Origin of the sequence: Rhodopseudomonas sp., from assembly GCF_013377015.1 — a bacterium.
Taxonomy (GTDB): Bacteria; Pseudomonadota; Alphaproteobacteria; order Rhizobiales; family Xanthobacteraceae; genus JARJEH01.
Window position 1 is genome coordinate 767,151 of record NZ_JACABA010000001.1, and the last position, 223,018, is coordinate 990,168.

Annotated in this window: 221 protein-coding genes, 1 tRNA gene, 1 other RNA gene and 1 pseudogene (1 of these 224 running past the window's edge); 78 read left to right on the forward strand and 146 right to left on the reverse strand. The window is 64.7% G+C overall.

Features of this window, described 5'->3' with window-relative positions; translation table 11 throughout:
* From HXX15_RS03725 to HXX15_RS03745, 5 genes are all read right to left on the reverse strand, one after another.
* A protein-coding gene (locus HXX15_RS03725; RefSeq protein WP_296512790.1) for an FAD-linked oxidase C-terminal domain-containing protein crosses the window boundary here: on the reverse strand, positions 1 to 856 show its 5' portion. Its footprint begins 638 nt before the window's first position; only the first 856 of its 1,494 coding nucleotides appear in the window; it begins with the start codon at positions 854 to 856; the stop codon falls past the left edge of the window.
* Between the two features lie 43 nt (positions 857 to 899).
* The gene (locus HXX15_RS03730; protein WP_296512792.1) at positions 900 to 1,574 is read right to left on the reverse strand and encodes a TetR/AcrR family transcriptional regulator; all 675 of its coding nucleotides are present in this window, start codon (positions 1,572 to 1,574) and stop codon (positions 900 to 902) included.
* A gap of 167 nt (positions 1,575 to 1,741) precedes the next feature.
* Positions 1,742 to 2,059 carry an AzlD domain-containing protein gene (locus HXX15_RS03735; RefSeq protein WP_296512794.1) on the reverse strand — a complete coding sequence of 106 codons (318 nt, stop codon included), beginning with the start codon at positions 2,057 to 2,059 and terminating at the stop codon, positions 1,742 to 1,744.
* Positions 2,056 to 2,796: an AzlC family ABC transporter permease gene (locus HXX15_RS03740; protein WP_296512796.1), complete on the reverse strand. Its 741-nt coding sequence runs from the start codon at positions 2,794 to 2,796 to the stop codon at positions 2,056 to 2,058. Before HXX15_RS03740 ends, HXX15_RS03735 begins: the two co-directional genes overlap by 4 nt.
* A 346-nt stretch (positions 2,797 to 3,142) precedes the next feature.
* Positions 3,143 to 4,348: an ABC transporter substrate-binding protein gene (locus HXX15_RS03745; protein WP_296512799.1), complete on the reverse strand. Its 1,206-nt coding sequence runs from the start codon at positions 4,346 to 4,348 to the stop codon at positions 3,143 to 3,145.
* A gap of 200 nt (positions 4,349 to 4,548) precedes the next feature.
* Between HXX15_RS03745 and HXX15_RS03750 the strand changes: the two genes are divergently transcribed.
* Positions 4,549 to 5,220: an FCD domain-containing protein gene (locus HXX15_RS03750; RefSeq protein ID WP_296512802.1), complete on the forward strand. Its 672-nt coding sequence runs from the start codon at positions 4,549 to 4,551 to the stop codon at positions 5,218 to 5,220.
* A gap of 80 nt (positions 5,221 to 5,300) precedes the next feature.
* Here HXX15_RS03750 and ftsH read toward each other — a convergent pair whose 3' ends face one another.
* The 14 genes and pseudogenes from ftsH to HXX15_RS03820 all read right to left on the reverse strand — a co-directional run bounded on the left by ftsH (position 5,301) and on the right by HXX15_RS03820 (position 20,550).
* Entirely contained in the window at positions 5,301 to 7,217 is a 1,917-nt protein-coding gene (gene ftsH / locus HXX15_RS03755; RefSeq protein ID WP_296512805.1) for an ATP-dependent zinc metalloprotease FtsH, read from the reverse strand.
* A gap of 216 nt (positions 7,218 to 7,433) precedes the next feature.
* Positions 7,434 to 8,474, reverse strand: coding sequence for a tRNA lysidine(34) synthetase TilS (tilS, locus tag HXX15_RS03760; RefSeq protein ID WP_296512807.1), 1,041 nt, complete (start codon positions 8,472 to 8,474; stop codon positions 7,434 to 7,436).
* Between the two features lie 54 nt (positions 8,475 to 8,528).
* The gene (gene ybgF / locus HXX15_RS03765) at positions 8,529 to 9,521 is read right to left on the reverse strand and encodes a tol-pal system protein YbgF (RefSeq protein ID WP_296512810.1); all 993 of its coding nucleotides are present in this window, start codon (positions 9,519 to 9,521) and stop codon (positions 8,529 to 8,531) included.
* A 174-nt stretch (positions 9,522 to 9,695) separates the two neighbouring features.
* The gene (gene pal / locus HXX15_RS03770) at positions 9,696 to 10,190 is read right to left on the reverse strand and encodes a peptidoglycan-associated lipoprotein Pal (RefSeq protein ID WP_296512812.1); all 495 of its coding nucleotides are present in this window, start codon (positions 10,188 to 10,190) and stop codon (positions 9,696 to 9,698) included.
* Between the two features lie 333 nt (positions 10,191 to 10,523).
* Positions 10,524 to 11,276, reverse strand: coding sequence for an acyl-homoserine-lactone synthase (locus HXX15_RS03775; protein ID WP_296512813.1), 753 nt, complete (start codon positions 11,274 to 11,276; stop codon positions 10,524 to 10,526).
* Between the two features lie 175 nt (positions 11,277 to 11,451).
* Positions 11,452 to 13,713, reverse strand: a complete 2,262-nt coding sequence (locus HXX15_RS03780) for an EAL domain-containing protein (RefSeq protein ID WP_296514805.1) — start codon at positions 13,711 to 13,713, stop codon at positions 11,452 to 11,454.
* A 281-nt stretch (positions 13,714 to 13,994) separates the two neighbouring features.
* The gene (tolB, locus tag HXX15_RS03785) at positions 13,995 to 15,326 is read right to left on the reverse strand and encodes a Tol-Pal system beta propeller repeat protein TolB (RefSeq protein WP_296512816.1); all 1,332 of its coding nucleotides are present in this window, start codon (positions 15,324 to 15,326) and stop codon (positions 13,995 to 13,997) included.
* A gap of 64 nt (positions 15,327 to 15,390) precedes the next feature.
* Positions 15,391 to 16,266 (reverse strand): protein TolA, encoded by an 876-nt coding sequence (locus HXX15_RS03790; protein ID WP_296512817.1) that lies wholly within the window; start codon positions 16,264 to 16,266, stop codon positions 15,391 to 15,393.
* Positions 16,267 to 16,317: 51 nt separating this feature from the next.
* A complete protein-coding gene (locus tag HXX15_RS03795) occupies positions 16,318 to 16,788 on the reverse strand; it encodes a biopolymer transporter ExbD (RefSeq protein ID WP_296512820.1) in 471 nt (156 codons plus the stop codon).
* Positions 16,789 to 16,822: 34 nt separating this feature from the next.
* Positions 16,823 to 17,536: a protein TolQ gene (gene tolQ / locus HXX15_RS03800; RefSeq protein ID WP_296512821.1), complete on the reverse strand. Its 714-nt coding sequence runs from the start codon at positions 17,534 to 17,536 to the stop codon at positions 16,823 to 16,825.
* 328 nt (positions 17,537 to 17,864) lie between these two features.
* Positions 17,865 to 18,341 (reverse strand): DUF2852 domain-containing protein, encoded by a 477-nt coding sequence (locus HXX15_RS03805; RefSeq protein ID WP_296512824.1) that lies wholly within the window; start codon positions 18,339 to 18,341, stop codon positions 17,865 to 17,867.
* Between the two features lie 143 nt (positions 18,342 to 18,484).
* The gene (locus HXX15_RS03810) at positions 18,485 to 19,192 is read right to left on the reverse strand and encodes a TetR/AcrR family transcriptional regulator (RefSeq protein WP_296512827.1); all 708 of its coding nucleotides are present in this window, start codon (positions 19,190 to 19,192) and stop codon (positions 18,485 to 18,487) included.
* Positions 19,193 to 19,605: 413 nt separating this feature from the next.
* A pseudogene (locus HXX15_RS03815) lies at positions 19,606 to 19,734 on the reverse strand (glutathione S-transferase N-terminal domain-containing protein); the annotation flags it as partial.
* Positions 19,735 to 20,373: 639 nt separating this feature from the next.
* Positions 20,374 to 20,550 carry a DUF2934 domain-containing protein gene (locus HXX15_RS03820; RefSeq protein WP_296512829.1) on the reverse strand — a complete coding sequence of 59 codons (177 nt, stop codon included), beginning with the start codon at positions 20,548 to 20,550 and terminating at the stop codon, positions 20,374 to 20,376.
* 180 nt (positions 20,551 to 20,730) lie between these two features.
* Here HXX15_RS03820 and HXX15_RS03825 point away from each other — a divergent pair, with 180 nt between their 5' ends.
* Positions 20,731 to 21,519, forward strand: coding sequence for an SDR family oxidoreductase (locus HXX15_RS03825; protein WP_296512831.1), 789 nt, complete (start codon positions 20,731 to 20,733; stop codon positions 21,517 to 21,519).
* 102 nt (positions 21,520 to 21,621) lie between these two features.
* On the opposite strand, the gene HXX15_RS03830 is transcribed toward HXX15_RS03825, so the two are convergent.
* The 9 genes from HXX15_RS03830 to HXX15_RS03870 all read right to left on the reverse strand — a co-directional run bounded on the left by HXX15_RS03830 (position 21,622) and on the right by HXX15_RS03870 (position 27,488).
* The gene (locus HXX15_RS03830; protein WP_296512833.1) at positions 21,622 to 22,032 is read right to left on the reverse strand and encodes a VOC family protein; all 411 of its coding nucleotides are present in this window, start codon (positions 22,030 to 22,032) and stop codon (positions 21,622 to 21,624) included.
* A gap of 27 nt (positions 22,033 to 22,059) precedes the next feature.
* Positions 22,060 to 22,593 carry an SRPBCC family protein gene (locus HXX15_RS03835; RefSeq protein WP_296512835.1) on the reverse strand — a complete coding sequence of 178 codons (534 nt, stop codon included), beginning with the start codon at positions 22,591 to 22,593 and terminating at the stop codon, positions 22,060 to 22,062.
* A gap of 163 nt (positions 22,594 to 22,756) precedes the next feature.
* Positions 22,757 to 23,302: a TetR/AcrR family transcriptional regulator gene (locus tag HXX15_RS03840; protein ID WP_296512837.1), complete on the reverse strand. Its 546-nt coding sequence runs from the start codon at positions 23,300 to 23,302 to the stop codon at positions 22,757 to 22,759.
* Between the two features lie 13 nt (positions 23,303 to 23,315).
* A complete protein-coding gene (locus HXX15_RS03845) occupies positions 23,316 to 23,783 on the reverse strand; it encodes a nuclear transport factor 2 family protein (protein WP_296512839.1) in 468 nt (155 codons plus the stop codon).
* Between the two features lie 283 nt (positions 23,784 to 24,066).
* Complete coding sequence (locus HXX15_RS03850; RefSeq protein ID WP_296512841.1) at positions 24,067 to 25,380, reverse strand: NAD(P)/FAD-dependent oxidoreductase; 1,314 nt, start codon at positions 25,378 to 25,380, stop codon at positions 24,067 to 24,069.
* A gap of 115 nt (positions 25,381 to 25,495) precedes the next feature.
* Positions 25,496 to 25,894, reverse strand: coding sequence for a tol-pal system-associated acyl-CoA thioesterase (gene ybgC / locus HXX15_RS03855; RefSeq protein WP_296514808.1), 399 nt, complete (start codon positions 25,892 to 25,894; stop codon positions 25,496 to 25,498).
* Between the two features lie 48 nt (positions 25,895 to 25,942).
* Entirely contained in the window at positions 25,943 to 26,311 is a 369-nt protein-coding gene (locus tag HXX15_RS03860; protein ID WP_296512843.1) for a PIN domain-containing protein, read from the reverse strand.
* Positions 26,311 to 26,517: a type II toxin-antitoxin system VapB family antitoxin gene (locus HXX15_RS03865; protein ID WP_296512845.1), complete on the reverse strand. Its 207-nt coding sequence runs from the start codon at positions 26,515 to 26,517 to the stop codon at positions 26,311 to 26,313. Before HXX15_RS03865 ends, HXX15_RS03860 begins: the two co-directional genes overlap by 1 nt.
* Before the next feature lie 92 nt (positions 26,518 to 26,609).
* Entirely contained in the window at positions 26,610 to 27,488 is an 879-nt protein-coding gene (locus HXX15_RS03870) for a DUF6869 domain-containing protein (protein WP_296512847.1), read from the reverse strand.
* Between the two features lie 213 nt (positions 27,489 to 27,701).
* Here HXX15_RS03870 and HXX15_RS03875 point away from each other — a divergent pair, with 213 nt between their 5' ends.
* Positions 27,702 to 29,309 carry an oleate hydratase gene (locus tag HXX15_RS03875; protein ID WP_296512849.1) on the forward strand — a complete coding sequence of 536 codons (1,608 nt, stop codon included), beginning with the start codon at positions 27,702 to 27,704 and terminating at the stop codon, positions 29,307 to 29,309.
* Positions 29,310 to 29,368: 59 nt separating this feature from the next.
* On the opposite strand, the gene HXX15_RS03880 is transcribed toward HXX15_RS03875, so the two are convergent.
* The 6 genes from HXX15_RS03880 to HXX15_RS03910 all read right to left on the reverse strand — a co-directional run bounded on the left by HXX15_RS03880 (position 29,369) and on the right by HXX15_RS03910 (position 33,321).
* Entirely contained in the window at positions 29,369 to 29,659 is a 291-nt protein-coding gene (locus tag HXX15_RS03880; protein ID WP_296512851.1) for a type II toxin-antitoxin system RelE/ParE family toxin, read from the reverse strand.
* A 5-nt stretch (positions 29,660 to 29,664) separates the two neighbouring features.
* Complete coding sequence (locus HXX15_RS03885) at positions 29,665 to 29,880, reverse strand: hypothetical protein (RefSeq protein WP_296512853.1); 216 nt, start codon at positions 29,878 to 29,880, stop codon at positions 29,665 to 29,667.
* 37 nt (positions 29,881 to 29,917) lie between these two features.
* The gene (ruvB, locus tag HXX15_RS03890; protein WP_296512855.1) at positions 29,918 to 30,970 is read right to left on the reverse strand and encodes a Holliday junction branch migration DNA helicase RuvB; all 1,053 of its coding nucleotides are present in this window, start codon (positions 30,968 to 30,970) and stop codon (positions 29,918 to 29,920) included.
* Positions 30,967 to 31,584, reverse strand: coding sequence for a Holliday junction branch migration protein RuvA (gene ruvA, locus HXX15_RS03895; RefSeq protein ID WP_296512857.1), 618 nt, complete (start codon positions 31,582 to 31,584; stop codon positions 30,967 to 30,969). Before ruvA ends, ruvB begins: the two co-directional genes overlap by 4 nt.
* A 186-nt stretch (positions 31,585 to 31,770) precedes the next feature.
* A complete protein-coding gene (ruvC, locus tag HXX15_RS03905; RefSeq protein WP_296512859.1) occupies positions 31,771 to 32,298 on the reverse strand; it encodes a crossover junction endodeoxyribonuclease RuvC in 528 nt (175 codons plus the stop codon).
* Positions 32,299 to 32,574: 276 nt separating this feature from the next.
* Positions 32,575 to 33,321, reverse strand: a complete 747-nt coding sequence (locus tag HXX15_RS03910; protein ID WP_296512861.1) for a YebC/PmpR family DNA-binding transcriptional regulator — start codon at positions 33,319 to 33,321, stop codon at positions 32,575 to 32,577.
* A 203-nt stretch (positions 33,322 to 33,524) separates the two neighbouring features.
* Between HXX15_RS03910 and HXX15_RS03915 the strand changes: the two genes are divergently transcribed.
* The 4 genes from HXX15_RS03915 to HXX15_RS03930 all read left to right on the forward strand — a co-directional run bounded on the left by HXX15_RS03915 (position 33,525) and on the right by HXX15_RS03930 (position 41,322).
* Positions 33,525 to 35,282, forward strand: a complete 1,758-nt coding sequence (locus HXX15_RS03915; RefSeq protein ID WP_296512863.1) for a methyl-accepting chemotaxis protein — start codon at positions 33,525 to 33,527, stop codon at positions 35,280 to 35,282.
* A 253-nt stretch (positions 35,283 to 35,535) separates the two neighbouring features.
* Positions 35,536 to 37,227 carry a cache domain-containing protein gene (locus HXX15_RS03920; protein WP_296512864.1) on the forward strand — a complete coding sequence of 564 codons (1,692 nt, stop codon included), beginning with the start codon at positions 35,536 to 35,538 and terminating at the stop codon, positions 37,225 to 37,227.
* Positions 37,228 to 37,617: 390 nt separating this feature from the next.
* Positions 37,618 to 39,309, forward strand: coding sequence for a cache domain-containing protein (locus HXX15_RS03925; RefSeq protein ID WP_296512866.1), 1,692 nt, complete (start codon positions 37,618 to 37,620; stop codon positions 39,307 to 39,309).
* A gap of 258 nt (positions 39,310 to 39,567) precedes the next feature.
* Complete coding sequence (locus HXX15_RS03930) at positions 39,568 to 41,322, forward strand: methyl-accepting chemotaxis protein (RefSeq protein ID WP_296512867.1); 1,755 nt, start codon at positions 39,568 to 39,570, stop codon at positions 41,320 to 41,322.
* 124 nt (positions 41,323 to 41,446) lie between these two features.
* On the opposite strand, the gene HXX15_RS03935 is transcribed toward HXX15_RS03930, so the two are convergent.
* The gene (locus tag HXX15_RS03935) at positions 41,447 to 41,944 is read right to left on the reverse strand and encodes a hypothetical protein (RefSeq protein WP_296512869.1); all 498 of its coding nucleotides are present in this window, start codon (positions 41,942 to 41,944) and stop codon (positions 41,447 to 41,449) included.
* Between HXX15_RS03935 and HXX15_RS03940 the strand changes: the two genes are divergently transcribed.
* From HXX15_RS03940 to HXX15_RS03950, 3 genes are all read left to right on the forward strand, one after another.
* Positions 41,913 to 43,160: a hypothetical protein gene (locus tag HXX15_RS03940; protein WP_296512870.1), complete on the forward strand. Its 1,248-nt coding sequence runs from the start codon at positions 41,913 to 41,915 to the stop codon at positions 43,158 to 43,160. The two genes, HXX15_RS03935 and HXX15_RS03940, sit on opposite strands and share 32 nt — an antisense overlap.
* A gap of 232 nt (positions 43,161 to 43,392) precedes the next feature.
* On the forward strand, positions 43,393 to 44,262 hold the full coding sequence (gene ppk2, locus HXX15_RS03945; protein WP_296514810.1) for a polyphosphate kinase 2: 870 nt from the start codon (positions 43,393 to 43,395) through the stop codon (positions 44,260 to 44,262).
* Positions 44,263 to 44,428: 166 nt separating this feature from the next.
* On the forward strand, positions 44,429 to 44,662 hold the full coding sequence (locus tag HXX15_RS03950; RefSeq protein ID WP_296512872.1) for a hypothetical protein: 234 nt from the start codon (positions 44,429 to 44,431) through the stop codon (positions 44,660 to 44,662).
* On the opposite strand, the gene HXX15_RS03955 is transcribed toward HXX15_RS03950, so the two are convergent.
* The 3 genes from HXX15_RS03955 to ssrS all read right to left on the reverse strand — a co-directional run bounded on the left by HXX15_RS03955 (position 44,659) and on the right by ssrS (position 46,314).
* Positions 44,659 to 45,483, reverse strand: coding sequence for a TIGR00282 family metallophosphoesterase (locus HXX15_RS03955; protein WP_296512874.1), 825 nt, complete (start codon positions 45,481 to 45,483; stop codon positions 44,659 to 44,661). The two genes, HXX15_RS03950 and HXX15_RS03955, sit on opposite strands and share 4 nt — an antisense overlap.
* A 2-nt stretch (positions 45,484 to 45,485) precedes the next feature.
* On the reverse strand, positions 45,486 to 46,073 hold the full coding sequence (locus HXX15_RS03960; protein WP_296512876.1) for a 5-formyltetrahydrofolate cyclo-ligase: 588 nt from the start codon (positions 46,071 to 46,073) through the stop codon (positions 45,486 to 45,488).
* An 80-nt stretch (positions 46,074 to 46,153) separates the two neighbouring features.
* Positions 46,154 to 46,314: non-coding RNA, 6S RNA (gene ssrS / locus HXX15_RS03965), on the reverse strand.
* Between the two features lie 180 nt (positions 46,315 to 46,494).
* Between ssrS and HXX15_RS03970 the strand changes: the two genes are divergently transcribed.
* Complete coding sequence (locus HXX15_RS03970; RefSeq protein WP_296514812.1) at positions 46,495 to 46,941, forward strand: hypothetical protein; 447 nt, start codon at positions 46,495 to 46,497, stop codon at positions 46,939 to 46,941.
* Positions 46,942 to 46,974: 33 nt separating this feature from the next.
* Here the strand turns inward: HXX15_RS03970 and HXX15_RS03975 are convergent, their stop codons facing one another.
* Both HXX15_RS03975 and HXX15_RS03980 read right to left on the reverse strand, forming a co-directional pair.
* Positions 46,975 to 47,151 (reverse strand): cadmium ABC transporter ATPase, encoded by a 177-nt coding sequence (locus HXX15_RS03975; RefSeq protein WP_296512878.1) that lies wholly within the window; start codon positions 47,149 to 47,151, stop codon positions 46,975 to 46,977.
* Positions 47,152 to 47,397: 246 nt separating this feature from the next.
* Positions 47,398 to 47,886: an isoprenylcysteine carboxylmethyltransferase family protein gene (locus tag HXX15_RS03980; protein ID WP_296512880.1), complete on the reverse strand. Its 489-nt coding sequence runs from the start codon at positions 47,884 to 47,886 to the stop codon at positions 47,398 to 47,400.
* A 266-nt stretch (positions 47,887 to 48,152) separates the two neighbouring features.
* Between HXX15_RS03980 and HXX15_RS03985 the strand changes: the two genes are divergently transcribed.
* A complete protein-coding gene (locus HXX15_RS03985; protein ID WP_296512882.1) occupies positions 48,153 to 50,438 on the forward strand; it encodes an arylsulfatase in 2,286 nt (761 codons plus the stop codon).
* Positions 50,439 to 50,448: 10 nt separating this feature from the next.
* Here the strand turns inward: HXX15_RS03985 and HXX15_RS03990 are convergent, their stop codons facing one another.
* The gene (locus HXX15_RS03990) at positions 50,449 to 51,108 is read right to left on the reverse strand and encodes a 2-hydroxychromene-2-carboxylate isomerase (protein ID WP_296512884.1); all 660 of its coding nucleotides are present in this window, start codon (positions 51,106 to 51,108) and stop codon (positions 50,449 to 50,451) included.
* Between the two features lie 244 nt (positions 51,109 to 51,352).
* Here HXX15_RS03990 and HXX15_RS03995 point away from each other — a divergent pair, with 244 nt between their 5' ends.
* Complete coding sequence (locus HXX15_RS03995) at positions 51,353 to 53,311, forward strand: alkyl sulfatase dimerization domain-containing protein (protein ID WP_296512887.1); 1,959 nt, start codon at positions 51,353 to 51,355, stop codon at positions 53,309 to 53,311.
* A 9-nt stretch (positions 53,312 to 53,320) separates the two neighbouring features.
* On the opposite strand, the gene HXX15_RS04000 is transcribed toward HXX15_RS03995, so the two are convergent.
* Positions 53,321 to 54,484 carry a cytochrome P450 gene (locus HXX15_RS04000; RefSeq protein WP_296512889.1) on the reverse strand — a complete coding sequence of 388 codons (1,164 nt, stop codon included), beginning with the start codon at positions 54,482 to 54,484 and terminating at the stop codon, positions 53,321 to 53,323.
* A 153-nt stretch (positions 54,485 to 54,637) separates the two neighbouring features.
* On the opposite strand from HXX15_RS04000, the gene HXX15_RS04005 reads away from it, so the two are divergent.
* Positions 54,638 to 55,534 carry a helix-turn-helix domain-containing protein gene (locus HXX15_RS04005; RefSeq protein WP_296512890.1) on the forward strand — a complete coding sequence of 299 codons (897 nt, stop codon included), beginning with the start codon at positions 54,638 to 54,640 and terminating at the stop codon, positions 55,532 to 55,534.
* 201 nt (positions 55,535 to 55,735) lie between these two features.
* Here the strand turns inward: HXX15_RS04005 and HXX15_RS04010 are convergent, their stop codons facing one another.
* The 3 genes from HXX15_RS04010 to HXX15_RS04020 all read right to left on the reverse strand — a co-directional run bounded on the left by HXX15_RS04010 (position 55,736) and on the right by HXX15_RS04020 (position 58,086).
* On the reverse strand, positions 55,736 to 56,593 hold the full coding sequence (locus tag HXX15_RS04010) for a class III extradiol dioxygenase family protein (protein ID WP_296512893.1): 858 nt from the start codon (positions 56,591 to 56,593) through the stop codon (positions 55,736 to 55,738).
* Position 56,594: 1 nt separating this feature from the next.
* The gene (locus tag HXX15_RS04015) at positions 56,595 to 56,969 is read right to left on the reverse strand and encodes a protocatechuate 4,5-dioxygenase subunit alpha (RefSeq protein WP_296512896.1); all 375 of its coding nucleotides are present in this window, start codon (positions 56,967 to 56,969) and stop codon (positions 56,595 to 56,597) included.
* A gap of 136 nt (positions 56,970 to 57,105) precedes the next feature.
* Entirely contained in the window at positions 57,106 to 58,086 is a 981-nt protein-coding gene (locus HXX15_RS04020; protein WP_296512898.1) for a transporter, read from the reverse strand.
* Positions 58,087 to 58,477: 391 nt separating this feature from the next.
* Here HXX15_RS04020 and HXX15_RS04025 point away from each other — a divergent pair, with 391 nt between their 5' ends.
* Positions 58,478 to 60,055 (forward strand): alkaline phosphatase D family protein, encoded by a 1,578-nt coding sequence (locus HXX15_RS04025; RefSeq protein ID WP_296512901.1) that lies wholly within the window; start codon positions 58,478 to 58,480, stop codon positions 60,053 to 60,055.
* A 3-nt stretch (positions 60,056 to 60,058) separates the two neighbouring features.
* On the opposite strand, the gene HXX15_RS04030 is transcribed toward HXX15_RS04025, so the two are convergent.
* Positions 60,059 to 60,640 (reverse strand): NUDIX hydrolase, encoded by a 582-nt coding sequence (locus HXX15_RS04030; RefSeq protein ID WP_296512903.1) that lies wholly within the window; start codon positions 60,638 to 60,640, stop codon positions 60,059 to 60,061.
* A gap of 318 nt (positions 60,641 to 60,958) precedes the next feature.
* On the opposite strand from HXX15_RS04030, the gene HXX15_RS04035 reads away from it, so the two are divergent.
* On the forward strand, positions 60,959 to 63,430 hold the full coding sequence (locus HXX15_RS04035) for an EAL domain-containing protein (protein WP_296512906.1): 2,472 nt from the start codon (positions 60,959 to 60,961) through the stop codon (positions 63,428 to 63,430).
* Between the two features lie 203 nt (positions 63,431 to 63,633).
* On the opposite strand, the gene HXX15_RS04040 is transcribed toward HXX15_RS04035, so the two are convergent.
* A complete protein-coding gene (locus HXX15_RS04040) occupies positions 63,634 to 64,536 on the reverse strand; it encodes a ketopantoate reductase family protein (protein ID WP_296512907.1) in 903 nt (300 codons plus the stop codon).
* Between the two features lie 149 nt (positions 64,537 to 64,685).
* Here HXX15_RS04040 and HXX15_RS04045 point away from each other — a divergent pair, with 149 nt between their 5' ends.
* Entirely contained in the window at positions 64,686 to 64,880 is a 195-nt protein-coding gene (locus HXX15_RS04045; RefSeq protein WP_296512908.1) for a hypothetical protein, read from the forward strand.
* A gap of 57 nt (positions 64,881 to 64,937) precedes the next feature.
* Here HXX15_RS04045 and HXX15_RS04050 read toward each other — a convergent pair whose 3' ends face one another.
* From HXX15_RS04050 to soxY, 10 genes are all read right to left on the reverse strand, one after another.
* Positions 64,938 to 65,144, reverse strand: a complete 207-nt coding sequence (locus tag HXX15_RS04050) for a hypothetical protein (protein ID WP_296512909.1) — start codon at positions 65,142 to 65,144, stop codon at positions 64,938 to 64,940.
* A 218-nt stretch (positions 65,145 to 65,362) separates the two neighbouring features.
* The gene (locus HXX15_RS04055) at positions 65,363 to 66,634 is read right to left on the reverse strand and encodes an NAD(P)/FAD-dependent oxidoreductase (protein ID WP_296512910.1); all 1,272 of its coding nucleotides are present in this window, start codon (positions 66,632 to 66,634) and stop codon (positions 65,363 to 65,365) included.
* 62 nt (positions 66,635 to 66,696) lie between these two features.
* Positions 66,697 to 67,962: an NAD(P)/FAD-dependent oxidoreductase gene (locus HXX15_RS04060; protein WP_296512911.1), complete on the reverse strand. Its 1,266-nt coding sequence runs from the start codon at positions 67,960 to 67,962 to the stop codon at positions 66,697 to 66,699.
* 56 nt (positions 67,963 to 68,018) lie between these two features.
* Positions 68,019 to 68,345 (reverse strand): c-type cytochrome, encoded by a 327-nt coding sequence (locus HXX15_RS04065; RefSeq protein WP_296512912.1) that lies wholly within the window; start codon positions 68,343 to 68,345, stop codon positions 68,019 to 68,021.
* 102 nt (positions 68,346 to 68,447) lie between these two features.
* On the reverse strand, positions 68,448 to 69,542 hold the full coding sequence (locus tag HXX15_RS04070) for a YeeE/YedE family protein (protein ID WP_296512913.1): 1,095 nt from the start codon (positions 69,540 to 69,542) through the stop codon (positions 68,448 to 68,450).
* A gap of 235 nt (positions 69,543 to 69,777) precedes the next feature.
* Positions 69,778 to 70,497, reverse strand: coding sequence for a cytochrome c (locus tag HXX15_RS04075; protein WP_296512914.1), 720 nt, complete (start codon positions 70,495 to 70,497; stop codon positions 69,778 to 69,780).
* On the reverse strand, positions 70,481 to 71,758 hold the full coding sequence (gene soxC / locus HXX15_RS04080; RefSeq protein WP_296512915.1) for a sulfite dehydrogenase: 1,278 nt from the start codon (positions 71,756 to 71,758) through the stop codon (positions 70,481 to 70,483). Before soxC ends, HXX15_RS04075 begins: the two co-directional genes overlap by 17 nt.
* A gap of 78 nt (positions 71,759 to 71,836) precedes the next feature.
* The gene (gene soxB, locus HXX15_RS04085; protein ID WP_296512916.1) at positions 71,837 to 73,534 is read right to left on the reverse strand and encodes a thiosulfohydrolase SoxB; all 1,698 of its coding nucleotides are present in this window, start codon (positions 73,532 to 73,534) and stop codon (positions 71,837 to 71,839) included.
* Positions 73,535 to 73,623: 89 nt separating this feature from the next.
* The gene (gene soxZ / locus HXX15_RS04090; RefSeq protein WP_296512917.1) at positions 73,624 to 73,953 is read right to left on the reverse strand and encodes a thiosulfate oxidation carrier complex protein SoxZ; all 330 of its coding nucleotides are present in this window, start codon (positions 73,951 to 73,953) and stop codon (positions 73,624 to 73,626) included.
* A gap of 42 nt (positions 73,954 to 73,995) precedes the next feature.
* Positions 73,996 to 74,460: a thiosulfate oxidation carrier protein SoxY gene (soxY, locus tag HXX15_RS04095; protein WP_296512919.1), complete on the reverse strand. Its 465-nt coding sequence runs from the start codon at positions 74,458 to 74,460 to the stop codon at positions 73,996 to 73,998.
* A gap of 184 nt (positions 74,461 to 74,644) precedes the next feature.
* Between soxY and soxA the strand changes: the two genes are divergently transcribed.
* From soxA to HXX15_RS04110, 3 genes are all read left to right on the forward strand, one after another.
* On the forward strand, positions 74,645 to 75,466 hold the full coding sequence (gene soxA, locus HXX15_RS04100; protein ID WP_296512921.1) for a sulfur oxidation c-type cytochrome SoxA: 822 nt from the start codon (positions 74,645 to 74,647) through the stop codon (positions 75,464 to 75,466).
* An 11-nt stretch (positions 75,467 to 75,477) separates the two neighbouring features.
* The gene (gene soxX, locus HXX15_RS04105) at positions 75,478 to 76,182 is read left to right on the forward strand and encodes a sulfur oxidation c-type cytochrome SoxX (RefSeq protein ID WP_296512924.1); all 705 of its coding nucleotides are present in this window, start codon (positions 75,478 to 75,480) and stop codon (positions 76,180 to 76,182) included.
* A 122-nt stretch (positions 76,183 to 76,304) separates the two neighbouring features.
* Entirely contained in the window at positions 76,305 to 76,802 is a 498-nt protein-coding gene (locus HXX15_RS04110) for a heme-binding protein (protein WP_296512925.1), read from the forward strand.
* A 129-nt stretch (positions 76,803 to 76,931) separates the two neighbouring features.
* Here the strand turns inward: HXX15_RS04110 and HXX15_RS04115 are convergent, their stop codons facing one another.
* Both HXX15_RS04115 and HXX15_RS04120 read right to left on the reverse strand, forming a co-directional pair.
* Positions 76,932 to 77,513 carry a thioredoxin family protein gene (locus HXX15_RS04115; RefSeq protein WP_296512927.1) on the reverse strand — a complete coding sequence of 194 codons (582 nt, stop codon included), beginning with the start codon at positions 77,511 to 77,513 and terminating at the stop codon, positions 76,932 to 76,934.
* Between the two features lie 25 nt (positions 77,514 to 77,538).
* A complete protein-coding gene (locus HXX15_RS04120) occupies positions 77,539 to 78,282 on the reverse strand; it encodes a cytochrome c biogenesis protein CcdA (RefSeq protein WP_296512929.1) in 744 nt (247 codons plus the stop codon).
* Between the two features lie 97 nt (positions 78,283 to 78,379).
* Between HXX15_RS04120 and HXX15_RS04125 the strand changes: the two genes are divergently transcribed.
* The 3 genes from HXX15_RS04125 (at position 78,380) to HXX15_RS04135 (ending at position 80,331) form a co-directional block, all read left to right on the forward strand.
* Entirely contained in the window at positions 78,380 to 78,727 is a 348-nt protein-coding gene (locus HXX15_RS04125) for a thioredoxin family protein (protein ID WP_366558554.1), read from the forward strand.
* A gap of 37 nt (positions 78,728 to 78,764) precedes the next feature.
* On the forward strand, positions 78,765 to 79,145 hold the full coding sequence (locus HXX15_RS04130; protein WP_296512933.1) for a metalloregulator ArsR/SmtB family transcription factor: 381 nt from the start codon (positions 78,765 to 78,767) through the stop codon (positions 79,143 to 79,145).
* A 76-nt stretch (positions 79,146 to 79,221) separates the two neighbouring features.
* Positions 79,222 to 80,331 (forward strand): YeeE/YedE family protein, encoded by a 1,110-nt coding sequence (locus HXX15_RS04135; protein WP_296512936.1) that lies wholly within the window; start codon positions 79,222 to 79,224, stop codon positions 80,329 to 80,331.
* A 132-nt stretch (positions 80,332 to 80,463) separates the two neighbouring features.
* On the opposite strand, the gene HXX15_RS04140 is transcribed toward HXX15_RS04135, so the two are convergent.
* On the reverse strand, positions 80,464 to 80,862 hold the full coding sequence (locus tag HXX15_RS04140) for a DsrE family protein (RefSeq protein ID WP_296514814.1): 399 nt from the start codon (positions 80,860 to 80,862) through the stop codon (positions 80,464 to 80,466).
* A gap of 151 nt (positions 80,863 to 81,013) precedes the next feature.
* On the reverse strand, positions 81,014 to 82,069 hold the full coding sequence (locus tag HXX15_RS04145) for a YeeE/YedE family protein (protein WP_296512938.1): 1,056 nt from the start codon (positions 82,067 to 82,069) through the stop codon (positions 81,014 to 81,016).
* A gap of 287 nt (positions 82,070 to 82,356) precedes the next feature.
* Here HXX15_RS04145 and HXX15_RS04150 point away from each other — a divergent pair, with 287 nt between their 5' ends.
* The 8 genes from HXX15_RS04150 to HXX15_RS04185 all read left to right on the forward strand — a co-directional run bounded on the left by HXX15_RS04150 (position 82,357) and on the right by HXX15_RS04185 (position 90,528).
* Positions 82,357 to 82,878 carry a YeeE/YedE thiosulfate transporter family protein gene (locus HXX15_RS04150; protein WP_296512940.1) on the forward strand — a complete coding sequence of 174 codons (522 nt, stop codon included), beginning with the start codon at positions 82,357 to 82,359 and terminating at the stop codon, positions 82,876 to 82,878.
* 15 nt (positions 82,879 to 82,893) lie between these two features.
* Complete coding sequence (locus HXX15_RS04155) at positions 82,894 to 83,511, forward strand: YeeE/YedE thiosulfate transporter family protein (RefSeq protein ID WP_296512942.1); 618 nt, start codon at positions 82,894 to 82,896, stop codon at positions 83,509 to 83,511.
* A gap of 45 nt (positions 83,512 to 83,556) precedes the next feature.
* Positions 83,557 to 83,757, forward strand: a complete 201-nt coding sequence (locus HXX15_RS04160; protein WP_296512944.1) for a hypothetical protein — start codon at positions 83,557 to 83,559, stop codon at positions 83,755 to 83,757.
* Positions 83,758 to 83,781: 24 nt separating this feature from the next.
* Complete coding sequence (gene ccoG, locus HXX15_RS04165; RefSeq protein WP_296512947.1) at positions 83,782 to 85,230, forward strand: cytochrome c oxidase accessory protein CcoG; 1,449 nt, start codon at positions 83,782 to 83,784, stop codon at positions 85,228 to 85,230.
* 225 nt (positions 85,231 to 85,455) lie between these two features.
* On the forward strand, positions 85,456 to 87,072 hold the full coding sequence (locus tag HXX15_RS04170; protein WP_296512949.1) for an ABC transporter substrate-binding protein: 1,617 nt from the start codon (positions 85,456 to 85,458) through the stop codon (positions 87,070 to 87,072).
* A 24-nt stretch (positions 87,073 to 87,096) separates the two neighbouring features.
* Positions 87,097 to 88,074: an ABC transporter permease gene (locus tag HXX15_RS04175; RefSeq protein ID WP_296512951.1), complete on the forward strand. Its 978-nt coding sequence runs from the start codon at positions 87,097 to 87,099 to the stop codon at positions 88,072 to 88,074.
* A gap of 4 nt (positions 88,075 to 88,078) precedes the next feature.
* The gene (locus tag HXX15_RS04180; RefSeq protein ID WP_296512953.1) at positions 88,079 to 88,909 is read left to right on the forward strand and encodes an ABC transporter permease; all 831 of its coding nucleotides are present in this window, start codon (positions 88,079 to 88,081) and stop codon (positions 88,907 to 88,909) included.
* Positions 88,906 to 90,528, forward strand: coding sequence for an ABC transporter ATP-binding protein (locus HXX15_RS04185; RefSeq protein ID WP_296512955.1), 1,623 nt, complete (start codon positions 88,906 to 88,908; stop codon positions 90,526 to 90,528). The genes HXX15_RS04180 and HXX15_RS04185 overlap by 4 nt, the downstream gene beginning before the upstream one ends.
* 18 nt (positions 90,529 to 90,546) lie before the next feature.
* Here the strand turns inward: HXX15_RS04185 and HXX15_RS04190 are convergent, their stop codons facing one another.
* Entirely contained in the window at positions 90,547 to 90,816 is a 270-nt protein-coding gene (locus HXX15_RS04190) for a hypothetical protein (RefSeq protein WP_296512958.1), read from the reverse strand.
* 73 nt (positions 90,817 to 90,889) lie between these two features.
* Positions 90,890 to 92,191, reverse strand: a complete 1,302-nt coding sequence (locus tag HXX15_RS04195) for an FAD-dependent oxidoreductase (RefSeq protein ID WP_296512960.1) — start codon at positions 92,189 to 92,191, stop codon at positions 90,890 to 90,892.
* 108 nt (positions 92,192 to 92,299) lie between these two features.
* Here HXX15_RS04195 and HXX15_RS04200 point away from each other — a divergent pair, with 108 nt between their 5' ends.
* Entirely contained in the window at positions 92,300 to 93,157 is an 858-nt protein-coding gene (locus HXX15_RS04200) for a VOC family protein (RefSeq protein WP_296512962.1), read from the forward strand.
* A 26-nt stretch (positions 93,158 to 93,183) separates the two neighbouring features.
* Here the strand turns inward: HXX15_RS04200 and HXX15_RS04205 are convergent, their stop codons facing one another.
* From HXX15_RS04205 to phnG, 9 genes are read right to left on the reverse strand one after another with little or no spacing between them, the layout of a single operon-like run.
* Complete coding sequence (locus tag HXX15_RS04205; protein WP_296512964.1) at positions 93,184 to 93,795, reverse strand: pyridoxamine 5'-phosphate oxidase family protein; 612 nt, start codon at positions 93,793 to 93,795, stop codon at positions 93,184 to 93,186.
* A 41-nt stretch (positions 93,796 to 93,836) separates the two neighbouring features.
* The gene (gene phnN, locus HXX15_RS04210; RefSeq protein WP_296512966.1) at positions 93,837 to 94,436 is read right to left on the reverse strand and encodes a phosphonate metabolism protein/1,5-bisphosphokinase (PRPP-forming) PhnN; all 600 of its coding nucleotides are present in this window, start codon (positions 94,434 to 94,436) and stop codon (positions 93,837 to 93,839) included.
* On the reverse strand, positions 94,433 to 95,590 hold the full coding sequence (locus HXX15_RS04215) for an alpha-D-ribose 1-methylphosphonate 5-triphosphate diphosphatase (protein WP_296512968.1): 1,158 nt from the start codon (positions 95,588 to 95,590) through the stop codon (positions 94,433 to 94,435). The genes phnN and HXX15_RS04215 overlap by 4 nt, the downstream gene beginning before the upstream one ends.
* A 14-nt stretch (positions 95,591 to 95,604) precedes the next feature.
* On the reverse strand, positions 95,605 to 96,303 hold the full coding sequence (gene phnL / locus HXX15_RS04220) for a phosphonate C-P lyase system protein PhnL (RefSeq protein WP_296512970.1): 699 nt from the start codon (positions 96,301 to 96,303) through the stop codon (positions 95,605 to 95,607).
* 8 nt (positions 96,304 to 96,311) lie between these two features.
* A complete protein-coding gene (gene phnK / locus HXX15_RS04225; protein ID WP_296512973.1) occupies positions 96,312 to 97,115 on the reverse strand; it encodes a phosphonate C-P lyase system protein PhnK in 804 nt (267 codons plus the stop codon).
* Positions 97,108 to 97,992 carry an alpha-D-ribose 1-methylphosphonate 5-phosphate C-P-lyase PhnJ gene (locus HXX15_RS04230; RefSeq protein ID WP_296512974.1) on the reverse strand — a complete coding sequence of 295 codons (885 nt, stop codon included), beginning with the start codon at positions 97,990 to 97,992 and terminating at the stop codon, positions 97,108 to 97,110. The genes phnK and HXX15_RS04230 overlap by 8 nt, the downstream gene beginning before the upstream one ends.
* Positions 97,989 to 99,089 carry a carbon-phosphorus lyase complex subunit PhnI gene (locus HXX15_RS04235; RefSeq protein ID WP_296512976.1) on the reverse strand — a complete coding sequence of 367 codons (1,101 nt, stop codon included), beginning with the start codon at positions 99,087 to 99,089 and terminating at the stop codon, positions 97,989 to 97,991. Before HXX15_RS04235 ends, HXX15_RS04230 begins: the two co-directional genes overlap by 4 nt.
* Positions 99,090 to 99,092: 3 nt before the next feature.
* On the reverse strand, positions 99,093 to 99,701 hold the full coding sequence (phnH, locus tag HXX15_RS04240) for a phosphonate C-P lyase system protein PhnH (RefSeq protein WP_296512977.1): 609 nt from the start codon (positions 99,699 to 99,701) through the stop codon (positions 99,093 to 99,095).
* Between the two features lie 2 nt (positions 99,702 to 99,703).
* Complete coding sequence (gene phnG / locus HXX15_RS04245) at positions 99,704 to 100,168, reverse strand: phosphonate C-P lyase system protein PhnG (protein ID WP_296512979.1); 465 nt, start codon at positions 100,166 to 100,168, stop codon at positions 99,704 to 99,706.
* 105 nt (positions 100,169 to 100,273) lie between these two features.
* Here phnG and phnF point away from each other — a divergent pair, with 105 nt between their 5' ends.
* Positions 100,274 to 101,002 (forward strand): phosphonate metabolism transcriptional regulator PhnF, encoded by a 729-nt coding sequence (gene phnF, locus HXX15_RS04250; RefSeq protein WP_296512981.1) that lies wholly within the window; start codon positions 100,274 to 100,276, stop codon positions 101,000 to 101,002.
* Here phnF and phnE (HXX15_RS04255) read toward each other — a convergent pair.
* The 4 genes from phnE (HXX15_RS04255) to phnC all read right to left on the reverse strand — a co-directional run bounded on the left by phnE (HXX15_RS04255) (position 100,999) and on the right by phnC (position 104,647).
* Positions 100,999 to 101,847, reverse strand: coding sequence for a phosphonate ABC transporter, permease protein PhnE (phnE, locus tag HXX15_RS04255; protein WP_296512984.1), 849 nt, complete (start codon positions 101,845 to 101,847; stop codon positions 100,999 to 101,001). The two genes, phnF and phnE (HXX15_RS04255), sit on opposite strands and share 4 nt — an antisense overlap.
* Positions 101,844 to 102,728, reverse strand: a complete 885-nt coding sequence (gene phnE / locus HXX15_RS04260) for a phosphonate ABC transporter, permease protein PhnE (protein ID WP_296512985.1) — start codon at positions 102,726 to 102,728, stop codon at positions 101,844 to 101,846. The genes phnE (HXX15_RS04255) and phnE (HXX15_RS04260) overlap by 4 nt, the downstream gene beginning before the upstream one ends.
* Positions 102,729 to 102,805: 77 nt before the next feature.
* Positions 102,806 to 103,744, reverse strand: a complete 939-nt coding sequence (gene phnD, locus HXX15_RS04265) for a phosphonate ABC transporter substrate-binding protein (protein ID WP_296512988.1) — start codon at positions 103,742 to 103,744, stop codon at positions 102,806 to 102,808.
* A gap of 90 nt (positions 103,745 to 103,834) precedes the next feature.
* On the reverse strand, positions 103,835 to 104,647 hold the full coding sequence (phnC, locus tag HXX15_RS04270) for a phosphonate ABC transporter ATP-binding protein (RefSeq protein WP_296512990.1): 813 nt from the start codon (positions 104,645 to 104,647) through the stop codon (positions 103,835 to 103,837).
* A gap of 207 nt (positions 104,648 to 104,854) precedes the next feature.
* Between phnC and HXX15_RS04275 the strand changes: the two genes are divergently transcribed.
* The 3 genes from HXX15_RS04275 to HXX15_RS04285 are packed head-to-tail and all read left to right on the forward strand — an operon-like array spanning position 104,855 to position 107,432.
* A complete protein-coding gene (locus HXX15_RS04275) occupies positions 104,855 to 105,526 on the forward strand; it encodes a chloramphenicol acetyltransferase (RefSeq protein ID WP_296512991.1) in 672 nt (223 codons plus the stop codon).
* Complete coding sequence (locus HXX15_RS04280) at positions 105,523 to 106,716, forward strand: alpha-D-ribose 1-methylphosphonate 5-triphosphate diphosphatase (protein WP_296512994.1); 1,194 nt, start codon at positions 105,523 to 105,525, stop codon at positions 106,714 to 106,716. Before HXX15_RS04275 ends, HXX15_RS04280 begins: the two co-directional genes overlap by 4 nt.
* Positions 106,717 to 106,736: 20 nt before the next feature.
* Positions 106,737 to 107,432 carry a DUF1045 domain-containing protein gene (locus tag HXX15_RS04285; RefSeq protein WP_296512995.1) on the forward strand — a complete coding sequence of 232 codons (696 nt, stop codon included), beginning with the start codon at positions 106,737 to 106,739 and terminating at the stop codon, positions 107,430 to 107,432.
* Between the two features lie 6 nt (positions 107,433 to 107,438).
* Here HXX15_RS04285 and HXX15_RS04290 read toward each other — a convergent pair whose 3' ends face one another.
* The 6 genes from HXX15_RS04290 to HXX15_RS04315 all read right to left on the reverse strand — a co-directional run bounded on the left by HXX15_RS04290 (position 107,439) and on the right by HXX15_RS04315 (position 113,395).
* Positions 107,439 to 108,257, reverse strand: coding sequence for a phosphodiesterase (locus tag HXX15_RS04290; protein ID WP_296512998.1), 819 nt, complete (start codon positions 108,255 to 108,257; stop codon positions 107,439 to 107,441).
* Positions 108,254 to 109,078: a phosphodiesterase gene (locus tag HXX15_RS04295; protein ID WP_296513000.1), complete on the reverse strand. Its 825-nt coding sequence runs from the start codon at positions 109,076 to 109,078 to the stop codon at positions 108,254 to 108,256. Before HXX15_RS04295 ends, HXX15_RS04290 begins: the two co-directional genes overlap by 4 nt.
* Positions 109,079 to 109,160: 82 nt before the next feature.
* Complete coding sequence (locus HXX15_RS04300) at positions 109,161 to 110,441, reverse strand: ABC transporter substrate-binding protein (RefSeq protein WP_296513003.1); 1,281 nt, start codon at positions 110,439 to 110,441, stop codon at positions 109,161 to 109,163.
* Between the two features lie 32 nt (positions 110,442 to 110,473).
* A complete protein-coding gene (locus HXX15_RS04305; protein ID WP_296513005.1) occupies positions 110,474 to 111,304 on the reverse strand; it encodes a carbohydrate ABC transporter permease in 831 nt (276 codons plus the stop codon).
* Complete coding sequence (locus tag HXX15_RS04310) at positions 111,301 to 112,122, reverse strand: sugar ABC transporter permease (RefSeq protein ID WP_366558569.1); 822 nt, start codon at positions 112,120 to 112,122, stop codon at positions 111,301 to 111,303. Before HXX15_RS04310 ends, HXX15_RS04305 begins: the two co-directional genes overlap by 4 nt.
* A 118-nt stretch (positions 112,123 to 112,240) precedes the next feature.
* Positions 112,241 to 113,395: an ABC transporter ATP-binding protein gene (locus HXX15_RS04315; protein ID WP_296513007.1), complete on the reverse strand. Its 1,155-nt coding sequence runs from the start codon at positions 113,393 to 113,395 to the stop codon at positions 112,241 to 112,243.
* A gap of 303 nt (positions 113,396 to 113,698) precedes the next feature.
* Here HXX15_RS04315 and HXX15_RS04320 point away from each other — a divergent pair, with 303 nt between their 5' ends.
* Together HXX15_RS04320 and ilvD are read left to right on the forward strand one after the other, a co-directional pair.
* On the forward strand, positions 113,699 to 114,568 hold the full coding sequence (locus HXX15_RS04320; protein WP_296513009.1) for a LysR family transcriptional regulator: 870 nt from the start codon (positions 113,699 to 113,701) through the stop codon (positions 114,566 to 114,568).
* A gap of 234 nt (positions 114,569 to 114,802) precedes the next feature.
* Positions 114,803 to 116,641, forward strand: coding sequence for a dihydroxy-acid dehydratase (ilvD, locus tag HXX15_RS04325; RefSeq protein WP_296513013.1), 1,839 nt, complete (start codon positions 114,803 to 114,805; stop codon positions 116,639 to 116,641).
* Positions 116,642 to 116,819: 178 nt separating this feature from the next.
* Here ilvD and HXX15_RS04330 read toward each other — a convergent pair whose 3' ends face one another.
* The 9 genes from HXX15_RS04330 to HXX15_RS04370 all read right to left on the reverse strand — a co-directional run bounded on the left by HXX15_RS04330 (position 116,820) and on the right by HXX15_RS04370 (position 123,799).
* Entirely contained in the window at positions 116,820 to 117,854 is a 1,035-nt protein-coding gene (locus tag HXX15_RS04330) for a cobalamin-independent methionine synthase II family protein (protein WP_296514820.1), read from the reverse strand.
* A gap of 43 nt (positions 117,855 to 117,897) precedes the next feature.
* The gene (locus HXX15_RS04335) at positions 117,898 to 118,767 is read right to left on the reverse strand and encodes a fumarylacetoacetate hydrolase family protein (protein ID WP_296513015.1); all 870 of its coding nucleotides are present in this window, start codon (positions 118,765 to 118,767) and stop codon (positions 117,898 to 117,900) included.
* Entirely contained in the window at positions 118,764 to 119,429 is a 666-nt protein-coding gene (locus tag HXX15_RS04340) for a polysaccharide deacetylase family protein (protein ID WP_296513017.1), read from the reverse strand. The genes HXX15_RS04335 and HXX15_RS04340 overlap by 4 nt, the downstream gene beginning before the upstream one ends.
* Before the next feature lie 9 nt (positions 119,430 to 119,438).
* Positions 119,439 to 120,245, reverse strand: coding sequence for an ABC transporter permease (locus tag HXX15_RS04345; protein WP_296513019.1), 807 nt, complete (start codon positions 120,243 to 120,245; stop codon positions 119,439 to 119,441).
* Between the two features lie 3 nt (positions 120,246 to 120,248).
* A complete protein-coding gene (locus tag HXX15_RS04350) occupies positions 120,249 to 121,055 on the reverse strand; it encodes an ABC transporter ATP-binding protein (RefSeq protein WP_296513021.1) in 807 nt (268 codons plus the stop codon).
* On the reverse strand, positions 121,034 to 121,789 hold the full coding sequence (locus HXX15_RS04355) for an ABC transporter permease (RefSeq protein WP_296513023.1): 756 nt from the start codon (positions 121,787 to 121,789) through the stop codon (positions 121,034 to 121,036). Before HXX15_RS04355 ends, HXX15_RS04350 begins: the two co-directional genes overlap by 22 nt.
* Before the next feature lie 10 nt (positions 121,790 to 121,799).
* A complete protein-coding gene (locus tag HXX15_RS04360; RefSeq protein ID WP_296513024.1) occupies positions 121,800 to 122,768 on the reverse strand; it encodes an ABC transporter substrate-binding protein in 969 nt (322 codons plus the stop codon).
* Positions 122,769 to 122,843: 75 nt separating this feature from the next.
* On the reverse strand, positions 122,844 to 123,569 hold the full coding sequence (locus tag HXX15_RS04365) for a GntR family transcriptional regulator (RefSeq protein ID WP_296513026.1): 726 nt from the start codon (positions 123,567 to 123,569) through the stop codon (positions 122,844 to 122,846).
* 53 nt (positions 123,570 to 123,622) lie between these two features.
* Entirely contained in the window at positions 123,623 to 123,799 is a 177-nt protein-coding gene (locus tag HXX15_RS04370) for an NAD(P)-dependent oxidoreductase (protein WP_366558556.1), read from the reverse strand.
* A 41-nt stretch (positions 123,800 to 123,840) separates the two neighbouring features.
* Between HXX15_RS04370 and HXX15_RS04375 the strand changes: the two genes are divergently transcribed.
* Both HXX15_RS04375 and HXX15_RS04380 read left to right on the forward strand, forming a co-directional pair.
* A complete protein-coding gene (locus HXX15_RS04375; RefSeq protein ID WP_296513028.1) occupies positions 123,841 to 124,050 on the forward strand; it encodes a peptidase dimerization domain-containing protein in 210 nt (69 codons plus the stop codon).
* Positions 124,047 to 124,442 carry a hypothetical protein gene (locus HXX15_RS04380; protein ID WP_296513030.1) on the forward strand — a complete coding sequence of 132 codons (396 nt, stop codon included), beginning with the start codon at positions 124,047 to 124,049 and terminating at the stop codon, positions 124,440 to 124,442. The genes HXX15_RS04375 and HXX15_RS04380 overlap by 4 nt, the downstream gene beginning before the upstream one ends.
* A 281-nt stretch (positions 124,443 to 124,723) precedes the next feature.
* Here the strand turns inward: HXX15_RS04380 and HXX15_RS04385 are convergent, their stop codons facing one another.
* Positions 124,724 to 126,322: an ABC transporter substrate-binding protein gene (locus tag HXX15_RS04385; RefSeq protein ID WP_296513031.1), complete on the reverse strand. Its 1,599-nt coding sequence runs from the start codon at positions 126,320 to 126,322 to the stop codon at positions 124,724 to 124,726.
* Positions 126,323 to 126,558: 236 nt separating this feature from the next.
* Here HXX15_RS04385 and HXX15_RS04390 point away from each other — a divergent pair, with 236 nt between their 5' ends.
* From HXX15_RS04390 to HXX15_RS04410, 5 genes are all read left to right on the forward strand, one after another.
* Positions 126,559 to 128,178 carry an ABC transporter substrate-binding protein gene (locus HXX15_RS04390; protein ID WP_296514823.1) on the forward strand — a complete coding sequence of 540 codons (1,620 nt, stop codon included), beginning with the start codon at positions 126,559 to 126,561 and terminating at the stop codon, positions 128,176 to 128,178.
* Between the two features lie 143 nt (positions 128,179 to 128,321).
* A complete protein-coding gene (locus HXX15_RS04395; protein WP_296513033.1) occupies positions 128,322 to 129,275 on the forward strand; it encodes an ABC transporter permease in 954 nt (317 codons plus the stop codon).
* Between the two features lie 19 nt (positions 129,276 to 129,294).
* Positions 129,295 to 130,182 (forward strand): ABC transporter permease, encoded by an 888-nt coding sequence (locus tag HXX15_RS04400; RefSeq protein ID WP_296513035.1) that lies wholly within the window; start codon positions 129,295 to 129,297, stop codon positions 130,180 to 130,182.
* A 2-nt stretch (positions 130,183 to 130,184) separates the two neighbouring features.
* On the forward strand, positions 130,185 to 131,270 hold the full coding sequence (locus HXX15_RS04405; protein ID WP_296513037.1) for an oligopeptide/dipeptide ABC transporter ATP-binding protein: 1,086 nt from the start codon (positions 130,185 to 130,187) through the stop codon (positions 131,268 to 131,270).
* Positions 131,267 to 132,244, forward strand: a complete 978-nt coding sequence (locus tag HXX15_RS04410) for an ABC transporter ATP-binding protein (protein ID WP_296513040.1) — start codon at positions 131,267 to 131,269, stop codon at positions 132,242 to 132,244. The genes HXX15_RS04405 and HXX15_RS04410 overlap by 4 nt, the downstream gene beginning before the upstream one ends.
* A gap of 73 nt (positions 132,245 to 132,317) precedes the next feature.
* Here HXX15_RS04410 and HXX15_RS04415 read toward each other — a convergent pair whose 3' ends face one another.
* The 11 genes from HXX15_RS04415 to HXX15_RS04465 form a co-directional block, all read right to left on the reverse strand.
* The gene (locus HXX15_RS04415; RefSeq protein WP_296513042.1) at positions 132,318 to 133,214 is read right to left on the reverse strand and encodes an NAD(P)-dependent oxidoreductase; all 897 of its coding nucleotides are present in this window, start codon (positions 133,212 to 133,214) and stop codon (positions 132,318 to 132,320) included.
* A 143-nt stretch (positions 133,215 to 133,357) separates the two neighbouring features.
* Entirely contained in the window at positions 133,358 to 134,296 is a 939-nt protein-coding gene (locus HXX15_RS04420; RefSeq protein ID WP_296513043.1) for a LysR substrate-binding domain-containing protein, read from the reverse strand.
* Between the two features lie 280 nt (positions 134,297 to 134,576).
* The gene (gene glp / locus HXX15_RS04425) at positions 134,577 to 135,887 is read right to left on the reverse strand and encodes a gephyrin-like molybdotransferase Glp (protein ID WP_296513045.1); all 1,311 of its coding nucleotides are present in this window, start codon (positions 135,885 to 135,887) and stop codon (positions 134,577 to 134,579) included.
* Positions 135,888 to 135,939: 52 nt separating this feature from the next.
* Positions 135,940 to 136,527 (reverse strand): DUF2478 domain-containing protein, encoded by a 588-nt coding sequence (locus HXX15_RS04430; protein ID WP_296513047.1) that lies wholly within the window; start codon positions 136,525 to 136,527, stop codon positions 135,940 to 135,942.
* Entirely contained in the window at positions 136,524 to 136,883 is a 360-nt protein-coding gene (locus HXX15_RS04435) for a hypothetical protein (protein WP_296513049.1), read from the reverse strand. Before HXX15_RS04435 ends, HXX15_RS04430 begins: the two co-directional genes overlap by 4 nt.
* Before the next feature lie 12 nt (positions 136,884 to 136,895).
* Entirely contained in the window at positions 136,896 to 137,729 is an 834-nt protein-coding gene (locus HXX15_RS04440) for a peptidylprolyl isomerase (protein WP_296513051.1), read from the reverse strand.
* Positions 137,730 to 137,734: 5 nt separating this feature from the next.
* Positions 137,735 to 138,463, reverse strand: a complete 729-nt coding sequence (gene narI / locus HXX15_RS04445; protein ID WP_296513053.1) for a respiratory nitrate reductase subunit gamma — start codon at positions 138,461 to 138,463, stop codon at positions 137,735 to 137,737.
* On the reverse strand, positions 138,460 to 139,221 hold the full coding sequence (gene narJ, locus HXX15_RS04450) for a nitrate reductase molybdenum cofactor assembly chaperone (RefSeq protein ID WP_296513054.1): 762 nt from the start codon (positions 139,219 to 139,221) through the stop codon (positions 138,460 to 138,462). Before narJ ends, narI begins: the two co-directional genes overlap by 4 nt.
* Complete coding sequence (narH, locus tag HXX15_RS04455) at positions 139,221 to 140,741, reverse strand: nitrate reductase subunit beta (RefSeq protein WP_296513056.1); 1,521 nt, start codon at positions 140,739 to 140,741, stop codon at positions 139,221 to 139,223. Before narH ends, narJ begins: the two co-directional genes overlap by 1 nt.
* On the reverse strand, positions 140,738 to 144,496 hold the full coding sequence (locus HXX15_RS04460) for a nitrate reductase subunit alpha (protein WP_296513057.1): 3,759 nt from the start codon (positions 144,494 to 144,496) through the stop codon (positions 140,738 to 140,740). The genes narH and HXX15_RS04460 overlap by 4 nt, the downstream gene beginning before the upstream one ends.
* Positions 144,497 to 144,509: 13 nt before the next feature.
* Complete coding sequence (locus HXX15_RS04465; RefSeq protein ID WP_296513060.1) at positions 144,510 to 147,254, reverse strand: MFS transporter; 2,745 nt, start codon at positions 147,252 to 147,254, stop codon at positions 144,510 to 144,512.
* A 249-nt stretch (positions 147,255 to 147,503) separates the two neighbouring features.
* On the opposite strand from HXX15_RS04465, the gene HXX15_RS04470 reads away from it, so the two are divergent.
* Positions 147,504 to 148,202 (forward strand): helix-turn-helix domain-containing protein, encoded by a 699-nt coding sequence (locus HXX15_RS04470; protein WP_296513062.1) that lies wholly within the window; start codon positions 147,504 to 147,506, stop codon positions 148,200 to 148,202.
* A 128-nt stretch (positions 148,203 to 148,330) separates the two neighbouring features.
* Here the strand turns inward: HXX15_RS04470 and HXX15_RS04475 are convergent, their stop codons facing one another.
* The 3 genes from HXX15_RS04475 to gltB form a co-directional block, all read right to left on the reverse strand.
* Positions 148,331 to 148,699 (reverse strand): hypothetical protein, encoded by a 369-nt coding sequence (locus HXX15_RS04475; RefSeq protein ID WP_296513063.1) that lies wholly within the window; start codon positions 148,697 to 148,699, stop codon positions 148,331 to 148,333.
* A gap of 182 nt (positions 148,700 to 148,881) precedes the next feature.
* Positions 148,882 to 150,339 carry a glutamate synthase subunit beta gene (locus HXX15_RS04480; protein ID WP_296513065.1) on the reverse strand — a complete coding sequence of 486 codons (1,458 nt, stop codon included), beginning with the start codon at positions 150,337 to 150,339 and terminating at the stop codon, positions 148,882 to 148,884.
* A 219-nt stretch (positions 150,340 to 150,558) separates the two neighbouring features.
* Positions 150,559 to 155,316: a glutamate synthase large subunit gene (gene gltB, locus HXX15_RS04485; protein WP_296513066.1), complete on the reverse strand. Its 4,758-nt coding sequence runs from the start codon at positions 155,314 to 155,316 to the stop codon at positions 150,559 to 150,561.
* A gap of 432 nt (positions 155,317 to 155,748) precedes the next feature.
* Between gltB and HXX15_RS04490 the strand changes: the two genes are divergently transcribed.
* Positions 155,749 to 156,492 (forward strand): hypothetical protein, encoded by a 744-nt coding sequence (locus HXX15_RS04490; protein ID WP_296513068.1) that lies wholly within the window; start codon positions 155,749 to 155,751, stop codon positions 156,490 to 156,492.
* A 120-nt stretch (positions 156,493 to 156,612) separates the two neighbouring features.
* Here HXX15_RS04490 and HXX15_RS04495 read toward each other — a convergent pair whose 3' ends face one another.
* Positions 156,613 to 157,089, reverse strand: coding sequence for an Hsp20 family protein (locus tag HXX15_RS04495; protein ID WP_296513069.1), 477 nt, complete (start codon positions 157,087 to 157,089; stop codon positions 156,613 to 156,615).
* Positions 157,090 to 157,310: 221 nt separating this feature from the next.
* Between HXX15_RS04495 and HXX15_RS04500 the strand changes: the two genes are divergently transcribed.
* Together HXX15_RS04500 and galU are read left to right on the forward strand one after the other, a co-directional pair.
* Positions 157,311 to 158,255, forward strand: coding sequence for an alpha/beta hydrolase (locus HXX15_RS04500; protein WP_296513072.1), 945 nt, complete (start codon positions 157,311 to 157,313; stop codon positions 158,253 to 158,255).
* A gap of 96 nt (positions 158,256 to 158,351) precedes the next feature.
* The gene (gene galU, locus HXX15_RS04505; RefSeq protein WP_296513074.1) at positions 158,352 to 159,227 is read left to right on the forward strand and encodes a UTP--glucose-1-phosphate uridylyltransferase GalU; all 876 of its coding nucleotides are present in this window, start codon (positions 158,352 to 158,354) and stop codon (positions 159,225 to 159,227) included.
* A gap of 12 nt (positions 159,228 to 159,239) precedes the next feature.
* Here the strand turns inward: galU and HXX15_RS04510 are convergent, their stop codons facing one another.
* Positions 159,240 to 160,751, reverse strand: coding sequence for a sensor domain-containing diguanylate cyclase (locus HXX15_RS04510; protein WP_296513076.1), 1,512 nt, complete (start codon positions 160,749 to 160,751; stop codon positions 159,240 to 159,242).
* A 99-nt stretch (positions 160,752 to 160,850) separates the two neighbouring features.
* Between HXX15_RS04510 and HXX15_RS04515 the strand changes: the two genes are divergently transcribed.
* The 4 genes from HXX15_RS04515 (at position 160,851) to HXX15_RS04530 (ending at position 164,174) form a co-directional block, all read left to right on the forward strand.
* The gene (locus HXX15_RS04515; RefSeq protein ID WP_296513078.1) at positions 160,851 to 161,123 is read left to right on the forward strand and encodes a hypothetical protein; all 273 of its coding nucleotides are present in this window, start codon (positions 160,851 to 160,853) and stop codon (positions 161,121 to 161,123) included.
* 186 nt (positions 161,124 to 161,309) lie between these two features.
* Positions 161,310 to 162,308, forward strand: coding sequence for an ABC transporter substrate-binding protein (locus HXX15_RS04520; protein ID WP_296513080.1), 999 nt, complete (start codon positions 161,310 to 161,312; stop codon positions 162,306 to 162,308).
* Between the two features lie 159 nt (positions 162,309 to 162,467).
* A complete protein-coding gene (locus HXX15_RS04525; protein WP_296513082.1) occupies positions 162,468 to 163,265 on the forward strand; it encodes an ABC transporter ATP-binding protein in 798 nt (265 codons plus the stop codon).
* Positions 163,266 to 163,316: 51 nt separating this feature from the next.
* On the forward strand, positions 163,317 to 164,174 hold the full coding sequence (locus tag HXX15_RS04530; RefSeq protein ID WP_296513084.1) for an ABC transporter permease: 858 nt from the start codon (positions 163,317 to 163,319) through the stop codon (positions 164,172 to 164,174).
* Here the strand turns inward: HXX15_RS04530 and HXX15_RS04535 are convergent, their stop codons facing one another.
* Entirely contained in the window at positions 164,175 to 165,860 is a 1,686-nt protein-coding gene (locus HXX15_RS04535) for an outer membrane beta-barrel protein (protein ID WP_296513086.1), read from the reverse strand.
* Between the two features lie 202 nt (positions 165,861 to 166,062).
* Here HXX15_RS04535 and HXX15_RS04540 point away from each other — a divergent pair, with 202 nt between their 5' ends.
* Entirely contained in the window at positions 166,063 to 167,076 is a 1,014-nt protein-coding gene (locus HXX15_RS04540; protein ID WP_296513088.1) for a KpsF/GutQ family sugar-phosphate isomerase, read from the forward strand.
* A gap of 135 nt (positions 167,077 to 167,211) precedes the next feature.
* Here the strand turns inward: HXX15_RS04540 and HXX15_RS04545 are convergent, their stop codons facing one another.
* From HXX15_RS04545 to HXX15_RS04570, 6 genes are all read right to left on the reverse strand, one after another.
* Positions 167,212 to 167,658, reverse strand: coding sequence for an NfeD family protein (locus tag HXX15_RS04545; RefSeq protein WP_296513090.1), 447 nt, complete (start codon positions 167,656 to 167,658; stop codon positions 167,212 to 167,214).
* Positions 167,659 to 167,868: 210 nt separating this feature from the next.
* Positions 167,869 to 168,858: an SPFH domain-containing protein gene (locus HXX15_RS04550; protein WP_296514826.1), complete on the reverse strand. Its 990-nt coding sequence runs from the start codon at positions 168,856 to 168,858 to the stop codon at positions 167,869 to 167,871.
* A gap of 244 nt (positions 168,859 to 169,102) precedes the next feature.
* Entirely contained in the window at positions 169,103 to 170,140 is a 1,038-nt protein-coding gene (gene hemH, locus HXX15_RS04555) for a ferrochelatase (protein ID WP_296513092.1), read from the reverse strand.
* 162 nt (positions 170,141 to 170,302) lie between these two features.
* A complete protein-coding gene (locus HXX15_RS04560; protein ID WP_296514828.1) occupies positions 170,303 to 171,328 on the reverse strand; it encodes a nickel/cobalt transporter in 1,026 nt (341 codons plus the stop codon).
* Between the two features lie 32 nt (positions 171,329 to 171,360).
* On the reverse strand, positions 171,361 to 171,987 hold the full coding sequence (locus HXX15_RS04565) for a DUF1007 family protein (RefSeq protein WP_296513094.1): 627 nt from the start codon (positions 171,985 to 171,987) through the stop codon (positions 171,361 to 171,363).
* Between the two features lie 106 nt (positions 171,988 to 172,093).
* On the reverse strand, positions 172,094 to 174,184 hold the full coding sequence (locus HXX15_RS04570; protein ID WP_296513096.1) for a M3 family metallopeptidase: 2,091 nt from the start codon (positions 174,182 to 174,184) through the stop codon (positions 172,094 to 172,096).
* Positions 174,185 to 174,315: 131 nt separating this feature from the next.
* On the opposite strand from HXX15_RS04570, the gene HXX15_RS04575 reads away from it, so the two are divergent.
* From HXX15_RS04575 to HXX15_RS04600, 6 genes are all read left to right on the forward strand, one after another.
* Entirely contained in the window at positions 174,316 to 174,576 is a 261-nt protein-coding gene (locus tag HXX15_RS04575; RefSeq protein WP_296513099.1) for a hypothetical protein, read from the forward strand.
* A gap of 670 nt (positions 174,577 to 175,246) precedes the next feature.
* A complete protein-coding gene (locus tag HXX15_RS04580) occupies positions 175,247 to 176,389 on the forward strand; it encodes a type III PLP-dependent enzyme (RefSeq protein WP_296513100.1) in 1,143 nt (380 codons plus the stop codon).
* 116 nt (positions 176,390 to 176,505) lie between these two features.
* Positions 176,506 to 177,102, forward strand: coding sequence for an N-acetyltransferase (locus HXX15_RS04585; RefSeq protein WP_296513102.1), 597 nt, complete (start codon positions 176,506 to 176,508; stop codon positions 177,100 to 177,102).
* A gap of 21 nt (positions 177,103 to 177,123) precedes the next feature.
* On the forward strand, positions 177,124 to 177,327 hold the full coding sequence (locus HXX15_RS04590) for a hypothetical protein (protein ID WP_296513104.1): 204 nt from the start codon (positions 177,124 to 177,126) through the stop codon (positions 177,325 to 177,327).
* A 99-nt stretch (positions 177,328 to 177,426) separates the two neighbouring features.
* Positions 177,427 to 177,816, forward strand: coding sequence for a RidA family protein (locus tag HXX15_RS04595; RefSeq protein ID WP_296513106.1), 390 nt, complete (start codon positions 177,427 to 177,429; stop codon positions 177,814 to 177,816).
* A 70-nt stretch (positions 177,817 to 177,886) separates the two neighbouring features.
* Complete coding sequence (locus HXX15_RS04600) at positions 177,887 to 179,320, forward strand: homospermidine synthase (RefSeq protein ID WP_296513107.1); 1,434 nt, start codon at positions 177,887 to 177,889, stop codon at positions 179,318 to 179,320.
* Positions 179,321 to 179,490: 170 nt separating this feature from the next.
* Here HXX15_RS04600 and HXX15_RS04605 read toward each other — a convergent pair whose 3' ends face one another.
* The 8 genes from HXX15_RS04605 to HXX15_RS04640 form a co-directional block, all read right to left on the reverse strand.
* Positions 179,491 to 179,823 carry a hypothetical protein gene (locus tag HXX15_RS04605; RefSeq protein ID WP_296513109.1) on the reverse strand — a complete coding sequence of 111 codons (333 nt, stop codon included), beginning with the start codon at positions 179,821 to 179,823 and terminating at the stop codon, positions 179,491 to 179,493.
* A gap of 64 nt (positions 179,824 to 179,887) precedes the next feature.
* Positions 179,888 to 180,604 (reverse strand): MgtC/SapB family protein, encoded by a 717-nt coding sequence (locus tag HXX15_RS04610; RefSeq protein ID WP_296513111.1) that lies wholly within the window; start codon positions 180,602 to 180,604, stop codon positions 179,888 to 179,890.
* 34 nt (positions 180,605 to 180,638) lie between these two features.
* On the reverse strand, positions 180,639 to 181,658 hold the full coding sequence (locus HXX15_RS04615) for a WD40 repeat domain-containing protein (protein WP_296513113.1): 1,020 nt from the start codon (positions 181,656 to 181,658) through the stop codon (positions 180,639 to 180,641).
* Positions 181,658 to 182,692 carry a GTP-binding protein gene (locus HXX15_RS04620; RefSeq protein ID WP_296513115.1) on the reverse strand — a complete coding sequence of 345 codons (1,035 nt, stop codon included), beginning with the start codon at positions 182,690 to 182,692 and terminating at the stop codon, positions 181,658 to 181,660. Before HXX15_RS04620 ends, HXX15_RS04615 begins: the two co-directional genes overlap by 1 nt.
* Before the next feature lie 52 nt (positions 182,693 to 182,744).
* Positions 182,745 to 183,638, reverse strand: a complete 894-nt coding sequence (locus HXX15_RS04625) for a metal ABC transporter substrate-binding protein (RefSeq protein ID WP_296513117.1) — start codon at positions 183,636 to 183,638, stop codon at positions 182,745 to 182,747.
* 2 nt (positions 183,639 to 183,640) lie between these two features.
* Positions 183,641 to 184,510, reverse strand: coding sequence for a metal ABC transporter permease (locus tag HXX15_RS04630; RefSeq protein ID WP_296514830.1), 870 nt, complete (start codon positions 184,508 to 184,510; stop codon positions 183,641 to 183,643).
* A gap of 6 nt (positions 184,511 to 184,516) precedes the next feature.
* Positions 184,517 to 185,275 carry an ABC transporter ATP-binding protein gene (locus tag HXX15_RS04635; RefSeq protein ID WP_296513119.1) on the reverse strand — a complete coding sequence of 253 codons (759 nt, stop codon included), beginning with the start codon at positions 185,273 to 185,275 and terminating at the stop codon, positions 184,517 to 184,519.
* A 2-nt stretch (positions 185,276 to 185,277) separates the two neighbouring features.
* A complete protein-coding gene (locus HXX15_RS04640) occupies positions 185,278 to 185,481 on the reverse strand; it encodes a hypothetical protein (RefSeq protein WP_296513121.1) in 204 nt (67 codons plus the stop codon).
* A 303-nt stretch (positions 185,482 to 185,784) separates the two neighbouring features.
* On the opposite strand from HXX15_RS04640, the gene HXX15_RS04645 reads away from it, so the two are divergent.
* From HXX15_RS04645 to HXX15_RS04670, 6 genes are all read left to right on the forward strand, one after another.
* Positions 185,785 to 186,498 (forward strand): outer membrane beta-barrel protein, encoded by a 714-nt coding sequence (locus HXX15_RS04645; RefSeq protein WP_296513123.1) that lies wholly within the window; start codon positions 185,785 to 185,787, stop codon positions 186,496 to 186,498.
* A gap of 289 nt (positions 186,499 to 186,787) precedes the next feature.
* A complete protein-coding gene (locus HXX15_RS04650) occupies positions 186,788 to 188,827 on the forward strand; it encodes a methyl-accepting chemotaxis protein (RefSeq protein WP_296514833.1) in 2,040 nt (679 codons plus the stop codon).
* A gap of 210 nt (positions 188,828 to 189,037) precedes the next feature.
* A complete protein-coding gene (locus tag HXX15_RS04655; RefSeq protein ID WP_296513126.1) occupies positions 189,038 to 190,102 on the forward strand; it encodes an MBL fold metallo-hydrolase in 1,065 nt (354 codons plus the stop codon).
* A gap of 193 nt (positions 190,103 to 190,295) precedes the next feature.
* Positions 190,296 to 191,525: a 5-aminolevulinate synthase gene (hemA, locus tag HXX15_RS04660; protein ID WP_296513128.1), complete on the forward strand. Its 1,230-nt coding sequence runs from the start codon at positions 190,296 to 190,298 to the stop codon at positions 191,523 to 191,525.
* A gap of 111 nt (positions 191,526 to 191,636) precedes the next feature.
* Positions 191,637 to 195,149, forward strand: a complete 3,513-nt coding sequence (locus HXX15_RS04665) for a PAS domain-containing hybrid sensor histidine kinase/response regulator (RefSeq protein WP_296513130.1) — start codon at positions 191,637 to 191,639, stop codon at positions 195,147 to 195,149.
* A 97-nt stretch (positions 195,150 to 195,246) separates the two neighbouring features.
* Entirely contained in the window at positions 195,247 to 195,876 is a 630-nt protein-coding gene (locus tag HXX15_RS04670; RefSeq protein WP_296513133.1) for a glutathione binding-like protein, read from the forward strand.
* Between the two features lie 11 nt (positions 195,877 to 195,887).
* On the opposite strand, the gene HXX15_RS04675 is transcribed toward HXX15_RS04670, so the two are convergent.
* Both HXX15_RS04675 and HXX15_RS04680 read right to left on the reverse strand, forming a co-directional pair.
* A complete protein-coding gene (locus tag HXX15_RS04675; protein WP_296513135.1) occupies positions 195,888 to 197,051 on the reverse strand; it encodes a serine hydrolase in 1,164 nt (387 codons plus the stop codon).
* A gap of 126 nt (positions 197,052 to 197,177) precedes the next feature.
* Positions 197,178 to 197,855 (reverse strand): response regulator transcription factor, encoded by a 678-nt coding sequence (locus tag HXX15_RS04680; protein WP_296513136.1) that lies wholly within the window; start codon positions 197,853 to 197,855, stop codon positions 197,178 to 197,180.
* Positions 197,856 to 198,183: 328 nt separating this feature from the next.
* Between HXX15_RS04680 and HXX15_RS04685 the strand changes: the two genes are divergently transcribed.
* Positions 198,184 to 199,848, forward strand: coding sequence for an MFS transporter (locus tag HXX15_RS04685; protein ID WP_296513138.1), 1,665 nt, complete (start codon positions 198,184 to 198,186; stop codon positions 199,846 to 199,848).
* Between the two features lie 79 nt (positions 199,849 to 199,927).
* On the opposite strand, the gene HXX15_RS04690 is transcribed toward HXX15_RS04685, so the two are convergent.
* From HXX15_RS04690 to HXX15_RS04700, 3 genes are all read right to left on the reverse strand, one after another.
* Positions 199,928 to 200,425, reverse strand: coding sequence for a secondary thiamine-phosphate synthase enzyme YjbQ (locus HXX15_RS04690; protein WP_296513140.1), 498 nt, complete (start codon positions 200,423 to 200,425; stop codon positions 199,928 to 199,930).
* Positions 200,426 to 200,635: 210 nt separating this feature from the next.
* Positions 200,636 to 201,163, reverse strand: coding sequence for a hypothetical protein (locus HXX15_RS04695; protein WP_296514838.1), 528 nt, complete (start codon positions 201,161 to 201,163; stop codon positions 200,636 to 200,638).
* Positions 201,164 to 201,291: 128 nt separating this feature from the next.
* The gene (locus tag HXX15_RS04700; RefSeq protein WP_296513142.1) at positions 201,292 to 201,915 is read right to left on the reverse strand and encodes a 2-hydroxychromene-2-carboxylate isomerase; all 624 of its coding nucleotides are present in this window, start codon (positions 201,913 to 201,915) and stop codon (positions 201,292 to 201,294) included.
* Positions 201,916 to 202,215: 300 nt separating this feature from the next.
* Between HXX15_RS04700 and HXX15_RS04705 the strand changes: the two genes are divergently transcribed.
* The 5 genes from HXX15_RS04705 (at position 202,216) to HXX15_RS04725 (ending at position 204,805) form a co-directional block, all read left to right on the forward strand.
* Positions 202,216 to 202,599, forward strand: a complete 384-nt coding sequence (locus HXX15_RS04705; RefSeq protein WP_296513144.1) for an AtpZ/AtpI family protein — start codon at positions 202,216 to 202,218, stop codon at positions 202,597 to 202,599.
* Positions 202,600 to 202,675: 76 nt separating this feature from the next.
* On the forward strand, positions 202,676 to 203,428 hold the full coding sequence (locus HXX15_RS04710; protein WP_296513146.1) for a F0F1 ATP synthase subunit A: 753 nt from the start codon (positions 202,676 to 202,678) through the stop codon (positions 203,426 to 203,428).
* A 39-nt stretch (positions 203,429 to 203,467) separates the two neighbouring features.
* Positions 203,468 to 203,695 carry a F0F1 ATP synthase subunit C gene (locus HXX15_RS04715; RefSeq protein ID WP_009796340.1) on the forward strand — a complete coding sequence of 76 codons (228 nt, stop codon included), beginning with the start codon at positions 203,468 to 203,470 and terminating at the stop codon, positions 203,693 to 203,695.
* A gap of 52 nt (positions 203,696 to 203,747) precedes the next feature.
* On the forward strand, positions 203,748 to 204,305 hold the full coding sequence (locus HXX15_RS04720; protein WP_296513171.1) for a F0F1 ATP synthase subunit B': 558 nt from the start codon (positions 203,748 to 203,750) through the stop codon (positions 204,303 to 204,305).
* Between the two features lie 5 nt (positions 204,306 to 204,310).
* Positions 204,311 to 204,805, forward strand: a complete 495-nt coding sequence (locus HXX15_RS04725; protein ID WP_296513173.1) for an ATP F0F1 synthase subunit B — start codon at positions 204,311 to 204,313, stop codon at positions 204,803 to 204,805.
* A 91-nt stretch (positions 204,806 to 204,896) separates the two neighbouring features.
* On the opposite strand, the gene HXX15_RS04730 is transcribed toward HXX15_RS04725, so the two are convergent.
* The 4 genes from HXX15_RS04730 to thrC all read right to left on the reverse strand — a co-directional run bounded on the left by HXX15_RS04730 (position 204,897) and on the right by thrC (position 209,029).
* Complete coding sequence (locus tag HXX15_RS04730) at positions 204,897 to 205,547, reverse strand: hypothetical protein (RefSeq protein ID WP_296513175.1); 651 nt, start codon at positions 205,545 to 205,547, stop codon at positions 204,897 to 204,899.
* A gap of 119 nt (positions 205,548 to 205,666) precedes the next feature.
* Positions 205,667 to 206,254 (reverse strand): GNAT family protein, encoded by a 588-nt coding sequence (locus HXX15_RS04735; RefSeq protein ID WP_296513177.1) that lies wholly within the window; start codon positions 206,252 to 206,254, stop codon positions 205,667 to 205,669.
* Positions 206,255 to 206,324: 70 nt separating this feature from the next.
* Complete coding sequence (locus HXX15_RS04740) at positions 206,325 to 207,614, reverse strand: pitrilysin family protein (RefSeq protein ID WP_296513180.1); 1,290 nt, start codon at positions 207,612 to 207,614, stop codon at positions 206,325 to 206,327.
* The gene (gene thrC / locus HXX15_RS04745) at positions 207,611 to 209,029 is read right to left on the reverse strand and encodes a threonine synthase (protein WP_296513182.1); all 1,419 of its coding nucleotides are present in this window, start codon (positions 209,027 to 209,029) and stop codon (positions 207,611 to 207,613) included. Before thrC ends, HXX15_RS04740 begins: the two co-directional genes overlap by 4 nt.
* 329 nt (positions 209,030 to 209,358) lie before the next feature.
* Here thrC and HXX15_RS04750 point away from each other — a divergent pair, with 329 nt between their 5' ends.
* Both HXX15_RS04750 and HXX15_RS04755 read left to right on the forward strand, forming a co-directional pair.
* Positions 209,359 to 209,814 (forward strand): hypothetical protein, encoded by a 456-nt coding sequence (locus tag HXX15_RS04750; RefSeq protein ID WP_296513184.1) that lies wholly within the window; start codon positions 209,359 to 209,361, stop codon positions 209,812 to 209,814.
* Between the two features lie 64 nt (positions 209,815 to 209,878).
* Positions 209,879 to 210,097, forward strand: coding sequence for a hypothetical protein (locus HXX15_RS04755; RefSeq protein WP_296513186.1), 219 nt, complete (start codon positions 209,879 to 209,881; stop codon positions 210,095 to 210,097).
* A gap of 85 nt (positions 210,098 to 210,182) precedes the next feature.
* Here the strand turns inward: HXX15_RS04755 and HXX15_RS04760 are convergent, their stop codons facing one another.
* From HXX15_RS04760 to HXX15_RS04780, 5 genes are all read right to left on the reverse strand, one after another.
* Positions 210,183 to 210,416 (reverse strand): type II toxin-antitoxin system HicA family toxin, encoded by a 234-nt coding sequence (locus HXX15_RS04760; protein ID WP_296513188.1) that lies wholly within the window; start codon positions 210,414 to 210,416, stop codon positions 210,183 to 210,185.
* A 1-nt stretch (position 210,417) separates the two neighbouring features.
* A complete protein-coding gene (locus tag HXX15_RS04765; protein WP_296513190.1) occupies positions 210,418 to 210,648 on the reverse strand; it encodes a type II toxin-antitoxin system HicB family antitoxin in 231 nt (76 codons plus the stop codon).
* A 60-nt stretch (positions 210,649 to 210,708) separates the two neighbouring features.
* Positions 210,709 to 210,782 (reverse strand) — tRNA-Gly (locus HXX15_RS04770).
* A 128-nt stretch (positions 210,783 to 210,910) separates the two neighbouring features.
* A complete protein-coding gene (locus HXX15_RS04775) occupies positions 210,911 to 211,672 on the reverse strand; it encodes an SURF1 family cytochrome oxidase biogenesis protein (RefSeq protein ID WP_296513193.1) in 762 nt (253 codons plus the stop codon).
* Positions 211,669 to 212,073: a DUF983 domain-containing protein gene (locus tag HXX15_RS04780; RefSeq protein ID WP_296513195.1), complete on the reverse strand. Its 405-nt coding sequence runs from the start codon at positions 212,071 to 212,073 to the stop codon at positions 211,669 to 211,671. Before HXX15_RS04780 ends, HXX15_RS04775 begins: the two co-directional genes overlap by 4 nt.
* A gap of 69 nt (positions 212,074 to 212,142) precedes the next feature.
* On the opposite strand from HXX15_RS04780, the gene HXX15_RS04785 reads away from it, so the two are divergent.
* Complete coding sequence (locus HXX15_RS04785; protein ID WP_296513197.1) at positions 212,143 to 212,523, forward strand: SgcJ/EcaC family oxidoreductase; 381 nt, start codon at positions 212,143 to 212,145, stop codon at positions 212,521 to 212,523.
* 74 nt (positions 212,524 to 212,597) lie between these two features.
* Here the strand turns inward: HXX15_RS04785 and HXX15_RS04790 are convergent, their stop codons facing one another.
* The 6 genes from HXX15_RS04790 to coxB all read right to left on the reverse strand — a co-directional run bounded on the left by HXX15_RS04790 (position 212,598) and on the right by coxB (position 217,947).
* The gene (locus tag HXX15_RS04790; RefSeq protein ID WP_296513200.1) at positions 212,598 to 213,455 is read right to left on the reverse strand and encodes a cytochrome c oxidase subunit 3; all 858 of its coding nucleotides are present in this window, start codon (positions 213,453 to 213,455) and stop codon (positions 212,598 to 212,600) included.
* A gap of 75 nt (positions 213,456 to 213,530) precedes the next feature.
* Positions 213,531 to 214,148 carry a cytochrome c oxidase assembly protein gene (locus tag HXX15_RS04795; protein ID WP_296513203.1) on the reverse strand — a complete coding sequence of 206 codons (618 nt, stop codon included), beginning with the start codon at positions 214,146 to 214,148 and terminating at the stop codon, positions 213,531 to 213,533.
* Between the two features lie 16 nt (positions 214,149 to 214,164).
* Positions 214,165 to 214,341 (reverse strand): CoxF protein, encoded by a 177-nt coding sequence (locus HXX15_RS04800; protein ID WP_296513205.1) that lies wholly within the window; start codon positions 214,339 to 214,341, stop codon positions 214,165 to 214,167.
* Positions 214,342 to 214,347: 6 nt separating this feature from the next.
* Positions 214,348 to 215,286: a heme o synthase gene (locus HXX15_RS04805; RefSeq protein ID WP_296513206.1), complete on the reverse strand. Its 939-nt coding sequence runs from the start codon at positions 215,284 to 215,286 to the stop codon at positions 214,348 to 214,350.
* Between the two features lie 95 nt (positions 215,287 to 215,381).
* On the reverse strand, positions 215,382 to 217,007 hold the full coding sequence (gene ctaD, locus HXX15_RS04810; protein ID WP_296513208.1) for a cytochrome c oxidase subunit I: 1,626 nt from the start codon (positions 217,005 to 217,007) through the stop codon (positions 215,382 to 215,384).
* 88 nt (positions 217,008 to 217,095) lie between these two features.
* A complete protein-coding gene (gene coxB / locus HXX15_RS04815) occupies positions 217,096 to 217,947 on the reverse strand; it encodes a cytochrome c oxidase subunit II (protein ID WP_296513211.1) in 852 nt (283 codons plus the stop codon).
* Positions 217,948 to 218,344: 397 nt separating this feature from the next.
* Between coxB and HXX15_RS04820 the strand changes: the two genes are divergently transcribed.
* The 3 genes from HXX15_RS04820 (at position 218,345) to lepB (ending at position 221,228) form a co-directional block, all read left to right on the forward strand.
* Positions 218,345 to 218,905, forward strand: coding sequence for an invasion associated locus B family protein (locus HXX15_RS04820; protein ID WP_296513213.1), 561 nt, complete (start codon positions 218,345 to 218,347; stop codon positions 218,903 to 218,905).
* Positions 218,906 to 219,033: 128 nt separating this feature from the next.
* Positions 219,034 to 220,458, forward strand: a complete 1,425-nt coding sequence (gene tldD / locus HXX15_RS04825; RefSeq protein WP_296513215.1) for a metalloprotease TldD — start codon at positions 219,034 to 219,036, stop codon at positions 220,456 to 220,458.
* Positions 220,458 to 221,228 (forward strand): signal peptidase I, encoded by a 771-nt coding sequence (lepB, locus tag HXX15_RS04830; RefSeq protein ID WP_296513216.1) that lies wholly within the window; start codon positions 220,458 to 220,460, stop codon positions 221,226 to 221,228. Before tldD ends, lepB begins: the two co-directional genes overlap by 1 nt.
* Before the next feature lie 39 nt (positions 221,229 to 221,267).
* On the opposite strand, the gene HXX15_RS04835 is transcribed toward lepB, so the two are convergent.
* The 3 genes from HXX15_RS04835 to HXX15_RS04845 form a co-directional block, all read right to left on the reverse strand.
* Positions 221,268 to 221,984 (reverse strand): cytochrome c biogenesis protein CcdA, encoded by a 717-nt coding sequence (locus HXX15_RS04835; protein WP_296513218.1) that lies wholly within the window; start codon positions 221,982 to 221,984, stop codon positions 221,268 to 221,270.
* 4 nt (positions 221,985 to 221,988) lie between these two features.
* Positions 221,989 to 222,393, reverse strand: coding sequence for a thioredoxin family protein (locus HXX15_RS04840; RefSeq protein WP_296513221.1), 405 nt, complete (start codon positions 222,391 to 222,393; stop codon positions 221,989 to 221,991).
* Positions 222,394 to 222,487: 94 nt separating this feature from the next.
* Positions 222,488 to 223,018, reverse strand: a complete 531-nt coding sequence (locus tag HXX15_RS04845) for a PAN domain-containing protein (protein WP_296513223.1) — start codon at positions 223,016 to 223,018, stop codon at positions 222,488 to 222,490.

Here is a 223,018-nt window from a genome sequence, read left to right on the forward strand (position 1 = left end):
CGACGTCGAGCGGATAGTTAGCATGGACGAACGCCTCGGCGGCGTGAATCGCCGGCTTGTCCATCATCTCCATGCCGCCGGGAATGATCCCGGCGCTGATAACATCGGCCACGCATTTGCCGGCGGCCTCGACGTCGGCGAAACCGACCATTAGCGCCCGCGCGGTTTCCGGCTTTTGCAGGATCCGCACCGTCACTTCGGTGATGACGCCGAGCAGTCCCTCGGAGCCGGTGATGATCCCCATCAGGTCGTAGCCCGAGGTCTCCGCCGACTTGCCTCCAACCCGAATGATCTCGCCGGTGATCAGCACGATCTCACAGCCGAGCACGTTGTTGGTGGTCATGCCGTATTTCAGGCAATGCACGCCGCCGGAGTTTTCAGCGATGTTGCCGCCGATCGAGCAGGCGATCTGCGACGACGGGTCCGGCGCGTAGTAGAACCCGGCGTGGTCGACCGCCTGGCTGATCGCCAGATTGGTGACGCCGGGCTCGACCACGACGGCGCGGTTGTCGAAATCGATCTCGCGAATCCGCTTGAACTTGCCGAGGCCCAGCAACACGCCGTCGGCCAGCGGCAGCGCGCCGCCGGACAGCGAGGTGCCGGAGCCGCGCGGCACCACCTTGATGCCGTTGTCGTGGCAATAGCGAAGCACCTTGGCGACCTGCGCTGTGGTGTCCGGCAGCACCACCACCATCGGCGGCTGCCGATAGGCCATCAGTCCGTCGGACTCGTACGGCACCATCTCGGCGGCTGAGTCGATCACGCCCTCGCCCGGCACGATCTTGCGCAAGGCGGCGACGATCTCGCCACGGCGCGCCAGCACGGCCTGGTCCGGTTCGGGCATCAAGATGGTCATGCAAGAATCTCCTGCGCCGACGCCGGGCGTGTGGTGGTGAAGCTCAGGCCCCGACCAATATCCGCGCCGGCATCACCGCCTGTACCACGAGGCCGCGTGCGCGCGCATCCATCACGCCGACCGCGCGCAGCGCCAGCAGCGTGACGGTCTGCACCGCGTCGCGCAGCCGCCCCGGATCGTCGAGATTGTCCGGCGCCAATGGCCCGACCAGCGATTCATGCACAGCGCCAAGCAGCGCGGTCGCCGCCAATGCGGTGTCTTGTGCCGGCAGATGGCCGGCGCGCACCGCGACGCCGATCCGCAGCTCGATCTCGCCGGCAATCTCACGGCGGCTGGCCAGCCGCGAGGCGGTGACATCGACGTCGACAGGCTCGGCGAGAATCGCCCAGGCCAGCTTGCGATGCGACAGCACGTGCACCGCGACGGTGGTGACTGCGGCCGCAAGCGCCGACGACGGACCGGGCGCGGCATCCGCGGCACGGCGGATCGCGGCCAGTTCGTCGCGCGACACGTCGGCGATCAATTCGGAGATCAGATCGGCCTTGGACGGGAAATAGCGATACACTGTGCCAGCGGCGACATTGGCGCGGGTTGCCACCGGCGCGATCTGTACCGCAGCCATGCCGCCATCAGCCGCGGCTTCTCGCGCCGCTGCCAGAATCGCGCTGCGTCGCGCGGCAAGCCGCTTCACTACTTGCTGAGTCCGCCGGTAAACCATGGCGTGCTTCACTCCCGGATGCAGTTCCCCCAGCCCGCGGCTATCGAGAAATCTGTCATTTTTTCAGTGTCTTGGGACCGGCCAAGAAGCGCCCCGGACTAGGCCCTAACCAACGAAAGAAGTGAACACTAGTTCATGACGAGTTACAAGCATGAAATGAACAGCTGCTATCCTGCCAGTCCCAGCGCCCTGGCAATAGCCGCGACCGCCATCCCGGTGATCACCGCGATGAAATCGTTGCGGCGGATGATCGTCACCGCCATTGCCGCGGCGATCGCGAACATCACGACCGGCCCGCCATTGACTGCGACCGGAAGTGCGGCGGCGACGATGATCGATCCCGGCAGCGCATCCAGCATGCGGCGCACCCGCGGCGTCACGGTGACGTAGCCCATCAGCCAGTAACCCCCGAGCCGCGAGGCGACGGTGACGGCGGTCATCACCGCGAACGCGATCATCACGTCGCTGCGCAGAAATTCGCTCATGCGGCGCGCCCATGATGCGGCTCCGGTTCGTCGAGCAGACCCGCGGTGATTGCGCCGGACAGGGCGCCGGCGATGATGAACCACCAGCCCGGGACCAGCCAGTGCACCAGTAGCGCCACCGCGCCGGAGACGACCCAGGGGATGGCGCGGCGCGGGCCTTTCCAGGCCGGCACCAGCATCGCGGCGTAGAACGCCGGCATCACCAGGTCGACGCCGTATTTCTTCGGATCGGTGAGCTGCTCGGCCAGCAGAAAGCCGGGGATCGCGGCGAACAGCCAGACCACATAGAGCAGCAGCGCTCCACCGAGATAGTACCAGGCATTGGCGCCGCCGTGCTCGCGGTAGCGCATCGCCGCGAGCCAGCCGCCGTCGGTGACCAGCAGCATCGCCGGATAGGCCTGCCAGGCCGGCAAGGTGCCGAACCACGGCCGCAGCGTCGCGCTCATCAGGAAGAAGCGGATGTTCACGGTCAGCGTCAGCAGCGCCAGCGTCGCGATCGACGATGGTGTCAGCCGATCCGGCCAGGACTGTACCGCGACGAATTGCGACAGCCCGCCATAGACCGTGGCCATCATCACTTCGACCTCGACCAGCGAGAAATTCTTCTGCGCGCACTGCGCCCCGAACGCCATCGCGAAGGCCAGCGTCCCCGGCAGCATCGGGCCGATCGCGACGATCCCGGGCATGATCGCTTCGCGCGACCAATAGGCCGGGGCTTTGGGGATGTGAGTGGTCATGGCGCTGTCCACATGGCGTGCATTGCCTGCGGGCTGCGCGCGCCGGCGTCAAGCCGATGTCGCGGCATGCGGCCATGCGCGGGCATCACGACGCTTCCTCAGCCGCAGGGCTCGCAAATTTGAGTATGCGGTCGCCGCGAGTCCTACCCTCCCCTGGAGGGGGAGGGTGACGAGAGCGCTGCGTTGCGGCGCTGCGGATCGATTCGATTGTCAAACAGCGTGGCAAATTCGGATGCGCGGGTGCGAATTTTCGGCTTATTCCAAAGCACCCGATTGTTCGTACCCATTTTGCAGACAGACTCGAGCGAGCCGCGGCGGGTGATCGCCCGCCTTTTCGCCTCTGCTGTCAGTTGCCGGATAACAGGTCGCCGAACCGCTCCCACTGCTTGCCGGTGAAGCGCATGAACTGCATCTGCTCGACCGGCAGATTGTCGTTCGGGCCGGTGTTGACCTTGATGCCCGGCAGCAGCATCGGCAATTCCAGATCCTTGATCGCCAGCGCCTGATGCATGATGTTCGCGGTGCTGAGATCGTCGCCGCAGGCTTTCAGCACGTGCTCCAGCACCATGCCGTTGTTGAAGCCGTTGACATAGTTCTGGTCCCGGACGTCGCCGTCCGGCATGTATTTGGCCATGAACGCACGCCACTGGGCGACGCCGGGATCGTTCTTCCAGGCCGGGTCCATCGGATCCTTGACATAGGCCGAGGAGATAATTCCGGTGCTGGCCTCGAGCCCGGCCGGCTCGATCACCGTCGAGAGCCACACCGAGACGTTGGTGAGGAAGGTCATCGGCCGCCAGCCGATCTCGTAGGCCTTGCGGATCGACTGCGCGGCGAATTTCGGCGTCGCCGCGATGATCAGCACGTCGGCGCCGGAGGATTTCAGCTTCACGATCTGGGAATCGATGGTCGGGTCGACCACCTCATAAGTCGCGGCGGTGACCAGCGAATCGTACTTCTCGCCGAGCACGTCCCTGACGCCGGCGAGATAGTCGCGGCCGAAATCGTCGTTCTGCGACAGGATGGCGAATTTCGCAGCCGGGTTCTTTTGCAACGCGTAGCGCGCGTAGAGTCGCGCCTCGTAGCGGAACGGCGCCATCACCCCCATGGTCGACATCGGATACTGCGCCATGTCGCCGAACTTGGACGCGCCGGAGGCGAGGAACAGCTGCGGGACTTTCTTGGTCTGCAGATATTTGGCGATGGCGGTGTTGTGCGCGGTGCCCATGGTCGAGAAGATCAGCGCGACTTCGTCGCTTTCCACCAGCCGGCGGGTCTGTTCCACCGTCTTCGGCGGCACGTAGCCGTCATCGAGCGAGATTAGATTGATCTTGCGGCCGTTGATGCCGCCGCGGTCGTTGACCATCTTGAAATAGGCGACCTCGCCCTTGCCCAGAACCCCGAACGCCGACACCGGCCCGCTATAGGGCATGGTCTGGCCGATCCTGATTTCGGTGGCGGTGACGCCGGGATAATTCTGCGCAAGGCAGGGCGTGGCAGCCGCGATCAGGCCTGCGAGTGCGATGACTTTGAAGCCGAGCTCCAGTCGCATGGGATGTCCCCTCCGGTTCTTTTGATGTTGCCGCGTTGAACGGTCCGGACCGGCAGAGCTTTCTCTTTGGAAGTCATGGATCGCCGATCCAGCGTCAATCTTACGGCAGTCCGCCAGGTTGACAACAGAAAATCTATTTTGTTGTAAAAGTAGATTTTTTGGAGATTGCCGGTTATGGTTCCATTGATTTGGGAGTCTTGATGTCCACCAGCGCCACCCAAACGATCTACGAGCGATTGCGAGCCGACCTGCTGGCGGGACGACGGCGGCCGGACGAACGCCTCAAAATAAACGAACTGGGTCTGGCATTTCAGATCAGCAGTGGCGCAGTCCGCGAGGCCTTGTCCCGCCTGACGTCGGAAGGCCTCGTCACCGCCGAGCCGCAGCGCGGCTTTCGGGTGGCTCCGGTTTCGTTGGCTGACATTCGCGATCTGACAATGGTGCGCTCGCAGATTGAAGGAATATGCCTGCGGCGCGCCATCGCATGCGGCGACGTGGCCTGGGAGTCGGCCATCGTCGCAAGCCATCATTGCCTTGCACGAACCGAACTGCGTCCGTCGGATGGACAACCCGGTTTCAGCGACGCTTGGCTCGCGGCCCATGCGGATTTTCACAGGAAGCTGACCGACGCCTGTGACAGTCCTTGGTCACTCAAGCTGCGCGAGATGCTGTTTACGCAAAGCGAGCGCTACCGCGATATGGCACTGAGCGCCGACGAGGGCGAACGCGACGTGCGGCGGGAGCACCGCGAGCTCATGGAGGCGGTGTTGGCTCGCGACGCCGATAGCGCGATCGCGCGTATGACCGCTCATCTCACGCTGACGACGGAGAGCATTGAAGCGGCATTTCGCAAACATCCGGCAAACGACTGAGGACACAGTTGAGACGTCGCAAATAAAAACCGCCTCGGGACCGGTCCCGAGGCGGTTTTCAATCTCAGCAGATTTGTCGTTTACGCCTGCGGCTGCGGCTCCAGCCCGGCGTCGGGACGCGGGCGGGGCTTGCCGGCGGGCGGCACCGCGGAGGTGCGCGGGCCGGTCGGCTCCAGCACCGATTCGCGGTTCGGCTTCTTGCCGTTCAAGAGGTCGGTGATCTCGTCGCCGGACAGCGTCTCGAACTCCAGCAGACCCTTGGCCAGCGCCTCGAGGTCGGCGCGCTTCTCGGTCAAGATCTTGGTGGCCTCATTGTAGCCCTCCTCGACCAGCCGCTTGATCTCGGCGTCGATCTTCTGAACCGTCGCTTCCGACGCGTTCTGGGTCCGCGAAACCGACATTCCCAAGAAGACTTCGTCCTGGTTCTCGCCATAGGACACGGTGCCGAGCTCTTCCGACAGGCCCCAGCGGGTGACCATCATCCGGGCCAGGCGCGTGGCCTGCTCGATGTCCGACGACGCGCCGGAGGTGACCTTGTTGCGACCGAACACCAGTTCTTCAGCGACCCGGCCGCCCATCATGATGGCGAGGCGCGAGGTCATCTGCTCCAGCGACATCGACAGCTTGTCGCGTTCCGGCAGCTGCATCACCATGCCTAGGGCACGGCCGCGCGGAATGATGGTGGCCTTGTGGATCGGGTCGGTGGCGATGACGTTAAGGCCGACGATGGCGTGACCGCCCTCGTGATAGGCCGTCAGCATCTTCTCTTCCTCGGTCATCACCAGCGACTTGCGCTCGGCGCCCATCATCACCTTGTCCTTGGCCTCTTCGAACTCGGCCTGCGTCACCATCCGCTTGTTGCGGCGGGCGGCGGTCAGGGCGGCTTCGTTGACCAGGTTCATCAGGTCGGCGCCGGAGAAGCCCGGGGTGCCGCGCGCGATGGTCTTGAGGTTGATATCCGGCGCCAGCGGCACCTTGCGGACGTGAACCTTGAGGATCTGCTCGCGGCCGACGACGTCCGGATTCGGTACCACCACCTGGCGGTCGAACCGGCCCGGGCGCAGCAGCGCGGGATCCAGCACGTCCGGACGGTTGGTGGCGGCGATCAGGATCACGCCTTCATTGGCTTCGAAGCCGTCCATCTCGACCAGCAACTGGTTCAGCGTCTGCTCACGCTCATCGTTGCCGCCGCCGAGACCGGCGCCACGATGGCGACCGACCGCGTCGATTTCGTCGATGAAGATGATGCAGGGCGCGTTCTTCTTGGCCTGCTCGAACATGTCACGGACGCGGGAGGCGCCGACACCGACGAACATTTCGACGAAGTCGGAACCAGAGATGGTGAAGAACGGCACATTGGCTTCGCCGGCGACCGCACGCGCGATCAGCGTCTTGCCGGTGCCGGGAGGGCCGACCAGCAGCACGCCGCGCGGGATCCGTCCGCCGAGCCGCTGATACTTGCCGGGGTCGCGGAGGAATTCGACGATCTCCTGCAGATCCTGCTTGGCCTCGTCGACGCCGGCGACGTCCTCGAAGGTGACGCGGCCGTGCGCTTCAGTGAGCATCTTGGCGCGCGACTTGCCGAAGCCCATCGCCTTGCCGGCGCCGCCCTGCATCTGTCGCGACAGGAAGATCCAGACGCCGATCAGCGCGATGAATGGCAGCCAGGAGACCAGCAGCGACACGAACCACGGCACGTTGTCGCCCTGCGGCTTCGCGGTGATCGAGACCTTGCCGTTGTAGAGGCGCGAGACCAGCGTCGGATCGTTCGGCGCGTAGGTCTGGAAGCTGGAGCCGTTGGTGAAGGTACCGCGGATTTCCGGGCCCTGGATCACGACGTCGCGCACATGGTTCTGATCGACTTCGGTCAGAAGCTGCGAGAACGAAATATCCTGCGAAGCGGTGCGCTGCCCTGGATTCTGGAACAACGTGAACAACGCCAACAGCAGCAAGACAATAATAACCCACAAGGCGAAATTGCGCAGATTGGCGTTCATCGGTCTTCCTTCTTGGTCGCGCGGATCGCGGCCTTGTGCCCTTGGGTTGCCGCAAGGGAATGACCTTGGGCCGGCTTGATTCCAATCTAGGTGCGCCCAGGGCCGCTGCCAAGGGAACCTTGGAGGACTATTTAGCGTACTATATTGCTCTTCCCGCTCAAATAATGGCGACCGGCGCGGGGAGTTCTCCCATGGTGGTTAAAGTCCGGACCGCCCTCAATCCGTCCGGCGCCGCCGTGGCGGCGCTGGTTCGATGCAGATACGTTCGGCGTTCAGCGTCACCAGCGCACCGGCGAGGGTCTGCTTCAACCTGATTCGGCCCTTTCCTGGCCCCGATTCGACGTGAGCCCGATCCAGCGCCGCAGCCAACGTTTCGACCTTACCCAATTCCGCTTGTCCTTCATGGCCAATTTTGTTCAGTGCGCGGTGCAGCAATCGAATCCGGATTTCCGCAGAAAGCGCAGCAAAAGCATTGGCGTCAAACCCCGGCGGCGAATCGCCACACCGCTGCAATGCGAGAAATTGCTCGGCGCCGTCGGTCAGAAGCTCCAGCGCGGCGTTGGCGCGGGCGAATCGCGCGGCCAGCCGCGCCAGATTGCGCGAATCGCAGCCCTCGGCCGCGAGCAAGGGCATCAGGCCGCGTAGCCGCGGCCTGGTGAACCGCGGGTCGGCATTGCTGGGATCGGTTGCGTAGGCGATCTTCGCCTTGTCCAGCGTGGCGACCAGTTGCGCCTTGGTGACATCGAGTAATGGGCGCGCCAGAATCACGCCGTCGCGCTCCGACTGCCGCGCCATCGCTGCCAAGCCGGCGATACCGCTGCCCCGCGACAATCGCATCAGCACGGTCTCTGCCTGATCGTCCCTGGTATGCGCCGTCATCACGTGGCTCGCGCCATAGGCTTGCGCCGACTTCGCCAGCAGCCGATAGCGCGCCGCGCGCGCCGCCGCCGGCACCCCGGTTGTCGGCTTGTCGCCGCGCCAGCGCAGCGTCCGGTGCGGCAGGTCGAGCGCGTGCGCCAGCCGCTTGACCTCGCGCGCCTCGCGAGCGGATTCCGGCCGCAAGCCATGATCGATGGTGATGGCATAGAGCGCAGGCCCGCGCTTCAACGCCTTGCGCCAGCGCGCCGCGAGCCACATCAGCGCCAGCGAATCGGGACCGCCCGAGACCGCGAGAACGATCGCCGGCGCGGCCCTCCAGTCCGCGAATAGCCGGTTGGCTTCGCGCGCCGAGATCGGCGAGTTGTCGTCGTCGGGCATGATGTCGAGCGCCAGGTTCGAACCCGGATCAACTCCGGGGTTCGGTTCCGCAAATTAGCACTTTACGCGTTTTTGCTCGCGGTCGACGGCCTGTTTCACGCCGGTGGAGGCGCGGGGATATTTGCGCGCCACCTCGCCGAACGCGGCGCAGGCGGCTTCCTTTTCCTTCAACGCCGCCAACGACTGACCAAGCCGCAGCAGCGCGTCCGGGGCCTTCGCCGATTTGTCGAATTTGGTCGTCACGCCGAGAAAGGCTTCCGCGGCGTCACGATACAGCTGGCGCTGGAAAAAACTTTCGCCGAGCCAGTACTGCGAATCGGCGGTCAGCGGATCGCTGGGATATTTCTGCGCGAAATTGCGCATGGTCTCTTCCGCCAGCGCATAATCCTTGCGCTGCATATAGCCGATGCCGAGGTCGAATTCGTCGCGCGGACTCTGCGTCGGCGGCGCCGTGGTGAGCGCGCCGGCGCCGTTCGGGTTGCGCGGCGGCTGTGGAGGCGACGCGGCGTTGCGCGGCGCGCCGGTGTTGCCAAGGTCGAGCGGCTCGCCCGGGCCGCGGCCGCCCGCGGCGCCGGATTCGGCCGGAATCGGAAGCTGACCGCCGCCAAGCGCGCGCGGCGCCCCGGGCGCAGCCGGATTTTGATTGGGATCGAACGCGTCGCCGCGGCGGCCGGTCGGTGTCGGCGCGGCCTGCTGCTGGACGATCGGCGCCTGCGCCGGCTGCTGGTCGTAGACTGGCGGCAGCACCTGCGGCTGCCGGACCGCCGGCGACGGCACGACGGCAACGCTCGGCGGCGCGCCTGCCGGCGGCGGGCTGCCCGGCGCGGCGGCATTGCCCTGCAGCAGCTTCAGCTGCTCCTCGAGCCGACGGTTGCGATATTGCAGTTCTTCGTTCTGGCCGGTGAGTTCGCGCAACTGATTTTCAAGCTGCTGCACCCGCAATTCCGGATCGACCTCGCCGTCGGACTGCGCAAGCGCCGGCGCCGCGAACACGAGCATCGCAAGGAGCGCAATTTCACGCGCAAAGATTGGAAACCTGGGAGACATTGTTGCCCGACGGTTGAGGGTGGCCCGACGATTGCGAGGTGTTGCCCGACGATCGAGGATACGCGTCACCGCAAATGATTGATCGCTGGACTACGCCAAAAATGTGACTGGAGCAAAGCACAAAACAAAACCGGCGCCCGAAGGCGCCGGTAAATTTCAATCGGTGGTGTCAGCTCAAGCGCCGGCGTTCAGCACCGTGACGGCACGGCGATTCTGCGACCAGCAGGAGATGTCGTTGCACACCGCCACCGGGCGTTCCTTGCCGTAGGAAATCGTCCGCATCCGCGACGGATCGATCCCGCGCGAGGCGAGGTAGGTGCGGACCGACTGGGCCCGCCGCGCCCCGAGCGCTATATTGTATTCGCGGGTGCCGCGCTCGTCGGCATGACCTTCGATGGTGAAGGAATAGCGATTGTAGCTCTGCAGCCACTGCGCCTGCTTCTCCAGGGTCGCGATCGCCTGCGGCGACAATTCGGTCTGGTCGCTCTCGAAGAACACGCGGTCGCCGACATTGACCACGAAATCCTGCTGGCTGCCCGGGGTCGCCGCGCTGGCCATGGCGCCGTCGGCGCCGAGCGGGTTCTTGTTGGCGCAAGCCCCCATCGACAGCGCCACCGCGAGCACCGCGGCCAGTTTCAATCCCTGGAGGATTCGCATTTGCTGGTTCATTCCGGAGCCTCCACGCTCGCGTTTGTCCGACTGACTTTGGGTTTACAGGTCGTTGGTTAAGCGAACGTTCCGTCAACCTTGATGAGGTGTTGCCAGACCCGATCAAATGCCCACAGTCGGTGAAAAGCAACCGTAATGGTTAATGAAATGCAAATGTGGCGCGACGGTGAAGGCTGGTCGCGGGCGGCGAAGAATCGGGCCAGGAAGGCCCCGCTGCCGTGAAGATGACGTCCCGATGAATCCGGCTGCCGCCCGGTGGGGGCTGCGCCCGCCACTGCACGCCCCGCTCCGGTCCGGCCGGGCGATGCCGGCTCTCGGTTCAGCGGGCGCCGATCAGGTTGCCAGGGCAACCATCGCGGCGCTGTCGGCCGGAAACTCGGTCAAATGCAGCGACGGCGACGACCGCTCGCTGGCGCGTTCGAACAACATCCGGCGTTCGAACAGCGTCGAGCGCAGAAACGGGTAGCGGGCGAACACCTTGTCGCGCATCGCCGGATAGTTCACCGCCATCATCGCGATCGATTTGGTCAAACCGGGATAGCGGCGCGGCGGGCACATCGCCTCGTGCATGAACATCCTGCGATAGAATGCCTGATGTTCGGCGCGCACCGTCGCCAGTCCGATGTCGGCGTTGAAATAGGCGCAGGCGACGAAGGCGAGCCGCAGCGTGATATAGGGCAGCTCGGGGAAACGATCAGCGCGCAGCGGGTCGGCCACGAAGCGGGTCGGATCGACGATGATCTTTCCCTTCGCCAGTTCGGGTTCCAGCAGATCCGAAAACACATCCATCGACGGACAGACCGGATTTTCAGGCGACGCCACTGTGATGCGCAGGGAACTCGCCAGAGCACCCTTGAGGTAAACCCCGAAGATCCAGGAATTGTCGAGATCGTCAAAACGGTCGGTGATCGTCTGTCTGCAATTCGGCTCGATCGTGCCTTCCTTGAGATAGGCGCGATAGCGCAGACGATAGATCGCATCTTTTTCGGCTTCGGTTTCGGCCAGCCGATAATCGACCTGGTCGAACAATTCCAGCCCGCGCGATGAGGGGGCGCTTGTTGTTGCGATTCGCTGGGCGGAACTCATTCGTGTACTCCGACGCCGACACAAACTCGATAGCGAAACGTTAAGGCCTTCTTAACGTCCGTGCAAAGACCTTGAGCTATTAGGGTTAATCAGTCGACTCGATCCAATATCGCACATTTGCGACAATGCGATCAAAGGCGCCGCCGCCATTGGACCTCGATATTGAATTTCGTCCTCAGGCGGTCGAGCGCGCAACCCGCAGCAAGGGCTTGCCTTGATCTTGACGACGCCCATGCGACGCGACCAGCAACTCACGTACCCGCGCGGCGGGCACCGGCCGGCTGAACAGGTAGCCCTGCGCCTCGGTCACCGTGCCGTCGGCGCTGATCAGTTCGAGTTGTTCGTTGGTCTCGATGCCCTCGACCACCACCGACATCCCGAGATCGGCGCTGAGCCGCGCGACACCGCGCAGCAGCGTCAGCGGGCGGTCGGTATCGATGCCCTCTAGGAACGACCGGTCGATCTTCACCTTCTGCATCGGGAAATTGTGCAAATAGCTCAGGCTCGAATAGCCGGTGCCGAAATCGTCGAGCGCGATCCGCACGCCTTCCGCGTGCAGCTGCGCGAGCGCATCGTGGGTCCACTGGGTGTTGCGCAGCAGCGAAGATTCGGTGATCTCGATCTCGAGCCGGTTCGCCGGCAGGCCGGACACTTCGAGCGCATAGCGGACTTCGTTGAGCACGTCGCGCTGATGGAACTGCTGCGACGAGAAATTGACCGCGACGCTCACCGCCTCCGGCCACATCATGCATTCCATGCAGGCCTTGCGCAGAATCCAGCGGCCGAGATCGACGATCAACCCCATCTCCTCGGCGACCGGAATGATGTCGATCGGGGATACGGTGCCGCGCACCGGATGATTCCAGCGCAGCAGCGCCTCGCAGGTCGATATCCGGCCGGTCTTGAGATTGACCAGCGGCTGGTAGAATAGTTCGAACTCCTCGTTGGCCAGCGCCTTGCGCAGGTCGAGTTCGAGGATTCGACGCGATTCGACGGTCTGCGCCATCTCCTCGCGGAAGAAGCAGAAGGTGCCGCGGCCGTCAGCCTTGGCGCGGTACAGCGCCATGTCGGCGTTCTTCATCAGGACGTCGGCCTTGATGCCGTGGGAGGTCATCGCGATGCCGATGCTGGCGCCGATTTCGACCACATGATGATCGATCACATAGCGTTCGCTGAGCCGCTCGACGATCCGGCGCGCCAGCACGGCGGAGTCGTCGTTCGACTGGATGTTTTGCTGAAACACCACGAATTCGTCGCCGCCGAACCGGGCGACGAAGTCCTCCGGGCGTAGCATGTGGCGCAGCCGGTCCGCCACCGCGCACAGCAGCCGATCGCCGCAGGGATGGCCGAGGGTGTCGTTGACCTGTTTGAACTGGTCGAGATCGATGAATAGCAGGGCCGACAGCCGGACATTGTCACGACCATGCGAGGCGACCAGCAGCCGCTCAATTTCGTCGCGGAAGCTGACGCGGTTGGGTAGCGCGGTCAATTCGTCGTAGCGCGCGAGGTGGATGATCCGGGCTTCGGCGTTGCGCCGTTCGGTGATGTCCTCGACCAGCACCACCGTTCCGCCACCGACCATCGGCTGGAACGTCCAGGACAGCGAGCGCGGCGCGACCGGTTCGACGCCGACCGTGACGATCTCCCCCGCCAGCGAATTCTCGATCTCGGACAGGATCAGCCGGCCGCTGGCCGCCGACACCGCCCCGACCGTGACGCAGGCCGACAGGATCTCGGCGGCGCCGGCGCCGCTCTGTTCGAGTTCGTCCCGCAGCTCCATCATTTCGGCGAAGCGATGGTTCATCACCGCGAGGCGGCCGTCGCCGCCGAACATGCACAACCCGTGCGGCATGTTGTTCAGCGCGGTATCGAACTGGCTGGCCAGCGCCGATTCGCGCTCGCCGGTCAGCAGCGCCCGCACGAACAGCGAGTGCAGGCTGAGGTTGATCGCCCTGAGGCTCTGAAAGAACAGCACCAGCAGTCCGGCAAGGCCAATGTAGTAGACATTGCCGTGAATCAGCAACGCAACCGACATCGGTCCGCAGGAGCAGATCAGATGCAGCCGGACGATCTGCGGCCTCCCATAATTGCGCGCCGCGCCGCCCGCCGCGTAGCCGACCGTCACCGTGGTGCAAAGCATGTGCGCCACCGGATCGTCGGTGCCGAGCAGCACGACGACGCACCAGACGCCGAGCGCGCATGCATAGAGCACGGCGCCGAGCTTGTAGCGCGGCTCGAATTCCTCGGCCTGTCCGCTGGATATCGTCTCGGTGCGTTTTTCGAATTTGCGCATCTGGAACGCACGCGCGGTGCCGACCGCGATGATCAGCAGCGCGCAAGGCCAGATCCAGACGTCACCGGTCTTGATCGCGGTCATCAGCGCCGCGATCGCCGCGCAGATCGCTCCGGTCAGCATTGGCCAAAAATTCTGGCACATGGAATCGACCAGCGCCGCATAGATCTTCGGCGGCAACGCCGCTTCGTTGCGTATCTCGGCGCGATCGACCAGTTGCTTCCGCACGCACATGTCCCCGTGATTGGACAGTGTTAGCGTGCCGAAATGAAATCTTTCTGAGGGAATATCGTTACCAAAATATTATTACGGTCGGCTGCTCGCGATTTTCGCCCATGTTTCCAGCGACCTAGGCAAGGATTGCCGGGTCCGCCGCACGCCAGGCTTGAGGACATCCGGCCAAAGGCGGGGCCGTCGACGGCGCGTTACGACAGCAGCGGCGACCATGCCGGGTCGGAGGCGAAACCAGGAGTTGGCACCCGCTGCTCGTTGCGCCCCGAAATATCCACCGTGAACAGCGACGGCCCGCCATTGCCGCCGGGATCGCGGAAGAACATCAGCACGCGGCCGTTCGGCGCGAAGGTCGGACCTTCATTGTGGAAGCCGGAGGTCAGCAGCCGCTCGCCGGAGCCGTCAGGCTTCATGATGCCGATCGAGAACTGGCCGCCGCCCTGTTTGGTGAAGGCGATGTAGTCGCCGCGCGGCGACCACACCGGGGTGGAATAGCTGCCTTCGCCGAACGAGATCCGCTGCGCGGCCCCCCCGGTGGCAGCCATCACGTAGATCTGCGGCTTACCGCCGCGATCGGATTCGAAACAGATCTTGCTGCCGTCCGGCGCGTAGGACGGCGAGGTATCGATCGCCGGGGCGTCGGTGAGCCGGGTGGTGGATTTCGAGCGCAGGTCCATCACGAACAGATTGGAATTGCCGCCCTGCTGCAGGCTCATGATGACGCGCTGACCGTCCGGCGAGAACCGCGGCGAAAACGACATGCCGGGGAAATTGCCGACGATCTCGCGCTGTCCGGTTTCGATGTTGAACAGATAGACCCGCGGATCGCCCTGGCCGAATTCCATGTAGGTAATTTCCTGGGTCGACGGAGAAAACCGCGGCGTCAGCACCAGGTCGGTGCCGCGCGTGAGGTAGCGCACATTGGCGCCGTCCTGATCCATTAGCGCCAACCGCTTGACCCGACGCTCTTTCGGTCCGGTCTCATCGATGAACACCACGCGACTGTCGAAATAGCCCTTCTCGCCGGTCAGCCGCTCGTAGATCTGGTCGGAGATGATGTGGGCGATGCGGCGCCAATATTCCGGTGAGGTGAAATATTGCTGACCGGTGAGCTGCTGGCCGGTGGCGACGTCCCACAGCCGGAACTCCGCCTTCAGCCGTCCGTCGCCCTGCCGGGTCATCCGGCCGGTCACCAGCGCCTGAGCGTTGATGCTCTTCCAGCTGTTGAACTGCGGCGGGGAGTCGATGTTGGTGATCTTCTCGATATAGGCGGCCTGGTCGATCGGCGCGAACAACCCGCTGCGCTTCAGATTGTTGGTGATGACCTGGGCGACGCCGACGCCGACTTCGGCGTCGGCAGGGGTTCCGGCGACGAAATTCGGCAGCGCGATCGGCAACGGCGCGACGTTTCCCTCGGTGATCTGCACCCTGGCCTGGCCGAAGGCGTCGCGCAGCGGCGCGGCCGCCAGTGCGCCGGTCGCGGCCATCCCGGAAATGATCTGTCGGCGGTTTAGACGAAACGGCATGTCGGGCAATCCATTGGGTCGGACATTGTTACTAACGGGACACAGCGCGCGGCACCGCGCGCCGTCACGGTCGTCGATCGGTGAACACCGGCGCGAAGAACTTCCATTCCTCGAAAAACGCCGCGGGCAGATTGTAGGGCTGGCATTCGATGATCGCGCGCAGCGCGCTTTCCTGATAGACGCGCAGGAACGGCGTCGCCGGCGTGCCTTCCGGCTGCGGCATGCTTTCCAGCGTGCCGTCGCGCTTCAGCCGGATTACGAACGCCGCTTCCGATTTCTGCGCCTCGATCCCGCCATAGGGTTTCTTCCAGCAGCGCTCGACCTGCGACTGAAACAGCGCGCCCCAGGTCGCCGAATTGTCGGCGGACTTGCCCTTCGCCAGGCCGAGCGCCGCGTTGGAGTTCAGCGTATCGCCGGTCATCGCCTGCCGGCTCGGATCGCGCTTGTCGATCAGCGCCGCCATCTTGGCGGCGTCGAACACCCGCTCGGTCTTCGGCTTCGCAGGCGCCGGCGGCTTGGCGGCCGCGACCTGCGGCTTCGGCGGCGGTTTCGTCTCTTCTTTCTTCAGCGCTTCGGCGATCGGATCGGGCTTTTTCTCGACCGGCTTCTCGACGATTTTTTCCGGCGGCTTCGGCTCCGGCGGCGGCGCGGTCTCGGTCACGACCGGCGCCTTCTCGGAGATCTTGCCGACCGCGTCCTCGACCGGCGGCTTCGCCTCGGCGACCTTCTCCACCAGCGGCTTCGGGCTTTCCTTCTTGCCGGATTTCATCCCGGCCATCACCTTGGCCAGCTGATCTTCCGAGATCGTATCCACTGCCACTGCATCCTGCGGCGGCAGCTCGAACGCCTTGGACGAGAACGACAACAGACCCCAGCCGATCACGAGCACATGCAGCGCAACCGACGCAACGAGGGTCTTGTCGATCTTCTCGAGCTTCACGTTCAGGATTCCTGCTCCATCCCGGTCGTCGGCATCGCGCGGGTCATCGCCTCAGGTCCCCTGCTCGGGCACGATGACGATATTGGCCTTGAAGCCGGCGGTTCGAATGGTCCCCAGCAGCTTCATCATATCGGTATAGCAAACGTCCTTGTCACCCCGAAGATAGACCACGCTTTCGGCGTCCGACCGGGTCGCTCGCACCGCCTTGATCTTGGCCTCCAGTTCGGAGACCGGGATCAGGCTGTCGCCGAGGTACAATTCCACTTTCGAGTTGCAGCTACCGCCGGTCCGCTTCACCGACAGCGTCAGCGGAGGGGCGTTCGACGACAGCGAGGTGCCGCCGCGTGCTACCGGCAGGTCGATATCGATCGTCGACGTCATCAGCGGTGCCGCCACCATGAAGATGATCAGCAGCACCAGCATCACGTCGACCATCGGCGTGACGTTGATCTCGGCCATCACCGCGCGCCGGCGCCCGCGTCGACCGCCGCCGCCAGTCGCTCCCGCCGAATTCATCGCCATGATCTGGTGCTCACGGTTCGCTCGTCAGTGATCGTCATGCCCGCTCGTCGATCTGGCGCGACAGGATCGCCGAAAATTCGTCGGCGAAGCCTTCCAGGCGCTGCGCCTGGCGGTTCACCTCGGAGGTGAATTTGTTATAGAAAATAGTCGCCGGAATTGCGGCGATCAGGCCGATCGCGGTGGCGAACAGCGCTTCGGCGATGCCGGGGGCGACCACCGCCAGCGAGGTGTTCTTCGAGGCGGCGATCGACTGGAAGCTCGACATGATGCCCCAGACGGTGCCGAACAGGCCGACGAAGGGGCCGGCGGAGCCGACCGTCGCCAGCACCAAGAGCCGGCGTTCCAGCCGCTCGACCTCGCGGGCGATCGAGACGTTCATCACCTTTTCGATCCGCATCTGCAGCCCAGCGAAGGAGCGCGCCTGGCTTTCGAACGAGCGCTTCCACTCGCGCATCGCGGCGACGAAGCACGCCGCCATCGATTGCGTCGGCTTGGCCGACAGCGCGCGATACAGCTCGTCGATCGATTCGCCGGACCAGAACGCTTGCTCGAAGCAGTCCATCGCGCGTTTGGTGCGCGCATACAGGAACATCTTGTCGATCGCGATCGCCCAGACCCAGACCGAACAGCCCAGCAATCCGAGCATCACCGATTTGACGATCCAATGCGCCTGCCAGAACAGCGCGATCAGCGAGACGTCGCTGGATGCCAGCGGCAATGCTGACTGAGCCACCTCGGCGGGATTCATCGTCGATATCCTCTCAACGCAAATGTCCTAGCGGTGCCACGGCGACGCGCCGCGTTTGGCGAAAAGCGCCGGCGCCAAATTCCGATTCTGTCGCATGGGATGGCCCGTCCGAAGCCGGTCTCTCAATCCCCTGCCAACGTGTCAAAACGAGGGCTGTCGGCGCGTCATAGCGCCCCTAACCAATCGCTAATCTTGGTTAAGGAGGGGTTACCAAAGGGGAATTGGGACCGGCGAATCGCAGCCGCCAGCGCCACTTGCGGCCCTGCAACGCAAAACCGCCCGCCTGTTGGACAGGCGGGCGGCGATGTCGGTTTCGATCAGTTGGCGATCAGGCCTGCGGCTGGCCGTCGTTCGGCGGGGTCGGACGCGGACGGTGCTGCGCCATGAAGGCATCGAACTCTTCCTTGTCCTTGGCGTGGCGCAGCCGATCGAGGAACTCCTTGAACTCGACCTGCTCTTCCTCGAGCCGGCGAAGCGTTTCGACGCGATATTCGTCGAAGGCGCGATTGCCGCTGGAGGGCGGGCCGAAGCCGAAGCCGCGGCGTTCCATCCGACCCTTCATCCGTTCCATCTTGTACTGCATCCGCTCCATCTTGCTGGCGAAGCGATCGCCGTGATCCCAACAACCCATTTTCCTGCTCCCGATTGTGAAGAAGAGTAGTGCCAGACCGATCGGCCACCAGATGATGAAACCGAGCACGGTCAGTGCGATCCATCCGGGGTGCCACGGCGATCGCAGCATCGGCTGCGGATAGCGCTGCTCCTCGGCAGGACTCCATCGATTGAAACCCGCGGTGTCGGTCATTGACCTCTCTCCATGACGGCATCATCGCCGTGTGAATGTAAATAACATTCACATACGTAATCCATTCCAGGTTTTTGTCAAGCTGGGGACCAATAGGGCTGCAAGAAATTGCGCGAGGCTCGCTCAAATAAAGGTGAGTGAACCTATTTCGGAACCGGCCCCCACGGACCAGATGGCTTTGATTCAGTAGGCTTTTCCGGCGACGTCGGGCGTTCTTGGGAGAACCCAAGGCCGCGCAGATAGATCAGCACGCCGGCTTCCAGCAGCTCTTCCGGCGCCATCGGCAGCTTGCGCCGCGCCGCATCGCCGCGGCCGAACAGCGACGCCACGCCATGCGCCAGCGACCAGATATGCAGCGCCATCATCAGCGCCGGCGGCCGCGTCACGCCGGGCGGCGTCAGCGCCGCCAGCCGCTCGGCGGCGGCGCGAATGATGCCGAAGGCGCGCTCGGACGCCGCCATCAGCGTCGGATTGAGATCGACCGGCAGGCCGGATTCGAACATCGCCGAATAATACGCCGGCTCATTGCGGGCGAACGCCAGATAGGCCTTGCCGACCCGCTCGAACGCGCTGACGGTGTCGGGGCGGCCGTCGTCCCAGGCCTTGGTCAGCACCTGCTCGAATTGCTCGAAGCCGCGCTGCGCGATGCTGGACAGCAATTCGTCGCGATCGCGGAAATGCCGGTACGGCGCCGCCGGGCTGACCCCAGCCATCCGCGCGGCATCCGCGAAGGTGAAGCCGCCCGGGCCTTTCTCCGCGATCAGACCGAGCGCCGCCTGCAGCAGCGCCTCTTTCAGATTGCCGTGATGATAGCCGCGCTCGGCGCGGCGGGTTTCCTTGCGCCAGCTCATGTGAAGGGCTTTTACATGAGAGCTGCGCAAAGGTCACGAACTGATCCAGCGCCCTCACCCCTGCGGCTCGGGGCGGAGATGGTTATCCCCGCGTTAACCGCGGTTCCCTGCCCCAAAGCCGTACCGAAAACACTGGGAAATTTCTTGCGGCAATCTTGCGGCGAACTTGCAGCAGGCGATTTCGCCGCGCATGTCCTGCGGCGAAATCGGGGCAGCGCGTTTCGCGGTCACGACGGCCCCGCCCGGCGCGCCGATCCGACGTCCGCCGCCGCCGATCATTCAGGAGCGGCGGGCTCCGCCGGGAAAGGATGGAAATACGGCTCGGCCTCCTCGATCACCCGCGCGAAGGACGGCCGTGACCGCAGGCGATCGAGATAGGCCGCGAGGTTCGGATGCGTGGCGCGGATCGGCAGTGCCGCGCGCTCCACTGGATTGCCGAGATTGACCGCCACCGGCGTGAACGGCGTTTCGTTCTCGTACAACGCGATCAGCACCTTCCAGCAGAACGACGACAGCGGATGGTAATAAAGCCGTAGCGACATGTGGCCTCCTGTTGAGTCATTGCACAAATCGAATTGGCGCGATGCGATAGCGGCAACGGCCGCGTCATTCGAGTCGCACACCGGCGCGCACCGCAACGGCACCTACGCCAACGGCTCGCAACTGACAACAAATTGCCGCCGCATTGATCGATCAACGTCGCCGCTGTCGAGTTTCGCGGAGTGGGGACTCTTTGTGCGAATATTCGTCGCGGGCGTTTCAGCGTAAATTTTGACGGATTTGTCGAACTTCGGGCACGCATGCGCCGCGACCAGCGGTGCACGGCGCCGATCAAACTGTGTCGAATTTTTTCCGGGGGAATGAATGAAGGATGCCACCAAACAGGCAGCCTCGCGGGCGATGGCGCATCTGCTGGCAGTGACGGCGATGCTGGTGATCGCGGGACTCGTCTTCTACGTGCGATAAGCAGGCACGGCCGCTCCGAGCGGCGGGCCGGATTTCATACTCCCGGCCCGCGCGATCGACCGCTGCCACATCGCCCAAGCGCCAACACAGTGAGCAGGAATTCCAGGCTCGCTCGCGGCTATCGCTGCCCGTACGCCGGAATGTCTGTCTTCTTTGCGTTGCGCTCAGCAACTCGGCTGAGAATTTGCTCCGACGAGATTGCGCCGCCAGCAAACCTAGCCGTTGGCTTCGACCGCAGGCTCGGCGGAAATCTTTTCGTGGGTCGCCGCCTCGCCGTGAATTTCCTGCTCGGCCTGCAACCAGAATTCCTCGTCGCGACCTTCCGGACAGCCGGCCAGTTCCCAGATTTCGCGCGCGCGGTGCTTGATCCGCTCTTGCATTGTATCGTCCATCGAACATCTCCTCTGATGCGGAAATTCTATATTGCAGGATCATGTATTCCTGATGTCAGTGACTGTTTCCTGGCTGCTTCGGCCGCGACGGCTGGCCGGTTGGTTCGATTGCGCGCTGGTTTGTGGTACCGAACTTGCAGGACCCGCCGCATCGATGCTTTACAACAGACAGGACAGACCATGACCGCCTCCCCGCAAAAAGTCGCGCTGGTGACCGGAGCCGCGCGCGGCATCGGGTTCGCCGCGGCCAAACGCTTTCTCACCGAAGGCTGGCGGGTGGCGCTGCTGGATATGGACGATGAAGGGCTGCGTGAAGCGATCGAGGCGCTGGCGCAGCCGGATCGCACCCTGGCACTGCATTGCGACGTCGCAAACGCCGCCTCGGATGCCGGCGACATCGCGGCGATCGGCGAGCGCTTCGGCCGGCTCGACGCGGTGGTCAACAATGCCGGGGTCGCGGTGTTCAAGCCGCTGATGGAAACCACCCACGCCGAATGGCAGCGGGTGATCGACGTCAATCTGACCGGGCCGTTCAAGCTGATCCAGGCCGCGGTGCCGCTGCTGCGTGACTCGGGCGGCGGCGCCATCGTCAACATCACCTCGATCTCGTCGCTGCGGGCCTCGACGCTGCGGGTGGCCTATGGCTCGAGCAAGGCCGGGCTGGCGCATCTGACCAAGCAATGCGCGGTGGAACTGGCGTCGCTCGGCATCCGCGTCAACGGCGTGGCGCCAGGCCCGGTTGATACCGCGATGGCCAAGGCGGTGCACTCGGCCGAGATCCGCTCCGACTATCGCGACGCGATTCCGCTGGCGCGCTACGGCCTCGAGGACGAGTTGGCGGACGCGATCTTCTTTCTGTGCAGCGACCGGGCGAGCTACATCACCGGACAAATTCTCGCGGTCGACGGCGGCTTCGATGCCGCCGGGATCGGCCTGCCAACGCTACGCGGGCAACGCCGGAACGGGTAGGCCGGGGCATCGGCCTGATGCAGGCCGACTCGTCGGCAGAGACGCGCGTCAGGTTCTCAAAAACAGCGTTGCCCCTCCGCGTGGTTCACCGGAACGCACCGCTCAATCCTCCAGCGGGCAGTTCACCATCCAGGGAATCCCGAAGCGGTCGACGCACATGCCGAAGCCTCTGGAAAAGAACGTCGCGGCGAACGGCATGGTGACGCTGCCGCCTTCCGCCAACGCCTTGAACCGGCGCTCGGCGTCGGTCGGTGACGGCACCATCAGCGACACCGCGAAGCCCTGCGGCGGGTGGTAGTGGCCGGGAGGCGCGTCGCCGGCCATGATCACCTCACCGTCGATCGTCAGTCGCGCATGCATGATCTTGCTCTTCTGATCCGGCGCCGCTGTCATTCCGGCCGGCGCGTCGGCCCAGGTCATCATGTCCTCGATCCGGGCGCCGAGCACCATCTCGTAGAACTTGAACGCGGCGGCGCAATTGCCGTTGAAGAACAGATAGGGATTGACCTGCATCGATGGCTCCGTGGGTTGTCGATCGGCCTATCTTTCGGCGATCGCCTTCAGGCTCGCAAGGCCGGCGGCGAAATCGTCGCCGATCATGCGGTCCATGTTGAGGAACACCTGCATCACCTTCGACAGCAGCGGCGCCGGGCCGTGCATCGACCATTTCACCGCAGTGGCATCGCCTTCCGGTTGCAGACTGAACTCGGCGATGTTGTGGCCCTCGAACGGGGTCAGGAAATCCAGCTTGATCACGGTCTTCGACGGCGTGACGTCGACGATTTCCATCCGACCAGAGCCGACATGCTTGTTGCCGGACCATTGATAGATCGCGCCCTTGCCGCTTTCGGCGCCCGAATAGGTCCGCTGCATCGCCGGGTCCTTGGTCTCATAGGGCGACCAGCCGCGCCAGGCGTGCAGGTCGTTGATCAGCGGCGCGATCTTGCCCGGCGGCGCCTTGATCAGGATCGCGCGCTCGACCCGGAAATCGTCCGGCTTGCTCAGCGCCAGCCCGAGCACGGTTCCGACCGCGAGCGTGAACAGGACGGCGATGAAGACGATGGCTCTCAGCATGACGCGACTCCGTGGGCGATAGCCAAGACTACCCACCACAACGGCAAGGGCAATCGCATTTGGATTTGAAACTCCGCCGCAGCCGCGGGTTGTTTTACCTCTGCCTGATGGGAGCGTGGCCGGCTCTCGGTCGGTCGCGGCCCGGAACGACCGGCTCTGAGGCTCACGCCAGCAGCCGCGCCTTCAGGTCCGCCAGCGCGCGGGTGAAGATCGCGGCATCGTCGCGGGCGCGGGCCAGCACCAGCGCGCCCTGAATCGTGAGCAGCGCGTCCTCGCTGCGCTTCCGCGCCATGGCGGGGCTCTGTCCCGTTCGGCGCAGTGCCGAAACCAGCGCGTCCTGCCAGCGCGCGAAGTAGCCGTTGACCGCGTCGGCAAAGATGTCGCGGGCGTGACCGAGCGCGATCACGCCGACCAGGCAGACCCGGTTGCCGGAGCGGAAATAGCTGTCGACCCCCTTCAGCATCGCGGCGATCGCGCGCGCCGGATCGTCGTCGTCGCGCAGCGGCGCGAAGATGTTGTGCTCGAACCACGCATCGATCTCGGCCAGCACCTCGGCGGCCATCTGCTGTTTGCCGCCGGGAAAAAAGTGATACAGGCTGCCCTTGCCAAGCGCGGTCGCCTGCGAAATCAACGCCAGCGACGCGCCCTCGTAGCCGTGGGCGCGAAATACTTCGCCGAGCTGCGGCAGCAAGCGGGCGCGGTCGGTCATGGACCGGCGACAGTCAGAACGGATCGCTGCCGAGTCCGGCGACGTCGGCCGGGCGCGAGCCGGGCGCATGCCAGTGGAAGCGGCGGTCGGCTTCGGCGATCGCCACGTCGTTGATGCTGGCCTCACGGCGGCGCATCAGCCCGAACTCGTCGAATTCCCATTGCTCGTTGCCGTAGGAGCGAAACCAGTTGCCGGCATCGTCGTGCCATTCGTACTGGAACCGCGCCGCGATGCGATTTTCGTCGAACGCCCACAGATCCTTGATCAGCCGGTATTCGTGTTCCCTGGCCCATTTCCGGGTCAGGAATTCCACGATCGCCGGACGGCCCTGCAGGAATTCCGAGCGATTGCGCCACTTGCTGTCCTCGGTATAGGCCAGCGACACCCGCACCGGGTCACGCGAATTCCAGGCGTCCTCCGCCATGCGCGCCTTCTGCGCGGCGGTCTCTCGGGTGAACGGCGGCAATGGCGGGCGCGACATGATGAGGTCTCCGGCTTGAGGGCTGCGGAGACACTGTACCGATCGGTACAGAGAGTCAACGGGTAAAGAAGCCTCGTTGTCGTCATGTCGGGGCGTGCATCCGTCCAACACCGTCGTTCCCGGGCACGCGTCCGCCCAACGTCGTCATTCCGGGGCGCGAGCCGTCAGGCGAGCGAACCCTGAATCCTGCAACGGAGTGTGGCGGAGGTTTCCACTGGCGCAAGATTCCGGGTTCGCGCGCAGCTTCGCTGCGTGCGCCCCGGAATGACGGAGTCTTGTTTGGCTAATGCAGCTTCACCGTCGGCGCCGGGCAGGCGCTGGACGAGAACAGGCCGAGCAGGGTCCGGCCGTGGCCGTGCAGGGCGGCCTCATGCATCTTGTACAGCGAGCGATACATGAAGCGGGCGAAATAGCCCTCGATCATGAAGCTGCGGCCGACCACGAAGCCCATCAGATTGCCGACCGTCGAGAACTTGCCGAGCGACACCAGCGAGCCGAAATCCTTGTAGACGAAATCTTGCAGCGGCTGGCCCTCGAGCACGCGCGACAATTGCGCGACCATGAATTCGGCCTGCTGATGCGCGGCCTGGGCGCGCGGCGGAATGTTCTGGTCGAAGCCCGGCCGGGCGCAGGCGGCGCAGTCGCCGAGCGCGAAGATCGCATCGTCGCGCGTGGTCTGCAGCGTCTGCTTCACCACCAGCTGGTTGATCCGGCTGGTTTCCAGCCCGGCGATCTCATGCAGGAAATCCGGCGCCTTGACGCCGGCCGACCACACCACCAGCTCGGACGGAATCATCTCGCCGTCGGCGAGCCGGACGCCATCGGCGAGCACCTCGGCGACCCGCGCGCCGGTGCGAACCTCGACGCCGAGCTCCTGCAGCAGCGCCAGCGTCGCCGCCGAGATCCGCTCCGGCAGCGCCGGCAGGATCCGCGGCGTCGCCTCGATCAGCACGATCTTCAGATCATGTTCGGGATCGATCTTGTCGAGCCCGTAGGCGATGATCTCGCGGGCGGTGTGATGCAGTTCGGCGGCGAGCTCGGTGCCGGTGGCGCCGGCGCCGATGATGGCGACGTGGAGTTGGCCGGGCGCGACCGGGGTGTGCTGGTGCTGCGCGCGCAGGCAGGCATTGACCAGCCGGCGGTTGAAGCGGCTGGCCTGCTCGGGGGTTTCCAACGGCACCGCGTAGTCCTTGGCGCCCGGCGTGCCGAAATCATTGGTGACGCTGCCTACCGCGATCACCAGCGTGTCGTAGCCGATCTGCGATTCCGGGCTGATCTCGCGGCCTTCGTCGTCCTGCACCGGCGCCAGCGTGATGGTTTTGGCGGCGCGGTCGAGCCCGGTCATCTCGCCGAGACGATAGTGGAAATGGTGCCAATGCGCCTGCGCCATGTAGTTCAGCTCGTGCTGCGAGCGGCGCAGGCTGCCTGCCGCGATCGAATGCAGCAGCGGCTTCCAGATATGGGTGCGGCTGCGGTCGACCAGCGTGATCCGCGCCTTGTCGGCGCGGCCGAACCTGTCGCCGAGCGCAGTGGCGAGCTCAAGCCCGCCGGCGCCGCCGCCGACGATAACGATTCTGTGAGGCTGCTGATCTGTCATGGCTCGTTTTTTTGAAGCAAATTGCGGGCCACAGATCGGTAGCACCGAATGCCTGTCCGGCAGTTAAAATTATACACCGAACTGGCACGCTGCTACCAGATCGACGCCGGTAAGACTACTGGTCGGCCTTCATCGCAACGCGCAGTGGCAGCGGGATCGGCCGCGCCCGGCCGCCTGAGACGAAGGCGACCTTGACGCGGGCCTCCAGCAGCAACAGCTCGCCGCGGCGGATCTCCTGATGCATGGTGATCGAGGCGCCCTTGACCTCGACCGGGCGGGTGATGATTTCGAGCAGATCGTCCATCTTGGCCGGCTTGAGGAAATCGAGCTGCATGGCGCGGACCACGAAGGCGAAGCCGGGCGCCTCGCTCTCCGCCTCCGCAAACAGCGCGCTCTGGTCGGCGCCGAGCAGCCGCAGATAATTGGTGCGGCCGCGCTCCATGAAGCGCAGATAATTGGCGTGATAGACGATGCCGGAGAAGTCGGTGTCCTCGTAATAGACCCGGACCTGCATGTGGTGGCGGCGATCGACGATCGCGCCGTCGAGAGAATTGATCACACCTCACTCCACCTCTGCGGCGATCGACAACCGCTCGGCCACCGCTCGCAATTTCTTGTCGCCGGTCCAGAGCCGGCAATCCGGCATGAGCAGCGTCGAAGCAACAAGATGCGCGTCGACATATCCGATGCCGGAGCCGGCAAGGGCTTGACGCGAAATCAACCGCAGCACTTCGGCCGGCGCCGCCATCGTTGCGTTTGGCAAGTCCGCCAAGTCTTGCGCGATTTCGTCAAAGCGCAGAGCGCCGCCCAGCGCCAACTCTCCCAGGACGAAATCATGGATCAGAACCTGACGGCAAACCAGACTGGCGCTCAGCCGCGGGTTCTCCTTGCGAAAATGATCGATCCAGATCGATGTATCGACCAGCAGCATCAATTGTTCGTAAATCGCGGCGGGCGTCGGCGTGGCGGGGCTTTCAGATCAGGCATCGATCCGCCCATCAAGGCGAGCCGCCTGCCCGCTTCAAGCTCGACATAGGCCTGCAACGCCTTTCGGATCACCGCTGATTTCTCTTCGACGCCAGCATATGCCTGTGCTTTCGCAAAAAGCTCGTCATCGATCGCGATGGTGGTTCTCATGATGCCGAACTCCTATGCTGACATCAAATATAGCATCATTCGATGCTGAATTCCATGCCCCTAAATGACCCATTCGCCTCGCTGGCGCCGCCTCAACTCCGCCAGTTGCGGCCGTGGGCGCCGTCGACGATGGCGTCGAGCCGGGCCTTCAGTTCGGGCTCCACGCTATTGTACCAGACCCCGCCGAGCAGCGCGCAGAACGGCTCGCTGGCCGCCGCCTCGCGTTCGATCCGGGCGATGGTATCGATCCCGACCAGGTTCTCCAGCGGCCCGGCCGCCAGATAGGACAGCACCAGCGGATGGTGCTCGATCCGCAGGATCTCGAGGATCATCTCGAGCAATCGGTCCGGATCGTCGTCGCGCAGCTCGCGTTCGTAATCGCTGAGCGCGCTCCAGTTGGCGTCGCGATCCTTGTCCGGCATGCAGCTCAGCTCGACCCAGATCCGCGCCAGCGCGGGAATCGACAGCGCGGCGAAGTCGATCGCGGCGACGGCGCGTTTGTGCGCTTCGCAATCGGCATACCACGCATCGGGATCGGCGATCGCCTCGAACCGGGATTGCAGCGGCTCCGGCGTCCAGCGATAGACGCCGCCGATCAGCCAGCGCAGCTGCGGAGTGTCGCGCGCCTGCCGCTCGCATTCGTCGATCAACAGCGCGCCGTGGCCGACCAGCACCAGCATCAGCTTGTCGTTGAGCTGCATCTTGACCGATTTGTGCGCCTCCGAGCGCAGCACCGCGAGCACCATGGCGAGCGCGCGTTCCGGGGAACGGTGCGGCAGCCGATCGAAATACAACAGCCGCGACCAGACCTCGCCGGTCTTGTCGCGCAGGCCAAGATACTGCAGCTCGCACCACAGCGAGGCGAGCTCCGGCATCGCCATCCGGTCCAGTTCGTCCTGCAATTGCTGCGGCGTCCGCGGCCCCGGAATCGCCATGGTGGCGGCGTTCCGGGCTTGCTCGATGAAATCCATGGCGACGGCGCTCCCAACTGCGATCCCTGTTGGTCGCAGCGATCGCCGGGCGCGTTCAATACAGCTCACGTCGCGGCCAATGGCAGTGGTACCCCCCTGCTGCGCTGGCGACGCATGGCAGCTTCTCGCACCTCCCGCGTGCGGCGTTCGCACTTAGATTCATCGCCGCAAGTCACCACCTCAAGCGTCCTGAAATCAATAAAGGCATTGTCCATGGCGATTCCCACTCGATCCGCATCGCGGGGCGACATTCACGCGCATCTGGTCGGCGGCGGCATCGCCGCGCTCGCCAGCGCGGCCTATCTGATCCGCGATGGCGGCGTCCCCGGCGGCAACATCACGATCTATGAGGAGACCGCGAAACTCGGCGGCAGCCTCGATGGATCGGGATCGGCAAAACCCGGCTATGTGATTCGCGGCGGGCGGATGTTCACCTACGAGGCCTACACCTGCACCTTCGATCTGCTGTCGCAGATTCCCACGCTCGACGATCCCAGCAAGACCGTCAGCGATGATATCCACGCCTTCAACGAGGAGCACATCCCGCATTCGAACGCGCGGCTGGTGCGCGGCGGCGAGAAGGTCGACGTCTCGGTGCTGGGATTTTCCAACCAGGATCGGCTTGACCTGATCGAACTGATGGCGGTGTCGGAGGACAAGCTCGGCGCCAAGCGGATCGAGGACATGTTCCAGCCTTCGTTCTTCAAGACCAATTTCTGGTACATGTGGGTGACGACGTTTGCGTTCCAGCCTTGGCACTCGGCGGTCGAACTGAAGCGCTATCTGCAGCGCTTCATCCAGGAATTCCCGCGCATCCACACCCTCGCTGGAGTCCGGCGCACCCGCTACAACCAATACGACTCGATCGTGCTGCCGGTGACGAACTGGCTGAAGGCACAAGGCGTCAAGTTCGAGACCGGCATGCGTGTCACCGATCTCGACTTCAAATACGGCCCGGCCGGCAAGGCCGTCGAGCGGTTGCAGGTCGTGCACAACGGCAAATCGCAGCAGATCGCGGTCGGCGAACAGGATCTGGTGTTCGTCACCAACGGCTCGATGACCACGGCCTCCAGCCTGGGATCGAACAGCAAGCCGGCGCCGCTGCATCCCAAGGACGGCAAGACCGACGGCTCCTGGGCGCTGTGGGAGACGCTCGCGGCGAAGCATCCGGAGTTCGGCAGGCCGGCGGCGTTCAACAGCCGCATCGACGAGTCCAAATGGCTGTCGTTCACCACCACGATGACCGACCCGATCTTCTTCGAGCTGATGGAAAAATTCACCTGCAACGTCGCCGGCACCGGCGGGCTCGTCACCTTCACCGATTCGAATTGGCTGATGTCAGTGGTGCTGGCGGCACAGCCGCATTTCATCGGGCAGCCCGACAATATCAAGGTGTTCTGGGGCTACGGGCTGTTCGTCGACCAGATCGGCAATTTCGTAAAGAAGAAGATGTCAGACTGCAGCGGCGAGGAACTGATGACCGAACTGATCGGCCACCTGCGGTTCGACGCCCACAAGGCCTCGATCCTCAAGGCCTCGAACTGCATTCCCTGCATGATGCCGTTCATCACCAGCCAGTTCATGCCGCGCGTCGCGGGCGACCGGCCGCCGGTCACACCACCCGGCACCCACAACCTCGCCTTCATCGGGCAATATTGCGAGATCCCCGACGACGTAGTGTTCACCGTGGAATATTCGGTGCGCTCGGCGCAGACCGCGGTGTTCACGTTGCTCGTCCTCGAGAAGCAGGTCTCGCCGCTGTACAAAGGCACGCACGATCCCCGCGTGATGTTCGCGGCGATGAAGACGCTGATGCGGTAGGCGAGAACTCTCAGCCCGCGCGCGCCATCGGCGGCGCGGGCTTTGGGATGTCCTCGCTATCACTCCGCAAACTGCCCCTCGATATTCATTCGTCCATCGAGCACTCGGACGATAACGATCTGATTGGGCTCAATCATGTAGAAGACGACATATCCATCCACCAGAATCCCTCGCAACGAGGCGCGTAGTTCACTTCGATCCGGTCCGAGAAATGGAAATTCACACAGCTCGTCGAATCGTTGAAAGAACCGGGTGATGGTCCGGTCCGCAGCAGCGGGATTCCGTTCGGAAAAATAGGCGTGGATAGCAAGAAGATCGGCTTCGGCGCGTGAAGAGAGGACGAACTTCACGGCAACTACCGTTTGGCTTGCGCCCGGGCCCGTGTCAGAAATTCCTGCAGATCCCAGGGACGCGCGCGCCCCGCCTCGACGTCGGCCATACCTTCGTCAATCGCATCTTTCAGCGCGCGGAATTTCCTAGCCTGCGACAACAGATAGTCTGCTGCCGGTTCCCGCATTTCCTCGGGAAGCAGCTCAATGGCTTCGATGGCCTTATCGACAGCTGAACTCATAGTGTCAGTTTAGCACAATCCCGATCCGATGGCGAACCTACTCCTCGTCGCCGCCCTGCCCGAACAGGCCGATCTGCGCCGGGTCGCGCGCCGGCTCGGCGAGGCCGAGGTGCCTGAAAGCGTGCGAGGTGAGCAAGCGGCCGCGCGGGGTGCGCTGCAGGTAGCCGCACTGGATCAGGAACGGCTCGATGATGTCCTCGATGGCGTCGCGCGGTTCCGACAGCGCCGCCGCCATGGTTTCGACGCCGACCGGGCCGCCGGCGTAGTTCATCGCAATCGTGGTGAGGTAGCGGCGGTCCATGGCGTCGAGGCCGGCGGCGTCGACTTCCAGCGCGGAGAGCGCGTGGTCGGCGATCTTGCGATCGATCGACGCCGCGTCGGCCGCGGAGGCGAAATCGCGCACCCGGCGCAGCAGCCGGCCGGCGATCCGCGGCGTGCCGCGGGCGCGGCGGGCGATTTCGTTGGCGCCGTCGAGCGTGATGCCGATATTGAGCACGCGGGCGCCGCGTTTCACGATGCTCTCCAGTTCCTCCACGGTATAGAAATTCAAGCGCACCGGGATCCCGAAGCGGTCGCGCAGCGGATTGGTCAGCAATCCGGCCCGGGTGGTGGCGCCCACAAGCGTGAATTTCGCCAGCTCGATCTTCACCGAGCGCGCGGCGGGGCCCTCGCCGATGATCAGATCGAGCTGAAAATCCTCCATCGCCGGATACAGCACTTCTTCGACCGCGGGACTGAGCCGATGGATTTCGTCGATAAACAGCACGTCGCGCTCTTCGAGATTGGTGAGGAGTGCGGCGAGATCGCCGGCCTTGGCGATCACCGGCCCTGACGTGGCGCGAAAGCCGACGCCGAGTTCGCGCGCCACGATCTGCGCCAGCGTGGTCTTGCCGAGCCCCGGGGGGCCGACGAACAGCACATGATCCAGCGCCTCGCCGCGTTTGCGCGCTGCGTCGATGAATATCTGCAGGTTGGCGCGGGCCTGCTGCTGGCCGACGAATTCCGACAACAGTTGCGGGCGCAGCGCGGTGTCGCCGACATCGTCGGCGCGGCGCTCGGGGGTGATCAGGCGGGAGGGCGGGGTCGTCACTTCGCCAGCTCCTTCAGCCCGAGCTTGATCAGCTGCGCGGTCTCGGCATGCTCGCCGGCGCTGCGCGAGGCGCTGGCGATGGCGGCAGCGGCCTGCGGCGCGCCGTAGCCGAGATTGACCAAAGCCGAGATCGCATCGGTGACCGGGCGCGGCGCGCGATGGTCGTCGATCGCGCCGGACAGCTGCGTGATCGCCGGATCGACATTGGCAAACGCCGGCACCTTGTCTTTCAGCTCGGTGACGATGCGCTCGGCGACCTTCGGGCCGACGCCCGGCGTGCGCGCCACCGCGGCCTTGTCGCGCAGCGCGATGGCGTTGGCGAGCTCGGCCGGCGGCAGCGTCGACAGCACCGCCAGCGCCACCTTGGCGCCGACGCTTTGCACGGTCTGCAACAGGCGAAACCATTCGCGCTCATGGTCGCTGCGAAACCCGAACAGCTTGATCTGGTCCTCGCGGACGTAGGTTTCGATCGACAGCACCGCCGCCTCGCCCGGCGCCGGCAGCGCCTGCAGCGTGCGGCTGGAACAATGCACCTGATAGCCGACGCCCTGGACGTCGAGGATGACATAATCCTCGCCGTAGGAATCGATCAGGCCCTTGAGTTTGCCGATCATCGGGCGGCCTCGGCGCGTGTTCTCCCCTCCCCCTTGCGGGGAGGGGTCGGGGGTGGGGGTCCACAACGGAAGTCTCGCTTGCGGCTACCCCCCACCCCAACCCTCCCCCGCAAGGGGGGAGGGAGCAGGCTGTGCGCACGGCGACTCATCGGATCTCTCCGAGGTTCGAAGTTGGAAGATCTGTTCTCATCCCCCGACCACCTTCAGCCGCAGCAGCGCGGTGCCGCGATGATGCGCGTGGGTAATGGCGATCGCCAGCGCGTCGGCGGCGTCGGCGGATTTCGGCTCAGCCTTCGGCAGCAGGATCTTCAGCATCATCTGGATCTGGGCCTTGTCGGCATGGCCGGCGCCGACCACGGTTTTCTTGACCTGGTTAGGGGCATATTCGGCGACGCTGATGCCGAGCATCGCCGGCGCCAGCATCGCCACGCCCCTCGCCTGCCCGAGTTTCAGCGTCGCGACGCCGTCCTTGTTGACGAAGGTTTGTTCGACCGCGGCCTCGCCCGGCGCGAATTCCGCAAGCACCTTCGCCAGCCCCTGATGGATCGCCAGCAGCCGCTCCGCCAGCGGCAGTCGGTCCGGTGGCTCCACCGAGCCGCAGCCGATGAAAGTCAGTCGGTTGCCCTCGCTCTCAATCACGCCCCAGCCGGTGCGGCGGAGGCCGGGATCGATGCCGAGGATGCGGACGGGCGTGCGAATCGGCGGACTGCTCATGGCGTAGTGATAACGCCACAGCAAAGTGAACGAAACAGAAACAAACGGGGATGCCCAGGGAATGCGATCGTTGCGCCGCGGACGCAGCGCAGGGCGGTCAACGAGACAACCATCCGTCATCCCCCGCGAAAGCGGGGGATCCAGTACGCCGCAGCGTCGCAGTTAAAAATGAGCGCTCTGGGATACTGGGTCGCCCGCTTTCGCGGGCGATGACGCCAGGGATTGGGGCAACGCAGCGGCTTCAAGAACGCCGCAGCGGGTCCGGAGCACGCTCGATCAGCCGCCCATCTTCTCCATCAGCGCGTCGGAGACTTCGAAATTGGCGTAGACGTTCTGGACGTCGTCGTGCTCGTTCAAGAGGTCGATCAGCTTCAACAGCTTTTCGCCGGTTTCGTCGTCGACCGGGACAGTGTTCTGCGGCTTCCAGGTCAGCTGCGCCCTGCGGGCTTCCCCGAACTTCGCTTCCAGCGCCTTGGCAACATCGCGAAAAGTTTCCTTCGAAGCGTAGATCTCGTGGCCCTCGTCCGAGGACAGCACATCGTCGGCGCCGGCTTCGATCGCGGCGTCCAGCATGTCGTCTGCGGAGGCCTTGCCGGCGTCGTATTCGATGATGCCGGTGTGGTCGAACATGAAGGCGACCGAGCCGGTTTCGCCGAGATTGCCGCCGGACTTGGTGAAATAGGAGCGGATGTCGGAGGCGGCGCGGTTGCGGTTGTCGGTCAGCGCCTCGACGATCACCGCAACGCCGCCCGGACCGTAGCCCTCATAGCGGATCTCGTCGTAATTTTCGGCCTCGCCGCCCGAGGCCTTCTTCACCGCGCGCTCGATCGAATCCTTCGACATGTTCTCCTGCCGCGCCGAGATGATCGCGGCGCGCAGCCGGGCATTCATCGCCGGATCGGGCTGGCCCATCTTCGCCGCGACGGTAATTTCCCGCGCCAGCTTGCTGAACAGCTTGGACTTCTGGGCATCCTGCTTGCCCTTGCGGTGCATGATGTTCTTGAACTGGGAATGTCCGGCCATGCGGTCTCTCTTAAGGATGGGTCAGGATATTTCGGGGCGGCGGCGCGGCGTTATAGGCTCCGCTCCCGGCAAAATCAAAGACTTGCCCAGAAAACTGGCCCGATTCGGGGGACGAATACCACTGCCGATGCCTAGAAATTAACCATGACTTCACGCTGCAGTGAGAGAGTAGCAGCGAAAGTTCCATTCCTACGAGAGTCCTCATGGCATTCGGCCTCTTTCGAAAGCGGCAGCCCGAACCGGCCGCTTCGTCCATCCTGCCGGCTGCGGCGCCCGATCCGGTGATCGCCGAAACGCCGGCCGGCGACGGCGATTCGGCGCGCGAAATCCTCGAATTGCTGGAGCTCGAACTCGGATCGCTGATCCGCCAGCTCGAACGCGCCGCCGGTTCGGTGGCCGGCGGGGCGCAGTCCACCGCCGCCACCCTGCACACGATTCGCCAGCGCACCGACGCGCTGACCGGCCGCACCAGCGACGCGCACTCGACCGCGACCACGTTTTCGCAGGCCGCCGACAAATTCACCCATTCGGCCGAAGGGATCGGCGCCCAGGTCCGGCAGGCCTCCCAGCTTGCCGACCAGGCCAGCGCCGCCGCCGACGAGGCCAGCGCCAATGTCGATCGTCTCCGGGAATCCTCCGCCGCGATCGGCAATGTGGTCAATCTGATCGCCAAGATCGCCAAGCAGACCACGCTGCTGGCGCTGAACTCGACGATCGAGGCGGCGCGCGCCGGCGCCGCCGGGCGTGGCTTCGCGGTGGTCGCCACCGAGGTCAAGGCTCTGGCGGTGCAGACCCAGGAAGCCACCCAGGAGATCGGCCAGAAGATCGACGCGCTGCAAAGGGACGCCGCGAGTTCGGTCGAGGCGGTGCACCGGATCACGCAGGCGATCGCGGCGATCCGCCCGGTGTTCGACAACGTCAACGGCGCAGTCGCCGAGCAGAACAGCACGACCCGCGAGATCTCCAGCAACGCCGCCTCGGCGTCGCATTTCATCGTCTCGGTCGGCGACAGCGCCGCCGAGATCGACAGCGCCGCCCGCGAGGCCGAGCAGCACGGCGAGGCCGTCGCCAAGGCCGGCCAGAACGTGACGATGTTCGCGACCAAGCTGCGCTCGCGCACCGCGGTGCTGCTGCGGCAGGGCGACCGCGAGGAAAGTCGCAAGCGCGAAAAGCTGCCTTGCCATCTCAGCGTCGAGCTCGACGCCAACGGCCGCGCCATCACCGCGCCGGTCTACGAAATCTCGCTGCAAGGCGTGCTGATTTCCGGCCCCGGCGCCGCGGCGCTTCCGCTGAATCAGACCCTGGCGGCGACGCTGCAGGGCATCGGCGCCTGCAAGATCCGAATCGATCAGCAGACCAAGGCCGGCGCGCAGGCGCGGTTCGTGGCGCCGGACGCCACGCTGCAGGAGCGGATCGAGGACGCGCTGTGGGCGATCCACGACGAGAACACCGAATTCGTCGCCCGCGCGATGGAAGCCGGAGTGACCTTGAACCGGATCTTCGAGGACGGCATCGCCTCCGGCGCGATCACGATGGAGGAGATGTTCGATGACAACTATGTCGAGATCGACGGCTCCAATCCGCTGCAGCACCGCACCAGGATTCTGAACTGGGCGGATCGCGCGCTGCCGGCGTTCCAGGATGCGTTCCTGGCCAAGGACCCGCGAATGGTGTTCTGCGCCATGATCGACCGCAACGGCTATCTACCGGTCCACAACAGCGTCTATTCGAAGCCGCAGCGGCCGGGCGACGTCGCCTGGAACACCGCCAATAGCCGCAACCGCCGGATCTTCAACGATCCCGCCGGGCTCGCCGCCGGCCGCAATACCCGCAGCTACCTGATCCAGAGCTACGCCCGCGACATGGGCAACGGCAACACCGTGATGATGCGCGAGATCGACGTGCCGGTGAAGGTCCGCGCCCGGCACTGGGGCGGATTCCGCACGGCCTACAAGCTGTAACAGCTACCGATCGCGAACCGCCGTCGTTCCCCGCCGGCGGCCGACCCGCGTGGCCTCCGGCGGTGACATTCGACGGAACCGATCCCGCCGCCACGCAATTACTACTATGATACCAGCATCTTCGGAGCCGTCCTGGTATTTGTACTGATGCCGAAATTAACCGAACGCGAAAGCCGCCAGCGGTATCACCGATAGGGAATTTCGGTGGCATGGGGCGAGGCCGGTCGGCCGCCCGCATCGATGGGGAGAACAAATGGCGTCTACCTTCAGAATGACGATCGCCCTCAGGATCTATGCGCTGATCGGCCTCGGATTCCTCGGATTGCTGGGGATCACATTTCTCGACTCGCGCGAACTGACATCGAGCCTGAAGCAGCAGAAGCAGATCGAACTGCAGCATCTTGCCGAACTGGCGCTCGGCATCGTCAAGGAGGAGTACGCGACCGTGCAGAGTGGCGGCGTTGCGGTCGCCGACGCGCAAGCGCGGGCGCAGGCCAGGGTCGCGAAGCTGCGCTACGGCAACAACGATTACTTCGTCATCCAGGACATGCTGCCGCGCGTGCTGATGCACCCGACGACGCCGCAGCTTGTCGGCAAGGACATGTCGGACACCAAGGATCCGACCGGCAAGCGGTTCTCGGTCGAGATGACCGACATGGTGAAGCAGAAAGGCAGCGGGTTCGTCGACTATGTCTGGCCGCGGCCGGGATCCGACAAGCCGCAGCCGAAGCTGTCCTATGTGGTCGGCTTCGCGCCGTGGGGCTGGAGCATCCTGACCGGCGTCTATATCGACGACCTCGACGTCCAGGCCTGGGCCTCGACCCAGCGCTCGCTGATCGTAGCCGGGCTGGTGCTGCTGCTGACGCTGGGGGTGTCGGTGTTCGTCGCTCGGCGCATCACCAAGCCGCTCCACAACATCACGATCGCGATGAAGGGTCTCGCCGACGGCAGGCTCGACGTCGAGGTGCCCGGGATCGGCCGCGGCGACGAAGTCGGCGAGATGGCCGCGACCGTCGAAGTATTCAAGAGCAACGCGGTCGCCCGGCAGCGGCTTGAAGCCGAGCAAAAGGACAACGAAGCCCGCTCCGCGGTTCGGCGCAAGGCGGACACCAACAAGCTGGCCGACGATTTCGAAAGCGCGGTCGGCGAGATCGTCGACACCGTGTCGTCGGCCTCCACCGAACTCGAGGCATCCGCTTCCACCCTCACCTCGACCGCCGAGCGGTCGCAGGAACTTGCCATCATGGTGGCCGCAGCTTCCGAAGAAGCCTCCACCAATGTGCAGTCGGTGGCCTCCGCGACCGAGGAGATGAGCTCGTCGGTCAACGAGATCAGCCGACAGGTGCAGGAATCGGCGCGGATCGCCAACGAGGCTGTGCATCAGGCCAGAACCACCAATGATCGCGTGGGCGAATTGGCGAAGGCGGCGAGCCGGATCGGCGCCGTCGTCGAACTGATCAACACCATCGCCGGACAAACCAATTTGCTGGCGCTGAACGCCACCATCGAGGCGGCGCGCGCCGGCGAGGCCGGCCGTGGCTTCGCGGTGGTCGCCTCCGAGGTCAAGACGCTCGCCGAGCAGACCGCGAAAGCCACCGGTGAGATCGGCCAGCAGATCACCGGGATCCAGACCGCCACCCAGGACTCGGTGAACGCGATCAAGGAGATCAGCGACACCATCGGGCGGATGTCGGAGATCGCTTCGACCATCGCCTCGGCGGTGGAGGAACAGGGCGCCGCGACCCAGGAAATCTCCCGCAACGTGCAGCAGGCGGCGCAGGGCACGACGCAGGTCAGCACCAACATCGCCGACGTGAAGCGCGGCGCCACCGAGACCGGATTGGCGTCCTCGCAGGTGCTCTCCGCGGCCAAATCGCTGTCGGGCGACAGCAACCGTCTGAAGCTCGAAGTCGGCAAGTTCCTGCAGACGGTGCGCGCGGCCTGAGCCGCAATGAGACGGCGCGGCTCGCCGCCGACGGTGACACCGCGACGATGCGCGAGATCGACGCACCGATGCCGGTTCGCGGCCGGCACTCGGCCGGCTTCCGCACGATGTACAAGCCGTAGCGGCCGCCGGCACACGATCCTCACATCCCTCCCCGGCTGAACATTGAATGCGCGTGGCCCTGAACCGGCGGCGGTGCCGGCGGAACTGATCACGCCGGTCGGCCGCAACACCTTTCCTATTTGATACCCGCGACTTCGCAGCCGTCCTGGTATTTGTACGGTGATCGAAATTAACCGGACGCGAAAGCCGCGACGCCTATCACGGATACCGGAATTCGATGGCATGAGACGAGGCCGGTCGGTCGCGGGCATCGATGCGGAGAACGAAATGGCGTCTGCCTTCAGAATGACGATCGCCCTCAGGATCTATGCGCTGATTGGCCTCGGATTCCTCGGATTGCTGGGGATCACCTTCCTCGATTCGCGCGAACTGGCATCGAGCCTGAAGCAGCAGAAACAGATCGAACTGCAGCATCTTGTCGAACTGGCGCTTGGCATCGTCAAGGAAGAACACGCTACCACCCAGCAAGCCGGAATTCCGGACGCTGACGCGCAGAAGCGCGCCCAGGCGCGGGTTGCAGCTCTGCGCTATGGCGGCAAGGACTACTTCTTCATCCAGGACATGCAGGGCATGATGCTGATGCATCCGATTGCCCAAAAACTCATCGGCACCGATGTGAGGGGTACCAAAGATCCGAATGGACGACTGATTACCGTCGAGATGATCGATCTCGTGAAGCGGGACGGAAGTGGGTTTCTCGACTATATGTGGCCGAAGCCGGGCTCGGAAAAACCGCAGCCGAAGCTGTCCTATGTCACGGGCTTCGCGCCGTGGGGCTGGTTGATCGCGACCGGCATTTATATCGACGACCTCGACGTCCAGGCATGGGCCTCGACCCAGCGCTCGCTGATCGTAGCCGGGCTGGTGCTGCTGCTCACGCTCGCGGTGTCGATATTCGTCGCCCGACGCATCACCAAGCCGCTCAATAGCATCACGGTCGCGATGAAGAGTCTCGCCGACGGCAGGCTCGACGTCGAGGTGCCCGGGATCGGCCGCAGCGACGAGATCGGCGAGATGGCCGTCACCGTCGAGGTGTTCAAGAGCAATGCGGTCGCCCGCCAGCGGCTGGAGGCTGAGCAGACGCAATCGGAAGCGCGCGCCGCCACCCAGCGCAAGCTCGAAACCAAAAAACTCGCCGATGATTTCGAGAGCGCCGTCAGCGAGATCGTCGACACGGTGTCGTCGGCCTCGACCGAACTGGAGGCCTCCGCCTCGACGCTCAGCGCGTCCGCCGAGCGGTCGCAGGAACTCGCCACCATGGTGGCCACGGCGTCCGAAGAAGCCTCTACCAACGTGCAGTCGGTGGCCTCCGCGACCGAGGAGATGAGCTCGTCGGTCAACGAGATCAGTCGCCAGGTCCAGGAGTCCGCGCGGATCGCCAATGACGCGGTGGACCAGGCCAGAAACACCAATGACCGGGTCGGCGAGCTGGCGAAGGCGGCGAGCCGGATCGGCGCCGTTGTCGAACTGATCAACACCATCGCCGGACAAACCAACCTGCTGGCATTGAACGCCACCATCGAGGCGGCGCGCGCCGGCGAGGCCGGCCGCGGCTTTGCCGTGGTCGCCTCCGAAGTGAAGGCCTTGGCCGAGCAGACCGCGAAGGCGACCGGCGAGATCGGCCAGCAAATCACCGGCATCCAGGCCGCCACCCAGGACTCGGTGAACGCGATCAAGGAGATCAGCGACACCATCGGCCGGATGTCGGAGATCGCTTCGACCATCGCCTCGGCGGTGGAAGAACAGGGCGCCGCGACCCAGGAGATCTCCCGCAACGTGCAGCAGGCGGCGCAGGGCACGACGCAGGTCAGCACCAACATCGCCGACGTGAAGCGCGGCGCTACCGAGACCGGATTGGCCTCGTCGCAAGTGCTCTCCGCCGCGCAGTCGTTGTCGGGCGACAGCAACCGACTCAAGCTCGAGGTCGGAAAATTCCTCGAGACGGTACGCGCGGCCTGAGCCGCAGGGCAGCGGCGCGCAGCTCGCGCGCCGTCGCCGCCTTGGAGCAAATTCCGCACGGCGCATAATTTGTAGCGACACCGCGGCGACGTCGTCGGATATTGTCGGTTACGTAACGTTTACCTTTTCTAAGATTTTCACGCCTATAAAAATTAGGCGCAACAAGAAAGCCCCACACAGAATGGGGAATTCCGTAAGTCCTCGGACCAACGGATTTGGCCGCGCGCTCTGTCGCCCCTGGCCCCCTCCGAGGAACCCATGTCCCAAATCGTCAACAACCTTCGCATCGGCACCAAGCTTGCGATCACCTCCGGTCTCAGCATCCTGCTGGTCGGCGTCATGATCTTTATGCAAATGACCGGCGGCGCGTCGGTGCGCCAGGGCTACGAGGCCGCGGTGCGGCAGCAGACGGTGGCGCAGCTCGCCGCCGAAGCGAAGGCCTCGGTGCGTGGCCTGCAACTCGGCAACCGCGACGTCATCCTGTCCACGTCGGCGGCCGACCTGCAAAAAGCGGCGGAGTATTTCGCCGCGCGCCAGACCGCTTTGCTCGGTTTCACCGATCAACTGTCGAGGCTCGCCAAGTCCCCGGAAAATCTCGAGCGGATCGGCAAGCTGCCCGGGCTGGTGGCCGATTTCGCCAAGGGCAAGGATCAGATCGCGACGATCCGGGCCAAGACCATTGCTCTCGAAGCCAGGAATGAAGCCGGCGACATCGAAGCGCATGCCCAGATCGCCCAGCTCAATGCCGACATCGGCCGCCTCCGCAAGGATGTGATGCTGCCGCTGAGCAACGAGATGGAAGCAATGGCCAACAAGATCGAAGAGGTCGGCAAGGAGATCAGTCACAAGTCGGTCGATAGCGCGGCAGCGCTTTCGGCCTCGGTGGAATGGACCTCGCTGATGATCGGCGCGGTCACGGCGCTGTTGCTGATCGCGACCTGCATCTTCTCGGTGTTCGCGATCGCCCGCCCGATCCGCGCCCTGAGCAATTCGATGCTCGAACTCGCCGAAGGCAATTTCGCCGTGGTGCTGCCGGGGCTCGGCCGCAAGGACGAGATCGGTGACGTCGCCGGCGCGGTGGAGAAATTCAAGGTCAAGGCGCAGGACAAGGCGACGCAGGAAGCGCAAGCCCAGCGCGAGCAGGAGACCCGCGCCGCCGCCCAGCGCAAAGTCGAGATGCACCAGCTCGCCACCGATTTCGAAAATGCGGTCGGCGAGATCATCGAGACCGTGTCGTCGGCCTCGACCGAGCTGGAAGCCTCCGCCAGCACCCTGACGGCGACCGCCGAGCGCTCGCAACACCTCGCCACTGCGGTCGCGGCGGCCTCGGAAGAAGCTTCCACCAACGTGCAGTCGGTGGCCTCCGCCACCGAAGAGATGAGTTCGTCGGTCAACGAGATCAGCCGCCAGGTCCAGGAGTCCGCCCGGATCGCCAATGACGCGGTGGATCAGGCCAAGAAGACCAACGACCGCGTCGGCGAGTTGTCGCAGGCGGCAAGCCGGATCGGCGCCGTCGTCGAGCTGATCAACACCATCGCCGGGCAGACCAATTTGCTGGCGCTGAACGCCACCATCGAAGCGGCGCGCGCCGGCGAGGCCGGCCGCGGCTTCGCGGTGGTCGCCTCAGAAGTGAAGGCTTTGGCGGAACAGACCGCAAAAGCCACCGGCGAGATCGGGCTGCAGATCAACGGCATCCAGGCCGCGACCCAGGAATCGGTCGGCGCGATCCGCGAGATCAGCGTCACCATCGGGCGGATGTCGGAGATTTCGTCGACCATCGCCTCGGCGGTCGAGGAGCAAGGCGCTGCCACGCAGGAGATCTCTCGCAACGTGCAGCAGGCCGCGCATGGCACCCAGCAGGTCTCGGCCAACATCTCCGACGTGCAGCGCGGCGCCGGCGAGACCGGCTCGGCGTCCTCGCAGGTGTTATCGGCCGCGCAGTCGCTGTCACGCGACAGCAACCGGCTGAAGGCCGAGGTCGGCAAATTCCTCAACACCGTGCGCGCGGCTTAGGCCGGCGACAGGCGGCGTCGTCGGTCTCGACCGCGACGCCGCTCGAGATCACGATGCCGGGCTGCGTATTTGTACCAGCCGCGCGGGCATCCGCCGTGTCGAATTCCCGCTCACAAATCGCCAGCTAGCATCGCCATGCGACGAATACTAAAAGTATTGCCATAAGTGAGTCGTGCGGCCCGACGAACACTTCGCCACCCGAAACCGCAACTTCGAGGTCGGCATTGCCGGATGCGACCGTCCTGGGGCCGATCCGTAATCCATAAGCGCTTGTAGTGGATAAAGATTTCGGGGTCGCTCGCCGCTCACGCTGCTGGCGCCCCAAAATAATGGCGTCGTCGCACCCGACCACGTCAGCCCAACCAAAGATCAATCGGGTCGCCCTGCTCTGAATGCCGCCCCGGCACCGCCACCTCACACGGACGGCGGCCGGCTGGAATGAATTCGTTAACCAAATTTGTTTAGGTTTTGGCAACCAACGGATCGCCGCGATAACCGGCGCCGCACTGCGGGCGATCAGATTCGCCCCGCGCAGCCGGCCCGCCATGCCGTCCGGATCGGGTTTTTCGACCGAGCTCTGGAGCTGTCCCTTGCCAACAGAATTACGAAAGCGAATCGACATCACCCAGCAGCCGATCGAGCGGATCGGCTTCGCCGCCATCACCCGGATGGCCTATGACGGCGTCAGCCTGCTGCCGCTGTGGCAGGAGCTAATGGCCAAGGTGGACGCCGGAATCGGCACCGCCGGCGACGGGCTCGATCTGGCGCTGGTCACCCAGTTGCTCGGCGAAAAGCCGGCCGGGCGCGCCATCCAGTCGGAAGTGCTGGCGGTTCACCAGCTGTTTCGGTCGGCCAGCGACGACGCGCCGCGGCTGCGGGTGCTGGCGCTCGCCGCCGACGCCGAGATGGGCGGCAACACTCCGATCGAATTCCTGGTGGAGCAGTCCGGCATCGAGCTGACGACGCTCTATGTCGTGCCCGGGATCGCCTTGCCCGAACCGTTGCCGGCGCACGATATCGCCATCGTGATCGCCTCGAATGCCGAAGAATGCCGCGGGGCGCTGGCGGAAATCGAGCGGCTGGCGCCGACCTGGCCGCAGCCGCTGCTGAACGCGCCGGCGCTGATCCGCAATCTCGACCGCGACAACGCGCATCTTCTGCTCGGCGAGATCGAGGGCCTGACCGTTCCCGCGCGGATCGCGCTGCGCCGCACCGACCTCGGCGCGGTGGCGCGGGGCGCGACCGCGCTCGCCGACATCGCCGATGGCCTGAGCTTTCCGGTAATCGCGCGGCCAGTCGGCTCGCGTGCCGGCGACGGCCTCGTCAAACTCTCCGATCGCGAGGCGCTGGCGCGCTATCTCGACGACCGCGCCGACGATCATTTCGTGCTGCAGCGCTTTATCGACACTGCCAGCGACGACGGCCAGTTCCGCAAGTACCGGATCGTCGTCATCGACGGCCAGCCCTATGCCTGCCACATGGCGGTCGCCGCGCAGTGGAACGCCTGGTACGTCACCGCCGGCATGGCGCAGAGCGCCGGCAAGCAGCTCGAAGAGACGGCGTTCTTCCACACCTTCGAGTTCGGCTTCGCGCTGCGTCACCGCCGCGCGCTGGCCGGGCTGATCGCGCGCGTCGGCCTCGATTACTTCACCATCGACTGCGCCCAGGACCACAATGGCGACCTGGTGGTGTTCGAGATCGGCAACACCGCGGTGGTACACAACATGGAAAGCCCCGAGCAGTTTTCCTACAAGCCGCAGCAGATGTGCAAATTGTTCGACGCCTTCGCGGCGATGCTGCTGTACCATTCGCGGCAGGCGATCCGCAGCGCGGCGTAAGCCGCGGGCGGTTTTTGAGCGACGCAGGCAGCGGATCAGTAAGCGCGGGGGCGCGGCGACGGCGCCTGTCACACGCCTGACAAACATGGCGGGCCATTTTCCGGAACAGTAGTCACCTCTGGAGCCCTCCATGCCGCGCAAGCCCGTCGCCAAAAAAATCGCCAAGACTGTCAAGAAAGTCAGCAAGACCGCCAAGGCGAAGCCTTCGATCCAGCACCGCATTCAGGCGGAAATGCTGGACAGCTTCGATGAGGAGCTGGAACTCGAGATCGACGACGATCGGCTCGACGCGCTGACCAATGAATTCGCCGGCCACACCCCGGAAGAGACGATCGACCGCCGCGTCTATTTCAAGGAGCTATTTCGCCTGCAGGGCGAACTGGTGAAATTGCAGAGCTGGGTGCAGCACCAGAAGCTGAAGGTGGTGGTGATCTTCGAGGGCCGCGATTCCGCCGGCAAGGGCGGCGTCATCAAGCGCATCACCCAGCGGCTCAATCCGCGGGTCTGTCGCGTCGCGGCACTGCCGGCGCCGAGCGAACGCGAGCGCACCCAATGGTACTTCCAGCGCTACGTCTCGCATCTGCCGGCCGGCGGCGAGATCGTGCTGTTCGACCGCAGCTGGTACAACCGGGCCGGGGTCGAGCGGGTGATGGGGTTCTGCAGCGAGGACGAGGTCGAGGAGTTTTTTCGCTCGGTGCCGGAATTCGAGCGCATGCTGGTGCGCTCCGGCACCATCCTGATCAAGTACTGGTTCTCGATCACCGACAGCGAGCAGAATCTGCGTTTCACGATGCGGATCAAAGATCCGCTCAAGCAGTGGAAACTCAGCCCGATGGACGTGCAATCGCGCGCCCGGTGGGAGCAATACACCAAGGCAAAGGAGGCGATGCTGGAGCGTACCCACATCACCGAAGCGCCGTGGCATGTGGTGGAGGCCGTCGACAAGAAGAAAGCGCGGTTGAATTGCATCGCGCATCTCTTGGAGCAGATCCCCTACAACGAAGTCCCCCACGATCCGGTCGTGCTGCCGCCGCGGATCCACCATCCGGACTATCATCGCGCGCCGATCCCGGCGGCGATGTACGTGCCGGAGCGGTACTGAGGCGGTCTCTGTAGCGCAACCTCGATGGCGTCATTCCGGGGTGCGCGCAGGCCCGGAACGAGGTTTCAATTGTTGATGCGAATTCAACCGTTGTCGTCGTTTGTTCACCAGCGGTCTGTATTGACCACGGCATCGCGAAGTCATGTCAATCAACCGGGAGAGTGAAATGAGCGGTGAGCATTCCGAACTCGACGCGTTGCAGGCGGCCTACAAGGCCGCCGTGGAACAGTGGATTTTGGCGATCCGGAAAGAGGAAGAGCTGGCTTCCGTCGACCATTCGGTGGCCAAGATCGATGCCTGGGAGCAGGCCCATCTCGACGAGGACGAGATCCGAAGCAACGTCCTGGCCGCGAAGGCGAAATACGAGGATGCGCTGCGCGAGACGATTTTCGGATTCTAGCTCGCCCAGAACCCCGGCACCGCCGGCTCCAGCCGGCCGCCGATCCGCACCGGAGCGATCCGCAGCGCAAGGCCCGTTGAGTCGTCGGTCTCGACCGCGACGCCGCTCATCGTCGCCACGCCATTGGCCGGCTCGAACCGGCCCGACGGAATCCCGGTGGTGAAGCGGCGCAGCGGCTCGTCCTTGTGCATGCCGATCACCGAATCATAATCGCCGGTCATCCCGGCGTCGGTCATGTAGCCGGTGCCGCCGGGCAGAATTTGATGGTCGGCGGTCGGCACATGGGTGTGGGTGCCGACCACAAGGCTGGCGCGGCCGTCGCAGAAGAATCCCATGCCCTGCTTTTCGCTCGACGCCTCGCCGTGGAAATCGATCACGATGGCGTCGGCCGCTTCCATCAGCGGACAGGCGTCGAGCTCGCGACCGATCGCGCTGAACGGGTCGTTCAGCGGCTCCATGAACACCCGGCCCATCGCATTGATCACCAGCACGCGGGCGCCGTTCTTGGTCTCGACCAGCGCCGCGCCGCGGCCGGGGGTATGGCGCGGGAAATTCAGCGGCCGGATCAGCCGCGGCGCGCGCTCGATGAACACCATCGCTTCCTTTTGATTCCATGCGTGGTTGCCGAGCGTCACCGCGTCGGCGCCGGCGTCGATGAAATCATTGTAGATCGCCTCGGTGATGCCGAAACCGCCGGCCGCATTCTCGCCGTTGACGATCACGCAATCCAGCTTCCAGTCGCGGATCGCGCCGGGCAAATGCTCGGCGATCGCGGTGCGGCCGGTCTTCCCGACCACGTCGCCGATGAACAAAATGCGCAAAACTAGGGACTCCGGAAATCGAATGTGTCGGCTTCGGTTAGCACATAATCCAGGCCGACGTCGTGCGCGGAGGCCGGGACCGCCTCGATTTGCTGCATGGCAAAGCCGACGCCGACCGCGATCACGCGCTGGCTTTGCCGCAATTGCGCGATCGATCGATCGTAATGCCCGGCGCCATAGCCGATGCGATGACCGAGCCGGTCGAAGGCGGCGAGCGGCACCAGCATGATGTCAGGACTGAGTTCGGGCGCGTCGGGCGGCGGCTCGCTGGTGCCGAATTGGCCGCGGATCAGGTCGTCGCCCGGCGCCCAGGCGCGGAATCGCAGCGGCAGGTCGCGCGCCACGATCGCCGGCAGGGCCAATCGCGCGCCACGCGCCGCGAGTGCCTGCATCAGCGGCTTGGGATCGAGTTCGCCACGCATCGCCACATAGCCGGAAACCACCGAACCGGGCGCGACCTGAAACGGCAGCCCCCGCGCGGCCAGCGCACTCGCCGCGGCGGCACGCTGCTCGGCGCCGAGCGCATCGCGCCGCGCCAAAGCAGCAGCCCGCAACGCGGTTTTCGAGGTGGTTTCGGCCAGATCGGACATGCGCGCCTATAGGCCGGCGGCGCCGGCCGCGACAGCAACGCAGCACGGCTAGGCGGGGAACCGCCGCCAGAAAAGAAAAGTGCGAAGCCGCAATGGCCGTTGGAGCGCTCGATCCCGGAGTTCCCTACGAAAGTAGGTGGGCACCATGTAGCCAAGTCCACGGACCTGGCCAGGGACAGTTCCCTTAAGGATCGATAAGGCCCCGGGGATATGTGGCTCCTGACGCGCGACACAGCTTCGCCCCGCCAATGTAGCTACGATGATGCCGCCACGCCAGCAGTAAGAGCGGCGCGCGGGACGGCCATACGCCGGCGGTGCGACGAATCCCTGACGTGGCGGCAGGTTTTCCGCTATCAAGGCGCGGTGTCCAACCTTCGCCATGAAAACCGGCGATCTGGACGGGCTAGTCAACCGGATCACCATGGCCTCGAATTCAAGCACCAGCATCGCCCGCAAGGCCCGCACCAAGGCCGAGGCCGATTTTGCCACCTGGCTGATGATGGCCAAGCTCGGCAGCTTCGACGACCTGCCCGCCAACGCCCAGAAGGTGCTGACCGGGTATCGCAGCCGGCTGGACCGGATGAGCGAGACCGACTCCAAGGCGATCGCGGTGCGCGAGACCTATCAGGCCTATTTCAGCGAGATGGGCGGCACCGGCGAGGCGCCGGAACCGGAGCCGCGCAAGCCAACCACCGAGGACAATGTGGTGCGGTTTCAGAAGCCGCCCCCGCCGAAACCAAAACCGACAGTCACGGCGGCGCGCGGCGCTCGCCCGCCCGGCGCCGGCCCGCACCGGCCGGTCCCGGCGCTGCTGATCTTCGCCGCCATGGTGGCGCTGATCGCCGTCTACAAGTTTCTGACCCGGTAGCCCCCAAGCCTGCGACCGGCAACGATGCGCCGTTCAGCGCTGTGGCGGCGGTCGTGGCTTGATCTTGCTCACCACGCGAGGCCGCACCGGGATGATGCCGCCGAGATAGCGCATCAGGCGAACCACCCACAGCAGCGCATACGACCCGATCGCCAGCGCAAGCAACAGCCGTACCGCGATCTGAAATAGATTGAGCTCTTCACCAGGCATTGCGTCACCTCATGAGTCTCATCGACGGCTAGCAAGGAAAACGGTTCCAGACTGAGCAAAACCGGATGGCTCCGCCACAACATTTCGAGAGGTCCGGATGGATCGGGACAAGATGGGCGAAGCCCCGACGATCGGACATCGTTCGGCAGCGCCGCCAAACTACCCGCAGCGCGCCCGATCGCCGGCCACGCCGCTGAGCCAGACCGGCTTTTCGAACCCTCCGAGTCGGTCGAAATCCTCGGTCCGTTATTGGCCAGCCCCCAACAGCAGCCAGCGCGGGGTCTTCGCCGCATAGGCGGTCCAATCCGCGCCGAACCGGGCGGCGAGATGGCGCTCCTCACGGCGGATCGCCAGCCGGTCGACGATCATCGCCGAGAGGAAACCGCCTGCCACGAACCAGGAATTGCCGTACGCCAGGCCGATCCCGATCAGCAGCAGCGTGTTGGCGAGATAGATCGGGTTGCGGCTGAAGCGAAACGGCCCCCAGGTCACCAGCAGATCGGCGGCGCGGTTCGGCATGATGTTGGTATTGGCGCGGCGCATGGTCATGATCGCCCAAAGGTCGAGCGCGATCCCGGCCAGCAGCGTCGCCATGCCGATCGTTGTCGGCCACAAACCGTCCAGCGCCGCAAGCGGCAGCAACCGGCCCAGCGCAATCGCCAGCAACGCAGTCGCCGTTAACACCAGCGGCGGCCACGGCACAACGTTGGGGGGCGCGCTGTCATTGACGGTCATCAGAACCTCCATCGTTCGCCGGTCATGCCGCTGATCGCGATGTTGTGGCCGGAACGCCGCCCGCTTCAAGCTGCGTTGCGTCATACCTTCGTCCCGTCGCATGCTCCAGCGAAAGCGCCGCGGCGTCGCAGCCGGCTGTCCGACGCGCGACCCACAGGACAAAGACGGCGCGATTGCCGAGGTCACCCGGTCTGTGCTGGAATGCCGCCGCGCCGGCGTTTCGACGTCGCGCCAACAACGCTGTCAAAGCAGGGGGGGAGCCATCCATGGACGCGAGCAACGCTGCGTTTGGCGGCAAGATCGGCAAGACCATCGCCGACTCCAAGCCGTGGTGGCCGGACAGCCCCGCTCCCCCGGCGGGCGCGCCCAACATCCTGGTGGTACTGTTCGACGATGTCGGCTTTTCGGATTTCGGCTGCTACGGCTCGCCGATCAAAACCCCAACGATCGACCGGCTGGCGGCCGAAGGCGTGCGCTACACCGGCTTTCACACCACCGCGATGTGCTCGACCACGCGCGCCGCATTGCTGACCGGCCGCAACCATCACTCGGTCGGCGTCGGCTGCCTGGCGAATTTCGACTCGGGCTATCCGGGCTATCGCGGCAAGATCGCGCGCGAGGCCGGCACGCTGGCGGAAATGCTCAAGGCCCACGCCTATCGCAACTACATGGTCGGCAAATGGCACGTCACGCCGCTGACCGAGACCGGCGCCACCGGGCCGTTCGACGGCTGGCCGCTGGGCCGCGGCTTCGACCGGTTCTACGGCTTTCTCGACGCCGAGACCGATCAATTCGCGCCGGAACTGGTGTCGGACAATACCCCGATCGACCCGCCCGGCACCTTCGCCACCGGCTATCATCTCACCTCAGACCTGATCGACCAGTCGATCCGCTTCATCGCCGACCACATCGCCGACCGGCCGGAGCTGCCGTGGCTGACCTGGGTCGCACTCGGTGCCTGCCACGCGCCGCATCAGGCGCCGATGGAGATCATCAGGAGCTACGACGAGGTGTTCGCGCATGGCTGGGACGTCGAGCGCGAGCAGCGGATGGCGCGGCAAAAGGCGATGGGGATCGTGCCAGCCGAGACCGGGATGCCGCCGCGCAATGACGGCGTCAAGGCGTGGGACGCGCACAGCGCCGACGAGCAGCGCGTGTTCACGCGGCTGCAGGCGGCGTTCGCCGGCATGCTCGACCATGCCGACCGGCATCTGGCGCGGCTGGTCGATTTTCTCGAGACCGCGGGCGTGCGCGACAACACGCTGATCCTGGTGCTGTCCGACAACGGCGCCAGCCAGGAAGGCGGCCCGCTCGGCCTCGTCAACGCGATGGGGCCGTACAACTTCCGCCCCGAATCGATGCCCGACAAGGTGAAGCGGATCGACGACATCGGCGGCCCCGACTCGCATTCCAACTTTCCGCACGGCTGGGCGATGGCCTCGAACACGCCTTTGCGGCGCTACAAGCAGAACACCCATGGCGGCGGGATTCGCGATCCGTTCGTGGCGAGCTGGCCCAACAAGCTGCCGGCGCGCGGCGAATTGCGCCATCAATTCGTTCACGCCACCGATCTGGTGCCGACGCTGCTGGAGCTGATCGGCATAGCCGCGCCAGCCGTGTTCGCCGGCGTCGCGCAGATGCCGCTCGAGGGCGAGAGCTTTGCCAAATCGCTGACTAACCCGGCGGCGCCGTCGCGCGAACTGCCGCAATATTTCGAAATGTTCGGCCATCGCGGATTGTGGCACCGGGGCTGGAAGGCGGTGGCGTATCATCCGCCGGGCACGCCGTTCGACACCGACAAATGGGAGCTGTTTCACCTCGATCGGGATTTCTCCGAAGTCCACGATCTGGCGGAGGCGGAGCCGGACCGGCTGGCGCAGATGATCGCGGTGTGGTGGGACGAGGCCGAGCAGCACAATGTGCTGCCGCTCGACGACCGCTTCGGACCGCGCTTTGCCGAGAACGCGGCGCGGTTTCATGGCGCGCGGCGCAACTTCGTGTTTCACGCCGGAATGGGCCACGTGCCGACCGACGTCGCGCCCGACGTCCGCAGCCGCAGCTACAGCATCGAGGCGCATGTCGAGATCGATGCGCCGGGCGCCGAGGGCGTACTGATCGCCCACGGCGACGCGACCTCGGGCTACAGCCTTTACATCAAGGACAACCGGCTGATGCACGATCTCAACATCGGCGGCCATCATCACGTGGTGACCTCGGATCGCGATGTGCCCACCGGCCCGCACCGGTTCGGCGTCCGGGTCGAACGGCTGCGCCGCAAGGAGCCGCCAGCAAAAGGCGCGCGGACCGGAGTCAGCGCCTACACACTCACCATCGACGGCGAGCCCGCGGGAACGATCGAGACCCAGCTCGGATTTCACAATCTGATCTCATGGTCCGGACTCGACATTGGCCGCGACCGCGGCAGCCCGGTGTCGCACTACGCCGAGCCGTTCGAATTCACCGCCAGGCTGCTGCGGGTCGAGGTCGCGATGTACACCGATCAGGAGCTCGATGGCGAAGGCATCGCCAACGCCGAGATGGCGCGGCAGTAGGGTCGAATGACTATCCCGTCGCGCGCTCGGTCAGCCCGTTCTGCTTCAGCCGCCAGATCAGCAGGTCAAGCCGGTCCTGGCCGAAGAACGGTTCGCCCTTGAATACGAAGGTCGGCACGCCCCAATGCCCCGACGCGGCGTGATCGCGCTCGTTGCCGCGGATCGTCTCGTCGAATTTCTCGATATCGGCGGCGATCTCGGCTTCCAGCACTGCGAGGTCGAGACCGGCGCGCGCGGCCGCCTTGGCGAGGTGATCGCCCTGATGCCAGTTGTCGACGCTGCCGTCATACAGCACGCTGCTGACTTCGCGGATGAAGGCGAGACCGCGACCGTGCAGTTGTGCTGCGGCACCGAGCCGGGTCAGCCGCGAAATGAACGGCTGCTCCGTCGCCACTTCCAGCGTCTGCATATTCTGGACGATCGGATCGGGGCGCGGAAAGCGGAACGGGATGCCCTCGCTTTGCGCGACCCGCCAGCTATCCAGCACCACGTAGCGGGCGAAGCGCGGGTCGGTGCGTTTGAAGAAGGTCGGATCGCGCACCGCCAACGGATAGACCGGTCGGGCATTGATGCTGAAATCATACAGCGCCACCAGCCGCATTGCCTTCGGCAGCGCCAGGTAGCTGTACGGACTGCGGAACGACCAGAACAGATCCACGCTGAGCGTCACGCTGCACCTCGCGAGGTGGGGCAAATTGACAAATCCATCTGGCGTTCTCCCGTGTCCGGCCGGTCGCGCTGCCGCCGTTGTTTGTGATCGGCGCAGATTCGCGGCGCGATCGCGCGGCACACTAGCAATTGATCCGGTTCTATTGCTAGATGCCCGTAATCGCAGGGCTGATGTCGTCGCCGCGGATCCCAACAAGATCGGCGATCAGCATCAAGAACAGCTGCGTGCCAACGGGAGGAAAACCATGGTCCAGCCAGGCAATGGCGAAACGTCCAAGGAATCGTCGAAGGAAGCGCCGAAGGACGCGTCGGCTGCCGTAGTCGCGCGGCACGCCGCGACGCTAACGGCGCTGCCATTTTCCGACACGCGGGATTTCGACGAGGCGGCGCGCGGCTTTCTCGGCAGTATCGACCACGCCAGGATCGCAGCCGCCGGTGGCCGCTCGGTCTGGAGCCTCGAGCCCTACGGCTTTCTGTCGGAAGAGACCGCGCCGCCGACCGTCGATCCCAGCCTGTGGCGGCAGTCACGACTCAACATGCATCACGGTCTGTTCGAGGTGGTGCCCGGCGTCTATCAGGTGCGCGGGCTCGACATCGCCAACATGACGCTGATCGAGGGTGACAGCGGCGTGATCGTAGTCGATACCCTGACCTCGATCGAAGGCGCCCGCGCCGCGATGCAACTCTATTATCAGCATCGCGGCCAGCGGCCGGTGGTGGCGGTGATCTTCACCCACACCCACACCGATCATTGGGGCGGCGCGCGCGGCGTGCTCGACGACGCGATGCTGGCGGCTGGCAGCGTGCCAATCATCGCGCCGGACCTGTTCATGGAACACGCGGTGTCGGAGAACATCATCGCCGGGCCGGCGATGCTGCGGCGCGCGCAGTATCAGTTCGGACCGCTGCTCGCCAAGGGACCGCGCGGCCAGGTCGATTGCGGGCTCGGCAAGTCGATGGCGGCGGGATCGGTGGCGCTGCTGCGCCCGACCGATCTGATCAAGCAAACCGGCGATCGGCGAACCATCGACGGCGTCGAGTTCGAATTCCAGATGGCGCCGAATTCCGAGGCGCCGGCCGAGATGCATTTCTACATCGCGCGCTACAAGGTGCTGAACCTGGCGGAAAACTGCACCCACAATTTCCACAACCTGCTGCCGTTCCGCGGCGCCGATGTCCGCGACGCGCTGGCGTGGTCGAAATATCTCGGCGAAGCGCTGCAGATGTGGGGCGGCAAGGCCGAAGCGATGTGCGGCCAGCATCACTGGCCGGTGTGGGGCACGGCGCGGATCGACAGCATGATCCGCGAGCAGCGCGACCTCTACAAATTCGCCCATGACCAGACGCTGCGGCTGATGAATCACGGCCTCACCGCCAGCGAGATCGCCGAGACCATCCGGCTGCCGAAGAGCCTCGACGGCGCCTGGCACGCGCGCGGTTATTACGGCCACATCCGCCACAATGTGAAGGCGATCTATCAGAAATATCTCGGCTGGTACGACGCCAACCCGGCCAATCTCGATGCGCTGCCGCCGGTCGAGGCCGGCAAGAAATATGTCGACTACATGGGCGGCGCCGACGCGCTACTCGCCCGCGCCCGCCAGGATTTCGCCAAGGGCGAATTCCGCTTCATCGCCCAGGCGCTGAGCCATCTGGTGTTCGCCGAGCCCGACAACCAGGACGGCCGCGCGCTGCTCGCCGACACCTTCGAGCAACTCGGGTATCAGTCGGAAAGCGCGACCTGGCGCAATGCCTATCTGTTCGGCGCCCAGGAGCTGCGCCACGGCATGCCGAAGGTTCCGGCGCGCAGCCCGATGCCGCGCGAGACGCTCGCGGCGCTGCGCACCGAACAGATCTGGGACGTGCTCGGGGTGCGGCTGAATGGGCCGAAGGCCGAGGGCAAGACCATCGTGCTGAACTGGCATTTCACCGACACCGACGAGCGCTTCGTGCTGACGCTGGAGAACTGCGCGCTGACCTATGCGGCGGGCGCGCAGGCCGCCAACGCCGACGCCGGCTTCACGCTGGCGCGCGGCGTGCTCGACGAGGTGATCGCCAAGCAGACCCCGTTCCCGGAGGCCGTCGCCGCCGGCGCCATCAAGGTCAGCGGCAACCCGATGCGGCTCGCCGAACTGATGGCGCTGATGGACGAATTCCCCCGGATGTTCGAGATCGTCGAGCCGAAACGAACGCCGGTGAGCTGAGCCGGCCGCCTAGTGCACCGCGACGTCGAGCCGCAGCGGACTGCGGAAGGTCGAGGACGGCATCCAGTCGAGGCGCTCATCGATCCGCGCATAGTCCGGCACCACCTTGTGGAATTCCTCGAATGCGATCTTGATCGCCATCCGGGCGATCGCCGAGCCGAGGCAGGCATGGACGCCGCCGCCGAAGCCGAGATGACCTTTCGGCTTGCGCTTCAGGTCGTAGACATCCGGATTGGGGAATTGCCGCTCGTCGCGGTTGGCTGACCCATAGGCCAGACAGACGAAGTCGCCGGCCTTCATGGTGACGCCGTGCAGCGTCAGGTCGTTCTGCAGGCAGCGGCGGAAGCGCTGCGCCGAGGTGTTGAAGCGCAGCGATTCCTCGACCGCGTCGGGCAATAGCATCGGATCGGCGACCACCGCGCGCCGCGCGTCGGCGAAGTCAGCGAGGTTGAGCGCCAGCATGCTCATGAACCCGCCGAGCGATTCGATTCCCGCCATGATCAGCGTGGTGGTGGTCAACAGCACCTCGCGCTCGTCGAGCTTGTCGCCGTCGATCTCCGCCATACTGAAATGCGAGATCAGGTCGTTCTTCGGTTCGGCGCGGCGCTGCGCGATCACACCCGCGGCGTAGTCCTGCATCCAGGCGTAGGCGGCGAGGTGCTCCGGCCCCTTGGCGCGGGTCACCGGATCGCTCTGCACCATCAGCACCGCCTTGTCGCGCACGGTCTGCTCGTCGCCGAGCGGCAGCCCCAGCGCCGCGAACAGCACCCGCACGGTGAACTTGGACGAAAAGTCGGTGATGAAATCGAACTTGTCGTGCCCCCGCAAAGCCTCGGCGGCGTCGCGAGCGATGTCGCGCATTGGATCGGCCAGCGCCTCGAGGTTGCGCTTCATGAAGGCGTGCTGCACCAGGCCGCGCAGCCGGTCGTGCCGCGGCGGATCGGTGGTGCCGAGCGTCGCGCCCGCCCTATTGGGCAGCTCGGTCATCAGATTGCCCTTGGCGGACGAAAAGGTCTGCCAGTTGGTGCCGGCGGACGCCACGTCGGTATAGCGCGACAGGATCCACATCTGCGCCTGGTCGCTCCAGAAGCAGGGGTGCTGGTCGCGCAGCGTCTTATAGGCAGCGAACGGGTCGGCATCGACCGCGGGCGAGTAGGGATCGAAGTTGAACATGGACTGGTTTCCTCGTCTTGCGAGCCGCCCCGGTTCATTGCTGTTGTTTTTGATCGCGGCAGTTTCATCAGTGTAGTTGCGGCGGACGATAGGCGTGAGGCCCTGGCCTGACAAAAACTTGCACTTTTCCCGCATTCCGCCCTAGGCTCCGGCATGGTGCGATTTCGTCAGAAGTCTTCGATCCCGACCTTTGCGCTGTATGGCGAGACGCCGGCGGCGCCGGTCGACTTGCTGCATGTCGAGGCGATCCAGTCGCGCAGCCGGCTGTATCGATGGGAGATCGACGCCCATATCCACCGTGGTCTGCACCAGATCCTCTGGATCGGTTCGGGGCCCGCCACGATCGCGCTCGACGACGACCGCTCGCAGTGCGACGGCCCGGTCGCGGTGATCGTGCCGCCCGGCGTGGTGCACGGCTTCCGGTTTTCGCGCGACACCGAGGGCCACGTCTTCACCTTCAACCCAAGGGCGATGATCGAGGGCGACGTGCCCGCCACCGGACAGGCGCTGCGGGATCTGTTCGCGGCTCCCCGGATCCTGCCATTCGAGCCGGACGCCGCGGCCACCGGCAGGATCGACAGCCTGTTCGCCGATCTCGCCGCGGAATTTTCCTCACCCGATGCCGGCGGCTCGCCGGTGCCGTTGTGGCTCGGCCGCGCCATCGTCTGGCGGCTGGCGCAGCAGAGCGCGCATCAGGCGCGCAGCGCCACCCATGGCAGTGGCCGCGAAGCGTTCACGCGTTTCCTGCTGCTGGTCGAGGCGCATCACCGCGAACACTGGGGAATCGCGCGCTACGCCGATGATCTCGGCATGACTCCGGAGCGGCTCAACCGGCTGGCCAAGGCGGAGACCGGCCAGAGTGCGCTCGACATCGTGCATGCGCGACTGACGCGCGAAGCCTGCCGCCGCCTGACTTACATCGCGGCGCCGATCTCGAAGCTCGCCTTCGAACTCGGCTTCGACGATCCGGCCTATTTCTGCCGCTTCTTCAAGCGTCGCACCGGCCACAATCCGCGCGACTACCGGCGGATGGCGAGCGAGCAGGCTTGAGGATTTTGGTCGACGCGCTGCGGCGCGGCACCCCGCCATCGCCACACCCGCTGCCCTCATCCTGAGGAGCCCGGCGAAGCCGGGCGTCTCGAAGGATGGCGGCGGGCCAAGCGGCCTCATGGTTCGAGACGCCCGGCTACGCTCTTCGAGCTACGCCGGGCTCCTCACCATGAGGGATTAACGCCTTGCTCCTGCGCAGCGCTACGCCGCGCGCGCCAGTTTCGGGCGGTTTTCCAGCAGCATAATGCCGGAAGCGGTGTTGGAAATCGGCAGGTGATAGTTGCGGTGCAGTTCGCGGACGTCGCCGAGCAGCGCGCCGCGCATCGCCACCCAGTTCATCACCTCGACGCCCTGGCTGCCGGCCAGTTCGACCAGATCGCGCTGGTTGATCCGCAGGATCGAGTCGATATCACCGGTCATCGCATCCATGCAGCGCTTGTCGAACTCCTTGTTGATGAAGCCGGCGCGCTCGCCCTCGAGCTGGTGCGACAGCCCGCCGGTGCCGATCACCACCACCTTAAGGTCCTCGGGATGGCTTTCGATGGCGCGACCGATCGCCTGGCCTAGCTTGAAGCAGCGGGCCAGCGTCGGCAGCGGGTGCTGCACCGTATTGACCACCACCGGCACCGCGGGAATCGCATGGGCGCGATCGCGGAAGAACAATTCCATCGGCAGGCTGAAGGCGTGATCGACCAGCATCTCCTGGCAGGTCACCGGATCGAATTCGGCGTCGACCAGAGTCTCGATGATGTGCCACGACAAACTGGTGTCGCCGGTGAACGGCGCCATCACCGGAAGGCCCCAGCCTTCGTCGGCGTTGCGATATTCCGGCGCGGCGCCGATCGCGAAGGTCGGCATCTTGTCGAGGAAGAAATTGAGGCCGTGGTCGTTGTAGATCACCACCGCGGCGTCGGGCTTGACCTCGTCGAGCCAGCGGTTTGGCGCGGCGAAGCCGTCGAAAAACGGCGCCCAGTACGGATCCTTTTGCAGTCCCTTGGCCATCGCCCCGCCGATTGCGGGCACGTGCGACGCGGCCAATCCACCGACGATGCGCGCCATCTCAATTGTCCCTCGCGGCCAGAAGTTTCGCCTTGAATTGCTCGACCGTCATCCCGGTCTGCAACGCGCCGATGTCCTGCATGTTGAGACCCAGAATGCCGGCAAATTTCGCCAGGTAATAGGCGTTGCCGCCATGGGCCAAGAGCCTCAGCAGGTCGCGCTTCAAGATGGCGTCGGTCTGCTCCGCCGTGAGGCCATAGCGCGCGCAATAGCCAGCCTCGTCCTTGACGAAGTCGGCGCGGTTAGCGGCGTCGTTGAAGGAGAAGCACATCTTGTTCAGCGCATAGCCCTTTTGGGCCGCGGCGGGGCCGAAGATCGGCGTCCCGAAAATCTCGCCCTTAGCGCCGGTCGCGCCCGTGGCTACGGCTTGGTTCATCGCCCGAATCCTCCCTCCACTACTGTCACGTCGCGGCCATGCGGCCGGCATTGCGGTCAGGATAGGGAGCGCTCGCCGCGCCGGCTTGACGTAGATCAATCGTCCGGTGTGCCCCTGCGGCGTCCCGGTCGCCGAGCTATCTGATGATCCCGATCCGCCGCATCGCCAGATAGGCGACGAACGACGACAGCAGCATCAGCACGATCGCCCACAGCGAGCCTAGGTCGTTGTCGGCGAACGGCAGTCCCTTGGTGTTCATGCCGAAAAGCCCGGAGATCAGCGTCGGCGGCATCAGCAGCGCGGTAAGCACCGACAGCACCCGCAGGCTGTTGTTGCCCTGCTCCTCGATCAGCAGATGCAGTTCCTCCTGCAACAGCCGACTGCGCTCGCGCATCTCGACCACATTGTGATCGAGACCGTCGAGCCGCTGCGCCAGCTTGCCGGCGCGCAGCCGCAACGCCGGCTTGATGTCCTTGACGTTGCGCTGCTCGAGTCGGTGAAAGATCACCCGCAGGCCGGACAATTGCCGGTGCAGCCGGACGCAGGTCCGGCGCAGCGGCCCGAGCTTCAGGAGCTGGTCCGAGGTGTCGCCCGCCAGCACCTGCTCCTCGATCGCATCCAGCGATTGCGCCACCCGGTCGGCGATCCGCTCCATCGTGCTGGCGACGTTCTCGACGATGGTTTCCAACAGCGAAGCGGCGCTGTCGATGCGGTGGCCGTCCTCGAGCGCGCGGCGGGTGGCGTCGACCGAACTCAGCGCCTGATGGCGGCCGCTCAGCAGCAACTGTTCGGTCATGAAGAAGCGCAGATAGCCGGTGTCCTCGGTGGTCTCGTCGATGCTCCGCATCAGATCGCAGATCACGCCATAGACGGCGTCTTCGGTGGCGTGCAGCTGCTGGAAGGTGTCCTTCGACAGCAGCAATGCCAGCGCCTGCGGCGGCGCGTCGAAAGCCGCGCCGGCCAGCCATTGCAGCGACCGGCCATCGGCCAGATTGAAATGCAGCCAGAGCAGGCCGCCCTGGTTGAAATCGACCGGCTTGTCGATCGGCAGGATCTCGGCGCTGCCGTCGGGATGAATCCGGAACGCCCAGACCAGGCCGGGGATCGGCAGCGACATGGCGGCCGGTCGTGCGGTCAGCGCGGCCGTATTGATTTCGGCTGTCGAATTCCCATCCTGCATCCCACACCGCTCCTGCCGTTGGGCTCAAGTGACGAAGCTTTGATAAGCCAGATCGGCCAGCCGCGAGCCGCCAGACCGACAATATGATCGAGAAATGCGGACCAGCCGCGCCCCCCGGGTGCCGGTGACAATGAGCCGCAAGCTTTGACCGAATGATTTGAAGGCTGGATGACAGCGGGGTGGTTCGTCCCCAGTCCTATCGCGCCATCATTGGGCATCCGTGTCGGTTCTTGCTTTGTTTGCAGACTCCGGCTCGGCGGCCTGTCACATAGATTTACGCAATGTATCGGAGACTGGACGCAGCCCGATATTCGCTCAGGGGGACGACATGACGATCCGGATTTCCCGCCGCCGCTTTCTCTCCACCGCCGCCTCGGGCGCCGCCATGTTGGGGAGCGTGGCGATGCCCTATCTCAGTCGCGCCGCCGACCGGCCGCGGATCACCCACGGGGTTCAGTCCGGCGACGTCAGTAGCGACGGCGGCGTGGTGTGGGCGCGCGCCGACCGGCCGTCGCGGATGACGATCGAGGTCGCGACCTCCGACAGTTTCAAGGCGATCGAACGCGCGGTGTTCGTCGACGTGCTGCCGGAGAGCGATTTCACCGGCAAGGCATTGATCGACCAGCTCCCGGCCGGACAGGAGATCTTCTACCGGGTCAAACTCGCCGACCTGGCGCAGCCGACGATCGTCAGCGAGGCGACGGTCGGGCGATTTCGCACCGCGCCGGCCGACAAGCGCTCCGTGTCGTTCGTCTGGTCCGGCGACACCGCCGGACAAGGCTGGGGCATCGACGAAGCCCGCGGCGGCATGACGGCCTACGCCACCATGCTGAAGGCCCGGCCGGACTTCTTCATCCACAGCGGCGACAACATCTATGCCGACGGCCCGATCCAAGCCGAGGTCAAGCTCGCCAATGGCGAGCTCTGGAAGAATCTCGTCACCGAGGAAAAATCCAAGCCGGCCGAGACGCTGGCGGAATTTCGCGGCGCCTACAAATACAATCTGCTCGATCGCAATGTCCGCGCCTTCAACGCCGAGGTGCCGATCTTTTCGCAATGGGACGATCACGAGGTCACCAACAATTGGTGGCCGGGCGAGCCGCTGACCCGCGCCGAGCATCTGCGCAAGAAATACGTCGACAGCAACGCCATGCAGCTCGCGGCGCGCGCGTCGCGGGCGTTCCACGACTACATGCCGATGCGCGGCTCGATCGTCGAGCCAGGGCGGGTCTATCGCAAGATCGCCTACGGTCCGCTGCTCGACGTTTTCATGCTCGACATGCGCAGCTATCGCGGCCCCAACGGCGAGGGCAATGACGAGAGTTACGGTCCGAATTCGTATTTCCTCGGCCCGCAGCAGGTGGCGTGGCTGAAGCGTGAATTGCTGAACTCGCGCGCGACCTGGAAGGTGATCGCGGCCGACATGCCGCTGGGACTGGTGGTGATCTACGACGTCGACAAGAAGTTCGGCGTCGAAGCCGTCGCCCAGGGCGACGGCCCGGCGCGCGGCCGCGAATTGGAGATCGCCGAGATCCTGCGCTTCATCAAGACGGCGAAGGTCCGCAATACGGTGTGGCTGACCGCCGACGTGCACTACACCGCGGCGCATTACTACGACCCGAACAAGGCGCAGTTTCAGGATTTCGAACCGTTCTGGGAATTCGTCTCCGGCCCGATCCACGCCGGCACGTTCGGCCCGAACCCGCTGGACAATACCTTCGGCCCGCAAGTGATGTTTCAGAAGGCCCCGACCAAGGAGCAGGGACAGAACCTGCCGCCCTCTGCCGGGCTGCAGTTCTTCGGCCACGTCGCCATCGACGGCGTGACCGAGGCGATGACCGTGACGTTGAAAGACGTCGGCGACCAGGAACTGTGGGCGACGACGATCGAACCGCGGGCGGCCTAGGACTTAGCCCGGTGGCTTGCCGTGCAGCCAGCGTCCCAACCGCTGCAGCAGGGTCGGCGGCGCTGCCGGACCGACCCGGTCGGGGGTCAGTTCCATCGCCATTGCCGGTGCCTCATCGATTTCGATGAACTGCTCGCACACGCCTTGATCGGCGGACGATGGCGCGATCGCGGCGCGCGCTGCGGCGTGCATCACGAACGGACCGACATGGGAGAGAAACGCCCGCTCATAGCTGCGCGACAGCCGCTCTACCGCCTCGTCCAGCGGTAGCCACGCCACCGCGCGGACGTCGTCCATTAGCGCATGCGCCGGCTCCGGCTCGGCTTCCATGCGCCAGAAATGCACTACCTTGGACCGGCCGCCGGAGTCGTAGACCAGCGTGCCGATGAATTCGTGGACCGCGACGTCGTGGCCGGTTTCCTCCAGCACTTCGCGCGCGGCCGCGGCACGCGGTGTCTCGCCGTCGTCCAGCTTGCCCTTCGGCAACACCCAGGCATTGCGCTTGCGCAGACGCACCACCGCGAACAGCGGGCTTGACCCTCGCCGCAACACAATGCCGCCTGCCGTCAGAACGGATGCCCGCAAGTCTTTATCCCTTGTCCACGTCTGAGAATCGCTCAGATGATCGCGATATATAGGGTGCCTGCGGGCGCAGATCGAGACGAGCCGTCCCGTCTAATCGGAGCGGGGGTGGGCCCGCACCGCTTGTCAGTCGCCGGAACGATTGGCAACAAGCGCCGCGCCCGAAAGTCTTACTGTCATAGTCGCTAACGCCAACTAACCATCGGGCGACTTAAAACCTTCATAATCGCGGTTTGGCCGGTACAATCACGAGGTGTTTACATCGCATTAAGCTCGCTCGCCCAGGAGTTAGGCAACGACATCTTTGCACTGCGAGGCCGCGTGACCGCTCTCACCAAATCTTCCGAGAAGCTCAACTCGCAATTGTTCGGCGATCTGACGGTGCTGCAGCGTAAATGGGACGCGGCGATCCACCCCGGACAGAAGCTACCCCGCTATGAAGAGGTCATGCTCGGCAGCCTCGGTCGGCTGGCGGATCACATCGTGCTGCTGAAGATTGACGGCGAGAGGCTGGAAGTGTCGCGGACCGGCCGCTACGTCCAGGAATGGATCGGTGACGATCGTTGGGACATTCCGCTCAGCGCGCTGCCACCCGATTGCGCCACCGCGCTGGCGCAAGCCGTCTCCGGCGCGCTGCAGAACAGCCGCCCCTACCTCGCCAACGCCCATTGCGTCCGCGACGGCATCGTCCAGAAATACGACCTGCTCGCGCTGCCGACCTTGTCGCGCTGGGGCGGAACCCTGATCGGCGTCTATGTCAACGAACAGGGCCATCGATACAACCTGCTCGAAGCGATCTTCTCGTCGACCGACGACGGGATCCTGTCGCTGACGGCGATCCGCGATTCCGCGATGCGGCCGTTCGACTTCCAGATCGTGCATCTCAATCAGGGCGCCTCAAAGCTGCTGCGGCAACCGCCCGAGGCGCTGCAGTGGAGCCATCTCAACGGCGGCAGCCATCTGTTGTGTTCGCCGGCGGTGGTCGAGCGCCTGCTCAAGGTGGTCGAGAACGACGCCAGCGACGTCTTCGACATCGACAGCCACGACCGCAATTTCAGCCTCAGCGCCACCGCGTTCGGCGATATCGTGTCGGTGACCATTTCCGACGTCACTTTCCTGAGGAAGCGCGAAGAGTCGTTTCGCCTGCTGTTCGACAACAATCCAATGCCGATGTGGGTGTTCGACAGCGAGACCACCGAATTCCTCAGCGTCAACGACGCCGCGGTCCAGCATTACGGCTACGAGCGCAAACGGTTTCTGCGCATGACGCTGCGGGACATCTGGCCGCGCGACGAATGGAACATCCATAGTCAGTCGCTGCTGACGGTCGGCGAGAGCTATCAGTCGGGCCGGCACTGGCGGCACCTGAAGTCCGACGGCAGCGAGATCCAGGTCCTGACATTCGGACGCCGCGTCGTGTTCGACGGTCGCGAGGGTTTTCTGGTCGCCATTGTCGACGTTACCGAACGCCGCAAGGCCGAGGCCAAGATCGCCTATATGGCCCACCACGACGGCCTGACCAATCTGCCGAACCGGGCGCTGTATCAGGAAAGCCTGCAGCGGGCGCTGGAGCAAGGCAGCCGCGCCGGCACCAAGGTCGGCGTGCTGTGCATTGATCTCGATCTGTTCAAGAACGTCAACGATTCCTTCGGCCATCCGATGGGCGACCGGCTGCTGCAACGAGTCGCGGAGCGATTGAAGCTGGAAATCGGCGGCAACGATCTGGTCGCCCGGCTTGGCGGCGACGAATTCGCCATCGTGCTGGGCACGGTGGCGTCGCCGAACGAAGCGAGCGATTTCGCAATACGGCTGATTGATCGCCTCAGCGCGCCCTACGACATGGACGGGCTGGAAGTGGTGATCGGCGCCAGCATCGGCATCGCGATGTCGCCGGGGGATGGCGAGAACGACGAGGAACTGCTGCGCAACGCCGATATGGCGCTGTACCGCGCCAAGGCCGCCGGCGGCGGCGTCCACCATTTCTTCGAGAAGGAGATGGACCGGCAGGCGCAACTGCGCCGCGACATGGAGCTCGACCTGCGCCGCGCCTTTACCAAGGGCGAGTTCGAACTCCACTATCAGCCGCTGGTCGACGTCGCCGAGGACCGCATCACCGGCTTCGAGTGCCTGCTGCGCTGGCGCCATCCCGAACGCGGCATGATCTCGCCGGCGGATTTCATCCCGATCGCCGAGGATATCGGATTGATCGTCGGGCTCGGCGAATGGGTGCTGCGCCAGGCCTGCGCCGAGGCGATGAAATGGCCGTCCGACATCAAGATCGCCGTCAACCTGTCGCCGGTGCAGTTCCGCAGCCGCAATTTGGTGCAGGTGGTGATCGCCGCGCTGGCGCAATCCCGGCTGTCGCCGCGGCGGCTCGAACTGGAGATCACCGAATCGCTGTTCCTCGCGGAGACCGAGGCCAATCTGGCGACGCTGCATCAGCTCCGCGAACTCGGGGTGCGGATCTCGATGGACGATTTCGGCACCGGCTATTCCAGCCTGAGCTATCTGCGCAGCTTTCCGTTCGACAAGATCAAGATCGATCGCTCGTTCGTCCAAGATCTCGCTGAACGGCCGGACTGCCTGGCGATTGTCCGGGCGATCTCGGGGCTCGGCCGCAGCCTCAACATCACCACCACCGCTGAAGGCGTCGAGACGCTCGATCAACTGGATTGGCTGCGGGCTGAAGGATGCAACGAAGTGCAGGGCTTCCTGTTCAGCCCCGCGCGGCCGGCGACCGAAATCCAGGCGCTGCTGTCGAAGTTCGGCCGCCGCGCCTCGCAGGCCGCCTAGACCGTTTTCGATTTCAAGGGAGTCGGTTCACGTCATCAGAAAAGCCGTCATTCCGGGGCGCGAACAGCTTCAGCTGTGAGCGAACCCGGAATCTCGCGACATCCGCCTTGCGGCAAGATTCCGGGTTCGCTCGGCCTGCGGCCTCGCGCCCCGGAATGACGCATCTCTTTGGCTCAAGCGCCTCAACTGGGATGGAAATCACTCTACAGCGGCCGCGCGGCCTTGTCCTCCAGCAGCTTCACCAGGGTATGCAGCACCCGGTTGGCCGGCGTCGGGATCGCAAGCTCGGCGCCCTTGCGAACAATGTGCCCATTCAAATAGTCGATTTCGCTGGTCTTGCCGCGGGCCAGGTCCTGGGCCGTCGAGGAAAACTGGGTCGGCATGGTGGCGGCCAGCGCGATGACGCGGTCGGCCGCGTCGTCCGCAACGGAAACACCCGACGCCCGTGCCACGGCGGCGCATTCGTGGACCACGTCTTTCATCACGCTACTGACACCCTCGACCTCCAGCAGCCGCCCATAGGGCAGCTGGGCGATCGCCGACATCGCGTTGTAGGCGCAGTTGACGATCAGCTTGCCCCACAACACATCCGTCACATTGTCGGACACCGTGGTCGGGATGCCGGCCGCGCTGAAGGTGGCGGCAAGCGCGTCGCTGGTCGCGGAGCGGCCGAGCACCAGTTCGCCGCGGCCGTGGTGTTTGACATGCCCGGGCCCGGCCATTTCGGTCGCCACATAGACAACCGCGGCAACGACCTGCCTGCCGATCGCCGCTTGCAGACGCTCGGCATTGTCGACGCCGTTTTGCAGGCTGAGGATGACCGCCTCCGGCCGCAGATGCGACGCCATCGCGCGGCCGGTCGGTTCGGTGTCCGCCGACTTGACGCAGAACAGCACCAGCTCGGCGTCATCGAGACCCGACATTTGCGTGGTCGCCTGCACCGGAACCGACTCGCGAAAAGCGCTGGTTTCGAGGATCAGGCCGCGTTGCGTAACGGCCTCGACATGCTGCGCCCGGCCGATCAGCGTGACGGAATGGCCGGCGCGCGCCAGCATCGCGCCATAAAAACATCCGACGGCGCCCGCCCCCATCACGGCGATCTTCATGATCGTCTCCCCCTCGTTGGTCCCGGTTTCGCCAGCGCGCGGCCCGCGGCGATCAGGCGTTCTGCCTAACCCACTCGGTCGCCGGTTGCACCTGCTGTCGTACCGTTGTTGCAAACCATGCTATGATTGAAAAAACGCAGGGGCCCTCGATGCGCAAGAAAAATCTCGAAATCTTCGAGCACGCCGTGAAACTGGCGGGCTCCGGCAAATATGAAAACTGGAAGGACATCCAGAAGGAGCTGGTCCGCAAGGGCTATGGCAAGGCGCCCGACCTGCTCGGCGGCGACAAGATCCGCAATGTGCTGGATTTTCAATGCGCCCACGCGCGCGACAAGAGCGCCTGAGCGCCTCGGCTGAAATCGGCGCGGCAGCCGCGCGTGATTGTTTCGCAGCTTTCTCGGTCAGGGCGCCGGCGGCGGGGGAATCCTCACATAGGCCCGGTCGGGCGTCAGCACGCAACGGTAGACGCGCTTGCTCGCGGTTTCCCAGGTTTCGACCACCCGGCCGCAGGTGGTGCAGGCAAAACTGCCCGGCTCGCCGGAAAGCGATTCGGACTCGGCGCAGCGGTATTCGGCACCACATTCGCATTCGACATCGAATATTCTCATGCGGTCGACCTCCCTTGCATACGCTGAATCCACCAAACACCCTCGCTGCCGGATGTGACGCCTTGATGTTTGTTGCGAGGATTTTCTAACCCGCCCGCAATTTACCCAACCTGACACAGATCAACCCACCGAGCGTGGAACTGGCAGAATTCGCACCGGGCGGTCGACACGCCGCCGGTCGATCCCCGCGGTCTCGGCGATTTCACGCGCGCGACTTTTCAGCCGAAGATGTCGGTGGTCATGCCGACGTACCAGCCGGTGGCTTCGCGTGCCTGCTTGGCGCGCAATTCCGGACTCTCCTCAAGCTGCGAAGTATAGGGATCGATCATGACGATCTTGCCGTCGCGCGGCTCGTAGCGCGCGCCGTTCTTGACCGCGTCGTTCGGCGCGATCGTGCTCCAGCAATGATTGGTGAAGCGGACCGGCAAGCGCCGGCCGTCGGCCAGCTCAGCACGGATGATCATCGCGGTGATTTTGGCTTCGTTGTTGGCGGCAAATCCGGATTTCGGGAATTCGCCGCCGGTCGCCGAATCGCCGATGACGTGGATCGCCGGATCCAGCAGCGATCGCATGCTGCCGGCGTCCACCGGACAGAAGCCGCTGTCGTCGGCGAGCCCGGCGTCGCGGCCGAGCTGGCCGGCGATCTGCGGCGGGATCACGTTGACCATCGTGGCCTTGTGGGTTTCGAAATCGGTGACGACCGTCATCGCCTTCGGATCGACCGCCTTGATGCCACCGTGGATGGTCGGATCCTGCCACTCGATCATCCCGCCGTAGTGACGCTCCCAGGCGTCGATGAACAGCGTCTGCATCGCGAAGTGATCCTTGGCGTCGAGGATGACGATCCGCGCATTCTTGACGCCGCGCGTTTTCAACGCATACGCCATCATCGAGGCGCGCTCATAGGGAGCCGGCGGACAGCGATACGGCAGCGGCGGCGCGATGATGACAATCAGTCCGCCGTCGCCGACGGCGTCGAGCTGGCGCTTCAGCAGTTTGAACTGCTCGCCGCCGCGATAGCCGTGCGGCATCAGCAACGCGGCTTCCGGCGAATAGCCCGGCACCGCGTCCCAGCGAAAATCGATGCCAGGCGAGATCACCAGCCGGTCGTAGGAAATTCGTGCGCCGCCGCCGGTGCGCAATTGCCGCGCGTCGCGATCGATCGCGGTCACGGTGTCGAACACCATCCCGACCCCGCGCGCGGCGAGCGCTTCATAACCGAAGTTCAACGCCTCGTACGGCTTCAGGCCGGCGAGAAACAGATTCGAGGTGAACGGCGTGACATAGAGGCGGTTCGGCTCGATCAAGGTGACGTCGAGTTCGTCGCCGCCGTGCTTGAGATATTTCGCCGCCGTGGCCCCGCCGGGGCCGCCGCCGACCACCACCACTCGCGGCTTCGCCTTCGCGATCGCCGGACAGGCCAGCAGCGCCGTGGTCCCCGCAAGCGCGCGAATGACGCTGCGGCGGTCGATGGTGAGCGGCTGTTTCACGTCAGATCTCCATGGACGGAAGGTCGCGGACCGCAACGCCTGTCGCCGCGGTCCGCGCTGGATCAGGCGAAGATGTCGGCGACGATGCCGGCATACCAGCCGAGATTTTCTTCCGCGGTCTGGGCGCGAAGCCCGGCGTCCTCGCCGGTCTTGGAGACGAAGCCTTCGACCTCGGCGATCGCGCCGTCCTTCGGCTCGTAGCGGCCGCCGACCTTCACCGTGTCATCCTTGGCGATCACCGACCAGCAGGTATTGGCATAGCGTGCCGGGAAAGTGCGCGCCGCAGAGAGTTCGCCGCGCACCGCCAGCGCCACCACCTTGGCCTGGCTGTTGGCGGAGAACGCCGATTTCGGCATCGCGCCGGCGATCGCGGCGTCGCCGAGCACGAAGATGTTGGGGTCGATCTTGGACTTCATATCGGCGCCGTCGATCGGGCAATAGCCGCTCTCATTGGCAAGCCCGGCGTCGCGCGCGATCTTGCCCGCCATCTGCGCCGGAATCACGTTGACCATATTGGCCTTGATGGTCTCGAAGTCGGTGGTGACCGTCATCGCCTTGGGATCGATCGATTTGACGCCGCCGTGCATCTTCGGGTCCATCCACTCGACCATGCCGGGATAGTATTTCTGCCAGCCCTCCTGGAACAGCGCCATCTTGGAGAATTTGTCCTTCGGATCGATCACCACGATCTTCGACTTGGTATGGCCCTTGGTCTTCAGGACATGCGCCATGCAGGAGACCCGCTCGTAGGGGCCGGGCGGGCAGCGATACGGATTCGGCGGCGCCAGCATCACGATGGTCGCGCCGTCCTCCAGCGCATCGAGCTGCTTCTTGACCAGCCGGGTTTGCGCGCCGGGCTTCCAGCCATGCGGCATGATCTCGGCGGCGGCCTCGGAATAGCCGGGCACCGAATCGAATTTGATGTCGATGCCGGGCGCCACCACCAGCCGGTCGTAGGACAGCGTCGAGCCATCGGCGAGCCGCACCTGCTTCTTGTCGCGATCGATCGCGGCGGCCATCTGGCGCACATGCTTCACGCCGTAGCCGGACAGCTTGTAGGGATGGGTGATCTGGTCGAAGGTCTTGAAGTCGCCGAGATAAAGATTCGAGTGGAAGCAGGTGACGAACTTGTCGAGCGGCTCGACCATGGTGACGTCGATCGCGCCCTTGGAGTCGCGGGCGACGTATTTGGCCACGGTGGCACCGCCCGGTCCGCCGCCGATCACGACGACTTTCGGTTTGGCCTGGGCGCGCAGCACCCCAGGCATCGCGATGATCCCGGCGGCAAGCATGCCGGTCGAAAAGTGGCGGCGGTTGATGGTCGTCATGGTGGTCCCCTCCGTTATGGTCCGTGCGGGCATGGCCTGCGCGGCGATTGTGCTCTTCACTGAGTTTCAGGCGTGATGCTGTTGAAGTAGGCTGCGAGTGCTGCGATCTCCTCATCGGTGAATTTGACGGCGATGGCGCGCATCACCGCGTTGTCGCGGATCTTGGCGCGATATTCGCCGAGGGCGTGGACCAGGGTCTGCTCCGGCAGACCGACGATCACCGGAATGCCGTCGAACTTGCCGCTGAGCTGGTGACAGGTGACGCATTCGCTCGACAGATATTCGCCGAGTTCCTTGTCGCCCTCCGCCCACGCGCCGGCGGCGCCGCCGAACGCGGACGCGGCGACGAGCAGGACCAGCGCGACCGCGCGACCGACTCTCATTTCAGTCTCTGCCCGCTAGTCGCGGGCCGGAGAACTCGACCGCACGCGGCCATGGCTGTTGCCTCCCAAATACACGTTTCGCTTCCCTGGAAAACGCCGGCTTTAATTGCCGGTCTGTTTTGGAACGAAAGCCGGTTCGATCACGCGAGCGATCTTGCTGTCCATCATCAAATGCGTCACCAGCGCGCCGACCCACATCGAGGCCAGTGCCAGCCAGGCCGTCACCGCGAAGATCGCCCCGCCGGTGACGCCGGCGCCGACCGCGCAACCGCCGGCCAGCATCCCGCCGGCGCCCATCAGGAACGCACCGGCCGCGTAGCGTCCCATGCTGGGGCCGTCGTGAAATCCCTGCAGCTCCCACTCGCCCGCGAGCAGTGCAGCAAGCAAGGCCCCGACGAACACCCCCGGCACCAGCCCGGTATCGAAGCCCAGTGGTACCGACGGCGAATTGATCAGTCCCATCAGCGTATCCGCCGATGGGCCGGTGAAGCTGACGCTCTTGATGGTGATCGGCGTGAAGGAATGCTGCGACAGCGTGTAGGTGAGCTGCCAGCCCAGCGCCACCGCCAAGCCGACGCCGACCGCGCTGAGGCCGTTGAGCAAACCGATCCGGGCGCGGCGCGCCAGCCAGATCGCCCAGCCGATGCCGACCAGCCCCAAGCTCGCGCCGAACCACGGGCCGGCATGCAGCACCGTCAGCAGATTGCGCGACGCGCCGCCCTGCACGGTCCACAATTCCGACAGCGCTTCGCGCGCCGGCGACAACACGCCGCGCAGCGAGGCCTGCGCCACGATGGTGAGGATCAGCCCGGTGACCAGCGCGCGCAGGTTGCCGGTTCCCGACAGCACCAGCAAACGGCTGGCGCAACCGCGCGCCATGATCATGCCGGCACCGAACATCAAGCCGCCGATGATGCTGCCGGACAGGCTGCCGCGCGCGGCCAGCTGCCGCGCCTCGCCGACGTCGAGCAGCCCGGCCGCGATCGCGAGCTGGGTCGCGGCCACCGCCGCCGAGAAGGTCAACAGCCAGATCGCGAGTTTGGCGCCGAACACGCCTTGCGAAAATTCGATCACCGCCGAGCGCAAGCAGAACTTGCTGCGCTGAGCGCAGACCCCGAACACAAGGCCGACCAGCAGACCGCAGGCGGTCAGCGCGGCGGTTTCGCCGAAGCGTTCGATGATCTGGTCGAGGTTCAAGGGCATTCCTCTGTGCCACGAAATCATAGCGCAACTAATCACCGCGACACGGTCAGAGACAATGTCTCACGAACTTCGATTCGACATTGATCTGGCGCAACGGACTACTAACGATCAGCAGAAAACGCGCGACTCTCAGCAGAGATCGCGCGGAGCGCCGCTTACTACCAGCCAGCCGCAGGCATACGCCCATGCAAACACGGCGCGCAGCGGTTGGTCATCAAACCATCTCCTCTCAATCCACTTTCGGGCCGGCCTTGTTATCCGGCGTGACATCCACCGCCATCGCCCGGCCGATGACTTTCGGCGCGGCGCGGCAATCCTTCATGCAGGGATTCGCTTTCCAGAACTGTTTTTCGGATACCTCGCGATCGTCTTCATAGAAGCCGTTCGCATTCGGCATCTCGACCGCCGCCAGGTTTTTCTCGTTGAGCTCGAAATCCTGATCCTTGATAACGTCGCTCATGCTGAGAATGTAGGCCACCAGCGAATAGATTTCGTCGTTGGAGAGCGAGCGAGCGCTGCCGAACGGCATCGCGTGGCGGATGTAATCGTAGACCGTGGTCGCATTCGGCCAGTACGAACCGACCGTCTTGTCAGGGCGGTCGGCCTTCAGGGTACCGAGACCGCCGGAGAGAACCGGATAGCGGCCGACGCCTTCGCCGAACTCGCCGTGGCAGATCGTGCATTTCTCCTGGAAGATCGCATCGCCCAGTTTCGCGGTGCCCTTGCCGGGCGGCAGACCCTGGCCATCGGGGCGGACATCGATGTCCCAGGCCTGGATTTCCTCTGGCAGCGCTGGTCGGCCAAGTCCGAGCTTGACCGGCGGCTTCGGCGCGGGTTGCTCCACCGACGCCTTCGCCTGTTTTTGCTGCGCGCCCGACACAACCGGCAGCAGCGCGATCATGACGACGCCGAGCGCGGCGGCGGTGGCGAGCTTAACCGATCTCGACATTTTCAGTCTCCCCGTTGCCGCGCACCAGCCAGGTCTGAATGCCGTTGTTGTGATAGACCGAGTTGACGCCGCGCACCTTGCGCAGCTCGTCCTTGCTGGGCTGCACGTAGCCGGTCTCATCGATCGCGCGCGACTGGATCATCAGCTCCTCGCCATTCCAGTCGAAGTCGACGTAGAATCGCACCAGCGACTTGTCGAGCACCGGACCGTCGATCCGCGCGGCCTGCCAGTTGCGGCCGCCGTCGAGTGTAACGTCGACGCGCTTGACCGTGCCGCGGCCCGACCAGGCAACGCCGGTCAGCACGTTGCGGCCCTTGAATTTCAGCGGCGCCTGCGGCGACGGATTAGTGATGACTGACTTCGCGTCCATCACGAAGGTATGTTTGCGGGCGCGGCCGTCCGGCATCAGGTCGGTGTATTTCGAGGTTTCCTCGCGGGTCTGCCACGGCTGATCGCCGGCCTCGATCCGGCGCAGCCATTTCACCCAGAGATTGCCCTGCCAGCCCGGGATCACCGCGCGCAGCGGATAGCCGTTCTCGGGACGCAGCGCCTCGCCGTTCATCGCGAACGCGATCAGCACGTCGTCGAGCGCCTTGGCGATCGGCAGCGAGCGGTTCATGCCGGCGGAATCCGCGCCCTCCAGCATCAGCCATTTTACGTTCGGCTTCAGGCCGGCTTCGTCGAGCAGGAGCTTCAGCGGCACGCCGGTATACATCACGTTGTGGATCATGCCGTGGGTGAACTGGCAGCCATTGAGCTGGGCGCCACGCCACTCCATGCCGGAATTGGCGGCGCATTCGAGGAAGTAGACCTTGTTGACGCGCGGCATCCGCTTGATGTCGTCCATCGTGAAGACCAGCGGCTTCTCGACCAGGCCGTGGATCATCAGCCGGTGATCGGCCGGATTGATCTCGGCGATGCCGCCATGATGACGCTCGAAGCAGACTCCCGAGGGCGTGATGATGCCGTCGAGCTCATGCAGCGGCGTGAAGTTCACCGAGGATTCCGGCGACGCGGTGAGCCAGGAGACGTCCCTGCGCACCACGTGTTTTTCGTATTTCGACGGCACACCGTAAGGCCGCTTGTCGACGCCGTCGCCGAGATAGCGATTCCAGTCCTGCACCTCGGTAATCAACGGATCGGGTTTCGGCGCTTCGCCAGCCTGTGCGATCGTCGGCAGCACCGCGCCGGCGCCGGCCAGACCCGCGACACTGAGAAAGCGGCGGCGGTTGAGAAGATCCGCTGTCGGCTCGTTGCTCATGCGGTATGCCTCTTCGCTATTATCCCGATACGTGAATATGTTGAGCGCGACTCTGATCTGATTCCGAATGATCTCATCTCAGGCGCCGGTGACCTTGACCGCGGTGTTCGGCTCGATCTTCACGGCGCCGACACGCGACACATGCGCCGCCAACACGTCCCAGATCGGCGGCCCCTGAGTATTCTCGCTAATGCTGGCCCAGCCGGAGACCGTGTAGTTCTTCGACGCTTCGATCGGCTTGCCCGTCTTCAGATGCGTCAGATTGGAAATTCGCGAGCCCATCACTTGGCCGACGTCGATCGAATAGCCCATGCCGCCGATCCGAACCATGTCGCCGCCGCCCTGGAAATACGGGTCGGGATGGAAAATGTTGTCGGCGATGTCTTCCAAGACTTCCTTGAGCTGCGCCCCGGTCATCTGGTTGCGGTAGCAGTTCGGATAGGTGATCGCGGTGGCGTTGGTGACGTGCTCCCAGGTGATGTTCTCTTCCGGCAATAGCGTGCCGCCCCAGCGGAAGCCCGGTGACAGCGCGATCTCGGCGTCGCGTTCCGCCAGCATGGCGTTGCAGATCAGGTCGTCGAAGGTGCCGTTGAAATTGCCGCGGCGATACAGCAGCGAATCGGTCTTGCCGACAACGCGCGAAAGCTCCTTGGCGAACGGCGCCCGGACCTGCTCGACCAGCTTGCTCATCGCCGGGTCCGGCGCGATCGCATCGGCGAACACCGGCATCAGCTTGAATCGAATATCCGCGACCTTGTTGTCCTTCACCGCGATGTCGAGCCGCGAGACGAACTTGCCGTGCGAGCCAGAGGCCACCAGCACGGTGTTGCCGACCTTGACCAGACCCGGCATCGCGTCATGGGTGTGGCCGGTGAGGATGACGTCGAGGCCCTTGACCCGGCCGGCGAGCTTGCGGTCGACGTCGAAGCCGTTATGCGACAGCAGCACCACGATCGAGGCGCCGTCGGCGCGGGCCTCGTCGACCTGCTTCTGCATGTCCTCCTCGCGAATGCCGAATTCCCATTTCGGAAACATCCAGCGCGGATTGGCGACCGCGGTGCGCGGCAGAGCCTGGCCGATCACCGCGATCTTGGCGCCGCCGCGCTCGAACATCTTGCGGGCCTCGAACACCGGCTCCTGCCATTCATTGTCGCGGATATTCTGCGCCAGGAATGCGAACGGCGCGGTGTCGGCGACCTGCTTGACCCGCTCGGCGCCGTAGGTGAACTCCCAATGCCCGGTCATGGCGTCGACCTTCAGGGCCGACATCACGTCGATCATGTCCTGGCCCTTGGTCTGCAGCGAGGTCCAGCTGCCCTGCCAGGCGTCGCCGCCGTCGAGCAGCAGCACCTTGTCGGCGCCGCGCTCGGCGCGCACCGCGCCGATCAGCGTGGCGATCCGATCCATGCCGCCCATCCGGCCGTAATTGCGCGCGAGCTGGACGAAATCGTCCGCGGTCAGCGCGAAAGCGTCGGCCGAGTTGGTGGCGATCTTGAAGTAGTTGCGGAATTCAGCGTCGGTCAGATGCGGCGGCTGGCCCTTGGCCTCGCCGACCCCGAGATTGACCGAGGGTTCGCGGAAATGCAGCGGCATCAACTGGGCGTGGATGTCGGTGACGTGCAGCAGCGTGACGGTGCCGAGCGGATCGAATTTGGTGATGTCGGCCTGGGTCAGTCGCTGCTGCGCGGCGACACGGCCGAGCGAACCCAGTCCACTTCCGATCGTCAGCGCCGACGCAGCCGCAGTCGCCTGCAGGAATTCCCGCCTCGATATCATCGTTTCATCCTTGATATTTATCGTTATCCGGCCGGCGCTGCGCAAGCCTGATCGGCTTCCGCAGGCGCGGCCGTCAGTGCCGCGGCGCTTTACGCCACCGTCAGCTTGTTCTTTGCCGTGTAGTTCGATCCGTCGTCGTCCTTCCAGGTGAAGGTGAACTCGCCGGTCTCGGCGGCCTTGTAGAAGAACGACTGGTAGGGATTGGCCGAGATCGCCGGATTCCATTCGGCTTCGAACACCATCTTGCCGTTGAATTCGGCGACGAAGGTGTTGATGATCTTGCGCGGCACGATCTTGCCGGCGGCGTCCTTGCGCTGACCGGATTCCATTTCGTGCGAAATCAGCGTCTTGATCTCGATCAGTTCGCCCGGCTTGGCCTGGGCGGGAACGCGAACGCGGGGGGTGGGAGCTGTCGCCATCTGAAAAATTCCTCGCCTGAATTGTTGTTACCGATGGACGGACTAGCCGCCGCAGCCGCCGATCGTGACCTTCACGTTCGACTTCGTCATGTAGAGGCTGCCGTTCGACATTTCGGCGATGCAGATGATGTTCTGGGTCTGCGCCAGCCGCATCCGGGTCGACGCCGCGGCCTTGCCGCAGGCCGGCGTGAACTTGTAGCTGACGATGCCCGGCAACGGATTGCCGTCGGCGAAGACGTGAACCGCCTTGACGTAGTCGGTCTCGGTCATCGGGCTTTCGACCTCGACATTGACCGGCACCACGAGGCCGTTCTCGGCGATCTCGGGCACGTCGAGCTTGACCTTGCCGCTGTCGAACTTCTTGTCGCCGTAGAGCTTCTTGATCTCGGCGGCGACGGTCGCTTCGTCCGCGAACGACATCCGCGGCGCCAGCAGTGCCGCCAGGCCGGCAATTCCGGCAAGGGTCAGCGTTTCGCGGCGGGTGGTCGCAACCGTAGTCCAACTCATTGGGTATCCTCCTAGTCGGGAGTCTTTGGCGTCCCTTGCGATAGTATCGCTTGACGATTCCAAGCTGAACCTATCATGATCTGCAAACATCATTATATTGTTTTTCTTGAATGTAAAGATATCCGACAATGGTCGGGGGCCGCATGGACCGCACAAGACGGTCGTCAGAACGGGAGGAGAGAGAATGAGATTCGCCGCGATCGGCTCGGCATTAGTGGCTGTTGCGCTCTGCGCCATGCCGTTGAAAAGTCAGGCCCAAGACGCCAGCGAAAAGGAAATCGAGCGCTATCGCGCGATGATTTCCGACCCGATGTCGAACCCGGGATTCCTCGCGGTCGACCGCGGCGAGATTCTGTGGAGCGAGAAGCGCGGCACCAAGAATGTCTCGCTCGAGGGCTGCGATCTCGGGCTCGGCGCCGGCAAGCTGGAAGGCGCCTTCGCCAAGCTGCCGCGCTACTTCAAGGACGCCGACAAGGTGATGGATCTCGAGCAGCGGCTGCTGTGGTGCATGCAGACCGTCCAGGGCCTCGACACCAAGGACGTCGTCGCGCGCCGTTTCTCCGGACCCGGCAAGGCCTCCGACATGGAGGATCTGGTCGCCTACATCGCCAACAAATCCAGCGGCATGAAGATCGACGTCCAGCTCAGCCATCCGAAAGAGCTGGAAATGGCCGCGGTCGGCGAGGAACTGTTCCACCGCCGCGGCGGCGTGATGGATTTCGCCTGCTCGACCTGTCACGGCTCGGAAGGCAAGCGGATCAGACTGCAGGCGCTGCCGGATCTTTCGAAGCCCGGCAAGGAGCCGCAGGACACCATGGCCTCATGGCCGACCTATCGCGTCTCGCAGGGCGCGCTGCGCACGATGCAGCACCGGTTGTGGGATTGCTATCGGCAGCAACGCTGGCCGGTCCCCGACTATGGCTCCGACGGCATCACGGCGCTGACCGTGTATCTCAACAAGATGGCGCAGGGCGGTGAGATCGCCGTGCCGTCGATCAAACGCTGAGGGGCACAGCCATGACCATGACATCGAAGTTTTCCGTGCTCGTCCTCGGCGGTGCGCTGCTGTGCGGCTCGCTGGTCGCGACCCTGGCCGCCGACAAGGCCGTCGAACCAAAGAAAGCCGCCGAGACGAAACCCACCGTCGAAACGAAGAAGGCCGAAACACCGCCGCCGCAGAAGGTCGCGACGGCCGTGGTCGACGCCTATCTGAAGTCGACCTTCGGCAGGGCGCCGCCGGAATGGCAGGCGCGGATCGAGCCGGATGAAAGCATGAAGGTCTGCAACGCCACCCGCAACCAGCCCTCGCACGCCGAGGCCGACAAGATCATGGCCAGCGAATTGAAGCGGGTCGAGTTCCCCGCCGACGGCAAATTCCTGGGCGACTGGAAGGAAGGCGCCAAGATCGCCAACAACGGCCGCGGCGGACAGTTTTCCGACGACGACAAGACCGTCAATGGCGGCAATTGCTACGCCTGCCACCAGATGGAAAAGGCCGAAGTCAGTTTCGGCACGCTGGGGCCGAGCCTGACCAACTACGGCCGCGATCGCAAATACGACGCCGCCGAGATCAAGCAGGCCTACACCAAGATCTATAATTCGCAGGCGGTGATCGCGTGCTCCAACATGCCACGATTCGGCACCAACAAATTCCTCAGCGAACAGCAGATCAAGGACGTGATGGCGTTCTTGTTCGATCCGGAATCGCCTGTGAACAAGTAGCGACGGTCCGTCATTGCGAGCGAAGCGAAGCAATCCAGGGACAGCAAGCACGGACTGGATTGTTTCGTCGCTTCGCTCCTCGCAATGACAGTGCCCTTGCATCCCAAGATTGGAGTGATGTCATGATCCAAAGAATTACGCTGGCGCTCATCATGATCGCCACCCTCGCTTCGCCGCTGCGCGCCGAAGACACGCTGGTCGCGACCAAATCGCTGACCCCCGAGCTGGCGCTGGACTGCGCGAAGGCGGCGCTCGCCGAGTGCCGCAAACGCGGATTCCAGGTCGCAGTCTCGGTGGTCGACCGCGCCGGGCTGACGCAAGTCGTGCTGCGCGATCGCTTCGCCGGCCCGCACACCGTTCCGACCGCGACCGGCAAGGCCTGGACCGCGGTGTCGTTCAAGAGCTCGACCACCGATTTGCAGGGCATGACTCAGCCCGGCATGCCGCAGGCAGGGCTGCGTCAGCTGCCGGGCGCCGTGATCCTCGGCGGCGGGCTGATCGTTGAAGCCGGCGGCTCGCTGGTCGCCGGCATCGGCGTCTCCGGCGCACCCGGCGGCGACGCCGATGAAGCCTGCGCCAAGGCCGGAATCGACGCGATCAGGGACAAACTGGATTTCTGAAACGGTTAGTTGATCCGACCGGCTCACCGCACCACACCGGTCAATCCGGGGTGTGCGAGCGCAGCTCGCGCGCCCCCGGAATCACGTGTTGAGAATCAGCACCGATAACCGACGCTTAACTTACGCGCCTCACGCCTGCTTCTTCAGCCACTCCGTGAACGGCGCGGTCTCGTAGCCCTTTTCCTTGACGTAACGAAACATCGCGAGGAACTCCGGCGGCTCCAGCAGGCCCGGCATCCGTGCCACCTCGCGCTCCTGCGGTTGTCGCGCGGCGAGGCCTTCGGTGCTTTCGGGAAAGAACTGAATGGTCGGCGTGAAACGGATGCCGTAGGCCTGCGCGAACGCCTTCTCGCTGAATTTCTTGCCGTCGAAATCGGTGACCTCGCGGGCGCCGATATGATTGAGGTGCAGCACCTCGAAGTTATCGCGGATGTAAACTTCGATGGTCGGGTCCATCATGTGGACCTCGTGCATCCGCTTGCAGAACGGACAGCCCTTCAGGCCCCACATGATGGCGAAGCGCTTGCGCTTGTCGGTGGCGCCGGCGAGATCCTCGGGCAGATCGAGGAAACTCTGCAAGTACCAGTCGAGCTGATACAGCCCGTCGTCGCCGAGCACCGGCCTGGCGAGGCTCGGCGCGGCGCGAAGCCCCAATCCGGCGGCGGCAATGGTGGCGATCGCATGCCGCCGGGTCAATGGACGCGAGATCATCAGGAGCCTCCGTTGCAATCGCGCTTCAACCGATCGAACTGAACGCGGGGAACGTCTCGAGTAACCATCCGGCGATCTTCGGCATCACGCCAGTCAAAAACAGAACCCCGGTGAGCACAAGCGCCCCGCCCATCACCTTCTCGACAAGGTTCATATGCGCGCGCATCCGCGCCATTAGCTTGATGAACTTGCCGGAAAACAGCGCGGCCAGCATGAACGGCAAGCCGATCCCGAGCGAGTAGGCGCCGAGCAGCATCGCGCCCTGCACCGCAGATCCCTCGACCCCGGCGACCAGCAGGATCGTCGCCAGCACCGGCCCGACACAGGGAGTCCAGCCGAACGCGAAAGCGAGGCCAACCACATAGGCGCCGAGATAACCGGCGCCGCGGCGCACGCTTTGGAACCGGGCTTCGCGAAACAACAGCCCGATCCGGAACACGCCGAGAAAGTGCAGCCCGAGAACGAGGATGACGACGCCGGCGATGATGGCGAGGGTATCGAAATGCGCGGTCACGGTCTTGCCGATCGCCGACGCCGAGGCGCCGAGCGCGACGAACACCGTGGAAAATCCGAGCACAAAGGCGAGCGACGACGCCATCACGTGGGCGCTGACCACGCCCGCGGGCCGGTCGCGCCGCGCCGTCAGGTCGTCGAGGCTGACGCCGGCCAGAAAGCACAGATAGGGCGGCACCAGCGGCAAGACGCAGGGCGACAAGAACGACAGCACCCCGGCGCCCAGTGCCCCGGCAAGCGAGATATTCGAGACCACGGCGTTTCCGGCTCTGGCAGATACATGCGAATTCGTCTATATGTAACACACCATGGCCAGAAGATTTCTGCAATCATCATTGCCCGGCTTGTTCCTGTTGATCGCGGCGCTGCTGTGCCCGACGGTATCGCAGTCGGCTGAGCTGTTAATGTATGAGCGCGCCGGATGCGTCTGGTGCGCGCGCTGGGACCGCGATGTCGGACCGGTCTATGACAAGACCGATGAAGCAAAGGTGCTTCCGCTACGGCGCATCAATCTCGACAAGCCGGCCACCGGCAGCGTCGAGCTCACAGCGCCGGTACACTTCACGCCGACTTTCGTGGTCTCCGACCACGGCCGCGAGATCGGACGCATCACCGGCTATATCAATGACGATGCATTCTGGGGATTGCTCGGCACGCTGTTGAGCAAGATCGAGCCCCGGCCCCAGCCCGACCACAGTTGAGCGCGTTTCAACTCACCCTCGAACGGTACTGACCGCCATGGCATCGATCCTAGAACCCGACATCGAGACCGAACTCCGGGACGGCGCGGAATATTCGCCCGAGCTCGACCTGCTGATGCGCCGGGCCCGCAAGGCCAGCAATTTCCTGAAGGCGCTGTCGCACGAAAACCGGCTGCTGCTGCTGTGCCTGCTGGCGGAACGGGAGCGCTCGGTGACCGAGCTGGAAAACATCCTGTCGCTGCGGCAGTCCGCGGTGTCGCAGCAACTGGCGCGGCTGCGCTACGACGGCATGGTCGATACCAGGCGCGACGGCAAGACCATCTACTATAGTCTCGCCAATGAGGACGTGCGCCGGGTGATCTCGGTCGTGTATGATATCTTCTGCGCTTCCGCGAGAACCGGCGACGCAAAGAAGTAATCCTGCCCGCGCGGCAGACGACGACAGGGCCGCGCAAACAAGCGGCAAGACCCTGCGGCGAGTTCGAGGGAATGCCATGCAGAACGCCTCTGCCTGGCTGCTCGCCCTGGCCGGCATCGGCATCGGGGCGGCGGCAGGCTTCTTCGTCCGTCGTGCCAGGCTGTGTTCGTTCGGCGCGATCGAAGACGCGCTGATTGGCGGCGATACCCGCCGCCTGCGGATTTTCGGGCTGGCGCTCGGGATCGCGATCCTCGGCACCCAGGCGCTGGTGATCGGCGGCCTGCTCGATCCCGAACAGACCAGCTACACCGCGCCGGCCATTCCGCTGCTGTCGATCGCGATCGGCAGCCTGATGTTTGGCATCGGCATGGCGATGGTCGGCACCTGTGGCTTCGGCTCGCTGGTGCGGCTCGGTTCCGGCGATCTGCGCAGCCTGGTGGTGATTCTGGTGCTCGGCGGCGCCGCCTACGCGACGCTGCGCGGGGTGTTTTCCGGCTTCCGCATCACCGTGCTGGAAAGCGCTGCGCTCGCGATGCCGGACGGCGTTCGCGCCGACCTCGCCTCAGTCCTGCAACACGCCTCCGGAGTTGATCTGCGCGGCGCGATCGCCGCGATCGCCGGCGTCGGCCTGTGCGCGGCGGCGTTGGGCGACCGGCGGCTGCGGCGCGCGCCGCGGCTGCTGTCGGCCGGCATCGCGCTCGGACTGCTGATTGTCGCGGGCTGGGTCGTAACCTCGTGGCTCGCCGACGAATTCGCCGGCCCGGCGCGCCCGCAAAGCCTGACCTTCGTGTCGACCATCGGCAAGGCGCTCTATGCCGGGCTGCTGAGTGCGGCGAACTTCGCCGATTTCGGCGTCGGCACGGTGTTCGGCGTGGTCGCCGGATCATGGCTCGCGGCGCAGCACGCGGCCGAATTGCGCTGGGAAGCGTTCGACGACGACCACGAGATGCGGCGTCACCTCGGCGGCGCGGTGCTGATGGGCATCGGCGGCATTCTGACCGGCGGCTGCACCATCGGTCAGGGCATCACCGCCGGCTCGCTGCTGGCGCTGTCGTGGCCACTGGCGGCCGGCGGCATGATCCTCGGCGCACGATTGGGGATCGCGGTACTGGTCGACGGCTCGCCCGCCGACCTGCTGCATCGCGGCTGGATCAGCCTGCGCGGCGGCAATCAGCCGTCGGAATAGGGTTGGCTGAATAGTCAGAGAATGAGGCGCTCAACGTCGTCATTGCGAGTAGCGAAGCGACGAAGCAATCCAGCAGCGTCGTGCCGGAAGCTCTGGATTGCTTCGCTTCGCTCGCAATGACGAAGGCTGGGCTTACGGCTTCAGGTAGCTCCAGCCCTGTTCCTGCAGCTCCATCAGCCGCACCGCGCCGGACGGCACGACTTCGGCCTCCGAGACGATACTGATCGCCTTGCCTTCGCGCTTCTCCATGCCTTCCTTGGTATTGCCGCAGGCGGAGAACTTGATGCTGGAGGGAAAGCTGGCCTGCGCGATCTGTTTGATGCGGTCCTGCACCGGCGAGGTGTCGGCGCGCAGCATGTGCAGGCCGGGGCCATAGGTCACGATCTCGACCTGAACCTCTTCGCCCTTGGCCTTGTACTGCTCCATAATGTTGGTGGCGTTGTTCAGCGCCAGATTCATCACCGCCGGGTCGTTCTGATCGACCTGGATCGCGACGCGATGCTGTTTGGCGTCGGCCGCGAGGCCCGGCATCGCGGTCGCTGCCAGCAGCAACGTACTCGCAATCGCACAGAACCATGATTTCATCGCAAGCCTCCCGGATGTTGTTTGACGCAGCGTAGCCGCCAGCGCAGCGCGAGTCACCCGCGCGTTGCGCCGCTCGCCAACTGTGGTCTGAAGCGGCCTATCGCGCGGCCAGCGCCGGCATCGCCACGCGGCCGCGAAGGCCGAGCGCGGCGCCGGACAGAATCCCCGCAACCGCGATAAACGACGGGATCGCCAGCGTCGACAGTCCGGTGAGGCCCTGGCCGACCGAACAGCCATAGGCCATCGCGCCGCCAGCTCCCATCAGCGCTGCGCCGAGGATCGAGCGCGACATCTGGCTGGCCGAGCTGTAGCCCTCGACCTGGAAGCGCCCGGTCAGCAGCGCGGTGGCGATGCTGCCGGTCAACACGCCGAGCACCACCGCGATGCCGAAATTCAGCGACAGCCCGGTCGACAGCATGACGTATTGCAGGGTGTCGGCGATCGGCGAGATGAAGGTCAGCGAGGTCACCGGAATCGGATTGAATTCGTCGACGCCGAGCCAGCCGGTGCTCAACCAGCCGGCAGTGACTAGCAGGCCGACCGCGACGCCAGCGGCGATCTGGCCAGTGCTGCGGCGAAACGAGCGGTCCGAAAATGCGAACAGCAGCAGTGCGCCGCTGGCGGTCAGCGTCGCGGCGATGCGGGCGAGTTCGTCGCCGATCCCGATCGAACTCAACAGCGCCGGGACCGAAACCGAAGCCGGCGTGACTTGGGTCCATTGCATGATCGCCAGCCGCGCCGGCGCCAGCAATCCCTTCAGCGTCATCTGCGCCGCGACGCCGATGATCACCAGCACCACCAGCGAGCGCAGATTGCCCTTGCCGAGCAGCACCAGCGCGCGCGACGCGCAGCCATTCGCCAGTACCATGCCGATGCCGAACAGCAATCCGCCGGCAAAAATCAGCGGCGCCGAGAACGACGGCAGCAGATACAGCGACTTGCCGATCTCGACGAGGCCGAAACCCGCCAGCAATTGCGCGCCGGCGATCGCAACCGCCAGGGCCACTGCGTAGCTACGAATCTTGCTGCCGTCATCGGCATTCCACCACTCGCGCAGGCCGCTCATCAGGCAGAAGCCGCTGAGCAGGCCGACCACGCCGAGCGCGGCGCCGATGGCAAATCCCAGGAGAACCGGAGTTTCGGGCAGCGCCATGGTGCAAATCCTCGGGGACACGGCTGACAACGTCAGCGGATCTGACCGAGAGATACGTGCGACCCCGCGCGAGGTAAATAAGGCCCGGAAATTAAGGAGAAAGCCGCTGTCGCGCGGCTGCGGCGAAGTCGAATTTGCTGCGACGGAACGGATTTCGGCAAGAAATCCCTCGTCGCCGGAGCGCAAAAACGGGCTGCCCGCCGCGCGCTCAGGTTGATCTAGATCAAGCCCAGGTCCGGACTGCCCATCTATCATTTATATATATTCAAATGTTTGCGAGGTAAGATATGCCGTCGCTATCCGATAAGGCCTGGTCGCCCTACGTGGCCGGCGTGCTGATTGGCCTATTGCAGATTCCGGCCTTCCTGATCATCCAGACCGCGCTGGGCGCGTCGTCGTCCTTTGTCACGGTCGGCGACGCGGTCGCGAGCCTGCTCGATCCATCGCTGCTGCAGATCGACTATGCCGCCAAGCATGTCGACGCCACCGCCAAGAACCTGTGGCAGGTCGCGCTGGTGGTCGGCGTCGGCATCGGCGCCTTCATTTCGATGAAGATGTCCGGCGCGCGCCGGCAGCCGATCTCGCCGATCTGGAGCCGCGCGCTCGGCTCCTCGTCGTCCGCATTGCGGTATGCGGTCGCCTTCGTCGCCGGCTTCCTGATGCTGTTCGGCGCGCGGATCGCCGATGGCTGCACCAGCGGCCACGGCCTCTCCGGCATGGCGCAATTGTCGGTCGGCTCGACCGTGGCGGTGGCCGCGATGTTCGCCGGAGGCATCGTCACCGCCATGCTTCTGCTGCGTCGAATTTAATCGGGAGATACGATCATGATGGGTTCAATCGCCATGGCCATTGCCGTCGGGTTGCTGATGGGAATCGTGTTCGGCTTCGCGCTAGAGAAATCCCGGGTGTTCGAGCCCGGCATGATCGTCGGCCAGATGCAGATGCGCAATTTCATCATGCTGAAGGTGTTTCTGACCGCGGTGGCGACCGGCGCGGTGGTACTCGCCGCGCTGAACGGCTTCGGCTTCGTCAAGTTGCAGCCGAAGGCCGCGCTCTATGCTGCCGATGTGGTCGGCGGGCTGCTGCTCGGTGCCGGCATCGCGCTGGCGGGCGCCTGTCCCGGCACCACGCTGGCGCAGATCGGCGTCGGCTATCGCGACGCGATCTTTACCCTGATCGGCGGACTCTGCGGTGCGGTGGCGTTTTCCTACGCGCAGCCGTGGCTCGCAAAGACGCTGATCGGTAGTGGTCCGAAGTTGATCTTCACCGACCTGATCGGCATCCCGTACTGGCAGGGCGCCATCGGCCTGGCGGCGATTCTGGTCGTCGTGCTCGCGCTGATGGAGCGGGCGCGGTCATGGCGCAAGGATCTCGGCGCGAATGTCGACGGGGACACCCCGTCGGCGTCGCAATTCAAGGGTCGGATGGTTCCAGCGGAATAGCAGCCGGCTGGCCCGCGCGGCAAGAGAAGTGTAAAGGAAGAAGCTATGTTGAAAGTTGCCGTTCTGGTGTGGATCGTTCTCGGCGCCTCGCTTGCGGGCGCCGCCATGATCGCCGTTCTCGCCGTCCCGGACCTCGCCGCCGATGCGATGCGTCTGGTGCCCCGCGCGGTGATCTGCGGGTTCGTGGTCGCGATCCCGCTGTCGTTTCTGATCGCCAGGAAGATCGCCCGCCCGTCCGTCGGATAGTTCCCAGAGCAGCGTCGTCACCCAATGAAAGAAACAAATATCGAGGGGCCGCTCTACGCCCCTCGAACCAAGGTCTATCCGCAGGCCGTCCATGGCCGGTTCCGGCGGATCAAATGGACGCTGCTGATCGTCACGCTGTCGATCTACTACCTGCTGCCGTTCGTGCGCTGGGATCGCGGGCCGGGACTGCCGGGCCAGGCGGTGCTGCTGGATCTGCCGCACCGCCGGTTCTATTTCTTCTTCATCGAGCTGTGGCCGCAGGAGGTCTATTACTTCACCGGCCTGTTGATCATTGCCGCGATGGTGCTGTTTCTGATGAACGCGCTGGCCGGCCGGATCTGGTGCGGCTATCTGTGCCCGCAGACGGTGTGGACCGATCTGTTCTACGCGGTCGAACGCTGGGTCGAGGGCGACCGCCGCGAGCGCATGCTGAAGGACAAGCAGGGCCTCACCTTCACCCACGTCCGCCAGATCGTCACCAAGAACGTGCTGTGGATCCTGATCGCATGGTGGACCGGCGGCGCCTGGGTGCTGTACTTCGCCGATGCGCCAACTCTGGTCAAGGAACTGCTCACCTTCCAGGCGCCGATGGTCGCCTATGTGTGGATCGGCATCCTGACCGCCACCACCTATCTGTTCGCCGGCCACGCCCGCGAGCAGGTCTGCATCTATATGTGCCCTTGGCCGCGGATTCAGGCCGCGCTCACCGACGAGTGGGCGCTCAACGTCACCTATCGCAAGGACCGCGGCGAACCGCGGATGTCGGTCAAGAAGGCCGAGCAGCTACGCCAGCATGACCAGGCCGCCGGCGACTGCATCGATTGTCATCAGTGCATCAATGTCTGCCCGACCGGCGTTGACATTCGTGACGGCATTCAGCTCGGCTGCATCCAGTGCGGCTTGTGTATCGACGCTTGCGACAGCGTGATGCAGCAGGTCGGCCGCCCGGCCGGGCTGATCGCCTACGACACCGATATCAACGCCGAGCGCCGGCTGGCCGGCAAGCCGCCGGTGTTTCGCCCGATCCGGGCGCGCACGCTGCTCTATGCCGCGGTGATCGCGATCGCCGGATCAATCATGATCTACGCGCTGGCGACGCGAAGCGCGATCGGCATCAACGTGCTGCACGAGCGCAATCCGCTGTTCGTGACGCTGTCCGACGGCGGCGTTCGCAACGACTACACCTTGCGGCTTCTCAACAAGAGCGACATTGCCCGCTCGTTCGAGATCGGGGTGACCGGGCTTCCGGGCGCGCATGTGCAGGCCGCCGGCATCCCGCAACGCGAGTCCGGCCAACTGACGATCGAGGTCGGGCAGGATCAGACCAGGGAGGTCCGGATCTCGGTGCTGGTGCCGGGCACCATGGTTCCCGCGGCGCCCACCGACATCACGATCCAGGCCAAGGATCTGGCGACCGGACAGATCGCGAGCGAGAAGGACCACTTCGTGCCGCCGGCGCGCAGCGGTCAGTGAGCGCGGCGGCCGCGCCGCACAACGCGCGACTCCCGCAACCCCGGCGGGTCGGGCAAAGTCCGACACAACCGGGGCAGCATCCGGCAGGCGATGCGGCGCGCCGCGCCGCTCGCCCGCACAAGAAATTGCCACGCCTGATGCAAAATTGAAAATAGCTCGCCTGCCGGCTTTGGCGTATCGTTCAGTTCCGACGAGTTGAACGCCGAGTATCGGTCAGGAGAAGTCATGGAATTTTCGCGTCTGGAGATCAACCGCCGCACCGCCCTGCTGACATCGGCCGCCATCGCCGCCAACGTGCTGAACCCGCTGCGCGCCTTCGCCGCGGAGACCCCGCGCAAGGGCGGCGTGTTCAACGTCCACTACGGCGCCGAGCAACGCCAGCTCAACCCCAGCCTGCAGGCCTCCACCGGCGTCTACATCATCGGCGGCAAGATCCAAGAGCCGCTGGTCGATCTCGACGCCGCCGGCAATCCGGTCGGCGTACTGGCCGAGAGCTGGGAATCCTCGCCCGACGGCAAGACCATCACCTTCCGGCTGCGCCAGGGCGTGACCTGGCACGACGGCAAGCCGTTCACCTCGGACGACGTCGCGTTCACCGCGCTGAACATGTGGAAGAAGATCCTCAATTACGGCTCGACGCTGCAGCTGTTCCTCACCGCGGTCGACACCCCCGATCCGCACACCGCGGTGTTCCGCTACGAGCGACCGATGCCGCTCAACCTGTTGCTGCGCGCCTTGCCGGACCTCGGCTACATCTCGGCGAAGCACATCTACGAGACCGGCGACATCCGGCAGAACCCGGCCAATCTGGCGCCGGTCGGCACCGGCCCGTTCAAGTTCAACAAATACGAGCGCGGCCAATACATCATCGCCGACCGCAACGAGAACTACTGGCGCCCCAACGCGCCCTATCTCGACCGCATCGTCTGGCGGGTGATCACCGACCGCGCCGCCGCCGCCGCCCAGCTCGAAGCCGGCGAATTGCACTACAGCCCGTTTTCGGGATTGACGATCTCCGACATGGCGCGGCTCGGCAAGGACAAGCGCTTCGTCGTTTCGACCAAGGGCAACGAGGGCAACGCCCGCACCAACACCATCGAGTTCAACTTCCGCCGCAAGGAGCTCGCCGACATCAAGGTCCGGCGCGCCATCGCCCACGCCATCAACGTGCCGTTCTTCATCGAGAATTTCCTCGGTGATTTCGCCAAGCTCGGTACCGGGCCGATCCCGTCGACCTCGACGGATTTCTACCCCGGCGCCAACACGCCGCAATATCCCTACGACAAGGCCAAGGCCAACGCCCTGCTCGACGAGGCCGGCTTCAAGCGCGAAGCCGGCGGCAATCGTTTCGCGCTGCGGCTGTTGCCGGCGCCGTGGGGCGAGGACATCTCGCTGTGGGCGACCTTCATCCAGCAATCGCTGTCGGATGTCGGCATCCAGGTCGAAATCGTCCGCAACGACGGCGGCGGTTTCCTCAAGCAGGTCTATAGCGATCATGCCTTCGACCTCGCCACCGGCTGGCATCAGTACCGCAACGATCCGGCGGTCTCGACCACGGTGTGGTATCGCTCCGGCCAGCCCGCCGGCGCGCCGTGGACCAACCAGTGGGGCTGGGAAGCCCCGGCGATCGACAAGATCATCGACGACGCCGCGACTGAAATCGATCCGGTCAAGCGCAAGGCGCTGTACGCCGATTTCGTCACCCGGGCGAACACCGAACTGCCGATCTGGATGCCGATCGAGCAGATCTTCGTCACGGTGATCAGCGCCAAGGCGCGCAACCACTCCAATACGCCGCGCTGGGGGTCCTCGACCTGGCACGATCTATGGCTGGCCGAATAGCGCGAATTCCGACAAGATGATTTGATGCGCATCTTGAGCCTCGCGGGGCGGCGGCTCGCCGCCTCGATTCCGACCCTGTTCCTGATCCTGATCGGCGTGTTCCTGCTGTTGCAATTCGCACCGGGCGACACCGTCGATGCGATGATGGCGCAGATGGGCGGTGGCGACGCCGCGACCGCGCGGACGCTGCGGAAGTTCTACGGCCTCGATCTGTCGGTTCCGGTGCAACTCGGCAACTATCTGTGGCGGCTGGTCCGGCTCGACCTCGGCTACTCGGCGATCTATGGCAAGCCGGTCACCACCGTGATCCTGGAACGGCTGCCGCCGACCATCCTGCTGATGACCGCATCGCTGTCGTTCGCATTCTTCGCCGGACTGGTGCTCGGCGTGATCGCCGCGCGCGGCGTCAACAAATGGCCGGACACGCTGATCTCCACCGTCGGGCTGATCTTCTACGCCACGCCGTCGTTCTGGTTCGGCCTGATGGCCATCATGGTGTTTTCGATCTACCTGCAATGGCTGCCGGCCGGCGGCTTCGAGGATATCGGCGCCACCCAGTCCGGGCTGGGGCGGACGCTCGACATCGCGCGACATCTGGTGCTGCCGACCCTGACGCTCGGGCTGATTTTTCTCGCGATCTATCTGCGGATCATGCGTGCCTCGATGCTCGAGGTGCTGAATCTCGATTTCGTCCGCACCGCGCGCGCCAAGGGCCTCGACGAGACCCGCGTGGTGATCCGCCACGTGCTGCGCAACGCGCTGCTGCCGATGGTGACGCTGATCGGGCTGCAGGCCGGCACCATGCTGGGCGGTTCGGTGGTGGTGGAAAGCGTGTTCTCGCTGCCGGGGCTCGGACGGCTGGCCTATGAATCGGTGGTGCAGCGCGACCTCAACACCCTGCTCGGCATCGTGTTCGTCTCGGCGCTGCTGGTGATCGCGGTGAATTTCCTGGTCGACCTGCTCTACGCGCGGCTCGATCCGCGCATCAGCGCGGAAGGTTGAGCCGATGGCCGCGATCCGCCGCTATTTCCGCAGCCCCGCCGCCGTGATCGGCCTGGTGCTGTTGCTGATCGTGATCGGCATGGCGATTAGCGCCGGCTGGTTGTATCCGCGCGATCCGCTGGCGCTGGCCGGCCGGCCGCTGATCTGGCCGTTCTCCAACCCGCGCTTTCTGCTCGGCACCGACAATTCCGGCCGCGACATCGCCGCGCAGATCTTTTACGGCGCGCGGATCTCGCTCTTGATCGGCGGCGCCGCGACCGCGATCGCGATCGCGATCGGGATCATGATCGGCGCTTTCGCGGGCTATTACGGTGGCTGGATTGACAACGTGCTGATGCGCGTCACCGAGGCGTTCCAGACCCTGCCGAATTTCGTGCTGCTGCTGGTGCTGGTCGCGGTGTTCGGCTCGACCCTGACCACCGTCACCATCGCGGTCGGGGTGGTGTCGTGGCCGGCGCCGGCGCGGCTGACCCGCGCCGAATTCCTCAGCCTGCGCAACCGCGAATTCGTCCAGGCCGGACGCACGCTGGGCATGAAGGACGTTCAGCTGATCCTCGGCGAGATCCTGCCCAACGCGCTGCCGCCCGTCATCGTCTATGCCAGCGTGGTGATGGCGGTGGCGATCCTGCTGGAAAGCGCGCTGGCGTTTCTGCATCTGTCGGATCCCAACGTGGCGTCGTGGGGCAATCTGATCGGACTCGGCCGCGATGTGCTGCGGGTGCAGTGGTACGTTTCGGCAATTCCGGGACTTGCGATCCTGTTCACCGTACTGGCGGTGTCGCTGGTCGGACAGGGGCTGAACGACGCTTTGAATCCAAGGCTGAAAGCGCGATGACCGACATCGCGATCCTGACGCTCGACCAGCTCAGCGTGCGGCTACCCGCCGGCGCCGATCGCAGCCATGCGGTGTCCGGCGCCTCGCTGTCGGTCGCGGCCAACGAAATCCTCTGCGTGGTCGGCGAATCCGGCTCCGGCAAGTCGATCATGGCCAATGCGGTGATGCGGCTGCTGCCCGGCGGCGTTGACATCGACGGCGGACGGGTGATGTTCGAGGGTCGCGACCTGGCCTCCGCCAGCGCCGCGGAGATGCGCAAGGTGCGCGGCGCCGGCATCGCCATGGTGTTCCAGGAGCCGATGACCGCGCTCAATCCGCTGCGCAGCATTGGCGACCAGATCGGCGAAATGTTCGCGATCCACAACAATCTGTCGAAGAAGGACATCCGCGCCCGCGTGCTGGCGCTGCTCGACGACGTCCGGATTGCCGATCCGAAGGCCGCCGCGCAGGCCTATCCGCACGAACTGTCGGGCGGCCAGCGGCAGCGCGCGATGATCGCGATGGCGCTGGCGCTCGACCCGCGGCTATTGATCGCCGACGAGCCGACCACCGCGCTCGACGTCACCACCCAGGCGCAGATCCTGACCCTGATCCGCGAATTGCAGAGCCGCAAGAAGACCGCGGTGCTGTTCATCACCCATGATTTCGGCGTGGTCGCGGAGATCGCCGACCGGGTCGCGGTGATGCAGCACGGCGTCATCGTCGAACAGGGCACGACCAGCGCGGTGCTCAACAACCCGCAGCATCCCTACACCAGGGAGTTGATCGCGGCGGTGCCGCCGCTGACTGCGCCGCCGCCGCGCCTGCTGTCCGACGATATCATCCTGACCATCGACAATGTCTCGAAGACCTACCGCACCGGCGGATTTCTGGGCCGCGGCGCGCGCGTCACCGAGGCGGTGAAAGCGGTCTCGCTGAAATTGCCGCGGGGCGCCACTCTTGGCATCGTCGGCGAATCCGGCTCCGGCAAATCGACGCTGGCGCGCTGCATCATCCGGCTGATCGATCCCGATGCCGGCTCGATCCTGCTCGACGGCGCCGACTGGGCCAGGATGCCGAAGGAAGATGTCCGCCGGCAAACTCGCCATATGCAGATGGTGTTTCAGGATCCGTTCGGCTCACTCAATCCGCGCCGCAAGGCTGAGGAACTGGTGGCGCAAGGCCCGATCATTCACGGCACGCCGCGCGATCAGGCACTCGCCGAAGCCCGCGAGCTATTCGCGCTGGTCGGACTCGATCCGGCGGCGGGCGACCGCTATCCGCACGAATTCTCCGGCGGCCAGCGCCAGCGCATTGGCCTGGCGCGGGCGCTGGCGCTGCACCCCGACGTGCTGGTCGCCGACGAGGCGGTGTCGGCGCTCGACGTCTCGGTGCAGGCCCAAGTGCTGAAGCTACTGGCCGACCTGCGCGAGCGGCTCGGGCTGTCGATCATCTTCATCACTCACGATCTGCGCGTCGCGGCGCAGATCTGCGACCTGGTCGCGGTGATGAAGAACGGCGAGGTGGTGGAGCATGGGTTGGCCGGCGAGGTCTTCGGCAACCCGCAGCATCCCTACACCAGGGCGCTGCTGGCCTCGATTCCCGGCGGCGACTTCGCCCGTGAGCACAGCCTGGCGTAGTCGCCCGCTACTCGTTTTTCACCGCGCCAGCGACTTCCACTTTTCAACCGCATCGATGGCCGGGCCCCATAGCTGGTCGGTGGGTTGCTTGCGATGCAGCGCCTTGCCGACTTCGCAGATCGCCATGAAAGCATCGGCGCGCGCCTCCTGGACCTCGATCGGCTGATCGGGATCGCCCTGGACCAACTTGGCGAGGCTGTTCAGCATCGGCAAGGCTGTCTGCGGTGGTTCCGGTTCGGCGGCCTTCAAGGCATCGAGGACTTTGCTCGCATTGTCCAGATCGCTCATGTCTGATTGCCATTCCTCGAATGCCGGTGGTCGGAGCAGCATAGCCCGATCCGAGCGCAGCGAACATCCCGTGTCAAATTTCCCGCGCGTCGCGGCGCCGGTACAGCATCAGCATCAGCGGCGTGAACGGACGCAGCCACGCATGGCCGACGATCGGGGTCGGTTCGCTGAACGGTAGCGCCAGGTCATTGGCCGACTGGCCGCGGACTGCCTTCGACAATTCATCGCCGATCGCGATCGACAGCGCCACCGCGCGGCCGTTGCAGCCGGTCCAGCCATAGGCATCCGGACCCAGCTTGTGGATATGCGGCATGAAATCGGCGGTCATGCCGATATAGCCGTTCCAGACGTAGTCGAACTTGACCTCGCCGATCTGCGGCCACAGCCGCTGCAGCCGTTCCGAAACCCGGCTCTTCAGCGCTGCCTCCCGACCGACCGGACGGATGATCGCGCCGCCGGTGACGAAGCGGTTGCGTGCATCGAACCGCCCGAAATACAGCTCGCCATGGGTGTCGGACATCGCCTGCCGGCCGGGGATGATGCTGCGCCGGACATTGTCGGACAATGGCTGCGTCGCCATCTGCCACGACCGCACCGGCATCACTTCGGCCGCGATCGCGGGCGCCAGCGTCTTGGAAAACTCCCCCGTATAGGCATTGCTGGCGACGACCAGCGCGCGGGCGCTGATCTGACCCTCCGGCGTCTTGACGATCCACCGCCCGTTCACCCGCGCGAAGTTGGTCACCGGCGAGCGCGCGTAAATCCGGCCGCCGTGCGCCAGCACCGTGCGCGCCAACCCGCGCGCCAGCGCCAGCGGGTTGATGTGTCCGCCGGTCCGGTTCCAGAACCCGCCGTACCACGCATCCGACCCCAGCATGTCCCGAGTCTGCTCGCGCGACAGCAGCTCGACCGGCGCGCCGAATTTCGACCACTGCCGCACCCGGCGTTCGGCGATCTTGATCCGTCCGGGCGAATGCACCGGCTGCACCCAGCCGGCCTGTTCGGCTTCCGCCTCGATGTTGTGGCGGCGCGCGATGTCGAACAGGATCGAGGCGCTGTCGCGCAGCAGTGCGACGAAGCGTTCGCCGGCGCTGCCGTATTTGGCGACGATGTCGTCCGGATCGGGCCGCGACAGCGTCGGGATCACCTGGCCGTTGTTGCGCCCGGACGCGCCCCAACCGGGCTCGGCGGCCTCGACGACGGCGACATCGATACCGGCTTCTCGCAAATGCAGCGCAGTTGAAAGACCGGTAAAGCCGGCGCCGATCACCACCACGTCGGCCTCGGTCGCGCCGGCCAGCGCCGCCAGCTCTGGCCCCGGCGGCGTCACCGCCGCCCACAGCGAATCCGGCCAGCGAACTTCTGCGATCTCCATTCGTCGAATTCCTCATGCGTGTCGGAAGTTGCGCCGCCGCAGCCGGCTTGCGGGCGCCAGATCGTTCTGCTTAGGTCAATATGTCGAAACTTGAAGGATCGTGAAAGCGTGGCGCTCGAAAACATCATCGGTATCGATCACGCCGTCATCGTGGTCAAGGATCTGGACCAGGCCGCGGCGAACTGGAAGCGGCTCGGCTTCACGGTGTCGCCGCGCGGCACCCACAGCGCCCTGCTGGGGTCGGGCAACTACACCATCATGTTCGGCGACGACTACATAGAACTTCTCGGAATCCTCGTCGAAACAGAACACAATGCTCCGAGCCGGGCGTTTCTCGCCGAACGCGGCGAGGGCATCGAACGCATTGCCTTCACCGCCACCGATGCCGCCGCCGGCGCCAAGGAGGTCCGCGAACTCGGCTGGGCCGCAATCGGCCCGATCGATTTCGGACGCCCGGTGACGCTGCCGAACGGCGGACAAAGCGAAGCCAAATTCAGCATCTTCCAATGGCCCGTCACCGAAGCGCCGGCCGGCTTGCGGATTTTCGCCTGCCAGCATCGCACCCGCGACGCGGTGTGGATTCCCGAATTGCAGAATCACGCCAACACCGTCACGCGGCTGAAGCGCGTGCTCATCGTGTCGCCCAATCCGGTCAGCGACGCCCGGCATCTGTGGCGGCTGATCGATGGCGAGCTGGACGGACAGCCGGACGGCAGCGTGATCGTGCCATCGGGCTCGGATCGCGCCGAGTTCGTCTTCATGACCCGCGAGCTGCTCGGCCAGCAATATCCGGGCGTATCGCTCGACGGGTTGCCGGAACGCGGCGGCGCCGGCCTGGTGCTCGGCGTCAGCGATCCGGCCGCGGCAGCGCAGGCGGTCGGTGCTGTCGGGGTGCGAGTTGGCAATGGCGTCGCGGTGCCGCCCGCGGCCGGCAACGGCGTGCTACTCGCCTTCGTGGCCGACTGACGCGCGCTTTCCACGATCGCTTTCGCCTACCAGAGCGATTGTCGCGCCCGTTCCGGCCACGCACTGTCGTAGTCCTCGCCGCCGACGCGGTTCTCGCTCATCTCGGCGAGAATCTGCCCCGGCGTCGGTAGGCTCAAAGGATCTACGCGGGTGTCGGGATTCCACAGCTCGGAACGGACGACGGCGCGGGCGCATTGGAAGTAGATCTGCTCGACGTGCATCACGATCACCGAACGCGGCGGCTTGCCCTCGGTCGCGAACGACGCCAGCAGCTCCGGATCGATCGAGACCTGCGCGCGGCCATTGATCCGCAGCGTGGTGCCCGATCCGGGGATCAGCAGCATCAGCGCGATACGCAGGTCGCGCACGATGTTGCGTAGCGTGTCGATGCGGTTATTGCCGCGGCGATCCGGGATCATCAGCGTGGTATCGTCGTGGATGCGGACGACGCCGGCCTGATCACCGCGCGGCGAGCAATCCAGTCCCTCGGGACCGCAGCTCGCCAGCGCCAGGAACGGCGAGGCTTCGATCAGCCGGCGATAGTGCGGCGTGATCCGGGTCGCGACCTTGACGGTGGAGGCCTCGTTCGGAATTCCGTAGAGGGCCTCGAGCTGCTCGATCGTGGTGATCATCGACATCGGCTATCTCCTGAAAATCCCCGCACCGTCGCTGGCCCGCGTCAGGCGCGGTTGATCACAGCCAGCAGCTCGCGCGTATGATCCACGGCCGGGCCGACATTGACAATGGTGACATCCGGCGCGGCATCGATAGCGTCCACGGTGCGATGCAGCCTCTCGTCGAGATGGCCATCGCTGGCGCGCGCGCGCCCGGCCAGCCGCTCGGCCAGAACCTCCGGCGGCGCGGTGACCGACACCACTACCACATCGGCGTAAGCCTGGCGCGCCGCGGCGATCACCATGCGCGAGACGTTGGCGACGACGACGCGGCCGGCGCAGATCTCGTCGTCGATCGCTTTCGGCAGACCATAATAGTGGCCGTGCGCCTCCCAATGGAGCGCGAATTCACCACGTGCGACCGCCTGCCGAAACGCCTCCGGCGTCACCGAATCGTTGTTCTCGAATGCGGAGGCCTCACGCGTCACCACGCGGCGCACGAACACCACGCCCGGATCGCCGGCACAGGCCTGTTGCGCCAGCGCGATCAAGGTATCCTTGCCGGCGCCGGAGGGGCCGACGATCAGGATCAGCCGGCCCGGCCCAATCGGGTCCGATCCGCCCGCGGCCGGGCGCTGCCCGGGTGTGGCGCTGGATTCGGTCACGCCACCCGATGCCCCTCGCGCCAGACGCTGCGCACCGCCGGCACATCATGGGCGACATGGACGCGGATCAGATCGGCGCGCTTGCCGACCGCGATCTCGCCGCGGTCATTCAATCCGACCGCCTCGGCCGGCGCCTTGGTCACGGTGCGCACCGCGGCGGCGAGATCGATCGCCGCAACGCGGTCGGGCAATTGCAGCGCCGCCATCAGCAGGCTGGAGGGAATGTAGTCCGACGACAGGATATCCAGCAGGCCCTCTCGGGCGAGATCGATCGCCGCAATGTTACCGGAATGCGAGCCGCCGCGCACCACATTCGGCGCGCCCATCAGGATGCCGATGCCGGCAGCGTGCAAGCCGCGCGCGGCCTCGATCGTGGTCGGAAATTCCGCCACCGCGACCCGGTCGCGGATCGCGTCGATGACGTTCCCGTCGGTGGTGTCGTCGTGGCTTGCCAGCGGGATCTCATGCTGCTGCGCCAGCGCGACGATCGCGCGCATGTTGGCGTCCGCATAGGTCTCCTTGCATAACCGCCGCCGGGCGAACATCACGTCGAGCTCGGCGTCGGTCTTGCCGGCACCCTTGCCGCGATAGTAGTCGCGCAGCTTGCCTTCATCGCGAAACTGGCGTTGACCGGGCGTATGGTCCATCAGCGACATCAGCCGCACGTCGGGCCGGCCGACCAGTTCCTTGGCCTCCGCGACGACGTTCGGCATCGGGATTTCGCAGCGCAAATGCAGGAAGTGATCGGCGCGCAACAGCCGCGCGTCGCGGGCCGCCGAAATCGCCTCTGCCAGCACGCCGGCCTGGCCGTCGACGTCCTCGGCGCCTTCCTCGCGCCAGACCCGCAGCGAATCGAGCACCGTGGTGATGCCGCTGACCGCCAATTGACCGTCATAGGACACCACCGCCGCCACCGGGTCCCAGTGAACCTTCGGCCGCGGCACGTAATGCGCCTCGAGATGATCGGTGTGCAGTTCGATCAGCCCCGGCATGATCAAATCGCCACTGACATTCTCGCTGGCGCCGGGGGCATCGCCCTCGCCGAATTCGGCGATCCGGCCGTCGGCAACAGCGACCCAGCCGTGCTCGATCACGCGGTCGGCCAGCACGATCCGGGCGTTGCCGAGCAGGATGTCGGAGGTGGTCGCGGTCATTGCATTGCTTTCCTTCATGCCGCGGCAGCGAACGCCGCGACGTCAACCAGCCGATCGGCGATCCGCGCACGAATCTCGTCGTCATGGACGATCGCCACCATGGCGACGCCGTCGCGTTTCTTTTCGGCGATCAGACCGACAACCACCTCGCGGTTAGCGGCGTCGAGCGACGCCGTCGGCTCGTCAAGCAACAGGATCGGCAAATTGGAAATGAAGCCGCGCGCGATGTTGACGCGCTGCTGCTCGCCGCCGGAAAACGTCGCCGGCGGCAGCGACCACAGCCGTTCGGCGATGTTGAGCCGGCCGAGCAGCGCGCCGGCGCGGGCGCGGGCCTCGGCGCGGGGCACGCCGGTGACCAGCAGCGGCTCGGCCACCACGTCGAGCGTCGATACCCGCGGCACCGCGCGCAAGAACTGGCTGACATAGCCGATGGTGGCGCGGCGGATATCGAGGATCTGGCGCGGCTCGGCATTTGCGAGATCGATCCGCGCGCCGCGATGCAGGATATCGATCCGGCCGCTATCGCAGCGGTAGTTGCCGAAGATCATCTTCAGGATCGAGGATTTGCCGGCGCCGGACGGCCCCGCCAGCACCACGCATTCGCCGGGCTGCACATCAAACGACACGCCGCGCACCACCGGCAGGCGCACGCCGCCTTGCAGATGCATGGTGAAGGTCTTTTCGGCGTCGGCGATTTCGATCAGGGCGGACATCGGCGGGCTCATGCTGGCAATATCGACGAGACGAGGAGCTGGGTATAGGGCTCACGCGGATCGTCGAGCACCTGGTCGGTCAGTCCGGTCTCGATCACGGAACCGCCCTTCATCACCATCACCCGATGCGACAGCAATCGCGCCACCGCGAGGTCATGGGTGACGACGACGGCGGCGAGGCCCAATTCGCCGACCAGGCCGCGCATCAGATCCAGCAGCCGCGCCTGCACCGAGACGTCGAGGCCGCCGGTCGGCTCGTCCATGAATACCAGTCGCGGCTCGGTGACCAGATTGCGCGCGATCTGCAAGCGCTGCCGCATCCCGCCCGAATAGGTCTTCGGCGCATCGTCGATGCGGTCGAGCCCGATCTCGACCCGCTCCAGCCACGATGAGGCCGTGTCGCGAATCTTGCCGTAGTGATTCCAGCCGACCGCCATCAGCCGCTCGCCCACATTGGCGCCGGCCGACACCGCCATCCGCAACCCCATCGCCGGGTCCTGATGCACATAGCCCCAGTCCGTACGAAACAGAAACCGCCGCTCGGCCTCCCCCAGCGCGTTGAGATCGCGCAGCACGCCATCGCGCATCCGGTACGAGACTTTTCCGGCACTCGGCGCCAGTTGCGCCGACAGCAATTGCAGCAGCGTCGATTTGCCGGAACCGGATTCGCCGACGATCGCCAGCACTTCGCCGGGATACAGCACGAAGGAGACGTCACGGCACGCCAGCACGCGACCGTAGGATTTGGTCAGGCCCTCGGCCACCAGCAGCGGCCGGTCATTGTCTTGCGTCGCGCTGTTGGACTCAGCCATGGTGATGCTCCGCGTGCGGCGGCGCGCTCTCGCTGCCGGTGTAGCCATGGGCGCGGCGAGTCTCGCAATAGTCGGTGTCGGAGCAGACATACATCCGGCTGCCCTGATCGTCGGTGACGATTTCATCCAGATAGGAATCTTCGGCGCCGCATAGCGCGCAGGGCGCGTCCTGGCGGTAGCGCGTGAACGGGTGATCCTCGAAGTCCAGCGACACCACCGAGGTGTAGGGCGGGATCGCGTAAATCCGCTTCTCGCGGCCGGCGCCGAACAATTGCAATGCCTCGCAATCGTCCATCTTCGGATTGTCGAATTTGGGCGTCGGCGACGGGTCCATCACGTAGCGGGCGTTGACCTTGACCGGATAGGCGTAGGAGGTGGCGATGGTGCCGAACCGGGCGATGTCTTCGTACAGCTTCACATGCATCAGCCCGTATTCGCCGAGCGCATGCATGCGGCGGGTTTCGGTCTCGCGCGGCTCCAGGAAGCGCAGCGGTTCCGGAATCGGCACCTGATAGACCAGCACCTGGCCTTCATGCAGCGGCGTTTCCGGCACCCGGTGCCGGGTCTGGATCACGGTGGCGTCCCGCGTGCTGGTGGTGGTGGCGACGCCGGCGGTCTTAGCGAAGAATTTGCGGATCGAGATCGCATTGGTGGTGTCGTCCGAACCCTGATCGATCACCTTCAGCACGTCGTCGGGGCCGAGGATCGCCGCGGTGACCTGCACGCCGCCGGTGCCCCAGCCGTAGGGCATCGGCATTTCGCGGCTGGCGAACGGCACCTGATAGCCGGGGATCGCGATCGCCTTCAGGATCGCGCGACGGATCATCCGCTTGGTCTGCTCGTCCAGATAGGCGAAATTATAGCTCGGCTTGTTCATTCGGCAGCCTCTTGCAGCGCGGCGTCATCGGCCGCGCCAAATTCCTGGCGTAGCTTGCGCAGCAGGCCGAGTTCGGACTGGAAGTCGACGTAATGCGGCAGCTTGAGATGCTCGACAAAGCCGGTGGCCTGGACGTTGTCGGAATGCGACATCACGAATTCCTCGTCCTGCGCCGGCGCCGCCACTTCCTCGTCGAGTTCGCGGGCGCGCAGCGCGCGATCGACCAGCGCCATCGACATCGCCTTGCGCTCGCTGTGGCCGAAAGCGAGGCCATAGCCGCGGGTGAAGCACGGCGCCTCGGTGGCGGAGCCCTTGAACTGGTTCACCATCTGGCATTCGGTCAACGTGATCGGGCCGAGCGGCACCGCGAAGCCGGCGTCCTCGGCGAAGAACTCGACCTCGACCGAGCCCAGGCGAATTTCTCCTGCAAACGGATGGTTACGGCCGTAGCCGCGCTGCGACGAATAGGCCAGCGACAGCAGAAAACCTTCGTCGCCGCGCGCCAAATTTTGCAATCTCAGATCGCGGTCGGCGGGGAAACTCAGCGGCTCGCGGGTGAGATCGCCGACCGGCGCCCCGGCATCCGCCGCCGGCGAGGATTCGATCAACCCGTCGCGACCGAGAATGTCGGTGACGCGCGGCATCCGCTCGGACGACGCCTCGGCGGTCGCCGGCGCTTCGGGCGTTGAATCTTCCGCCAGCGCCGGATCGAGCAGCCGATGGGTGTAGTCGAAGGTCGGCCCCAGAATCTGGCCGCCGGGAATATCCTTGAAGGTCGACGAAATCCGCCGCCGGATCTGCATCGCGCCGGTGTCGACCGGCTCGCTGTTGCCGAACCGCGGCAACGTGGCGCGGAACGCCCGCAGCAGGAAGATCGCCTCGATCAGATCGCCGCGCGCCTGCTTGATCGCCAGCGACGCCAGTTCGCGGTCGTACAGCGAGCCTTCCACCATCACCCGGTCAACGCCGAGGCTGAGCTGTTCGGAAATCTGCGCCAGCGAGATTTCCGGCACCGCGCGATCACCGCGCCGTTCATGCGCCAGCAGGCGGTGCGCATTATCGATGGCGCCCTCGCCACCTTTGACCGCGACATACATGCGTCAGGCTCCCTTCGCGGCAAGCTGCGTGGTGCGCGGCAACGCCAGTACCGCGTCGCCGGCGACCAGCATCAAGTCGACTCCGCGCGGAAACAGCGCGCGGTTGCTTTCCAGTTGGACGATCAGCTCCGGCGGGATCGACGCCGCGATCGCGGCGCTGCCACGAATCCCGGGGCCGCTGAGCTCGATCGCGGGGCCATCGCTCAGGCTGTCGAGTTGGACGATCAGCGTCGTCGAACGGTCAGGATATTCGTTGGAGCCCAGCGCGAAACCGGCCAACGCCGGCATGTCGGCCGGGTCGGCGATCACGGCGAAGCTCGCCACCGACGGATCTTCGACCACCGGGGCGCTGCAATGGAATTTCAGCCATTTGGCGATCTCGCGCGCGGCGACGATCCGCGGGTCGAGCCAGATCGGAGTGTCGTGGTCGAACAGCGTCAGTGCGATCGCGGCCGTGGCCGGCATCAGCGGCGGCGGCGCGCCGGCCGCGGCCGCCTTGATCTGATGAACCTCGCCGGGCCGCGCCATCGCCTCCATCACCGAACGGAAGGTCGACTGCGCCGACAGCACCTTGTCGGCAAATCCTTCGGACAACTCGGCAACCGTGGTCATCGTCAGCCCTCTCCGCGCACGAGTGTGTAGAAATCGACCTTGGTCGCCGCGGTCTGTTCGGCCTGGCTGGTGATATTCGCTTCGATTCGGGCGCGCAGCGGCGCCAGCACCTGATGCTCGACCAGTTCGACGTGGTCGGCGCTCTGCAGCATTGCGTCGCACAGCGCGATCGCCCGCGCCTTGTCGAGGTCGCGGCCGAGCGCATAGCCGAAGCCGACTTCACCGCTCGCGAGCCGAACCGCCGCGCGCGACACCGTGGCTTCGCCGAGATTGAAGGCGGCGCCATCGCCGCCGATTCGACCCCGCACCATGACCAGACCGTTCTCCGGCTGCCGCAGATCGGCGCAAGACGGCGTGGCGATCGCCGCCAGCCGCTCGGCGATGGCGGCCGCGTCGGATCGCGCCAGCACCGCCATCGCGTTGCGTCGTCTGCGCTGGAGGGTTTCGGTCGTCGTCATGATCGCCATTGCCGGGTTCAAGTTGTCTGTGATAATAGACAACTTGATACGCGACCGCCATGACCTTTTCGTGACGCAGCGACGAATTCCGCTTCGCCCGCGCGATGGAGCCCGATGACGACACTGAACCAGGATTCCGGGGTGGCGCTGTGGCGCAGGGTCGCGGATTCGATCGAGCGCGGGATTTCCGACGGCTCCTATCCGGCCGGCGAGCGGCTACCCGGCGAGAACGAGATCGCCGAGGCGCATCGGGTCAACCGTCACACCGTGCGGCGGGCGCTGGCGGCGCTGGCGGAACGCGGCCTGGTCCGCGCCGAGCGTGGCAGCGGCACCTATGTGGAGACCTCGCGGCTGGCCTATCCGCTGCGCGCGCGCACCCGGTTTTCCGAGATCGTCGGCGCCGGCGGGCGCGAGCCGCGCGGCCGATTGCTGAACGCCAGCATCGAGCCGGCGACGCGCGAACTGGCGCGGCAACTCGAACTGAAGCCCGGCGCGCCGCTGGCGCGGATCGAGGGGCTGCGGCTGGCCGATCGCACGCCGATCTGCATCGGCACCACCTGGCTGTCGGCCGAGCGGTTTCCGGACGCCGGCAAGATCTATCGCCGCACCGGCTCGATCACCAAGGTGCTCGCGCAATATGGTATCCGCGATTATCGCCGGGCTTCGACCCGGATCACCGCGGCGATCGCGGACGCCGGCGACGCCGCCCGGCTCGATCTGGCGCTGGGCCGGCCGGTGCTGATCGTCGACGCCACCGACGTCGACGCTGGCGGCGCCCCGCTGCTGGCGATCCACGCCCGCTTCGCCGCCGAACGCGTCACCTTCGAGGTCGAGACCGATTAGACGACGGCGCGGCGGCCGATGATGGCGAAGCGCAGCTTGCCCGAGATCCAGTCGATCGCCGCGACCGCGACAAGGATCATCAGGATCAGGAACGACACCTTCTGCCATTCCAGCACCCGAATCTGCTCGGCCAGTTGCAGGCCGATGCCGCCGGCGCCGACGATGCCGATGATGGTCGCCGAGCGGGTGTTGGATTCGAAGAAGTACAGCACCTGCCCGGCGATCACCGGCAGCACCTGCGGCAGCAGGCCGAAGCGAATCTCGTGCAGCGCGTTGCCGCCGGAGGCGCGAATGCCCTCGACCTGGTTGCGGTCCGCCGTCTCGAAGGCTTCGGAGAACAGCTTGCCGAACGAGCCGAAGTCCGACACCGCGATCGCCAATACGCCGGCGAACGGGCCGAGTCCGACGACGTTGATCCAGACTAGCGCCCAGATCAGCGTATCGACGCCGCGCACCGAATCGAGAAAGCGCCGCACCGGAAAGCGGAAGATGTTCGACGGCACGATGTTGCGCGCCGCCAGCAGGCTGACCGGCAACGCAAACACCGCCGCCAGCGTGGTGCCGAGCAGTGCGATCGACAACGTCTCGCCCATCGCAGCAAGATAGGTCGGCAGCGACGACCCCGGATCGGGGGGGATCATCAACAGAATGAACCAGCCGAGCTGACTCAGACCGGCCAGCATCCGCGCCGGCGAGAATTCCAGCGCCACCAGGCCGAACAGGAAAAGGCCAGCGGCGCAGGCGATCACGACCGGCACCGCGAGCCGCGACGACAGCGGCCGGTCGAACACGTGCGGATAACGCGCCTTCAACTCGTCGCGATCGTGAGATTGCAATCCGGTCATCTGCGACGATCCGCCCCGAACAATCGCCCGCGCACCCAACCGGTGCCGATATCGATCATGAACACCGTGACGATGATCAGCAGCAGGATCGCGCTGACATCGGAGTAATAGAATTTGCGGATCGCGACGATCAGTTCCTGGCCGATGCCGCCGGCGCCGACGAAGCCCATCACCGAGGCGCCGCGGACGTTGATTTCAAAGCGCAGCAGCGTGTAGCCGGCGAATCCTGCCGCCACCTGCGGCACCACGGCGAAACGCATGCACGACATCCAGCCGGCGCCGGTGGCGCGGACGCCTTCCACCGGCTTCATGTCGACGTTCTCGACGATCTCCAGATACTGCTTGCCGAGCGCGCCGACGCAATGGATCGCGATCGCCAGCACGCCAGCCATCGGCCCGAGACCGAACGCGATGACAAAGATCAGCGCGAATACGATATCCGGAACGGTGCGGCAGAATTCCATAAAGCGCATCACCGCGAAGCGGAGCCACGCCACCGGCGCGGTGTTCTTCGCCGCGAGAAAATTCAGCCCGAAGGCCAGGATGGCGCCGGACAGGGTTCCGACATAGCTGATCAGAATGGTCTCGCCGAGCAGCGACAGCCATTTCTTCCAGCCCCAGAACCATTCGCCAACATCGGTCCACACCCGCGCGCCGCTTTCCAGCCTGAAGATGCGGTCGAAATAGCTGACGAAATTCCCGAAATAGGTGAAGAAGGTCTTCAGATTCACTTCCGCGCCGATCGCCGCGATCACCAACGCGGCAAAGAACACCGCGGCCGCCACGGTCGCGCGCAGACGCTTGCGGGCAACCGCCTCGCGATAGGTCCGACTCAGCGCCGCGAGCTGTTGCTCCGGCAGGATCGAAATGGCGACGGGCAACGAATGCGGCTCCTGCTAAGTCAAGACATAGAAAGAGCCGGGTCTGGGCGACCCGGCTCCGATAAGTCAAACGCTACTCAGGACGCCTTCTTCTTACGCAGGGCGTCGACGAACTTGATCAGGTCCACCGTCGCGTCCCAATCCTTGGTGGTGGCGGGATGGAATCCCTTCTTCTGGCCGTCCGACAATTTGTCGAAGGCGGCCTTTTCCTTGGTCGGCGCGTCGGTGAACGCCTTGGCGATCGCCGCCTTCAGATCGTCCGGCAGGTCGGAGTTGTAGGCATAGGGGCCGTTGATGATCGGTGCCGACTTGTGGATGATCCGGAAATCTTCCTTTTTCATCGCGGAACCGTCGGCGTTCTTCAGCATGCCCTTGTGCAGCATCTGCGCCAGGGTCGAGTCGTCGTCGTTGGTCCACTGGTTGGCGGCGACGTCGACCGTGCCCTGCGCCAGCGCCAGCAGCGCGTTCTCATGGCTGCCGGTGAACACCACCTTGCCGAAATAGCCGTCGGCGTCCGAGATGCCCATCTTGTCCAGCTCGAAGCGCGGCACGTTGTTGCCGGAGGTCGAGTTCGGATCGACCAGACCGAGATTCTTGCCCTTCAAATCATCGACCGACTTGTAGGGGCTCTTGGCATTGACGAAGAACACCGAGTAGTAGCCGGTCGAGCCATCGGCGTTGATGTCGTTGGCGAACGCGTCGGTCTTGACGCCGGTCAGGCGGGCGCGGGCGAACGAGGCGGAGCCGTAGCTGGCGATGTGGATGTTGCCGGACCGCTGGCCTTCGATCACCGCGGCGTAGTCATTCGCGATGCGCAGATTGACCTTCACGCCGAGTTCGTTCGACAGATAATGGACGAACGGGGTCCAGCGCTCGGTGACGCCGGAGGCGTTCTCGGCCGGCACCACCGCAAAGGTCAGCTCCGGATACTTCGATTTCCAGTCCTGCGCCGAGGCGGCGGAGGCGGTGACCGCGAGAGCCGCGGCGGCAAGAAGAATGGATCGGCGATTGATCATCGTGACATCCCTGTGGTTAGGCTTGGCTTGGTCGTGTTTGGTTCGGCGACCTGCGACCGCACAGGACGCCGCTCGCGGCCGTCGCGGCGATCACGCCACGGCGGCGGTTCCGAATGCCGGCAGCGCCGACTCGGCGGGAGCATCAACCGGCCCGCCCATTACCTCGTCGGCTTCCAGGTCATAGAGTTCGCGCGCGATGTGCTCGGTGAGCGCCGCCGGCGCGCCGTCGAACACGATCCGCCCCGCCGACATGCCGATCAGGCGATCGCAATAGCTCCGCGCCAGATCGAGCGAATGCAGGTTGCACATCACGGTGATGCCGAAATGCTTGTTGATGCGCAGCAGCGCGTCCATCACGATCCGGGTGTTGCGGGGATCGAGCGAGGCGATCGGTTCGTCAGCGAGAATGATGTCGGGGTCCTGAACCAGCGCGCGGGCGATCGCGACGCGCTGCTGCTGCCCGCCGGACAGCGAATCCGCCCGCTGCGCCGCGAGCGAGCCCATGTCGAATTGTTCCAGCGCCGACATCGCCAGCGCCTTGTCCTTCTCGGGCCAGAGCTGCGCCAACGAGCGCCATGACGGAATTTCCGACAGCCGGCCCATCAACACATTGGTCAGCACGTCGAGCCGGCCGACCAAATTGAACTGCTGGAAGATCATCGCCGAACGTGCGCGCCATTGCCGCAACTCGCGGCCGCGCAGCGCGGTGACGTCCTGACCTTCGAACAGGATACGGCCTTCGCTCGGCTCGGCCAGCCGGTTGATCATGCGCAGCAAGGTCGACTTGCCGGCGCCGGAACGGCCGATGACGCCGACGAATCCACCATGCGGCACCGAGAACGACGCGTTGTCGACGGCGGCCTTGGCACCGAAGCGACACGTGAGACCTTCGACGACCAGCATTCGGCACTCCTGCAGTGACCAGGTCCGATGACCAACCACTGCCTCATCGCTACCGCTACGGGTTTACAGTCGTGTGACAGTGTCCGGGCCGGCGCGCCCAATCCACCGTGTCATCAAACCGTCATCGGTCTGTCGCGAATTGCATCGAAGGAAAGCGGATCAGAATCCGGATGCACGACGCGCATCCACCGACCCGCGGAATCCCACATGGTTGCCAAATCATTGTCGCTGACGCCCGTCATCGATCCGTCCGCGCGCCTGCACGATTCGGCGCTCGGCGCGTATTGTGAGGTCGGCGCCCGCACCACACTGCTCGAGGTGGCGATGGGTGACTACTCCTACGTCGTCAACGATAGCCAGATCGCCTACGCCACGATCGGAAAGTTCTGCTCGATCGCCGCGATGACCCGGATCAACCCTGGCAATCATCCGATGCATCGGGCCACGCAGGCGCATTTCACTTATCGGGCCTGCGCCTATTTCGACGGCGAGGCCGACGACGAGGCGTTCTTCGAGTGGCGGCGCCAGCATCATGTGACGATCGGTCACGACGTCTGGATCGGTCATGGCGCGATCGTGCTGCCCGGCCGCAGCATCGCGACCGGCGCCGTGGTCGCTGCGGGCGCGATCGTCACCAAGGACGTGCCGGCCTACACCATCGTTGGCGGCAACCCCGCCCGCGCGATCCGCCGACGGTTCCCCGAAGCCACCGCTGATCGCCTCGCGGCGCTCGGCTGGTGGGACTGGGATCACGAGACCTTGCGGATGGCCTTGCCGGACTTTCGCAACCTCGATATCGACGAGTTCCTCGACAAATACGCCGATCATCGGCAAGCGGCCGATGGCCGGGTACAAGCCAAGCAGCGCGTCAACCTATGACGAGATTACAAATCGCCGGCGGCAGAGTGCTGTTTCGCAATCAGATCCGCAATCTATCGGTCGTGGTCGATGACGGCCGCATCGCCGCGATCGATCCCGCCGCCGGCCACGGCCTTCCGGGCCTCGATGCCCGCGATCTGTTGGTGCTGCCGGGCATTATCGACATTCACGGCGACGCCTTCGAGCGGCAGATGATGCCGCGTCCCGGCGTCGATTTCCCAATCGACGTGGCGCTGGCCGAGAGCGACCGCCAGGCGATCGGCAACGGCATCACCACGGTGTTTCACGCCGCGACCTGGTCCTGGGAGCCGGGGCTGCGCAGTGGCGAAAACGCCGAACTGCTGCTGTGCGCAATCGAGGCGATGCGACCGCAATTGGCCGCCGATACCCGATTCCACCTGCGCCACGAGACCTATAATCTCGATGCCGAAGCGACCATCAGGCAATGGATCGCCGACGGGCGGATCGACCTGCTGGCGTTCAACGACCACACCGATTCGACCGTCGCCAATCTCGACAAACCGCACAAGCGCAGCCGGATGGTGGAACGCGCAGGCGTCACCGACGCGCATTTCGACCGGCTGGTCGCCGATGTGGTCTCGCGCGGCCACGAGGTGCCGGGATCGGTCGCGCGGTTGGCCGAGGCGGCGCGCGCGGCGGGACTGACGATGCTGTCGCATGACGACGATACGCCAGAGCTGCGCCGGGCGTTCCGCGCGCAAGGCGTCACCATCGCGGAGTTTCCGGTCAACGAGGAGACCGCGCGCGAGGCGTCGCAAGGCGGCGACTTCATCGTGTTCGGCGCGCCGAATGTGGTGCGCGGCGGCAGCCACACCGGATGGACCAGGGCCAGCGACATGATCGCCAAGGGGCTGTGCTCGATTCTGGCGTCCGACTATTACTATCCGGCGCAACTGTTGGCGGCGTTCCGCCTGGTCGCCGACGGGGTGCTGCCGCTGCCCGAGGCATGGGCGCTGATTTCCGCCGGCCCGGCCGCGGCGACCGGACTGACCGACCGCGGCGAGCTCGTTGAGGGCCATCGCGCCGATATCGTGCTGGTCGATGATGAGATCCCGCAGCGACCGCGCGTCGTCGCCGTGGTCAGCGGCGGCCGGCTGGTGCATCTCACCGAGGGCGAGCGGCTATTCGGAGCAATTCCGGCGCAGCACGACGCATTGGCGATGACGTGAGGCCGCGCTAACCTCGATCGATGTCCAGATATCCCCGCTACGCGATCTATTATGCGCCGACGCGCCACCATGCGCTGTACCGCTTCGGCGCGGAATTGCTCGGCTATGACGCTTTCAGCGGCGACGGCCTGCCGTTTCCCGACGCCGTCATGGCGCGCGTCCCCGACTGGCGCGACATCAGCCAGGAGCCGAGGGCTTACGGTTTCCACGCCACGCTGAAGCCGCCCTTTGCATTGGCGGCCGACGCCACCGAGCCCGAACTGCTCGCGGCCTGCGAGCGCTTCGCCACCATACCGCGACCGATTCCATCGATCGCCCCGGTGGTCGATGCGATCGGCTCCTTCATCGCGGTGGTGCCGGCGACGCCGTCGGCCGAGCTGAATCGGCTGGCGCAGGATTGCGTCGAAGCGTTCGATGAGTTTCGCGCGCCGCTGACGCCCGAGGATCGCGCGCGGCGCAACCCGGCGGCGCTGACGGCGGCGCAGCTCGCCCATCTCGATCGCTGGGGTTATCCTTACGTGATGGAAGAGTTCCGCTTCCACATGACGCTGACCGGCCGGCTGCCGGCGGAGCGCCGCGGCGCGCTGCTGGCGCTGCTGCGGGATCGCTTAGCTGCGCTTGCCCTCGCCGAACTGGCGATCGACCGCGTCGCGGTGTTTCGCCAGGACGCCGCGGCGACGCCGTTCAGGGTGATCGGCCAGTTCGGACTGCGCTGAGCCCGCTCAGGCCCGGTTCAGCGCCGCCTGATCCTGCAGCGAGAAGGTCGGGCCGTCATACAGGAACGAGCACTGGTGGATGACGATGCGATCGTCGCTCACCGTGACGTGCGAATAGTCCGGCGGCTCGTGCGAGCCGGGGATGTAGCCCTCGGCGTCGAGATCGAACGCCACCTGATGCGCCAGCGCGCGCTGGATGTGAAACGGAATGCCGCGCCAGGCGCCGGCGATCGGCCGATGCAGATGGCCCATGAACAGGTAATCGGGCTTGCGCGTCCGCGCGATCACCTCCCATTCGGCCTCCGGATTGGCCAGCCGGATCGTGTCCATGTAGCGCAGGCCGGTGTCGAACGGCGGATGGTGCTGGAACAGCAGCAGCGGCCGATCCGCCGGCGCCGAGCGCAGCGCCTGCTCCAGGAATGCAAGCCGCGCCTCGCAGAGCAGCCCCTCATGGTTCGGCGCCGCCTCGTTCAGGGTGTCGAGGGTGACGATGGTCGCGGCTTCGAACACCCGCACGCATTGCACGAAGCCCGCGGCGTCGCGTTCGACCCCGGGGAAGTGCCGGCCGAACAATTCGCGCCGGTCGTGATTGCCCATCATCAGGATGCTCGGCGCGTTGAGCCGCCCCAGCACCGTGGCGAGTTGGCCATAGGCGGCGTCCTCGCCCCAATGCGCGAGATCGCCGGTGACAATCACGAAGGCGATGTCGGGATGCGTCGCGTTGATCTTCTCCACCGCGGCGGCAAGCCGCTCGGCGGGATCGAGCCCATAGATCTTGCGACCGGGCGGAACGAAATGCGTATCAGTCAGGATCGCGAATTTCATCGCACCATGGTCTCCCGGTTCCAGGAATTGTAGTCGGGCGAGCCCTCGACCCGGATCGCGCCGGTGTAGCCGAACTCGACCATGTGGACGGTGACGTAGTCGGCGCCGAAGAACGCCACGCCGTAGGATTCCGGCAGGTCCGACGCGCTCAGCATCGCGGCTTCGGAAAACAGCGGATAGCTCGCGTGGTTGGTGCCGCGCAGCGACGACACCGGGACGCCCGCGACCGAGCCGGACAATGGCAGATGGCAGTGGCCGAAGAACACGTGGCGGATCTTGTCGCGGTGCCGGCCGACGATGCGGCGAAACGCGGCGTCGTCGAGCAGCCGGATCTGGTCCATCGGCCCGAGATGCGTCGGCATCGGGTTGTGATGCATGAACAGCAGGAACGGGCCGTCATGCTCGGCGAGCTGCTGCTCGAGCCAGGACTGCCGGGTCGCGCAATAGTGGCCGGCATGGGTGCCGGGCTCAGCCGTATCGAGAAACAGGCAGCGGCCGGCGCTGCTGTCCTGCACGCCCTGAACATGGCCGTCGGGTGCGGCCAGTTCCGGAAACACATCGAGGAACGCGGCGCGATTGTCGTGATTGCCGATGCAGACGCGCGTCGCGATCGGAACATCGGCGAGCCGCGCCTTCAGCCAGCGATAATCATCAGGGTCGCCCCAATCCGACAGGTCGCCGGTGATCACCAGCAATTCGGCGTCGGCGTGATCCGCGAGGGCATGTTGCAGAGCTCGCTCGAAATTCACCCGAGGATCGCGGCCGCCGATGGTGGCGCCCGGCGTGGTCAGATGGATATCGCTGAAATGGATGAGTTTCATCGGATTCATTGCAAGAGCAACCACGGAGCGCTGGCTCGCTCCGTGGTCTTGATCGATACGTCAGTGGCGAACGACGCCGGCGTCAGTGCGCCGCGCCGACGGTCTTCGGCAGCAGCTTCTGCACGTCGGCCGCCATGTCGGCGAGCACGGCTTCCGGCTCCTTGGCGCGGGCGCCGGAGACGATGCTGTTGAGGTGATCCTTGATCACGTCGGTGATCTTGAGGCCGTTGTCACCGGGAAACGCGTACCATTTGGTGAGCAGCGCGAGCTGGCTGACCGCGGTGTAGTTGTTGGGATTCTTGACGTAGAAATCCTTCAGATAGACGTCGTTGGCAATCTTGTTGGGCGGCATGTAGCCGGTGGTCTCGGCCATGATCGCCGCGCCTTTCGGCCCGGTCCAGAACTTCACCACTTCCCAGGCGGCGTCGCGCTTGGCCTTGTCCTTGGCGAGGATCATCACCACGTTGCCGCCGGCCGGTAGCCTACCATTGGGCGACACCACGTCGGGGAAGGTGTGGGTCTTCAGGGCGAATTTGCCGCCGATCATCTGGGTGGTCTTGTTGAGGTCCGAAGTCGAAGTGATGTGGATGCCGGTCTTGCCGGCGGCGAAGGTGGCGCGCATCGACGGCTGGTCGAGGTTCGGCATGCCGCCCTCGGTGACCAGACGCGCCAGCGTCTTGATCGCGAACTGGCCTTCGGGGCCGTCGAACGCCACCTTGGTCTCGTCGGCGTTCAGCATGGTGCCGCCGCGGGCGAACACCGGCGCCTGCCACAGCCAGTTGCCGGTGATATCCCAGGCGTAGGTGATGCCGTTGATGTCCGGGCCGAGCGCCTTGACCTTCTTGGCGAGTTCGATCAGCCCGTCCCAGGTGGTCGGCAGATTGGCCGGATCGCCGCCGGCCTGCTTCACCAGATCGAGATTGACATAGACGATCGGCAGCGAGATCGCGAACGGCAGCGCGTAGACCTTGCCGCTGGCGGTGCCGATATCATACATCGCCTGATGGAAGCCCTGCTTGTCGAAATCCTTTTCGGCGGCGATATAGCCGTCGAGCGGCGCCGGAATGCTCTTGTCGACCAGCACGCGAACGCGATTGAGGCCCTGGAAGGTCACGTCCGGCATCTGGTTGGTCACCGCCTCGCGCAGCACCTTCTGGGTGGCGTCTTCGTAGGAATCGTACGCCGCCCGCATCGTCACGTTGATCTCGGGATGCACCTTGGCGAATTCCGCGGCGATCTGCTTGTGGGTTTCGGTGAACAGCTCCGCATAGGGATACTGGATCACGATATCGGTCTTGGTCTGGGCTTGCGCCGTTCCGGCCGCGAGCGCGATGGCGGCCGCGGTGATGCATGTCTTCAACATTGAGGTCTCCTGGTTGGTGGGAATGCGGCGACTCACTTGATACCGGTCATGGTGATGCCTTCGATGAACCGGCGCTGGGCGAGCAGGAAGGCGATCACCAGCGGCGCGATCACGACCATCGCCGCCGCCATCAGCGGCCCGTAGTCGGTGCCGGCTTCGTTGTTGCGGAAATTGGCGACGCCGAGCGGCGGCGTGCGCAGGTACTCGCTGTTGAGTACGATCAGCGGCCAGAAATAGTCGTTCCAGTGCGCCACCACCGAGAAGATGCCGAACGCGGTGACCGCCGGAATCGCGGTCGGCAGCATCACCCGCCAGACGATGCCGAATTCGGAGATGCCGTCCATCCGCGCGGCGTCGATCAGATCGTCCGGCACGGTCTTGAAGAACTGCCGCATCAGAAAGATGCCGAACACCGAGATCGAGAACGGCAGGATCAGCGCGGCGTAGCTGTCGAGCAGGCCGAGCTTGTGCAGCAGCAGGAACACCGGGATCGCGGTCGCCTGCGGCGGGATCAGGATGCAGAACACCACCAGCGCGAACAGCGTATCGCGCCCCAAGAACCGCAGCTTCGCCAACGCATAGGCTGCCGGCAGCGCGACCAGCAGCTGCAAGGTGAAAACCGACACTGTGACGATCAGCCCGTTGAGCAGGAAGCGCCACAGGTCGGCCTTGGCGAAAGCGGCGCGCAGATTGTCCCACAACGCGAAATGCTCGGGGATCAGATGCAGGTGGCTGGAGAAGATCTCGGTCTGCGGCTTCGACGCGGTCGAGATCATCCAGATGAACGGCATCAAGATGACCAGCGCGCCGGCGATCAGCACCGCGTGCCGGGTCACGGTCCAGACTGGAAGGCGCCGGGTCATGCGTAATGCACTCCGCGATTGAGCCGCGCCTTCAGCAGCGTCAGCGCCAGGACGAACACCAGGAACACCACGGTGAGCGCCGCGCCATAGCCGGAGCGGAAGAATTCGAAACCCTCGGTGTACATCGTGTAGATCAGCACCTCGGAGGACTTCGACGGCCCTCCCTTGGTCAGCACCTGCACGGTGTCGAACACCTGGAACGAGCGGATGCTGCTGATCACCACCACGAAGGCGGTGACCGGCCCCAGCATCGGCCAGGTCACCAGCCGGAAACGCGACCATGCCCCGGAAGCGCCGTCGATCTCGGCGGCGTCGTAGAGCGGCTTCGGGATCGACACCAGCCCGGCGAGGAACAGCACCATGTTGAAGCCGACCGCCTGCCAGATCCCGATCGCGCACAGCGAATACAGCGCGGTGTTGCGATCCTGCAGCCAGCTGTGACCCTGCATCCCGAAGCTGCGCAGCAGGCCGTTGATCAGGCCGAACTGCGGATGCAGCATGAATTCCCAGACGATCGCCATCGCGATCAGCGTCGCCATCACCGGCAGGAAGTAGATGGTGCGGTACCAGCTGCGCAGGCTGCTGCCGCTCTGGATCAACAGCGCGATACCGAGCCCCAGCGCCACCGAGCCGGGCACCACGATGACCACATAGGTCAGGGTGTTGCGCAGCGAAATCCAGAAAACCTTGTCGGCGAACATCTCGCGGTAATTGGCCAGACCGATCCAGGAGAACGACGGCGCGCCGAGCTGATAGTCGGTGAACGACAGCGCCAGTACGCCGGCCAGCGGGCCGAGCAGGATGATCAGCATCAGCATCGCGGCCGGTGCCACCAGCGCCTGCGCGGTCAGCGCCGTGCCGGCGCGGTGGCTGCGCGGACGCGGGCCGACCGCGGCCTGTTCGGGGCTATCGCCGGCGCCGATCCTGATCGCCATGTCAGACAAGGGCGGGCTCCCGTGGCTGAATGACCCGGAGCCGGGGCGTCGTTTCGATCCGCTTGCCGGAAGCATCGAAGGCGCGCACCGCGTCGGCGGCGAAGCCGAAGCCGATCGGGGCGCCGATCTCCGGCAGCCGGCGCGGGTCGTCGATCCGCGCCACCAGCGGGATCACCATGCCGTCGCAGCCGACATGGACGAAGGCTTCGGCACCCATGTTCTCCAGATGCGTGACGGTGCCCGCAAACGGACCGCCGCCGAGTTCGATGCGTTCTGGGCGCACGCAGATCCGGCAGGCGCCCGCGGCCGCGGCTGCCGACAATTCGAGCGGGCGGCCGAGCGCTTCGACGCCGCGATCGGCGCGGACCATGCCGGGCAGCACATTGATCTTCGGACTGCCGACGAACTCCGCCACCCGGATGTCGCGGGGATTGTCGTAGACATCGGCCGGCTTGCCGACCTGCACCAAGTGGCCGTCGATCATCACCGCGATCCGGCCCGACATGGTCATGGCCTCGGCCTGATCGTGGGTGACATAGACGAAGGTAGTCTTCAGCCGGCGGTGCAGTTGCGCGATCTCGGCGCGCATATGGACGCGCAGCTTGGCGTCGAGATTCGACAGCGGCTCGTCGAACAGGAACGCCTTGGGCTGGCGCACGATGGCACGGCCGACCGCGACGCGCTGGCGCTGGCCGCCGGACAACTGCCCCGGCTTGCGGCTCAGCAATGGGGAGATTTCCAGCAGCGCCGCGACCCGCTCGACATCCTCGCGAATGCCGCGCTCGGTGCGATGACGGCTCGGGATCAGCCGGCCAAGCAGCGGCAGCCGCTGCGCCGCCGATAACCGCCGCATCCGCAGCGGCACCGCGATATTGTCGAACACGGTGAGATGCGGATACAGCGCATAGGACTGGAACACCATCGCGAGGTTGCGCGCGCTCGGGCGAACCCCATCGACCGCCTCGCCGTCGATCCGGACCTGGCCGGAGGTCTGCGTTTCCAGCCCGGCGATGATCCGCAGCAAGGTGGACTTGCCGCAGCCCGATGGACCCACCAGCGAGATGAATTCGCCGGGCTCGATCTTGAGGTCGATGCCCTTCAGGACATCGGTCCTGTCGAAGGATTTGCGAATTGCGCTGAGTTCGATCGCCGCCATCTCGTTCGTGCCCCATCCGCAATGCAACGAGGCGAGGGATAGCGGCGGCTCTTAACAGTCACATTACATTCAAAGGAGTTCCCTATGCTGCTACCAGCACTTGCCTTTGGAGACGCGGCGACTGTTTAGGCAACCCCTGACAGTCGGGCGTGGAATTCGAAGAGGGAGCTCTGGCAATTCATACAACACGTCGTGCCCGGGCTTGTCCCGGCCAAGACGCAGAGAGGTCGGTGCTTTTAGAGATGATTCCGGCTCAGAAAAGCCTGATTGAATTTTCGGTCTGGCCCTGAGGATTGGATTGACATGGCTTTGACGTCGTCGCGCGTTCGCGCCGTGAATGCGGTTTATGAATCCGGCAATTTTTCCGCCGCGGCCAGGACTCTCGGTGTCTCGCAGCCGTCGGTGGCGCAACTGGTGCGCGACCTCGAGGCGGCGTTCGGCGTCAGCCTGTTCGATCGCCACGGCCAGAGTCTGGTCGCCACGCAACTGTGCCGCCAGCTCTACGCGGCTACTAGCCGGATTCAGTCGATCGAAGCCGACGCGGTTGCGATCCTGCAGCAGCGCGAGGAACTGGCGGGCGGCGAACTGCGGGTCGGGCTCGGCAATGCGATGCCGGGGATGGCTCTGATTTCGTCCTTCAAGTCGCTGTATCCGAAGATTCAGGTGCGCATCGAGATCGGCAACTGGTCGGACATCGTCGCCGCCGTGGTCGACCGCCGCGTCGACGTGGCGGTGCTGCCGGAGGTGCCGCAGGATCGCCGGTTTCGCAGTGAGGTCTGTCTCAGCCAGCGCGTGGTCGCGATCTGCCATCCCGGCCATCCGATCAATCGCGGCGGCCCGGTATCGATCGCGGAATTGACGAAATATCCGCTGGTGTTCCGGACCCGAAACTCCTCGACCCAGCGCGTCGTCGACAAGACCTTCCGCAGCGCGGGACTACAGCCGGAGCCGGCGATCGTGGTCAACACCCGCGAAGGCATGCTGGAGGCGGTCGCCAACCAGCTCGGCGTCGGCTTCATCTGGGAGCACGGCTCCAGCCGCGCCGACCGGATCGCACGGATCGTGGTGACGGAGATGGACGTCGAATTGCCCGAATATATTTTCTCGCTGCTCGGCACCAAGGGCAGGCTGGTGGAACTGTTCTTCCAGGCGCGCAATCTGCTGCCGCCGTAAGCACGCAAACGACCCGCGCTCTCAACTTCGCCAAATGGAACCGTGGCCCCGGCTGTTGATCGGACCGCGCTGCAGCATTTCGCCTGAGCTGAAATCGGGCTGCGCGGGCACGGAATCGGCGCCCTGCGGCAGCGCCACGACCGCCGTGGAAGCCGATTTTCCATAGGTCTGGACCGAAACCGGCTTATATGCTCTTGAAACGTCGACTGCCTTGCAAACATTCGAGGAATTGCCATGCCCGCGTATCGCTCCCGGACTTCGACCCACGGCCGCAACATGGCGGGCGCCCGCGGCCTGTGGCGCGCCACCGGCATGAAGGACGGCGATTTCGGCAAGCCGATCATCGCGGTCGTCAATTCCTTCACCCAGTTCGTGCCCGGCCATGTGCATCTGAAGGATCTCGGCCAGCTGGTCGCGCGCGAGATCGAGAAGGCCGGCGGCGTCGCCAAGGAATTCAACACCATCGCGGTCGATGACGGCATCGCGATGGGCCATGACGGCATGCTGTATTCGCTGCCGTCGCGCGAGCTGATCGCCGACAGCGTCGAATACATGGTCAACGCGCATTGCGCCGACGCCATGGTGTGCATCTCCAACTGCGACAAGATCACGCCCGGCATGCTGATGGCCTCGCTGCGGGTCAACATTCCGACCATCTTCGTCTCCGGCGGCCCGATGGAATCCGGCAAGGTCACCATCAACGGCAAGAAGCGCGCGGTCGACCTGATCGACGCCATGGTGGCGGCGGCCGACGACAGCGTCAGTGACGCCGACGTCGCGGTGATGGAACGCTCGGCCTGCCCGACTTGCGGCTCCTGCTCCGGCATGTTCACCGCCAATTCGATGAACTGTCTGACCGAGGCGCTCGGCCTGGCGCTGCCCGGCAACGGCTCGGTGCTCGCCACCCACGCCGACCGCAAGGCGCTGTTCGTCGAGGCCGGTCACCTGATCGTCGATCTGGCGCGGCGCTATTACGAGCAGGACGATGCCAGCGCGCTGCCGCGCAACATCGCCAGCTTCAAGGCGTTCGAGAACGCGATGACGCTCGACATCGCGATGGGCGGCTCGACCAATACCGTGCTGCATCTCTTGGCCGCGGCCTATGAGGGCGAGATCCCCTTCACCATGCAGGACATCGACCGGCTGTCGCGCCGGGTGCCGGTGCTGTGCAAGGTGGCGCCGTCGGTGCCCGACGTGCATCTCGAAGACGTGCATCGCGCCGGCGGCGTGATGGCGATTCTCGGCGAACTCGATCGCGGCGGGCTGATCAATGCCGAATTGCCGACCGTGCACAGCGCGACGATGACCGAGGCGCTGAACCGCTGGGACATCCGCCGCACCCAGAGCGAGAGCGTGCGCAAGTTCTACAAGGCCGCGCCCGGCAATGTGCCGACCCAGCAGGCCTTCAGCCAGGAGCTGCGGTTCGACGACGTCGACACCGACCGCGAAACCGGCTGTATCCGCGACGTCGCGCACGCGTTCTCGAAGGACGGCGGCCTCGCGGTACTGAGCGGCAACCTCGCGATCGACGGCTGCATCGTCAAGACCGCCGGCGTCGACGCCAGCGTGCTGACCTTTGAAGGTCCGGTGAAGATCTATGAAAGCCAGGACGCCGCGGTCGAGGGCATCCTGACCGGCAAGGTCGTGGCCGGCGACGTCGTGGTGATCCGCTATGAAGGCCCGCGCGGCGGCCCTGGCATGCAGGAAATGCTGTATCCGACCAGCTACATCAAATCGAAGGGACTCGGCAAAGCCTGCGCGCTGGTGACCGACGGCCGGTTCTCCGGCGGCACCTCCGGCCTGTCGATCGGCCACGTCTCGCCGGAAGCCGCCGAGGGCGGGTTGATCGGACTCGTCGAAGCCGGCGACCGCATCAAGATCGACATCCCGAACCGGTCGATCCAGCTTCTGGTCGACGACGCCGTGCTGGCCAAGCGTCGCGCGGCGATGGAGGCGCGCAGCGATGCCTGGAAGCCGGGCAAGCGCAGCCGCAAGGTGTCGATGGCGCTGAAAGCCTACGCAGCGCTGACCACCAGCGCCGCGCGCGGCGCGGTGCGCGTGGTGAAGGATTAGGTACTAAGCCAACGACACGGTCATTCCGGGGCGCGAGCAGCGACAGCTGCGCGCGAACCCGGAATCTCGCTCAGCACTCTGCCTTGCCGCAGGATTCCGGGCTCGCTCGCCCGACGGGCTCGCGCCCCGGAATGACTGAGTGCTTGCTGAGGCTGGCACCGCGCTCCTGAAAGACGCGCTATCCGAGTTCGCCGCGCACGATCGCGGCGGCATCGGCCATCGCCTTCAATTTGCCGAAGGCGATGGCGCGGGGCATGTATTTCATGCCGCAATCCGGCGCGGGGACCAGACGCTCCGGCGCGACATATTTCAGGCCCTGGCGGATGCGATCGGCGACGATTTCGACGGTTTCGATCTCCGGATTGCCGAGGTCGAGCACGCCGAGCAGGATCGTCTTCGACGACAGTTCCTTCAGCACGCCGAGATCGAGCCGAGGCTGCGCCGCCTCAATCGAGATCTGATCGGCGCTGGTGTCGGCCAGTTCGGCGAGGAACGAATAGCCGGCCGGCTTGGTCGAGCCCGGCACCACGGCCGCATAGCCGAAGCACAGATGCACCACCGTCGGCACGGTGATGCCGCGCAGCGCGCGGTTGATCGCCTTCACCGCATAGCGCTTGGCGACCTCGGGATTATTGCGCACCCAGGGCTCGTCGAGCTGGATCACGTCGGCGCCGGCGCTTTGCAGGTCGAGCGCTTCTTCATTAACGGCGGCGGCAAATGCCATCGCGAGTTCCTCGTCGTCGGCGTAGTACTCGTTCTTGGCCTGCTGGCTCATGGTGAACGGGCCCGGCAGCGTGATCTTCGCCGCGTGCGCGGTGTTGCGACGCAGGAACTGCATGTCGCGCAATTCCACCGGCCGGGTCCGGCGCACCGCGCCGACGACGCGCGGAACCGGCGTGCTCTGGCCCGAGCGCGCGGTGATGATCGCCGGATTGTCGATGTCGATCCCCTCCAGCGCGGTGGCGAAGCGGTTCGAATAGCTCTCGCGGCGGATTTCGCCGTCGGTGACGATATCGATGCCGGCGCGCTCCATGTCGCGGATCGCCACGATGGTGGCGTCGTCCTGGGCTTCCTCGAGATGCTCCTCGGGCGGCCGCCACATCGCATGCATGCGGGTGCGCGGCACCACTTTCGACAGCATGGCGCGGTCGACCAGCCAGTCGGGCTGCGGATAGCTGCCGACCACGGTGGTCGGCAGCAGATGCTTCGGCATATTCACAATGCTTCTCCTTGATTGGCGGATGGCGAGGTCAGGCTCAGGCGGCCTGCCCGACGGCGATCGCGGATTCGTCTTTGACCGGATTGCGCAGGATGCCGATGCCGGACACCTCGACCTCGACGGTGTCGCCGCCCTTCATCCACAGCGGCGGCACCCGGTAGGCGCCGACGCCGCCGGTGGTTCCGGTGACGATGACGTCGCCGGGCACCAGTTCGGTGAAAATCGAGCAATAGGCGATCAGGCTCGGCACGTCGAACACCAGATCGGAAATCGGTGCGCGCTGCACCTCGACGCCGTTGAGGCGGGTGATCAGGGTCTGTTTGCTGATATCGGGCAATTCGTCGGTGGTCACCATCCAGGGGCCGAACCCGCCGGTGGCGGCAAAATTCTTGCCCGGCGTGAATTGCGAGGTGTGGCGCTGCCAGTCGCGAATGCTGCCGTCATTGTAGCAGGCATAGCCGGCGACGTGCGAGAGCGCCGCTTCGCGCGAGATCCGCCGGCCGCCCTTGCCGATCACGACCGCCATCTCGCCTTCGTAGTCGAACCGCTCGGATTCGATCGGCCGGATCATCGGCTGGCCGCTGCCGACCTGGCTGTTGGCGAAGCGGGTGAAGATCATCGGATGCGGCGGGGTTGGATGGCCGCTCTCCTTCAAATGGCTGGCATAGTTCACACCGATGCAGAAGATCTTGTCCGGATCGGGAATCGTCGGCAGCAATTGAACATCGGCCAGCTTGTGATCCGCCTGCTCGCCCGCGAGCTTGCGCAACTCGTCGAGCGCCCCGCCGGTCAGCAGCGCCCGCAAGGTGGGAAAATTCTTCAGCCGGCGGCCGGCATCGACGATGCCCGCGTCGGTGACGATGCCGTAGCTCGCGGTCGATCCGGCCTTGAAACTTGCGATCTTCATTGGTCGATACCTTCTTCGATGGTTGAAACATAGGATGCGATGGGCAGCGCGATCTCGCCAGAACGGATCGGAACGCAGGCCGGCGGAAACTCCTGATGCAGTCGCGCGCCCGCCTCGGCGGCGCGATCAAGAAACGATTCGAGATGGCGCATGGCGCCGGTCGGCAGGTCGTGCAGCACCACCAGGCTCCAGGCTTGCGCGCGACACTGCTTGAGCGCGCGATCGACCCAGCCATCGGGGTCTTCCCAATCGCGCGGAATCGAATTCCACAGTACGCAACTGTATTTTTCGTGGCACAGGTGCGCGACCACCGACGGCTTCAGCAGCCCGTCATCGAGCTTGCCGCCGCCGCCGAACGGCCGGAACCAGCGTCGGTTGTCGGCAAGATCGCCGATCACGCTTTGGGTGCGGGCGATTTCGTTGTCGGCGCTGTCCGGATCGGTCTGCCGGCCGAGCGGTACCGAATGCGTATAGGTGTGATTGCCGATCCAGTGGCCTTCGGCGTGCGCGCGCTCCGCCAGCCTGCGCAACGCGGGATCAGCGAGCTTCTCGCCGATCACGAAGAACGTCGACTTGATGCCACGCTCGGCGAGAATGTCGAGCACGCGCGGCGTGACCTCGAGGTCGGGGCCATTGTCGAACGACAGCGTCAGATCAAACATGGTGTGCCTTCACGCGGTGGCCGGGAGGATGGCCGGCGCGTCGCCCCCGGCCGCATCAGCGCCGGCGTGCGTCCCGGTCTGCCAGATCGCGGCGCGCCGCTCGACGAACCTGATGATGGCATTGAAGGCGACGGCGAGAACCAGCACCAGCAGCACGCCGGCGAACACATGCGCGCTGTCGAGGATGGTGCGGTAGCGCGAGATCAGATAGCCGATGCCGGCCGATGAAATCAGCATCTCCGACACCACGACGCCGACGATCACCAGCGCGCCGCCGACGCGCAGGCCGGACAGCACCGTGGGGATCGCCGCCGGAATGATCACCCGCGTGACGCGCTGAGTGAGCGTCGCGCCCATGCTGCGCGCCGCGATCAGCAGTTGCGGGTCGATGGTCTGGATGCCGGCGGCGGTCGCCAGCATGGTCGGCAGGAAGCCGTAGATCGACGCGAAGGCGATCTTGGATTCAGATCCGATCCCCAGCCACACCGTGAACACCGGATAGAGGATCACCAGCGGCACCGCATAGAGGCTCGAGACCATCGGCATGATCAGCACCCGCGGTCGCGGCAGGCTGCCGACCACGGCGCCGGCGATGATGCCACCGCCGCAGGCGAACACCATCGACACCGCGACTTCATACAGCGTCACCATCAGCGCGTGGCCGTATTCGCCGGCGTCAGTCCAGCCGGCCAGCAGCGTGGAGGACAAAGACGGCAGGAACAGTTCGGGAATGACGTGGAACCGCGGCAGGATTTCCCAGCACAGGATCAGCGAGACGACGATCATGCGGCGCAGCGTTGTCGAGGAGATTGTCATGGCTCAGGCGGACTTGCGGATGTGGCGCCAGATGCGGTCGCGCATCGCACCGAACGCATCGCCGCTGAGCATTTCGTAGGTCCGGGGCCGCGGCAACGTCACGGTGAGATGATCGACGATCCGCCCGGGCCGCGCCGACATCACCACCACCTCGTCGGCGAGATACACCGCCTCGGTGAGGCTGTGGGTGACGAACACGACGGTCTTGCCGGTGGCCGCCCAGATCCGCAACAGCTCGTCGCCCATCGTCATCCTTGTCTGCTCGTCGAGCGCGGCGAACGGCTCGTCCATCAGCAGCACCGGCGGGTCCTGCACCAGGCCCCGCGCGATCGAGACGCGCTGCTTCATGCCGCCGGACAGTTCGTGCGGGTGGCGCTTGGCGAAGCCGTCGAGCCCGACCAGCAGCAGCGCTTCCTGCGCCTTCCGCCGCCGCTCGGCCTTGTCGACGCCGCGCAGCGTCAGCGGAAACTCGACGTTCTCCTCCGCGGTCAGCCACGGAAACAGGCTCGGCTCCTGAAACACCACGCCGATACGATCCGGATCGGGAGCGACGATCGGCGCGCCGTTGATCAGGATTGTCCCCGAGGTCTGCTTGCGCAGTCCGGCCAGCATCATCAGCAGCGTCGATTTTCCGCAGCCGCTGGGCCCGACCAGCACCACGAATTTTCCCGGCTTGACGTCGAGCGACACGTCGGACAGCGCCTCAACGCTCTGCGTGCTGGTCTTGAATACCTGACCGACATTCTTGATCTGGATCGAGCCGGCGCGCGAGGCAGGCTGAAGCCGCGTTACGTTCGCCAATGGCTGCATCTTGTTTCCACCCATCTAACCAGTTCGTTGAAGGTCATGGCGATGATCGCGATCATCAGCACCCCGGCGAGCAGTTGCTCCATCTGGAAATTCTCGCCCCAGGTGGCGATCTGGTGGCCGATGCCGTCGCGGGAGGCGTACATCTCGGCGAGCAGCACGCCGGTGAGATTGAAGATCATCGAAATCCGCACGGTCTCCAGCAGCACCGGAAGCATGCTTGGCAGGTAGACGCGAAACGCGGTCTGCGCCGTAGTCGCGCCGTAGGACCGCGCCACCGTCAGATATTCGGTCTTCACCGAGTCGACCGCGACGGTCGTCGACATGATCACGATGAAGATGGTCGAGAAGAAAGCGAAGCCGACCTTCTGCGAGAAGCCGACGCCGAACACCAGGATGAACATCGGCAGGAAGATCGATTTCGGAATGCTGAACGCAAAAAACAGCAGCGGCTTCGCCACCTCGGCGAAGTAGCGGTTCTCCGCGATCGCAAAGCCGATCAGCGCCCCGCAGGGCACGGCGAGCACGAACGCGACCGCCACCTCGCTGGCGGTGACGGCGAGGTCGCTGCGGACGCTGGCGCGCTGCAGCAGCTGGCCGAGCATGGCGATGGTGTCGGACGCCGAGGGCAGCAGGCGGGGATTGACCATCCCCGTCCGCGACAACACTTCCCACAGCGCGAACACCGACAGCACCACGGCGAACCGCGCCAGCTTCAGTCCGAGCGAGCCGATCATCGCGATGCCTTCAGGGCTTGGTCGGAACCGGCTTGAATTGCGCCGAGATGATCTCGGCGGTCGGCACGATGTCCTTCAGCCCGCCGAGCTTGGCCATGTCGATCGAGGTCTGCACCGCGCTCGCCACGCCCTCTCCCGCCATGCTGCCGTCGGTCTCGAGCTTCATGATCGTGTTCTCGTATTCGAGCGCGGCGATATCTTCCGGAATTTCATACAGATCGGAGATCAGCTTGACGGTGATCTCGCGGTTGTTGCGCATGAATTGCAGTGCGCCGTACAGCGCGTTGACGGCCTTCTGCACTACTTGCGGCTTTTCGGCGATCAGCTTGTCGGGCACGATCCAGCCGGCCGACAGGTTCGGTGGCACTTCCTTGGCGTAGTCCAGGATCGCCTTGGCCTCGCCCGATTTCGCGATCTTGAAGCTCAGCGGCGAATACACTACGGCGGCATCGACATTGCCGGCCAGCAGGTTCGGCACCAGGCCGCCGCCGCCGACCGGCACGCGGGTGAACTCGATCTTCTTTTCCTGAGCGGTCCACAGCGCCAGCAGGTCGGAGCCCGAGCCGGCCGAGGTGATGGCGACCTTCTTGCCGTTCAGTCCTTTGACGTCCATCGTCGACTTGCTCAGCACCATCAGCTGCCAGCCGAAGCTGCCCATCGCCGCGTTCGCCACCAGCTTCGACATCACGCCTTTCTTCCGGCCGGTGGACACCAGCGACGGCGGGTCGAGAATGATGTCGGCGACTCCCGCCGCCATCGCTTCGAAGGTTTCGGCGCCGCCGCGATAGATCGTGAGCTCGGGCGTGAGGCCCTCCTTCTCGAACAGCTTCTGCCGCACGGCGGTCTCGGCGATGGTGGTTGGCCAGTAGGTCTTGGTCGGCAGGCCGACGCGGATCGTTTCCGCTGCCTGCGCCAGCACCGGCGCGGTGAGGCATGATACGGCGGTCAGAATCGCCAGCAGCTGGCGGCGTGAAGCCATCATTGTTGCGTTTCCTCTGTCTTGTTTGATTCTGGTTTGGAGTCTTGACGCTCCTGGTCTTGCTGGTTTTCCGGTCTAGTCTCTTGAACGCACCTCCAGAACCGGGATCGCGAGTTCGACGAGATGCATGGTTGTCAGGTAGTGCTGCGACAGCGCGGCGACAGCCGCATCGGGGTCGCGCCGAACGACGGCCGCGACAATTGCAGCGTGCTCGGCGGTGACATCGCGTTGCTGGCCGGGTTCGCGGCGGATCGACAGCCGCCGGTAGCGTTCGCTTTGCTCGTGCAGCACGTCGCGAAACCCAAGCAGCCATGTCGAGCCGCAGGCGCTGACCAAGGCGCGATGGAAACTGCGATGACGCTTCAACCACGGCTCGTTGTGAGCTTCGGGGTCGTTCGGATCCTTGAAGGGGATGGCGGACAATGCCGCGAACTCGCGCTCGACGACGTCGAGCCAGATCTGATCGCCGCGCTCGATCGAGCGCCGCAGTGCGAGGCCTTCGATATCGATGCGGGTATGGGTGACGTCCTCGAGGTCGGCTCGGGACACCGGGCTAACGCGAAACCCGCGCTGGTCCGAGGCCTGGACCAGACCATCGGCGACCAGACGCGACAACGCCTCGCGGACCGCCGCAAGGCTGACGGAAAACTGTGCCGCAAGCCCAGCGATGTGCAGTTTCTGACCGGGTGCGAGCTTTGCGGTCAAAATGTCGGCGCGCAGGCGCTCCAAAACAGCCGAGGTGAGCGTCCTTGGCCCGCGCGCGCCATCAGCAACCGGGAAACTGAATGAAATCCGCTCCATAACGGGCAAGGCTGGAGGGGTGACAAAGAATTGTCAATCGAAAATCGATTTTCCTAAGCATCATGACCTGCGTATTTGCATAGCTCCGTGCGGCATGCGGTATCGCCTCGCCCAACCTGGATCAGGTAGCCGCCCCGGCGCATCTTGCCGAACAGCGTGCCGTTCAGGATATTGCGCGTCTCGGGCGTCAACGGCAGCAAGTTGACGAGAATCTCGGTGTCTTCAACCATGGCGATGCGCTCAATCCGCGCCTGGCCAAGGACGGGCACTGATGACGCATTTGCGCGGCTACAAGGCGGACGCCGCGCAGGTGTCCGAGCCCTCCCATGAAACGCTGACGCGCGCCAATATCGGCGTGATCTGGTTCCAGTTGGAAGTTCGAGGTGTGCCGGTCCACGTTCAACACATGGGCACCGGCGCCAATGCCATCGACGCGGCCTATCGCGTCATCGGCGAGTTGGGGCGGATGGAAGTAGAGTGAGCGCGGAAGACGCCAAGAAGGAGATTGTCGATCGTGTCGCCAGCTTCACCCGCAACGACGCCTTTCTGTCCAATATCCCGCCGACCGTCACCTTCAACGGCTTCCAGGCCGAAGGCTATGTGTTGAAGCCCGGCTCCGACGCCGAAGCCGTGCTCGGCCGCGCGCATCGATCGGTGTTCGGCCGCGAACTGGAAATGGTGACGTCGCTCGCCTATCTGGACAGCCGCGTCGATGTGCTGTTCGACGACATCCCGGCGCTGAACTACGGCGCGATCTCGCGCGGCGTGCACGACCTCGACGAGGGCGTCAATCTGCCGTCGTTGAAAAAGACCATCACCGCGATGGCGCTGTTCATCGCCGAATGGTGCAGGCTGGAACAGATCGACGGTTAGTTCGGCTCTTTGAAATCAAAGCTGCCGTCATTCCGGGGCGCGAGCAGCTTCGCTGCGCGCGAACCCGGAATCTTGCCCAGATGCCGTGCCTTGCAGCAAGATTCCGGGTTCGCTCGCCCAAAGGGCTCGCGTCCCGGAATGACCGCGTATTGGGGAGCCGAATTCACCTGATCTGAAAGCGGTTCGATAGGCAGTTCGCCACAAGCTCCGCGCCTGGCGATCCGCACCGGTTGCTCACTTGTACAACCGATGCGGACCGCCAAATTCAACTCGCGCTTCTCTTATTGCACCCCGATCGTGGTCAGGTCCTGGAACCAGTGCTGGGCCTGCACGAAGTTCTTCACCTTCGGCGACAGCCCGTGCGGATTGGTGTCGTGCACCACCCAGACCAGGACCGCGTCGTCGACGATCAGGCCATGCGCCTGCGCCAATAACTCGTCCTGCTTGGCCGGATCGAAGGTCTGCTTGGCCTCGTCGATCAGGGCATCGACCTTGGGATTGCTGTAGCCGCCCCAGTTGACGCCGACCGGTGCGACCTGCCCGGAATGGAAGAACCGGACGATGGCGTAGAGCGGGTCCGAGGTGACGTAGGCGATGTTGTTGGCGGTGATGCCGGCCATGCTGGGGTCGGCCGCGCCCTTGCGCCACGCGGTGTAAAGCACTTCCAGTTCGACCACCTTGAACTCGATGTCGACGCCGATTTCCTTGAAGCTCTGCTGCAGGAATTCGTTCATCGGCAATGACAGCATCTGACCGGTGCCGCCATTGGCGATGATGAAGGTCGCTTTTAGCGGCTTCTCCGGCGAATAGCCGGCTTCTTTCACCAACTTCTTGGCTTCGGCGAGATCGTATTTGATCTTGAAGGTCGGGTTGCCGAACCACGGGCTCGACGGATCGACCTGACCGACGGCCGGCTTGGCGAGGCCGTTCATCAGGCCGACCACTGCGTCGCGGTCGATCGCCAGATTGAGCGCCTTGCGTAGACGCACATCGGTCCAGGGCGAACCCGGCAGCACGCTGAGATGATAGTTCCAGACATGCGGGGTGACGTTGTCGACGATCCGCATCCCGGCAGCCTTCAGTTGCGGAACCGCGTCGGGCGCCGGGGTCTCGATCAGATCGACCTGACCTGCGAGCAGCGCGTTGGTGCGAGTCAGCGCTTCCGGCATCGGCACCAGCACGAGCTTATCGACTTTTGGAATCCGCGCCTTGTCCCAGTACTCCGCGTTCTTGCTGAGCTCGGCGAGTTCGCGCGGCACCAATTTGGTCAGCTTGAACGGCCCGGTGCCGGATGGCTCGCTGGCGAATTTGTCCCAATCCTTGCCGACCTTCTCGTACTGCGCCGGGCTGGAGACCAGGAACCACAGCATCTGATACGGGAAGAACGAGTCGACCGTCTTGGTGGTGATCTCGATGGTGGAATCGTCGATCTTGGCATAGCTCTTCACCGACGGCAGCCGGGTCTTGACCTGCGCGGCCTGCCGCTTGTCGAACTGCGGCGCCTTGTCGTTCAGCACCTTGTCGAGATTCCAGATCACCGCATCGGCGTCGAACGCGCTGCCGTCATGGAACTTGACGCCCTGACGCAGCGTGAACTTCCACTTGGTCTTGTCGGTGTCGTCGACCTTCCACGCCGTCGCCAGCCCCGGCACCAGCTTGCCCGGCCGATCCGCCACGTTCATTTCCCAGGCCACCAACGGATCGTAGATGGTGTAGCCGGTGAATTGATAGGCGCCGGCGCCGCGATCGGGCTGACCGGTTGTCAGCGGAATGTCCGCCATCGAGATGCCGTAACGCACCAACGACTCGGCTCGCGCAGGTTGCGCTGCCCCGATCAGGGCGGCGACAGCCGCTATTGTCATCGTTTTCAGCAAGCGCATGAACCACAGGTCTCCATTGGTGGAATATTGGATAACCAATGCAAAGCGGGGGCCAGCGGCAGAATTTGCGCCAAAAGGCATCGTCAGCGCAGACAAAACCTGGTCGACCGTCGACAATCCGCGAATTTGGCCTACGCTGGCACAGGCGTTGCATAAGTTTTAGTCAGTGAAGTTCGAGAGGAATGGACACGATGCGTTTCAATAGACCTGCGATCCGGACGACGACCGCACTCTGGATGCTGACCATGGCGTGTGCAGTCGCGTTGCCACAACTCGCGGGCGCCGAAAGCGTGTTGCGGATCGGCATGACCGCTGCGGATATTCCGCGCACGTTGGGCCAGCCGGATCAGGGCTTCGAAGGCAACCGCTTCACCGGCCTGACGATGTACGACGCGCTGACGATGTGGGATCTGTCCTCCGCCACCAAGGCCAGCGTGGTGATCCCCGGCCTTGCGACCGAATGGAAGGTCGATGATGCCGACAAGACCAAGTGGACCTTCAAGCTGCGCCCCGGCGTGACGTTTCACGACGGCGCGCCGTTCAACGCCGACGCCGTGGTCTGGAATGTCGAGAAGGTCCTGAACAAGGACGCGGTGCAGTTCGACGCCAGCCAGGTCGGCGTCACCGCGTCGCGGATGCCGACGCTGGTGTCGGCCAAGAAGATCGACGATATGACCGTCGAACTCACCGCCAAGGAGCCCGACAGCTTTCTGCCGATCAACCTCACCAACCTGTTCATGGCCAGCCCGGCGAAATGGCAGTCGCTGTACGACAAGGCCGAGGGCGCCGACGCCAAGGCGAAGTCGCAGGCGGCGTGGGCCGCCTTCGCCAAGGAAGCCTCCGGCACCGGGCCGTGGAAGATGGCGAAGTTCACCCCGCGCGAGCGGCTCGAACTGGTGAAGAACGAGGCCTATTGGGACAAGGCGCGGGTGCCGCATGTCGACCGCATGGTGCTGTTGCCGATGCCGGAAGCCAACGCCCGCACCGCTGCGCTGCTCTCAGGCCAGGTCGACTGGATCGAAGCGCCCGCGCCCGACGCGGTGAAGGAAATCACCGCGCGCGGTTTCAAGATCGAGAAGAACGAACAGCCGCATGTCTGGCCGTGGCAGTTCTCGCGGATAGAAGGCTCACCCTGGAACGACATCCGCGTGCGCAAGGCCGCCAATCTGTGCATCGATCGCGAAGGCCTGCGTGACGGTTTGCTGGCGGGCCTGATGGTGCCGGCCACCGGCACGTTCGAGCCCGGCCACCCGTGGCGCGGCAATCCGACGTTCCAGATCAAGTACGATCTGCCGGCGGCGCAGAAGCTGATGAAGGAAGCCGGCTACGGCCCCGACAAGAAACTCAGCGTCAAGACCCAGACCTCGGCATCGGGCTCCGGCCAGATGCTGCCGCTGCCGATGAACGAGTATCTGCAGCAGGCACTGGCGGAGTGCTACTTCGACGTCAAGCTCGACGTCATCGAGTGGAACACGCTGTTCACCAACTGGCGCCGGGGCGCCAAGGACCCGTCGGCGAACGGCGCCAACGCCACCAACGTCACCTATGCGGCGATGGACCCGTTCTTCGCACTGGTCCGCTTCCTGCAATCGTCGATGGCGCCGCCGGTGTCGAACAATTGGGGCTACATCAACAACCCGCAGTTCGACGAATTGGTCAAGAAAGCCCGCACCAGCTTCGACGCCAAGGAACGTGACGCCGCGCTGGCTGAATTGAATGCCGCCTCGATCGACGACGCGGCCTTCCTCTACGTCGCCCACGACGTCGGCCCGCGCGCACTCAGCCCGAAGGTCAAGGGCTTCGTGCAGCCGAAAAGCTGGTTCGTCGACTTCTCGCCGGTGTCAATAACGCCGTAACTGCACGGTTCGCTGCCCGCACCGTCATTGCGAGGAGCGAAGCGACGAAGCAATCCAGGAGCCTCGTGCACGGCGCTCTGGATTGCTTCGCCTCCGGCTCGCAATGACGGTGAACTTATTCAAACCTCGTGAAGGCGTCTCACTTGTTCACCTACATCGTCCGCCGCATCGTCTATGTGATCCCGATCGTGATCAGCGTGGCGCTGGTGTGCTTCATGCTGGTGCACATCACGCCCGGCGATCCGCTGGTCGCGATCCTGCCGGCGGACGCTTCGCAGGAGCTCGCCGCACAGCTGCGCACCGCCTATGGGTTCGACCGGCCACTGCCGGTGCAGTTCGGGCTATGGCTGTGGAAGGCCGTGCATGGCGATCTCGGCCATTCGATCGCCACCGGGCGGCCGGTGCTGACCGAAGTGATGCGCGCCGTCGGCAACACCGTCACCCTGGCGATCGCCGCGGCAATCATCGGCTTTTCCTTCGGCCTGTTGTTCGGCCTGCTCGCCGGCTATTTCCGCGACACCTGGATCGACAAGGTGGCGACCTCGATCGCGATTGCCGGGGTCTCGGTGCCGCATTACTGGCTCGGCATGGTGCTGGTCATCATCTTCTCGGTGCAATTGAGCTGGCTGCCCGCGGTCGGCGCCGGTCCCGGAGGCTCCGGGCAATGGGGCTGGGACTGGGAGCACATGAAGTATCTGGTGCTGCCGGCAATCACCACCTCGGTGATTCCGATGGGCATCGTCACCCGCACGGTGCGGGCGCTGACCGGCGATATCCTGTCGCAGGATTTCGTCGAAGCGCTGCGCGCCAAGGGGCTGCGCGAGACCCACGTGTTCCGCCACGTCATCAAGAACGCCGCACCGACCGCGATGGCGGTGATGGGGCTGCAACTCGGCTACATGCTCGGCGGCTCGATCCTGATCGAGACGGTGTTCTCCTGGCCCGGCTCCGGGCTGCTGCTGAACTCCGCGATCTTCCAGCGCGACCTGCCGCTGCTGCAGGGCACGATTCTGGTGCTGGCGCTGTTCTTCGTGTTCCTCAATCTGGTGGTCGACATCGCGCAAGCCTCGATCGACCCGCGCATCAAGCGGGGCTGACCATGATGGATGTAGGCTCATGAGCGCGATCACCGAACTTGCACTGCAGGCCGCGCCGGCGGGGCCGGCGCGCGGCTATTGGGCCACGGTCGGCCGGCGCGTCGTCAGAGACAAGGTCAGCATCGCCTGCGCGGTGATTCTGCTGGCGATCTTTCTTTCGGCGCTGCTGGCACCCTGGCTCGGCCTCGCCGACCCCTACCATGGCTCGATGATCCGCCGGCTAAAACCGATCGGCACTACGAACTACCCGCTCGGCACCGACGAACTCGGCCGCGACATGCTGGCGCGGCTGATCTATGGCGGCCGGCTGTCGCTGCTGATCGGCATTTTACCGGTAATCTTGGCGTTCATGATCGGCACCTCGCTGGGGCTGATCGCCGGCTATGTCGGCGGCAAGGTCAACACCGCGATCATGCGCACCATCGACGTGTTCTATGCCTTCCCTTCGGTGCTGCTGGCGATCGCGATTTCCGGCGCACTCGGCGCCGGCATCACCAATTCGATCGTGTCGCTCACCGTGGTGTTCATGCCGCAGATCACCCGCGTCGCCGAAAGCGTCACCACCGGCGTGCGCAACATGGATTTCGTCGAGGCCGCGCGCGCCTCCGGCGCCGACGCCTTCACCATCATGCGGGTGCACATGCTCGGCAACGTGCTGGGACCGATCTTTGTTTACGCTACCGGGTTGATCTCGGTGTCGATGATCCTGGCCGCCGGCCTCTCCTTCCTCGGCCTCGGTACCAAGCCGCCGGAGCCGGAATGGGGCCTGATGCTGAACACGCTGCGCACCGCGATCTACGTCAATCCCTGGGTCGCGGCCTTGCCCGGCGCGATGATCTTCGCGGTCTCGATTTGCTTCAACCTTCTGAGCGACGGCATGCGCAGCGCCATGGACATCAGGAACTGAGCATGAGCGAGATCATCGAGCCGATCGACAAGCTGGAGCCGATCGAGGACATCGGCGGCGTGGCGCAGCCGCTGCTGCGGGTCGACGGCCTGACCAAGCATTTTCCGGTGCGTGGCGCGTGGTTCGGCGCCGCCAAGACGGTGCGCGCGGTCGATGACGTCAGCTTCTCGATCGCCAAGGGCGAGACCGTCGGCATCGTGGGCGAATCCGGCTGCGGCAAGTCGACGACCGCGCGGCTGCTGATGCATCTGATGCCGCGCAATGCCGGCGATATCATCTATGACGGCCGCCAGGTCGGCCGCGAATTGAGCTTGCGGGAATTGCGCCGCGGCATGCAGATGGTGTTTCAGGACAGCTACGCCTCGCTGAACCCGCGCTTGACCATCGAGGAATCGATCGCGTTCGGACCTAAGGTCCACGGCATGGCCGATGCCGCCTCGCGCCATCTGGCGCGCGAATTACTTGGCAAGGTCGGGCTGCGCCCGGAGAATTTCGCCAACCGCTATCCACACGAGATTTCCGGCGGCCAACGCCAGCGCGTCAACATCGCCCGCGCCCTGGCGCTGTCGCCGCGGCTGGTGATTCTCGACGAAGCGGTGTCGGCGCTCGACAAATCGGTCGAGGCGCAGGTGCTGAATCTGCTGGTCGACCTGAAGCGCGAATTCGGCCTGACCTATCTGTTCATCAGCCACGATCTCAATGTGGTGCGCTACATCTCCGACCGCGTGCTGGTGATGTATCTTGGCGAGGTGGTCGAGCTCGGTCCGGTCGACAGCGTTTGGGATCAGCCGGCGCATCCTTATACGCAGGCGCTGCTGGCAGCGATGCCGTCCTCCGACCCCGACAACCGCACGCAGGTTCCGCCGATCTCCGGCGATCCGCCCAATCCGATCGACCCGCCCGCGGGCTGCCGGTTTCACACCCGCTGCCCGTTCGCCGAACCGCTGTGCGGCGGCGCGACGCCGAAACTGACCGAACTCGACGGCCTCGGCCATCAGGCCGCCTGCTATATGGCGATCCCGGGTTCGGGCCACAGCCGCGCGCCTGCGGCACGCGATCTTCACAGCGAAGCGCCGGCGCTGTCATGAGCAATCTGGTCGAGGTCAACAATCTCAACATCCGCTTCACCGGCGAACGCACCGTGCACGCGGTGAATAATCTCAGCCTCACGCTCGGCGAGGGCGAGGTGCTGGGGCTACTCGGCGAATCCGGTTCCGGCAAGAGCGTGACTCTGCGGGCGCTGATGCGGCTGCTGCCGAAGAAGCGCACGCAGATTTCCGGCACCGTGCGGGTGCTGGGCCGCGACGTGCTGGCGCTCGACGACGACGCGCTGTCGGCGTTTCGCGGCCAGACGGTGTCGATGATCTTTCAGGAGCCGGCGCTGGCGCTGGATCCGGTCTACACCATCGGCCGGCAGATCGCCGAAACCGTGATGCGCCACGAAGGCAAGAGCCAGCACGACGCCACCGCGCGGGCGCTGGAGATGCTCGAAGTCGTGCGGATTCCGTCGGCGAAACGCCGGCTCGATGCCTACCCGCACGAGATGAGTGGCGGGATGCGACAGCGCGCGATGATCGCGCTGGCGCTGGCCTGCAAGCCGAAGATTCTTCTGGCCGACGAGCCGACCACCGCGCTCGACGCCACGGTGCAGATTCAGATCCTGCTGCTGCTGCGCGAATTGCAGCGCGAATTCGGCATGTCGGTGATCTTCGTGACCCACGACATCGGCGTCGCGATCGAGATCTGCGACCGCGTCGCGGTGATGTATGCCGGGCAGATCATCGAGCAGGGCAGCTTGCGCGAGATCGTGCGCACGCCGCTGCATCCCTATGCGAAGGGCCTGCTCGCCTCCACCGTGCACGGCGCCAAGCGCGGCGCCAGGCTGGAGACGATTCCAGGCACGCCGCCCTCGCTCGATCAGGCGCCAAGCGCCTGCTCGTTCGCGCCACGCTGCGCCTTCGCCCAGCCGCGTTGCACCGCGGCCCTGCCACCCGACGTGCAGGTCGGCCCGAACCGCTCCGCGCGTTGCATCCTGGTCGATCCCGCGACGGCCGGCGCGTAACGGAGGGGTTGCGGCAGATCCTGTCGGTCATCGTCATCATCTCACGCCTTGCCGTCGGGGAAGCGCTGACGGCCTATCCGCGGATCTGGACGCCGGCCCATTCTTCCGAGAGTTTGGCGATCGAGGTGAAATCGGAATCCGGACCGTATTTGGCCTGAGTCAGCGCGAGGATCTGGCGCACAATGGCGCCCATGATCATCGGAATGCCCATGGCCTCGGCTTCGTCGAGACAGAGCCGGACGTCCTTGTAGGACAGCGCCGTCGCAAAGCCGAAGTCGAAGGTGCCAGTCAGCACCGAGCGCGGGAACTTGTCCTGCGTGGCGCTGTTGCGGCCGGACGAAACGTTGATGATGTCGAGCAGGATTTTGGGATCGAGCCCGGCCTTCACACCCATCACCATGCCTTCGGACGAAATCACCAGCGCCGCCGCGGCCAACAGGTTGTTGACGAGCTTGGCGGTCTGCGCGAGCCCCGGTTTCTCGCCGGTGTAGAACAACTTGCCGAAATGCTTCAGGATCGGTTCAACCTGGGGCGCATAGACATCCTTCGGACACGACACCATCACGGCCAGCGTACCGCCCTTGGCGCCGGCGATGCCGCCGCTGACGGGGGCATCGACGAAGGTGACGTTATGCTCGCTAAGCCCGCGCGCGATGATGGTGGAGGCACCGGGGCCCGTGGTCGATAGATCGATCAGCGTTCGGACGCGATCACCATGGGCGATGCCGTCCTCACCGAGCGCCACGGCCTTGACGATGTCGGGGGTCGGCAGACTCATCAGCACGATCTCGGCGGCGGATGCGACTTCGCGGGGGGAATTGGCGATCCGTACGCCCCGCGCCGCCAGCGGCGCCGTCGCATTCGGATCCCGGTCATAGACGCAAAGCGTATAACCTGCGTCCAGCAGGCGCGCGCACATGGGTCCCCCCATGCGACCGACTCCAACGAATCCGAGCAACTCTCCAGCCATAGAAAATCTCCCTTAGCCGACGAATCAACCCGCCGGCGCATTTCTGACATTGGACGGAGGCTAGCGGGTGTCGTCGGGCAAGGCATCGCCTTAAGTGGAATAACAGCTTTCCCGCGCACGGCGTTTGCAACGCAGCGAGATCGCTAAGCCATCAACGGGCCGGTGCCCTTGGCCCAAAGGCCGCGGCGGACGAGATCCTTGATCTGCTGTCGTACCATCCGCGCCAGCGCGCGCGTCGCGGCGGTGGTGGGCCGCTGGCTCGATGTGACGAGAATCAGTTGCCGCGTCAGAACCGGATCGATGATCGACCAGCTCTTGATGCGGCCGGCTTCGACCAGACTCCGTGCCGGGCCGTATGAGAGTAGCGTGTAACCCATGCCTTGTTCGACCAGACTCAGGGTCGACGGCATTGCGTCGACCTCCAGTTCGATCCGCGGCGCGATCTTGGCCTCGCCCAACAAGGCATCCACGACAAGGCGAAGGCCATGCGGGCGGCTAGGCAGGATCATCGGAATTTCCGTTAGCCGGGACGCCGGCACCGGGCCATCCCCCAGGCCCGAAGGATCGCTCATCGGCCCGAGCAGGCTGATTTCTTCGGTGATCAGAGGCTCGGCACGAAGATTGCTGGTGCGCGGCGCATTGTAGAGCACCGCCACATCGATCTTTCCGGTGATCAGCCATTCCAGCAGGTGGCCGCTGAAACCTTCCACGACCCGCATCGCGATATCGGGAAATTCCGAGCGAAAGCATTGCACCAGCGGCACCGTGAGCACCGAGCCGACCGATGGCGGCATACCGATGGCGATGGTGCCGCGTGGACTGGTGCGCAGCGCAATGACTTCGCTGGTGGCTCGCGCCACCGTATCGAGCACGCTGCCGGCATAATCGTGCAACACCTTGCCGGCCTCGGTGAGTACGATGCCGCGGCCGTTGCGAGAGAACAGTTCGATGTCGAGTTCCTGCTCCAGCGCCTTGATCTGCCGGCTCAGGACAGGTTGGGCGATCGACAGTACCGCGCCGGCGCGCGAGAACGAGCCGAACTCAGCCAGCGCGGCGAAAGCCTTAATTTGCTTGAGATCCATGGGTTTCCTGTTGCGCTCTTGTCCGACCGGCGCTCTGTTTCAGTATTTCAGGCAGCACGCTCCCGATGGCGGACACAGCGCCGCCCGTCTGACATTTTATCTTGGTGCGCGCCCGAGAGCTACCGACCAACAACGTGGGCGCACCGCGGGAGATCAGATGACCATGGACCCGGAAAACGTGGCGCGCGTCATCATGTTCGCGCTCGACCAGCCGCCGCATATGCAGATTGCCGAGATCATGGCGCTTCCCGTCAATCGCCATTGAGACGGTATCGATCGGCTACAACGGCAGCCATTCGACCAGGTCGCCGGGCTTCACAGTCTCACGATCCGCGGCGATGATGACAAAACCGTCGGCCTTGCCGAGGCGGCGCAGCATCCCTGAATTGCTCTTCGGCAACAGATTGATCAGCGCAGCGGCGTTCTCGTTGTATCCCTCGAGCACTGCGGGCAAATAGCTCGCCCGCCCCGGCCGGCCGGTCCACGAGAAATTGGCGATCGCCGGAATCGAGCGAGTTGTCGTCGGCCCGAGACCGGCGCGGACCCGCAGCAATTCATCGACCAAGACCTTGAACGTCGTGAACACCGCGCCGGGATTGCCGGGAAGCCCGATGTAGATCGCCTCGCCGACCGTGCCGAGTGTCAGCGGCTTCCCCGGCTTGATCGCAATCTTGGACACCGCGATCGTCCCCCCGCATCGCCGCACGGTCTCGACCATATGATCTTCGTCGCCGACCGAGACGCCTCCCGTCGTCATCACGAAATCCGCCTGCCAGGCCGCCTGCCGCAACAGCGCCGACAGCGCTTCCGGATCGTCCGGACAGGCGCCGAGATCGATCAGTTCAATCCACGGTTTGTCGAGCAGGCCGCGCAGCATGAAGCGATTGGAATTGTAGATTTCGCCCGGCGCGAGTTGTTCGCCGGGCTGGCGCAATTCGGATCCGGTCGAAAATGTCGCAACCCGAATTTTGCGAAACGCCATGATCGCGGCGCAGCCTGCCGACGCCATCATCCCCATTTCGGCGGGGCCGATCAGGCCTCCGGCATTCGCCAGCACGTCACCGATCTGGGCTTCCTCGCCACAGGGGCGGATATTTTCGCCGACTCCCGGAATCCGCGACAGCACGATCTCGTCGCCCTCGCGCAGGACGTCCTCCTGGGCAATCACCGCATTGGCGCCGCGGGGAATTGCCGCGCCGGTGAGAATCCGGATTGCCGCGTCGGCGCCAAGCACAGGTCGATCGACCACGCGGGCCGCCGCGGCTCGACCGCTGACCGTGAGCCGCGGCCGCGCCGTCCGTTCAAGATCGAAGGTGTTGACGGCGTAACCGTCCATTGCGCTGTAGTCGAAACGCGGCAATGGCGTCTCCGCGAGCACCGTCCGCCCCAGCACGCGCCCTGAGGCATCCGTGAGCTGAACGGTTTCGACTTCCGTCACCGGGGTCACCAGCGCCAGTCCCCTCTGCCTTGCCACGTCAATCGGCAGCAGCGCTTCGGCGCCGTGCGCCGGCTGTCGATCGCAGACCGCTATCGCAGACAGCGACGACTTCGGCGGCAGGTGAGCGCCGATCCGTTTCGCGACTTGGCTCATGAAGGTTTCCGCTCCCGCTTCGATTCTGGCGCCGGCCGACCCCGCCGCCGATTCATTGCGACGGCGGCGATAACTTGCTCTCGACCTGCCGCCTGCACCACGCCTGGATCTCGGCGCCGTCCGGCTTCAGGATCGCCGGCCTGCCGCCGGCAAATGCAATGCAGGCGTCAAGATTGAGCGCCGAGACCCCCGCGATAGTCGGAATGCCGCGACCGATCGCTTCCGCGAGCGGTTGCAGCAGGCCGCGGCCGGCCGCCTCCTGCTTGCCGAATTTATTCAACACCATCAGGTCGAGCGGGCCGTCGAGCGCCCGCTCCATCCAAACCGCGGCCTGCGCCAGCGCGCCGAGGTCGAGCTTGCAGCCGCGCGCCTGGGCGCCACGATCGGACGAAATCGAAATCTCTTCTCCGGACCACAAATCGTGCAGGATCATATCGCAGCGATGGCGATCCGGCCGATCGTGCGCGATCTGGATCACGCCGCCGAGACGAAGCCCCCGCTTCTGCAAATTCCGCATGCAACCGGCGAGCACGGCGTCGGCGCGCAGGCTATCCTCATACAGCATCACAGCGAATGGCAGGTCGATTTCAGCTTCGGCCTGTTGGTGTCGTGGCGCGATGGTCCCTGATGCAGCGATCACCGGTCCCCCTCCCCAGCCGTCGCGGCGCCAGCACTCGCATGGCCACCACAATTGCAGCCGGATTGTACTGCCGGCGCCTGATCGCGACGCAGCGACCAGTCGATCATGCGCCCCAAGCAGGTCGAAGCAGCGTCGCTCGAACTCTCCAGCGCGGTCATCATCGCAAGCCAGTCCTCGTCGTTGCCCTGGTCCGCGAAGCCACGCACCGCATTGGCGACGTATTCGCCGACCGACTCACCGTAATGTTCGGCGGCATGCTGGACCTGACCGAGGCGACGAAGATCGTTCGTCGCCAGCAACGCCGCGGTCGCCACCGTCTCGTCCTGCAATTGTCGCAACAGATCGCCGAGAAGCATCGGAAACGCCCCTTACTGCACCAGCGGCGACGTTGCCGCTTCGAGGATCACGCCCGTGATGGTGGCCTTGCCCGCCAGCATCGCAATGTATTGAACCGTGGCGCGCCGCTCAACCGTCTCGTTGAGGTAGTTCGCAATCCGCTCGCGAACCGCCTCGAACGGCAACAACTGGCCCTCGATCCGTCGATTTAGTCTCACAATGTGAAAACCGTAACGAGTCTCGGCCGGCTCGGTACAGCTCTCACCGGGCTGCAACCGGTCGAGCGCCTTCTCGAATTCGGGACTGGTGGTCCCGGCGCTGATCTGTCCGAGATTGCCGCCTTGCTGGCTCGACGGACAGGCGGAATGCCGCCGCGCCAGTTCGGCGAACCGTTCGGGAGCGGCCTGCACCAGTTTGAGCACCGCCTCGGCCTCGATCCTGGCCTCGGCGCGAGCCGCCTGGTCGCCCGGCGCGGCCGGAAACAGGATATGCGCGGCCTCGAAGATCGCCGACGCGTGAAATCTCCTGAGGTTCATGTCGTAGTAGCGTCGACAGATCGCCTCGTCGGCGACCGGCGTGATCACCTCGGCCTCGACAACCTGACGAACCAGTGCTTCGTCGTCGGTCTCGCGGCGGCCCTGCGCGTCCTCGAGCGGCGCCGGGAACAATCCGAGTTCGTTCGCCCGATCCAGCAGCAACTGCCTGATCACCAGCGCGCGGGCGGCTTCCGCGAACGCCGCAGCCGGCGTCTTGGCGGGATGATGTTGCGCCTCCTGCGCGATGGTTTCGCGCGGAATGGTACGACCATTGACGCTGACGACGCGGCTCGGAGACGCGGTCGGCGAAGCGAAAGCGAGGTTGCTCATTTGCATTACTCCGCCGGTTGCGCCGGAGCGCCGACGCCGCGCGCGCCCTTGCGATGGGTGCGCACCACCTGATAGCCACGCCGACCAAGGTACCACACCGGCGCGCTCCAGATATGGACCAGCCGGGTGAACGGGAACACCAGGAAGATTGTCATGCCGATCAAGAGGTGCGCCTTGAAGATCGGATGCACGTCCGCGACATAGGCCGAGGCGCCGGGCTGCAACGTCAGGATGCCCTGCGCCCAGCTCATCAGCTTCACCATCTCATGCCCGTCCATGTGACCCAGCGAGACGAAGATGCTGGACAGGCCGAGCAGCAGCTGGGTCAGTAGCAGCAGCAGCACCGCGATGTCGCCGAACGAAGAGTGCTTCAGGATCCGTGAATCCGTCAGCCGACGATGCGTCAGCATAACGATGCCGACCAGGCACATCAGACCAGCGACACCGCCGACGACGATGGCAACGCCCTGCTTGAAGCTGTGGCTGACGCCGAGCATGTCCCAGACCCAGATCGGCGTCAGCAGCCCAAAGAAATGACCGGCGAAGATCAGCAGCACGCCGACGTGAAACAGGTTTGACCCCCAGGTCAGCTGGCGGCGGCGCAGCAACTGGCTCGATCCGGTCTTCCAGGTGTATTGCTCGCGGTCGTAGCGCAGCAGGCTGCCGCACAGAAACACGGTCAACGCGAAATACGGATACCAGCCGAAGGCGATGTGATTGAGGGTGTCGTTCATGACGCTGCTCCCGGGCTCGACGGATTGTCCGCGGTCGATACCGCGCGTTTGGCATGGCGCATCCGGGCGGCGAGCGCGTCGGTGCCGCAGCCGCCGATCGCGGATTGCGCGCCGAGGCCGGAGGCACCCGGCCCGAAGCTGACGGCTTCTTCCTCCCACGCCGCGTCGAGCGCGGCGAAGTCATTGGGGTCCGCTTCCTCTTCCGACATGATCGCGTCGAGATCGGCCTGCCGCAACTCGGCATCGGCGATCGCCCCGATGGCGCGCAGCACCGGCTCGTAGCTGGATTCGCGCTTGCGCAACCGTTCGGCCAGCGCCGCCAGGATATGCGCCGGCTGGCCGAGGAATTCGCGCGCAGCCTCGAGCGGCAGCGTCGAACAGTATTCCAGCAACAGCGGCAGGAAGTCCGGCAACTCACCGGGCCGCATCGCCAGGCCGCCCTGCTGATAGACCGCGCCGAGATCGATCATCGCCTGGCCGCGGTCCCGGCTTTCGCCATGGACGTGCTCGAAGATGTGCAGCGACAGCGTGCGCGAGCGATCGAACAGTTGCACATAGCGCTCCTGCAGATCATAGAGATCGCTGGCTTCGATCTCGTCGAGAAAGCCGTCGAGCGCCACGCGTTGCGGCGCCGGAATCAGTCGCTCGCGATCCAGCGCCCGCCGCATTTCCGGAACGGCCTTGATCAGTTCGGCTTCCGGATATGACAGCAAGGCGGAAAGCACCTTGAAGGTGAGGATGCTCTTCGAATTTCCCATCACACGATCTCCATCGGATTGCGTGCCTTCTTCGGCTGCCCGAACAGGTTGGTTTCGGTGCGACCATCGGAGCAGCCATTGCCGAACGAGAAACCGCAGGAACCGCGCAGGTCGAGCGCGTTGGTTCCAGCTTCGCGATGGGTCGTCGGAATCACGAAGCGGTCTTCGTAATTGGCGATCGCCATCAATTGATACATCTCCTCGATCTGCGCGCCGGTGAGACCGACCTTCTTGGCGATGTTCTCGTCGATTACGCCGTCGATGGTCTTGGCGCGCATATAGGCCCGCATCGCCAGCATCCGCTCGAGACCGGTCGCGACCGGCGCCTCGTCGCCCGCGGTCAGCAAGTTGGCGAGATACTTCAAGGGAATCCGCAGGCTGCGGACGTCAGGCATGGCGCCGTCCAGCCCCATCTTGCCGGCCTCGGCCGCCGACTGAATCGGCGACAACGGCGGCACGTACCAGACCATCGGCAGCGTGCGGTATTCCGGATGCAGCGGGAACGCCACCTTCCACTCCATCGCCATCTTCCAGATCGGCGACTTGCGGGCGCCTTCAATCCAGGCTTCGGCGATGCCGTCCGCCCTCGCCTGCGCGATCACCTTGGGATCGCTGGGATCGAGGAAGATTGACAGTTGCGCCTCGTAGAGATCCTTCTCGTCCTTGCAGCTCGCGGCTTCCTCGATGCGGTCGGCATCATAGAGCACGACGCCGAGATAGCGGATGCGGCCGACGCAGGTCTCGGAGCACACCGTCGGCTGGCCGGCCTCGATCCGCGGATAGCAGAAGATGCACTTCTCGGACTTGCCGCTCGACCAGTTGTAATAGATCTTCTTGTACGGACAGCCGGAGACGCACATCCGCCAGCCGCGGCACTTGTCCTGATCGATCAGGACGATGCCGTCCTCCTCACGCTTGTATATCGCACCCGACGGACAGGAGGCGACGCAGGCCGGATTGAGGCAATGCTCGCACAGCCGCGGCAGATACATCATGAAGGTGTTTTCGAACGCGCCGTAGATATCCTTCTGCACGCCTTCGAAATTGGCATCCTTCGAGCGCTTAGCGAATTCGCCGCCGAGGATTTCCTCCCAATTCGGGCCCCACTCGATCTTCTCCATCCGCTCGCCGGAGATCAGCGAACGCGGACGCGCGGTCGGCATCGCCTGGCTTTCGCCGGCGGTCTGCAGATGCTCATAGTCGAAGGTAAAGGGCTCGTAATAGTCGTCGATCTCCGGCAAGTCCGGATTGGCGAAGATCTTCGCCAACACCCGCCACTTGCCGCCGATCTTCGGCTGGATCTTGCCGTTGGATTTGCGGGTCCAGCCACCGTTCCACTTGGTCTGGTTCTCCCACTCCTTGGGATAGCCGATCCCGGGCTTGGTCTCGACATTGTTGAACCATGCGTATTCCATGCCCTCGCGGCTGGTCCAGACGTTCTTGCAGGTGACCGAACAGGTGTGACAGCCGATGCACTTGTCGAGGTTCAGCACCATGGCGATTTGCGCGCGGATCTTCATGATGCGGTCTCCAGCTTGCCGGTCTTGTCGTCGATCGTGGCGTCGGGAGCAGCGCCCTCCAGCCAGTCGACTTTCGACATTTTGCGAATGATCACGAACTCGTCGCGGTTCGAGCCCACGGTGCCGTAATAGTTGAAGCCGTAGGCCTGCTGCGCATAGCCGCCGATCATGTGGGTCGGCTTGGTGACCACCCGGGTCACCGAATTATGGATGCCGCCACGTTGTCCGGTCATCTCCGAACCCGGCACGTTCACGATCTTCTCCTGCGCGTGATACATCATGCACATGCCATTCTTGACCCGCTGCGACACCACCGCGCGTGCGACCAGCGCGCCGTTGGTGTTGTAGGCCTCGATCCAGTCGTTATCGACGATGCCGCCTTTGACCGCGTCATCCTCGCTGATCCAGACGATCGGGCCGCCGCGCGACAGCGTCAGCATCAGCAGATTGTCGGTATAGGTCGAATGGATGCCCCACTTCTGATGCGGGGTGATGAAGTTGAGGACGATCTGTTTCTCGCCGTTCGGCCGTTCCTCGATGATCGGCTTGATGGTCTTGGTGTCGATCGGCGGTCGATAAACGCAGAAGCCTTCGCCGAATGCTCGCATCCACAGATGATCCTGATAGAGCTGCTGGCGGCCGGTCAGCGTCCGCCACGGGATCAGTTCGTGAACGTTGGTGTAGCCGGCGTTGTAGCAGACCTTGTCGGATTCCAGCCCGGACCAGATCGGCGACGAGATGATCTTGCGCGGCTGCGCCACGACATCGCGGAACCGGATCTTTTCGTCTTCCTTGGGAATGGCCAGGTGAATGTGGTCACGGCCGGTGAAGCCGCCCAGCGACTCCCAGGCCTTGACCGCGACTTCGCCGTTGGTCTCCGGTGCCAGTGAGAGAATGACCTCGGCGGCGTCGATCGCGGTCTGAATCCGCGGCATCCCCTTGGCCGGACCGTCCTGCACCTCGCCGTTCAGCTTGCGCAGGAACTCGACCTCATGGCTGGTGTTCCAGCTCATGCCCTTGCCGCCATTACCGAGCTTGTCCATCAACGGCCCAAGCGAGGTGAAGCGGTCGTAGAGATGCGGATAATCGCGTTCGACCACCGTCACCGCCGGCATGGTTCGGCCGGGGATCGGCTCGATCTCACCCTTCTTCCAGTCCTTGACGTCGAAGGCCTGAGCGATCTCTCCGGGCGAGTCGTGCATGATCGGTGTCAGCACCACGTCCTGTTCGACGCCGAGCACCTCCGGAGCCACCTTCGAGAACGCCTTGGCGATCCCCTTGTAGATCTCCCAGTCGCTGCGGGCCTGCCAAGCCGGATCGACCGCCGCCGTCAGCGGGTGAATGAAGGGATGCATGTCCGAGGTGTTGAGGTCGTCCTTCTCGTACCAGGTCGCGGTCGGCAGCACGATGTCGGAATACATGCAGGTGGTCGACATCCGGAAATCGAGCGTCACCAGGAGATCGAGTTTTCCCTCCGGCGCCTTGTCGTGCCAGACCACTTCGCTGGACCTGCGCTGGCCCTCGACGCCGAGATCCTTGCCGAGCACGCCATGCTTGGTGCCGACGAGATGCTTGAGGAAATACTCGTGTCCCTTGCCCGACGCGCCGAGCAGATTGGAGCGCCACACGAACAGATTGCGCGGCCAATTCTTCGGATTGTCGGGATCTTCGCAGGACAGTTTCAGGTCGCCGGATTGCAGCGACTTGGCGACGTAGTCCTTGGCCTCAAGGCCGGCGGCGTCCGCCTTGGCCTTGATCCCGAGCGGATTCTCCTGCAACTGCGGCGCGGACGGTAGCCAGCCCATCCGCTCAGCCCGCACATTGTAGTCGATCAGCGCGCCGTCCCACGGGCCGGCCGGTGCCGTCGGCGACAGAATTTCGGAGACGTCGAGCGTCTCGTAGCGCCACTGGTCGGTGTGGGCATAGAACGCCGAGGTCGAATTCATCTGCCGCGGCGGCCGGTTCCAGTCGAGTCCGAACGCCAGCGGCGTCCAGCCGGATTGCGGGCGCAACTTCTCCTGGCCGACATAATGCGACCATCCGCCACCGGACTGCCCGACGCAGCCGCACATCACCAGCATGTTGATGATGCCGCGGTAGTTCATGTCCATGTGGTACCAGTGGTTCAGCCCGGCACCGACGATCACCATCGACCGCCCCTTGGTCTTCTCGGCGTTCTTGGCGAATTCGCGCGCCACGGTGATGATCTGCTCCCGCGGCACCCCGGTGATCTTCTCGGCCCAGGCTGGCGTGTACGGCTCCATGTCGTCATAGCTCTTGGCGATGTTGGTGCCGCCGAGGCCGCGATCGATGCCGTAATTGGCGACGAACAGATCGAACACCGACGCCACCAGCGTCTCGCCTTCGGTCAGTTGCAGCTTCTTGACCGGGATATTGCGGGTCAGCACGCTGGGATGATCGGTGCCCTGGAAATAGTCGTGCTCGCGATTGCCGAAATACGGGAATGCGACGGAGGCGACGTCGTCCTTGACGTCGGTCAGCGACAGCCGCAGCCGTGTCGGCTCGCCCTTCGCATCCTTTTCTTCCAGATTCCATTTGCCCTTTTCGCCCCAGCGGAAGCCGACCGATCCCTTCGGGACGACAAGGTTGCCGGTGGTTTCGTCGAAGGCGAGCGTCTTCCAATCCGGATTGTTGGCCTCGCCGAGCGCGCCGGCCAGATCGGAGGCGCGGATGAACCGCTCGGGAACGTAGTGGTCGCCCTGCTTGACCAGCCGCACCAGCATCGGCATGTCGGTGTACTGTCGCGCGTAGTCGCGGAAATAGTCCGGCTGCCGGTCGATGTGGAACTCACGCAAGATTACGTGGCCCATCGCCATGCCGAGGGCGGCGTCGGTGCCCGGCTTCGGCGACACCCACATGTCGGAGAATTTCGAGGCCTCCGAATAATCTGACGAGATCACCACGCTCTTGGCGCCCTTGTAGCGGACCTCCGTATAGAAGTGCGCGTCGGGGGTGCGGGTCTGCGGAACGTTGGAGCCCCACAGGATCAGGAATCCGGAATTGTACCAGTCCGCGGATTCCGGAACGTCGGTCTGTTCGCCCCAGGTCTGCGGGCTGGCCGGCGGCAAATCGCAATACCAGTCATAGAACGACATGCAGACGCCGCCGAGCAACGACAGATAACGCGATCCGGCGGCGTAGCTGACCATCGACATCGCCGGGATCGGCGAAAATCCGAACACCCGATCGGGACCGTAGGTCTTCGCGGTGTAGGCGTTGGCCGCCGCGATTAGTTCATTGACCTCGTCCCAAGGCGCGCGGACGAATCCGCCGAGCCCACGCTTCGACACGTAGGACGCGCGCTTCTGCGGATTCTCGACGATCGATTTCCACGCCGCCACCGGGGTCATCAGCACCCTGGCATCGCGCCACGCCTTCAACAGCCGCGAACGGACCAGCGGATACTTCACCCGGTTGCCCGAATACAGATACCAGCTGTAGCTGGCGCCGCGGGCGCAGCCGCGCGGCTCGTGGTTCGGCAGGTCGGGCCTGGTTCTGGGATAATCGGTCTGCTGGGTTTCCCAGGTGACGATGCCACCCTTGACGTAGACCTTCCAGGAACACGAGCCGGTACAGTTCACCCCATGGGTGGAGCGAACGATCTTGTCGTGCTGCCAGCGTTTGCGATAGCCGTCCTCCCACGAGCGATCGTCATCGGTCGTGATCCCGTGGCCGTCGGAGAATTCGTCCGTCATGCGATTGAAGAAGGTGAGACGGTCCAGAAAATTGCTCATCATCGATCTCCGATTATTCTGCGGGTTGCGCGACGGCCGAGGCCCGTCCGCGCTCGACGTCGTAAAGCAGCCCGCCGCGCCGCGTGTAGACCGCCCAGGTCACCACGATGCAGATCAGGTAGAAGCCGAGGAAGCCATACAGGGCCATCTGCGGTCCGCCGGTCGCCGCGATTGAACTACCGTAGGCCTTCGGGATGAAGAAGGCGCCGAACGCCGCGATCGCCGAGGTGAAGCCGGTAATCGCCGCCGATTCCTTCTCCGCCTCGCGGGTGCGCTCGGCGGCGTCGAGGCCGGGCATCAGCCGCGCCACTTCCTTGCGCATGATCGCCGGGATCATCTGGAAGGTGGAGGCATTGCCGACCCCGGTCGCGAAGAACAGCAGCAGGAACATCGAAAAGAAGCCCCAGAACGCATAGGGCTGATCCTTGACGCCGAGGAAGTACAAAACGCCGATCACGCCGAACGACATCAGGACGAAGACGTAGAACGTCACCCGCGCGCCGCCGAGCCGATCCGCGATCCATCCGGTCGCCGAGCGCGACAGCGCGCCGACCAACGGGCCGAGGAAGATGAACGGAAGCGCGTCGACCATCGGGAACTGGGTCTTCGCCAGCAGCGGGAATCCCGCCGAGTAGCCGATGAACGAACCGAACGTCCCGGTGTAGAGCACGCACATGATCCAGTTGTGCTTGCGCTGGAAGATCACCGCCTGTTCGGAGAACGAGGCCTTCGCCGACGCGATATCGTTCATGCCGAACCACGCCGCGAATGCCGATATCGCGATGAACGGCACCCAGATGAAGCCGGCGTTCTGCAGCCACATCGGCGCCGCCTTGACGCCCGCTCCGACAGTCGCCGGATCGCCGCCCATCCAGCCGAACACGCCCGCCGTGATCACGATCGGCACCAGAAACTGCACGACGCTGACGCCGAGATTGCCGAGGCCGGCGTTGAGAGCCAGCGCGTTGCCCTTTTCCGACTTCGGAAAGAAGAACGAGATGTTGGCCATCGATGAGGCGAAGTTACCGCCGCCAAGACCACACAGCAGCGCCAGGATCAGGAAGATCGCATAGGGCGTCCCCGGGGTTTGCACTGCGTAGCCGATGCCGATCGCCGGGATCATCAGCGACCATGTGGCCAGAGTGGTCCACAGCCGCCCGCCGAAGATCGGCACCATGAACGAGTAGAAGATCCGCAGCAGGGCGCCGGAAATTCCTGGCAACGCCGCCAGCCAGAACAATTCGTCGGTGGTGAATTTGAATCCGACCGAGGGCAGCTTGGCGACCACCACCGACCAGACCTGCCACACCGCGAACGACAACAGCAGCGCCGGGATCGAGATCCAGAGATTGCGCCGCGCGATGGCGCGGCCGCTGCTCTCCCAGAACGCTTTGTCTTCCGGGCGCCAGTCGGTCAGCATCGCGCCGGAGAGAGCGCCGGCATGCTTGGTCCCATGGATCGGCTGCATTTCCGGCAGCTGCGGCAGGCCCCGAAGAACGCCTGCTGCGGCGCGACGCTCCATATGCCGGATCGAAAAATGCATCCAGAGCAGCGAGCCCAGCACCAGGCCAAACAGCAGCATGAAGCAGCTGGTCCACATCCCGGTGAGGTCGTTGAGGACGCCGAAGGCGATCGGCAGTACGAAGCCGCCAAGTCCGCCGATCATGCCGACCAGTCCGCCGACGGCGCCGACGTTGTCGGGGTAGTAGAGGGGGATGTGCTTGTACACCGCGGCCTTGCCGAGCGCCATGAAGAAGCCCAGCACAAAGATGGTCACCGTGAAGGAAACCACGCCCATCTCCAGGTGGAAGGCCACCGGCCCCTTGATGCCGTGGACGACGTAGTCGACCGGCGGATAGGACAGCAGGAAGGTACAGATGACGCCGACCAGGAACGTCCAGTACATCACCGTGCGCGCGCCGTAGCGGTCCGAGAGATGGCCGCCATAGGCGCGGAAAACGCTGGCCGGAAGCGAGAACATCGCCGCCGTCATGCCGGCGGTCTTGATGTCGACGCCGTAGACGTTGATCAGATATTGCGGCAGCCACAGCGACAGCGCGACGAAGGCACCGAACACGTAGAAATAGTACAGCGAGAAGCGCCAGACCTGAACGTTCTTCAGCGCCGTTAATTCAAGCCACGCGCTTTTCGCCGGCGCGCCGGTGCGCCGACGCTCGACGACGACCGGATCGTCGGCAGTGACGAACCAGAACACGACGGCGCCGACGGCGAGAACGGCGGCCCAGATCTGCGCGACGCCCTGCCAGCCATAGGCGATCAACACAAATGGCGCGGCGAATTTGGTCACCGCGGCGCCGACATTGCCGGCGCCGAAGATGCCAAGCGCGAGGCCCTGCTTGCCCTGCTCATACCAGCGCGAGACATAGGCGATGCCGACCGCAAAGGAGCCGCCAGCAATGCCGACGCCGAGCGCGGCGACCAGCGTCTGGGTGTAGGTGTGTGCGTAGGTGAGGAGGAATGTCGCGAGCGCGCCGGCGAGCATCACCACCGGGAAGATCCGCCGTCCGCCGTAGCGGTCGGTCCAGATCCCGAGCGCCAGCCGTATCAGCGAGCCGGTCAGAATCGGGGTGCCGACCAGTAGACCGAACTGGGTCTCAGAGAGCGAGAGTTCCTTTTTGATCTGGATGCCGATGATCGAGAAAATCGTCCACACCGCGAAGCACAGCGTAAACCCAATCGTCGAGGCCCAAAGCGCACGGCTCCGTTGGCCGGCGTCCACATCCGAGAGAGTTGTCATCAATTGATCCCCTACCAAGCAAAGCGCCAGAAGAACGGCGTCCGGTTGACGACAGATGGGATCTTTCGATCTGTGATCGTTGCGCTAGATCAAGCTCCTTTACTTACCGAAAACATTCTCGACTTTAATTAGCAAGCATCAATACTCGGATTGACTTAATTGGTGTCAGTAATAGATTTTAGTTCGGTTCCCAATTGACTTTTATCAAGAAACACTCACCTTCCCGGTTCCAGATATGGGAAGCAGTCTGTGCCAATATCCGACTCCGATTCAGTCAGGTCCCTGCCCTTGTTTTCCGGCATGGATCAGCGGAATTTCGAGAAGCTGATGCAGGCGACGTTCCTGCAGAGATTCCCCGCCCAACTCGTCATGATCCGTGAGGGCGATTCAGCCGACTTTCTGCATGTCGTGATCGAGGGATCGATCGATTTTTTCGCGGAGCACGCCGGCAGGGAGACTAGCCTGTGGATCGCGCGACCGTACGCGACCTTCATTCTGGCCGCGGTGATGCGCGACGAGGTCTATCTGCACTCGGCGCGCACGCTGGAGACATCGCGAATCCTGATGATCCCCGCCAAGGCGGTTCGCGAGGCGTTCGATAGCGACCCGGTATTCGCGCGCGCGACCGTGCAGGAGCTTGCCGCGCGCTATCGCGGCGTGGTGAAGGATCTCAAGAACATCAAGCTGCGGCCGAGCCTGGAGCGGCTCGCGAACTGGCTGTTGCGGCGGAATATCAACGCCGGAGCCCAGGGCCGGTTTGAAATTCCGTTCGACAAGAAGACCCTGGCATCGCACCTGGGGATGACGCCCGAAAACCTGTCGCGCAACTTCGCATCGCTGCAGGCCTATGGCGTCGAGATGAATTCGAAAGAGATCACGCTCAGGGATGTCGCATCGCTGACCCGCCTGGCGAAACCCAATCGGCTGATTGACGACCCTGATTCCTGAGACCACGCTGCTGCTGGCTTCATCGACTGTGTCACTCGGCGTGCGAATTTGAACGCCGAGTTAAACCCGGCCCCAAGTGACCTCCCGTACGACGAGACTCACCACCCATCCGACCGGTCTGCGGCGCACTACAGCCTGATGATCGGGTCGGGTGTGCAGCCGATCCGGCGATTGCCGTTCTCGGCCCACAGCGCGCAGCCGCTTTCGGTGGCGACCGGGCCTTCGACGGCGACGCACCGATCCGGCGGCAGGAACAGCCGGCAGCGGCCGCAATTCTGGCCAGACCAGACCTGCGAGAGGTAGCGGGCATCGGCCTGCGACGATTTTTTCGGGATCATGCTCGCACAGGAGACGCCGCCCTGCGCCGTTCGCTGTTCCTCGGCCGAGGCGTCGGACCAGGCGACGCCGAGGCAGACTGCGCCGGCCGCGCCGGCTCCGGCTTGCAGCAGCCGGCGACGCGACAGCACATCGACCCGACCGCGCGGGGTGTTGCTCATGGAATGCTCCACGGTTTGATTCGTCGGCTTGGCGACCCCGGCTGCCGACGCGCAACGCGCCGATACCGGTCTGCCGACCCGCGATCACAAGCTAGCAAAGCCAAGCTGACGGCTGCCTGACAGCGGCCGGAAACGACGCGCGCGGCGTCGCCGCCCGTGGAACCACGTGCGATGCGAAGTAACTACTTCGGCAACGTGGTGCTACCCATCAGGAACTGATCGATGGCGCGGGCGCAAAGCCGGCCCTCGCGGATCGCCCACACCACCAGCGACTGGCCGCGGCGCATGTCGCCCGACGCGAACACTTTCGGCACCGAGGTGGCGAATTCGGTGAGGTCGGCGCGGACATTGCCGCGCGGGTCGAGATCGACACCGAGTGATTTCAGCAATCCCTCGTGCACGGGATGCACGAAGCCCATCGCCAGCAGCACCAGATCGGCGTTGAGGGTGAACTCGCTGCCCGGGATCGGCTGGAACTTGGCATCGACCCGGACGCAATGCAGCTGCTTCACCGCGCCGTTCTCGCCCGAGAAGTTCTGGGTCAGCACCGCGAATTCGCGGCGCGCGCCTTCGGCCTGGCTCGACGAGGTGCGCATCTTCATCGGCCAGTTCGGCCAGGTCAGGCCCTTGTCCTCGCGCTCCGGCGGCGCCGGCATGATCTCGATCTGCGTCACGCTCAGCGCGCCCTGCCGGAACGAGGTGCCGATGCAATCGGAGCCGGTGTCGCCGCCGCCGATCACCACCACATGCTTGCCGCCGGCGAGAATCTCCTGGACGTCACCGAGCGGCTCGTTGCCGACGCGGCGGTTCTGCTGCGTAAGGAAATCCATCGCGAAGTGAATGCCGTTCAAATCGCGGCCGGGGATCGGCAGGTCGCGCGCAGCTTCCGCGCCGCCGGTCAGCGCCACTGCGTCGTAGCTCTTGAGCAGTTCGGCCGGATCGACCGCGCCGGGCGCGGTGCCGCCGACCGGAGAATTGTAGTGGAAGGTGACGCCCTCCGCCTCCATCTGGGCGACGCGGCGGTCGATCAGATGCTTCTCCATCTTGAAATCAGGAATGCCGTAACGCAGCAGGCCGCCAGCCTTCGCCGCCTTCTCATAGACATGGACGTCGTGGCCGGCGCGCGCCAGCTGCTGCGCGCAGGCGAGACCGGCGGGACCGGCGCCGACGATGGCGACGGCCTGGCCGGTGCGCAGCGCCGGCAGCTCCGGCTTGATCCAGCCATTGCCCCAGGCGCGATCGACAATGGCGCATTCGATGGTCTTGATGGTGACCGGGTTGTCGTCGATGTTCAGCGTGCACGACGCCTCGCACGGCGCCGGACAAATGCGGCCGGTGAATTCTGGGAAATTGTTGGTGGAGTGCAGGTTGCGCGAGGCTTCCTGCCAGTTGCCCTGATACACCAGATCGTTGAAATCCGGGATCTGGTTGTTGACCGGGCAGCCCGGCGCGCCCGGCTGCGCCGAGCCGGTGCCGTGACAATAGGGAACGCCGCAGCTCATGCAGCGCGCGGCCTGGTCGCGGGTGTCCTTCTCGCTCAGCGGAACGACGAATTCGTGGTAGTTGGTAACCCGCTCGGCGACCGGCGCGTATTTGCGATCGTGCCGCTCGATTTCCAGAAACCCTGTGATCTTGCCCATGAAACCCCGACGCCCCGAAACTTGAATTCAAATCCAACCTGTTAGTGCGGAGCGCGCCACAGCGGCAGCGCGCTCCCTCTCCCATGGGGAGAGGGTTGGGGTGAGGGGGTATGGCCTATCGTTAGGCCGTACCCCCTCACCCGACCGGCTTCGCCGCGCTCCGCCGGTCGACCTCTCCCCATGGGAGAGGTGGCCGAACGCGAGCGCCGCGCTAGTAACTTACGCTCCGATCGCGATCTTCGGCTCCTCGGCCTGCCGCGCCTTCAATTCGCGCAGCGCGCGGCGATATTCGACCGGCATCACCTTGCGGAATTTCGGCAGGGTGTCCTTCCAGTTCGCCAAAATCTCCGCGGCGCGCTTCGAGCCGGCCAGTTTGGCGTGGCGTGAGATCAAGACGTGCAGCCGCTCGACGTCCGAGCCGAGCAGATCGGCGAACACGTCGACCCGTCCGTGCGCTTCAAGATCGCCGGTCTGGTGATAGGCGTTTTCGTTGATCATCTCTTCCGACAAGACGGGCTCGAGTTCGACCATCGCCATGTTGCAGAGCTTCGGGAAACTGCCGTCCTCGTCAAGCACATAGGCAATGCCGCCCGACATCCCGGCGGCGAAGTTGCGCCCGGTCTTGCCGAGCACCACGACAATGCCGCCGGTCATGTATTCGCAGCAATGATCGCCGGCGCCCTCGACGACGGCAACCGCACCCGAGTTACGCACCGCGAAGCGTTCGCCGGCGATGCCGCGGAAGTAGCACTCGCCCTCGATCGCGCCGTACATCACGGTGTTGCCGACGATGATCGACTCCTCCGGCACGATGCCCGAATTGGCCGGCGGGCGGACCACGATGCGGCCGCCGGACAGGCCCTTGCCGACATAGTCGTTGCCTTCGCCTTCGAGATCGAAGCTGATGCCGCGCGCCAGCCAGGCGCCGAATGCCTGACCGGCGGTGCCCTTGAACGCCACCTGGATGGTGTCGTGCGGCAGGCCGTGGTGACCGTAGTGCTTCGCCACCACGCCGGACAGCATCGCGCCGGCGCTGCGATTGACGCTGTTGATCTCCATCTCGAACTTCACCGGAGCGCCGCGGTCGATCGCGGGCTGCGCCTTGGCGATCAGGGTGCGGTCGAGCACCTTCTCGAGGTGATGGTCCTGACCTTCGGAGTGATAGATCTTCTGTCCCGGCAGTTCCTTCTGGCGATGGAACAGCTTGGAGAAGTCGAGCCCCTTGGCCTTCCAGTGCGCCACCAGCGCCTGCTGGTCGAGCATCTGGGTCTGGCCGATCATCTCGTTGAAGTTGCGGTAGCCGAGCTGCGCCATCAATTCGCGGACTTCCTCGGCGACGAAGAAGAAGTAGTTGATGACGTGCTCGGGCTGGCCGGTGAAGCGCTTGCGCAGCACCGGATCCTGCGTCGCGACGCCGACCGGGCAGGTGTTGAGATGGCACTTGCGCATCATGATGCAGCCGGCCGCGATCAGCGGCGCGGTGGCGAAGCCGAATTCATCGGCGCCGAGCAGCGCGCCGATCACGACGTCGCGCCCGGTGCGGAAGCCGCCGTCGACCTGCACGGCGATGCGGCTGCGCAGCCGCTCGCGCACCAGCGTCTGGTGGGTTTCGGCGAGGCCGATTTCCCACGGCGAGCCTGCGTGCTTGATCGATGTCAGCGGCGAGGCGCCGGTGCCGCCCTCGAAACCCGCGATCGTGACGTGATCGGCGCGCGCTTTCGCAACGCCCGCCGCGACGGTGCCGACGCCGATTTCCGACACCAGCTTGACCGAAACCGCGCTCGCCGGATTGACGTTCTTCAGGTCGTAGATCAGCTGCGCCAGATCCTCGATCGAGTAGATGTCGTGATGCGGCGGCGGCGAGATCAGACCGACGCCGGGCGTCGAGTGCCGCACCGCGGCGATCACCGCGTCGACCTTGTGGCCGGGCAGTTGACCGCCCTCGCCGGGCTTGGCGCCCTGCGCCATCTTGATCTGCATCATGTCGGAATTGACGAGGTACTCGGTCGTCACGCCAAACCGGCCCGAGGCGACCTGCTTGATCGCCGAGCGCATCGAATCGCCGTTCGCCATCGGCTTGTAGCGATCGCTTTCCTCGCCGCCCTCGCCGGTATTGGACTTGCCACCGATCCGGTTCATCGCGATCGCGAGCGTGGTATGCGCCTCGCGCGAGATCGAGCCATACGACATCGCACCGGTGGCGAAGCGCTTGACGATCTCGGAAGCCGGCTCGACCTCGTCGAGCGGGACCGGCTTGCGCTTCTCATCCTCGGCGGTCTTCAGCTTGAACAGCCCGCGCAGCGTCAGCAGCCGCTCCGACTGCTCGTTGAGGATCTTGGCGAACGCCTTGTAACGCTCCAGCGAATTGCCGCGCACGGCGTGCTGCAGATTGGCGACCGAATCCGCCGTCCAGGCGTGATCCTCGCCGCGGGTGCGGAAGGCGTATTCGCCGCCGACGTCGAGCGCGGTCTTGTAGATCTGGGCGTCGCCGAACGCGTCCTGATGCCGGCGCACGGTTTCCTCGGCGATTTCGGCGAGGCCAACGCCTTCGATCTGCGAATGGGTGCCGGCGAAATATTTGGCGATGAAGTCCGCCTTTAGCCCGACCGCATCGAAAATCTGCGCGCCGCAATAGGACTGGTAGGTCGAGATCCCCATCTTCGACATCACCTTCAACAGGCCCTTGCCGATCGACTTGATGTAGCGCTTGACGATCTCGTAGTCGTCGAGCGCGACAGGCAGCCGGTCCTTCATCGCGATGATGGTCTCGAACGCCAGATAGGGATTGATCGCTTCGGCGCCGTAGCCGGCCAAGCAGGCGAAGTGATGCACTTCGCGCGGCTCGCCGGATTCGATCACCAGGCCGACCGAGGTGCGCAACCCGGTGCGGATCAGATGATGATGCACGGAGGCGCAAGCCAGCAGCGACGGAATCGGGATCCGGTCGGATCCGGCAGCGCGGTCGCTCAGGATGATGATGTTGACGCCTTCGCGCACCGCGGCCTCGGCGCGCGCCGAAAGCTCCTCGAGCACCTGCTCCAGCCCGGCCGCGCCGAGTCCGGAATGGAACGTAGTGTCGAGCGTCCGCGACTTGAAATGCGGGTCGCCGATTTCGGAAATCGAGCGGATCTTTTCCAGATCGCCGTCGGTCAGGATCGGCTGTCGCACTTCCAGCCGCTTGGTGCCGGCGGTGCCCTGAGTGTCGAACAGGTTGGGCCGCGGCCCGATGATCGAGACCAGACTCATCACCAGCTCCTCGCGGATCGGATCGATCGGCGGATTGGTGACCTGGGCGAAGTTCTGCTTGAAATAGGTGAACAGCGGCTTCGGCTTGTCCGACAGCGCCGACAGCGGCGTGTCGTTGCCCATCGAGCCATTGGCTTCCTCGCCGGTCGAGGCCATCGGCGTCATCAGGATCGAGATGTCTTCCTGGGTGTAGCCGAAGGTCTGCTGGCGATCGAGCAGCGGCAGGTTGGAGCGCTGGCCCTTGACCGGCGCGGCCGGCAGCTCCTCCAGCACGATCTGGGTGCGGGCGAGCCACTCGTGATAGGGATGTGCCGAGGCCAGCTGCGCCTTGATCTCGGCATCGGGAATCAGACGGCCCTGCTCGAGATCGACCAGCAGCATTTTGCCGGGTTGCAGCCGCCACTTGGTGACGATCTGGTCCTCGGGAATCTTCAGCACGCCCATTTCGGACGCCATCACGATGCGGTCGTCATTGGTGACGAGATAGCGCGCAGGGCGCAGACCGTTGCGGTCCAGCGTGGCGCCGATCTGGCGACCGTCGGTGAAGGCCAGCGCGGCGGGGCCGTCCCACGGCTCCATGATCGCGGCGTGATATTCGTAGAAGGCGCGGCGCTGCTCATCCATCAGCGGATTGCCGGCCCAGGCCTCCGGAATCATCATCATCACCGCATGCGGCAGCGAATAGCCGCCCTGCACCAGGAATTCGAGGCCGTTGTCAAAGCAGGCGGTGTCGGACTGGCCCTCATAGGAGATCGGCCACAGCCGGCTGATGTCCTTGCCGAACAGCTTGGAATGCACCGAGGCCTGCCGCGCCGCCATCCAGTTGTTGTTGCCGCGCAGCGTGTTGATCTCGCCGTTATGCGCGACCATGCGGTAGGGATGCGCCAGCGACCAGGTCGGGAAGGTATTGGTCGAGAATCGCTGGTGCACCAGAGCCAGCGCGCTTTCGAAATCCGGTTCGCGCAGGTCGGGATAATAGACACCGAGCTGGTCGGCGAGGAACATGCCCTTGTAGATCACGGTGCGGCACGACAGCGACGCCGGATAGTAGCCGGCCAGGCCGCGGTCGCGGCGCTGGTAGATCGCGTGCGAGATCGACTTGCGCAGGATGTAGAGCTTGCGCTCGAAATCGTCTTCGGTCGCAATCTGCGAGCCGCGGCCGATGAACACCTGCATGTTGGCGGGCTCGGTCGGCTTTACGGTTTCACCGAGCGTGGAATTGTCGGTCGGCACGGCGCGCCAGCCGAGCAGCGTCAATCCCTCGGCCTTGATCTGGTCGGCAATGATGCTCTGGATCACCTTCCGCCACGGCGTCTCGCGCGGCATGAACAGCGCGCCGACGGCATATTCGCCAGGCGCCGGCAGCTTGAAGCCGAGCTCCATCGCCTTGCGGACGAAGAAGGCGTGCGGGATCTGCACCAGGATGCCGGCACCGTCGCCGGCGCGCGGATCGGCGCCGACCGCGCCGCGATGCTCGAGATTGCACAGGATCGAGATCGCGTCGGACACGATCTGATGCGACTTCTTGCCCTTGATGTTGGCGATGAAGCCGACGCCGCAGGCGTCCTTTTCCTTCGATGGGTCGTAGAGGCCCTCGGCCGGCGGGCGCCAAGTGTGTTCGTGCGCAGTCTCGTGCGCGACGTCGCCCGCGGGCGCCCCCGATTTCGCCGTCAGGTCAGCCGTCAGCGCATCGGTGACGATATTTTCGCGCTCGAACCCAGACCCGCTCATCTTCATCCTCTCATCCGGCAAGGGCAGTGATCACTGCCGGCACTATTGGCGCACCATTGGTGTTCGCGGCACCCTCCGGGCCACCGCTCGCACGCCGCGAGCCACGATTTCAGAATTCAGGCCCCGGTGTCCATATCGCCGATCGGACAACCCGAAAGCCGCATTCGGCGTTAAACGCCAAAATTTTACTCTGCAAACCCCGTGCCGGGTCAGCCACCCAATTGAGACAGTATTACTGTCCTAGCAGGACCTTGCCAAATTTTTTTCTATCACACAAGCGCGCCCGAGTCCTCCGTTTGATCAGGAGACCCCGGCCGCGGCTGCCGCGGATTCACGCCAAATATGCCGGGATCCGGCCCAAGCCACGCCCAATTCGGCGTCGATTTTACGCCGGTTGGACCGGGCGCGGGGGCGCCGCAGGAGCGATACGACATGAAGTTGATCGGGTGGGTGCTATCGGCAGGTCTGGTTGCGGCGACGACCGCCGCGACCGCGCAAGCGTTGCCGCCATATCAGATCGGGATGGCCCCCTATCGAAGCGTCTCGGATTTTCGCGGCCCCTATGCGGCGATGCCACCGGAAGCAAGGCAGCCGCGCTACCTCGCTGACGACGAGGCGCCGGGCCTGCTGCCGCTGCAGGAGGTTTACGGCGTGCTCCGCGACAACGGCTATTCGCCGCTCGGAATCCCGCGCCGGCGCGGCGCGTTCTACAGCATCGCGGCGATCAATCTCGACGGTGACGACGGCCGGCTGGTGATCGACGCCCGCGATGGCCGGATCGTCCGGTTCGTGCCGGCCTATTTGGTGGACGACGCGGCGATCGACGAGGTGACGGCGGGGTACGGTCCCCAGGTTCTGCTGCCACGGATGCCGCGGATCGGGCAAGCGCCGCGGCCACCGCGCCCGGTTCCTCACCTCGCCAGCCGGTCGCCGTCGGTGCCGCTGCCGAAGGCCCCGCCATATGCGGTCGCCGCGCCGAAGGGCGACGCGAAGACTGACGTAAAGACCGGCGCGATCCAGTCGGCCGCGCCAATCCAGCCAGCGCCGGCCGTGGCGGCACAGGCGAAAACCACCGGCACCGCCGCGGCGCCGTCCGTCGCGCCGCCGGTCGAGGCCAAACCGTCACCCCCGATTGCGCCGACCGAGGCGATGCCGCCGGTGCAGGGGCTGGAGTAGAAATCGAGCGCCCCTTCGCCGGCGTCCGACGCCACGCCTCGAATGACCGCCACAAAAAAAAACGCCCCGATTGCCCGGGGCGTTTTCAGATTCAGCGGTGATCCGTCAGTGCCGGAACGCTCAGGCGGCCTGCTTGTCGCCTTCGATCACCTGCGGCGCGGCGGCGGCCGCACTGGTAGCGATCGGAATGATGCGGGGCTTCTTGGCCTCGGGGATCTCGCGCACCAGATCGACGTGCAGCAGTCCGTTCTCGAGGCTGGCATTCTTCACCGTCACGTAGTCGGCGAGCTGGAACGCGCGCTCGAAGGCGCGCGCGGCGATGCCGCGATATAGCACCTCGCCCTTGTTGCAGCTTTCATTGGCGGACTTCTCGCCCTTGATCGTCAGGGTGTTCTCCTTGGCGACGATCGAGAGTTCATTCTGCGAAAAGCCGGAAACCGCGACGCTTACGCGGTAGTCGTTCTCGCCGGTGCGCTCGATGTTGTAGGGCGGATAGCCGGGTGCCGCGCCCTCACCGGAGGTCTGGTCCAGCAGCGAGAACAGCCGGTCGAAGCCGACGGTGGAACGATAAAACGGGGTGAGATCGAAAGTACGCATGGTGTAGTCCTCCTAAGAAGCGACTGTTGAAGTAACCCGCCCGCCATCGGGCCGGGCTGTCGTCCATGTGCAGCCTGACGGGAACATCTCTGCCCCCTTGGTGCGGCCTGCACGAAGGTGATATGGGAGAGACCTAACGGGGTTCAAGAGGGCCGAAAAATCTTCCCGCCAACGCCCTTTGCCCCTTGTTTATCAGCCCTTTAGCCCTATCGGTCCCGGTCATGACGCTCGTCTCGATTCCCGCCAATCCGGTTCCGGAAGACGCGGTCTCCGGCTTCATCAAGACCCCCGACGGCGCCGAATTGCGGTTCGCGCGCTGGCCGCCGCCGGCCGGCCGCAAGGGCACGGTCTGCGTCTTCACCGGCCGCAGCGAACAGATCGAGAAATATTTCGAGACCGTGCGCGACCTGCGCGATCGCGGTTTCGCGGTGGCGATCGTCGATTGGCGCGGCCAGGGCCATTCGTCGCGGCAGCTGCGCGATCCGCGCAAGGGCTATGTCCGCCGCTTCTCCGATTTCGAGATCGATGTCGAAACCTTCGTGCGCGAGGTGGTGCTGCCGGATTGCCCGCCGCCGCATTTCGCGCTGGCGCATTCGATGGGCGGCGCGGTGATGCTGCGGATCGCGCATTCCGGCAAGCGCTGGTTCGACCGCGTGGTGCTGTCGGCGCCGATGATCGACCTGCCCGGCCGCGCCACCTCGCTGCCGGTGCGGCTGCTGCTGCGGGCGCTGCGGCTGACCGGCCAGGGCGGCAACTACGTGCCCGGCGGCAACGACACGCTCTCCAACAGCGAGCCGTTCGCCGGCAATGTGCTGACCAGCGACCCGGTCCGCTACGCCCGCAACGCCGCGATTATCGCCGAGGACCCGACGCTGGGGATCGCCTCGCCGACCGTGGCCTGGGCCGACACCGCGTTCCAGGCGATGCACGGCTTCAAGGCCACGGACTATCCGTCGCAGATCCGGCAGCCGATCCTGATGCTGGCGGCGAGCAACGACACCGTGGTTTCCACCCCGGCGATCGAGGAGTTCGCCTATCATCTACGCGCCGGCTCGCATCTGGTGATCGCCGGGTCCAAGCATGAAATCCTGCAGGAACAGGATCGCTACCGCAGCCAATTTTGGGCGGCGTTTGACGCCTTCGTGCCGGGAACGCCGTTATTTTGATGCCGCGGCACTCCATACATCCGCCTTTGTTCCGGGCTGCAACGCGGCTCGTTGTTCGTTAGCCTCGTCCGTTCCTCTTGAAAGAATTCCCCTCAGATGAAAATCCGCAAAGCTGTCTTCCCGGTCGCCGGCCTCGGCACCCGCGTTCTCCCCGCCACCAAGGCGATGCCGAAGGAGATGCTGACTATCGTCGACCGGCCGCTGATCCAGTACGTCGTCGATGAAGCCAAGGAAGCCGGGATCGAGCATTTTATCTTCGTCACCGGCCGCAACAAGGGCATGATCGAGGACCATTTCGACCGGCAGTTCGAACTCGATATGACCCTGAAGAACCGCCACAAGACCGCGGAAATGGAGATCCTGGCGCGCGACCAGCCCGAAGCCGGTGCCATGAGTTTTACAAGGCAGCAGGCGCCGCACGGACTGGGCCACGCGGTGTGGTGCGCGCGCGACATCGTCGGCAACGAACCGTTCGCGGTGGTGCTGCCGGACGAGCTGGTGCTGAATTCCCCAGGCTGCCTGGCGCAGATGATCGCGGCGGCCGCCAAGCTCGGCGACAAGGCCAACGTCATCGCGGTCGAGGAAGTGCCGGCCGACAAGACCCACCAATACGGCATCTGCGGCGTCGGCAAGCGTGACGGCAAGATGTTCGAGATCGACGGCATGGTGGAGAAGCCGCCGCAGGGCACCGCGCCGTCGAACCTGTCGATTTCGGGTCGCTACATCTTGCAGCCGGAAATCTTCAAGATCCTGGAAACCCAGGAGCGCGGCGCCGGCAACGAGATCCAGCTCACCGACGCCATGATCGGACTGTCGAAGACGCAGAAATTCTACGGCGTCGAGTTCGAGGGCGAACGCCACGACTGCGGCTCGAAGGCCGGCTTCCTGCGCGCCAACATCGCTTTTGCAATGCAGCGCGCCGATCTGCGCGACGGCTTGCGCGCCGACATGAAGCGCTATCTGGGCGATTAGCCGCGGCGGCGGTCAGGCCACCAGCGACAGGTCGTTGCGGCTGGCCGCGACCACCGATTGATTGCGCCCATTCCTCTTCGCGGCATAGAGCGCCTTGTCGGCGGCCTCCAGCAGGGCGGCCGGTTCCAGGGCGAGCGTGGGAGTGATGCTGGCCACGCCGACGCTGATGGTGACGCCGCCATGGCCCTCCGACCATGCCTCCACTTTCAGCCTGATGGTTTCCGCCAGTGCCAGCGCCGCGGCGGCGGTCAGTCCGGGCAGCAGCGCGGCGAATTCCTCGCCGCCGTAACGCGCGACGCTTTCGCCGGCCCGATGCACCGAATCCGCGATGCAGACCGCGATCCCGACCAACATTTGGTCGCCGGCCTGATGGCCGAAGGTGTCGTTGTAGGATTTGAAATGGTCGGCATCGATCATCATCATGGCGACCGGGGTGCCCTGACGAAGCGCACGTCGCCATTCGGTGTCGAACGCGGCATCGAACTTGCGCCGGTTGGTCAGTCCGGTCAGCGCATCGGTCGTGGCCAATTCCTCGAGCCGGCGCTCGGCGCGGGCGCGGCGGGCGATTTCGCGGATGAAGACCATGGTCACCACGGCGACGAATACCGTGAGCGCCAGCAGGATTGAACCGATGCGGATCGCTTCTTTGCGCCAGACGCTGAGAATTTCCGCCCAGGGGCGTCCGACCAACACCACCAGCGGCCGGCTACCATCGCTCCAGACGTACATCCGTGGAATCCTGTCCCGGATGCCGTTCCCGCTGAACCAGCCGCGCTGTTGGCTCAGCACCTGGTGCACGGACGCGATATGGGCCATGTTCTTGCCGATAAGATCGAGATCGAACGGCGTGCGCATGATCAGGGTGCCGTCACGGGCGATTACCGCGATCACGTCGTCCTTGCCGAGCCGCAGCCGGCCGAAAAGATCGTGGAAATAGTTGAAGCGGATCGAGCCCGCTACCACGCCGAGAAACCGGCCGTCGGGACCGGTGACGCGTCGGCTCAGCACGATCGAATAGGCGCCCTGATGCAGCATTGGCCGGCTGATGAATAGACCGACATCGGGGTCGTCGCGATGGGCGCTGAAGAACTCTTCGTCGGTGCGATTGATCGGCATCGGCGTCAGCGTGGCGGCGTCGAGCGTCAGATTGCCCTCGGCGTCGAACACCTGGATGGCGCCGAAATGCTTGGCGGTGATGGCATGGTCGAACAGGATTAAATGCTGAATCGTCTTGCCGACGCTGGCAACCTCTGGCAACGCTAGGTTATTGACCACCCCCCGCAGCGTCAGGTCGTAAATTTCGACGTTGCGGCTGATGTCGGAATCGATTGTGGCAGCCAGATTTTCCATGGTCTGACGTGCCAACTCTTCCGAGCTCTTGCGGCTGTCGAGCATGATGCTGCCGCAGACCGCGGAAAAGCCGAGCACCGTCACCACGGAGGACGCCACCAGCAGTCGCGCCGACAACTGCCATCGTCGGCCTAACGCGTGTCTGAGCCAGTTGAGCGATGCCGCGGGTTCCATCCTCGTCGAGATGCGGCCAAAAACCTTGCAGACGGCTTAAATGGCGACACCGCCTTGCCAATCGGTTAACGGATTATTTCAAACCATCGAGGACGAGCCGTGAGTGACTACGATCCGCTGCGCGACTATCTGATGAAACAGACCGCCGACGAATTCGTGCTGAGTCTGGAGCAAATCGAGGACATTCTCGGCTTTGGACTGTCGCGGGCGTCAAAGCGGGCGTCGTGGTGGGAGACCGAACGCAGTCCACAGGAGAAAATGCCGCAGCGCGAGGCCTGCCTGGCCGCCGGCTACATTGCCACCCGGCTGGCCGATGGCACCGGGGTCCGGTTTCGCAAGATCAAGCCGGAACGCAGGCGAAGGCTGGTCTGACAGCATGTTCCGGGCTGCAACGCCCTCGGCTCCGGGGACCCGCATTTTCGACCATTGACAGAATGCCGCACCCCGAGGCCTGATGTGGTAAATCCTGTCGCTGCTGGCCGCGCAGGGACTGGCGCCCCAATCAAGGCGGCCCGCGCCGCGGGCGCCATGACAATCTGAAAAGTCGAGGAAACACCGATGCGTAGACTGCTCGCTGCTATCCTGTTTGCCGCCTTCGCCACGCTCCCCGCGAGCGCGCAGACCCCGATCAAGATCATGGTCGGCGGCATCGACAAGCAGATCTATCTCCCGGCGAAACTCGCTGAGCGACTCGGCTTCTTCAAGGAACAGGGACTCGACGTCGAATTGTTCAATTCGACCTCGGGCTCGCAGGCCGCGACCGCGCTATTGGCGCGCGAGGTCCAGGGGGTCGTCGGATTCTACGATCACACCATCGACCTGCAATCGAAGGGCAAGTTCATCACCGACGTGGTGCAGTTCTCGGTCGCGCCGGGTGAGGTCGTGCTGGTGAAGGCCGCCGACGCCGACAAATTGAAGGACCCGGCGAACTGGAAAGGCCAGGCGCTCGGCGTAACCGGGCTCGGCTCGGCGACCGACTTCCTGACCCGTGCGCTGGCCGCCAAGGCCGGGCTGAAGGTGCAGGATTATTCGCTGGTGCCGGTTGGCGCAGGCGACACCTTTCTGGCAGCGATGCAGCAGGGCAAGATCGTGTCCGGCATGACCACCGAGCCGACCGTGGCGCGCGCGGTGAAGAACGGCATCGCCAAGGTCGGCATCGACCTGCGCACGCCGGAGGCGACCCGCGCCGCGCTCGGCGGCGACTATCCGGCCGCGTGCCTCTACATGGACCGCGCCTGGATGGAAGCCAACAAGGACACCGCGCAGAAGGTTGTCAATGTGATGGTGAAGACGCTGAAGTGGATGAATTCGCACTCGCCGGAAGAGATCGCGGCGCAGATGCCGAAGGATTACTACGCGGGCGAACTCGATCTCTACGTCCAGGGCCTGAAGGAAGGCCGCGCGCAATATTCGCCTGACGGCATGATGCCGAAGGGCGCGCCGGAATCGGTGCTGCAAGTGCTGACCAGCTTCTCGCCCAACCTGCAGGGCAAGACGATCGATCTCAGCAAGACCTACACAACCGAATTCGTCGTCAAGGCCAACGCGACGCATTGATCTCTCTCCCCTCCCCCTTGCGGGGAGGGGTCGGGGGTGGGGGTGGCAACATCGGAAGCATCGCCTGTTGCCCCCCTCCCCAACCCTCCCCCACAAGGGGGGAGGGAGCACGCTGCCTGCTGCGACGCGCATCGACCTAATTGAGCAGAGTCTCACACCATGACCATCACCCCCTCCGCGATCGAACTGAAACAGATCGCCCGGCGCTTCGTGACGCCGACCGGCCACGTGCTGTCGGCGCTGGAGGATTTCGACCTCACCATCGCGCCCGGTGAATTCTGCGCCATTGTCGGCCCCACCGGCTGCGGCAAGTCGACGACGCTGGGTCTGGTGGCGGGGCTGGCCCGGCCGCAGGCCGGCGCCGTGACGCTGTTCGACGCGCCGGTGAACGGCGTCGACCGCCGCGTCGGCTTCGTGTTCCAGCAGGACGCGGTGTTTCCCTGGCGCAACGTGCTTGGCAATGTGATGGCCGGGCCGCTGTTTCGCGGCGTGGCCAAGGACAAGGCCGAGGCGCAGGCGCGCGACTGGATCGTCCGAGTCGGGCTGAAGGGGTTCGAGGACCACCACCCGCACCAGCTGTCCGGCGGCATGCGCAAGCGCGTGGCGCTGGCGCAGACCTTCATCAACAATCCGCAGGTGCTGCTGATGGACGAGCCGTTCTCCGCGCTCGACGTCCAGACCCGCGAATTGATGCAGGAAGAACTCTTGCAGCTGTGGGCGCAGGCGAAATCCGCGGTGCTGTTCGTCACCCACGATCTCGACGAGGCTATCCTGCTCGCCGACCGGGTCGCGGTGCTGACCACGCGGCCGGCGCGGGTGAAGTCGGTCCACACCATCGACCTGCCGCGGCCGCGCGACGTCGCCACGCTGCGCTACGACGAGCGCTTCATCGCCATCGCCCGCAAGATCAACGACGATCTGCGCGAGGAAGTGCTGCGCGCAAGGGCGGGGCATTGATGATGAGTAACTTCGCCCATCCAGATTCGATGCGGACAAGGCAGCACTGACATGACCGAGATCAGCATTCCGCCCGAGACCGCGGTCGCCGATGCGAGGCTTGAAACGCTAGTCGAACGGCTGCGCCGGCGCGCCCGGCTGGTGCTGGCGCTGCGGCTTGCGGTGCTGGTGTTCCTGGTCGGCGGCTGGGAATTGGGGGTGCGCACCGGCCTGATCGATCCGTTCTTCTTCGGCCAACCCAGCGGCATCGTGGTCAAGCTGATCGACTGGTTTTCGAACGGCACCTCGATCGGGCCGCTGTGGAAGCAGATCTGGGTGACGATCTACGAGGCCGGCGCCGGCTTCCTGATCGGCGCGGTGGCGGGCATCCTGTGCGGCATCACGCTGGGGCGCAATCAGCTGTTGAGCGACGTGTTCTCGATCTACATCAAGGTGGCGAACTCGATCCCCCGCGTCGTGCTGGGCTCGATCTTCATCGTCGCACTCGGCCTCGGCGCCGCCTCGAAAATCGCGCTAGCCGTCGTCATGGTATTCTTCGTGGTGTTCGCCAATGCGTTCCAGGGCGTCCGCGAGGCCGACAAGAACCTGATCGCCAATGCGCGTATTCTCGGCGCTAGTAACTGGCAGATGACCCGCGCGGTGGTGATCCCCTCGGCGCTGTCGTGGATTCTCGCCAGCCTGCACGTCTCCTTCGGCTTCGCGCTGGTCGGCGCCATTGTCGGCGAATTTCTCGGCGCCCGCGAAGGCATGGGGCTGTTGATCGCTACCGCGCAGGGCTCGTTCGACAGCAACGGCGTGTTCGCAGCGATGATCGTAATCGCGGTGGTGGCGCTGGTCGCCGAATGGATCCTGACCATGATCGAAGACCGGCTGCTGACCTGGCGGCCGGAAACCACCGTCAACGAATAGTCAGTTCTGCAGGCGGACGCCGAGCATGACGACAGTGGCGTTGTTGCTCGCCCCAACGGCGTTGGAGTCGAGCCAGTCGCGGCGCACTTGCGCCTTGATCTGGAAATTACGGTTCAGCTTGTAGACCAGGTCGCCTGAGATCGAACGAAAGTGATCGAGCCGGTCGGAGCCCTGATAGTCCAGCGTGCCCCAGGTGAATTTGCCGACCGCGGTCAGCCAGCGGCGAAAATCATGATCGACCTCGGCGGTATAGCTGCGCGACAACACGCCCGAGACTCCGGCCAGCGTCGATTCATCGACCGAAGAGGTGGAGATGAATTTCACCGTCGTCAGCGGTGTCACCGTCCAGATCAGCGACGCGCTGGTCAACAGACCTGTGAGCTTTACCAGCCGCGGATCGCTGTAGGTCCTTGTCGCGTAGCCGATCGAGGCTTCGCCGGTCAGCAGCCGGGTCAGTTCGAAGCTGGTGCCCACCGTGGCATAGCCGCCGCTGGAGTCGCGCTGATAGCCGTTGCGATCGACCGCGGCGTCGTGAACCCTTGTATCGCCCTCGACCTCGAGGAACGGCTTCAGCCACGGCAGCACCTCGTAGCTGACGCGGCCGACGCCGCCGTACTGGTTGAAGTCGCGGTCGGCGTTGCTGGCGCTGCTGCCGTCGGTGAGCCGCGAGTTCTGGTACACGGTGCGATCGACATTGCCGACCACGGTGACCTGCAGCCGGTTGAAGTTCTGATCGATGCCGAACGAGCCGCCGGTGGTGGTGAAGATCGGATATTTGGCCAGGCCGGCCTGGATGTTCGGACTGCCGGGATTGTCGGTCGACAGCCGCAGCCGACCTTCGCCCATCAGGCGGGTGTCGCGCGTCACGTCGAGCCGGCCATCGATGTGGCCGTCGAAATCCGGCCGGTTCAGGTCTTCCGGCGCCGAGGCTACCACGCCGGGCGGATTGGCAAAGCTTTTCGTGTAGCCGGTGTACGAGCCACGCAGATCGGCCACCAGCGCATGGCGCTCCCAATCCGACGTCACCATCAATTCCGGCGCGACCTTGTAGAACGGCGAGGCGCGCGCCACCGAGACGCGCGCCGGGTTGCTGTCATAGCCGCCGTTGAGTTCGACCGCGGATTTGACCAGGAAACCGCCGGCATAGTCGCCGACCGCGCCGAACGGATCGTCGTCGAGCTTGAGCCGGCGGCGCTGCGGCTGGCCGATCGCGGTGCCGGCCAGCCCGGCGGGCACCGGCGTCTTGCTGGCGGTGGATGACGGCGGCAGCGGCCGGGTAGGCGGCGACACCACCGTAGCGGTGCCTGGCATCGGCGGCTTCGGCTTCGGCGCGCCGGGGTAATATTTTGCCTTCTGGCGTTTCCGATTCAGCGAATCGTAGCCCATGCCCGAGGCGCCGGAAGCCGCCTCGATGCCATAGGTCGGGGTTTTGCCGATCCGCGATGGCGCCATCGCATCGACATCCATCGTCGTCTCATCGCGGGGATCGGTGGATGGCTCCGCGGTCTTGCGCAGCGGCAACTCTTGCGGGGAGACGAATCCGCCACGCACCGGGCGGAACAGGTCGCTGGTCAGTCTTTGCGCCGCGGCCGGCGTCCGATCGACCGCGACCAGCGCCAGACATGCCAGCAGCGCGCGCAAGATCCCTGCACGCGGGTGGCGGCCCAAAGCTGGAGCCGAGGTCACGATTGAAATACTCCAACAAAATCATAATCTTGCAAGCGATGGCTGAGCCGCGACGCAGGGCCCCGGGAACCATCGTTAATGGAGTTAAAACAATTATGGTTAATGACCGGTTGAGACCCGGCGGGGCGCGTCGCATCGCAGGTCGGGCCGTGCTAGGAAGAGCCTCGCGCCAACCACGGCTCCTTCTCCATCCGGACCCAGCATGGCCATCTCGAAAACCCGAACCACGAAATCCACGATGTCCGATCATGCCGCCGCCGCGATCGAGTCGGCCCTGCGCACGCTCGAGGCCGAGGCCAGCGGCGTGACCGCGCTGTCGGCCGCGCTGCAATCCGATCTCGGCCCGGCATTCGGCGCCGCGATCGACCTGATCCACAATGCCAAGGGCCGGCTGATCATCACCGGGCTCGGCAAGTCCGGCCACATCGGCCGCAAAATCGCGGCGACCTTCGCCTCAACCGGCACGCCGGCGTTCTTCGTCCACGCCTCGGAGGCGAGCCACGGCGACCTCGGCATGATCACCGCCGATGACATCATCCTGGCGCTGTCGTGGTCCGGCGAGCAGCCGGAAATGAAGAACCTGATCACCTACGCCAAGCGGTTCCGGATCGCGGTGATCGCGATGACCGCCGACGGCACCTCGACGCTGGCGAAGGCCGCCGACATCGCGCTGTCGCTGCCGAAGGCGCGCGAGGCCTGCCCGCACAATCTGGCGCCGACCACGTCGTCGCTGATGCTGCTGGCGCTGGGCGACGCGCTGGCGATCGCGCTGCTGGAAAGCCGCGGCTTCACCTCGGTGGATTTCAGCGTGCTGCATCCCGGCGGCAAGCTCGGCGCGATGCTGAAATACGCCCGCGACCTGATGCATGCCGGTGACGCGGTGCCGCTGAAGCCGCTCGGCACGCGGATGTCGGATGCGCTGGTGGAGATGTCCTCGAAGGGATTCGGCTGCGTCGGCATCGTCGATTCCCGCGGCCATGTTGTCGGCATCGTTACCGACGGCGATTTGCGCCGCCACATGCGCCCCGACCTGATGACCGCATTGGTCGACGACGTCATGACCAAGAAGCCGAAAACCATCAGCCCGAACCTGCTCGCCAGCGAGGCGCTGGAAATCCTCAACTCCTCGAAGATCACCGCGCTGCTGGTCACCGACGGCAACAAGCCGGTCGGCATCGTGCATCTGCACGATCTGCTGCGTGCGGGCGTGGCGTAGCTAGGTCCTTCGCCTCTCCCCGCTTGCGAGGAGAAGTCTGCGCGGCGTCCCAAATGCGCCTTCATTCCGGGGCGCGAGGCCGCAGGCCGAGCGAACCCGGGATGACCCGAGCGAGAGCGATGCGGATCGTATGTCTCACACCCCCGCCACCGTGAGACTCGCGCCGTCGGCCTGCACGATCTTGACCCGGCTGCCGGCCGGGGCATCGGGACCCGAGACGCGCCAGATCGTGTCGTCGATCCGGACCGTGCCGGCGCCGTCGATGATCGGCTTCTCCAGCGTGAACTCGCGCCCGACCAGAGCGTCGGCGCGCTTGTTGAGAAACGGATTGCTCTGGCTGGCGCCGGCGTTCTGTCGCGCCATCCGCCGCCACAGCGGCACCGCGGCGGCGGCGGACAGCGCGAACATCAGGATTTGGATCTGCCAGGACGGATGAATGACGAACGACAGCAGCCCGACCAGCAATGCTGCGAGCCCAAGCCAGAACATGAAGACGCCTGGCGCCAGCAATTCCAGCCCCATCAGGATGAAGCCGAAAATCAACCAGTTCCAGCTGCCGAGCGCGGCGAACATGTCGGCCATGATAAGGATCTCCCCAGTGCGATCACATTGATATTGATATGGCGGTGAGTCGGCCGCAACGGAAGCGAGCCCCCTCTCCCATGGGGAGAGGGTTGGGGTGAGGGGGTACGACCTCTCGATAGGTTGTAACCCCTCACCCGTCCGGCTTCGCCGGTCGACCTCTCCCTATGGGAGAGGTGAGCCAAACGCGAGCGCAGCGTTTGCGCGCGATTAAGAGCGCGGTGGCGCCGCAGGCCCGGCATTCGGCACCGAGCCGCGGCGCGCCGCGGCCTGCGCCGAGGCGGCGCTTTCGCCGAAGGTGGCCTTGGCGATTTCGCCGATGCCGGCCAGCGAGCCCAGCACGGTCATCGCCTCGATCGGCAGCATGATGATCTTCTGGTTCGGCGAGTCGGCGATCTGGCCGAACGCCTTGATGTATTTGTCGGCGATGAAGTAGTTCAGCGCCGCGACATCGCCCTTGGCGATCGCCTCCGACACCATCTGGGTGGCGCGGGCTTCGGCCTCGGCGCTGCGCTCGCGCGCCTCGGCGTCGCGGAACGCCGCCTCGCGGCGGCCTTCGGCCTGCAGGATCTGGCCCTGCTTGGCGCCTTCGGCACGGAGAATTTCCGATTGTCGCTGGCCTTCGGCCTGCAGGATGTCGGCGCGCTTGACCCGTTCGGCCTTCATCTGCCGGCCCATCGCCTCGACCAGATCGGCCGGCGGCACGATGTCCTTGATCTCGATGCGGTTGACCTTGAGGCCCCATGGCGACACCGCGGCATCGACCACCCGCAGCAGCCGTTCGTTGATCTCGTCGCGATGCGACAGCACCTGGTCGAGGTCCATCGCGCCCATCACCGAGCGGATGTTCGTCATCGTCAGCACGATGATCGCCTGATCGAGATTGGAGACCTCGTAGCTCGCCTTGGCGGCGTCGAACACCTGATAGAACGCGACGCCGTCCACCGTGACGGTGGCGTTGTCCTTGGTGATCACTTCCTGCTCGGGAATGTTGATCACCTGCTCCATCATGTTGACCTTGCGGCCGACGCGATCGAAATACGGAATGATGAGGTTGAGGCCGGGCGACAGCGTGCGAATGAACTTGCCGAACCGCTCGATGGTCCAGTCGTAGCCCTGCGGCACGGTCTTGACGCCGGCGAACAGCGTGAGAATGACGAGGATGACGAAGGCGATGGAAAAGATATCGAAGCCGGACAACGAATACATGGAATTCTCCTCGCGGCGGCAAACTCCGCATCAGGCCGCCCCGACAGCCATGGTGATGTGATCGCCAGACCGGCGCAACTATCGTTAGGTCGCAGTAACGGGATATAAGGTTCGGGTCATCAGAAGATGACGTGGCGCCGCGCCGGCGATCCCCGGCCGAGCGTCCTTCCGGGGCGCGAAAGCGCAGCTTGCTGCGATCCCGGAAGGACGTGAGGTCGCCAAGGCAAATGGCGCGTCAGAGCCAGCCCTGCAATTCGCGCAGCACCAGTTGGCGGATCACCTCGATGCCGCCGTCGCTGTCGTTCAGGCACGGCACCGCGGAAAACTCCTCGCCGCCGTTTTCCAGAAAAATCTCGGCATTTTCCTGCGCGATCTCTTCCAGCGTTTCCAGGCAATCGGCCGCAAAACCCGGCATCACCACCGCGAGTTTGCGCACGCCGTCCTTGGCCAGCTTGGCGATGGTCTTGTCGGTATAGGGCTGCAGCCACTGGTCGAAGCCGAACCGCGACTGGAACGTCAGCATCAGCTTCTTGTCGTCGAGGCCCATCCGCGCCCGCAGCGCGTCGACAGTGGCGATGCATTGCGACTGGTAGGGGTCGCCCTTTTCGATATAGGCCTGCGGCATGCCGTGAAACGACGCCACGATGATCTCCGGCTCGAACGGCAGCGTCGCCAGATGCGACTTGATCGAGGCGGCCAGCGCCTCGATGTAGTCCGGATCGCGGTAGTAGGGCGGCGTCACCCGCAGGGTCGGCTGCGCCCGCATCTCGCCGAGCACGCGGAACACCTGATCGCACACCGTGGCCGAGGTCGCCGCGGAATATTGCGGATAAAGCGGCACCACCAGCAGCCGGCCGCAGCCCTGCGCCGTCAGCGCCTCGATTCGGGATTTGATCGAGGGATTGCCATAGCGCATCGCCCAATCGACCACGATGTGGTCACGACCGGCCATCGCCGCGCCGAGCTTTTCCGATTGCGCGCGGGTGATGGTCTTCAGCGGCGATTCGTTCTTCTCGGTATTCCAGATCTTCTGGTAGTCTTTGGCCTTACGCGCCGGACGCGTGTTCAGAATGATACCGTTCAGCGCCAGCTTCCAGAACAGTCCTTGATTCTCGATCACCCGCGGATCGGACAGGAACTCGCGCAAGTAGACCCGCACGCCCTTAGTATCGGCGCTGTCCGGGGTTCCAAGATTGACCAGCAGCACGCCAACGCGCTCCGGCGCCGGATCGACGGCGGCCACGGGGCTGATCATTGGAACAATGACTGTCATGATGCTTTTGGCTTCGCGCGTTGTCCTATTATTGTCAAGATAAGGCCGGTTCGGCGCTGCCGCGAATTGTCGCGCGGTGAAGCAATGACTTTCATCATCCACCGAAGATTTCCCCCCGCTCCGCCGCGACCCGCGTGACTGCCTGATGCGCAGGCGGACTGATCAAAGACAGGTCACGCGCTCGGCGGCGATGTACCCCAGTAACAATCCGAGGCCGAACAGCAGCAGCAGCCCGGCGGCGCCGAATTCGAGCCCGCGCATCACCAGCGCGCCGCCGCCCTCGCGGCCAGCCGCCAGCCGCCGCGCCAGACCCTTGGCGGACACCGCGATCACCGCGATGGTCGCCACCGTGATCGCGGTGCCGAGCCCCATCACGAAGGTAGCGGCGATCCCGGCCCAGAACAGGCCCTGCGCCAGCGCGAACACCAGCACCAGAATGGCGCCGGAACACGGCCGGATTCCGACCGCGAATACCGCGCCTAGGCCACGTCGCCAGCCGCCGGGGCCAGCCAGTTGCTGCGGTTCCGGGCCGTGCGAATGGCCGCAATGCTCGTCATGCGGACCGTCATGAGCGTGATGATGGTGATGCTCGTGATGCTGGTGACCGTGATCATGGGCCGCGGCGAGCGCTAGTCCAGGCGCAGGCCGCCTCGATTGCTGCAGCGCACGCATGAAGCCGCCGCCCTTGGTCCAGACCAGCCGGGCACCGAACGCTGCGATCAGCGCGTAGCTGCCGATCTCGATCGCCCGCTCGGCGCCACACATCGTCTTGGCGGTGGCGTTGAGCAGCCAGGCGCTGATCGCGACGATCAGGACCGCGACCAGCGCCTGCAGCAACGCCGAAGCGAACGACAGCACGATGCCGCGCCGCGCGGTCTCCTCATTGGCGACCAGATAGGACGAGATTACCGCCTTGCCGTGGCCAGGACCGGCGGCGTGGAAGATGCCGTAGGCGAACGAGATCAGAAGCAGGGTCCAGACCGCGCTGCCGTCGGTCTTGGCGGCACGAATCGTGGCCGACATCTGCCGATAGAATTCGGATTGTTTGTCCAGCAGCCAGCCGATCAGGCCGGAGGCCGGCGGCGCGGCCGGCGGACGCAGTCCGCCGAACGGATTCTGCGCCAGCACCGAACTGATGGTGCCGTCGATCAGCACCACCGCGCCAACCGCCGCGGCGGCGATCAGCAGGCAACCGGAGACGGTGAACCAAGCGGGCTTGGTCACGGGCAATCCACCGTGATCTTGTTGGCGAACATCGCCCCATAGTTGGAATTGTCGCCGCTGGCGAAGTTCTGTTCGTTCAGGCGCTGCGTTTGCGCCGTACCGTCGTTCGGCCGCTCGAACTTCATCTGGCAGCCGGCCGGCGCGCCGACCAGCGTGATCGGATCCTTGTCGACGAAGGTGAAGTCGATGAAATAGGTCGGATCGAACACCTCGACCGCCAGTTCCCTGCTCTTCACCGGGGTCTTCAGCGGCAGGGTGAAGTGCAGCACAAGGGCTGCGTCCTTGTATTCGAGGTAGTAATCGATCGGCTCCAGGAATTTCGACTTCTTGCCGTCGGCCTTGGCGAAGGTGAAGTAGCCGAACTCCTTCAGCGACTCGACATTGGTCTGCGCCAGCGGCGCGAGCTCCTCGCGGCTATAGACGCCCTTCTGCTTGGTCTCGAGCCCCTGCAGCGCGTAGGTCGAGAACATGTCGTCGAAGGTCCAGGCGTGACGGACGCCGGTGACCGTGCCGTCCGGCGCATAGACCAGCGCGCTGGTCGCGGTGATCCAGACATGCGGATGCGCGGAGGCCGCACCAGCGCCGAGGGCGAGAAAGCCGCCGACCAAAAGCACCTTCGTCATTGCGAGGAGCGAAGCGACGAAGCAATCCAGTCCGTGCTTGCGACCTGGATTACTTCGCTTCGCTCGCAATGACGAACTTGGATGCAGTGCAGAATCGTCCGCCATCTTACGCCGCCTCCGGCGTATCGAGCAGGCCGCGGCGGCGCAACAGCGCGTCGGGCTCCGGCGGGCGGCCGCGGAACGCGATATAGGCGGCTTCCGGATCCATCGATCCGCCCGAGGCGTAGATGTCGTCGAGCAGACGCTTCGCCACCTTGGGATCGAAGATATTGCCGGCCTCCTCGAACGCGCCGAACGCGTCGGCGTCCATCACCTCGCTCCACATGTAGCTGTAATAGCCAGACGCATAATGATCGCCCGAGAAGATGTGGCCGAATTGGGTGGGCCGGTGCCGCAGCGAGATTTCCTCCGGCATGCCGATCTTGTCGAGCTCCTTGCGCTCGAACTCCCGGACATTGCCGATCGCCGCCGCCGGCTGGGTGTGGAATTCGAGATCGATCAGCGCCGAGGAGACGAATTCCACCGTGGCGAAGCCCTGGTTGAACTTGCGCGCCGCGATGAAGCGCTTGAGCAGGTCGTCCGGCAGCGGCTCGCCGGTCTGATAGTGGGTCGCGAACTGCCGCAGCACCTGCGGCTGTTCCTGCCAGTGCTCGTAGAGCTGCGACGGCAGTTCGACGAAGTCGGTGAACACGGATGTGCCCGACAGCGACGGATAGGTTACGTCCGACATCATGCCGTGCAACCCGTGGCCGAATTCGTGAAACAGCGTGCGGGCGTCGTCCGGCGACAGCAGCGAGGGCTCGCCGTTCGACCCCTTGGCGAAATTGCAGACATTGATGATCAACGGATGGATCGCGCCGTCGAGCTTCTGCTGGTCGCGCAATGAGGTCATCCAGGCGCCGGAGCGCTTCGACGGCCGGGCGTAGTAGTCGCCGTAGAACAGCCCCTTGTGGGCGCCGGCGGCGTCCTTGACCTCCCAAACCCGGACGTCTGGATGCCAGACCGGGATATCCTTGCGCTCGGCAAAGGTGACGCCGAACAGCCGCGTGGCGGTGTCGAAGGCGGCGGCGATCATGTTGTCGAGCGCCAGATAGGGCTTGATCGCAGCGTCGTCGAAATTGGCGCGGCGCTGTCGCAGCTTTTCGGCGTAGTAGCGCCAGTCCCAGGACGCCAGCTTGAAATTGCCGCCCTCCTCGGCGACCAGCGCCTGCAGCGCATCGCGATCGGCCAGCGCGCGAGCGCGGGCCGGCTTCCACACCCGCTCCAGCAGGCCGCGCACCGCCTCCGGGGTCTTGGCCATCGAATCCTCCAGCCGGTAGGCGGCGAAGGTGGGGAAGCCGAGCAGTTTCGCGGTCTCTTCGCGGAGCGCCAGGATTTCCAGAATGCCGGCGTTGTTGTCGTTGGCGTTGCCATTGTCGCCGCGCGCGGTGAACGCCTTGTAGGCCTTCTCGCGCAGATCGCGGCGGGCGGAGCTTTTCAGGAACGGCTCGACCGACGAGCGCGACAGCGTCACCACCGCCTTGCCGGGCAGACCGCGCTCCTCGGCGGCGGCGCGGGCCGCGGCGACGAAGCTGTCGGACAGGCCGTCGAGATCGCCGTCGCCGATTTCCATGAACCAGTCCTGCTCGTCGCCGAGCAGATGATGACTGAACGAGGTGCCGAGCTGCGCCAGCCGCTCGTTGATCGCCGCCATCCGCGCTTTGGCGCCGTCGTCGAGCCCGGCGCCGGAGCGATGGAAGCGGGTGTAGGTCCGCTCCAACAGGCGTAGTTGCTCAGAGGTCAGAGCCAGCTGCGACCGGGTGCCGTACAGCAGCGCGATCCGGCCGAACAGCACCGCGTTCATCATGATCGGATTCCAGTGCCGCGCCATCCGCTGCGACACTTCCTTGTCGATCTCCAGCAGCGCCGGGTTGGAATCCGCCGACACCAGATCGTAGAACACCGCCGCGACCCGGTTCAGCAGCTTGCCGGAGCGCTCCAGCGCCGTGATGGTGTTGGCGAAATCCGGCGTCGCCGGATCGCTGGCGATCGCCGCGATCTCGGCAGAATGATCGGCGAACGCCTGCTCGAACGCCGGCAGGAAGTGCTCGGGCGCGATCTCGGCGAATGGCGGGGTCTCGAACGGCGTGGTCCAGGCTTTCAGCAGCGGATTGTCGGGGCTTTGCGGGGTGGCGATCGGTCCGGCGCTATCTGGCATCAACGAATCCTGTGTTCCGCGAAAATCGAGGCGGCTACCTATAACACCTGGTTGGGCTTTTTTGGGTCCAATGACGCTTGCGGAAGCGGGCTTTTTCGGAGAGATTGCGCCCGCAACAGGACCCTTGAACGATGAGCAAGCCCCCGACCGTGACTGCGCCGCGCCAGATCCTCTGGTCGACTGTTGTCACCGTGATCTCGGCCGCGATCCTGATCGGCGCCGAAGTGTTCGGCGCGGCATTCGCGGGCGGCTGGGCGCTGGCGATCCTGTTCGGCCTCGACGACACTGCCGCCCACATCCTGCAGGCGGTGCTGTTCGTGCTCGGCGTCGTCGTCATGGTGGCGTTCATCCGCAACGCGCAGCGCATCGAGCCGTTCACCAAGCGCGCGTAAGCGACGCGGTTTCGCGATCGTGGCGAGACTGTGTGTCGCCGCGGTGAAATCTTCATCTCGCGTTAGCTAATCTAAACAGGCGTTCATGTTCGAGCGCTGCAGCGTGGCTGATCAGCAACGTTGCGCGCGCGCGAACGAGAAATTTCCCGTTAAGCCAAAAAAAATCTTGCGAAGCCGGACTAAAGCACCTATTTCCGGTCTTGCCCAATTTCGCACGTGCCTGTGGTCGTGTGTCAGTCGGTAGGTATCCGGACAAGAGGCCGGACAGCCGCCAAGGGACGAAGAAGCCGAGGGTCGTTAGATCGCAAGATCGAGCGGCCAGCATCTCTCTCCAGGGATGCCGTTGAAGGCGACTTCGATCCTTGCAACCGTGACTGGCAGCCGGAGGCGAACCGGCGCACCTCGTTCTCAACGGGGGACGCGACTTAAAGCAACGACGGATCGGGCTTTTTTGGTCTCTGCCGGCTTTCCATCAGCCGGCGCGAATACCGAAGAGGCTTGTCCTTCATTGCCAGGTGTGCGGGCGGGATCACTCCCAACCAATCCACGGCAGCACAATCGTTCTGAGCTTTTCGCCGCATCGCGCCTCCATCGCGTGACGTGGCCGAAGGGCGCTGATCCGACATCATTTTTGGACGGTACCCGTCGCTGGGCCGTTTGGGAGAGTGCTATGACCGAACGTATTCAGGAATTCCTCCGCGCCCGCCGCAATGAAGGACAGGACGTCGAGCCGTGCCTGGTCGTCGACCTCGAGGTCGTGCGCGACAACTTCCAGACCTTCGCCAAGGCGTTGCCGGACAGCCGCGTGTTCTACGCGGTGAAGGCCAACCCGGCGCCGGAAGTACTGTCGCTGCTGGCCTCGATGGGCTCGTGCTTCGACTGCGCCTCGGTGCAGGAGATCGAGATGGCGCTGACCGCCGGTGCAACTCCGGAGCGGATCTCGTTCGGCAACACCATCAAGAAAGAACGCGACATCGGCCGCGCCTTCGCGCTCGGGATTCGGCTGTTCTCGGTGGACTGCACCGCGGAAGTCGAGAAGATCGCCCGCGTGGCGCCCGGCTCGAAAGTGTTCTGCCGCATCCTGTACGACTGCGCCGGCGCCGAGTGGCCGCTGTCGCGGAAGTTCGGCTGCGACCCGGAGATGGCGGTCGAGGTGCTCGACCTCGCCAAGCGTCTTGGCCTGGAACCCTATGGCATCTCGTTCCATGTCGGCTCGCAGCAGCGCAAGGTGAAGGCGTGGGATCGTGCGCTGGCGATGGCGTCGTCGGTGTTCCGCGACTGCGCGGAGCGCGGCATCAACCTGTCGATGGTCAACATGGGCGGCGGTTTCCCGACCAAGTACCTGAAGGAAGTGCCGGCGGTGGTGCAGTACGGCCGTTCGATCTTCCGCGCGCTGCGCAAGCATTTCGGCAACGCGATCCCGGAGACCATCATCGAGCCGGGCCGCGGCATGGTCGGCAATGCCGGCATCATCGAGACCGAAGTCGTTCTGATCTCCAAGAAGAGCGACGAGGACGATGTGCGCTGGGTCTATCTCGACATCGGCAAGTTCGGCGGTCTGGCCGAGACGATGGACGAGTCGATCCGCTACGCGATCCGCTCCCGTCACGACGGCGCGGAAATGACGCCCTGCGTGCTCGCCGGCCCGACCTGCGATTCGGCCGACGTGATGTACGAGAAGCTGCCGTATCCGCTTCCGGTGACGCTCGAGATCGGCGACAAGCTGCTGATCGAAGGTACCGGCGCCTATACGTCGACCTATTCGGCGGTGGCCTTCAACGGCTTCCCGCCGCTGCGGACCTATCACATCTGAAGTTGGCGGATATCGCCTGAACTCGCGGGAGCCGGTGCGCCGGCTCCCATCCCGTCACATGACAATTTGCTGACAACATGCCGCGGCGTTGCCGCTGGTGTGGGGACTGACGTGCCATGACTGCTTTGCGAAAGACCACCATTGCCCTCTCCACCGATGCCGCTCCGTTCGCGATCCGTGCGGAACGAGCCTCGGACGTCGTCGCGCGCGAAGCGCTGCTGGATGCCTGCTTTGGCGCGAACCGCCATACGCGCACCTGCCAGCGCCTGCGCGACGGACGCGCGCCCGCCGAAGGCCTTGCCCTCTCGGTCGTGCGCCAGGGCCGGCTGGTCGGAACTGTGCGGTTGTGGCACGTCAGCGCTGGGGGCGTCCCGGCGCTGGTACTGGGGCCGCTGGCGGTCGATCCGGAATGCCGCGCGCTCGGCGTCGGCGCCGCGCTGATGAACCATGCCATCGCCGCGGCGAAGGCGCGCGGCCATGGCGCGGTGATCCTGCTCGGCGACGCGCCGTATTACGCCCGTTTCGGCTTTTCGGCAGCGAAGACGGCCGAGCTGGCGCTGCCGGGTCCGTTCGAGCGCGACCGGCTGCTCGGGCTCGAACTGCGGCCGGGCGCGCTCGACGGCGCCGCCGGCCTGATCGCGGCGACCGGAGCGATGGCAGCGATCGGCAAGGCTCCTCGCGCGGCGCGGCGGCTGCTGCCGCGCGCGGCCTGATCGGGCGAGGCAGCAAATCCCATGAAAACGCTCGATCTCCCAGCAAGCGAAGCTGTCGTTGGTGCTCGGCGCCGCAGGTTCAGACTGCCGTCGCTCTCGACCGTGCTGCTGATCATCCTGGCGATCAACATCGTGGTCGACGTGATGATGCGGCGGCACGCCACCCGGCTTCCGGTCTCGGACCGCGGCCACGCCGTACGCGTGGCCGGAACCGACCCGAGCTGACGGACGCCGCAGCGAAACTCTCGCCAGATCGATTCTCCAGCTTGATTTGACCGTCAAGACGCGGCATTGCGGGCTCTGTTTTTCAATTGAGGTTCCGCAATGTCCCGCCGCCTGATTTCCACCGGATCGCCGTTCGAAAAGACTGCCGGCTACAGCCGCGCCGTGGTCGACGGCGATTTCGTCTTCGTCTCCGGCACCACTGGCTACGATTACACCACCATGACGCTGCCCGAGGATGTCACGGCGCAGACACGCAACTGCTTCAAGACCATCGCGTCGGTGCTGAAGGAAGCCGGCTTCGACCTCGCCGACCTGGTGCGCGCGACCTATTACATCACCGACCCCAAGGACGCCGACGCGGTGTTCGCGGTCTGCGGCGAACACCTCGCCGAGATCCGCCCCGCCGCGACGATCGTCGCGGTCGCCGGTCTCTACAAGCCGGAAATGAAGATCGAGGTCGAAGTCACCGCGAAGCGCCGCTCGGCCTGATCTCGCCGCCAATTCATTCACCACCGCGCGGATGGCGACCTTTTGCCGCCGTTGACCTGGAGACTTGCTGATGTCCACGCCCGCCCCAAAGATCCACGCCAAGATCACAGGCCCGATTGTGATGATCGGCTTCGGCTCGATCGGCAAAGGCACGCTGCCCTTGATTGAGCGGCATTTCGACTATGACAAGCAGCGCTTCGTCATCATCGACCCGCATGAGGACGGCGAACTGGCAAAGAAGCACAATGTCCGCTTCATCAAGTCGGCCGTGACCAGGGACAATTATCGCGAGTTGCTGATTCCGCTGCTGACCGCTGGCGGCGGCCAGGGCTTTTGCGTCAACCTCTCGGTCGACACCTCCTCGGTCGACATCATGACGATGTGCCAGGAGATCGGCGCGCTCTATATCGACACCGTGGTCGAGCCTTGGCTCGGCTTCTATTTCGACAAGACCATCGGCCCGGAGAAGCGCTCCAACTACGCGCTGCGCGAGACTTTGCTCGCGGCAAAGCACAAGGCAGCGCACTCGACCACCGCGGTCTCCACCTGCGGCGCCAATCCCGGGATGGTATCGTGGTTCGTCAAGCAGGCACTGTTGGACATCGCCCGCGACACCGGCGTCACCATCAACGAGCCGAAGAGCCGCGACGGCTGGGGTCGGCTCGCGCACAAGCTCGGGGTCAAGGGCATCCACATCGCCGAGCGCGACACCCAGCGCTCGAAGAAGCCGAAGCCGATGGACGTGTTCGTCAACACCTGGTCGGTCGAGGGCTTCGTCTCCGAGGGCCTGCAGCCCGCCGAACTCGGCTGGGGCACCCACGAGACCTGGATGCCGGACAACGGCCGCACCCACACCGAAGGTTGTGGCGCGGCGATCTACCTGCTGCAGCCCGGCGCCAACACCCGCGTGCGCTCGTGGTGCCCGACGCCGGGCGCGCAATATGGCTTCCTGGTCACCCACAACGAGTCGATCTCGATCGCCGACTACTTCACCGTCCGCGAGGACCAGAAGGTGGTGTACCGCCCGACCTGCCACTACGCCTATCATCCGGCCAACGACGCGGTCCTGTCGCTGCACGAGATGTTCGGGGCCACCGGCAAGATGCAGTCGTCCTGGCACATCCTGGACGAGAACGAGATCGAGGACGGCATCGACGAGCTCGGCGTGCTGCTTTATGGCCACGCCAAGAACGCCTATTGGTACGGCTCGCAGCTCTCGATCGAGGAAACCCGCGAAGTCTGCCCGTATCAGAACGCCACCGGCATGCAGGTGTCGTCGGCCGTGCTGGCCGGCATGGTCTGGGCACTGGAAAATCCGCACGCCGGCATTGTCGAAGCCGACGAGATGGATTTCCGCCGCTGCCTGGAAATCCAGACGCCCTATCTGGGCCCGGTCAAGGGCTACTACACCGACTGGACCCCGCTGAGCGACCGCCCCGGCCTGTTCCCCGAAGACATCGACACCTCGGATCCGTGGCAGTTCCGCAACGTGCTGGTGCGCTGAGGCCGCCGGCGAGGCACTGAAGAGCCCTCATGGTGAGGAGCGCGCCTTCTCGGCGCGCGTCTCGAACCATGAGGGCATTGAGCAGAACAGGCGACTCATCCTTCGAGACGCGCGCCGAGAAGGCGCGCTCCTCAGGATGAGGTTTCCTGCATGGGATGGCAGCGAAGAAGTTACTTCGTCGGAATCGGGTCGCCTGTCTTTTCGGCGGGTGCCGGCGGCAAGGCCGGCCTGGCGCCGGCGTCCTGGGCCTCGGCATCGGGACGCGCCGGCTGCGGGGCGATCTCGTGAGGCCGCGCGCCGGTGGTGGTCGGCTCGGCCGGCGCCGACGGTTTGCTCTCGGCACCGGGCGTCGATTGCAGCGGCTGGGTGGCTTGCGCCAGTTGCTGATGCTGGACCGAAATCTGCGCCAGCGACATCCCGGAGATCGTCAGCCCAGACGAAACCAATGCGCCGGCGATCAGCAGGTCGAGCCGGAATGCGCGTTTACTCTCGATCGACGTCATGATGTTCACCTTGGGTTCGATGAACAACGGAGACGGAGACGCATAGTTCCGCCTGCGGCCGAGGCTATTCCTTGGTGCTGACGCACCAGGTGGCGTGGCGAACACCGCTTTGCAGTTCGAACGCCGACACCACCGCGTCGAGTTCCTTGGGATCGATCGCGGTCGATACCAAGGTCGCAATAATTTCGTGGCGGTCGTCGGAGCGTTCCACCACCTCGACATCCGCGACCGGGTATTGCGCCGCCTCCAGCCGTTCGACCAGCCGTTCGCGGAGGCCTTCCAGCGCATCGGTATCGACAAGCGTCGTAACCGAGTAGGTCGCCTCCGACGCCCGTTCGTCGATCGGCGTGCGGTTGATGGCGTTCACCAGAGGCCGCAACAAGGTATTGCCCGCCAGCACAAAGGCGGTCAGCGCTATCGCCTGCACGATCATGTCCGCGCCGGCGCAGCAACCGACGGCGGCCGAGCCCCACAGCGTCGCCGCGGTGTTGAGACCCCGCACATTGGTGCCTTCCTTCATGATCACGCCGGCGCCGAGAAAGCCAATGCCGGAGACCACATAGGCGATCACCCGGACCGCCCCGTCGGCGGCGGCCAGATGCATCGCCAGATCGACAAAGGCGGCGGCGCCGACCGCGACCAGCACATTGGTCCGCAGTCCCGCGGTCCTCTGCCGGTACTGCCGCTCAGCGCCGATCAGGGTGCCGAGGATGAACGCAGCCGTCAGGCTGACCAGCGTGTCGAGGAAATCATAGGTCTGGAAGGTCGTCAAAAACCGCATGGCGTCTCAATTCACTCGAGATGGGACGGCCCTGTCACAGCGTCAGCAGTCCGGCGGCGCCGTCCTCGTCGGCGAAGGCCAGCATGGTGCCCTTGGCGTTCCAGGCCAGCGCCAACACCGGCGGCGAGCCGTTGCGCCGCACCAGAATCTCGGCGCCGTCGCCGAGCCGCACCATCAGCACGGTGCCGTCGCTGTAGCCGGCGGCGAGGATCTCCTGCTTCGGATGGCAGGCCACCATGGTGACCTTGGCCTTCAGCGGCGCCAGCATCGCCGGCTCCTTGCCCATCGGGCCATCCTTGCTGGCGAACGGCCACATGATCACGCTGTCGGCGCCGGAGGTGGCCAGCGCCTTGCCGCCGATGCCCCAGGACAACGATCGCACCCGGCCGGGATAGCCGCTCATCCGCATGTGCCGAGCATCCGCCAGCCGCCAGCCGTGCAGCGCCGGTTCGTGCATCGCGGTGACCAGAAAGCGGTTGTCCGGGCTGAAGATGACGCCAAGGTGCGAGCCGGCCCATTCCAGGAATTCGGCGTTTGCCGCCATGTTGGGGAACCACAAGGTCACGCCATTGTAATGCGCGATCGCCAGCCGCATCCCCTTCGGGGCGAACGCCAATCCGCCGACCGTCGACGGCACCTCGAAGAACTTGTCCTCGCCCTTGGCGCCGCGGACATAAGCGGTCTTGCCGGCCGACCACGCCACCGCGCCGTCGGGATGCAGCGCGACATTGTCGATCCAGCGCCGCTTGGCGTCGGTGGCGACAACGCTGACCGCGCCATTGGCGTCGAGCGCCACCACCTTGCCGTCGTCGCCACCGCTGACGATGCGCTTGCCGTCGCTGGACGAACACAGGATCGCGCCGCCATGCAGCACGACCGTCGAGGTCTCGCCGCCGGCAGCGACCAGCGTGGCGGTTTCCTCGGCACCGATGAAGACGGCCTTGTCGCCGAGGAAATGCACGGCGGTGACCGGTGCGCCGATCGCGACCGGACGCACCCGGTCGGTGACCGAGGCGATCGAGGGGGCCTGATCCGGCAGGTTGAACTCTTTCATCACGCGGCGATGGTTTGGGCGAAGCCGTCGCGGATCGCCTGTTCGGGCAATTCGCGGCCAATGAAGACGAGCCGGCTTTCGCGTGCCTCGCCGTCCTTCCAGGCGCGCTGATGGTCGCCTTCCAGCATCATGTGGACGCCCTGGAACACGTAGCGGTCGTCGTCGCCGCTGAACGCCAGGATCCCCTTGGAGCGCAGGATCTTGCCGCCCTCGGCGGCGATCAGCTGCTGCAGCCACGGCATGAACTTGTGGGGATCGACCGGCTTATCGGAACGCAGCGACAGCGATTGCATGTCCTCGTCGTGATAATGCTTCAGGCCGTGGTCATGATCGTGATGATGATCATGGCCGTGGTGGTCGTGATCGTGGTCGTCGGACGAATCGAGGAATTCCGGTTCGATTTCCAAAACGCGGTCGAGGTCGAAGGCGCCGCGCTCCAGCACGTCGGCGAGCGCGACCTGGCAGCGCTCGGTGCGATGTAGCTTGGCGTAGGGGTTGATGGCGCGGATTCGCGCCTCGACTTCGTTGAGTTCGGCCGGCGTGACCAGGTCGGTCTTGTTCAGCACGATGACGTCCGCGAAGGCGATCTGGTTCTTGGCCTCCGGCGCGTCCTTCAGCCGATGGCTCAGCCACTTGGCGTCGGCCACCGTCACCACTGCGTCGAGCCGCGAGCTCGCCATCACGTCCTCGTCGACGAAGAAGGTCTGCGCCACGGGCGCCGGATCGGCAAGACCGGTGGTCTCGACGATGATGGCGTCGAACTTGCCCTTGCGCTTCATCAGGCCGCCGAGAATCCGCACCAGGTCGCCGCGCACCGTGCAGCAGACGCAGCCGTTGTTCATCTCGAACACTTCCTCGTCAGCGCCGATGATCAGGTCGTTGTCGATCCCGATCTCGCCGAATTCGTTGACGATCACCGCGTATTTCTTGCCGTGGTTCTCCGACAGGATGCGGTTCAACAGCGTGGTCTTGCCGGCGCCGAGATAGCCGGTCAGCACGGTGACGGGGATTTTGTGGGCGGTAGTCTCAGACATTGGCTCTCCGGGGCGGATCGTCGCGCGCGCCGCCGACAGGGAGGCCCCTGCCCTAGCTCATGAGCGCGCTGGTCAGCGCCTTTATATTGTGCCGGACCATATCAATGTAAGTGGGCGCGTCGCCCTTTTCCGGGGTCAGGCTGTCGGAATACAGCGTTCCGCCGATCTTGGCACCGGTCTCGGCGGCGATCCGACGCATCAAGCGCGGGTCGCTGATGTTCTCGAGGAAAACCGCGGGGATCTTGTCGGCCTTGATCTGACGGATGATGCCGGCAATATCCCGGGCACTGACCTCGGATTCGGTGGAAACGCCCTGTGGCGCGATGAAGGCGATGCCATAGGCGGCGGCGAAATAGCCGAAGGCGTCGTGGGTCGAGATCACCTTGCGGTGCGCGGCCGGAATTTGCGCCACCGAGCTCCTGACCTCAACGTCAAGCGAATCGAGCTTCGCCAGATAGGCGTCCGCATTGGCGCGATAGGTCGCCGCACCCGCCGGGTCGCGCTCGGTCAGCGCGTCGCGGATGTTGCCGACATAGACCTTGGCGTTTTCGACCGACTGCCAGGCATGCGGATCGGCGTCGGAGCCGAGCTTGCGGGTCGCGATCCCCGCGGTGGCGGTGACGATGCCGGCCTTGCCGCCGGAGGATTGCACCAGCCGCGGCAGCCAGCCCTCGAGGCCGAGCCCGTTGACGATCACCAACCTGGCGTCGGACACCTTTTTGGCATCCGCCGGCGCCGGCGTGTAGACGTGGACGTCGCTGTCGGGGCCGACCAAAGTGGTGACGCTGACGCGGTCGCCGCCGACATTGCGGACGAAGTCGCCGAGGATCGAGAAGCTGGCGACGACGTCGATGCGATCCTGGACCCGCTCTTGCGCCCGCGCCGGCGCGACTGCGACGAGCGCCGCAGCGCCAAGAACGAGAAGCTGGCTCAATCGTCGGATCATGATCATGCCTCGAGATGGCGGCCGGGGAACAACTTGCGGACCACGCCGCCGGTGGAGCCGAACAGTACCGAAACGATATAGAGCACCGCCGCGACCAGAATGATCGCGGGCCCGGACGGCACCTTGGTCTGGAACGACAGCACCAGGCCGGCGTAGCCGGACAGCATCGCGCTCGCCACCGCGATCATCATCATGCCGGTGATGTCGCGCGACCAGAACCGGGCGATGCCGGCGGGCAGGATCATCAGCCCCACCGCCAGCAGCGTGCCGAGCGCGTGAAAGCCGTTGACCAGGTTGATCACCACCAGCGCCAGGAACGCCAGATGGGCCGGCGCGCCGGCGCGGCTGACGGTGCGCAGGAAAACGGGATCGACGCATTCGATCACCAGCGGGCGATAGATCACCGCCAGCACGATCAGGGTGATGGTGGCGTTGAAGGCGATCACCAGCAGGGTCTGGTCGTCCATCGCCAGGATGTTGCCGAACAGCACATGCAACAGATCGATATTGGTGCCCTTCATCGAAACAATGGTGACGCCGAGCGCCAGCGACACCAGATAGAACGCCGCCAGCGAGGCATCCTCCTTCAGTTCGGTGGTGCGCGACACCACGCCGGCGAGGATCGCCACGGTGAAACCGGCGATCAGCCCGCCGAACGTCATCGCGAACAAATTGAGGCCCGACAGCAGGAATCCGACCGCGGCGCCGGGCAGGATCGCATGCGCCATCGCGTCGCCGACCAGGCTCATCCGCCGCAGCATCAGGAATACGCCAATCGGCGCGCCGCCCAGCGCCAGCGCCACCACGCCGGCCAGCGCGCGGCGCATGAATTCGAAATCGGTGAAGGGCGCGATCAGCGCGTCATAGAGCAGCATCGTTCAGGCCGCCCGCGACGGCGCAGCGTCGACCGCGCAGGTGTGGGCGTCATCGTCGAACGCCTCGCACATCCGCCGCGCCTCCGAGAGGTTTTCCGCGGTCAGCACCTGCGAGGTCGCGCCCCACGCCACAGGCGTGCGCGCCAGCAGCAGGGTCTCGGGGAAATTGTCGCGCACCAGGTCCATGTCGTGCAGCGCCGCCAGCACCGTGCGTTTCTCGTCGTGCCAGCGCCGCACCAGGCCGATCAGGTCGGCCGAGGTCTTGGCGTCGATGGCGTTGAAGGGTTCGTCCAGCACGATGACGCGGGCGTCCTGCAGCAGCACCCGTGCGAACAGCATGCGTTGCATCTGTCCGCCGGACAGCGTGCCGATGGTACGGTTCTCAAAGCCGCTGAGCCCGACCGCCGCCAGCGCCTGGGCGATCTTGTGCTGCGCCTCTTTGCCCATGCCGCCGAACAGGCCGGTGGCCCGCCACAGCCCGGTGCCGACGAAATCGAACACCGAGATCGGAAAGCTGCGGTCGATATCGGCGGTCTGAGGCAGATAGGCGATGTCACGGACGTTGAGGGAGCCAAGCCCGATCGAACCTGCCAGCGGCTTGAGAATGCCGACGATGCCCCGAAACAGCGTCGATTTGCCGGCGCCGTTGGGGCCGACGATCGCCAGCAGCGAACCGGCGGCGATCTCGCCGCTCAGATGATGCACCGCCGGATGACGATCATAGCCGAGCGTAACATCGCGAAATTGCAGCTGCGCGGTCATGCTCACCTCATCGCCGTCAGCACCAGCGCCCACAATCCGGCGCTGAGCGCGAGCGCGACGCCGAGCCGGGCGGCCAGCGTCATCCGCAGGAGCGACCACGGCGCCCGCTGCGCCGGATGCGGCGTCGCCGGGGTGTGACTGTGGGGATGGGGGTGCCCCGCCGCGATGTGGGCGTGTCCATGATCGTGAAGTGGGGACCCGGGCATCGGCAGGGCTTTCAGTCGGTCGTTAGACGCACTTTCGTTGTTATAATATAACATCACAGAAGTCGAGTCGGCTGAAGGCAGCCTTCAAAAGAAGGCCGACCGTTGCAGAAATTAAGGCCTCATTAAGACTTGATTCAGACTTCATTAAGTATAGAAAAATTGTGTCCGATCATTGGGTTAGTTCCATTCTAGCTGTTGCCGATCGGTGACAGCTTTTTACTAAAAAGCGGTCTAACTGATGCGCATGGACGGAGCCGAGCAACGGCTGATCGCTCTGCAAGTTAGGTTTCTGGAGAATATAAAATGAAGAAGTTTCTACTCGGTACTGTGGCTCTCGTCGTTCTCGGCACGACCCTGCCAGCACTTGCTGCCGACCTCGGCGCACGTCGCGCCTATACCAAGGCCCCGGAATACATGGCGGCCCCGATCTACAACTGGACCGGCTTCTATATCGGCGGTCACGTCGGCGGCGCGTTCGTCAGCGACGAGAGCATCGCAGGCGGCACCAACGTCAGTCGCGATGGCCAGTTCCTCGGCGGTTTGCAGGGCGGTGCCGATTATCAGTTCGCCCCGAACTGGGTTGTCGGTGCTGAAGCCCAGTACAGCTGGCTTGCCGGCGGCAGCAAGTCGGTGACCTTCGCCAACGGCGGCTCCAACTTCACCTACTCCGATAACCAGCGCGGCCTCGGCTCGGTGACCGGCCGTCTCGGCTACACTTGGGGTCCGGGTCTGCTCTACGTGAAGGGCGGTTATGCCTTCGCCGACTACAAGACCAGCCTGTTCAACAACACCGCCGGCCTCGGCGTCGCGGTGAACAGCAAGGACAGCGGCTACACCGTCGGTGGCGGCCTCGAATATATGTTCGCCCAGAACTGGTCGGGCAAGATCGAATATCAGTACTACGACTTCGGCAACGTCACCTTCCTCGGCACCTCGTTCAAGAACGACGAGCACACCGTCAAGGCCGGCCTGAACTATCGCTTCAACGTTGGTGGCCCGGTCGTCGCCAGGTATTGAGCTCTGCCGATCGCCCGCGCGGCGATCAAATGACGGAAAAGGTCGGCCTCGCGCCGGCCTTTTTCTGTTTCAGCGCCCGATTCGGCGCCGTCCGGGCGGATACCTATTTATTAACCCGGCGCCCCCGATAGTCTCGCCACAAGAAAAAAAGTGGGAACAAACAGTGGCATCGGCATCGGTAATTGGCGGACGAGGCTCGTTCAACGTGCTGCGACGGCTGCGAAACATTGGCAGACCACGCTTCGGCATTCGCGGCAGCCTGTTCGCGGCGTTTGCCGTGATCGCCAGCATGGCGATCGTGATCAGCGCCGGCGCCGGCATCATTTTCGATCAGCTCGGCGCCGTGATGTCCGACCTCAGCCGACGCGACATCCCGAAACTTGCCGCCAGCCTGCAGCTGGCAACCCAGAGCGAGCGCTTGGCGAGCCAGGCGCCCTTGTTGCTGTCGGCCGGCAGCGCCGACATCCTGCGGGATCGCTCGGCCCAGATGAAGGAAGCCCAACAGACCGCGCTGCAGATGCTCGAGCAGATCGTCCAGCTCGGAGCCGACAAGGACGTCGTCGCCGCCATGCGCGACACGGTGAAGAGCATCGACGATACGATCCGAAGCCTCGGAGCCGCCGCCCAGGAGCGGCTCGACCTCGCGGATCAGCGCGACAAATCATATGCCGCGGTGCGCAAGGCGCAGGACGACTTTGTTGCCGTCGCAAATCCGATGATGATGGATGCGCAGGCGCGGATGAACGCCGTGCTGAGCTCGGCCAATCTGTCGCAAGACGATGCGACGGAGGCCGGGCGGCAAATCGAGCAGCTCGGCAATGTCATATCCAACGTCAATCTGATCGCGTCCGACCTGATGGCGGCACTTTCGGCCAACACCACCGAGGCAATCGATCCGGTCGAGACCGACTACAAGGCGGCCCAGGAGCGCGTTCAATCGGCGCTGGAAGCGCTGCCCGCCAATGCCAACACCGCGGCGATCAGGGACGCAGCGGGAACATTGCTGATCCTGGGCAAGGGCAAGACCGGCACCTTCAAGATCCGGCAGAAGGAACTCGACGTCAACGACTATGGCCTGCTCATCCTCGATGAGACCCGCAAACTCAATCTCGGTCTCGGCATCAGCGTGAAACAGCTCGTGGACAATGTCAGGTCGGAAACCGAGGCCGCTACCGCGAGCGCCCGTCAACGAAGCGCGCTGGCGACGCAGGTGATGCTCGGGCTCGGCGTTCTCACCCTGTTGGGATCCGGGCTGTTTGTCTGGCTCTATGTCGGTCGCAGCATTCTGCGTCGGATCGGAAATCTGCAACGCGCGATGCAGCGCCTCTCCGATGGCGACCTCGATTCGCAAATCGGGTTCGGCAGACAGCAGGACGAAATCGCCGTGATGGCGAAATCGCTGGAGGTATTCCGCGATACAATGATCGCCGCGCGCGCCATGGCTGCGGAACAGGAAAAGGATCGCGTCGCCAAGACCGAACGCGCCCAGCGAATCGAAACCCGGATCGGCGAGTTCGAGACCAAAGTGCAGGCGGCGCTGGAGCAATTGCAATCCTCGGCCAATTCGATGCAGACCACGGCGCAAAGCATGGCGGCGACCGCCGACCGGTCGAGCGCGCTGGTCGGTACGGTGGCGTCCGCGGCCGAAGAGACCTCGGTCAACGTGCAGACCGTGGCGTCCGGGACGGAGGAACTCTCCGCGTCGATCGCCGAGATCGGACGGCAGGTCGTCAATTCGGCCGAGATCGCCGGCAAGGCTGTCACCGAAGCCGGCGTCACCGATGCGACGATGCAGGGTCTCGCGGAAAACGCCGCCCAGATCAGCGCCGTAATCGACCTGATCCAAAGCATCGCTTCGCAGACCAATCTGCTGGCGCTGAATGCGACCATCGAGGCGGCGCGGGCAGGCGACGCCGGCAGGGGATTCGCGGTCGTCGCCTCCGAGGTGAAAAGTCTCGCCAACCAAACCGCGAAGGCAACCGAGGAGATTCGCTCGCAGATCGCCGACATGCAAAGCGTGACCACATCCGCGGTGGGCGCGATCCGCAACATCGGGCAGACCATCGGCGAGATCAACGCGGTCACGACCGCGATTACCACAGCCGTGGAACAGCAGAGCTCCGCGACCCGCGAGATCGCCCGCAACGTCCAGCATGCCGCCAGCGGCACCAGCCAGGTGTCCGGCAACATCGTCGGGGTCAGAGACGCCTCGAGCGAAGCCGGCTCCGCCGCCAATGCGGTGCTCGACGCATCCGGCGCGCTGCGTCGCGAGGCCGATATTCTGCGCGACGAAATCGACGCCTTCCTGTCCAACATGCGAGCGGCCTGACCTCCGGGCAAACCGACCCTCCCGCACGGCCATCAGCCCAGACCCGGGTGCGGTTGGCGGAACCGCGCCCGCCGGCTGCATTCGACCCCGCCCCCGCGGGATTGCATGGCGTCCATGTGCGCCGCCGGCCCGGCCTTCGGCCGCGGAATTTCGGCTAGCGCGGCCGGCATTGTCCCGCTAAGCCGGTGTCGGGAGCCCAAGCGAAGCAAGATGCATTCAAAAACCGACGCCATCAAAATCACGAGCGACGACCTGCGGTATCCTTGGGAGAGCCATCCCGGTCAGGATCAGGTCGTTGAAATCGCCCCCGGCCTGTTGTGGATTCGGCTCAAGCTGCCGTTTCGCCTCAACCATGTGAACATTTACCTGCTGGCCGACGGCGACGGCTGGGCGATGGTGGACACCGGCTTTGGCAACGAAGCCACGATCGCGGCGTGGGAAGCACTGTTCGCTGGCCCGCTGGCCGGCAAGACCATCAGCCGGGTGATCGTGACCCATGCCCATCCCGACCATGTCGGCCAGGCCGGCTGGATCGTCGAGCGATTCCGTTGCCCGTTCTACATGTCGCAGATCGAGTATCTGTCGGGGGTCTATCACCAGAACCGCCGGACCGAGGAACGGATCGTCAATTCACGGCAGTTCTTCCGGCGCCACGGCATGGACGAGGCGATCACCGCGCAATTGCTCGGCCGCGGCCAGGACTATCTGAAGAAGACGGTGCCGCTTCCCGCCGCCTACCGCCGCCTCGCCCATGGCGGCGAGCTCATCATCGGCGCGCGCACGTTCCGGATTATCACCGGAGCCGGCCATTCGCCCGATCAGGTGATGCTGTATTGCGCCGCCGACAAACTGTTCCTGTCGGCCGATCAGGTGCTGAGCAAGATCTCGCCCAATGTCAGCGTGTGGGCGCATGAGCCGGAAGAAAATTCGCTCGGCGCCTATTTGAGCTCGCTGAACGGCCTCGCGGAATTGCTGCCCGACGACGTGCTGGTGGTGCCCGGGCACGGGGTTCCGTTCTACGGCGTGAAAACCCGGATCAGGCAGCTGTCCGACCACCACGAAGAGCGCTGCCAGATGATCGCCGTGGCTTGCGGCGAAGTCGCGATGACGTCGGCGGAGCTGGTGCCGGTGATCTTCCACAAGCACGTACTGGACGCGCATCAGACCGGGTTCGCGGCGGGCGAACTGATCGCGCATGTCAACTACATGCTCGCGCACGGCCGCTTGACCGTCGTCCACAAGCCGGACGGCATACTACGCTTCAAGGCTGCCTGAGTTAACTACCTTCGAATCCCAAAATGCCAGCTAATGCATTGATCCCGATCAAGTCTTGACCCGCGCGGAAAGCAACCCGGAGCGTCTGCCGCTGCGGCCCCGAAGCGCGATTTGCACCTCGACATTCGGCCTAGAGGCGTTCTAATAGCACGGCGCGACGATCGGTCGCGATCTCGGTCTCAGGTCAATCGTGATGGATTACAGCAAATTCTTCGGGGATGCCCTCCTTCGCCTGCGCGATGAGCGCCGCTATCGCGTGTTTGCGGATCTGGAACGGATCGCCGGCCGGTTTCCGCATGCCACCTGGCATTCTCCGGCCGGACCGCGCGACGTCGTGATCTGGTGCTCGAACGATTACCTCGGGATGGGACAACATCCGAAGGTGGTCGGCGCGATGGTCGAGACCGCGACCCGGCTCGGCACCGGCGCCGGCGGCACCCGCAACATCGCGGGCACCCATCATCCGCTGGTCCAGCTCGAGCAGGAACTCGCCGATCTGCACCACAAGGAAGCAGCATTGCTGTTCACCTCGGGCTACGTCTCCAACCAGACCGGATTGTCGACGCTCGGCAAGCTGATCCCGAACTGCCTGATCCTTTCCGATGCGCTGAACCACAATTCGATGATCGAGGGCATCCGGCAGTCGGGCTGCGAGCGGGTGGTGTGGCGCCATAATGACGTCGCCCATCTGGAAGAACTGCTGATTGCGGCCGGCCCCGACCGGCCGAAGCTGATCGCCTGCGAGAGCCTGTATTCGATGGACGGCGACATCGCGCCGCTGGCCAAGATCTGCGATCTCGCCGAGAAGTACAATGCGATGACCTATGTGGACGAAGTCCACGCCGTCGGCATGTACGGCCCGCGCGGCGGCGGCATCGCCGAGCGCGACGGCGTGATGCACCGGATCGACATTATCGAAGCGACGTTGGCCAAGGCGTTCGGCTGCCTCGGCGGTTATATCGCTGGACGCGCCGACGTAATCGACGCGGTGCGCTCTTATGCGCCGGGCTTCATCTTCACCACCTCGCTGCCGCCGGCGATCTGCTCGGCGGCCACCGCCGCGATCCGGCACCTGAAGTCGTCGAGTTGGGAACGCGAGCGCCACCAGGACCGCGCCGCGAGGGTCAAGGCAATCCTGACCGCCGCCGGCCTGCCGGTGATGTCGACAGACACCCATATCGTGCCGCTGTTCGTCGGCGAGGCCGAGCGCTGCAAGAAGGCCAGCGACCTGCTGCTTGAGGAGCACGGCATCTATATCCAGCCGATCAACTACCCGACCGTCGCCAAGGGCCATGAGCGGCTCCGGATCACGCCGTCGCCGTATCACGACGACGCGCTGATCGACGCGCTGGCCGAGGCGCTGGTTCAGGTCTGGGGCCAGCTCGGCCTGCCGCTCGGCGCCAAGGCGATCGCGGCGGAATAAGCGGCAGGCGCGGCGCGATCCGGCCGATCCGGGTGAAAATCCCTGTCGCTTGCGGCGGCCCGACGCGATAGGTTTCGGCGCGCGCCGTTTCCGCGCAGGGAGCAAACCGGAATGCTGCACGACTGGGGCGTGATCGCAGCCGCGCTCGGCTACATCGGGTTCCTGTTCTACGTCGCCAGCTATGGCGACCGGCTTTCGCATTCTCAACGCGAGCGGGCCGGCGGCCTGATCTACCCGCTGTCACTGGCGATCTACTGCACCTCGTGGACCTTCTTCGGCTCGGTCGGTTTCGCCACCCGCACCAGCTTCGATTTCCTAGCGATCTATGTCGGCCCGATCCTGATGATCGCGTTCTGCACGCCGCTGTTGCGCCGCGTGATCCGGCTGGCGAAATCGCAGAACATCACCTCGATCGCCGACTTCATCGCCGCCCGCTACGGCAAGAGCCAGGCGGTGGCGGCGACGGTGGCGATCATCGCGATCGTCGGCTCGGTGCCCTACATCGCGCTGCAGCTCAAGGCGGTGGCGTCGTCGCTGCAGACCATCCTGGGCGACGATCAGGACATTTCCAACATCCCGATCGTCGGCGACATCGCGCTGATCGTCGCGATGGCGATGGCGCTGTTTGCGGTGCTGTTCGGCACCAGGCAGACCAATGCCACCGAGCACCAGCACGGCCTGATGCTCGCGGTGGCAACCGAGTCGATCGTCAAGTTGGTGGCGTTCATCGCCGCCGGCGTGTTCGTCACGTTCTGGATGTTCAGTCCGACCGAACTGATCGACCGCGCCATGAAGATGCCGGAGGCGGTCCGCGCCATCACCTATACGCCGTCGACCGGCAATTTCCTCACCATGGTGCTGCTGTCGTTCTGCGCGATCATGCTGCTGCCGCGGCAGTTCCACGTCAGCGTGGTGGAGAATTCCAGCGACGCCGAGGTCGGCCGCGCCCGCTGGCTGTTTCCGCTGTATCTGGTCGCGATCAATCTGTTCGTGATCCCGATCGCGCTGGCGGGGCTGATCAGTTTCCCGTTCGGCGCGGTCGACAGCGATATGTACGTGCTCGCGCTGCCGATCGCCGCCAACGCGCCGCTGCTCAGCGTCGCGGTGTTCATCGGCGGGCTGTCGGCGGCGACCGCGATGGTGATCGTCGAATGCGTGGCGCTGGCGGTGATGGTGTCGAACGACCTGGTGATGCCGCTGGTGCTGAAACGCGGCGCGGCCCCGCGCGGCGGCCAGCGGGACTTCGGCGGTTTTCTGCTGAAGGTGCGCCGGATCGCGATCTTCGCGATCCTGATCCTGGCCTATCTGTACTTTCGCGCGCTCGGCAACACGCAGTTGGCGGCGATCGGGCTGCTGTCGTTCGCCGCCATCGCGCAATTCGCGCCGGCCTTCTTCGGTGGCCTAATCTGGCGCCGCGCCACCGCAAGCGGCGCGATCGGCGGCATGCTGATCGGATTCGCGGCGTGGGCCTATACGCTGTTCATCCCGAGCTTCATGGAGGGCAACACCGCGGGGATGCTGCTGTTGCAGCACGGCCCGTTCGGGATCGAGGCGCTGCGCCCACAGGCGCTGTTCGGCGCCGATCTGCCGCCGCTGCTGCACGGCGTGCTGTGGAGCCTGTCGCTCAACATTCTGGCTTACATCGTGCTGTCGCTGCTGCGCCGCCCGTCATCGATCGAGCGGCTGCAGGCCGAAGTCTTCGTTCCCGACACCCTGACGCCGATGACGCCGGCGTTCCGGCGCTGGCGCAGCACGGTCACGGTTCAGGACATTCTCGGCGCGGTGACCCAATATCTTGGCCCCGAACGCGCCCACAGCTCGTTCCGGACTTTCGCGACCACCCGCGGCATCAGTCTGGAGCCAACGGCGTCGGCGAATTTCGAGTTGCTCAAGCACGCCGAGCACCTGATCGCGTCCTCGATCGGGGCGGCGTCGTCGCGGTTGGTGTTGTCGCTGCTGCTGCGCAAGCGCACGGTGTCGGCGGAGGCGGCGCTGAAGCTGCTCGACGATTCCCACGCCGCGCTGCATTTCAACCGCGAGATCCTGCAGACCGCACTCAATCACGTCCGACAGGGCATCGCCGTGTTCAATCCGGACCTGCAGCTGATCTGCTCCAACCGGCAATTCGGCGACATCCTCGGGCTGCCGCCGCACATCATCCAGATCGGGATTCCACTGGTCGAAATCCTGGAGTTCCTCGCCACCAGCAACACCCAGACGTTCGGCGACGCCGACGCCCAGACCCAGATGCGGCTCGCCGCCTACACCACCGAAGGCGAGCCCTTTCTGGAACGGCTTCACGATCGCCATCTGGTGATCGAAGTGCGCGCCAACCGGATGCCCGACGGCGGCCTCGTCATCACCTTCTCCGACGTCACCCCGAGCTTCGAGGCCGCCGAGGCGCTGGAGCGCGCCAATGCGACGCTGGAAAAACGCGTGCGCGACCGTACCGAGGAACTGACGCGGCTGAATTCGGCGCTGGCGCTGGCCAAGAGCACCGCTGAGGAAGCCAATATCTCGAAGACCCGCTTCCTCGCTGCCGCCAGCCACGACATCCTGCAGCCGCTGAACGCCGCCCGGCTCTACGCCACCAGCCTGGTGGAGCGGCAGAATGGCGGCGAGGATTCGCGGCTGGTGGAGAACATCGACGATTCGCTCGAGGCGATCGAGGAGATCATCGGCGCCTTGCTCGATATTTCGCGGCTCGATGCCGGCGCGATGACGGCGTCGATCTCCAGCTTCGTGATGGGCGACCTGATGCGTTCGTTGGAGATCGAATTCGCGCCGACCGCGCGCGCCAAGGCGCTGAAGCTGACCTTCGTGCCGTGTTCGCTGCCGGTCGAATCCGACCGGCTGCTGCTGCGCCGGCTGCTGCAGAACCTGATTTCCAACGCCATCAAATACACCCCGCAGGGCCGCGTGCTGGTGGGCTGCCGACGCCGCGGCCAGTCGTTACAGATCGGGATCTACGACACCGGCGTCGGCGTCCCGATCCAGAAGCGCAGCGAGATCTTCAAGGAATTTCACCGGCTCGAACAGGGCGCGCGGATCGCCCGCGGGCTCGGGCTCGGGCTGTCGATCGTGGAGCGGCTGGCGCGAGTGCTCAATCACGGCATCGCGCTGGATTCCAATCACAGCGGCGGCTCGTATTTCTCCGTCACGGTGCCGGTCGCCAAGGCGGTCAACCACACCGCCGCGGTCACCAGCGCCACGCCGCTGTCGCGGGCGTCGATGACCGGGATTCTGGTGGTCTGCATCGAGAACGATGCCGCCATCCTGGACGGCATGAAGACGTTGCTGACGACCTGGGACGCTAAGGTCATCGCCGTCGCCGATCCGGAAGCCGCGATCAAGGCAATCGAGACCGCCGGCCAGCGCATTACCGGCCTGCTGGTCGATTATCACCTCGACCGCGGCAATGGCATCGCGGCGATCAGAGATATACGGCACCGCTTTGGACAGGGCATTCCGGCGATCCTGATCACCGCCGATCGCAGCCCCGGCGTGCGCGCCGCGGCGCGGCACGAGGAAATCGCCGTGTTGAACAAGCCGGTGAAGGCCGCCTCGCTGCGCGCGCTGCTGAGCCAGTGGCACGCCCAGCAGGCCGTGGCGGCGGCGGAATAGCACGATCCAAGCATCGACCCAGCCGGCGCTTGCCATTGCGATCGCCGTTGGTAGGGTCGCGGATCGTCACCCATCCTCGTGCCCCCGCAAGGATCCGATGTTCACGCTTTATTACGCCGCGCATACCTGCTCGTTGGCCTCGCACATCGCGCTCGCGGACGCCGGAGCCGACTACGAACTGCGGCGCATCGCGTTCGCCACCACGCAACAGCAATCGGTCGACTATCTGGCGATCAACCCGAAGGCGCGGGTGCCCGCGCTGGTGACGCCGCGCGGCGTCCTGACCGAAACGCCGGCGATGCTGGCGTTCATCGCGCAGAGTTTTCCGGATGCGCAGCTGGCGCCGCTCGACGATCCGTTCGCCTTCGCCGAGGTGCAGGCGTTCAACAGCTATCTGTGCTCGACCCTGCACGTCGCTCACGCGCACCGGATGCGGGGCCATCGCTGGGCCTATGAGGAATCGTCCTTCGCCGATATGCAGCGCAAGGTCCCGGAATCGGTCGGCGCCTGCTATGATCTGATCGAGAACCGTATGCTGAAAGGCCCGTGGGTGATGGGCGAGCGCTACAGCATCGCCGACCCGTATCTGTTCACGCTGGCGCAATGGATCGAGGACGACGGCGTCGATCCCGAGCGCATCCCTGGCGTCATCGCGCACCGGAGCCGGATGTCCGAGCGCGCCAATGTCAGGACCGCGATCGCCGCGGAACTGGCCGCCTCAGGCTGAGGCGACCACGTTCAGCTCTCGGAAACGCTCGCCAGGATCACCTCGCGCAGCACGCGGGTCGGCGGAATCCACTGGTCTTCCTTCATGTAGTTTCCCGCCGTGATGGCGATGACGAGTTGCAGGGCCGGAATGATGAACAGCCGCTGGCCGCCTTCGCCCTGCGCCGTCCACATCCGCTCCAGCCGCCCGATCGCCCAGCCTTTCGGCTTGCCGAAGCCGATATCGAGCACGAACCATTGATAGCCGTAGCGGCGAACTTCGTCGGCGCTGACGACCGGGGTGATGCACCGCGTCACCCAATCGGCGGGCACCACGGCCCGACCGTCGACGCGGCCGCCATGCAGCATCATCTGGCCGATCCGCGCCAGGTCGCGAACCGCCATCCGGGCGCCGGACGCTGCGAACGGCTCGCCATCGGGGCCGCCCGCCCATTCGGTCGGCCCCAGTCCCAACGGATCGAACAGAGCCTCGCGCGCAAAGGCGTGCAGCGTCTGGCCCGAGCCCTTGGCGATCAGGCGCGCCAGCAGCGCGGTGGCGCCGCCGCAATAGGTCCAACGCGTACCGGGCGTCTCGACGACGCGTCGTTCCAGCACGTAGCGGTAGCGATCCGCCGCGGCATCCATCGCGGTTTCGCTGTTGCGCGGATCCGAATAGATCAGGCTGCTCTCGTCCCAATCGGTGCCCATCGTCATCGTCAGCACATGCTGAATGGTGAGCCGGTCGCGGCCATCGCTGCCGGCGAGATCGGCATATTCGGGAAAGGCGGAGAACAACGGCGCTTCCGGCGGCGGCACCTTGTCCTGTTGCAGCGCAATTCCGTACAGCAAGGCGACGATGCTTTTCGAGCACGAGCGCAGATCGTGCAGCGTCTTCGGCTTGAAGCTGACACGGCCGAGATCGCCGATGCCGCGGGCGCGATCGTCGCCGTCGAAATAGCGCTCCAGCACCAACCGATCGTTCCGCAGCACGACCAGGCCGTGCAAATTCCAGACCCGGCGTTCGGCAACGGCCTTGTCGAACCGCGCCTCGAGATCGGGCGCGAAGCCGGCGTCGGCGGGCGTGATCGGCAGCCATCGATCCGACACGGCGAATGCCCCCCTCGGCTGTTGGATGAGTGCGGCGGCGGCGACCGCGCCGAACAGGACGTCGCGACGATTGGGGTTCGCCGTGTTCATATGACGTCGCCCTTGTCGCGGAGCGTTTCCGCCAGATCCCCCGGCCACGACATCGCCAGCCCTTGCGCAGCAGGGGCCGGATCATTTTCGTCAGGGATAGAAGGGCGTCAAGTCCGCCGCCCGCCGCTACTGCGGCACCGGCTCGTCCTGGCGCCACTGGCTTCCGGAGATCTTCGCCGCGGCGATCACCGCCTGGGTCCGGCTCTCGACCCCCAGCTTCTGCAGGATCGCGGAGACGTGGGCCTTGATGGTGGCTTCCGACACCCCGAGCTCGTAGGCGATCTGCTTGTTGAGCAGGCCCTCGGACAGCATCATCAGCACCCGGACCTGCTGCGGCGTCAGCGTCACCAGACGATCGCGCAGCTTGGACATTTCCGGATCGGACGCTGCCGACAGGTCAACATCGGGCGGAACCCAAACGTCGCCATCCAGCACCCGGAGGATCGCCTCGCCCAGCTTTTCAACGCCGAATCGCTTCGGAACGAAGCCCGAGGCGCCGAAGTCGAGTGATCGTCGGATGGTTTCCACATCATCAGAGGCCGACACCACGACCACCGGAATCGCCGGATATTGCGCGCGCAGATAGATCAGCCCGGAAAAGCCGCTGATCCCCGGCATCTTCAGATCGAGCAGAACCAGATCGACGTCGCCGTCGCGTTCCAGCATCGCGGTCAATTCTTCGAACGAACCGGCCTCGCCGATCCTGGCCGGGGTCACGACGCTTGCGACAGCCAGTCGCAAGGCATCACGAAACAGCGGATGATCGTCAGCAATGATCAGGTGCGTGCTTGCGGGGGTGGTCATTTTGTACCTTATCGCAGGCTGAAGGTGAAACTATTCGCATTTGAATTCGCATCTCAGCGGCCTGAACGATCCATTCGACCGATCCAAGTGTCGTCCGAAGGCCGCCCGCTGGCAAGGCGAACCTCGCGCCCTGTCAATATGATCCTGCCTGATTGTGCGTCGCAAAACATTGAGCAGGCGCAAGAACCAAGCCGGAAGAGGGCCGAAAGTCTTATTGGGGCGCGGTTACCGACAATGTTACCTTGGCTCTAAAGCTCCAGCATCTATCCGACAAAGATCGGCGCGTGGAGAAAATTTTCGTGTCAATATCTTGGGGAGGCAACGCTATATGTCCACAATAGCCGCTACATCTGTACGCACGGGCGGGATGACCAAAGACGAACGTTTCGTCATTCTGGCATCCTCACTCGGTACCGTTTTCGAATGGTACGATTTCTACCTCTACGGATCGCTCGCCAGCATCATCGGCGCCCAGTTCTTCAGCGCCTATCCGCCCGCCACGCGCGATATCTTCGCCCTGCTGGCCTTCGCTGCCGGCTTCCTGGTGCGTCCGTTCGGCGCCATCGTGTTCGGCCGGGTCGGCGACATCGTCGGCCGCAAATACACCTTCCTCGTCACGATTCTGATCATGGGCCTGTCGACCTTCGTGGTCGGCCTGCTGCCGAATGCAGCGACGATCGGTATCGCGGCGCCGATTATTCTGATCGGGTTGCGGCTGCTGCAGGGCCTCGCGCTCGGCGGCGAGTACGGCGGAGCGGCGACCTATGTGGCCGAGCATTCGCCCCCCGGCAAGCGCGGCTACTACACCTCGTTCATCCAGACCACGGCGACGCTCGGGCTGTTCGTCTCGCTGATCGTGATCCTGTTCACCCGCACCATTCTCGGCGAGGCTGAATTCGCGGCGTGGGGCTGGCGCGTTCCATTCCTGGTCTCAGTCATCCTGCTCGCGGTCTCGGTCTGGATTCGGCTGCGGCTGAATGAATCGCCGGTGTTCCAGAAGATGAAGGATGAAGGCAAGAGCTCGAAAGCGCCCTTGACCGAAGCCTTCGCCAACTGGGGTAACGCCAAGATCGTGCTGATCGCGCTGATCGGCGGCACCATGGGCCAAGGCGTGGTCTGGTACACCGGCCAGTTCTACGCGCTGTTCTTCCTGCAATCGATCCTCAAGGTCGATGGCTACACCGCCAACCTGCTAATCGCCTGGTCGTTGCTGTTCGGCACCGGCTTCTTCATCTTCTTCGGCTGGCTGTCGGACAAGATCGGCCGCAAGCCGATCATCCTGGCGGGCTGCCTGATCGCCGCGCTGACCTTCTTCCCGATCTTCCGAATGATCACCTCCAACGCCAACCCGGCACTGGAAAAAGCGATCGAATCGGTGAAGGTCCAGGTGGTGTCCGATCCCGCGCTGTGCGGCGATCTGTTCAACCCGGTCGGCACCCGCGTGTTCACCGCGCCTTGCGACACCGCCCGCGCCTATCTCGCGCAGTCCTCGGTGAAGTACTCGACCGCTTACGGCCCGGCCGGCTCCGGCGTCAAGGTCACCGTCAACGGCACCGACGTGCCCTATACTGACGCCAAGACCTCGAACCCGGCGGTGCTGGCGGCAGTTCTCGGCGCCGGTTACCCGAAGGCGGGCAATGCCGAAATCGTCAAGATGTCGAACCCGTTCGACATCTTCAAGCCGCAGACCGCGGCGGTGATCGGGCTATTGTTCATCCTGGTGATCTTCGTCACCATGGTGTACGGGCCGATCGCGGCGATGCTGGTCGAACTGTTCCCGGCCCGGATCCGCTACACCTCAATGTCGCTGCCCTACCACATCGGCAACGGCTGGTTCGGCGGACTGCTGCCGGCGACCGCGTTCGCGATCGTGGCTTCGACCGGCGATATCTACGCCGGCCTGTGGTACCCGATCATCTTCGCGTCGATCACATTCATCGTCGGCCTGATCTTCATGCCGGAAACCAAGAACGTCGATATCAGCCACACCTGAGCTTCGCGATCCGGCGTTCCCGCCGGATCGACCAGGCGACATCACGGCGGCCGCGGAGCAATCCGTGGCCGTTTTGTTTTCAGCCGACATTGCCGATAAATTGCACCACCACCTCGCGGGCGTGCGTGCGGCGGCGGTGTTCGATCAGATAGACCGCCTGCCAGGTGCCGAGCGCCAGCCGGCCGCCGAGCACCGGGATCTGCAGCGATGTCGCCGTCAGCATGGTTTTGACATGCGCCGGCATGTCGTCGGGGCCTTCGCTGTCGTGGCTCCAGTTCGCGGTCTCCGGCGCCAGCCGGTTCAGCACGGCCGCCAGATCGACCAGCACCGAGGGATCGGCATTTTCCTGGATCGTCAGCGACGCAGACGTGTGACGCACGAACAGCGTCACTGCGCCGTCCTGCGCGTCGGCCTCGGCGACGAATTTTGCGACCTCGCCGGTCAGATCGACGAAGCCGGCGCCGGAGGTCTGCACCGTCAGCACCAAGGAGACGATGTGGGTCGCGGTGACCGACGAAAGCGACGAGCGTAATAAGTTCTTGGGGATCGTCCTGGAGGTCATCTTGGGGATCGTCATAGGCCTTGCCTCAGAGTCGCACTCAAAATGCACGCAACAAGATCAGGCGCTTAAGTTCGTCATTGCGAGGAGCTCTTGCGACGAAGCAATCCAGGGCTACGCTCGCAGCCCCTGGATTGCTTCGCTTTCGGCCGGCGCTGCGCGCCGACCTCGGCTCGCAATGACGAACTTAAGCGCCTGATTTTGCTGGCTCCCTTTCCGGTCAGACTCTCAGGTCTTGCCGCTGCCGCTGACGTCCTTCTGCATCCGGTTCGCCAGTTCGAGCAGTCGCTTCCAGGCGTTTTCCAGGAATGCCATCATCCGGTCGAGGTCGCGGTCGCTGGGCAGCGGGATTTCCAGCTTGCGCTCGCCGTCCTTCGAGGTGATTTCGGGCTTCTTCAGCGAATCGGCTTTCGGCAGCGGCTCGTCGATCTTGCCGATGGCAGGCGGTTCGCGCGCCGCGAGCTGCGCCTTGAGGCCGTCATTGTCTTTCTTCAGGCTTTCGACATCCTGCTTCAGCCGGTCATTGTCCTTTTGCAGCCGGCCGATTTCGGCGTCGAACGCGGCGCGCTCGTCGGGCGTCGCGTAGCAGGCCCAGCCACCGCCCTTGTCGCTGCAGGTCGACAGCGTCCCGCTACGAGTGTCGAGCCGAAGCAAACCCTCGGCGGCCGGCGACAGCGTGTAGCGGCCGTTTTCGGTATCGGGCATCGACTGGGCGAAAGTGCCTGTGCTGCAAAGCCCCAGCGCGGCCGTCATCATGGCGGCCAGGCAGCCGTGTCGCAGCGCCCGGACCGTCAGCGTGGAGGTGGCGCGGGTCGTTGCCGGCGTGATGGCATCGGTCATGGAATGCTCCGCCTCACAGGTGAGAACGCCCTCTATATGGGTGCCTAGCCGGCAGGACGATATGGTCCCCGCCCGGATTTCAACGCATCCGCCAGCAAATCGATCCGGTCCTGGCCCCAGAACACCTCGCCGTCGAGCACATAGGCCGGCGATCCGAACACGTCAGCCGCCATCGCGTCATGGCGGTTCTGCTCATAGGCGGTCCCGATCGCATCTGACGCCGTGCGCTCGACCAACTCCCGACCCGGCAGCCCGGCCTGATCGGCCAGCTGCGTCAGCACCGCCGGATCGGCGAGGTCGAGCTCAAGCTCCCACACCGCCGGATAGGCCAATTGCAGATAGGGATCCGGATCGTGGCCGGCCTCGATCGCCGCGATCACCAGCCCGTCGGCGAGCCTGGCGTTAAACGGCCAGTGCTTCGGCTTGAGATGAAAATTGAGCCCGCGCTTGTCGCGCCAGCGCTGCAGTTCGACCATGCGATAACGCTGGCGCACCGGATGGCGCTTGGCCAGCGGCAACCCGCCGGTCTCCGAAAACAGCTCGAGCAACAGCACCGGCTTGTAATTTATCTTGAGACCGTAAGTGCTTACGACCTCCCGAAGGGGCTTGTGGCCGATATAGGCCCAGGGCGATTGGAACGAAAAATAATAGTCGATCTGACGCGGCATGCGCACTCCGGCACCGGGGGTAGCCCGGCCATCCGTTGCGCGAATTTCCGAAGCTGAGGGCATCCCAACAGACCGCTTCGCGCGGTGCAAGCCGGATCATGGTGCGGATGCGCTATTGCACTGCGGACAAGTTACCACGGCGGTTTGCGGAATCCGCAATAACGCAAGGCAATTCAATGAGTTCAATGCTTGCGACCGAATCTTGACTTGCCCGGATGCCGTCAGTATGGTCCGCGCGGCTTTTAAGGGTAATGGGGCGTTATTTTCATCCAGCGCGGCATCGTTTCGGGTCTCCACAGCATGGCGGAAGACACGCGCGAAGGCAGCGATCGTGAGGATGGAAGTCGCGGCAATACGCCCGATGAAGCTGCGCTTTCCGCAAGGCTCGGAAATCTGGATCGCCGGTTGTCCAAAATTGGGGGCAGCCGAAAGATCGGGACTGACCAGTCTGGAAGCGAGGACGCGGCTCAGGCCAAGGCATCCGCCATGGCCGTGGGGCTTCGCCTCTCCTCCGAACTGGTCGCTGGAGTTCTTGCCGGAGCGGCTCTCGGTTGGGGTTTCGATCGCTTGCTGTCGACTTCGCCCTGGGGACTTATCGTGTTCTTGCTGCTCGGCTTCACCGCCGGCGTGATCAATGTGATGAGGGCCGCGGGTGTGATGGCGAAGCAGTCCGAACGGCTCTGACGCGGGTGGCCCGAAGCGCGACCGCAGATTCGTCGATAGCCGCGTGACACCGCGAAACCGATAGACTGAGAAACGAATGGCCGCCGATCCAATTCATCAGTTCCAGATCACCAAGCTCTTCACCCTTGGTCACATTGGCGGCCAGGAAATCGCGTTTACCAATTCGTCGGCCTACATGTTCCTCTCGGTGGCGGTGATCTCGCTGCTGATGATCGGCGGCATGGCCGGGCGCCAAATGGTGCCGGGGCGGATCCAGTCGATCGCCGAACTGAGCTACGAATTCGTCGCCGGAACCATCCGATCGACCGCCGGCTCCGAAGGCTTGAAGTTCTTCCCGCTGGTGTTCTCGCTGTTCATGTTCATCGCGGTCTCGAACCTGATCGGGATCATTCCCTATACCTTCACCGTTTCCAGCCATCTGATCGTCACCGTCGCGCTGGCGTTGCTGGTGTTCTTCATCGTGCTGGGCTACGGCTTCTACAAGAACGGCCTGAAATTCTTCAAGCTGTTCGTGCCGTCGGGCGTTCCGGTCTACATCCTGCCTCTGGTCGTGTTCATCGAGGTGATTTCGTTCTTCCTCAAGCCGGTGTCGCATTCGGTGCGTCTGTTCGCCAACATGCTGGCGGGCCACATCGCCCTGAAGGTGTTCGCGAGCTTCATCCCGCTGCTGGCCGGCGCCGGCATCGCCGGATATTTCGGCGCCGTGCTGCCGCTCGGCATGGTGATCGCGCTGACCGCGCTTGAGCTGCTGGTCGCGTTCCTCCAGGCCTACGTCTTCACCATCCTCACCTGCATCTATCTCAACGATGCGATTCATCCGGGGCACTGAGCCCCGGTTTTCTCTAGCAAACCTCAACAGGAGCGTTTCATGGATCCGATTGCCGCGAAGTACATTGGCGCTGGTATTGCCTGCATTGGCATGGGCGGCGCGGGCGCCGGCGTGGGCATCATCTTCGGCAACTATCTGGCCGCAGCGGTGCGCAATCCGTCGGCAGCTCAGGGCCAGTTCGGCAACCTGATCTTCGGCTTCGCCGTGACGGAAGCGCTCGGCATCTTCTCGCTGCTGATCGCGCTGCTGCTGCTGTTCGCGCTCTGAGCCAAACCGGATCCTGACCGCAAGGTCGTGATCGGCTGAATGGGAGAAGCTCGTGGCTGAAGGTCATGGCAACGCCAAGGGTGCGACTGCCCATACGGAAGCGGAAGGCGGCCACAAGGCTCCTTTCCCTCCGTTCCAGAAGGACACCTTTGCGTCGCAACTGGTGTCGCTGCTGGTGGCTTTCGTCGCCCTGTATCTGATCGTGTCCAGAATCGTGCTGCCGAAGGTCGGCGGCGTGCTCGAGGAGAGGCGCGGCAAGATAGACGGCGATCTCGCCGCCGCGCAGAAGCTGAAGGGCGAATCGGACGACGCGTTGAAAGCCTATGAGACCGAGCTCGCGCAGGCGCGCGCCCGGGCCCAGGCGATCGGCGCCGAAACCCGCGAGAAGCTTCACGCGGCGTCCGAAGCCGAGCGCAAGACGCTGGAAGAGCGGCTGGCGGTCAAGCTCGCCGACGCGGAAAAGACCATCGCGGCGACGCGTGAAACCGCGATGGGCAATGTGCGCGCCATCGCCGCCGAGGCCGCCACTGCGATCGTGCAGCGGCTGACCGGCATCGCACCCGACGGCAAGGCGCTCGACAGCGCCGTCGATGCTTCGTTGAAGGGATGACGGGGATGACTGGGATATTCTCGGAAGCTGAAACCTGGGTCGCCGTCGCGTTCGTCATCCTGATGGGCGTGTTCGTCTATGTCGGCGTTCACCGCACCGTGCTGAAGAGCCTCGACAACCGCAGCTACCGGATCAAGGCCGAGCTCGACGAGGCCCGCAAGCTGAAGGACGAGGCCGCGGCGCTGCTGGCGCAGTATCGCGCCCGTCACGCCACCGCGGAGAAGGAAGCCCAGGACATCGTCGCCAGCGCCCGGGCCGAGGCCGAGCGGATCGCGGCGGAAGCCAAGGTCAAGCTGGAAGATTTCATCGCCCGGCGGACCAAGACCGCCGAGGGCAAGATTGCTCTCGCCGAAGCGCAGGCGATGGCCGACGTCCGCGCCGCCGCCGCCAACGCCGCGGTGACCGCGGCCTCCACCATCCTGTCGCAGTCGGTGAAGGGTTCGCTGGCCGACGGTCTCTTGACCAAGGGCATCGAGGAAGTTCGCGCCAAGCTGAACTGAGCCGCCTCTCGATAACAATCAAAAAGCCGGCGCGATGATCTCGCGCCGGCTTTTTGTTTGTTCACCCGCCCCTGGAGGGGGAGGGTGAGCGCTACTTCTTCTTTGCCCGCTCCCGCGGCGCCGGCTTCAGCGCCTGTGGATCGAACCCGATATAGAACACGTAGGAATCGCCGATCGCGGCGGGCGGCGCCGGGTACACCACGTCCTCCGCCACCAGGCTGAACGGCACGTTGCCCTGCGGGTCCATCGCCACATTGGTCTGGTACGCCTTGGTGAAGACGGTCTTCGGCGACACGCCTTCCTGCACCACGGCGACCCGCAGCGGCACGTCGACCGAGGCCGGCGCCCCGGCCGGGCCGGCGATGACGCGGCCCTGGATCCCGATTCGCGCGGTGATCACGCCGCCACTGATACTGCAGGCGCGCGCGGTCTGGCCGATCGTGGCCTGATAGCGCAGATCGTTGCCGGCGGCGGTCTTGCCGGGAAGGCCCACCGCATAGGTCGATGCGCCGATCCGGACGCTGACCTCCGGACAGGTCAGGTCGGTCTCGGCCACGGAAGCCGGCGCACCGCCCTGAACCGTGGCTGGAGCGGGCTCCGACGATCCGCCAAACAGGTTCTTGAAACGATCGGTGATCGATTGCGCCGACGCCGCGGTGGCCAGCAGACCGCAGCACAGGCCGGCGCAGATCGTGGTCCGCATGGCGATGCCGCGCCGCCGGGCCGGCGTCGCAATTCTCATGATATCTCGCTTGTCGCCCATCTGACGTCCCCGGCTTCTCGCAACGTCGCCCCCCGACGCGTCGCCTTATACCAAAGCAAAGGCGGCGAACCAAAGGCGTTGAACCCGGGCAAAAATGGCTAGCCGCGGAAATCCTCGTGCAGCAGGCCGAACAGCAGGTGATCCTGCCAGACGCCGTTGATGCAGAGATAGCGTCGCGCCATCCCCTCGCGGGTGAAGCCGCATTTCTCCAGCACCCGGATCGAGGGCGCATTGCTGGGAATGCAGGCGGCCTCGACCCGGTGCAGGTTGAGCTCGCCGAACAGCATCGGCAGCAGCACCCGCAGCGCGGCCGTCATATAGCCGCGATGGGCGTGCGGCTCGCCAATCCAGTAGCCTATGGTGCCGGCCTGGACGATGCCGCGGCGGACATTGGCCAGCGTCACGCCGCCCAGCATCTCGCCGTCGGATTCCCGGAACACGATGAAGGGATAGGATTTGTCGCCGGCAATATCCTCGGCGTAGCGCCGGAGCCGGCGGCGGAAGCCGGAGCGGGTCAGGTCGTCGGACGGCCAGATCGGCTCCCATGGTGTGAGATATGCGCGGCTGGCCTCGCGAAGCTCGGCCCATTGGGCGAAATCTGACATTTGCGGCGCACGCAGCAACAACCCATGGCCACGCGGCGCCAACGCCGCCGGTCCGCTGGATGGCATTCGAAACAGCGCCATGATCTTGCTCCCGGCCCCGCAACCCGTGAGACGTTCAGCGCCCACGCAATGATCGGACGTTACGGCCGCTTCAATGGTAGCTGGCTTTAGCCTTCAACTGGGTCAATCCTTCCGCAAAACCCACCGCGGTGTCCAGCCCTCTTCCGCTGCCCAGCGCCACTACCGCGGGGCGACTGCGCGACATCAGCGCGCGGGCGGCGTCGCGTGTGGTCTCGATGCTGACAGCGTCGATCTTGGCCACCAGCTCCTCGACCGTCAACGGCCGCCCATAGGCCAGGATGTGGCGGGCGAGCTGCTCGGCGCGCGAGCTGCAGCTTTCCAGCGCCATCAGCAGCCCGGCCTTCATCTGCGCCTTGGCGCGATTGATCTCGGCCTCGGTCAGGGTCTCGACCGCGTCGTTGATGACGTCGACGATGACTTCCATCATCTCCGGAGCGTCCTCCGGATCGGTGCCGGTATAGAGGCCGAAGAAGCCGGTGTCGGTATAGGGTGCGTGGAAAGTGTAGATCGAATAGCACAGCCCGCGTTTCTCGCGGACCTCCTGGAACAGCCGCGACGACATTCCCCCGCCGAGAATATTGGTGAACACCTGCAGGCTGAACAGCGACATATCCCGTTGCGGAAGTCCCTCCAGCGCCAGCGTCAGATGCGCCTGCTCGAGGTCGCGATGCACCACCCGCGAGCCGCCATTGCCGAACATCGCCGGCTGCGGCTTCGGCGCCATGGTGCCGTCAAAGCTGGCGAACCGCCGCTCGACCTCCTCGACAACGCGCTTGTGGTCGACTGCGCCGGCGGCGGCGACCACCATCTCGGGGCCGCGGTAATGCGTCGACAGATAGCCCTGCAGCGTGTCGCGGTTGAACTCCTTCAGGGTGTTGGCGGTACCGAGCAAGGAGCGGCCGATCGGTTGTTCCGGGTAACAGAGCTCGTTGAGGTGCTCGAACACCACATCGTCGGGAGTGTCCTGCGCCGCGCCGATTTCCTGCACGATGACGCTCTTCTCGCGCTCCAGCTCCTCGGGGTCGAATGACGGGTTGGCGAGAATGTCGGACAGCACGTCGAGCGCCAGCGGCACGTCGGCCTTCATCACCCGGGCGTAATAGGCGGTGGTCTCGGTCGAGGTGCCGGCATTGAGGTCGCCGCCGACCGCCTCGATCTCCTCGGCGATCTCGCGCGACGTCCGCCGCTTGGTGCCCTTGAACGCCATGTGTTCGAGCAGATGCGAAATGCCGTGCTCGTCCGGCTTCTCGTCGCGCCCACCGACCCCGGTCCAGACCCCGAGCGCTGCGGTCTCGAGATGCGGCATCGTATCGGTGATCACGGTCAGGCCGGAGGGAAGCTTGGTGACGTCGACGCTCATCCGGCAACTCCTTGGTTCGCTGCCCGGCTGACCGACGCAATGGTGCGTTCGATCTCGACCTGGTCGCGCTTCATGATTTTGGCCTGCTCGGGTCTGGTCATCAGACCGTCGAGCCAGGCCGGCAATGGCGGCCGCACCCCACAGGCGGCTTCCACCGCGTCGGGGAATTTCGCCGCATGCGCGGTCGACAGCACGATATTGGGGATCCGCTGATTCGGCGTGTCGCGATCGGCGACCGCCAGCGCCACCGCGGTGTGCGGATCGACCAGATCGCCGGCCTCGCGCCAGGCGGTGCGGATCGCCGCATTGGTTTCGTCTTCGTCGGCGCGGCCGGCGTCGAATTCCTCGCGGATCGCCGCCAGCACTGCATCGGGCAGCACGAAGCGGCCGGACTGATTGAGCGACGCCATCAGGCCGCGCACCAGCGCGGCGTCGCGGCCCGCCGCCTCGAACAGCAGCCGCTCGAAATTCGACGAGACCTGGATGTCCATCGACGGCGACGCGGTGGCGTGGACCTCGCGGACCTCGTAGATCCCGGTCTTCAGCGTGCGCGCCAGAATGTCGTTGATGTTGGCGGCGATCCGCAGCTTGCGGATCGGCAGCCCCATCTTCTTCGCCACATAGCCGGCGAAGATGTCGCCGAAATTGCCGGTCGGCACAGTGAAATCGACCGCCCGCGCCGGCGCGCCGAGCGCCACCGCGCTGGTGAAGTAGTACACCACCTGCGCCACGATCCGCGCCCAGTTGATCGAATTTACCCCGGACAACGACACCTGGTCGCGAAATTTATGGTGATTGAACAGGCCCTTCACGATCGCCTGGCAATCGTCGAAATGGCCCTCGATCGCCAGCGCATGGACGTTGGCGGCGCCCGAGGTCGTCATCATCCGGCGCTGCACCTCGGAAATCTTGCCGTGCGGAAACAGCACGATCAGATCGACATTGTTGAGGTTGGCGAAGGCATCGACCGCGGCGCCGCCGGTGTCGCCCGAGGTCGCCACCACGATGGTGGTGCGCTGCCTGCGCTTTTCCAGCACATGATCCATCAGCCGCGAGATCAGCTGCATCGCGACGTCCTTGAACGCCAGGGTCGGGCCGTGAAACAGCTCGAGCACAAACTGGCTCGGAGCGGTCTGGCGCAGCGGCACCACCGCCGGATGGCGGAAGGTCGCATAGGCCTCATTCGCCATGCGCCCGAGATCGGCGTCGGAGATGTCGCCTGCGACGAACGGGCGGATCACCTCGACGGCGACTTCCCAATACGGACGGCCGAAGAACCCGGCGATGGTCTCGGGCGTCAGCTGCGGCCAGACCTCGGGCACGTAAAGACCGCCGTCACGGGCCAGCCCGGTCAGCATGACATCGCAGAAGCCCAGCCTGGGGGCCTCGCCCCGCGTCGAAATATATTGCGTCAAGGCATCCTCCAAAGACCCTGACCGACGCCAAGTCTTTGATTTTGATGGATTATAATCTCACGCACCGGTGAAATCGCCGGGCACCATAGAGCGTTTTGGGCGGTATGGAAAAACAAAAACAGGTGGAGCAGGCGAAGGGAAGCGAACGTTCGGATGCAGCTTGGGAAGGATACTAACCCTCATAGGCCACCCCTTACAAAACTTATCGCCTTATAACATAACAATCTTCGTTATTTAAGATGAAAAGCGGCTTTTTATGCTTGTATTCATCCTTATATCCGGCTATTATATTCATATAGGCGATTTTTCTGGCATTAAAGGGTTTTGAAATGGCGAATGATCTTGCTGACGACGTCATTAGGGCCATTCGCGTACTCTACAATAAAAATCCCAATGCTCAGGCGTTATTTGACCTCAATGCACGCCGTGAGCGCGACGCAACCTTCACGAGTCTTGATGTGATTTCGCGGAAGTTGGAGATCAGTCGCGGCGATGCCGTTGCTCTGGCTCGCGATCTGGAAGCGGCCGGATGCGGTCAATTTGTTGTAGGTCGGCGCGGCTCGAAATCACGCCTGGAGTGGAAATTCAGTTGCATCGGTCTCGGCAAAGCGGCGGCCGGAGAGCCCATTCAATTGGACAAAGCGGAGGACCCCGAGGAAGAAGAAATCGAGGATACAGCAGAGCAATCCATCACGAAGGGCATGACGATTGCAGAGGCGAAAGCTGCTCTAGCCGAAAGTCTTGGCATCTCCGTTTCACAGATCGAGATTTCGATCAGGGCTTAGAAACCCGTTTCATTCCGTATTTCTTTCAAAATTAATTACTACCCAACTTCTGGAGAAGTGAACCATGCAAGTAAAGATTAAAGACTTTACCGTCGAGATGGAGGTCAAGAACAAGGGGCTCGAATTTGAGGTCCGCGACAACGACGGAAATTTCTTGGGCGACTGTTACGTGACCAAGACCGGATTAGAATGGTGCAACGGCAAGATCACGCAAGGCAATGGTAGAAAAATTAGCTGGCAAAAATTCATCGCAATGATGGCAGAGTCAGCGAAGAAGCAATGAGCTCGTAGGGCAGATCAGCGAACGCGTGATTCGCCGTCTCTGCAAGCCGATCTATGCACCTCAGTTCGTGAGGGACGAAGCAGTTTCAAAGAAGTTCGTTGAACTCCTCCACGGTCAGGCCGGTCTGCCGAATAATCGAACGCAGAGTACCGGGTTTCAGGTCTCGTCCGGCGTGAACCGGAACGGTCACCGTTCGTGCCGGGTCTCCGGGGTAGACCAAAACATGATGACTCCCGACAATCCGATTGACGACGAAACCCGTTCTCAACAGCGCCTGGATCACACGTCGACCGTTGAGGACCGGCAGCCCGCCGCCCATCTCAGGCGGCCACCGTCACCTGGCGAATTTCGGGATGAGCATCCGACGGCGGTGTCAGTCCCTGTTCCCGCCGATAAGCGAGGATGGCACGAATCGCCTCCTCGGCATTGGCGAGCGCTTCCTGTTCGGTATCGCCCTCGGTCACGACCTCGGGCAGCGCCGGGACCAGCACGGTAAAGCCACCGCCCTCCTGGGGCTCGAGAATGACGGAATAGCTGTAGGTTGCCGCCATGATCTGGCTCCCGACTCTTACGTAGCGTACCGGGGACGCGTCTTGCGTTCCAGCGGGTATTGGAGCGGGCGAAGGGAATCGAACCCTCGTATGCAGCTTGGGAAGCTGCCGTTCTACCATTGAACTACGCCCGCGATCTCAGTGAAATCAACTGCTTAAGGCAAACGCGGTGAATCCCGGTGGCGCTGTCTGTGTCGCGTCTCGGCGAACCCGTGGCTCGATCTTACACGAAGCAGCGGAGGCCCGCCAAGCCCGTCCGGCGTCAAGCGGCACGGCGGCGCTGGCCGAACAGCCAGAATCCGAAGGCGATCGCGACCGCGCCGGCGAGGCCGAACCAGGTGATGGCGTATTGCAGATGGTCGTCCTTGAGATGGACGCTGAGCGGCGCCGGCTTCGGGATGCCGCTGGCCGGCATCGGCAGTTCGAGATCGATATAGAACGGCGCCACCTCGCCCCAGCCGAGCGCGGTGGCGATGCCGCGCAGGTCGCGCGAAAACCACAGCCGCTTCACCGGATCACCGCGCGGCGTCAGCGCGCCGCCAGGATCGGGAAAGCGCAGATAGCCGGTCAGCGTCACCGTCACGCCGGTGACGAGCGGCGCGACCGCGCGGTCCTGCTGCGCCCGATCCTGCATTGTGTTCTGGACGAAGCCGGTATTGATCACCACGGTCTGCCCGCTCGGCAGCCGCGCCGGCAGCAACGCCCAGGTGCCGGGTCCGGAAATATCGTCGCGCACCGCCGACCCGGATGAGTACACCATCGCGTCGGGGCGCTTGTCATAGGCCGCGGTGAAGACGACGCGGCGGAATTCGTCATGGGCCGGAGTGAGCGCCGCCCAATCGCGGACGTCGGGCAGTGCGGCGGGGGGCGCAGCGAGCCGCTCGGTCAATGCTGCGATCAGAGCGTGCTTGTCGAGCCGGCGCTGCAGCTGCCAAAAGCCGAGCGACAATAGCACCGACACCATCAGCAGCGAAATCAGGGCCAGGCCGGCGATGCCGCGCCGGCGCGGAGCGCGAGCCGTCATTTCGGTTCGCGATTGATCAACTGGCCGGGGGCGGCCTTGTGATGGAACTGCAGCGCGATCAGCAGCGCCTTCATCGCGCGCAGCGGCAGCAGCGTGGTCGCCAGAATCAACGGCAGCCACAGCGCGGCGTGGAGCCAGAATGGCGGCTGGTATTTGACCTCGACGATCAAGGACGCGAGCACCACGATCGCGCCCGAGATCATGATGATGAAGATCGCCGCGCCATCACCGACATCGATGAAGGCGTAGTCCAGCCCGCAGGCGTCGCAGCCCGGCCGCAGCGTCAGGAAGCCCGTAAACAACTTGCCCTTGCCGCAGCGCGGGCACTTGCAGGCCAGGCCGCGCAGGATGCTCTGCGAGAGCGGCAATTTGGTTTGGAAATCGGTGGCCGGTTCGTTCATGATGGATTGATTATCCCAAACAGGGTCGGCCGTCCTTCACAAACGGACCACCGGGAGGAGATTTGAAGAATGGCCGAGGCTTACGCCACTCTGGAGCGATGGGCGCGGGGCTTCAATGATGGCGACGCGAGCGCGGTCGCCGCGCTGTATGCGCCGGACGCCGTGATCTGGGGAACGCTGGCCCAGACGCTGACGACGACGCCGCAGGACATCGAGACCTATTTCGTCCAGGCCGCCCGCGCGGGTCTCAAGACGACGCTGGGGCAGCACGTGACGTCCCGGATTTCCGATGCCTGCGTCGTCGATGCCGGCCATTACGACTTCACGCGCGTGGCGGGCGGCCAGACCGCCGTGATTCCCGCCCGATATAGTTTCGTCCTGCTGCAGCGGGACGGCGCATGGATGATCGCGCACCATCATTCGTCGATCCTGCCGAAGCCGATCGGATAGCGTTTCGCTAAACACACGGGACCAAAAACAAGGGGCGGCCTTTCGACCGCCCCTTGTCGCACATCCGGCTGCAATCAGTGCGCGGCGTGCGCCATGGCTTCGGCGCCGCGGCCCCAGACGTAGATGCAGATGAACAGGAACAGCCAGACCACGTCGACGAAATGCCAGTACCAGGCGGCGAATTCGAAGCCGAGATGGCGTTCCGGAGTGAAATGTCCGGCATAGGCGCGGAACAGGCAGACCGCGAGGAAGATCGACCCGACGATGACGTGGAAGCCATGGAAGCCGGTGGCCATGAAGAAGGTCGCGCCATAGACGTTGCCGGCGAACGAGAACGTGGCGTGGCTGTATTCATAGGCCTGCACGCAGCTGAAGATGACGCCGAGCGCGATCGTCAGCATCAAGCCATATTTCAGGCCCTTGCGGTCGTTGTGCAGCAGGGCGTGATGCGCCCAGGTCACCGTGGTGCCCGAGGTCAGCAGGATCAGGGTGTTAAGCAGCGGCAGATGCCAGGGGTCGAAGGTCTCGATGCCCTTCGGCGGCCACACCCCGCCGAACAGCGCCTCACGGGTGGCGTGCACCGGATCGCCGGGAAACAGCGACGAATTGAAGAACGCCCAGAACCAGGCGACGAAGAACATCACCTCGGAGGCGATGAACAGGATCATGCCGTAGCGATGGCTGATCTGGACCACGCGAGTGTGGTCGCCCTTGTGCTGGGCTTCCTTGATGACGTCGGCCCACCAGCTGGCGAATGTATAGAGCACGCCCACGGTGCCGGCGCCGAACACCAGCGGCGCACCCGTGTACATGTGGTGCATCCAGCTGATCGCCCCGACCGCCATGATGAAGGCCGAGATCGAGCCCACCACCGGCCACGGGCTGGGATCGACGAGGTGGTAGTCGTGGTGCTTGACTTGCGCCGTGGCCATTTTGTGTTCTCCGTTATTCCCGGTGTTGGCTTGCATCTGTCCGGTCCCGACAATCGAATCCCGCGACTTCAACGATCAGAGACTGCCCTTGCGCTTGTCCGGCTCGGTCGAAGCCAGCGGCTTCGGCGTCGGATTCTGCACCGGGTAGAATGTGTAGGACAGCGTGATGGTGTTCAGCCCGTTGTTTTCTGCGTCGGCGGCCAGCGCCGGATCGACATAGAACACCACCGGCATCTCGCGCTTTTCGCCGGCGGCCATGGTCTGTTCGGTGAAGCAGAAGCAGTTGATCTTCTGGAAATACGCGCCGACCGTCAGCGGCGCCACATTGTAGGCCGCAATCCCGGTCGTCGTGCGCGCCGCCTGGTTGGTCACGGTGTAGAACACGGTGATCACCTTGCCGATCGGAACCTCGATCTCGGTGACTTCCGGCTCGAACTTCCACGGCAGCCCGCCGCTCACGTTGGAATCGAACCGCACTGCGATCTTGCGCTGCAGCGGCGCGGAATCCGGCGACGAAGTCGCCACCTGGGTGGTGCCGTTGAAACCGGTGGCGCGACAAAACCAGTTGTAGAACGGGACGGCCGCGTAAGAGGCGCCGACCATCAGTGCCACCACCAGGCCGCAGATCGACGCCACGACGGTGTCGCGCCCGAGGCGCGGGGTCTTGCTGCAGTTGGTTGGCTCCGGGGTCATCGGCCGCAAAGCTCCCTCACATCGGCCGCATCAGCACCAACGGTCCCTTGACCATGGTGACGGCAAAGAACAGCACGACCAACACGCCGAGCGACAGCGCGATCGCGATCGAGCGCTCGCGCTGGCTCTTCTTCTGCGCGGCGGTGAGAACAATGCCCGGCAATTTCTGCGGTTGATCCATGCTCATTGTCATACTCCTCTAGCCAACCAGTCGCAGCACGCCGCGCGCGACCACTTCCAGCAACAGAACCGAGAACAGCGCGAATAGATAAAGGATCGAGAACCGGAACAGGTTCCTTGTCGCGCGCAACGCCGCGCTGCCGGTGCGGCGCTGATAGACGCGGATCGCCAGCACCAGCATCCAGCCGCCCAGCAGCAGCGAGGTGACGCCGTAGATCGCGTCGAAATAGCCGAGCGGCCACGGCGCGAACGCCACCGCCACCAGCACCACGGTATAGAGCAGGATCTGCAGCCTTGTGTGATCGGCGCCGGCCACCACCGGCAGCATCGGCACCCCGGCGCGGGCGTAATCGTCGTTGCGGAACAGCGCCAGCGCCCAGAAATGCGGCGGGGTCCAGAAGAAGATGATCGCAAACAGCAGCAGCGGTTCGACCGCAAGCGATCCGGTCGCCGCAGCCCAGGCCACCACCGGCGGCAAGGCGCCGGCGGCGCCGCCGATCACGATGTTCTGCGCGGTCGAGCGCTTCAGCCAGATCGTATAGACCACGACGTAGAAGAAGATGGTGAAGGCGAGCAGCGCGCCGGCCAGCCAGTTGACCAGAATACCGAGCGTGATCACCGAGAAGAACGCCAGCGTCATGCCGAAGGTCAGCGCTTCCGGGCGGGTCACCTTGCCGCGTGGGATCGGCCGATTGGCCGTGCGCGTCATCAGCGCATCGATGTCGTCTTCGTACCACATGTTGAGCGCGCCGGAGGCGCCGCCGCCGACTGCGATGCACAGGATCGAGGTGATCGCCAGCACCGGATGCACCGAGCCGGGCGCGAGGAAGAAGCCGACCAGCGCGGTGAACACCACCAGCGACATCACCCGCGGCTTAAGCAGTGCGACGTAATCGGCGACGCCGGCCTCGGAAATCCGGGGCGCGAACGCGATGCTGTTGCTTTCGATGACCGACAAATCCGCTCCCTCTCCTGTTGGAGCGCACCCGCCCCGGCCTCAAGGCCGCGGCGGATGCGTCAATCTTGTTCGGCGCGGCACATGCGCCGCGCGCGTCAACGAATCCGCGGCAACACTTCGAACTGATGGAACGGCGGCGGCGACGACAGCGTCCATTCCAGGGTGGTGGCGCCGACGCCCCACGGATTGTCGGCGGCCTTTTCCTTTTTAATGAAGGCCAGCACCATGCCGTAGAGGAAGATCAGCACCGCGAAGCCCGAGATATAGGACCCGATCGAGGAGACGAAGTTCCAGCCGGCGAAGGCGTCGGGGTAATCGACGTAGCGCCGCGGCATCCCGGACAGGCCGAGGAAATGCTGCGGGAAGAACACCAGATTGACGCCGATGAAGGTGACCCAGAAGTGCAGCTTGCCGATGGTCTCGTTGTACATGTAGCCGGTCATCTTCGGGAACCAGTAGTACCAGCCTGCGAAGATCGCGAACACGGCGCCCAGCGACAGCACGTAGTGGAAATGCGCCACCACGTAATAGGTATCCTGCAGCACGCGATCGACGCCGGCATTCGCCAGCACCACGCCGGTGACGCCGCCGACGGTGAACAGGAAGATGAAGCCGATCGCCCACAGCATCGGCGTCTTGAACTCGATCGAGCCGCCCCACATAGTGGCGATCCAGGAGAAGATCTTCACCCCGGTCGGCACCGCGATCACCATCGTGGCGGCGACGAAATAGGCCTGCGTCGCACTCGACATGCCGACCGTGTACATGTGGTGCGCCCACACCACGAAGCCGATCACGCCGATCGCCACCATCGCATAGGCCATGCCGAGATAGCCGAACACCGGCTTCTTCGAGAAGGTCGAGACGATCTGGCTGATCATGCCGAAGCCGGGCAAAATCAGAATGTAGACTTCGGGGTGACCGAAGAACCAGAACAGATGCTGGAACAGCACCGGGTCGCCGCCGCCTTCGGCGGAGAAGAAGGTGGTGCCGAAATTGCGGTCGGTCAGCAGCATGGTGATGGCGCCGGCGAGCACCGGCAGCGACAGCAGCAGCAGGAAAACCGTCACGAGGATCGACCACACGAACAGCGGCATCTTGTGCAGGGTCATGCCGGGAGCGCGCATGTTGAAGATCGTGGTGATGAAGTTGATGGCGCCGAGGATCGACGAGGCGCCGGCCAGATGCAGCGCCAGGATCGCGAAATCCACCGCCGGGCCGGGATGGCCCGAGGTCGACAGCGGCGCGTACATGGTCCAGCCGGCGCCGACGCCGTTGGAACCGGATTCGCCTTCCACGAAGGTGGAGATGATCAGCAGCGCGAACGAGGCCGGCAGCAGCCAGAACGACACGTTGTTCATGCGCGGGAACGCCATGTCCGGCGCACCGATCATCAGCGGCACGAACCAGTTGCCGAAGCCGCCGATCATCGCCGGCATCACCATGAAGAAGATCATGATCAGGCCGTGCGAGGTCACGAACACGTTGTAGGTGTGGGTCTCGTGGAAGATCTGGATGCCCGGATACATCAGCTCGATGCGGATCAGGATCGACATGGCGCCGCCGATGATGCCCGCGATGATCGCGAACACCAGGTACATCGTGCCGATGTCCTTGTGGTTGGTCGAGTAGACGTAGCGCCGCCATCCGGTCGGATGCGCATGCGCATGATCGTCATGGGCGTGATCGGCGTGAGCAACCCTGGCAGCTTCCATCGTCATTTTCAGATCCTGACTTGCAAATTCGCTTGCAAACTTTGGAACCTCACGGCCCCGTCACCCATTCGAAATGTCGCGCGGCAGCCGAGGCTCACTGCGCGGCAGCCCCGGTCGAAGCGAACGAATTTCCCGCGCTGACCGCGATCTGCTGCTTCTTCCAGGCGGCGTAGTCCGCGTCGGTCACGACCCGCACCACGATCGGCATGAAGGCGTGGTCCTTGCCGCACAATTCCGAACACTGGCCGTAGAACTTGCCGAGCTTGGTGGCCTTGAACCAGGTTTCGTTGAGCCGGCCCGGAATCGCGTCGATCTTGATGCCGAACGAGGGAATCGCGAAGGAGTGGATCACGTCGGCGGCGGTGGTCTGCACCCGAATGACCTTGTTGACCGGCACCACGACTTCATTGTCGACGCCGAGCAGCCGCGGCGGCGTCGGCGTGATTTTCGCCCGCTCCGCGTCGGTCAGCATGATCGAGGTGAACTCAATCTTGTCGTCGGGATAGTTGTAGGTCCAGTTCCACTGGTTGCCGGTCGCCTTGATGGTGACGTCCGATTTCGGAATATCCAGCTCCTGGAACAGTAGGCGGAACGACGGCACCGCGATCGCCACCAGGATCAGCACCGGGATGATGGTCCACGCCACTTCGATCAACGTATGATGCGTGGTCTTCGACGGGATCGGGTTGGCCTTGGCGTTGAACTTCACCACCACGATCACCAGCAGCGCCAGCACGAACAGCGTGATGGCGATGATCATCCAGCTCAGAAAATTGTGAAACCAGGTGAGATTGTCCATCACCGGCGAACCGGATTCCTGAAGCTTGTATTCCCACGGCGCGGGTTGCCCGAGTTCGGCAAACGCCGTCCCGCTGATCGCAACGACGCCTCCCATAATCGCCAAGCCCAGCAACTGGCGGCCGATCCGGCCCATCAACAGCTTCATGCCGTTCGCGCTCCCCTTGAAAAAATTTATTCGCACGCTCGCCAATCGACGAAGCCTGCCGCTTATTGCGTTTCCCGATCAAACCGCGACGATTTGTCCGTGAGAACGCTTCGCATTCCGTTTCTCAAACCATAATTCGCAGGCTGTCGCAATGCAGTATTGAACTTTAGGCGATGGTTCGCAGATGTTTATCTGATGCCCGCAGCAGGTACCGGCGCGCCGACCAAACCGGTGCCCCAGTATGTGAACCAAGCTTGACAGATGCGCCCCCCGATGTAGGCACAACACGAACGTTTGACGGGAGCCTGATTCGCTGGCTGCGGGAGGTTGCCTTTATGGTGCCGTCATTGCCGACCAGTCCCTTGACCTGACCGTCATTGCCATGGGATCGACCCTGATGGGGTTTTCGAAATTTCCTCCGATTCGCGCCGCATCCGGCCGGCCCGTTCGCCACTCAGTGTGGCGCCTCGCGTTGGTTGGCACGGTTGCGATCGCCTGGCACCTCGGGATCGCCACAGGCGCACAGGCGCAAGGCGCGGTGCGCTCGGTCCATGGCGACTGGCAGATCCGCTGCGACACCCCGCCCGGCGCAAAGGCCGAGCAATGCGCGCTGATCCAGAGCGTGGTGGCGGAGGACCGCTCCAACGCCGGCCTCACCGTGATCATCCTGAAAACCGCCGATCAGAAGAGCAAGCTGATGCGGGTAGTGGCGCCGCTCGGCGTGCTGCTGCCGTCCGGCCTCGGGCTCAAGCTCGACAACGCCGACGTCGGCCGCGCCGGCTTCGTCCGCTGCCTGCCGAACGGCTGCGTCGCCGAAGTGGTGATGGACGACAAGCTGTTGGGCCAGCTGCGGACCGCCAAGACCGCCACCTTCATCATCTTCGAGACGCCTGAGGAAGGCATTGGCTTCCCGCTCAGCCTCAACGGGATCGGCGAAGGCTACGACAAGCTGCCTTGACAGCGGTGGGTGCGGCCCACTGCGATCCATTCCGATCAGCCCTCCCTTTTTCTGAATGCAGTGCTTATCTTCGGATCAACCGACGTTGCGCGGCGATTTGCTGCGCTCGGCATGGAACCGGAGCTTTCATGACCTCTCTCGCCACCACCTCCCTGCTCGACCGCGCCAATCTTGATCGCGACCAAGTGCGGCGTGAAGTCTCGCGCGGACTCTCGGGCGCCGACGACGGCGAGCTGTTCCTGGAATACAGCCAGACCGAGGCTCTGGCGTTCGACAATGGCCGGCTGAAGCAGGCGACCTACGACACCGCGCAAGGTTTCGGCCTGCGCGCCGTGAAGGACGACGCGGTCGGCTACGCGCATTCGTCGGACGTGTCGCTTCCCGCGCTGATTCGCGCCGCCGACGCGGTCGCGGCGGTGCGTGGCGACTACAGCGGCACATTCGCCGCCGCGCCGGCGCACACCAATGTCCGGCTCTATGGCGACGACAATCCGCTCGACGCGCCGGGCTTCGAGGCAAAGGTCAAGCTGCTGGCCGAGATCGATGCCTATGTGCGCGACAAGGATCCGCGGGTGCGGCAGGTCTCGGTCTCGGTCGGCGCCACCTGGCAGGTGATCGAAATCCTGCGCCCGGACGGCGAGAGCTATCGCGATGTCCGACCGCTGGTGCGGGTCAACATTTCGGTGGTGGCCGGGCAAGGCGACCGGCAGGAAAGCGGCAGCAAAGGCTATGGCGGCCGCGAGGGCTACGCCCGCTTCATCGAGACCAAAGCGTGGCGCGAGGCGGCCGATGGTGCGATCCGCGAAGCCATGGTCAATCTCGAGTCGGTGCCGGCGCCGGCCGGCGAGATGGACGTCGTGCTCGGCCCCGGCTGGCCCGGGGTGATGCTGCACGAAGCGGTGGGCCACGGCCTCGAAGGCGATTTCAACCGCAAACAAACTTCTGCTTTTGCCGGGCTGATGGGCCAACAGGTCGCCGCCAAGGGCGTCACCGTGGTCGACGACGGCACCATTGCTTCAAGGCGCGGTTCGCTGTCGATCGACGATGAAGGCACGCCGACCAGCCGCACCGTGCTGATCGAGGACGGCATTCTGGTCGGCTACATGCAAGACCGCCAGAACGCCCGGCTGATGAAGATGAAGCCAACTGGCAATGGTCGCCGTCAGAGCTACGCCCATGTGCCGATGCCGCGGATGACCAACACCTACATGCTGGCCGGTAGCCGCGATCCGGCGGAAATCCTCGCTTCGGTGAAGAACGGCATCTTTGCCGCGAATTTCGGCGGTGGCCAGGTCGACATCACCTCGGGCAAATATGTATTCCAGTGCACCGAGGCCTATAAGATCGAGAATGGCAAACTCGGCGCGCCGCTGAAGGGCGCGATGCTGATCGGCAATGGTCCGACCGATTTGCACCGCATTTCCATGATTGGCAACGACGTGCAGCTGGATTCCGGCATCGGCACCTGCGGCAAGCACGGCCAGGGCGTCCCGGTCGGGGTCGGCCAGCCGACGCTGCGGATGGAACGGATTACGGTCGGAGGAACCGGTTGATGAGCGTGGAAACGGGATCAATCAAGGCCGCCGTGCGGCGCTGGTCGTCGCAACTGGGACAGTTGGTGGCGATCGTTGCGATCGTGCTGGTCGGCAAGGGCGCGCTGGCGGAGCCGTTCTATGTGCCGTCCGGTTCGATGGAGCCGACGCTGCTGATCGGCGACGCGTTGTTGGCGTCGAAATTTCCTTACGGCTACTCCACGGCGTCGCTGCCGATCCATGTCGCCTTTCCGGAAACCGGCCGGGTGTTCGGCGAAACGCCGAAGCGCGGCGACGTGGTGGTGTTCCGCTGGCCCGGCGACCGTTCCCAGGTCTGGGTCAAGCGCGTGATCGGCCTGCCCGGCGATCGCGTGCAGCTACGCCAGGGTCTGGTCTATATCAACGGTGTTTCGGCGAAGGTCCGGCCGGATGGGCTCGGCGAATCCGAAGACGACAACGGCGGCGCCGAAACCGCGCAGCGCTATATCGAGACGCTGCCCGGCGGCGTCTCCCACGAGATCTTCAAGCTCTATGATCACGGCCGCCTCGACAACACCGAGGAGGTCGTCGTGCCGTCCGGCCATCTGTTCGTGATGGGCGACAATCGCGACAACTCCGCCGACAGCCGCGTCATGGTGCGCGACGGCGGCGTCGGCCTGCTGCCGATGGACAATCTGGTCGGCCGCGTCGACGCCATCGTCGGCTCGTGGAATCCCGGGATTCGCAGCCAGCCGGTGACGAGCTGGCTGTCGGGCTTCCGGATCGCGCGGTTCTTCACGTCGGTGCATTGAAGATAGCGGCGAAGGGTGCGCCCTCGCCGCCGGCGCGGATCAGAACGACGTCGTCAGATTGGTCAGCCATTGCGGCGAGGCCTCGACCAGCACCGCCTCGATCTTCTTGTCGGCTCCGCTGATGATCGCCGCGCCGATCAGGATGAAGGCCGCGCCCAGCAAGACCTTCCCGAGCTTGCCGGCCGACAGCAGCCGGTCACGCACGGCCATCAGCGTCGCGCGGGAGATCTGCCCGAGCAGCACCAGCGGCAGGGCGGCGCCGATGCCGAAGATCGCCATCGTCAGCGCCACGGTCGGCAGATCCCGTCCCTGCGCGGCCAGCAGCGACGCCGCGCCCAGCGTCGGTCCGACGCAGGGCGACCAGACCGCGCCGAGCAGCAGGCCGATCGCGAATTGGCCGCCGAGCCCCGACGAGGCCACGCCGCCGAAACGGCGGTCGGCCCAGCCCGACAACGGGCTGCCGGCGGCGGACAGCCTAGCCTGCCACAACGGCACCAGGAGCACTGCGCCGATCGCGATCATGATCGCCGCGGCGCCGACGCGAAACATCCCGGCGTCGATGCCGAGACCGAAGCCGGCCACCGCCAGCAGCAATCCGATCGCGGTGAACGACAGCGCCAGCCCCGCCGCCAGCGCCAGCGCGCCGTAACGATGCGCGGTGACCGCGGCGCCCAGCACGATCGGCACCAGCGGGAGCACGCAGGGCGACAGGATCGACAGCAGCCCGGCCAGGAAGGCCAGCGCGAAGGCAGTCACGGACTCAGAGCGCCTTGTCGAGCAGCGCGCCGATCGAGGTTTCGCTGGTGTCGCCTACCGAGCGGCCCTGCTCGGCGGCGCCTTTGAACACGATCAGCGTCGATTGCATCTGCGCGCCGAACGACTTCACCGTCGGCTTCTGGTCATCGAAATCGACCCGGAAAATCTTCAGATCCTTGAATTTCGGATCAGTGGTCAGACGCTCGATGATCGGTGTCTGCGCCTTGCAGGTCGGGCACCAGCCGGCATGAATCTCGATCAGGACCGGCTGGCCAGCGGCCTGCGCCGACTTGAACGCGTCGGTGGCAAACGGAACCGCGGAGCTGGCGAAGGCCGATGAGACCAGTCCGGTCACGGCCAGCAGTGTGGCGAGCAGGGCGCCGTTGAACATCTTTCGTGTCATCGTCATTGCGAAATCCCTCATTTGCCGGATGCGCGGACGCCCGCGATCAAACAAGGTTCGCCGGACGCGCTGACAAAGTTACGTGCCGGCGCAGGGATTGTTACCTGACGACTCCGGAAATGAATCCCGGTTTGCGCCGCGGCGGCTTGATGTCCTTTTTCAGGAAGCAGTGGGGACTCTTGCCGACATAGCCCGGACGCGCATAGGTCCAGGCCCGGCATTTGTGGTCGTCCTCGCAGAGGGCCTTGCAGGCATCGCTGCCGTCGCCCTTGTTCAGCTCCAGATTCCGGTAGTCGCCGCCGAAGCGATCGATCGAGGCCTCGATCGAAGAGTTGCGCGGCTCCAGCACGCCGGCGCCGCGCACACCGGACACGCAGCAATTGTTCGGCACCCGCTGCGGCACGCTGCTCTTCAGCCAGCACACCGCGCCCTGATCCGGCGCGGTCGGATAGGCGAAGGTCCATGACCGGCAATGGCGGTCGCGTTCGCAGACGATGGCGCAGTCAGCCGGATCGCCGCTCTGCACCGGCGAACGCAAATAATCACCGCCGGGACGGTCGAAATTCGCCTGCGCCCGGGCCGGGCCGGTCGACAGCGCGGCCGACATCAGGCACGCCGCCAAAGCGAGCAT

What these genes read in the sequence shown, in the direction of transcription:
- HXX15_RS04590 (WP_296513104.1), top strand. Translation starts at nt 177,124, where the DNA reads ATGAAAACGCTCGATCTCCCAGCAAGCGAAGCTGTCGTTGGTGCTCGG.
- HXX15_RS04845 (WP_296513223.1), bottom strand. Translation starts at nt 223,018, where the DNA reads ATGCTCGCTTTGGCGGCGTGCCTGATGTCGGCCGCGCTGTCGACCGGC.
- HXX15_RS04130 (WP_296512933.1), top strand. Translation starts at nt 78,765, where the DNA reads ATGGCATCGATCCTAGAACCCGACATCGAGACCGAACTCCGGGACGGC.
- HXX15_RS03740 (WP_296512796.1), bottom strand. Translation starts at nt 2,796, where the DNA reads ATGACCACTCACATCCCCAAAGCCCCGGCCTATTGGTCGCGCGAAGCG.
- HXX15_RS04290 (WP_296512998.1), bottom strand. Translation starts at nt 108,257, where the DNA reads ATGAAATTCGCGATCCTGACTGATACGCATTTCGTTCCGCCCGGTCGC.
- HXX15_RS04700 (WP_296513142.1), bottom strand. Translation starts at nt 201,915, where the DNA reads ATGCCGCGTCAGATCGACTATTATTTTTCGTTCCAATCGCCCTGGGCC.
- HXX15_RS04520 (WP_296513080.1), top strand. Translation starts at nt 161,310, where the DNA reads ATGCGTAGACTGCTCGCTGCTATCCTGTTTGCCGCCTTCGCCACGCTC.
- pal (WP_296512812.1), bottom strand. Translation starts at nt 10,190, where the DNA reads ATGAACCAGCAAATGCGAATCCTCCAGGGATTGAAACTGGCCGCGGTG.
- HXX15_RS04400 (WP_296513035.1), top strand. Translation starts at nt 129,295, where the DNA reads ATGAGCGCGATCACCGAACTTGCACTGCAGGCCGCGCCGGCGGGGCCG.
- HXX15_RS04655 (WP_296513126.1), top strand. Translation starts at nt 189,038, where the DNA reads ATGCATTCAAAAACCGACGCCATCAAAATCACGAGCGACGACCTGCGG.
- HXX15_RS04605 (WP_296513109.1), bottom strand. Translation starts at nt 179,823, where the DNA reads ATGACGTCGATCGAGAGTAAACGCGCATTCCGGCTCGACCTGCTGATC.
- HXX15_RS04005 (WP_296512890.1), top strand. Translation starts at nt 54,638, where the DNA reads ATGGTGCGATTTCGTCAGAAGTCTTCGATCCCGACCTTTGCGCTGTAT.
- HXX15_RS03920 (WP_296512864.1), top strand. Translation starts at nt 35,536, where the DNA reads ATGGCGTCTACCTTCAGAATGACGATCGCCCTCAGGATCTATGCGCTG.
- HXX15_RS04045 (WP_296512908.1), top strand. Translation starts at nt 64,686, where the DNA reads ATGCGCAAGAAAAATCTCGAAATCTTCGAGCACGCCGTGAAACTGGCG.
- HXX15_RS04715 (WP_009796340.1), top strand. Translation starts at nt 203,468, where the DNA reads ATGGATCCGATTGCCGCGAAGTACATTGGCGCTGGTATTGCCTGCATT.
- HXX15_RS04585 (WP_296513102.1), top strand. Translation starts at nt 176,506, where the DNA reads ATGACTGCTTTGCGAAAGACCACCATTGCCCTCTCCACCGATGCCGCT.
- HXX15_RS04495 (WP_296513069.1), bottom strand. Translation starts at nt 157,089, where the DNA reads ATGCGTACTTTCGATCTCACCCCGTTTTATCGTTCCACCGTCGGCTTC.
- HXX15_RS03750 (WP_296512802.1), top strand. Translation starts at nt 4,549, where the DNA reads ATGTCCACCAGCGCCACCCAAACGATCTACGAGCGATTGCGAGCCGAC.
- narH (WP_296513056.1), bottom strand. Translation starts at nt 140,741, where the DNA reads ATGAAGATCCGCGCGCAAATCGCCATGGTGCTGAACCTCGACAAGTGC.
- galU (WP_296513074.1), top strand. Translation starts at nt 158,352, where the DNA reads ATGAAAATCCGCAAAGCTGTCTTCCCGGTCGCCGGCCTCGGCACCCGC.
- HXX15_RS03875 (WP_296512849.1), top strand. Translation starts at nt 27,702, where the DNA reads ATGGCGATTCCCACTCGATCCGCATCGCGGGGCGACATTCACGCGCAT.
- HXX15_RS04235 (WP_296512976.1), bottom strand. Translation starts at nt 99,089, where the DNA reads ATGTATGTCGCGGTCAAAGGTGGCGAGGGCGCCATCGATAATGCGCAC.
- HXX15_RS03865 (WP_296512845.1), bottom strand. Translation starts at nt 26,517, where the DNA reads ATGAGAACCACCATCGCGATCGATGACGAGCTTTTTGCGAAAGCACAG.
- HXX15_RS04765 (WP_296513190.1), bottom strand. Translation starts at nt 210,648, where the DNA reads ATGGCGGCAACCTACAGCTATTCCGTCATTCTCGAGCCCCAGGAGGGC.
- HXX15_RS04595 (WP_296513106.1), top strand. Translation starts at nt 177,427, where the DNA reads ATGTCCCGCCGCCTGATTTCCACCGGATCGCCGTTCGAAAAGACTGCC.
- HXX15_RS04460 (WP_296513057.1), bottom strand. Translation starts at nt 144,496, where the DNA reads ATGAGCAATTTTCTGGACCGTCTCACCTTCTTCAATCGCATGACGGAC.
- HXX15_RS04280 (WP_296512994.1), top strand. Translation starts at nt 105,523, where the DNA reads ATGACGAGATTACAAATCGCCGGCGGCAGAGTGCTGTTTCGCAATCAG.
- HXX15_RS03980 (WP_296512880.1), bottom strand. Translation starts at nt 47,886, where the DNA reads ATGACCGTCAATGACAGCGCGCCCCCCAACGTTGTGCCGTGGCCGCCG.
- phnD (WP_296512988.1), bottom strand. Translation starts at nt 103,744, where the DNA reads ATGATCAATCGCCGATCCATTCTTCTTGCCGCCGCGGCTCTCGCGGTC.
- HXX15_RS04610 (WP_296513111.1), bottom strand. Translation starts at nt 180,604, where the DNA reads ATGCGGTTTTTGACGACCTTCCAGACCTATGATTTCCTCGACACGCTG.
- HXX15_RS04465 (WP_296513060.1), bottom strand. Translation starts at nt 147,254, where the DNA reads ATGACAACTCTCTCGGATGTGGACGCCGGCCAACGGAGCCGTGCGCTT.
- HXX15_RS04635 (WP_296513119.1), bottom strand. Translation starts at nt 185,275, where the DNA reads ATGACCGCGCAGCTGCAATTTCGCGATGTTACGCTCGGCTATGATCGT.
- HXX15_RS04685 (WP_296513138.1), top strand. Translation starts at nt 198,184, where the DNA reads ATGTCCACAATAGCCGCTACATCTGTACGCACGGGCGGGATGACCAAA.
- HXX15_RS04015 (WP_296512896.1), bottom strand. Translation starts at nt 56,969, where the DNA reads ATGAACCAAGCCGTAGCCACGGGCGCGACCGGCGCTAAGGGCGAGATT.
- HXX15_RS04020 (WP_296512898.1), bottom strand. Translation starts at nt 58,086, where the DNA reads ATGTCGCTGCCGATCCCCGGCCTGGTCTGGGCGTTCCGGATTCATCCC.
- HXX15_RS04440 (WP_296513051.1), bottom strand. Translation starts at nt 137,729, where the DNA reads ATGAGCAACCTCGCTTTCGCTTCGCCGACCGCGTCTCCGAGCCGCGTC.
- lepB (WP_296513216.1), top strand. Translation starts at nt 220,458, where the DNA reads ATGAGCGTGGAAACGGGATCAATCAAGGCCGCCGTGCGGCGCTGGTCG.
- HXX15_RS04795 (WP_296513203.1), bottom strand. Translation starts at nt 214,148, where the DNA reads ATGACCCCGGAGCCAACCAACTGCAGCAAGACCCCGCGCCTCGGGCGC.
- HXX15_RS04335 (WP_296513015.1), bottom strand. Translation starts at nt 118,767, where the DNA reads ATGAAGATCGCAAGTTTCAAGGCCGGATCGACCGCGAGCTACGGCATC.
- HXX15_RS04205 (WP_296512964.1), bottom strand. Translation starts at nt 93,795, where the DNA reads ATGTCGATGATCACCACGATCGAGCAGCTCGAGGCCCTCTACGGAATT.
- HXX15_RS04315 (WP_296513007.1), bottom strand. Translation starts at nt 113,395, where the DNA reads ATGGCGGCGATCGAACTCAGCGCAATTCGCAAATCCTTCGACAGGACC.
- HXX15_RS04150 (WP_296512940.1), top strand. Translation starts at nt 82,357, where the DNA reads ATGCCGTCGCTATCCGATAAGGCCTGGTCGCCCTACGTGGCCGGCGTG.
- HXX15_RS03950 (WP_296512872.1), top strand. Translation starts at nt 44,429, where the DNA reads ATGAGCGGTGAGCATTCCGAACTCGACGCGTTGCAGGCGGCCTACAAG.
- HXX15_RS04000 (WP_296512889.1), bottom strand. Translation starts at nt 54,484, where the DNA reads ATGTTCAACTTCGATCCCTACTCGCCCGCGGTCGATGCCGACCCGTTC.
- HXX15_RS04155 (WP_296512942.1), top strand. Translation starts at nt 82,894, where the DNA reads ATGATGGGTTCAATCGCCATGGCCATTGCCGTCGGGTTGCTGATGGGA.
- HXX15_RS04345 (WP_296513019.1), bottom strand. Translation starts at nt 120,245, where the DNA reads ATGACAATCTCCTCGACAACGCTGCGCCGCATGATCGTCGTCTCGCTG.
- HXX15_RS03780 (WP_296514805.1), bottom strand. Translation starts at nt 13,713, where the DNA reads ATGTGCCAGAATTTTTGGCCAATGCTGACCGGAGCGATCTGCGCGGCG.
- HXX15_RS04330 (WP_296514820.1), bottom strand. Translation starts at nt 117,854, where the DNA reads ATGCCGAAGCATCTGCTGCCGACCACCGTGGTCGGCAGCTATCCGCAG.
- phnG (WP_296512979.1), bottom strand. Translation starts at nt 100,168, where the DNA reads ATGGCGATCATGACGACGACCGAAACCCTCCAGCGCAGACGACGCAAC.
- narJ (WP_296513054.1), bottom strand. Translation starts at nt 139,221, where the DNA reads ATGGGAAATTCGAAGAGCATCCTCACCTTCAAGGTGCTTTCCGCCTTG.
- HXX15_RS04625 (WP_296513117.1), bottom strand. Translation starts at nt 183,638, where the DNA reads ATGATCCGACGATTGAGCCAGCTTCTCGTTCTTGGCGCTGCGGCGCTC.
- coxB (WP_296513211.1), bottom strand. Translation starts at nt 217,947, where the DNA reads ATGAAGCTGTTGATGGGCCGGATCGGCCGCCAGTTGCTGGGCTTGGCG.
- HXX15_RS04355 (WP_296513023.1), bottom strand. Translation starts at nt 121,789, where the DNA reads ATGATCGGCTCGCTCGGACTGAAGCTGGCGCGGTTCGCCGTGGTGCTG.
- HXX15_RS04695 (WP_296514838.1), bottom strand. Translation starts at nt 201,163, where the DNA reads ATGATGACGGCCGCGCTGGGGCTTTGCAGCACAGGCACTTTCGCCCAG.
- HXX15_RS04475 (WP_296513063.1), bottom strand. Translation starts at nt 148,699, where the DNA reads ATGAGCAACACCCCGCGCGGTCGGGTCGATGTGCTGTCGCGTCGCCGG.
- tldD (WP_296513215.1), top strand. Translation starts at nt 219,034, where the DNA reads ATGACCTCTCTCGCCACCACCTCCCTGCTCGACCGCGCCAATCTTGAT.
- HXX15_RS04140 (WP_296514814.1), bottom strand. Translation starts at nt 80,862, where the DNA reads ATGCCGGGCCTCGCGGCCGACGCCAAACAGCATCGCGTCGCGATCCAG.
- HXX15_RS04650 (WP_296514833.1), top strand. Translation starts at nt 186,788, where the DNA reads ATGGCGATCGTGATCAGCGCCGGCGCCGGCATCATTTTCGATCAGCTC.
- HXX15_RS04060 (WP_296512911.1), bottom strand. Translation starts at nt 67,962, where the DNA reads ATGACGACCATCAACCGCCGCCACTTTTCGACCGGCATGCTTGCCGCC.
- HXX15_RS04420 (WP_296513043.1), bottom strand. Translation starts at nt 134,296, where the DNA reads ATGGATCTCAAGCAAATTAAGGCTTTCGCCGCGCTGGCTGAGTTCGGC.
- HXX15_RS04705 (WP_296513144.1), top strand. Translation starts at nt 202,216, where the DNA reads ATGGCGGAAGACACGCGCGAAGGCAGCGATCGTGAGGATGGAAGTCGC.
- HXX15_RS04390 (WP_296514823.1), top strand. Translation starts at nt 126,559, where the DNA reads ATGCTGACCATGGCGTGTGCAGTCGCGTTGCCACAACTCGCGGGCGCC.
- phnC (WP_296512990.1), bottom strand. Translation starts at nt 104,647, where the DNA reads ATGCTGGTCGTCGAAGGTCTCACGTGTCGCTTCGGTGCCAAGGCCGCC.
- HXX15_RS04305 (WP_296513005.1), bottom strand. Translation starts at nt 111,304, where the DNA reads ATGACCCGGCGCCTTCCAGTCTGGACCGTGACCCGGCACGCGGTGCTG.
- HXX15_RS04525 (WP_296513082.1), top strand. Translation starts at nt 162,468, where the DNA reads ATGACCATCACCCCCTCCGCGATCGAACTGAAACAGATCGCCCGGCGC.
- HXX15_RS03850 (WP_296512841.1), bottom strand. Translation starts at nt 25,380, where the DNA reads ATGACAGATCAGCAGCCTCACAGAATCGTTATCGTCGGCGGCGGCGCC.
- ilvD (WP_296513013.1), top strand. Translation starts at nt 114,803, where the DNA reads ATGCCCGCGTATCGCTCCCGGACTTCGACCCACGGCCGCAACATGGCG.
- HXX15_RS04215 (WP_296512968.1), bottom strand. Translation starts at nt 95,590, where the DNA reads ATGACCGCGACCACCTCCGACATCCTGCTCGGCAACGCCCGGATCGTG.
- HXX15_RS04175 (WP_296512951.1), top strand. Translation starts at nt 87,097, where the DNA reads ATGCGCATCTTGAGCCTCGCGGGGCGGCGGCTCGCCGCCTCGATTCCG.
- ctaD (WP_296513208.1), bottom strand. Translation starts at nt 217,007, where the DNA reads ATGACGATGGAAGCTGCCAGGGTTGCTCACGCCGATCACGCCCATGAC.
- soxY (WP_296512919.1), bottom strand. Translation starts at nt 74,460, where the DNA reads ATGAGTTGGACTACGGTTGCGACCACCCGCCGCGAAACGCTGACCCTT.
- HXX15_RS04580 (WP_296513100.1), top strand. Translation starts at nt 175,247, where the DNA reads ATGACCGAACGTATTCAGGAATTCCTCCGCGCCCGCCGCAATGAAGGA.
- HXX15_RS03975 (WP_296512878.1), bottom strand. Translation starts at nt 47,151, where the DNA reads ATGCCTGGTGAAGAGCTCAATCTATTTCAGATCGCGGTACGGCTGTTG.
- HXX15_RS04340 (WP_296513017.1), bottom strand. Translation starts at nt 119,429, where the DNA reads ATGTTTGATCTGACGCTGTCGTTCGACAATGGCCCCGACCTCGAGGTC.
- HXX15_RS04690 (WP_296513140.1), bottom strand. Translation starts at nt 200,425, where the DNA reads ATGACGATCCCCAAGATGACCTCCAGGACGATCCCCAAGAACTTATTA.
- HXX15_RS04530 (WP_296513084.1), top strand. Translation starts at nt 163,317, where the DNA reads ATGACCGAGATCAGCATTCCGCCCGAGACCGCGGTCGCCGATGCGAGG.
- HXX15_RS04565 (WP_296513094.1), bottom strand. Translation starts at nt 171,987, where the DNA reads ATGACGAAGGTGCTTTTGGTCGGCGGCTTTCTCGCCCTCGGCGCTGGT.
- HXX15_RS04025 (WP_296512901.1), top strand. Translation starts at nt 58,478, where the DNA reads ATGACGATCCGGATTTCCCGCCGCCGCTTTCTCTCCACCGCCGCCTCG.
- HXX15_RS03860 (WP_296512843.1), bottom strand. Translation starts at nt 26,311, where the DNA reads ATGCTGCTGGTCGATACATCGATCTGGATCGATCATTTTCGCAAGGAG.
- HXX15_RS03970 (WP_296514812.1), top strand. Translation starts at nt 46,495, where the DNA reads ATGGCCTCGAATTCAAGCACCAGCATCGCCCGCAAGGCCCGCACCAAG.
- HXX15_RS04275 (WP_296512991.1), top strand. Translation starts at nt 104,855, where the DNA reads ATGGTTGCCAAATCATTGTCGCTGACGCCCGTCATCGATCCGTCCGCG.
- HXX15_RS04405 (WP_296513037.1), top strand. Translation starts at nt 130,185, where the DNA reads ATGAGCGAGATCATCGAGCCGATCGACAAGCTGGAGCCGATCGAGGAC.
- HXX15_RS03870 (WP_296512847.1), bottom strand. Translation starts at nt 27,488, where the DNA reads ATGGATTTCATCGAGCAAGCCCGGAACGCCGCCACCATGGCGATTCCG.
- tilS (WP_296512807.1), bottom strand. Translation starts at nt 8,474, where the DNA reads ATGCCCGACGACGACAACTCGCCGATCTCGGCGCGCGAAGCCAACCGG.
- phnF (WP_296512981.1), top strand. Translation starts at nt 100,274, where the DNA reads ATGACGACACTGAACCAGGATTCCGGGGTGGCGCTGTGGCGCAGGGTC.
- HXX15_RS04480 (WP_296513065.1), bottom strand. Translation starts at nt 150,339, where the DNA reads ATGGGCAAGATCACAGGGTTTCTGGAAATCGAGCGGCACGATCGCAAA.
- HXX15_RS04750 (WP_296513184.1), top strand. Translation starts at nt 209,359, where the DNA reads ATGGCGAATGATCTTGCTGACGACGTCATTAGGGCCATTCGCGTACTC.
- HXX15_RS03830 (WP_296512833.1), bottom strand. Translation starts at nt 22,032, where the DNA reads ATGCAGGTCAATCCCTATCTGTTCTTCAACGGCAATTGCGCCGCCGCG.
- tolQ (WP_296512821.1), bottom strand. Translation starts at nt 17,536, where the DNA reads ATGAATCCCGCCGAGGTGGCTCAGTCAGCATTGCCGCTGGCATCCAGC.
- phnK (WP_296512973.1), bottom strand. Translation starts at nt 97,115, where the DNA reads ATGGCTGAGTCCAACAGCGCGACGCAAGACAATGACCGGCCGCTGCTG.
- HXX15_RS04760 (WP_296513188.1), bottom strand. Translation starts at nt 210,416, where the DNA reads ATGGGCGGCGGGCTGCCGGTCCTCAACGGTCGACGTGTGATCCAGGCG.
- hemH (WP_296513092.1), bottom strand. Translation starts at nt 170,140, where the DNA reads ATGACAGTCATTGTTCCAATGATCAGCCCCGTGGCCGCCGTCGATCCG.
- HXX15_RS04710 (WP_296513146.1), top strand. Translation starts at nt 202,676, where the DNA reads ATGGCCGCCGATCCAATTCATCAGTTCCAGATCACCAAGCTCTTCACC.
- HXX15_RS04320 (WP_296513009.1), top strand. Translation starts at nt 113,699, where the DNA reads ATGGCTTTGACGTCGTCGCGCGTTCGCGCCGTGAATGCGGTTTATGAA.
- HXX15_RS04665 (WP_296513130.1), top strand. Translation starts at nt 191,637, where the DNA reads ATGCTGCACGACTGGGGCGTGATCGCAGCCGCGCTCGGCTACATCGGG.
- HXX15_RS04575 (WP_296513099.1), top strand. Translation starts at nt 174,316, where the DNA reads ATGAGCAAGCCCCCGACCGTGACTGCGCCGCGCCAGATCCTCTGGTCG.
- glp (WP_296513045.1), bottom strand. Translation starts at nt 135,887, where the DNA reads ATGAGCCAAGTCGCGAAACGGATCGGCGCTCACCTGCCGCCGAAGTCG.
- HXX15_RS03995 (WP_296512887.1), top strand. Translation starts at nt 51,353, where the DNA reads ATGGTCCAGCCAGGCAATGGCGAAACGTCCAAGGAATCGTCGAAGGAA.
- HXX15_RS04040 (WP_296512907.1), bottom strand. Translation starts at nt 64,536, where the DNA reads ATGAAGATCGCCGTGATGGGGGCGGGCGCCGTCGGATGTTTTTATGGC.
- HXX15_RS04540 (WP_296513088.1), top strand. Translation starts at nt 166,063, where the DNA reads ATGGCCATCTCGAAAACCCGAACCACGAAATCCACGATGTCCGATCAT.
- HXX15_RS04050 (WP_296512909.1), bottom strand. Translation starts at nt 65,144, where the DNA reads ATGAGAATATTCGATGTCGAATGCGAATGTGGTGCCGAATACCGCTGC.
- HXX15_RS04285 (WP_296512995.1), top strand. Translation starts at nt 106,737, where the DNA reads ATGTCCAGATATCCCCGCTACGCGATCTATTATGCGCCGACGCGCCAC.
- HXX15_RS03910 (WP_296512861.1), bottom strand. Translation starts at nt 33,321, where the DNA reads ATGGCCGGACATTCCCAGTTCAAGAACATCATGCACCGCAAGGGCAAG.
- HXX15_RS04570 (WP_296513096.1), bottom strand. Translation starts at nt 174,184, where the DNA reads ATGCCAGATAGCGCCGGACCGATCGCCACCCCGCAAAGCCCCGACAAT.
- HXX15_RS03885 (WP_296512853.1), bottom strand. Translation starts at nt 29,880, where the DNA reads ATGAGTTCAGCTGTCGATAAGGCCATCGAAGCCATTGAGCTGCTTCCC.
- HXX15_RS04780 (WP_296513195.1), bottom strand. Translation starts at nt 212,073, where the DNA reads ATGAACGAACCGGCCACCGATTTCCAAACCAAATTGCCGCTCTCGCAG.
- hemA (WP_296513128.1), top strand. Translation starts at nt 190,296, where the DNA reads ATGGATTACAGCAAATTCTTCGGGGATGCCCTCCTTCGCCTGCGCGAT.
- HXX15_RS04300 (WP_296513003.1), bottom strand. Translation starts at nt 110,441, where the DNA reads ATGTTGAAGACATGCATCACCGCGGCCGCCATCGCGCTCGCGGCCGGA.
- HXX15_RS03925 (WP_296512866.1), top strand. Translation starts at nt 37,618, where the DNA reads ATGGCGTCTGCCTTCAGAATGACGATCGCCCTCAGGATCTATGCGCTG.
- HXX15_RS04065 (WP_296512912.1), bottom strand. Translation starts at nt 68,345, where the DNA reads ATGAGAGTCGGTCGCGCGGTCGCGCTGGTCCTGCTCGTCGCCGCGTCC.
- HXX15_RS03985 (WP_296512882.1), top strand. Translation starts at nt 48,153, where the DNA reads ATGGACGCGAGCAACGCTGCGTTTGGCGGCAAGATCGGCAAGACCATC.
- HXX15_RS04680 (WP_296513136.1), bottom strand. Translation starts at nt 197,855, where the DNA reads ATGACCACCCCCGCAAGCACGCACCTGATCATTGCTGACGATCATCCG.
- HXX15_RS04490 (WP_296513068.1), top strand. Translation starts at nt 155,749, where the DNA reads ATGAAGTTGATCGGGTGGGTGCTATCGGCAGGTCTGGTTGCGGCGACG.
- soxX (WP_296512924.1), top strand. Translation starts at nt 75,478, where the DNA reads ATGACCATGACATCGAAGTTTTCCGTGCTCGTCCTCGGCGGTGCGCTG.
- soxB (WP_296512916.1), bottom strand. Translation starts at nt 73,534, where the DNA reads ATGATATCGAGGCGGGAATTCCTGCAGGCGACTGCGGCTGCGTCGGCG.
- HXX15_RS03735 (WP_296512794.1), bottom strand. Translation starts at nt 2,059, where the DNA reads ATGAGCGAATTTCTGCGCAGCGACGTGATGATCGCGTTCGCGGTGATG.
- HXX15_RS04785 (WP_296513197.1), top strand. Translation starts at nt 212,143, where the DNA reads ATGGCCGAGGCTTACGCCACTCTGGAGCGATGGGCGCGGGGCTTCAAT.
- HXX15_RS04370 (WP_366558556.1), bottom strand. Translation starts at nt 123,799, where the DNA reads ATGGTTGAAGACACCGAGATTCTCGTCAACTTGCTGCCGTTGACGCCC.
- HXX15_RS04790 (WP_296513200.1), bottom strand. Translation starts at nt 213,455, where the DNA reads ATGGCCACGGCGCAAGTCAAGCACCACGACTACCACCTCGTCGATCCC.
- HXX15_RS04545 (WP_296513090.1), bottom strand. Translation starts at nt 167,658, where the DNA reads ATGGCCGACATGTTCGCCGCGCTCGGCAGCTGGAACTGGTTGATTTTC.
- ccoG (WP_296512947.1), top strand. Translation starts at nt 83,782, where the DNA reads ATGAAAGAAACAAATATCGAGGGGCCGCTCTACGCCCCTCGAACCAAG.
- HXX15_RS03960 (WP_296512876.1), bottom strand. Translation starts at nt 46,073, where the DNA reads ATGTCCGATCTGGCCGAAACCACCTCGAAAACCGCGTTGCGGGCTGCT.
- HXX15_RS04170 (WP_296512949.1), top strand. Translation starts at nt 85,456, where the DNA reads ATGGAATTTTCGCGTCTGGAGATCAACCGCCGCACCGCCCTGCTGACA.
- HXX15_RS04645 (WP_296513123.1), top strand. Translation starts at nt 185,785, where the DNA reads ATGAAGAAGTTTCTACTCGGTACTGTGGCTCTCGTCGTTCTCGGCACG.
- HXX15_RS03805 (WP_296512824.1), bottom strand. Translation starts at nt 18,341, where the DNA reads ATGACCGACACCGCGGGTTTCAATCGATGGAGTCCTGCCGAGGAGCAG.
- soxA (WP_296512921.1), top strand. Translation starts at nt 74,645, where the DNA reads ATGAGATTCGCCGCGATCGGCTCGGCATTAGTGGCTGTTGCGCTCTGC.
- ybgF (WP_296512810.1), bottom strand. Translation starts at nt 9,521, where the DNA reads ATGTCTCCCAGGTTTCCAATCTTTGCGCGTGAAATTGCGCTCCTTGCG.
- HXX15_RS04295 (WP_296513000.1), bottom strand. Translation starts at nt 109,078, where the DNA reads ATGAAACTCATCCATTTCAGCGATATCCATCTGACCACGCCGGGCGCC.
- HXX15_RS04740 (WP_296513180.1), bottom strand. Translation starts at nt 207,614, where the DNA reads ATGAGCGTCGACGTCACCAAGCTTCCCTCCGGCCTGACCGTGATCACC.
- HXX15_RS04415 (WP_296513042.1), bottom strand. Translation starts at nt 133,214, where the DNA reads ATGGCTGGAGAGTTGCTCGGATTCGTTGGAGTCGGTCGCATGGGGGGA.
- HXX15_RS03930 (WP_296512867.1), top strand. Translation starts at nt 39,568, where the DNA reads ATGTCCCAAATCGTCAACAACCTTCGCATCGGCACCAAGCTTGCGATC.
- HXX15_RS04135 (WP_296512936.1), top strand. Translation starts at nt 79,222, where the DNA reads ATGCAGAACGCCTCTGCCTGGCTGCTCGCCCTGGCCGGCATCGGCATC.
- gltB (WP_296513066.1), bottom strand. Translation starts at nt 155,316, where the DNA reads ATGAGCGGGTCTGGGTTCGAGCGCGAAAATATCGTCACCGATGCGCTG.
- HXX15_RS04730 (WP_296513175.1), bottom strand. Translation starts at nt 205,547, where the DNA reads ATGAGAATTGCGACGCCGGCCCGGCGGCGCGGCATCGCCATGCGGACC.
- HXX15_RS04725 (WP_296513173.1), top strand. Translation starts at nt 204,311, where the DNA reads ATGACTGGGATATTCTCGGAAGCTGAAACCTGGGTCGCCGTCGCGTTC.
- HXX15_RS04510 (WP_296513076.1), bottom strand. Translation starts at nt 160,751, where the DNA reads ATGGAACCCGCGGCATCGCTCAACTGGCTCAGACACGCGTTAGGCCGA.
- ruvC (WP_296512859.1), bottom strand. Translation starts at nt 32,298, where the DNA reads ATGAGCAGTCCGCCGATTCGCACGCCCGTCCGCATCCTCGGCATCGAT.
- phnE (WP_296512984.1), bottom strand. Translation starts at nt 101,847, where the DNA reads ATGACCGGATTGCAATCTCACGATCGCGACGAGTTGAAGGCGCGTTAT.
- HXX15_RS03775 (WP_296512813.1), bottom strand. Translation starts at nt 11,276, where the DNA reads ATGAGTTCCGCCCAGCGAATCGCAACAACAAGCGCCCCCTCATCGCGC.
- HXX15_RS03795 (WP_296512820.1), bottom strand. Translation starts at nt 16,788, where the DNA reads ATGGCGATGAATTCGGCGGGAGCGACTGGCGGCGGCGGTCGACGCGGG.
- HXX15_RS03840 (WP_296512837.1), bottom strand. Translation starts at nt 23,302, where the DNA reads ATGACCGACCGCGCCCGCTTGCTGCCGCAGCTCGGCGAAGTATTTCGC.
- HXX15_RS04840 (WP_296513221.1), bottom strand. Translation starts at nt 222,393, where the DNA reads ATGACGATGACACGAAAGATGTTCAACGGCGCCCTGCTCGCCACACTG.
- HXX15_RS04800 (WP_296513205.1), bottom strand. Translation starts at nt 214,341, where the DNA reads ATGACAATGAGCATGGATCAACCGCAGAAATTGCCGGGCATTGTTCTC.
- HXX15_RS04600 (WP_296513107.1), top strand. Translation starts at nt 177,887, where the DNA reads ATGTCCACGCCCGCCCCAAAGATCCACGCCAAGATCACAGGCCCGATT.
- HXX15_RS04410 (WP_296513040.1), top strand. Translation starts at nt 131,267, where the DNA reads ATGAGCAATCTGGTCGAGGTCAACAATCTCAACATCCGCTTCACCGGC.
- HXX15_RS03730 (WP_296512792.1), bottom strand. Translation starts at nt 1,574, where the DNA reads ATGGTTTACCGGCGGACTCAGCAAGTAGTGAAGCGGCTTGCCGCGCGA.
- HXX15_RS03845 (WP_296512839.1), bottom strand. Translation starts at nt 23,783, where the DNA reads ATGTCGCGCCCGCCATTGCCGCCGTTCACCCGAGAGACCGCCGCGCAG.
- HXX15_RS04775 (WP_296513193.1), bottom strand. Translation starts at nt 211,672, where the DNA reads ATGACGGCTCGCGCTCCGCGCCGGCGCGGCATCGCCGGCCTGGCCCTG.
- HXX15_RS03745 (WP_296512799.1), bottom strand. Translation starts at nt 4,348, where the DNA reads ATGCGACTGGAGCTCGGCTTCAAAGTCATCGCACTCGCAGGCCTGATC.
- HXX15_RS04110 (WP_296512925.1), top strand. Translation starts at nt 76,305, where the DNA reads ATGATCCAAAGAATTACGCTGGCGCTCATCATGATCGCCACCCTCGCT.
- HXX15_RS04160 (WP_296512944.1), top strand. Translation starts at nt 83,557, where the DNA reads ATGTTGAAAGTTGCCGTTCTGGTGTGGATCGTTCTCGGCGCCTCGCTT.
- HXX15_RS04820 (WP_296513213.1), top strand. Translation starts at nt 218,345, where the DNA reads ATGGGGTTTTCGAAATTTCCTCCGATTCGCGCCGCATCCGGCCGGCCC.
- HXX15_RS04615 (WP_296513113.1), bottom strand. Translation starts at nt 181,658, where the DNA reads ATGAAAGAGTTCAACCTGCCGGATCAGGCCCCCTCGATCGCCTCGGTC.
- HXX15_RS03820 (WP_296512829.1), bottom strand. Translation starts at nt 20,550, where the DNA reads ATGGACGATACAATGCAAGAGCGGATCAAGCACCGCGCGCGCGAAATC.
- HXX15_RS04500 (WP_296513072.1), top strand. Translation starts at nt 157,311, where the DNA reads ATGACGCTCGTCTCGATTCCCGCCAATCCGGTTCCGGAAGACGCGGTC.
- HXX15_RS04640 (WP_296513121.1), bottom strand. Translation starts at nt 185,481, where the DNA reads ATGCCCGGGTCCCCACTTCACGATCATGGACACGCCCACATCGCGGCG.
- ftsH (WP_296512805.1), bottom strand. Translation starts at nt 7,217, where the DNA reads ATGAACGCCAATCTGCGCAATTTCGCCTTGTGGGTTATTATTGTCTTG.
- HXX15_RS04375 (WP_296513028.1), top strand. Translation starts at nt 123,841, where the DNA reads ATGACGCATTTGCGCGGCTACAAGGCGGACGCCGCGCAGGTGTCCGAG.
- HXX15_RS03835 (WP_296512835.1), bottom strand. Translation starts at nt 22,593, where the DNA reads ATGCTGAGAGCCATCGTCTTCATCGCCGTCCTGTTCACGCTCGCGGTC.
- HXX15_RS03935 (WP_296512869.1), bottom strand. Translation starts at nt 41,944, where the DNA reads ATGTCGATTCGCTTTCGTAATTCTGTTGGCAAGGGACAGCTCCAGAGC.
- HXX15_RS04435 (WP_296513049.1), bottom strand. Translation starts at nt 136,883, where the DNA reads ATGCTTCTCGGCGATCTGTTGCGACAATTGCAGGACGAGACGGTGGCG.
- HXX15_RS04675 (WP_296513135.1), bottom strand. Translation starts at nt 197,051, where the DNA reads ATGAACACGGCGAACCCCAATCGTCGCGACGTCCTGTTCGGCGCGGTC.
- soxC (WP_296512915.1), bottom strand. Translation starts at nt 71,758, where the DNA reads ATGAGCAACGAGCCGACAGCGGATCTTCTCAACCGCCGCCGCTTTCTC.
- HXX15_RS04755 (WP_296513186.1), top strand. Translation starts at nt 209,879, where the DNA reads ATGCAAGTAAAGATTAAAGACTTTACCGTCGAGATGGAGGTCAAGAAC.
- HXX15_RS03825 (WP_296512831.1), top strand. Translation starts at nt 20,731, where the DNA reads ATGACCGCCTCCCCGCAAAAAGTCGCGCTGGTGACCGGAGCCGCGCGC.
- HXX15_RS04115 (WP_296512927.1), bottom strand. Translation starts at nt 77,513, where the DNA reads ATGATCTCGCGTCCATTGACCCGGCGGCATGCGATCGCCACCATTGCC.
- HXX15_RS04385 (WP_296513031.1), bottom strand. Translation starts at nt 126,322, where the DNA reads ATGCGCTTGCTGAAAACGATGACAATAGCGGCTGTCGCCGCCCTGATC.
- HXX15_RS04365 (WP_296513026.1), bottom strand. Translation starts at nt 123,569, where the DNA reads ATGGAGCGGATTTCATTCAGTTTCCCGGTTGCTGATGGCGCGCGCGGG.
- ybgC (WP_296514808.1), bottom strand. Translation starts at nt 25,894, where the DNA reads ATGCAGGTCCGGGTCTATTACGAGGACACCGACTTCTCCGGCATCGTC.
- HXX15_RS03915 (WP_296512863.1), top strand. Translation starts at nt 33,525, where the DNA reads ATGGCATTCGGCCTCTTTCGAAAGCGGCAGCCCGAACCGGCCGCTTCG.
- narI (WP_296513053.1), bottom strand. Translation starts at nt 138,463, where the DNA reads ATGAACGACACCCTCAATCACATCGCCTTCGGCTGGTATCCGTATTTC.
- HXX15_RS03810 (WP_296512827.1), bottom strand. Translation starts at nt 19,192, where the DNA reads ATGAGCTGGCGCAAGGAAACCCGCCGCGCCGAGCGCGGCTATCATCAC.
- soxZ (WP_296512917.1), bottom strand. Translation starts at nt 73,953, where the DNA reads ATGGCGACAGCTCCCACCCCCCGCGTTCGCGTTCCCGCCCAGGCCAAG.
- HXX15_RS04620 (WP_296513115.1), bottom strand. Translation starts at nt 182,692, where the DNA reads ATGTCTGAGACTACCGCCCACAAAATCCCCGTCACCGTGCTGACCGGC.
- HXX15_RS04230 (WP_296512974.1), bottom strand. Translation starts at nt 97,992, where the DNA reads ATGAACAAGCCGAGCTATAATTTCGCCTATCTGGACGAGCAGACCAAG.
- HXX15_RS04180 (WP_296512953.1), top strand. Translation starts at nt 88,079, where the DNA reads ATGGCCGCGATCCGCCGCTATTTCCGCAGCCCCGCCGCCGTGATCGGC.
- HXX15_RS04360 (WP_296513024.1), bottom strand. Translation starts at nt 122,768, where the DNA reads ATGGCTTCACGCCGCCAGCTGCTGGCGATTCTGACCGCCGTATCATGC.
- HXX15_RS04350 (WP_296513021.1), bottom strand. Translation starts at nt 121,055, where the DNA reads ATGCAGCCATTGGCGAACGTAACGCGGCTTCAGCCTGCCTCGCGCGCC.
- phnH (WP_296512977.1), bottom strand. Translation starts at nt 99,701, where the DNA reads ATGACCACGGTTGCCGAGTTGTCCGAAGGATTTGCCGACAAGGTGCTG.
- HXX15_RS04670 (WP_296513133.1), top strand. Translation starts at nt 195,247, where the DNA reads ATGTTCACGCTTTATTACGCCGCGCATACCTGCTCGTTGGCCTCGCAC.
- ruvA (WP_296512857.1), bottom strand. Translation starts at nt 31,584, where the DNA reads ATGATCGGCAAACTCAAGGGCCTGATCGATTCCTACGGCGAGGATTAT.
- HXX15_RS04310 (WP_366558569.1), bottom strand. Translation starts at nt 112,122, where the DNA reads ATGCTGATGCTGATCATCCTGCTCGGCCCGCTGGCCGGCGTACTGGCG.
- HXX15_RS04190 (WP_296512958.1), bottom strand. Translation starts at nt 90,816, where the DNA reads ATGAGCGATCTGGACAATGCGAGCAAAGTCCTCGATGCCTTGAAGGCC.
- HXX15_RS04075 (WP_296512914.1), bottom strand. Translation starts at nt 70,497, where the DNA reads ATGTCGAGATCGGTTAAGCTCGCCACCGCCGCCGCGCTCGGCGTCGTC.
- ppk2 (WP_296514810.1), top strand. Translation starts at nt 43,393, where the DNA reads ATGCTGGACAGCTTCGATGAGGAGCTGGAACTCGAGATCGACGACGAT.
- HXX15_RS04145 (WP_296512938.1), bottom strand. Translation starts at nt 82,069, where the DNA reads ATGGCGCTGCCCGAAACTCCGGTTCTCCTGGGATTTGCCATCGGCGCC.
- HXX15_RS04185 (WP_296512955.1), top strand. Translation starts at nt 88,906, where the DNA reads ATGACCGACATCGCGATCCTGACGCTCGACCAGCTCAGCGTGCGGCTA.
- HXX15_RS04010 (WP_296512893.1), bottom strand. Translation starts at nt 56,593, where the DNA reads ATGGCGCGCATCGTCGGTGGATTGGCCGCGTCGCACGTGCCCGCAATC.
- tolB (WP_296512816.1), bottom strand. Translation starts at nt 15,326, where the DNA reads ATGCCGTTTCGTCTAAACCGCCGACAGATCATTTCCGGGATGGCCGCG.
- phnL (WP_296512970.1), bottom strand. Translation starts at nt 96,303, where the DNA reads ATGTCCGCCCTGATCGAAATCGCCGACGCCGAAAAGACCTTCACCATG.
- HXX15_RS04735 (WP_296513177.1), bottom strand. Translation starts at nt 206,254, where the DNA reads ATGGCGCTGTTTCGAATGCCATCCAGCGGACCGGCGGCGTTGGCGCCG.
- HXX15_RS04195 (WP_296512960.1), bottom strand. Translation starts at nt 92,191, where the DNA reads ATGGAGATCGCAGAAGTTCGCTGGCCGGATTCGCTGTGGGCGGCGGTG.